Consider the following 230,686-nt stretch of genomic DNA (forward strand, 5'->3'; position numbering starts at 1 on the left):
GGTATTGTGAGGATGTATGTAATACATCCCTACCGTTGTGTGCCGATAGGATGGGATTCTTCGCAGGCTCAGAAAGACATAGTATACGGGGATTGTGAGGATGTATGTAACACATCCCTACCATTGTGTGCCGATAGGATGGGATTCTTCGCAGGCTCAGAAGGACATAGCGTACGGGGTATTGTGAGGATGTATGTAATACATCCCTACCATTGTGTGCTTATAGAATAGGATTCTTTGCAGGCTCGGAAGGACATAGCGTACGGGGTATTGTGAGGATGTATATCATCCCTACCATTGTGTGCCGATAGGATGGGATTCTTCGCAGGCTCGGAAGGACATAACGTATGGAGTATTGTGAGGATTTGTGATAGTGTAAAGATATTGGTTTATAAAAGACAATTTACTTGAACGAAACAACAAAAGACCAAAATCACAAAAACTATAGTAAAATTACAGCTCATCTTGTAACTGCTTAATATACTTCTCTCTTTCAGGATAATCAATGCGTTCTAGATATTCTGTTACCTCTGAGAGCCATTCTTCATTGGACTTGATCTTTACTCGAGCTACTGTTTTTTGTTGGAAATAAGGTCTATCGTCAAAAGCCTGAGCCAAATGCTGATTCATTGACGCTGCTGTTTGTGGACTTACGGGTTTACCTTCTGATTTAGCTAAAGAATGTAATATTCCTCGCTGATAATCAGGGTTCATAATAGCTTCTTTATACTCTCCTGAATAGGCTAATACTACTGGGATTTCTTTCTTTTCTAAGATAGCTGCTCTTAATCTATAGTTGCCATCTATAATCCAATATCCTCCAAGAGAGGGGATGTGCCATGCGAATATAGGCGGTAGTGTTCCCTCTATCGCTTTCTTGCGCCACCATTTTAGACGACCGGAGTATTCAACTACTTGACGTGAGTATAACAACTCTCTATCCCAAGAGGCATAAGTAAAGGCATCAAAGTCATCTTCTACGGCTACAGTCGTTCCATAATTAGGTGGTGAGGCAAAGTCTTTATATCCTTCAAAAAGCCAAATAGAGTCATAAAAGAAGTGCTTATCTGATGACACCATTTCTTCCGCAAAATAGCGAGACCATGACTTTAGTCTTTCTTCAGTTGATAGCTCTTTGCGCTTCTCTACTTCTTGGGAATTGATATTCTTAATCAGTCTACTCTCCTCTTCGAAAGTTCTTACTAATCCTATATCACAGAAGTCTCTGCTGATTAGTCCCCACATCACTGGTTTATCTTCACAGACCAACTTCATCTTCCAATTCGAACCACTCAATAATTGCATTGTAGGAGGTGTTAATCCTTCTACGGTTAATTCTAATGCTTTCCATTGTTTACGTTCATCTGTGATATCTTTCCAATAATATTTCATGGGGTGTATTTTATTGAGGTAGTAAAGGTAAGGTGTTTTTATTGAAATGGGTGCGAAGTCGGAAGACTTCGCACAGCATACAAGACGTGATAGCGATTGTGTGACACGCATAATAATGCGTCACTACATGATATGCTATCCTAATTGCCGAAGACAAACATTCGATAATTCAAGCGGAACATAAAACATTAAGTACTTAGATTGTGTGACACGCAAAATATTGCGTCTCTACATAATATGCTATCCTAATTGCCGAAGACAAACATTTGATAATTCAAGCGAAACATAAAACATTAAGTACTTAGATTGTGTGACACGCATAATAATGCGGCTCTACATGATATGTTATCCTAATTGCCGAAGACAAACATTCCATAATTCAAACCTAATACAAAACATGAAGTAAACATCTAGTGTGTGTTTTAAGCACTTAGATTGTGTGACACGCATAATAATGCGGCTCTACATGATATGCTATCCTAATTGCCGAAGGCAAAAACTGTAAACTGTTAACCGTTAACTGTTAACCATTAACTCAAACCTTCTCTTTCCTTCTACCTCGTAATCTGATACTTCTACGAAGCCGATATTTGCCATCATCTTTAGAGACTTTTCGTTTCCACTACGGGCGATGCCCACTATAGTAGTTACCTCAGGTTCATTAGCTTTGATAAACTCCATTAAGCCCTCTGTTCCCTCTTGTCCATAACCATATTTCCAGAAGTCTCTTCCTATAGAAAAGCCTATTTCTACAGCTGTTGGAGATTCAAAGAAGTACATCGCAGTTCCGATTAATACCTCTGTATCTTTCTCTATCACCGCCATTCTCATTTTGGTTCTACTGTCCCATTCTTTATGAGCTTGAAGCACCATATTCTCTGCTTCTTCTATCGTCTCAAGAGGTTTACTTCCTCTGTATTGCATCGCGTCTTTATCAGAGTAGATGTATAATAATTGTTCTTTATCTTCTATGATTAATGGTCTAAAATATAATCTGTCCATGGTATCGTTAATTTGTTTGTTGTTTTGGTTCCTTGTATTCTCTTTTTTCGACTAGGCTTGCTCCTGCTTCTACATTTAATCTTGCAAATACACGACTAGATAAGATGGTGATAATTCCCATGACTAAAAAGGTGTATCTAAACACGTCTATTCCTTGATCATTGGTCCCAATACTGCTATTTTGGAACATCACTAAGATCATCGCTGAAATAGAAATACCTAAGCTAATCGCTAACTGCTGAGTAACAGAGAGTAATGTATTCCCTTCACTCGATGTATCACTGTCTAAATCTGCTAATGCTATGGTATTCATAGAAGTAAACTGTACTGCATTAAATGCTCCGTTGCAAATCATCAAGATCACCAATATCCACATTGGGGTATTTTTATTGATAAAGAAGAAACAAGAGATGATTATTCCGGTCAATATTGTATTGACAATCAATGTATTTCGATAACCAAACTTGCGTACAATAGGTACTACAAAGTTTCTAAACACTAGATTAGAGCCTGCCTGAGGAATCATCATTAACCCTGCAAAGAAAGCAGAATACCCAAAGCCGACTTGTAGTAATAAAGGAACCATTAGAGGCATTCCTCCTACACCAAAACGAGTAACAAGATTACCTACCAGCCCTATTCTCAACGTTTTTATTTTTAAAAGGCTCAGTCTAATTAAGGCTTTTGTAGTCTTCTGTGCATATCGAATATAGCCTATCACACAGATTATAGTCAGCACGGCTAACAACAATAAAGTTACTGCTGTAAACTGTGGTGAGTTCCAACGCTCGATAATCAAAGTAAGTGTCGTCAGTCCTCCACTGATCAACAACCAACCTTTCAAGTCAAATTTGCCTACTGTATTCTTAAAATTAGGCACAACCTTTCTCGCCCAGAAAAGAGCTATAATTCCCACAGGCAGATTGATTAAAAATATCCAATGCCAAGAGAACTTCTCTACTAAGAATCCTCCTGCTGTAGGCCCCAACATTGGCCCAATCAATACAGGTATCGTAATAAAGTTAATAATACTCAACAACTGATCTTTAGGATAAGCGTATATTAAAATTAGACGAGCGACAGGTACTAACATAGAACCACCGATAGCCTGAAATATACGTGCCAAAACGAGTTGATCTAAGGTATTCGCTATAGAACAAAACAGAGAGCCTGCGGTAAAAATACCAATCGCTAACATCAACATATTACGTGTACCAAAGCGATCTGCTAACCAGCCACTCAAAGGAATAAGCAGAGCCACAGTAAGAGTATAAGACACGATAACACTCTGCATCTCTAAGGGAGACTCTCCTAAACTCTTCGCTATAGAAGGCAAGCTGGTATTAAGTATAGTTCCATCCAGCGCTTGCATAAAGATGGCTAATGCAGCTAGCCAAGGCAAGTGCTTTTTTACTTTTGGGTCTTCGACGATCCCTATTTCCATAATGTTGTTTACTTAGATTAATGAATACTCATCGCTTAGCTGAAGTCTTTATAGGATCGGTTATTCTCTACTTATTAGGACAAACTATATCTCTTAATCTCATGTACTTACTCTTCTTTATCTCTTCTAAGCAAAACCATCCACGATGATATACAAATATAAATAATCCTATTCATTCCGTTACTTGTCCTATGACAAGTTCAGTCTAAAAGAATACCAAAAAGACCTCAGCTCTACTAATAAAATCACAACATTACTTCAATTAATGTACCGAATAGAAGTATATCTTATTTTTTATACAACAAATTCAGTTGAAGCTCATTTGTATAATTTAGTAAAACTTTAGGGATTTCATTGGTTAACAGTGAACGGTTTTAAATCGCGTTTAAATGGCTATTAATCTTGTGAAGTAATAAATTGAAGTGAGCTATTAAATGTAAATAAACTTAAAAGCAATATAGAGATGGAATACCTTCCATATAACACATAATATATCATCCACATTGTGTTCTGACAAAATATAAGATAAACTAAACTTCCCCTTTATTGCTCTAGATTAGGTACACTAGCAGTATTCATGATATATACTAATTCAGACAACGTTCCTCAGCAACAATATCGCGTGGATACTTCACAAATCCCCAACCGATCAAGTGACCTAAAAGAGATAAATGCTTAATGCCTCACTTGATAAGGATACCAATCAAAAGAGGTCTCATGAAGTGCAAAGAAATGCGTTGGCAAGACTAGTCCGATAGCCTCTAGCCCTTTCTGTAAAGCGGTAGTGTCTTCTAATTCTTTTATTTCGGCACCAATCATCTGTTTATACTCTCCTGCCAATTCATCAAAGTAATACACCTTCATCTCTCCATCGAAGACTACTGCTATTTCTTCATCTATATCACCTCCCCACATCTCACACTTATAGTACACGAAAGGTTGTTTTGTCTCTTCATTTAACTGTTGTAAGAAAGCGAGCAACTTACACTGTTCTAATGTAAGGTTCAAAGACAATACCATTGGAACAATCTCTATATGTTCTAAGAATTGCCATTTGTTCTTTTTATATTCAGCATAACTTGCATAAAACGCATTGGCCTTATCATCATAGGCTGTTCTACTCATAGAAGGATTGATAACGAATAGTCCATCCTGAGGTAGGCTGTGTTTAATATGCTTTCGTTCGTGATGTTCATTCTCAAAGAAAATTTCTCTGGTCCATTCGCTTCTGATTCCCTTTTCTAGTGTATCTATTTTAAATAATCCTTGTCTTAATTCTTCTATTTGTTGCAAGCGTTCTATCACTGTGGTATTCGCGATAGTGTACACCTGTTCTGCACTCCAGCTCATAGTATCTATTTTAGGCTAAGATACAATTATCCGTTTTTACCTAAAATAGGTTTGCTAAAAATTGTCTTGCTAATCCTTTGCTTTATTTGTAACTTGCTGTATAACAAAACAACACTTAACTATTCTTATGGTACAGTCTCAATATAGTTCAAGAATTATCAAATTATTATTGATTTTACTTATTATTGCTTTAGTACTTTTTACCCTATTTTACTTTATGGCAGATGATGCACAGAGTGGCCATGTTGGCTTCAAAAGTCATTATGGCTTCGTAGGAGGAGTTACCTTAGGGTTAGTCTTATTTGTATTTAGTTTTTCATTAACGATGACGATGGTCAAGGATATCACAATCCAAGAGAATGATATCTTAGTCAGAAACCTTATTGGAAGCAAAAAGAAATTTTACAAACCAAATACAGTATGTGTGCTAGCACATACTAAACGAGTTTTTCTAGGAGCTACAGAATACATCGTACTTCAAGAAGGAGAAAAAAGCACAAAGATATTTGAGTTTAGTTATAAAAACTTCGAAGAAATAAAACAACATCTCAATATAGATGTAGAAGGAAAAAGGAGAGAATAGTGTCAAAAGCACTACCTCTCCTTTTTTCTTAAAACTTCTTTTTTAAAAAATACGAAAACACACTAAAATGAGCGATAAAAAAGATAAAATAACGATAGACAACTATCTAGATAGTCATTATATCAACCGAAGTAATTGGCTTAGGGCAGCTGTCTTAGGGGCTAATGATGGTATTATATCTGTATCGAGTTTAGCGATAGGTGTTGCGACAGCTAGTGCATCAAGAGAACCTATACTACTTGCCACAGTGGCAGGGCTAGTAGCTGGTGCATTATCGATGGCTGCTGGAGAATATGTATCTGTAAGCTCTCAGACGGATATAGAGAATGCGGATATAGAAAGAGAAGCAAAAGAACTTGAAGAAATGCCTGAAACGGAATTAAAACTTCTAGCACAGATCTATGAGAGGCGTGGATTAAAAAAAGAAACAGCTATGCAAGTAGCTATTGAATTAACTGAAAAAGACGCTCTAGCTGCTCATGTCAGAGATGAATTAGGTATTAATGAAATCAACCAAGCTAATCCAATGCAAGCAGCTCTAGCCTCGGGTGCATCATTTACTATTGGTGGAGTACTCCCCCTTGGGGTAGCCCTATTAGCACCTGTAGACGAAATGGAATATTGGCTATATGGTTTTACGATTGTATTTCTAATAATATTAGGGGCATTATCAGCTAAGACTGGCGGATCAAGTATCAAAAAAGCAGTACTCAGAATCGTTATCTGGGGATCTATAGCAATGGGACTATCAGCTCTAGTAGGTTATCTCTTTGGTGTGAATGTATAAAATACTCCTTGCTGTAAATACAAAGAGAACTTAGTACTGATACTAAGTTCTCTTTATATATTAATCAAACTTTTCTAAAAGTTCTAAATAGCTACTTATTTCTATACCCTAAAGGAGAATCTCCTATATGTAACTTAAAAAAGCGATTGAAGTACGAAATATTATCAAAGCCTAGTTCATAAGCACATTCTTTTACAGTCATATGACTGTGTTTTAATAAATACTGAGCCTCTAGTAATAGACGTTCGTGTATTAACTGAAGTGCAGTCATCCCAGTCTCTTCTTTTATGACTTCTGTCAAATGCTTAGGCGTAATACCCATCAAGTCTGCATACTGTTGTACGGTTTTAAGCTCTTTAAACTTCTCTTCTAAGTGTTGTTTAAAAGTATAAGTCAATTGGTACTGTCTATTCATTCCCTTGTGAAAGCCTAAGAGACAATACTCACAAGCTCGGTTGTAATCATACAATATCTCAATCAGCTTCAAGCGAATGATATTAAGGTGATAAGGTCCTTTAGTGTCTAACTCCCATGCGAGATTATTAAAGTTCTGCAAGACCTGTTTAAAAGAGTCTTCTAACTTATACATAGGTGGGTAATCTGCATTTAAGAACAATAACTCATCCACAATCATCTCCTTGACATAATTGCGGTACAAAAAACACTTCCTAAAAAAAATCTGTAAGACTCTAAAGTCATCTGAAGCTTGTCCTCCAAGATAAATTACTTCTGGTGAAATAATAGACATAGAGCCCTCGTGAATGGTAAACTTATGGTATCCTACTTTTAAGTCTATATGTCCTCTAGTACAAAGGATAAGTGTATAGTAATCTTGCTTTTGAGGAGTTGTTAATACGAGATTATCTACTCTTGTATAAAAGTCTATTTCTTTATTTGTTTCTAAACCAACTGTCTTCATCTTCCCTTCTATTTTATCAAACTACAAAATAAAACTAATTAGCAATAGGAGTCCTTAATATTACCTTAAATTCCGTGTTTTGTACTATATCTTCCGACTAATTGTACTCATATTATTTAAGTATGCAAAATTACTCTATTGACTTATTTAGTAAATAAACCATCTAGATAAACACATGCAATATACATTTCGAACTACTTTATTAAAGATAGCTTAATTTCTAATATTTAATGGTGTTATCCACTTTATATTCAGTATATTTATCTACTAGAGAGTAGTTAAAGTTATTTAGAAAATGTCAATATGCCTATGAAACCAATTAGAACGGAAGAAGATTATCACATGGCTTTAGTTAGATTACAGCTATTAAAAGATGCTAAGCCTAATACTCCTGAAGCAGATGAATATGAAGTTATAAATATTTTACTAGAACATTATGAACGCGAAAATGCTCCTATGGGAATGCCAGATCCTATAGATAGTATCAAAATATTTACAGAATATTTTAAAGAAGATCCTGATAAGGAAGAATAATATCTGAAAACGCTTACTTAACTGTAAGCGTTTTTTTTATCTCCTAAAAAAAAGCACCTCTGTAATTTATTACAGAGGTGCAGAGGGTGATAAATTAATTAAAAACATTACTATATATAACCTAACTACATAGTAATATGAACATAAAACTTACTAACACTTTACTTTTCACTTTTCATAGATTTTTGAAGATTGTAGTATATAGACACTTCTACTTCCGACCTTCTAAATGTTTATTCTTTACTTTCTATTGATTTCTTTGAATTAGGGATCGAATAACGCAACCCTAACTGTAAATTAAAATCAAAGGGCTTCTCTGTATAAATAGTTTTAATAGAACTCCCATTATCAAAATAATATCTCGCTCCTGGTTCTACAAAAAGCCCTACACTCTTTGCTAATTTATACTCCATACCTATTGCTACATTTGCAGATGTTTGTATTCCTTTTACAGTTACCTTTTCGTCTGGTCTCTTTTCTACATTCTGATTAGCTTGAAACTTAGTTTTAAGTGTTCCATATACTGACTTCTCTATATGAAAACCACCATTGACATAAGCTGAGAAATTACCTTTCTCCCATAAATTATAATTCACCTGTATAGGCACTCCTACATAATGTAGTGTCTGAGTATTTATAATCTTATACTCTTGACTTCCCGAAGTAAGATCAGAGGATAATTTAGTATAAGTAATACCTGTATTGATTCCCCATTTATCTCCCATAGGATAGTATAACGCTATACCAAAGCGTATAGGCTTCTTATGCGTAATATCGGTATAGACCTCTTTATTCTGATTCACAACATAAATCTCAGATAACACCGCACCTGCCATTCCTAAATCCAAGGGTGCATCAGCTCCTACCTTCATCGCTCCACTCATTGTATTATATCCACTTTGTTGCATACTAGATGTAGAGGCTATATTACTTGATATTAACCCTAAAGAAAAGCCTCTATTCTTTTTTGACTTTACTTCAGTTTTAATTTCTTTTTCCTTTACCTGATTTTCTACAATAGCAGTTTCTAAGTTTTTATGACTTTCTTCTACTAAAGTCGCTAACTGTTCTTGAACCACTTCTTTATCTACTATATTTGGAACTATAGTTACATATTCCTTCTCTTGGTTTACTGAATTAGAATTGTCAGCTACCTCGACAATAGAAGGCTCTCTCCTCTCTTCTATTGCCTTGATAGCATGACTGCTTGCCTTCTCCTTTTCAGTTGAAGTCAAAGCTTTGGTATTTGTGTGTGTTTCTTTGGTAATTATCTCTTCTTCTACCTTATCTAGATATTTATTCTGTCTAGAATTAGGCGTTAACTCAGTCTCTTTAGCATCTATAACAATACTATCTTTTTCTTTATCATCATGCTGTAAAGCACGTTCACTTCTCAAATATAACTCTACACCTCCTACTAACACGATTGCTATAAAAGCCACAATCCCTATAACTCTTTTTAAGTCAATTCTTTTAGGTGCTCCTTTTTTATTTGTTGCTTGCTGTACAGTATCTGACCATAATGGTATGATTTTTCCCTTCTCTTCCCCAAAAAGTTTTTGTTCCAAATCCTCCCACAACCCCTCTGGTCCGATCTCTGTATGATCCTTCATCTTCTGTTCCAGATCATTTAACCATTTATCGTTCATAAGGCGCTTGTTTTGGGTTTATTATATAACTTTATCTTCTGCATGAGTATTTTCTTTGCTCTATGAAATTGAGAAGCTGACGAACTCTCTCCTATTTCTAACAGTCTACCTATTTCTTTATGACTCTTTTTTTCAAAAACATAGAGGTTAAAAACCATTCGGTATCCATCAGGTAAAGAGCGTATCAATTCTAAAATCTCTGACTCTGGTATCTCATCTAAATTAGGTTCTTCTTCTTCAACTACCTCTACTAAATCATCCACTAGAGTAGGAAATTCTATTTTAGTAGTATCTCTAAGAAATTTTAAAGATTCATTAATGATTAATCGTGTCGTCCACGCTTTTAAAGAACCTACTCCCTTATACTCAAATGAGCCAATAGCATTAAAAATCTTGATAAAACTATTCTGCATCACATCTTTTACATCATCCTGACTCTTAAGATATCGCATACATACATAGGTAAAATGTCCTGAATAGAATTCATAAAATTCTTTCCAAGCAGATTGGTCTTTAGATTGTAATCTATCCACTAACCCTCGTTCTACACTATCTTTTTTAGTCATTTGTTGTATAAACATTATGTTTGGATCTAATATGGGTAAAACTAATTCTAATTACCTTTTAACAGATCCTGGAAAAAAATACTTCACTTCTACAAAGTCTTTATCTTCTTTTCCATCTACAGTTAATTTATCTACTACCCATTCAAACTTCACCATATCATATCTATTGGACACATAGACTCCTTTATATTTTGTAGTAATATGCGCTACTAGATCTTGTTTATTATCGTCCATCGGAATTGTGAACTTCAATTCTTTAGGATTCATAGTTAATATTAACGCTGTTCCTGTCTCATCTATTACAGACGTATAAGCAAGGTCATACTTTACCTTATCCATCTTATTTAATATTTCCTCCGTTTTTCTAGCATCTTTAACTACTGACCCTACAAGCTCCCTAACAGGTAAATTATCAAATACAATCAAACTATCATTAATTTTAAAAATTGTATTTTGTTCATTCATCCACTTTCCTTGTAGAGTGAAAGCTTTACCACTATAACTCCCTACTACATCTCCTATCTTAACAGGTTTATTTGGCTCTACATTATTATCATCACTAATACACGATGTAAAACTAATACCAACTAAACTAAATAAGATCGTAAACATTTTAATTCTTCTTACTGCTCTCATTTTACTAGACTTTTAGTTTGTTTAACAATATTTCATAGTGAGTACTCATCTATATAAACCCAACTTTTAAAAATCCTTGCATGATGGAATTAAAAAAAAACTACTTATTCTATATAAATTTACAAAAAACAACATTTAAAACACTACAATACAAGATATTATAAAAACAAAATGTTTTTTTATTTTTTACCAAATAAAAGATAATCCATTACCCTTATCTCATAGTCATAGATGCTTATCTACTCCATTCCCCATCAATTATAACTATAAAAAAAAAACTTGCTACCCTAAATTAGGGCAACAAGTCTTTTTTAATCTACAAGTAAGAATACTTACTCTATTCCTTCTATTTTCGCAATAAATTATCTACCAAATCATACCCTTCAAGATATACATTATGTTCGCCAATATCATCAGCAACAACTTGCATTCTAATCTTTTTACCCTGTTTAATCAACGAGCTAACTATTTGATGTAATTCTCTATCCTCTTCCTCTGATAAGCCTTTAAACAATTGCATTGTTTTGCTCTCCTCATCTATTAATAATTCATTGTACTTCATCATATTTACTCTATTTATAATTTAAACAACGGCACCATCCATCTCACCCCTACTGCTATCTGATGCTCATTCTTATCTGCTTTAGAAACTTCATAATTCTTATAATCATAATTTAAAAAGTTATAAGCTGCAAAAAGTCTAAGATCCTTAAACGCCTTATCATTAAATGGATTATACTCTATAGCTGTAGAGACTCCCTTTAAAGCATAAGACACATTACTCTCAAGGTCTTTTCTATAATTATACATCACTTTTACATAAGGAGTCACTTTATGGAACTTATACTTCACAGAAGCTGTCGTCACATTATCCTTCACATATGCGATTCCCTTGGTACCTGTATTTAAGTCTGTAAAAGCGGCATCGCCTACATTTCTAAAACCATACATCCAGTCTACCTCTGCCATAAAGTTATTTAATGTCAATCTATTCCCCATAGTTACCCAGCTGTAATACTTCTTCGCATCATGTTGAAATAACGCATATCCATAGCGCGTTTTCAAATGTTTTTTAAACAATTCTCCTTCCCATAAAAACAATCCTCCATAAGCCTTATTTTTATAATCTTCTGCTGCAAACTGCTCTCCCTGAGAGACCATCTGTAACTTAAAAGACTGTCCTTTTACTTTATAAGCAACACTAGCTCCAGGACTAAAAAGCTCAATAGATCCAATGATATTCGTAAACATATATAGATCAGCACTGTTATAAGACAACTCCGTAGATCCCCAAGCAGTAAACTGTTTTCCCATTCCTACAGTCCAATGGTCATCAATATTATACTCTAAGAAAGCAAACTCTAAGGCATTAGACGCTACTGACTCATTCAGTCGATATCGAAGTGAGTAGGTAAGCTTATTATTATAATTCCCTTTTAAATAAACTCGTGACTGTACTAATCTAAACTTACTATCAGAGGTTCCTGATCCACTTGTCTTAGTCAAGTTCTCGTACTTTGAGTCTAGATACACTTCTAAGGTATTCACTTTCTTAGGCGCATCGGGGTTAGCCTGCTGTGTCAATACACCTAATAAAGTTGATTCTTCTTTTTTTTCATCTTGAGCCATCACACTTATCGTTCCCAATAGGATTGCACAGATTGTATATTTAATATTCATAGTTTGGTAGATTTTTAAAAAGTTTAATATAATTCTTTTTTAAACATCATTAACAAAACTTTACCATAATTATACAAATATGAGTATTCTAAAGATAGAAGTTCAGACTCTCAAATAACACAACATAAAAAGCAATTCTATTTATTATGCTAAATAAACTCAATATTTCAATCAACAATAATCACCTCTATATGAACAGATACAGATCATTCGATAACTTAGAACGTCGTATCAAGATAATTACCAATAAGATTATGACAAAAAATAGGTATCCTCATTTTATCTATATAAAACTATGTTTTTAACAAAACTTATTGTATCTTTATAATGTTGTGTATTAGTATGAATTTAATGAAGAATCACTTTTTATGCCTAGGTGGGTGTATTAAGTGATTTTTTTATACAAAAAAAAGCCGTTAGTAAATGTTACTAACGACTCCTTTTTTTACTTTTCTTTTGTTTGTTCAACCAAATTATCAATCCTGTAACTGGTAAGGAAGCAAATATAAGTGATCCTATAAAAGCGAGTATCTTAGTAGGGTATCCCCATATCGTGCCTACGTGTAAATCGAAGTTTAAAGAATTTACTTTAGTGCCTAAAGCTATTGATGTATAAGTATGATCTTCACGAGTGACTATATCTCCTGACTTTTTATCAAAATACAACCATTCGAATTTACTCGTCTTATCCTGTTCTAAACGGATCTGTAAACTATGAGGCTCTTTCTCATCCTTAGATAAACGGATAGACATCATATCGGCATAACCGAACTTATCTAAGGCATAAAATACCGCATTGTCTAACGTATTACTTGTTATCTGAGGTACGGTATAAAAAGCAGTAGATTCCATTACCTGAAATTTATCTTCATCTACTTTATTAAGTGTTATTTCTACTGCTGATCTAAACTTAGGAAAGGCAAATAATACACCTGTCATCCCTATCACTATAGCTAATAGGAAGGTGTACATACCCAACAAATTGTGCAAATCATGATTTAACCGCTTCCAATTGACAGAAAAATCAAATACGAAACTTCGTTTAAATGTCTTACCCTTCCACTTTTTAGGCCACCATAAGATCAGACCTGTAATCGTAATAACCATAAATAACACTGTACTTCCTCCTACTACCCAACCTCCTATTTTACTTCCTAATAGCAGATTGCGGTGTAACTGTAACACGACATAAAAAAACTCTTTCTTTGTATCTTCTACTTTCTGAACTACACCTGTATAAGGATTTACAAATATTCTTTTATAAAAAACTACTTCATTCCAATATCCTGTTGCATTCTTATCTGTCTTGAGTGCTCTAAACACCCAGGTTCTATCTTTAGCAGGATAAATATCTACTCTATTTATAGGGTATTGCTCTCCTACTGCTTGCTGAGCTATACTTTGAAGAGATGAGAATGACAATGTTTCTCTATTATAGTCACTTAAATTTTCCGTATCATCGATATAAAAATTATTTGGATAAACAATTTTCTTTATATCATCGTGAAAGACATAAATACACCCCGTAATACTTACGATGACAATAACAATTCCCGTTATTAATCCTAGCCACTTATGCAGCCATAGCATAAATTTCTTCATCTACTAGAAGTTGTATTGTACGCTTAGATTAGCCTGCATTCCATTTCCTCTCACATACTCTGCATCAGTCCCTCTGTATTGGCTCACTACTGGATAATACGTTTTATTAAACAAATTCTCAATACCGACATTTACCTTCCACGCTTTATTTAAGATATAAGTAGATGCTAAATTAAACAAACTAATGTCTTTTACAGGTCCTTCACTATTTTTATAACCTCCTTTTTCATTAGGATTAAAGCGATTTCTACTTCCTGAATACAACCAATATAACTGTATATTTAATTTATCTGATGCAGTATAATACACAAAAGCTGTCGCTTTAGGTGGTGAGATACGTCCCCCATTTAAGTATACTTTACTTCCATCGTCGAACTTTGCCTTTCCCTCTACATAAGCATAAGTTCCCCCTACTGTCCACTGTGGCGTTAGTGCGACCTCAGCAGTCACTTCGAATCCGTGTACTCGCTCAGGTTCACGCTGTGCTACTAAATATCCTCCTATATCTACTAAATTAGCTCCTAACTTAGATGTGCTTAAAAAATATGACCCTGTAAAACTAAACATAGAAAACCTACTAGAGAACCCTACTTCGTAGTTATTCGTAATAATTGGTTCTGTCTCTAGCTTGTCTAATGTACTCTCTGTTGCTCTTCTTAAGATTCGCCCTAATTCATTAATAGCAAATCCTTGAGAAAAACTAATAAAAGGGTTAAAATACTCATATTTATTATAGCGTAACCCTACGTTAAACAATGTTGTTTTGTAAGGAATTTTACCTCCTTGAACGAAAATACTTCCCTCGTTATTAGGCCCTGTAGCGATCGTATTAAAATCATCTATTTTTACATTTGCATTCTCATATCTAACTCCTGTTTTTAGTATCAAGTGATCTACTAAATCTATTTTTAATTGTGCATAAGGCGCAATATTCACCATATCCATTGTAGGGATATACACACGACCATCTGTTAAGTCTTGGTCTGTTTTATCATTTAAAATATCTATTCCATAAGTCACTTCACTCGGCATCTTAAATACTGTAAAAGGAGTATTTAAGTTTAAGCGAATACCTTTCTTCTTAGAGTTAATTCTCGTTTGTCCTGGTCCATACCATGCCGTTCCTTTTTCTACATAGCGGTTCATCGAGCGAAATGAATTCATATATAATGACACATCTAACTGTGTTTCTAAAAACAAGTCATTATTCGTGTACCCCAACATAACATTGTGGTTATAAGGCGTACCTGAGTTTTTACCAGGATCTATCCCTGCTACACCTACCGTTGCTTCACTACCATACTTACCTATCTTACTGATATATCTAGCGTGTTGTGTACTTGTATAGCCATTATAAAAAGCGCGAATAGACGAATTATCATTGATATCATATGTGATTTGAGCGAACAAGTTCTTTTGATACGTATTAGACAGCCCATCTATCTGCCCTAATATCATTCCATCTCCATCTCGTTGTAAACCAGTATAGTCGATAGACGCACCAGCCATATAGTTCCACTTTTTATACTTCCCGCCGAAAGACTGAGATACTTTATATCCTAATGTACCGCTACTGTTCGCTGGATTAAACGAAGTTCCCAATACAGTAGTTCCACCAAAAACTTGTTCTCCTCTATTTTTCTTGGTTATATAATTAATAATCCCCCCAGTAGAACCATTCCCATAAATAGAAGTAGCTCCTTTTATCACCTCTACACGCTCTATTGCAAATGGCGCAATCGAACGTATATCACGAGCTCCGTTCATCAATGGTGTAGATTGTGGAATCCCATCTATTAAGACTAATAGAGGTCTTCCTCTCAGTGTCTGTCCTGACGAAGTTCCCTTATTTGTCGCACTTCCTAGACCAGGTACTAGATTACTTAATATCGTCGAAATATCAGTTGTAACACTCATTTGCTTTTCCATCTCCTTCTGATTAATTATTGTTACAGAAGATGGAATAGTAGCTATATTCTCTGCTCTTCTACCAGCTGTAATAACAATCTCATCTAACGACTCCTCTAATTTCTTTAATACAACTTCAATAGGGTTTTCTAATTTTGTGTTATTAATAGTAACCAATTGTTCCTCGTAACCACTAGCTAAAACCAATAGAGTAGCTTCATTTGTTGTTATAACATCTATGGTCAGCTCTCCTTTACTATCCGTTTCCCCTATTTTATCTCCATTAATAATAATCTCTGCTCCTCTAATTCTATTTAAACTTGAATCGCTCACTTTCACTAAAAAAGTTTGAGAAAGTACCGAAGTACTAAACAGTAAAATAGTTAAATACACTGCTTTAGTGAACATACTAGATAATATATTTGATGATAGCATAATGTTTATATGTTGTTATAATTATTTCATTTCGCAGCAAAAATAAATAATTATTTATATTCATTCTATTTAATACTGTTTTTTTACAAAAAAAACGTTAGTAAATCATACTAACGACTTGTCTTTCTGCTTATTTCTTCAATAATTCCACATATTGTTTTACAGCTTCACTCACTTCTTGCTCCGTAGGTCCATACGCATTATTTAACGCTACAAAGCCTATATAGTTCGCATCGATATACTTGATAGTAGCTATTACAGGTAATAAAAACTCTTCCACTGTAAATCCGTAATGACTATCTTTTACATAAGACTCTTTTACACCATCAGTAGTGGTTACTATACCCATTTTTTTACCTACTAAAGCACCTTGTTCTACTCCGAATGCCCAGCCATAAGTAAGCACTTCATCTAACCATAACTTCAGTAAACTAGGTACATTAAACCACTGTGTAGGGAACTGAATGATTATTCTATCGTGATCTAATAACAACTCTTGTTCCCTCTCTACATCTATCTGCCCATCGGGATAAGCCTCATAAATATTGTGAATTGTAAGTTGTACATCTTTTGGCAATGCTTCTAACAATGCTCTGTTCGAATTTGACGCTTCGTAATTTGGGTGCGCCAATAGTATTAATACTTTCTTCATTGTAATGATTTTCTTAATTAGAGTTACTCTCTTTTGGAGAGCAAATGTATTACCTTTGTATAGGCTAAACAAGAACGTACGCCTAAGTAAGATACTAACCTCCAAGTAATTAATAATGAAAATCAATAAGTTAAATCTAAAAAATATTTTAGAAGCAGATACATGTCCTATTAGATTAGTACTCGACAGAATAGGTGAGAAATGGTCTATGCTTATCCTTCTCCTATTAAGAGATCAGGGTGTAATGCGTTTTAATGAAATAGATAAAGCAATAGGAGATATTTCTCAAAAAATGCTCGCCAAAACTTTAAAAACCTTAGAAGCTGATGGTTTTATTACGCGAAAAGTATACCCTACAGTACCTCCTAAAGTAGAATATACACTTACTGAACTTGGATTAGACTTAGTACCCTATATCGAAAACATATCAGTCTGGGCATTTAATAATTTAGAGACAATTCTAAACAATAGAAAAGAATTCGAAAAGTAATTAATATAAACTTCTCTGTCTATTTTCTCTTCACTCGATTGGCATAGACATATCACAAATACAACTAATAAATCATAACAGGAACACTTAAACTAAATCTATAAAGCAATTATATGTATTACACAACGTATATCTCCACAGTGATGTTGGCGCGGACTTGAATCCGTGTCATACATTCCACACAGTGATTCCATCACAGTAGGGATGTATTACATACATCCAAATAAAACATCCAAGGATGTTTTCATAATGATTACATGTCAAATATGGTAATATGGATTACATGCCGATAGGACATAATATCCATATAGTATATGCCGTATATATACAAAAAACGACAATACAGCCTAGCCATATTGTCGTTATATTTTATATCAAGAGTCTATTAAAAAAGAACTAATGTACGTCTCTGATATAGGTTGACCATAAAAAGTCAATTTATTTATGAGAGTCAATGTCCAAAAAATCAGAAAATATCGTGTTTATTCAGAAGAATTTAAACGAGAAGTAGTCTCCTTATTTGAGAAAGGCACCTATAGTGTGGTTCAATTAAGTAAGATGTATGAAATTTCTAACTCTTTAATTTACATATGGATATATAAATTTTCTATCTTTAATGAAAAAGGTCAAAGAGTTGTAGAAATGAAAACAAGTAATGTACACAAACTAAAAGAACTAGAACAAAAGGTAAAAGAATTAGAACGTATAGTTGGTCAAAAACAAATACAAGTTGATTTCTATTCCAAATTAATAGAGATAGCTAGTGAAGAATTAGATTACGACATACTAAAAAATTCAAACACCCCACAATCGACTGATTCCGCAAAGAAAAAGAGCAAATAGATTACTCTTTAAACAGTTTATATCGCACAATAGGTATTAGTAAACAAGCTGTTAATCAGTACTCAAAAAAACAAGAAATATTGGATACTAAAGTATCAGAACTTGTCATAAAAGTTGATAAACTGCGTAGTGAACATCCTGGTTGTGGGGTTGCGAAGATGTATGATACTTTAAAACCCGATTTTATAGGTAGAGATCGTTTTATAAATATCTTTATGAGCTTAGGTTACCGTTTACACAAACGTAAAATTATATTAAAACAACAACGGCATCTAAAATCTACTAATCTAATTAAGGGCTTAGAGGTAAACGCACCATCGATAATATGGCAATCAGACATAACTTACGTTAGAGTGGGTAATCTTTTTTATTACATCGTTTTTATAATTGATGTTTATACAAAGAAAATTGTAGGTTATCAAGTATCAGATAATATGCGTGCTCAAGCCAATATAAAAGCCCTAAAAATGGCTATAATGAATAACAACCCTCCACAAATACATCATTCTGATACAGGGGGCAATATACCTCTAAAGGATACATTAATTTATTAAATAAAAGTGGTTCTAAGATAAGTATGGCACTATCAGCACAAGATAATGCTTATGCTGAACGTATTAATAGAACAATTAAAAATGATTATTTAGAACCTTGGGATCCAAAGAATTTTAATAGCTTAAAACAATGCGTAAAAAAAGCTGTAGAACATTATAATAACAAAAGACCTCATAATTCAATCGGTAAAATGACTCCTGTTGAATTTGCAAATAATTGGTTTGGAAAAAGTACTTTTTCTAAACCAATTATTACTATCATTTAATAATGAAATTAATACATAAAACGGTCAATCAAATTTAGGGATGTACATAATTCCTAATTAACTTATCTGACGTTTTGTTTAAAGTAAATCTGTGTAGCACCTAATCCATACTTCTGATAATTCGCATCCTCAGCTACTATCTCCGCATATCTACTGAATAGAAACTCTAGCTCAGCCTTTAGGACACCCTCGCCTACTCCATGTATAAATACAATACGAGGAATGCGATTGCGGATAGCGAACTCCACCTGACCTCTAGCTGTATCTAACTGTAGTGTCAGCATATCGTGCTTTTCCATACGTCTATAGTCATTCGTAAGCTTCTCTATATGTAAATCTACTTCTAGGATAAACTCATCCTTACGCGAACGTTTTTCCTTCGTAAAGGAACGTTTTATAGGATCCACCTTATCTTGTAGTGCTTCACTAACCGAACTTCTAGTACTAGCCGAACGCATATCTACCTCATCCTCTTTAGCTATTTTTAAAAGCTCATTCGGTTTATACGTTAATACAAAACCATCTTTAGATTCTATAGTTACCTCATCTCCTATGATATTAATGACAACTCCTTCTTCGTTCTCATCTAATACTTGTACATAATCTCCTTTGCTAAGCATCTTTCTCTTCTTCTTTTGCTTGATTGATTAAATCTTTTTTTATACCTGCATCGAACTCACGTTCTGCTGGTCCCTGTTGACGAGTGTTACTAGGTGTCTTTTGCATCAATCTCGCCATGGAGAAAAAGAACAAGGCTACACCCACTACTTGCACCCATATTTTTGGTTGGTCCTTAGAACTTTCCATTAACGCCCATCCCATAAAAAACAGGGTTGCGATAGTTAATACGATCTTTGCTATTTTCATACTACGGTGCTAGTCGTTCTATTTTCCAATCTAAACCATCTTCTGTCAATGTATATCGAATACGATCGTGAAGACGATTAGCTCTTCCCTGCCAAAACTCAATAGACACAGGTTTTACTACAAATCCTCCCCAATTCTCAGGGCGTTTTACCGTATCATCAGTTGCTTCTTTTTCTAATTTATTGATAGCATCTTCTAGTACTTGATGATTAGGGATGACCTCACTCTGATTAGATACGATAGCACCTAATCGACTTCCTAAAGGACGACTATCAAAATAATTATCAGATTGAGCAGCACTAGCCTTACTAGCGATACCTTTGATAATAATCTGACGCTCCGCAGAAGGCCAAAAGAATGATAAACACAAATGCGGATTAGCGATAATAGCCTTTCCTTTCTCAGAGTTATAATTTGTGTAAAATACAAATCCCTCTTCGTCATAAGACTTTAAAAGCACTACTCTAGACTTCGGAAAACCATCCAATCCTATTGTAGATACCGTCATGGCATTTACCTCATCTACTCCACCGAAATCCTCTATCTCATAAAACCATTTCTTGAATTGCATCATTGGGTTTTCGTCTACACTACTCTCTAACAATACACTCTTCTCATACGATTTTCTGTAATCACTTAAATCACTCATATCTAAATCTATTATAAGTCAAACACTTTACCATCGTCTCCATTCAGTATTTTACCACTAAACACAGTCTCTGCTTCTTTCTTAAACAAGGTAATATCATTATATCTCGTAGAATAATGTCCAAGTATTAAAGTCTTCGCATTCGCTAGCTTTGCAATACTTGCTGCCTGCTTAGCAGTACAGTGTTTCGTTCGTTCTGTATAATGCTCTTCACTGTCTAAGAAAGTACTCTCATGGTATAATACATCTACATCTTTAATGATAGGTACTATGGCCTCTGAATAATAAGTATCTGAACAAAAAGCGTAACTCTCTGTAGGCTCTGGATCATAAGTAATATCCTTATTATCCACTACAGTACCGTCATCTAATGTGATATTACCACCACTTTTAATCTTCTGATAATAACATCTATCAATACCTAAATCTTCTATAGCTCCTATGCGCAACTTTCTATCTCCAGGCTTAGTCTCAAAAAGATATCCATTAGTGTACACACGGTGATCTAATGGTATAGTACGCACAATAACCTTATCATCTTCAAATACAACTCTACTCTCTTTACTAGTCTGTTCATGAAAGAATAGTTTATATCCAGAATAAGAATTAGACAATCTCAGCTGCAACAAAGTCACTTCCTTTATGCCCTTAGGTCCATAAATATGCAAATCAGAAGTTCTGTTTAACAACATATACGTTGAGATTAACCCTATCAATCCATAAAAGTGATCCCCGTGCAAATGGGAAATAAAAATATGATTGATACGTTGGAACTTCAACTTATGACGTCTTAATTGTACTTGAGTTCCTTCACCAGCATCGATTAAAAACATATGTCCTCCCATCTCTAAAACTTGAGATGTAGGGTTAGTTATCGTTCTTGGTGTTGCTGCATAACAGCCTAATATAATAAGTTTCAATATTGTCTTGTTTTAATTTTTGAGCTTGTAATTTACAAAAACGACAAGCTAAGTCAAAATAAAAGGCTTAAAGTAATTTAAGCCTTTTGTATATTTTTATCTAAAACCCTAAGTCTCTTTGGATTTCATCCATTTCTATCAAATCATGTGCTTCCTGTAAAGTCGGAGCAATAATCAAATCTCCATCAAATTCATTAAAGTCAATTGATTCTATAACTATAATAAAAGACTTATTAGCTTCCTCCATATGTTGTATCGCTAGAGCCCCAAACTCATCTATATCCTCTTCGGATACAGTATATTTAGCCTTCGTTAAATCTATTATTAAATTAGAATGTACAAGACTATGCTCATACTGCTCTTCTAATTTTTTAAGAAACGTTACTATATCTCCCTCGTCACTCGTTATAATAAGGGTATGCCCTTTTTCTTTTACTTTCATTATATACGCCTTAATTTGATTAAGCGAATATAAAACGAATATAAATACTATCATATAGTAGAGTAAAAATATTATGGAAATACGCATCCGCAATCTATGTCACACTGATGATAGGACATATTACATACATCCAACACAATACATATCCACAATCAACATCCGCAATCGTAGGGACATATTACATTACATCCAACACAATACATTTATACCCAGAAAGCAAATTATTTGATTTACATAATTCTCTTAAATCAAAACAATGAATAAATAGTATTTTTTACTCTTCTCAAAACGAACCATAAAATCCTGTAAAAACAATGGTTCGGCAATTACCGAACAACGCTACAAACCCAATGATAAAAAGGGATACACAAGTTTTATGCGAGCTTTGTTCGGGAGTCCTTCGGAAGAGGTTCGGAAAAACAGGGCTTTTTCCGAACAAGCCCCGAACAAATACAAAAACAAACTGCATATTAGCCCCAAAACACTGAGATGCAAGGCAGTATTAATTCAAATAGAAATTAAATACTAAACGCAAAATGAGATTATTCTAACCTTTAAAAAATGGTACTTTTTAAAGATTCTAAGGAAGGTGAATTTGCTTCTTTTTTAGGTTCAAAAAGCATTCAGATAGGATTCTGATTTGAAGCAAAATACAGCACAAAGATACAAAAATAATTAAGAATTATAAAGTAAGCGTCACTGGCATAACGGCATAAGGTGATATAGACTGTTGTAAACTACAATATGATTACTAGACAATATTTATGAACTAAGGCAGTACAGCTGTGATCTCTTCCCTCTACTTATCGCTTGCTAATAACCATTGGATCAATTCTTGAGTATTCACGATCGTCCAAGAATGTGGATGACGCAACTGAGTATTCATGCAGTATCCTTTATTTGCCGTAGTGATAAGCGTTGCCTGCTCATTTCCTAAGCGCCTTAATTCATTGATAAAAGCAGAGCTTTCTGTCGCATTCATACTGGTCAGATCCTCACTTCTCTCATGTATCCACCAGTTTACATCTGGCTCTGTATAAATTCTCAAAGGAAGTTGTCCGAACTTCTTCACTGCAGTCTGATTAGGATCCGTGAATGAATAGGGAGATGTACTATAAAAGGCTTCTAGTGCAGTAGCAGGAGTACCTCCCATCACTTCTTCTATTTTATCTATCATATAGACACTCTCTTCACTAGCATTGTCTACACCTGATAATCTTATCTCGCGCTGACTAGAGTTATAAAAGCGTTCGAAGTCTAAAGGAGGATCAATAGCAAACACAGCATGCGGCTTCGTTATGGTCTCTTGTGCGTACTTAATAGCCGTACTTCCTCCTATCGAAAACCCTCCTATCGAAAACCCTCCTATGAAAAAACGCTGATCCATAAGCTTGTGCTTACTTCTGATATCTTCTATAATTTAACCTAATGTACTCTGACTCGTCTTATCTACTCCAAACGAAAGTACTCCATCTTGCAGACATGAGATAATCACTAGCATACCACTCTTGGCAGCTAATAATGGTAGATCTGTTTCTAACATCACCTTCTCTGCACTCTCTCCAAAGCCTGGTATTAAGACTAAATACCCCTTCCAAGGCAAATGAGAAGGATAGATTTTTGTATAATAGTTTTTGGTCTTATCCTCTTTATCTAAAAAGACTTGTTCTATCTTCTGAGCATGCATAACTGTAGACAGAAGTAATAGCGTAATCGTTAGGATGTGGTTTTTCATGAAGTACATATTGATATTCATTGGTTAAAGATACCTATAATACGCTTATCAAGGAATGAACTATAAAAAAACACCTAATACAGCACAAGGAATATTGTGCTGTATTAGGTGTTCTATAGATATAAAATAAGCCAACAAAAGGCTGGCTTGAATTATTTAATTTTTGAAGCTAATAGATAGGTTACAGCCATACGTACTGCTACTCCATTCTCTACCTGGTCTAAGATCACTGACTGCTGTGAATCAGCTACATCAGAAGTAATCTCTACTCCTCTGTTAATAGGCCCTGGGTGCATGACTACGATTTCTTTATCTAATGAATCTAAGATCTCTTTAGTCAACCCAAACTGTTGAGAATACTCTCTCGTATTAGGGAAATAGCTAAAGTCTAAACGCTCATTCTGAACGCGAAGCATATTCGCTATATCACACCATTCTAGAGCTTTTCTTAGATTAGACTCTACCTTTACTCCTAAACTCTCGATATACTTAGGGATTAAGGTCTTAGGCCCACATACTCTAACCTCAGCCCCTTGCATCTGCAAAGCAAAGATATTAGACAATGCTACACGTGAATGTAGAATATCTCCTACGATCACAACCTTCTTCCCTGCTACATCCCCTAACTTTTCGCGAATAGAATAACTGTCTAATAACGCCTGTGTAGGGTGCTCATGTGCTCCATCTCCTGCATTAATGATACTTGCGCTTACGTTCTTAGATAAGAAATGAGCAGCTCCTGCATCACTGTGACGCATCACTACCATATCTACCTTCATGGCTAAGATATTATTAACTGTATCGATTAGTGTTTCTCCTTTCTTCACTGAAGACTGAGCAGCAGAAAAACTAATTACATCTGCAGATAAACGCTTTTGTGCTAATTCGAAAGATAGTTTAGTACGAGTACTGTTTTCAAAGAAGATATTTGCTATGGTAATATCTCGTAGAGAAGGAACTTTCTTAATCGGACGATTAATTACTTCCTTAAAGTGATCAGCTGTTTCGAAAATTAAATCAATATCATGCTTATTGATATACTTAATTCCTAAAAGGTGATTTACGCTTAATTCTTTCATTGTACTTCTATGAGTAGATTTAGGTAGTTAGTTTTTTTCAGTTTCTTCTAGAAAGACTACATCTTCCTGTTCATGTTCAGACCAATGTACACGGATAGTCTCCTCGTCAAAGGCATCTACTTGTCTTCCTCTATAATCAGGCTGTATCGGTAAGTGACGACTAAAACGGCGATCTATTAAGACCAATAGTTCTATCTCTGCTGGACGGCCAAAAGACTGTATTGCCGTCAATGCGGCACGTATACTACGTCCTGTATAAAGCACATCATCTATAAATACGACTTTCTTATCTTCTACTAAGAAGTCTATTTGTGTTTTATTCGCTTCAAGAGTTTTTTGATGTCTTCTAAAGTCATCTCTAAAGAAAGTAATGTCTAAAAAACCTAAAGGCACTTTAGATATACCATATTCAGTCTTAAGGATGCTTTTAATGCGTTCTGCTAAAAATTTACCACGTGGTTGAATACCAATAAGAAGGGTATTAGAAAAATCAAGATGTTTTTCTACTAATTGACAAGCCAAACGGTGTAGAATGATATCAATCTCTTTTGAAGTAAGTAATACTTTTGGATTCATATATAAAAGAGTTGTGTTTGGGAGGTAAATTTACAATTAAATATCATTTGTCACCAATTTATTAAACATATATCTTCTAAAAAAATGTAGCTAATCAAAGGATGCTTTCTAAATCATATTAATATCTTTGGATAAAGATTAAAAAATCTATTGCTCATGATCAAGTCTAAATTCATACTATTCATTACCTTAACCCTATCTCTAGCGCTGCATGCTCAGAAGATAGAGGATCCTCTTCCCTTAACAAAGGGACAGATACAAAAAGAACAGTGGGTCATACAGGACAAAGAAAAAAATCTAATCCTGCAATGGGCTGATGGTGCTCTAGAAATAGCATTAGCTAACAAACCAATTAATCAAGATCAGAAGAAAACAATCTACGCTAGAATACCTGCTCAGCAAATCAAAGATAACGTTACAGAATATGTCTTACTAACTGATAAAACAGAATTCTTATCTACTCCTACAACAGTTAATTGGACACAAGACGACTTAGAGTTCTTTCGCGTTTTAGAGTCTAGTGCTATCACTGTGAGTAGTACAACGGATGTCTTAATGCTTAAAAAAGGTACAGAGACTAAATATGTGTTCTATAACACAGCATTTGACCGTATGTGTAAGTTCGCCTCTAGATTTAACTGGGGACTAATTGCTTTAAATCGAGATTCAGATAATCTACCTAAGATGATTACTTCTTTTGATTTTGAAAACAAAACCATGACAGGTACGATAGATAATATCCCTTTTGAGGTGAAGTTTGATTTCTATTTTGATCAAGATACTTTTTATTTCAAAAGTTTCGAAATTCCTTATAATGCTAAAAATAGAGCAAGTCGTAAAACAAAAGAGAGATACGGGAGATACTTCACAGATAAAACATATCGCTATGATATCGCTGAACAAACACTAAATTTCTATCAAGACGAAAAGTTAGTACTCATGTTTGGTTTCATGCCTAAAGAGTAAAACACAATCTCCATAATCTTTTAAAATACGTAAAAAAAGAAATACAACTCCTTATTATCTATACCACATATTGATTTATATTAAGTTATCAATAATATATCTCTTATAAATTGTGTTATTAAATAGGAATTACTATCTTTTCGCAATCATTTACAGATACTTCTTAAAAAACTAAACACATATAAATCAATATATTATAAAAATTTAGTTAACAAAAAGAAGGTAAATGTATAATGTATATTTAGAATTATTTTAATATTTATTTTGAAAAAATATGCTACTAGTTTATTTCTTTGTTTAACAAGCTTAGTAACTTTTGCACAACAAGGTTTTTTCGATTCTCAAGAAAGACATCCATTAGCACCAGATGGTATATGGAATGTGAGATGGGTATTACAAGACAATAGCAAACCTGGAACACTAACTCCTACAGATAAACATATCATGCTTAATCGTGAATATGGATCTACTATCACTGGATTTGCTGGGTGTAATGTGTTTGAAATTCCTGTAACGAAAACTTCTGTTAACTCAAAAGGTACACATCTGACGACTCGTTTTGATTCTAAAACGAACAAAGAATGTGCTACAGACGTTAAGTATGATGAGAACAAGTTCTTAAAGCGTATTTCTAATGGTACAATTACCTTTAATGAAAAAGAAGGTTTATTATACCTAATGACTAAAGATAGAATCGAGTACGTATTCGCTGATGAGAAGTTAGATAAAGTAGCTAAAGATGTACGTCGTTATGACTGGAAACTAGTAGAGCTAGATGGTGGTGAAAAAAGACCTTATAGACAATGGATTACTTTTGACTTTCACAATTACTTAGTGAAAGGAAATAACGGATGTGCTTTATTCGAAGCTCCATTTGCTATTAATACAAAAACGAGTACAGTCACTTTGTTTGAACTTCAATCGGATACTACTAAATCATGTGGTAACAGTAGCAAAGACGAGTTCTTAAAATACTTTGACAATTCTACTTACCCATTCGAAATTACAGATCAGACTCTAAATATCTTACAAAACAATAAGGTGATTATGAAGTTTGACTTAGCAAAGAAAAACTCTTTATAAAACACAAGACTGTAACAGAATACAGTCATGAAAATATCTAAAACCTGTGAAATTATACTTCACAGGTTTTTTTTATACAACTAACTATAAATCAACCTAAACAGAATACAGGCTCAATATTCTCAGCTTTCTAATGAGGGTTAAATAAAAATTAAGATAAGCTTATAAACGCTTTACAATTGATAAATTCTTTACCTTAGTGGATTAATAACAATTTAGTTTTATGAAAGCTTTAATTTTTAATGGTTCTTTAGACGAAGAAGCATTCCGTACATCGCGACGCATTGCACAGTATTATGCAGATCAGTTCATAAATTCTAATATTGAAGTTCGACAGGTTCACTTATCAGATTTTCAAATTCCTATATTTCAAGCTAAATTAATGGATAACGTCCCAGCAGACGTAATGACCTTTACAGATGCTTTTAGAGAAGCAGATGTGATGATTTGGCTTACTCCACTCTACCATGGTAGCCTTACTGGAGTAATGAAGAATGCTATCGATTGGTTAGAAATAACAGCTAAAGACCACCCTGCTTATTTGACAAATAAAATAGTAGGATTTACATGTTGGTCAGCTGGTAACCAAGCTATGCAAGGTATACAAGCTCTAGACAATATCGCAAAAGCACTTAGAGCATGGTCTTTGCCTTATTCTATCCCGATTAGCAACTCTGACTTATATGAAGACAATGATATCTCAGAAGTCTACAAAAAGAAAATGTCAATGTTAACCGACCTTCTAATAGAGAGTCAAACGCGATAAAACAAAAAGCCTATTTGAATACTCAATAGGCTTTTTTGTTACTATCAGAACAACAATAATTTTTGGTGGTTGGTATTTCTGTATTTAAGTGCTACGTAAGAAAAAGAGAGGCATCTCTACCTCTCATTCCCTATAAAACAATTTTTGAAAAACACCTTATTTGGATTTCACTAAATCCTTTCTTAATTAACACTCACTTTTAATCAAATTATTAAAACAATCCCTCCTTAAACTCAATTCAAGTTCTTTTTCACAAGCAATATTTTTAAAAAAACTAAGCTTAGGAGGGAATGAAAATTATAAGAGTCTTTCTCAGTCTTTATAACCATATTCTAATCGATATGGAGATGACGAAAACACGATAAAGGCTCCTTGAAACATAATACAAATCAATTAAACTGAAGCTAACTTGGCTAGAGTTGACACTCCTTTTAACTATGAAAAAATTATTGTTAAAACAATAAAAGAGCTATCTATAAAACTTGTTTAACCAATCATTATGTATCAACTATTTTGTTGTTATGTTTTTTGTACTGAGCAAATGTAAACATGTTTTTATACTATACAAACCCCTGTAAATACTGGCTTTTTTACCTCAATCACCTAATGTAGATAATAACCATAATAAGTTCACTCCTCATAAAATCATTAAACTAGCACTTGTCTCTACCACCCTACATCTCTTCACATTTAACAAGCAAAATAGTTAACATACTACTCATCTAATAACTAATCTACAAAAACACTATTGACTTATTCTATAATAAACAGTCTATACATTCTACTTCTAATTTTTCTTAAATTGCTAATGGTGATAAGAGCACAAATGTTATTTAACAATTAATTAACTTAATATAATAACCTTTATTAGCTAAATACAACAACTAAATCATCTGATAAATAAGAATAAAGTTCATTACATTCCGTTTTTATGATAAATAAAGAGTTCTATTAATAGAAAAAGGCCGTGAGTTCTCTCACTGCCTTTACTATTTTTACACTGAGGTATTATCTCTGAAGGATAATAAACTCTGATCGTCTATTCTGTGCGTCTTCCCATTCACTACATGGTTCACATTTTACTTTTAGCTCTTGTGATCCATATCCCTGAGATTCTAACCTACTACTTTCTATACCTTGTGATACAATATAGTCAAGTGTAGCCTTCGCTCTATCATTAGATAATTTTAAGTTATAAGCTGGATTTCCTTTACTGTCAGAGTGTGAGTTAATTTTAACTCGCATACTAGGGTAGCGCTTCATCACTTTTACTAGCTTATCTAATTCTATCTTACTATTCTCTGTAATTTCGGTCTGATTAAAGGCAAATTGGATATCTCCTAATTCGATTTTGTCTTTCCCTATTACGAGTTCTTCTAGAGGCCTTAAGAATACGTCTATCTCCTGTACTCCTTCTTCAGCATTGACTGTGATATCTATGATTTCATCTAAATAATCTGGGTGAGAGACCTTAATCTTATAAGTCTCGCTACACTTCACTTCTCCTCTAGCCATCCCACTTCTACTAGATACGCCATGATCTTCTACTCTGCGCCTAGTATTGATAAACTCTACTTTAGCATCAGCTACAGGAGTATTAAAGCTCTTGTTTTTAAGCATAGTTCTAAACTCTACAAAGCACAGTGGAAATGCCTTATATATATCTGTACGACCTATTCTATCAGAAGAGAATAATCCCATATTCTTATCGGGATAAAAACTAAAAGCGAAATCGTTCTTAGCTGTGTTAATAGGCTCTCCAAGATTAGTAGGTGCATTAGATAAATTATTTAAATCTGATACATACACATCCATTCCTCCATATCCTCCCCATCGATCAGAACTAAAGTATAACTTATTATCTGACGAAACGAAAGGATAATCATTACGAGTACCTGAGTTAATCACAGGCCCAAGGTTCTCTGGTTTTCCGAACTCATCATCTTCTAATACGGCTACACGCCAAATATCTAATTCTCCATAACTTCCTGGCATATTAGAGGCAAAGTATAAGAATTTGCCATCAGGCGATAATGCTGGGCTCGTATACATAAAGCCTGCACGGGTAAAGCGCAGTGGCTTTACTCTCTTCCACTTCTTTTTCTTCTTTTTAGCGTAGAATAGACTCATTAAATGATCTCTATGCTTAACGTTATCATTCTTTCTAAACTTCCTGTTTCTATAGGCTTCTGAAGCGAAATAAATACGTTGTCCATTAGCAGAGATCACACTAGGTCCATCATTAAACCTTCTGTTGACACGCCCTTTAATACGCGTTACGCCTTTTATAGGTTCATCTTTTCCCTTAAACTCAGCAGTATAAAGATCATAGTTAGGCTTGCGTTGCCATTTATCTCTTACTTCAAATATCTTTCTAGGTATTTTCTTTTCGTGCTTTGTTCTATTTGACGCGAAGTACAACGTATCACCAGGATTTAACCATGCTCCAAAATCGTCATATTCTAAATGATTAAGGCCTGACTCCTGAAACATATAAGTAGGATATCTGTCAACTAAGTCCTTATGTGCATCTGGTTTGGCTAGAAAGTCTTTTGCTCTAGCATCTTGAGGTGCTCTACGAACGAATTGTTGCATCATATCTTTGGCTGCTTCATAACGCCCATTCTTCTCCATCACTTTAGCATATTTATAATAAATATCTGGCTTAAGTGTAGAGTCGTTTTGAGCAATTGCTTTACCATAATACCTAGATGCTTCAATATCTTGATTTAACCTATCATAACAATCTGCTAATTGCAAATAAATATAATCAGCTGTACGACGTCCTAATATAAGTCTTTTATATTCGTCAGCCGCCTTAGCATACTCGGTATTCTTATAATATTTGTCTGCTCGTTTTAAGCTTGGTTTCTTTTTTGCTTGTACAGTTATACTTAAACTACACAGTAAAACCATCAAAAAAATTCTCATACTATTCTGTTATATAGACCAATAGAGATAAATGTACTCTATTTTAACTATTTATTACTCAAAAATACTACTTTAATTACTTACTATACTAACGTATATTCTGTAAATTAGTTGTTCAGAATCAGATAAAAATCCCTTCAATATGAATATTGAATTAAAAAAAGCATTCTTAGCTCTTTATGACACTTTTAAAAAAGAAGATGCTCAAAAAACAGACCGATTAGATAAATGGCGCAATATAGAACCTGAGTCTGCAGAGTTCCTTTCGCTATTAGTTAAAACAAAACAAGCTAAGAGAATACTGGAACTAGGTACTTCTAATGGGTTTTCAACAATATGGTTAGCCGAAGCTGTATCTCACCATCAAGGAGAAATCATCTCTATAGATATCGAAAGGGAACGTACAAATAAGGCATTTGAAAACCTAAAACAATTTAACCTACAGTCTTATGTGGAATTGCTAACCTATGACGCAGGAGAATATCTAGCTGATACTAATCTTGATTTTGATCTTATCTTATTAGATGCAGAGAGAAGTTATTATACAGGATATTGGAAAAATCTAGAACGTCTATTAGATCAGACTGAATCTAGTCTATTGGTAGTAGATAATGTAATCTCACATGAAGCAGAAGTAGAAGAGTTTATCAATGGAATAGATGAGAATAAGTTTAAGAAAGTCATCCTCCCTATCGGAGCAGGATTGTTATTAGTTTCTAAGCAGTAAAGAAAAAGCGTGAATAATCTCATTCACGCTTTTTTACTTATACTACTAAAATTGTAGCTATTGGTGGTCTGGTATGACTAATTTATCTTGTTTATACTCTCCTAATACCTTTAAGTATCGAGTAGCCTTAGTTACTTCTTCCATCGCCTTATAATACTTGTCATAATCTTCATTGACTAAAACAACACCTGCGTGGAATGAGTACTGGAACACACTTCCTGACAGAGGCACAGACTGTATCTTACTCAAGTTTAAATCATGAGAAGCTAGTATCTCTAATACTCTATTTAGACTTCCTTTTTGGTGATCTGTATAAAAATATAGTGAAGCTTTATTAAACCCTTCTACTTTCTTAGGCTCTCTACTTAACAAGAAAAATCGTGTATAGTTATCATACACGTCATGGATATTCTCTGCTAAGATCTCTAGATCATACATCTCTGCGGCTAATGTAGATCCGATAGATGCAACACCTTTATACTGTTTCTCTTGAATATTTCTAGCGCATGTAGCCGTATCATCCATCGCTAGACGCTTCCAATCAGTATATTGATCTAAGAAGTTCTCGCATTGTAATAAGGCCATAGGGTGTGTACGCACCTCTGTAATATCCGCTAATGTCTGTCCTTTTAAGGCTAGTAAATTATGTCTAATAGGAAGAGCAATCTCTCCCCAAATATACAAGTCATTCTTAGTTAACAACGAGTAATTAGGTAATATAGATCCTGCAATAGAGTTCTCTATCGCCATCATGCCATAATCTACTTCTTTATTGACTAACTGTTTTACTAACGAATTAAAAGTAGGACTATCCACTATCTCTACTTCTTCTGAACCAAAGAACTTCCCAACTGCTTCATGGTGGAAAGATCCTTTGATTCCTTGAATGACTACTGATTTCATAAAATATGTTTTTGGCTTTAATAATTGCAAAATTGGCAAACTATCAAAGTTAGTAGTTTATACTTATAATAAGCAGTTTTTATCCTCCATATTTTAAGTTTTTATTACTTTTAGCTTATTAATCCCTATTAGATTTAAATTAATCACACTAATTACACTTTAAAGCAACTAATTACTAAACATATGAGTATAACAATCAGACCTTATCAACAAGAAGACAAGCAAATCTTACTCGATATCCTTCAACTCAATGTCCCTACTTATTTTGCGCAAGAAGAAGTAGATGACCTAGCGCTATACCTAGATCAGTATCTAGACCTCTACTATGTAGCCTTAGACAATGACAAGATTATAGGTGCTGCAGGTATTAACAGAAACTTCGAGAAGGAATTTGCTTCATTGAGTTGGGGATTCTTACATCCTGATTATCATCGAAAAGGTGCAGGTTCTCTACTCTTAAAACACAGATTAAACCTCCTAAAGCCTGATCATAGAATCAAAACAATACAAGTGCGTACCTCTCAGGTGGTGTACCGTTTTTTTGAAAAACACAATTTTGAAGTGATAGAAACTCAAGAAGATTATTGGGCAAAAGGTTTAGACCTCTATGTGATGCGTTTAAAATACTAAAGAAAACAAATTAAGCGTTAAAACAAGTAGGGAATTAAAAACAGTTTTGTAATTTCACCTCAATAAAACTCACATCATTATGAAAAAGTTATTCGTTATGGCGGCTATCTTAGCCATTACACCCATTTTTGCAAACACACACCATACTAATATTAATACCAATAAAAGCATTATGACACAAACCCCAAAAGACAAAAAAACAATTTACCAATTTAAGGTTACTGACCTTTATGGAGAAGAGTTTGACTTTGCTTCCTTAAAAGGAAAGAAAATCATGATTGTGAACACTGCTTCTGAATGCGGTCTTACACCTCAGTATAAACAACTTCAGAATATGTATAACGAATTCGGAGGAGACAACTTTGTAATCGTTGGTTTCCCTGCGAACAACTTTGGATCTCAAGAACCAGGTAGCAATGAAGAAATCGCTACTTTCTGTGAGCAGAATTATGGTGTATCATTCCCAATGATGAATAAGATATCTGTAAAAGGAGATGATATTGCACCGATATATGAGTTCTTAACTAAAAAGTCTAAGAATGGATTAGAAGACAGTGAAGTACAGTGGAATTTCCAAAAGTACTTAATAAACGAAACTGGTCATTTAGTGAAAGTAATCAACCCTAGAACACTACCAGATGACCCAGAAATCAAAGCTTGGATTAAGGCAAAATAAGTCACTTTACATATTTAACCTTAAATCCTCAGCTACCATTTACTGCGAATTAATTCTACTTTACATAGCTTCAATTAGCGATTAAATGTTTTCTGCGGATTTGAGGTTTAATACAATGGGTTTGTTCGTATCTTTGGGTTTTACTTTTAAATTATGAACTATCCACAAATAGAACTAGCGCAAAGTATTATTGAAATTTGTAAAGCAAAGAATATTCAACATATAATCATATCACCAGGATCACGCAATGCCCCATTAACAATAGGCTTTGCTAGTGATCCTTTTTTTACGTGTTACAGTCTCGCAGATGAGCGCTGTGCAGCCTTCTTCGGTATGGGAATTGCCCAACAGACAGCGTTCCCTATTGCCTTAGTCTGTACGTCTGGATCAGCTCTTCTTAACTATTATCCAGCTGTAGCAGAAGCCTTCTATAGTCAGATACCGATGGTTATTATCTCTGCAGATAGACCTACCTCTAAGATTGATATAGGAGATGGTCAGACCATCAGACAGCGCAATGTATATGAGAATCATATCGTGTACAATGCTAATCTAACAGAAGAGGCGAGTAATGAAAATGATATTCTAATTAACAATGCCATTAATACAGCGATAGCCCAAAAAGGCCCTGTGCATATCAATGCTCCTTTTGAAGAGCCGCTATACAATACTGTAGAGGAACTTACAGTTACTCCTACTATCATCAACCTAGAGACGCTACCTCTTCAATTCAAAGAGTTTGATCAATATATAGATAGTTATAAAGAGGCAACTAAGAAGTTGATCCTTGTAGGTGTTAATACACCTGATGCACTAAGTCAGGAGATCATAAATTGGTTAGCGAATGATCCTTCTGTTATTATCATGACAGAGACTACCTCTAACCTGCACCACCCTCACTGCGTAGAACATATAGATCGCATCATTACCACATTCTCTGAAGAAGATTTCTTAGCCTTTCAGCCTGATCTATTGATTACTTTTGGAGGAATGGTAATCAGTAAGAGAATCAAAGTATTCTTGCGTAAGTATAAACCTACTCAACATTGGCATATTGATACCCTAAGACATTATGATACTTATAATGCGCTTAACAAAGCCGTATTAGATACACCTGAGAACTTCTTCCAAACCATTAAAGAAAACGTAGAACACTATACTACATCTAACTATTACTCTTGGATGCAGAGCATTGTCACAACTAGACTAGCTAAGCATGAGGCATATTTAAAGACGATACCGTTTAGTGATCTAAGTGTGTTCGAAACCTTATTTGCTAAATTGCCAAAAGGAACCCAATTGCAAATCAGTAATAGCTCAGCAATACGCTATGCTCAATTAATCAAAATAGACGCTTCTAACCCTGTTTATTGTAACAGAGGTACTAGCGGAATAGATGGAAGTACTTCTACGGCTATAGGGGCTGCTGTAGCTACCCAAAAGCCTACCTTATTAATCACAGGGGATATCGGTTTTCTTTATGATAGTAATGGACTGTGGAATAACTATATTCCTAAAGACTTTAAAATACTATTGCTAAACAATGGTGGTGGTGGTATTTTCAGAATCTTGCCAGGACATAAAGAAACACCTGTATTTAATACTTACTTTGAGACAAGCCATCATCACACAGCTGAGCACTTGGCAAAGATGTATAATTTTAAATATCAAACAGCGACTAACAAAGAAGAACTAGAACAGCAATGTCAATTGTTTTTTGAAGATAATAACGGTCCTGCTATTCTAGAAGTATTCACTCCTACTGAGGTTAATAATACTGTACTGAGCAACTATTTTCGCAATATGTAATTTTAACAGCGATTAATGCTTGCGTATTGAAATTTTATGTATCTTGTACTCAATAAAAAAGAAAATTATGAGTAAAAGAGACGAATTAATTCAAAAGTACGCTGCTGATTTAAAAGATAAGTGTGGTGTAACAGCTAATATGGATTTATTAACTGCTGTAACTATCGGATGCGGGCCATCTATTTATAACCAAGATTCTTCTACCGTTGCTGGTTCTTCAGAGTCTGAGTTAGCTACAGTTAAAAACAACTTTTTAATTAAAAAGTTAGGTCTTAAAGATGGACCAGAGTTAGATAAAGGTATCCAAGCTGTTATGGATAAATATGGTCAATCAAATAGAAATAAATACAGAGCTGTAGTTTATTACTTATTGACTGTTCACTTCAAAAAAGAAAGTGTTTACAAGAAATAATATAACGTAAATATATTAATGTACTTTAAAAGGAGCAGTTCTGTGACTGTTCCTTTTTTTTCTGAAAGTCTATAGGTATTATTAATCATCAGACAATAAAGTATTAAGCCTAATGTATAAAAGGCCTTTATTAAGATATTTACATATTACGATAGATTAAAAGATCAATGCTTAAAATAAGGAGTATAATTTTTTCTACGAGCTCAAAGGCATCAACTGTTGGTTCTTAGCGTCTGATATCAGTTTTTATCTCGGGGAGTTTAACCACCAAAAAAAGGACGATCTTAATATATTCAAGACGTTTAGTTTTTCTCTCTCACTATATAATTAAAGCTTGATAAATTAGATTATTGTATATGTATATTTTTAAGTTTTTCTATTTCTAATTGAAATCTCTCTATTTTTTTAATTCTTCTATGTTCTAGTATTTTTTTGTCTTGAGTGTGTAATTGATATGGTTCTTTATCTCTTAGTACATGATATATTGCGATTAGTAATTTATGAGCTATAGCGATAGTGGCCTTTTTCTTTCCTCTACGATTAGAAATATGATAATGTTTTACTGCAAATATGGGATTGTCTTTGGATCGTATTGCAACCCAAGCAGCTTCAACTAAAGAGGCTTTAAGATATTTATTGCCTTGTGTTATTCTTGTAGAATACTTTTTACCTGCACTTTCATTATTACCAGGGCATACTCCTGCCCAAGAACTTAAATTTTGATGGTCTGAAAAGTAAGACATATCATTACCAATTTCGCCTAGTACACTTAAAGCTAATTGTCTTGATATCCCAGGAATAGTTTCCAGTAATTCTACATCTTTTTGCATACTAAATCTATACTGTTCCATTTGAGCTTCTAATTGTGCTATTTGTAAGTTGATATTATTAATGGATTCTAGTATGAGATTAAGCATAAAAATATGATGCTTGGTTACATTTCCTTTTAAAGCCTTGACTAACTCTACTCGCTTATTTCTTAAAGAACCTTTTGCCAAATTTGCTAATATTTCTGGATCTGTTTGTCCTTGAATGATAGCTTGAATCATTTGCATTGCACTTACTCCAAATACATCACTAACTACACTACGTAATTTTATATTAGCAGACTCTAATACATTTTGCAGTCTGTTTTTCTCGGCTGTACGAGAAGAAACAAGTTTTCTTCTGTGTCTATATAGTTCTCTTAATTCTCGTATTTCTTGTTCAGGTATAAAACTACCTTTAAGTAAACCAGAGAGTAATAATTTACAAATCCACTCACTATCTTTTTTGTCTGTTTTCTGTCCAGGAACATTTTTGATATGGCGAGCGTTAACAAGAATAACATGGCAATAATCTTCTAAGATGCAATAGACAGGACGCCAATAAACTCCAGTACTCTCCATTGCAACCTCTGTTATGGAGTAACTCTGTAACCATGCTACTAATTCATAAAGATCATCTGTAAAAGTTAAGAATGTTCTTGTTTCTGTTTCAAAATCACTACCTTTAATGGTAGCTACGACTGTGTCTTTGTGAACATCTAATCCACAACCACGGTCTAAGATAAAGGGTAATCCATTGACAGCCATAGGTCGTATATTTTGATTTATTGGTACTAAGATATCGTTTTAAGCGATAACCTTTTTGGTTTGATACGCTTATGACTTTAATGGCTGTTGGTGATACCCGATATCATGTGTGTTTTTATGCTCATCACTAAAAAATTAGAGACTCATCTAATGACAAGTCTCTAATGGGGGTACTTCCAAAAACATTTACGCTTATACAAGTATATCAACCTTTAGGAGTAAACTTTAGAAAATACTACTTCCTTCTGTTATTTTTGGGCTTTCCATATCAGGTCTCTATAAATGCAATGTCTTTGATGTTTAAAAAAAAATATAAAATTGGGTATGAAAAAACGTTCTTGTTGTTTAGATTACTAAACAGTTTTTCTTGAGTACACTCTCTTTCCTTTGTAGAAAGTAGCCTCTCTCTCTGGAGTACGAGCCACTGCCTCCGCAGAACAACTAGCCTTCACGAAAACAAGGTCTGCTGAATCTCCTACTTTTGGCCATTGGCGATCTCCTGCTTCATTCAGTGGTAGCACCTGATCTTTAGTTGCTATTTGTAAAGCACGGCTCAGTCTTAATTCATCTGTCCACCCATAAAGTTCGGCACAGTGCTTTGCTTTTTCTAACATATCGCAGTTCCCAAATGGTTGCCAGTGATCTATAATACTATCTGTACCCGTCATCACACTTACCTTATGCTTATAGAATGTAGGTATAGGCATCATAGAGCGCCCTAGTGGTACAGTAGAGATCACTCCTACTCCATTAGTACTCATCTGTGTACACAACTCCTCTAATTCCTTAGCATCTGACTGCCCTAGAGCGAAGCCATGACTGATATAAGTACGTCCTTGTAACGCTTTATTAACTTCTACTTGTTTTAAAATATATTGGATAGCAGGAATACCTGTTTTAGCTCCTTCATGAAGATGGATATCTATTCCTTTGTCATAATCTAAAGCGATTTGAATCATGATATCTAAAGACTTTTCCATATTCCCATCTACCGTAGTTGGGTCAAGCCCTCCAATATAATCCACCCCTAGTTGAGCCGATTCTCTTAGCAGAGCTTCACTATCAGAATATAAAATACCATGCTGAGGAAAAGCAACTATCTCACTCCCCATCACCTCTTTTTTATTCTCTAGTGCTATTTTTAGATTCTCTAAGCTCTTCAGTCCACTAGTCGGGTCTATATTAGTCTGACACCTTGCAAAATAAGTTCCTTGACTATTCATTAAGTCTATCGCCATCTCCGCTTTTTCTACTGACTTAACTAATAGATTAGGTAATATTCTTCTTTCCAGATCGATCATATCTTTAACAGATCGACCAGGTTTAGGATCACCATACCAGCGCTCTCCATAGAACGTTTTATCGATATGAATATGCATATCTCTAAATCCTGGCAACATCAATAATCCATCCATATCTACACTGATAATACCTGATGTATCGGACATTCCTACCTTATCAATAGAAACAATAACTCCATTGGCAATGCGTATATCAAATAAGGCTGTCTTAGTACGCCACACTTCCCCTCTATCATTATACTCAAAGCCAGTTTCTAATAAGACATTGCGCAGAATGAACACATTTGCCTTAACAGAACTTCTTTCAGTACTTGCTTTCGCTGACGAGCCTACTGATGGAATAAATAATCCACCAGCTGCCGCCGCTGTTAATCCTAGAAATTGCTTTCTATTTATCATGTTGTTGTTTCCTATTATTGTTATACACCTATCGAATATACAGTTTATTTAGCACCAGCTGCTTTTAACAACTTCACCATTCCTGTATAATTTCTCTTTTGAGCATGTTGTAATGGAGTTATTCCATCAGCGTCAGGAATATTCACATTCACACCCCCCTTAATTAATTCATCTACGATACTAGTATGTACAGCACCGCCATTGCTAAGGACTATAGCTTCCATAAGCACTGTCCAGCCTAGTCTATTAACATGATCGATAGGATAATTGGGATAGTTAACCAGTAATTTTACTACTTCTAAATGACCTTTTTCTGCCGCAGGTATAAGTGCACTACCATTATAACGGTTAAACACAGTAAAGTCTGCACCGTATTTTAACGCCTCTTGCACTATTTCTAAATTACCTTCTGCTCCTGCATATAAGAAAGGGCTATTAAGAACCTTGTCTTGGGCATTGACATTTGCCCCTGCTTGCATTAAAATCTTTGCGATAGCATTGCGATTTTGATATACAGCATACATCAGAGGAGTCTCTCCTTTTTCGTTGCGCTGTTCTATATCTACCTTACTTTCAAGAAGCTGTTTCACAGCAGTAAGGTTATTATTCTTAATCGCGGTAAATAATGATACTTCCTTCATATCTACTACTTCATTTGAATGGGTTGAACTTTCATCTGACGAGTTACAAGCCATAGCCGCACCTCCGATAAAGCCAATAAAAAGTAATATAGCTACTCTTCTTCTCATTTTCATATCTATTGGTTTTTAATAGGTTAAGTTCGTTACTTATAACTACTAATACAAAGATAGAAGTACTGATAGGAAGGAAGTTGTAATATTTTTATAGATTATTAGAATTTTTATAACTCGATCTAAACTCACCAGGTGTTACTCCCAATTGTTTTTTAAAGAAATTATTAAAATAGCTCGTATCATTAAAAGACAACGAAAAGGCGATTTCCTTAATCGAAATATTCGTTGTAGTCAATAATCTCTTTGCTTCTAGCAATAGTCTATTCTGAATTAATGATCCCGCATTAGTTCCCAATACCTTTTTACAAAGAATATTTAAATAATTCGGAGTGATCTTTAATTGCTCAGCATAGAATGCCACACTACTTTGTTCTTTAAAGTGTACTTCTAATAACTCTTCGAACTGGAGTATGTTCTTATCTATACTATGAGGATTCACTCCCTCATGATAGTCTACATAATCCTTGTGTAAGTGTTTTAGCAATAAATGAAACGACAATAGAGCGATCTCTCGGTCAATAATCTGATTCTTAGCTAATCGTCCTTCTAACTCCTCTAAATCTGCCTTATACTTCTCAAAGCTCTCCTTCGTTAGCAACATCTGATTCGGTGCTCCTAATTGAAAATAAGCTAAAGGACTATAAGTCGTATTCAGAGATTGTAAGATAGTAGGTGAGAACATCAGTTGAAATCCAACAGTATGATTCTCCAATAACCAATAGTGCACTTGCTGGGGTCTCAAGAAAAACACTTGGTAATCTACTACGTCTACTCTTTCAAAATCAATATCGTGGTATCCTCCTCCTTTTTCAACGAAGAAAATAAAGTAGAAATCATGCTTGTGTGGGGACAACAAATCATTTCTACCTTTCTCAATATGTTTGAACAAAGTTATATCCCAGGTATCTTCCCCTAAAATGGTGGAAGTGGAAAGTGTCTGAATTTTAGTATTTCTATTCACGTATTTTGTATGGTATATTAATTCAAGTGACATTTATAGTCGCTAAAAATAATTCAATTCAAATTCATGTTAAACTATTTTTAGTTAAAACATCACAAAGTTCACACATTGAGAATTATTTACACAATAAAACAACTGTAATTATTATCATTCCTTTATAAGAATATCATTTCAGCAATCTATCAACCTATAAAAAGCCAATATAAGCCTCCCTCTTTCGTTTATTCTAATCCTATAAATTAACATTTCAAATCTCATGTATAAAAAGAAAAGCCCATCCTTTATAAGGATAGGCTTTAACTGTGATATTAATTTAGTAGATGAATTAATTATTCTAACTTAAGAATGGTAATTTCATATTTTTGGTTCCCTGCTCCTATCTCCCTCTCATAACCAATCAAATACAGCTCAAAAGAGCTCTTTTTTAATCTATTACCGAGGCCAAAGAAAACAATTATATATTGAACTACCAAATTTTAAAGTACTTTTTGCTCTAAAACATCTACTTATTATTCTCTAAAACCAGCTTCCTTGCTACGAAATATCGCTAAGTGGGAGTCGTTTTAAATATATTCTATTTTTCATCTTTTATCTAAATAAGTTATCATTCACCTTTACACTAAACCTCCACCACTTCTATAAAGGCAGGGCTACAACCGCCGCCTTTAGAGAAATCAATACCATATACTCGTCTAAACGCCTCTTGTACCACCTTGCCATTGTCTAACCAAGGATGTGCAAATGACACAAAATCAACACTCATCCCTTTTTCGAGGTAAACTTGCTCATTATTATACGTGCGTATCACCGTAGCTTTATATCTTGCCATAGCTCTAATTTTAAATCTAAGTTAATTCTAACACACTATGTATCATAACAATAAAGTGCCAAACCCCATTTTTTTTGAGTGAGAAAATTCAAATATTCATTCACTCAAAAAAAGCTCATATTCACCCAATAAAAATATTTTATATCGAAAATCACCTTATGTAATTCTATCCCTATCTACTCCTTTCAATAGGTGAGTATTGTTCCTTATTAACTCCATTCAAATAAGTACTTGTTCTTCTATTTGATAGTTTTAGAAATTATCATAGCTTTGGAGATTAACCTTAAGACAAGTTCGCTATATGAAGTATTATACCTACTAACCTAGATATACTACATCATACAAGCCTCTACTACCTAACCATTATAAATGAAAAAAAACACTACAGCATCTTCAGTTGCTGCTGCCCTGACCTCTATGATGTGTGTACAAGGGGGAGCATCTGTAGCCAAGCAATTATTTCCTGTAGTTGGAGCTACCGGAACGACCGCTTTGAGAATAGGCATATCAGCTATATTCCTTAATATTATTAATCGTCCGAAGATTTCGAAGTTCTCTAAAAAAGAATGGTTGTACTGTGGGCTATTTGGAGGTTCTATTGCCCTGATGAATATGATCTTCTATCTCGCTATACAGCGCATCCCATTAGGACTAGGAGTAACGATAGAGTTTATAGGGCCTTTATTTCTAGCGCTATTCTTATCTCGAAAAGTATTAGATATCGTATGGGCTTTATTTGCTTGTGCAGGAATCTTATTGATCGTTCCATGGCAGACTAACAATGTAGATATTATAGGACTAGGATTAGCCGCTACAGCAGGTGTGTTTTGGGCGTGTTATATCGTGATGGGAAGTAAAGTCTCTAAAGAGATGAATACAAACCATGCAGTATCAGTAGGTCTTGTATTCGCCACGTTTATCGTAGTCCCTGTAGCCTTATTTATGGGAGGACTAGAGAAGTTGACCTGGAGTAGTCTAGGACTTGGAGCATTAGTAGCTATTCTATCTAGTGCCTTACCATTCTCTCTAGATTTAGTTGCACTAAAGAAGTTACCCGCTAAGACATTCAGTATCCTTACTAGTTTACAGCCTGCCTTTGCAGCCATGTCAGGTCTTCTATTCTTAAAAGAGCACCTCACCTTGACACAGTGGATCTCTATAGCCTGTGTGATCACTGCGAGTGTAGGCTCTACTATATTTAGCACTAAAAAAGAAGCTTAGTTATTTATATATCCTAAAAAGGGTTATTCTCATGATTAGAATAACCCTTTTTTATACAGATGCATTTTTAAACAAATAGATAAGCATTACTTTTTAATGGCACTGATTGCATACCTATCGGATACTTATCGCATAGTGGTCACATAATTAAGCTATAAAAGAATGCGATCACTATGCTATAATTCTACCATCAGATGCTGAACATTCGGCTCGATTTTTGATATAAAACACTTAATATCAACTATTAAAACCAACAACATTATGGCTAGAATTAATTCCAAAAAACTCCTAGTAGGTATAATAGGACCTATTTATGGAAAAGAACACAGAGGCAAGCAGATATTGCAAACAAGGCCTAATCGTTCAAAACAAGACAAATCAAAAAACCACAATGCAAAATTAATGCGAAGTGTATCTCATAACTCTTCCTTTATTCGACAGGTAATCGAGATTCATTTAAACAAAAGACATGAGAGCTATATGCATTCTCGTTTTTTAGGGCAACTCATGAGTATCATGCACCAGGAGGATAAGATTGATTTTAAACAAAGGTCGATTTTTTCGGTCAATTGTAAAGCACTTGAAGGTTTTGAGTTCAATAGAAAAGTTTTGTTTAAAGAAACTTTCCTCGAAAGAATTATTGTACAACACACAGACAAAGAAGTACTGCAAGTACGGGTACCTTCTTTTATTCCAAAAGAACAAGTGGTCTTCCCAAAAGGTTGTACAGATGCACTCCTGCGCATTAGAGCCTTTGCGATACACCCTGACAACGACTTATCCAAAGAAGGACCACTTAGAGAGCTAAATATAGAATTTTCGATACATGATTCTATTGTAAACGAAACTGACTGGTTGTGTAATTGTATTGATACGGATGAAAAATTTGAGCTTTTAGTAGCAGATATACAGTTCTTTTACCCTATCAATAATACTGCACAAAGGTTAACTTTATATAATACAAAAGAATATAACCCTAGTATGGTTATCTATGCTAAATAGAGGTATTTGTACTTTGGTTTACTGATAAAGAAGATGATACCAAAATACACAGCAAATAAAAGGGAGTCAATCACTTGGCTCCCTTTTCTATTTAAAGTATTCTTACTTCTTCTCTATCGCAGCACGATAAATATCTTCGTATAGAGGTACGACCTTATCTATACTGAATTTCTTCGCTACTTCTCTTGCGCGTTCTTTAAAACCACATAGCGTATCTTGATCTTTTACGATCTTCAATGCATTCGCTACCATATCCTCTACATCTCCTACATTACTAAGATATCCTGATACACCATGCTCATTCACCTCAGGAAGACCTCCCGTATTACTAGAGATAACAGGTACTCCCATCGCCATTGCTTCTAAGGCTGCTAGACCGAAGCTCTCTGTCTCTGATGGCAATAAGAATAGATCAGAATAAGACAAGATATGCTCTATCTCATTACTATTCCCAAAGAAGATAATCTTATCATAGATTCCCAATTCTAATGCTTGGCGTTCTGCACGCTCTTTCTCAGGCCCGTCCCCTACTAACATCAGTTTAGCAGGTCTCTCTTTTTGGATTCCATAAAAGATAGAGACTACATCTTCGATGCGTTTCACCTTTCTGAAGTTACTGATATGCGTTACGATCACCTCATCTTTACCAGCCATAGCACTACGCTTACACGGTGTGTCTTCACAGTCTAATTCTTTTACCTCTATAAAGTTAGGAATGACATGAATCTCCTTTTCAGTACCAAACAGGCAGTGCGTAGATTCTTTTAAAGATTGAGATACAGAAGTCACATAATCAGAATTATTGATGCTAAAGCTCACTGCAGTCTTATAGTTCGGGTGATTTCCTACTAAAGTAATATCGGTACCATGTAGTGTTGTAATCATCGGTAGATTAATCCCTTGTTCTTTCAACATCTGCTTCGCCATATACCCTGCATAAGCATGAGGAATAGCATAGTGTACATGTAGTACATCGATCTTGAATAGTTTCACCATATCCACTAATTTACTTGACAAGGCAAGTTCATAAGGCTGATAATGGAACAATGGATACTCAGGAACATTTACTTCGTGATAAAATATATTAGGATTTAGCAAGGCTAAACGCACTGGTTGGCTATAAGTAATAAAATGCACTTCGTGATTTCTTTTCGCTAATTCCAACCCTAATTCTGTGGCTACTACACCACTACCCCCAAAGGTTGGATAGCATACGATGGCTATTTTCATATAATTAATGCTTGTTTTTTAGAATCCTTAAAGATAATTCTATTATTAATAACATCTCTTGTTTTAACTTTCAACTTTGTGCTATGCCGTCTTTTTTAACACTACACCACTGTAACACAACGTTTTTATCTGTATTATTTTAACAAAAACACTATTTTTGCTAAGCTATAAGACGCATAAAATAACGCTCATAAAAAGTATAAAATGACAAAAGAAGAATACCAACAAAAATACAATGAAGAAGATGCAGTGGGATGGGATGCTATCTCTGATCACTTAGCAAAACAATATGGAGAGCAAGAACCTCAGCACTTCGGCAATGCATTACCTTACTCTTTAGGTGGAGAAAATCCTCTAGATGGATTAAGTGTATATAATAGTGATCAGCAGACAGACCACTTCCATATTGTTACCTATGGATTCTCTGACCTATACTATAATGACGAGGCTGTAGACAATGACTTTAGTGGATATGGTTTTGAGTTGACGATGCGTCTAAAAAAACAAGGCGATGAAAACTTTCATTGGGCGATGAACCTTATGAACAACTTGGCTAAGTATGTATTTAACTCAGGAAAATGGTTTGAAGAGTTTCATTTTATCCCTACTAATAGCCCTATTCGTTTAGATTACGATACTGATTTAGTAGCCATCGCTTTTGCACTAGACCCAGAACTAGGCTCTTTAGAGTCTCCTAATGGACGTATAGACTTCTTACAGATGGTTGGTATTACTCAGAAAGAATATGATGCCTTACTAGAAAATCCTAAGACTTCTGAGACAGAGAAACTACTTGAACAATTGCGTCAAGATAATCCTATGTTGATAGTCGATTTAGATAGAAAGTAGTTAATGGTGGACAGTTTAAGGTTTACAGTTTACGGTTCACTGTAAACCGTAAACTGTGAACCGAGAACCTATAAAACCCAACGCTCCACTAAGCTATACCACATCGCTTTACCTTCTTTTAAGGTAAACACTGCTGAGGACTCTCTCTCTGTTCTGATATCCTCTGTCTGTTGTATTTCGATATACTCTACGATGATATGGCTAAAAGTAGCGTAACCTTTTAACTCTTTTACTTCTACTTGTCTAGTCGGAAACTTACCGTATACAGTAGGTAGCCATTGTGTAAAAGCATCATAACTAACCGAGTTGCCGTCTCCATTCGTCATCTTAAACGAAGGGTCAAATGTACTTACTATCGCTTGATACAACTCTTCTTTATTAGATGCTGTACCATTAAACCAAGTCTGTATATTGATATGAAAGTCTATTACCTGTTGTTTTGCTAAATCCATGTTTTTTGTTTTTTTGTGAAACCGTGAAATCGTTTTTGTGTGATGTTGTTTAATCGTTTTTTTGTAAGGCGAATTGCAATTCGCCCCTACGGTTATATGTATATAGGTAACATTCTTAATTCCTAATTCCCCTTAGGGATAACCGCAAACCAATAATCTGTACTAACCCTATTACTGCTATTGCTATCCCAAAGGCATTAGGATAGTCTAAAGTACTGCTTAAACTAAAGAATATAGTACCTATTACTGCTCCTCCTAATACACTGCCTACTTGTATCGTAGTACTCACGATACCTGATGCTTGTCCTACTTGATCTACTGCTATGGACTTAATACTCTCTTTCATCATCACAGGCATTAACAGCCCATGTCCAAGCCCTGCTGATAAAAATAAGCCATGCATAAATACATTCGGTGTACTGTATTGACCAAATAATATACCTAACCCTAAGAAGGAGATTAATAATAACAATAGTCCTGATCTTATCCAAAAAGAAGCTTGCTTATCTACCTTAGCAAATAAGATTGGCCCTAGAAAGAAACCTATTCCATAAGGCAAAACAGCCATACCAGCTACTAATACATCCCACCCTAGATAAGACTGTAAATAGTAGGGATAGCAGATGAATAGCCCTGCGGTAAAATTATAAAACAAGATGATAGGCAAATTATAAGCAAAGGATTTATTACTCAATAAAGAGATAGATAACAAGACAGGTTTTTGGCGTTGTTCTCTATATTGTTCATACTTCACAAAGCTAATAGCAAGTGCTATACTACCTCCTATAATAGCAAATATCCACCACGCCCAATCATAGGTTCTCCCATAAATCAAAGGAGTGATAAAACAAAGTAACGCACTAATCACAAGGACTACACCTAGGTAGTCTAACTTTTGTTTTTGTACTTTCTCCTTAGGCATAGTAGTATAAATACCGTATAGACAAATAGCTGCCACAGGTACATTTACCAAAAAGATAATCTCCCACGTTAGATTCCACAAATGAATATTTAATAATACACCACCAAGCAACTGTCCTACTATAGCTGCTAAGCCAAATACAGAACCAAAAAGTCCTAAAGCCTTTGCTCGTTCTGATTCGTCAAAAAGGATGCGAATAGACGCTAATACTTGCGGAGCTAACAAAGAGGCTCCTATTCCTTGCAAAAAACGAGAGAAAATCAACATCTGTACAGATGGAGAAAATGCACACGCCAAAGAGGAGATTAAGAATATCCAAAGCCCCGTCGTAAAGATAGTTCTCCTACCATATATATCGCCAAGCTTTCCACTACAGACTACTAGAGCAGCATACGTAAGTCCATAGATTGCGATGACCATCTGCAACTGATTCTCTGTTGCATGAAATGATTCTTTAATCGCAGGCAAAGCCATATTGACAATAAAATAATCTAAAGGAGATAGAAAAGCTCCTATAACTAAATAGCGTAGAATACTCCACCTATTTTTATATTCATTCATATTGTTTATTTTTATTCCTTTGCAAAGGAAACACCCTAGATACAAATTATCTTGTACTTTAAAAGGTTTTTACAGTAAACAATATGACTTCTAAAAACACCTTCGACCCTATTCATATCACAGAACATCTACTGATAGATGATGTTTTTAGTATACAACCAAAAGCGCATCTCACTATCGTGTATATACAAAAGGGAAAAGGGATGAGTCGATATGAAGCTCATAAAGTCCCTTTTAAAAAGGGAAAGCTATTTATTATTCCTTTTGATACACCGTATTCTTTTGAAAGTAAAGATGGTCAAATCCTCGTGATAGAATGTCCTCAGAGCTTTATCACTCAGATTCGCACAGAGGCAGATCGCATAGAGACTTGTGATAATATCAATAAGCTGACCTATATCACACATAACTATCATACTAAAGCGGGATGTGTATTCCAATCTGAAGAAGATGCTGTATTTGCAGAACAGTTATTACACAGTATTCAACGAGAGCACAATAACCATACACAAGATTATTTAATCATAAGACAATGCATTTCTATCCTGCTCAACCTTGTGGCTCGTAACCTTATTCTACACGATTATGAACAAGTCAATGAGAATAGAAAGGCACAAGATATTATGAAAATGATTACTTATATCCAGCAACACATTGGGCATAAAGAGAAGTTGACTTTAGAGGCGTTAGCCAATGAGTTTAGTATTTCTAAAAACTATCTGGGTGAATACTTTAAGAAACAGACAGGGATATCACTGCAAGACTATATCTTAGATTACAAGCTAAAATTAGTAGAAACTAGGCTTAAGTACAGCAATACAAGATTAAAAGAAATAGCCTTTGAACTAGGCTTTAACGATGAAAGTCATTTGTCTAAATTGTTTAAAAAATATAAACAAATGACTCCCTCACAGTATAAAAAAGAGCACCAAAAAGTATAATATGCTTCTTACCAAACTAAATCAGTTAAATCGGTATTATAAATATCTAAAACGCTTACTGAAGAGTTGTGAAACTGCTCTTTTATCAAAGATTGATACTCTTCTATTTTAGAGTTCTCTCTTAACACTGATAAAGATTCATTATAGCCAAAAGTATACACAGCTTCTTTTGTTTTATCACTATATTCTTTTTTTATTTCAATAGGTTGACCATTTAATGTTGCATTAATGTTATAAACACTTAACTGCTGATCTTTTAAATAATCTCTCAAATCTTCAAAATTAGGAATATCTTCTATCCACTCTCCTGTATATTCTATCCCCAAGACTTCACTTAGTTTATTCTCTTGTTCAGGGCGTAAAACGAAGTTAATCCTTAAAGCTTTTTTATCGTTGCTTAATTTACATAAGCTATCATCCTTCAAATTGTTTAAACATCTCTCCAATAGATCATCGAAAGTAAAACCAGTTTCTTCTATTTCATCATCTACCCAATTATAAACTGTTCGATCATCTGTATCATCTGTACGTAACAACCAAAAGTCTTCACCTCCATTATCCCCTATCATCACATAGTTCTCTTCTACTTCACCTAAATACCCGTTCTGTTCTATCCATTCGTTCTTATTGATGAATAGCCCTTCTATAACATCTTGATAGATACCAATAGTTAACAAGAACTCTCTGTAGTAAGGTGGTAACGATTTTGAGATGCTTGACTCTAAATCTATTACTTCTTCCTCTTTTAAAGCTTTATAAAACAAATAGTTTTCAAAAGGTAATGTCTCTTTTAAAAATAGTTGGTAATTAATAGTTTCCATATTATTATGTTTAGCATAATGAGCAAAAATAACTAAATTTAGAAAACATGTTTACCCCTAAAAACAGCCATTTATCTTATAAAAAAGCTAAAGTTAGTTAGGAAACTTAAATTCATAAATCAATAGATTATTTTCGCGCGTGAAACAATAATTTATAGCGGATGAATACAAAAATACAAAGACTAAATCCTAGCACTTTAGCAGCTCCAGTGGGAAGATATTCTCATGTGACTGTGGTTCCTAAAGGAGCTAATCTATATACATTCTCAGGACAAATAGGTACAGATGCGATGGGGAATATCCCTTCTACATTTAATGCGCAAGTACAAAACACGTTTATGAATATCATCCAAGTATTAGGTAGTCAAAAACTAACTGCTGATGATGTCATTAAAGTTAATATTTGGGCGACACAAGAGATAGACTGGGACTTCTTCTACGAAGTTTGGGACAACACTTTTGGTACAGAATACCCATCTATGACTGTTGGGTATATCACAGCACTAGGATTGCCAGAGATTCAATTAGAAATAGAAATATGGGCTGCAAAGTAGTCGTTTAGATTGATACATAATAAGTAATTCGAAAGAGTTGGCTCAGTTGGGTCAACTCTTTTTTCTTATAAGCCTCCTAACACACTGAAAATAAATACTAAATAAAAGTAAATGCGCTATCTAAAATTACCAAATTTTGGTAACTTTGATAAAAATAGAAGTTATGGGACGTACTACATCAGTATCATTAGGAGACTACTTTGAAGGTTTTGTTGAAGCTAAAATAAATGAAGGTCGTTATAAAAATGCTAGTGAGATCATTCGCGCTGGTCTACGTCTTCTTGAGAAAGAAGAAAATGAGATACAAGTATTAAGAAATGCTATACAAGAAGGAATTGATAGTGGAATAGCTGAAGACTTTGACCCTAACAACCATCTAAAAGCTTTAAAGGCTAACAAATAGAAATAATGGCAAAGTATATTTTGACTAACCGTGCGGTTAAGGATCTCTCCGAAATTTGGTCATATACTTTTGAAGCATGGTCTGAGCAGCAAGCTAATAAATATTATACTCTATTAATTGAAACTTGTCAGAAAATAACCAATAATCCAACTCTTGGAAAAAGTTACGCCAGGATAAATACACATCTCTTAGGTTTTGCTATAGGTAAACATATTATATTCTATCAAATACTACAGAATAAAGATATTTTAGTCATTCGCTTCTTACACGAACGAATGGACTTAAAAAACATTTTGAAAGAATAGTACTGATATAATTACATTCTCCAAGCCTACCTAACAAGAACTATCCTCCTATTAAAAAGTAACTAAATCGTCTTTTACTTCTTCTTCTATTAGGACTCTCGTTAGCTTTATTAAAAAAGATAAATACAATGACAAAATCAAAAGACGAGAGTCAAAATTCATAAATCCACCTTTCAACTATTTTCTTACAGATACACTATTTCTTAATTAAATCCTTTTAAAACACTGTATTATAGACTTTTAAACCTATATTCAAAATTAGTGATTTTTCAATTATTCCTTTCTCTTTAAACCTATAAGTCTGATAGGTAAACTTAAAATTGCAAGAGACCATTAGATGAAAAAAACTATGAATTAGAATTACTTTGTAGCATTTATCAAATGTGGATATTGGTTTAAACTAACTATAAAAAACCACAAAATATTATTGATATCCACTAATAATCAACTTATTATAAAATACTTCTCATTTAGAACAAACTTATACTTAGAATGATTATAAATAATTATATATTTGCGACACCCTAATTATATTTATTAAATCTAAATAACTAATTATTATGCAAACTGATAAGCCCAAGAAAACCAAGGGGATTTTCAAAAAGTATATGCTTAAACTCCACTTGTGGTTAGGACTACTGTCAGGTATAATTGTACTTATCGTATCACTTACAGGAACTGTTTTTGTCTTCAACGAGGATATCTCTACCTATCTTAAACAAGACATGATCTATCATGGCGAACAAGATATTGAAAATAAAAAACCGATTCCTATTCGTGAACTAAAAGAACTAGTTAATGCACAATTAGTTAACGAAGAAGTTCCAGCAGAGGAAGTAACAATCCCAATGGATCCTACTCGTTCTTATCAATTTGGATTGTTTAAAGCCAATCCGGAAGGATGGAATTATTTCGATACTTATCTCGTTTTTAAAACAGTCTATGTCAATCAGTATACAGGAGAAGTAATTGCTGTCGATGACCTATTGAAAAGCCCTTTCTTCTTCACTATGATTCTTCACCGCTCATTACTTTTGAGTAATGCTGTAGGAGGTACTATAGTAGGTGTAGCTACTATAATCTTTGTGATTATGCTAATCACAGGGATTATACTATGGTGGCCTAAGAATAAGAATATGCGTAAACAACGCTTTTGGTTTAGATGGAAGAAAGTAAAAGGTTGGCGCCGTAAAAATTATGACGTTCACAATATACTTGGATTTTACTCTTCTGCTCTAGCACTAATAGTGGCTATTACAGGAATTATGTACTCTTTCCGCGTCACGATGAGTTGGGTTTACTTCTTAATCAACGGGTTTTCTATGTATGCTCCAGACTTTAGTCATTATAAGACTACTGCTCCTGAGTCTATGGAAACTCCAACAACAGTAGATCACATAGCTGCTACTGTAAAAGAGCACTACCCTAATGCTTTCTCTTTTGGTATTGACTTAGAAGATCATGAGAACGCTGATCATCATCACGACAATATGACTATTCGTGTTAAAGATCACGAGTTCAAATATAATGACTCACATACTATGATATTTGACGAACACTCTGGAGAGCTATTGTTCAATAGATCTCATGGAGAACGATTATTAGCAGAACGAGCTACTGGTGCTACTTATGATTTGCACGTAGGAGCTTTCTTTGGTATGCCTGGAAAAATAATTGCTTTTATCCTTAGCTTATTCTGTGCCTCTCTTCCTATTACAGGTTTTATTATCTATTGGGGAAGACGCAATAAAAAAAAGACTACTAAATAATTTTTAAAACAATGAAAAGACCATATATATGGCTGCTATCACTATGCAGCCTGGGTACCTATGCCCAAACCGAAGCACAATTAGACAGTATACTCAACGCATTTAATACTAACCTTGGCGAAGTATTAATCACTACTAAAGCTCCTGTATTCCAACAGAAAGCTGACAAAATGGTGTTTAGTGTAGAGAATAGTGCTTTATCAGATGGAAGTACAGTACTTGAAGTTCTTGGAAGAGCTCCAGGAGTGGTTGTATCTCAAGAAGGTGAATTATCTCTGAGAGGTAAAAAAGGAGTTAGTGTAATGCTAAATGGAAAACTGAGTTCTCTATCTGCAAAAGAACTAGCCAATCTCTTGAGATCAACCAACTCTTCTCAAGTCAAAAATATAGAGATTATCGCTAACCCTTCTGCTAAGTATGATGCAGCTGGTAATGCAGGTATCATTAATATTGTATTAAAGAAGTACAATATGGAAGGGCTAAAAGGAAGTTCTTTTGTCAATGCAGGACGAGGACGTAAAAACCGCCTTAATGCAGGATTTAATCTAGGGTATACGCATGAGAAACTAAGTCTATTTGGAGACTATAGCTATACTTTTAGAGGGGAAGAAGAACACAAGCATTATCTTCAAGACTTCTACAACACTACTAATCCTTCTGTAATAGACAGACACAGTGAACAACGCTTCACTAGTAATGAGCCTCTTACTTCTAATAACTTCAAATTTGGAGTGGATTACGCTCTATCTTCTAAAACAACTGTGGGCTTCTTATTCGATGCTAAAATCGGGAGATATGAAGATTATTCTAAAGGATATAATATGATATATGCTCCTGTAGAAACATTGAATTCACATGTTAATACAGACAACGGAAATAAAGAGCATTGGTATGATTACACATTTAACTTAACTGCTTCTCATTTATTCAATGATAAGGGTAGTAAAGTAGATGTAGATTTAGAATATGAGACTTCTAAGTTTAGATCTGAACAATCTCAATTAGCTGACGTTTTATTAAACAACTCTAATGCTCCATATAGAAATAGACGTGGATATATTCCATCACATTTTAAAGTATTTAATGGTAAATTAGACTTTACCTTACCTCTTGATGATAAGCACGCTTTAGAGACAGGATGGAAGTCAATTGTCAAATCAAATGACAATCCATCTGTTTATGAATTCCAAAATAATTCAGGATGGGAAGTAGATCCTGCTTCAACGAATCACTATAAATACAATGAACAGATACACGCTGCTTATGCTAACTACAAGCTTAGTTTAGAGCATTGGAGTTTCCAAGTAGGATTGCGTTCAGAGTTTACACAAACCGAAATAGACCAAAAAACAACTAAAGAATACAGTAAAAACGATTATACTAAACTATTCCCTAGTGCCTCTATCAAGTACGAAACAGATAACGCACATGGCTTCTATGCTTCGTATAGTAAACGTATTAATAGACCGAGTCACTTTGACTTAAACCCATTCCGTTTTTACGATGATCCTTTTAACTATTGGCAAGGGAATCCTAAGTTAAAACCTGAGATAACACACGCTTCTGAAGTAGGATATACATGGAGTAAATACCTTATCGCAAATGTGTACTTCAGTGTGACGAACGATGTGATGACCAATGTGTATAATTACCAAGCAGATACAGGTATCTTAGTAAGTACTCAAGAAAACTTAAACAAATCTTATCACTATGGTGCGAATGTAACAGGTACAGTAAGCCCTACAGAATGGTGGTCTATGAGTAATATGTTTAATTTGTTTAACAACAAATATGAAGGAAACTATCAAGGAACAGAAATCAATAGTTCACAAGTAGCTTTCACTTTTAACTCTCAAAACAACTTTACCATTGTTAAAGGATTAAAGGCTGATGTCAATGCACAGTACTTCTCTAAGTCAAACTTAGGTCTATACAAAAGAGATAGTTATTTTGACTTAACAATCGGTTTATCTAAAGCCCTATTAGAAGACAAAGCAACTATTAAACTAGCTGTAACAGATGTTCTAAATACTGTGAACTACAATGTAACAGGAGATAACTTCAATTCTAATATTCGCAAGAAATATGATCTAGATAGTCGAATAGCTACTTTATCATTTAACTATAAGTTTTAATCTAATTAAGGAGATTCTATCTCATTATACTTCATTGATTTATACACAAAAGCCAGTCAATCTCGACTGGCTTTTGCTTATATAATAAATCTTATTCTCTTACCAATATCCTAGTGCTTTCCACCATAGTCCTCCTACTAGAATAAATATAATTAGTTGTCCCTTAAAAACAACTTAATTAAATATAAATCAATATATTACACTTATTTTTATGTGTTTTTTGTTTAAAAATATTACAAGTTTTAGTATATTTAGTATATAAACCTTGCAAATTTATTACAATGTTAGCACACAATAAAAACCCTAATCAAGTGAGTTTTTTATCAACTTTTGAAGAGATCTTAGATCGAAAACACGGCTTATACAAGTTGGCTAATAAAATAGATTGGAATGTTTTTGAGCAAGCATTTTCACCGTTGTATAGTAGTGGAAAAGGTCGTCCAGCAAAACCTATTAGATTAATGGTTGGGCTTTTAATGTTAAAACATATCCGTAATGTATCAGATGAAATGGTCGTGGTTCAATGGAGTGAAAACGCCTATTATCAATATTTTTGTGGAGAAGTATCTTTCGCTACAGGATCTCCATGTGAAGCCTCAGAGTTAGTGCATTTCAGAAATAGGATAGGCGAATCAGGAGTGGAGTTAATTTTAAAAGAAAGTATCCGTGTCAATGAAAAAGACAATGATGATGACAATGTGAATATAGATACAACTGTTCAAGAAAAAAATATTACCTACCCAACAGATGCAAAGCTTCACAATAAGATTATAAAAAAATGCAAGCAAATAGCAGAACAAGAAAACGTAAAAGTCAGACAGACTTATACACAAACTTTAAAGAAATTAGCAACCTTTCAACGCTTTAGAAATCATCCTAAGAATAGTGCAAAAGCAAACAAGGCAGATAGAAAAATAAAAACAATAGCAGGAAGACTTGTAAGAGAATTAGAAAGAAAGTTAGCTCCAAATTCCCTACACCATCCAACATTAGAAATATTTAAAAGAGTATTGTCTCAAAAAAGGAATACAACAGGTAAAATTTATTCCTTACATGAACAAGCAGTATGCTGTATCTCAAAAGGTAAAGAGCATAAGAAATATGAATTTGGGAATAAAGCTTCCTTTGTCAAAACAGACTCAGGAGTAATAGTAGGAGCTCTTGGGTTCCGTAATGAATATGACGGTCATACATTAGAAGCTGCATTAGAACAAGTAAATAGACTAACAGGTAAGGTTCCTAAAGTAGCAAAAGTTGATCGTGGTTATCGAGGCAAAAAGCAAGTAGGTGACACAGAAATACTAATCCCATCAACACCCAAAAAATCAGACAGTTATTACAAACGCAAGAAATTAAGCAACGCTCACAAAAAAAGAGCGGCAATAGAACCAGTAATAGGGCACCTTAAATCAGATCATAGATTAAATCGTAACTTCTATAAAGGAATTGTAGGAGATAATATCAATATTATGTTAGCTGCAGCTGCATTTAACTTTAAAAGGATGATGAATAAATGTAAATCATCTTTTTGGTTCTTCTTTACAGAAGCGTTTTATACAATAACCAACTTACTATTTTGCAATCTAAAGTTTAAAATGACTTTTTAAGGTTCGACTAATTAGATTAACCACACTAGTTACAAAACCTACTTTCCACCATTCTCCTAATGTTGTATATCCCGTTCCGAAAATAATCGGGGCTGTACCTGTACCATAATGTGTAAGTGACATCATTATAGATGATGAGAATCCTAGTACTAATGCCCATAACATCTCAGGTGCTCCAAGAGCTATACCTGCTGCGAAAAAGGCTGCAAACATCGCTGTAATATGCGCTGTAGTACTTGCAAAGAAATAGTGAGAATATACATATACTAGAAGCAGTATAAGCGTAGCTGGTATCCACGATAATCCTAATCCTGCAATACCTTTTCCTACTGTTGTAGCGAGCCATCCTACCAAACCTAGTTTACCTAAGAAACCTGCCATCATTACTAAGGCTGCAAACCATACTATCGTATCCCAAGCCCCTGTATTTTTTAATATATCTTCCCAAGTTAATACACCTGTGACAATAAGAATTCCCAATCCTAAGAAAGCTGCCGCTGTTGGTTGAACAGCAAAAGTATCTCCAAAAATCATTGCCGGAACTCCTGCCCATAACAATAATAAGATGGTAAACACTCCCATTGTAATATACTCAGGTAAAGAAATAGGTCCTAACTCATCTAATTGCTTTTTAGCAAATACTGGAGCATCAGGAGTTTTCTTTATCTCTGGTGGATAAATCATATAAATCACTAACGGCATCACGATTAAAGCTACTAAACCTGGTACTAAAGCTGCTAGTGCCCACATTCCCCATGTTATAGTGATTCCAGCAGTAGTACCTGCTAGCACCAAACTAACAATTAATGGATTAGGAGCTGTAGCGGTAATAAACATCGCTGAAGTAATAGGATTGGCATTATAGTTCACTAGTGCTAAATAACGTCCTATCTTTTCAGCAGACCCTTTCTCTGGTCTAGAGCCAAAACTCACTGCGATAGAACGCATAATAGGGTGTATAATTCCTCCTCCCCTTGCGGTATTACTTGGTGTTACAGGAGCTAAGATTGTTTCGGCAAAAGACAATGCATACGCAATCCCTAGTGTTCTTTTACCAAACAAGGAAATAAGGAAATATCCTATTCTAGCACCTAAGCCTGTTTTCTTTAAACTTATAGAGATCATCACTGCTACTCCAATAAGCCAAATTAAATCATTTGAAAAACCACTTAAAGCATCTGCTAAAGCTGCTTTAGAGTTATCTGGATTAGTTACACCTGTTATGGCTACTAAGGCTATCGCTACAATAGACACTGCTCCGATAGGTAGCGCCTTTCCAATAATAGCTGCGATAGTTCCAACGAATAATGCTAACAACTGCCACGCATTAGGACTAACGCCTTCTGGAACAGGGATAACAAACCAAATAATTAAAGTGATAGCGACCGCGATTAACGCTGGTACGGGTTTGATAGGTTCTAATTTACTTGCCATACGAGTAATTGATTTCTGTAGTAAGTTATAATCCCCAAATGAGTAAATACAATCTTAGTATAAAAGGGATATTTTTCACTACTTTTATTTATAATCTAAAATCAACAAAAATGCCAAACACACATTTTGTACAATATTTTTTTAGTTTTTTTATAACAAATAAGCACACTTAACTGTTATAATAGTATGTTTGTTATTTCTATTTTTCACTATTAAAGATAACACTTTATTATATAATATTTTTAGTTTCCAATCAATTTTTAACTACAAAAACCAAATTAACCACAACCTTAACACTATAAAATAATTAAAAAACCACAATCATTAACGTTTTTTAATATTATAATTCCGTTAATCCTTTATTAATAAAATCGTAAACTATGATATCCGTATATAAGATAAAGCCCTATTTTCAGAAATCGCTAATGCCAATACTAAATGCATTACACAAAAAGAAAATCACAGCTAATCAGATTACTGTATTCGCTATTGTCTTCTCTTTTGTATTAGCTGTGTTATTTTGGTATGCAGATAGCTACCACTTCTTCTTTCTTTGTTTACCTATCGGATTGCTTATTCGCATGGCATTAAATGCATTAGATGGCATGATGGCTAGGTTGTATAATCAGACTTCTAAGAAAGGCGAATTACTCAACGAGGTAGGTGATATTTTATCTGACTTTATCTTATTTATTCCTTTATTAAAGTTTCAACCAGAGAGCACCTATTTGATTGTCTTATTTATAGGCTTGAGTATTATCAATGAGTTCGCAGGGCTAATGGGAAAGATATTAGGTGGAGAGAGAAGATATGATGGTCCTATGGGCAAAAGCGATAGAGCATTAATATTGGGAATATATGGATTACTTCTGTTCTCTGGTGTTAATCTTAGCGGAGCATCTTTCTATATCTTTATCGTTATCAATTTACTATTACTATTAAGCACAATCACAAGATGCCGTAAAGCACTTAAAAACGCACAATAGATGACAAAGGAAGGAAAGTTTGCAGATGTACCCCTACGCGTTAGGACATGGTGTTATATCGTTGTAGTATTTGGCTTAGCACTACTACACCCCTTGAGTTTATTAATGTTCATTATGTTCCTAATCTATTGGGGACAACTAGAGTTATTTACTTTTGCCATCCCTATAGGATCCCTAAAGTTAGGAATAGTTGTATTGACTACCTTGATTATCACTATTTGTTTATTACTGCTACCTATTGAAGAGAGTTTACTTACTATACTTGGCTTAAGCATGATTGTTTCTGCTGGTATATACCTAAAATATAGAAACTATGCTTTCTTCTTAGTGATCATGACCTTTTACCTTCTATCTACTACTATGTTATTCTATATTGGGTTAGCAAAAGAAGGTTATAAATATCTCATTTTATTAGTTGTCCCAATGGAGCTAAACGATGTGAGTCAATATATGGCTGGCAAGCTATTCGGCAAGACTAAGATAACACCTCATATCAGCCCAAATAAAACACTAGAAGGCGTTATAGGTGGTATTGTGATGACTACAGGTATATTTAACCTGATGTACTATTTACTATTCTGGGAAGCCATTACGCTAAAGACTATTCTACTGGCGATGGCATTAAGTGTTTTAGGTTTTTTAGGAGACTTAACCTTCTCTTTAGTCAAACGAAGAGCAAATGTCAAAGACACAGGTACACTCCTTCCTGGACATGGAGGACTACTAGACCGTGTAGATAGTTTATTATACACCACTCCTCTATTTTATATTGTCATGTTATGGATCAAATAAAACCTTATAATCGCGTAGCGGTGTTCTCTGGTGGCGGAAGTCGCTTTGTGATGTACTGTGGTATGTATGTCGCGATGGTCGAACACAATATTCGACCTGATTTGATCATCTCAACCTGTGGAGCGACTATCTCTACATCGATTATACGCACCTTTAATACACCCGCGGCCATTAAAGAATATCTAGCGTCAGACGAATTTCTGACTGCTGCGATGAATACCTTTTTGACTAATCAGACGAGACTAGACCGCCTTCCGTACTACTGTATCAAGCACAGTAAGAAAAAAGAGAATGCTCCCTATCTATTAGACCTGTTTAGCAAGTATTTTGTTGATCAGCCTCAAAACCTAGATGAGAAGTTCCCTTCTCTACTAACTACACATACTGATGCGCCTGAGGTCATTACCCTTGGTTCTGAGATATTGTATACACCTGATCGAGTAAACAAAAAGAGAAAAGATGAGAAAGCTTTTAAGAAAATACTCATTCCTACTCCTAATGTTCCTCTTGATTCACTACATCAATATATTGATCAATATAAATTTGACACAAATAGTGCAGTAGAGAGAGATACAGAATTGCTTCTAGAAGTAGAGCCCTTAAGAGCGATGCGTATTAGTACATCTGATATGTTCTATATGGCACCTGCTCAGTATAGAGGTAAACAGTATTTAGGAGGAGCGATAGACCTTATCCCTTTTGAACTAGCCACTACATTAGGTAACGAAATATGGCTAGAACACAAAGCTCCTTATTCAGCCATGGAAGAAGGCTTAGTAAGAGCTGTATTTGGCTACAGTGGGAATGAACGACTTCAACAAGCAGCAGCTATCACAGCCAATAGATTAGACACCAGTGATATGAGACAAAAACTCTCTGGGGGCTATCTAAGCCGTAAAATCAATTGGAGAAAGTTTGCTTTAGAAATACAATTACCCATTTCTAAAGAAGACTGTAAAGAACAGATATTTAGACAATTTGACTATGGATATCAAGTAGTCCTTAATGCATTAAAACAATGAAAAATGTCTTTATCACAGGAGGTACATCAGGTATAGGATGGGCATTAGCTCAGCGTTATTTGCAAGAGGGCTATCGTGTAGGTATTGGCAGTCGAAATCCTCATAAAGAAGGACATGACTTCTCTGTACATCCTAATCTAACTGTCTATACAGTAGATGCAACAGACCTACCTCAACTACGAGATGTTATAAACACATTTAGTCAAACTAAGCTTGATATACTGATAGCAGGAGCAGGTAATTATACAGATAGTGCCTTAGAGCATATTTCATGGGAAGATACCAATGCCATGATAGACAACAATATCAAAGCAACCCTAAATGCATTAGAAGTAGCGAGAGGCTGTATGCAGGACAACGGAGGAACCATCGTCTGTATCGCTTCGATATCTACCTTTTTAGACTATAATGAAGCAACAATCTACACAAGGTGTAAGCAAGCAGTAGTAGCACTTACCAAAGCGTATCATCGCGCCTATAGGGATAAAGGGATTAAAGTCATCAGTGTGCATCCTGGTTATGTCGCTACACCTAGATTATTAGAGCTCAATAGTGATGATTTGTCTAAAAAACAATATGTTATCACTCCTACAGAAGCAGCTGATATCATTTATACTAATATTACACAAGGCAAAGAACTAATAGTCTTTCCTAAAAAGATGTATCGACTAATTCGCTGTTTACAGCTATTCCCTAAAGGAATATTACAACGTATTATGCACAAAAAAGCAAAATGGCAAAAGAAGAAATAACTCCTACTTTTAAACAACGAACCAAAGCAATGCTACTCTGTTATGCTGTCTTCATTATTTTATATATGGCAGCACAGTATTACGCTGTATATAGAGCATTGGATTGGTCTGTGACCTTAGCGATAGATCCCTATATCCCATTTATAGAGTGGATGATTATTCCCTATAGTACTAGTGGACTATTCTTCTTACTCGTTTTTTATTGGGTAGATTCTATTTATCAATTGAGATTACTGACTAAGCGTATGTTAGCAGTCACTATAATCGCCTTTATTGGGTTTATCGTATTCCCTATTCAGTTTACAGTAGAGAGACCTTTGCATACAGTGGCTTTGTTTAACCCCCTTTTTGACTTTATCACGACATGGGATACTCATTATAATCAAGCTCCATCCCTACATGTAGCCTATGCGATTGTGTTTATGACTGTTGTAGAACACACTAGAAGATTTAAGGCATTTACCAAAGTCTTCTTACATATCTGGCTTGCCTTAGTAGCGCTCTCTACACTATTTGTCTATCAGCATCACACCATAGATTTGATCACAGCCATTCTAGTTTGTTTAGGTACTTTTATCTTTCTACCAAACAAAGAGAAAGCTTTGTACCTCAATATAAAAAAAGGATTGATATACTTTGTTTTAGCGACTATGCTATTGGGTATTGTTTGTTATTCACTTGAGCGCTATACCTCTATTTTATTGCTTTGGATAGCGACTAACCTTATCTATATTGGCATTGCTTATATACAGAATAACATTTATTTCATCAAAGATAAACAAGGACAAATTAACTTGTGGAAATACCTTGTTCTACTGCCTTATATTACAACTTATTATATCCTGAGAAGACTAAACAAAGTCTATTACCCAGTAGAGGTCAAGGAGATGATCCCTCAGCTCTATATCGGATCTTTACTTTCTTCTAAAGAAGCTTCAGCTCATTTTGATTCAAGTGAAGTAATAACCTATGACCTATCTGCTGAGATGAAGGAGAACAGTTATTTATTACATCATTCTGCCTATCACTTTTATCCGCTTTTAGATGTAGGACAGGCCAATCAAGAATATATTCAGCATATCGTAACACATATTATTAACGCTTATCAAAACAAAAAAAACAATACTGTAATCTATATACACTGCGCTATGGGACTGTCTAGAAGCATGACTATAGCGGCTTTAGTTTACGCTTATTATACAGGTTGCACACAAAAAGATGCGCAGGCATATATACAATCTATTAATCAAAACGCTATCTTTAAATTATAAATTGCTATAAAAAACACTAATATATGATAGAAGGAACATTCACTAGCTTTGATAATGCAGCTATATTTTATAGAGCTTGGAATTACAAAGAAGGACAAAAAACAATGATTGTCCTACATCGTGGACATGAGCATTCTGCTCGTTTAGCAGAGTTTGCACAGAGTGCTCCATTTGCTAATTATAACGTATTTAGTTTTGACTTTAGAGGGCATGGATATACAGAACAGGAAGTATCTCCTAACTTTATGGACTATGTGCGAGACCTAGATGCCTTCGCTCATTACCTAAACCATACCTATCAGATACACTATCACGACACTTTCGTAGTAGCCAATAGTATTGCTGGGGTTATAGCAAGTGCTTGGGTACACGATTACGCTGTTCCTATCGCAGGTATGGCATTACTTGCTCCAGCATTCTCTATTAAACTATACGTTCCTTTGGCTAAAGAAATGATAGCACTGGGTACTAAGTTTAAACCAGATATGATTGTGACAAGCTATGTAAAGTCTAAGGTATTAACTCATGAAAAAGATCAACAAGTAGCTTACGATAGCGACCCGTTAATCACGAAGTTTATCAATGGGCGTATGCTTGTAGACTTATTGGATGCAGGAAAACGCATTGTAGATGATGCAGCGGCTATTACTGTACCTACGATTGTCTTCTCAGCTGGGAAAGATTACGTAGTCAAGAACAAATGGCAACAACGCTTCTTTCACAATCTAAGCAGTGACCTAAGAGAGTTTAAAACACTTAAAGACAGCTTCCACGGTATCTTATTTGAAAAAGGACGTGAACAAGTGTATAAAGACATTGCTAAGTTTATGGAGAAGAGCTTCGCTGCTCCTAAAGTAAAAATCAACCTAAAAGCGGATAAGTTTACTACTGATGAGTACTACCAAATGTTATTTGGTCTATTGCCATCTGTCGAATTGCTATCTTATAAAATCCAGAAGAAACTATTAGGTATAATAGGTCCTCTATCAGAAGGAATGCGATTAGGACTGTTATATGGTTTTGACTCTGGTATCTCTCTTGACTATGTGTATAAAAACACTCCTCAAGGGAAGTTAGGCTTCGGTAAAATAATGGATAAGAACTACCTTAACGCTATCGGATGGGCAGGTATTCGCCAACGAAAAGTTCATCTATTACAACAAATAGACAAACAGATAACGCTGTTACAAGAACAAGGAAAACCTATCAAGATACTAGACGTAGCGGGAGGTACTGGTAATTATTTATTCGACATCAAAGCAAAATACCCTGATGCAGAAATAGTAGTCAATGACTTTAAACGTTCGAATATTGAAGTCGGAGAAGCTTATATCAAACAGCACAATCTAACTGGTATTCGTTTTACGAACTATGATTGTTTTGATCTAAACACTTATCCGCTATTCAACTTTGAGCCAAATATTACTATCATTTCAGGTATTTTTGAATTATTTGATGATAACGATATGATTTGCAATACCATCAAAGGAATAAGTAGTATAGCGACTAACAACAGCGTGATTGTGTACACAGGACAGCCATGGCACCCACAGTTAAAAACAATTGCCTTTGTACTAAAGAGTCACAGAGATACAGACTGGGTAATGCGTCGTCGTTCTCAGTATGAACTTGATAAACTATTCGCTTATAACAGCGTGTTTAAACAGAATATGTTAATCGATAACTATGGTATATTCACAGTATCCGTAGGTAAGATTGTCAAATCATAAATAACAAAAGCCCTCAATGATGAGGGCTTTTTTATTACTACTCAGATTGCTCTAAGTAGCCTAATTTTGTGAAGGTGTGAAGGTGTGAAATCGCTGTTTTCTGTTCCCCGTTCCCTGTTTTCCGTGACACGCATAATAATGCGTCTCTACATGATGTGACAGATGTTCCTCCTTGCGCAAACTCTCCCGACTTTCCTATTTTCTGTTCCCTGTTTCCCGTTCCCTGTTTCCCGTTCCCTGTTTCCCTGTTTCCCGTTCCCTGTTTCCTGTTTCCTGTGACACGCATAGTAATCGTCTCTACATGATGTGACGGATGTACAAAACTCTTAACTAATTACTTAAACTTCTCTAGGTAGTCTAGTGTGTTTACTAACTCATACTTAGGGCTGCGTTCTAACCACATATTAAAGAATGCAGTATGCGTTCCCCCCATTAATATAAATACACGATCATCTTTCGTCAGTGGTATTTGGTTTAGGTTAGAATACATCACTAAGTTACGGTGATAGAATTTAGCTGCTTCATCAGCTCCTTCAGACTTGCCTGGAGAAGACACATGAGTCAGCATATCAGCATTCAGATTAATCAAAGCATCGAATACCTCTTTTTTATTATTGAAGTAAAGCATTTGCTTCACATCCCTCATCTTTTTTTCTCCTTCATCTAATACTTTAAAACAAGCCGCCATATAATCATCATATAATTGCTTATCATTGTACCTTCCTACTTTCTGTGCTATCATATAGTTATATCCTTCAGAATAATCTATACCATATAGTTTATCTACATTAGTTAATCGTCCTAATTCAAAAGCTAATAAAGTTATTTCATTAGGGTTTTTAAATACCTTATTGGGATTTGTCAAGTACTCCTGATAAGACTTGTTTAAACTCTCGTTAGATTCTGGTAATTGCTCTACGATAATCACAGTTGGTTTAAAGGCCGCTAAAGCTCTAGCTACCTCGTGTATCATCTCCTTGTTTTTGGAATTGTGTTCATCGAACTCTGTAGTACTCGCATCAGATGTATACCCCATGTGAAACGTTCCCATATTCAGTACTGGGATAGGGTGTTCTGATTTTAGATTATCGTTTACTTGAGCATTGGCTATTTGCCCTCCCATTAAACACATCGCAAATAAACTGAATAATTTAGTTCTCATAATTGTTTATTTTTTTATAGTTCTATTTTTTTGTTTTTTGGTGATGTCGTAACGTGTATTCTCCCGACTTCCCTATTTCCAATTTCCAGTTTCCAGTTTCCTTAAACTTCTTTAAATATTCTTTTGATTATAGGACAAAGATGAAATAGTAAGCACTTTCTCTTTTTACTTTTTCGACCAACACTCTATTTTATCCGATGAACACTCTTTATTTAAAAACTAAGTTTTTATAGCTTTACAAAAAACAATACTTATGAAGACAGTAGAGGTTTTATCCATCCAAAAAGAAAGAAAATTACACTTACTCTTATGGCTATTCATCATCTATATTTACTATGTTCACTTAGATTATAATGCTCCATATTTAATTAGATTTACTGATTTCTCTATTCTAAATAATACCACTGCTATCATCTTCGTTAGCGTTTTTTACTTTCATTACCTTTACATTATGCCTCAAGTGATGAAGTCGTTCACTTGGAAAAAAGTTTTTCTAGGATGGCTATCTTCTTATCTCTTTTTCTTGGTAATAAGAGCTTTTATAGAACAAGGCGTCATATTGTGGATATGGGGCGTACAGAATTATTACCCTGGTACTCCAGTATTATTTTACATCTTTGACAACTTATACTTTAGTCTAATTCCTATTCTTTCTTCTACTATCACTTTTATTATCATCTATTTGATTCGAAGTCTACAATTAAATCAAATTATAAAACAAGAAAAGAATGAAGTAGAATTGCGCTTTTTAAAATCACAGATAAATCCTCATTTCGTCTTTAATACACTAAACAATATCTATTCTTTAGTCTATCAGAAGTCTGAACAGGCGCTCCCTGCTATAGATAAACTAAGTCAACTCATGAGGTATATGACTTATGAAACGGATACAGATCATATAGAACTTCAAAAAGAAATCAACTATATACAGGACTTCATTGACCTAGAGAAAATGCGTATCGCAGGACAAACACATATCATCCTAGACATAGATATAGAAAATCCTAGTCTACTCATTCCTCCTTTATTGTTACTTCCTTTCATAGAGAATGGTTTTAAACATGGAATATTGACAGATCAAGAACATCCTTTTACAATTGCGATTAAACAGCACAATAACCTACTTGAAATAGATACTCAAAACAAGACTAACAATTATAACAAGGATAAGACTAGTGGAATAGGTCTAGCCAATATCCACAAACGCTTAGATTTACAATTTCAGAATAAACATACTTTGAAAATTACAGAAGAAGCGAATATCTTTACTTGCCAACTATCCATTGAATTATGAATCCTATCCGATGCTATATACTAGATGACGAACCCTTAGCGGTAGCCTTACTAAGCGATTATGTACAGAAGTCTCCTCAGCTAGAGCTAGTAGGAAGCTCTACCTCTGCATTAACAGCTTTAACTGAATTACAACAACTAGACATAAACCTGTGCTTCATCGATATACAAATGCCTGAACTAACAGGACTGCAAATCATGAATCTACTGGGGAGAAAGGCTTACTTCATCATCACCTCAGCGTATAACCAATATGCATTAGAAGGATATGAACATAATGTAATCGATTATCTATTAAAACCGATTACCTATGAGCGTTTTTTTAAAAGCATACAGAAGGCTTCTCCCATTATACAGCAAAATAATATAGTGACAACTCCTCCAAAAATAGATCAAGAGAATCACTTATTTATCAAAACAGATGGTAAGCATATCAAAGTACTCTTTAATGATTTAAAGTATATAGAAGGGTTAAAAGATTATTTGGTATTACATCTAGTGAATGAACGTCTTATCACGCTATGCACTTTAAAGGAGATGGAAGATAAACTACCTAGTCATCAATTTATCCGTGTACATAAATCCTTTATTATCAACAAACAACACTTAGATACTATAGAGCGCAATAGACTATATATAGATAAGGCCATCATCCCTATAGGAGAAACTTATAAAAAATTGGTATTAGGTCAATTATTAAAGGAATAAGTTCTCTTCTATTATTTAAACATAATCGATTAATTATTACTCTGATATATAGTTTAAATACACCTATTACCTTATTTACAATGTTGGATTTATCTAATCAACTGTAAGTAGATTTTACTCTTGTTGTACTCCCAATTCTACTTGCTTTGACATATTTCAATACTAAATCTAATATCCATCCTTCGTGACTCCGTTAAAACATCCAAAATAACGGACTCACTACGGACTCATAACGGACTCACTACGAACTCATACCAATTAAATACCGTATAACTCTTTACTATAAGAACACTCTGGATACAAAAAAAAGAAGGTGATCTTTCGGATCACCTTCTAAGTGTTGAGTTAATCTTAAAACAACAATAATGAACTATGTGAGGTAAAATTACTTGATTCCAATTCAAAATAAATATAGATATCAAATGTAATTAGAAGAATACTAACTCATTTCAATGTTTTATATCTAATGAAGTATATTCAGACAAATAAGAATTAAAAAAAGGCTACATCACTGTAACCTTCTAAAAATTTCTTAACACTTTAATTGTAATTGTTTCCTTTTCTAAGGAAAGAAAAATAATAACGAAAGATTGATAAAAAGATAAGGGCAATTCTACTCTATCAATCTCTCATCGTTTTTAATTTGTTTGGTTACTGCAAGCTATTACATTTGATAAGAAGAACAAACTATAAAAGCTGACCAATTTCAAACATTATCCCCCCTATTCCACTTTTACACTTTGAATTATAGTGACAACACCTCTATTTCTTGGTTTTGGACAGTCAGAACTTGGTAATTATTTAACAACACTAAAGGCAATTTATCCTTATATTCTTGATATACTTGTTCAGCTACTTCTGTAAAAGGTTCACATCCATAATGTACTAAAGGATATTGATCTATCATTCCCATTGCCTTGTATTCTGTCAACTTAGGGGCAAATGATTTGTCATCCATTGCCTCTATATATCGAATGTCAGGACACATCACAACACTTCCTGCCGAAGTCCCTATATACAGCTTCCCTTTAGACACCTCTGCTTTTATTAAGTAATCAGCACCCATTTCTTTTAAAGTTTGGAGTAGGTAAAAAGAATTTCCGCCTGATACAAAAATGTAATCATTAGTACTTACTTTCTCTCTGATTTCTTCATTACTTGCTGTACTCAGTTCTAATACATCTACAATGATTCCTAAACTTTCGAAAGCTCTTTTGTCATTTTCTACATGTCCCACATACTCTTCTACTACACTGGCTGTGGGAATAAAAGTCACCCTTTTTCCTTTTACTTCTTCACCAGCAAAGTCACTAAATAAGCTAACTACATCACAGAATGAAGAACTTAAAAACATCTTTATCACGATACAAATTCTTAAAATTGATAAAACTAAAGTACAATTCTTACTAATACGCTTTTGCGATTAATTATAGCTATTTTCAAACCACAATTTACTATATTGACCTCAGTATAAACTCAATGTTAACTGAGAAGAAGAGAATCTCTCTTTATTCTCTAATTCTAATAAGAATTTCTTTCTCCAAATCCCTCCTCTGTAGCCTGTTAGACTACCATCAGTACCTATAATTCGGTGGCATGGAATCACAATAGCTATTCTATTCATCCCATTCGCATTCGCTACAGCTCTAATACTTTTTGGAATCTGTAGATACTCCGACTGTTCTTTATAAGACTTTGTTTCTCCATAAGGGATATGGAGAAGTCCATTCCACACCTGTTGTTGGAATGCTGTTCCTATTAGATCTAATGCAACACTAAAAGTAATCAGCTCTCCTTCAAAGTACTTCTTTAACTCCTCTTTCAACTGGGTAATATGTTTGTTCTCTCCAGATACAATCACGGCATTCTTCTCTTTACTAAGATGATCATACTCCTTCTGTATTCCCTCAATATCAGCAAACTCTAATAAACAAATTCCCTTATCTGTAGCACAGACCACGATAGTACCGATAGGAGTTTCTAGTTGTTGTAAATCTATAATACATTGTTCTGTACTTTGTCCCATAACGAATAGAGCTTATTTTCAGTCTACTAATTTAAAACTAGAATACACATCGACCAAATACTACAAAACAATTCTACTCCTGAAATCTTTCATTCATTCTATAGCTATACTTAAATCACTTAGGACTATCTGTCCTATATAATTACTCTTGACAACAACTCTATTCTAAAATAAAATAGGTTCCGAGAAACAATCGGAACCTATTCAATGCTGACTTACTAATCAAGTCATTTATAAAGAAATCTACTAGCCAACTAAATGAGTAAATAGTGCTTCATTATCATTTAAATACTGATAATTAAAATTATGTTTCTCTAATTGTTTAATCAGATGATCATAATCGAGTCTGTTGGCTAATTCTATCCCCACTACTGCAGGGCCTCTCTCTCTATTATTCTTTTTGGAAAACTGAAAATAAGTGATATCATCATCTTTTCCGAGTACTTCATTGACAAACTCCTTTAACGCTCCTGGGCGTTGTGGAAAATTAACGATGAAATAATGCTTTAACCCTTCATATAAGAGTGAGCGTTCTTTTATCTCTTCTGTACGCGTAATATCGTTATTACTTCCACTTACTATACAGACTACCTTTTTGCCCACCAATTTATCTTTATACAAATCAAGAGCGGCTATACTCAAAGCTCCAGCTGGCTCTACCACAAGTGCTTCTTCATTATAAAGCTTGAGAATAGTAGTACATACCTTTCCTTCGGCTACTGTTATTACATCGTGCAAACTCTCTTTACAAATAGCAAAGTTTAAATCTCCAACTCGCTTAACAGCAGCCCCATCTACAAAGGTATCTACTGTATTTAATGCCGTATTCACATTCTCTTGAATAGAAGTCTGCATAGATGCTGCCCCTACTGGTTCTACTCCTACTATCTGAGTATGTGGGCTTAGGTGCTTAAATACAGTACTAACTCCGGCTGCTAAACCTCCTCCTCCAATAGGGACAAATACATAATCAATAGGCTCTTTCATAGCCTGTAATACTTCTAATGCTACAGTACCCTGACCTGCGATTACCTCTTCATCATCAAAAGGATGAATAAACACCGCTTTATTCTCTTTACAATATAAGCTTGCTTCTGCATAACAGGCGTCAAATGTATCTCCTTTCAAAACGATGTTTACCTTGTCCCTGCCGAATAGTTTGACTTGATCTATCTTCTGTTTAGGAGTAGTAATCGGCATAAATATCGTTGCGTGAATATCTAGGTGATGACAAGCAAAAGCGACTCCCTGCGCATGATTACCTGCACTAGCACATACTACACCTCCAGACTGCTCGTCTGGAGTAAGTGTAGTGACCTTATTATATGCTCCTCTCAACTTATAAGAACGGACAGGTTGTAAATCTTCTCTTTTCAAATAGATATCTGCCTGATATACTGTACTTAGGTTTAGATTTTTCATTAAAGGAGTCTGGACGACGACTCGTGCAATATTCTGTTGTGCTTGATATACTTTTGTCAATAAGTTCATGATTGGGATGGTCTTAGTTTTCTCACCTCAGCACCTGTTTGCCAAAGTTCGCTTTCTCTTAATTCTTTTAATTCTTCTTCTAGCTTAGCTCTGTAATCTTTCTCGCTATTTGCCTTAATCACAATCTCTGCCTCTCTTCCTGACGCTACACTCTCATATAACTCTTTAAATACAGGAGTAGTAGCATCTCTAAACTTATCTTTCCAATCTAGTGCTCCTCGCTGTGCTGTAGTAGAACAATTAGCATACATCCAGTCCATTCCTCGATCTGCTACTAAAGGCATTAAACTCTGTGTCAACTCCTCTACTGTCTCATTAAATGCTTCGCTAGGTGTATGTCCTTTTGCTCTTAGTACATTGTACTGCGCTTCAAAAATACCTGCGATAGCTCCCATTAACACTCCTCGTTCTCCAGTCAAATCACTATAAGCTTCTCGCTCAAATGTTGTTTCAAACAAATAACCTGAACCAATAGCAATACCTACGGCTAAAGCTCTCTCCTGTGCTCTACCTGTAGCATCTTGGAAAATAGCATAGCTTGAGTTTAGTCCACATCCTTCTAAAAACAATGTACGCAATGATGTTCCTGACCCTTTCGGTGCTACTAAAAACACATCTATTCCTGCTGGTGGAATAATATTCGTTTTCTGATGAAAAGCTACTCCAAAGCCATGAGAAAAATACAATGCTTTACCTGCTGATAGATTACCTTTAACTGTCTCCCATGTATGGATTTGTCCTGCATCTGATAGTAGGTTCATGATAATTGTACCACGTTGGCAAGCTTCTTCAATATCAAATAGCGTTTCTCCTTCTACCCATCCATCCGCTACTGCCTTATCCCAACTAGTAGAATTCTTGCGTTGCCCTACGATCACATTGATCTTATTATCTCTTAAATTCTGTGCCTGTCCTGGTCCTTGTACTCCATAACCAATAACAGCCAACACTTCATTCTTTAATACTTCTCTTGCTTTATCTAATGTAAATTCTTCTCTAGTCACTACATTCTCTAGTGTTCCTCCAAAATTAATTTGTCCCATTTTTTATAGTTTTTTGTGATTTTGTTTTTTTGTGATTTCGTGAAATCGTTTTTTTGTGATGTTGTGATGTTGTGATGTTGGCGCGGATTTGTAATCCGTGACATATATCTCGTTTAAAGCTCTCTTGACTTCCCTGTTCCCTGTTCCCTGTTCCCAGTTTTCTGTTTTCTGTTTCCTGTTTCCTGTTTCCTATTTTCTATTTTCTAACGTAGCGCCTACCTAGTAAGAGTAGTGCGACAAAGCGGTGACTCCCTAGCCGAAGGCAACTTCCTTAAGGCGTAGCCATACATTCTTAATTCTTAATTTTAGATTCTTAATTCCCCGAAGGGTAAACATTCTTAGTTCTTAATCAAATAAAGCTCTTCATAGTTCATAGGCTTCGTAATCGCTACTCTGCCAGAACGAGTAAACTCTAGTACACCATAACTAGACAACTGAGTAAAAAGATTCTCTATTTCTTCTATATACCCTGTTTTCTCTATCGCTATAAAATCTTTATCTACTGATAATATTCTAGCTTGATTCGCTCTAATGATTTGTTCTACTTGGGTATTAGACAATAAATTTGTCTTTACTTTATAAAGTGCTAGCTCTTGGTAAATAATATCACTATTCTTATGTGCAAATACCTTAAACACCTCTACTAATCGCTCTAACTGACCAATCAATTTATCAACTTGCTCTTGTGTACTTTTAAATACTACGGTGTATTTAAAAACCTGTTTTATCTCAGATTCTGACACTGTAAGACTATCTAGATTAATATGTCTACGCGTAAAAACATTGGTTATTCTCGTCAGCATCCCAATACTATTTTCAGTAAAAACTGACAATGTGAATTCCTCTTTCATACTCCTTGTCTTTTAATTTAATAATACATCAGAAACACTTGCTCCTGTTGGAATCATTGGATATACATTTTCTTCCTTCTCTACTACTATTTCTAATAGATAAGCTCCCGGATGAACAAGCATCTCTTCTAATGCATGTCTTAAGTCAGTTGCATGTTCTACTTTATTGCCTTTGATATTATACGATTGAGCAATACCTACGAAATTAGGGTTGTTCATCTCCGTAAAACTATACCTCTTCTCAAAGAACATCTGCTGCCACTGTCTTACCATTCCTAAAAAACTGTTGTTTAGAATAATCATTTTCACCCCTATATTACTTTGCATAATTGTACCTAGTTCTTGAATATTCATCTGAAAACCTGCGTCCCCTGCTATCGCAACTACCGTTTGTTGAGGATTGCCTAGCTTAGCACCTACAGCCGCAGGAAGAGCAAACCCCATTGTCCCCAATCCTCCAGAAGTGATATTTGTCTTAGGTGAATTGTACTGATAATGACGGGCTGTTATCATCTGATGTTGTCCTACATCCGTTACAATGACAACTTCCCCTTTTGTCAATTCTGTCAATAACTTAACAGCATCCTCCATCATAATCTTGTCTGTATTGACTTGCTGTTTGTGAACTCTCAACTGTTCTACTTCATATGCTTTGCCTTGTTTAAACTCAGAAAGCCAATCCTTATGAGTACGCTGTTCTACTAGTTCAATCAAAGTATTTAATGCCTTTTTAGCATCACTTCGTATTCCGATATCTGCCTTAATAATCTTATTTAACTCTGCTGCATCTATATCAATATGAATAACCTTAGCTTGCTTTGCATATCGAGATACATCTCCAGTTACCCTATCGTCAAAGCGCATTCCTATAGCGATTAATACATCACACTCATTCGTCTTTACATTCGCTGCATAATCACCATGCATTCCAAGCATTCCACAGAAATGACTATGATTACTAGGCAATGCTCCTAAACCTAAAAGCGTGGAAGCAGTAGGTATATCTGTCTTTTCTACAAAGGCTTTTAACTCTTGTTCTGCATGACTTAATAATACCCCTTGTCCTACTAACAAATAAGGTTTTTTTGCCTTATTAATTAAATCAGCTGCTTGGTGAAAGCGTTCTAAATCGACTGGAGGTTCTGGAGCATAACTTCTCACCTCAGAACATGGTTTATATTCAAAAGCAGTCATTCCGAACTGAGCATCCTTTGTGATATCAATCACAACAGGTCCAGGTCTTCCAGCCTTCGCTAGATAAAATGCTTTGGCAATAGTAGGTGCTATCTCTGAAGCCTTAGTCACTTGGTAGTTCCACTTCGTAATCGGCATCGAAATACCTATTACATCTGTCTCCTGAAACGCATCTGTCCCCAATAATTGAGATGTTACCTGTCCTATAATGCACACCACAGGTGTTGAATCAATATAGGCATCTGCTAACCCTGTAATCAAATTAGTTGCTCCTGGTCCTGAAGTAGCAAAGACTACTCCTACTTTTCCAGAAGCTCGTGCAAATCCTTGTGCTGCGTGTATTGCTCCTTGTTCATGGCGCACTAAAATGTGTTCTAGCTCATCCATTTTGTCATAAAGAGCGTCATAGATGGGCATTATGGCCCCACCTGGGTACCCGAATATTGTCTCTACTCCTTCACACAACAAAGAAGATATTACTGCTTGTGCTCCTGTTATTTGTTCTTGTTGCATATTTTGTGTTTTTTTGAAATCGTTTTTTTTGTGATGTTGTAAGGTTGTGAAACCGTCTTTTTGTGATGACGTGATATCGTGATGTTGTTTTGTAGGGCGAATTGCAATTCGCCCCTACCGTTGTGTGCCGATAGGACGTGATGTTGTGATGGTGCGGATTTTTAATCCGTGACGTGTATTCTCCTGACTTTCCTGTTCCCTGTTTCCCATTCCCTGTGACACGCAAAATATTGCGTCTCTACATTATGTGACGGATCTGTCTTACTGCGCAAAGTTTCCCGACTTTGAGCGATTCTTACACAGTGTAAATCGTTACGCTGATTGCGCGGATTTTTAATCCGTGACGTGTATTCTCCTGACTTTCCTATTTTCTGTGACACGCATGATAATGCGTCTCTACATGACATACAGAATCAAATAATAAATGCCCTAGGCAAACATTCCTAATTCCTAATTTTAAATTCTTAATTCCCCGAAGGGTAAACATTCTTAATTCTATCCGTAATACATCCCTCTGATGCATCTGCCACACAGTTTGAATATTTATACAATACTCCTTTTTTAAACTTTAGTGCTGGCTTTTGCCACTTTTCTCTACGGGCTTCTAATACCTTCTGATCAACTAATAGCTCTAGCTTTCTATTCTCTACATCAATGCTGATGATATCTCCATTCTCTACTAATGCAATTGTACCTCCATCATACGCTTCAGGAGTAATATGCCCTACTACAAAACCATGTGTTCCTCCTGAGAAACGACCATCCGTGATAAGAGCTACACTCTTGCCCAATCCTGCTCCCATAATTGCAGAAGTAGGCTTAAGCATCTCTGGCATTCCTGGACCTCCTTTAGGTCCACAATATCGAATAACGATTACTTCCCCTGGCTGAACTTCTTGAGCCGATACACTTGCAATAACTGCATACTCATCATTGAATACTCTTGCTTTCCCCTTAAAGAACGTTCCTTCCTTACCGCTGATCTTGGCTACACTTCCTTTCTCTGCTAGATTTCCATAGAGAAATTGTAAGTGTCCACTTTCCTTAATAGGAGTAGTTATATCCACAATAATATCTTGGTCCTTAGCCAAGTCTTTTGCTAGACTTAAGTTTTCTCTTACTGTCTTTCCTGTTACTGTAAGACAATCTCCATGCAATAATCCCTGATCCAACAGATGTTTCATAATAGCAGGTACCCCTCCTATTTTGTGCAAATCTTCCATAAGGTACTTTCCACTAGGTTTTAGATCTGCTAAGACAGGTACTCTATCGCTAATCTCCTGAAAGTCCTTTAGTGTAATCTCAATGTCTACAGCATGTGCCATCGCAATTAAGTGAAGTACAGCATTCGTAGATCCTCCTAGTGTAATCACCATTGTCATCGCATTCTCAAAAGCTTCTTTAGTCATAATATCTGATGGCTTAATGTCTTTCTCTAATAGATTTCTCAAAGCCTGTCCCACTTCTAAACACTCCTGTTTCTTCTCACTACTTAGAGCAGGATAGGAAGAACTATGTGGTAAACTCATCCCCAGAGCTTCTATGGCTGATGCCATTGTATTGGCTGTGTACATCCCTCCACAGGCTCCTGCTCCAGGGCAAGCATTCTTAATCACCCCTTTGTAATCTTCTTCTGAAATAGAGTTGCTAAACTTCTTGCCCAATGCCTCAAAAGCAGAGACGATATTTAGTGATTCGTCCTTGTATTTCCCCGAGTGTATAGTACCGCCATATACCATAATAGCTGGTCTATTTAGTCGCCCCATCGCGATAATTGCACCTGGCATATTCTTATCACAACCTGGGATAGCAATGACAGAGTCATACCATTGTGCATTAACCACTGTCTCAATAGAATCTGCTATAATATCTCGAGATACAAGAGAATACTTCATACCTTCTGTCCCATTCGAAATACCATCACTCACACCGATTGTGTTGAAGATTAACCCTACTAGTCCACTTTGTTTGACGCCTTGTTTTACATACTTCGCCAGATCGTTTAAGTGCATATTACAGGTATTGCCTTCATAGCCCATGCTTACAACACCTACCTGTGCCTTATCTAAGTCTTCTTCACTTAGTCCGATTCCATAGAGCATAGCCTGTGCCGCTGGCTGTGTTTGGTCTTGTGTGATTACTCTACTGTACTTGTTCAATACATTCATAACTGTGTTTTTTGGTTGATTATATATCCTTGATAGCGAAACGATTAGAGAAGTCTAATTGCAAAATGCTATAAACAAAAAAAGCCTCCCGATAACGGGAGGCTTCAAATATTCTTTATCTCTAGATAGAAAAAATCAGCATAGCGACTCCCGTGCAAATGTGTTTACCACAATCACAATAATTAGAACCACTAGAATGTTTACTAAATTTTTCATCTTTTTTGTTTCTGATCTATAGGTCAAAGATATAAATTGATTTAACACAACCAAACAATAAAAAACAACTTACTTAATATTTTAATCAAAAAATAGGCAGTTTTACAGTGTAAAAAACAAACAAATTCAGTATAAAATATAAAAAAACCACTACCTTCAACATCACCTCTAAAAATATTTAACAAATAACCGTATTTAATCTGTCAAAAACAGTTTCTATAAACAAGGTCAAGTCTTGCTACGACTAGCTTCATCTCTAAAAGTGTTTTTTTGCTTAAAAAAGATGTATTTTATTCATTTGTGACTCCAAAAACACCCTAAAAGACTCTATTATGTTCAAAAATCGAATAATTGAAGTCATCTCATTTTTTACTAAAAAAAACTTCATAAAAGTTTTAATTAATACTATTTTTAGCCCTATAAATACCCCAAAAAAGCAAAAAGGACACCTGTGAAAGTGCCCTTTTTCTTCTTATTCTGTCAGATTATTCTATTTCTAAGTTATTTCTTCATCGCTTCTGCTTTTAAATCTAAAGGCATTTTTTCGATAGCATAGCGCAATGTCGTTCTAGACATTACTACCTTATACTGCATAATGAATTCATATACTTCAACCTGATGTGACTTACTAGCCTCTTTTAGCATCCAACCTGTTCCTTTCTGTACTAGGTCATCCTCATCTTTCATTAACAAGATTGCTAATTCAAATATTTTCTCTAAGTACAATCCTTTCCTAGCAGGCACTACTAGACTTACAGCTGCACCTCTGCGCATCCAACGATTAGGTGAAGTCGCCCATAAGGTCAACTGTTCTATCTCTAAAGGATATTTTATGAACAAAGGCCCAATAGTAGAACAGCATAACGTATCACAATCTGCCCAGCTTTGAACATACTTATTCAACCACAGACTAAAGTACTTCATATCTGTAGCTTCGTAGTGACGGTGTAATCGCTTTGTTATTATACAAGCGATATAAGCCTCTTCAAAATAAAGTGATTTCCACAATTCTTGACATAGCAAGTATATTTCTTCTTTAGGCTTTGCTTTAAGGTCATTAAATAGTTCTTTTCCTATCTTACTTAAGATCTCTTTGGACACACCATACTCTTTAGGCTGTTCATCTCCTTTAAAGAAACGAGAAGAGACCACTATGTTTTGTGGGTCTACATAGTCTTGTAGTGTTTGACGTATATCAGATAATAACTCTTTCATTACAGATTATTTATAAACGAAAGATATTCTATTTTCAAAAACTAATCTTGATTTACACTGCGAAATATTAGCACAAAAAAGCCCACTTATTTAGTGGGCTAATATATTATCTAAAGATCATACAGTTGGACACAGCATGTGCATATAATTTGCCTTCTGCATCTAGTAATTCACATTCTAAGTAAGCTGTAGTACGTCCTTTATGGATAATCTTCGTCTTCGTAGTTAAAGGAGGAGTATCCGCAGTTATTCTTCTCAAGAAATTCACTTTTAAATCTAATGAGGTAAAGCTTTCTCCAATCTCTAGGGTACTCAATAAAGAACATCCTATTGCCGAATCTAATACCGTACTAATGATACCTCCATGTACACTTCCTATTGGGTTATAATGGAACTCTTCTCCTTTTAGTTCGAATATGACCTGTCCTTTTTCTACAGAAACTACTCTAGAGGAGATTGTTTCTTGTATAGGAGCCATAGGTAAATTCCCTTCTAATACCTGCATTAGAAACTCATATCCATTTAATTTCTTTGCCTCTTCTAAAGTTTTATTAGGGTCTTCCCAAGAGAAAGTACGCGTTCTATTGATGCTCATAATTTTAGTTTTTAGATTAGTTTAGAGCTAAAAGTACTAAATCCTAAAAATAGAAACACTATTTTCCCTTTGAAATAGCCATTTTAAAAGCTAAAAACAACAATACGCTCCCCATAAACCACTTCTGTACTTTCACCCATAGAGGTTGTCTCTGAAAGAAAGAAGCCATCTTAGCTGCAAATAAAACAATTAGAAAATTATTGATAAAGCTCACTAACAATTGAGTAGTTCCTAATGTTAAACTCTGTAACAATACTGATCCATAAGCTGGCTTAATAAACTGGGGAAACAAAGAAAGATAAAATACCGCTACCTTAGGATTCAAGACATTCGTTAAAAAACCTATTGAGAACAACTTACTCGGAGAATCTACTTTAACGCTTTGTTCTACATCAAATATATTCTTTGCATTAGGTTTTAACGCTTGAAACGCCAAATACACTAGGTACAGTGCACCTGTCCACTTCAGTATAGCATAGGCATAAGGTATGGTAAATAATATAGCCGTTAGCCCAAAAGACACTAATATAATATGAAACAGAAAACCGCAGATCACTCCCATTAGAGAGATAAACCCTGCTCTTTTTCCTTGTGATAATGTTCTCGTAATAAGGTATAACATATTTGGCCCAGGAGTAATAGCCAAGACTACTGCCGCTATCGCAAACAGCATTAAATCGTGTAGTGGAATCATAAATAATAGTTGGTTTAGTCAAGTCAAATGTAATTTTTTTCTCTTGATAGATAGGTTTTTCAAATTACTTTTTTCTCTTTTATTTCAACGTGTATTTACAACTCCCCCTTTCCTTTCAACTATTCCTGTTCTGTATTAACAGTCTTTAAGTTTTGCAATTGTCTAGCTAATAAACCTATCTGTTTAATCTTGCCTTCTAATTGTACATCCCAAGGCAAGCCAAAACACAATCGCATGGAGTTGTTATACTGATTTTGCAAAGTGAACATCCGTCCAGGAGCTATACTTATTCCTTTCTTCATCGCTAAGTCATACAACTCTATAGTATCAATCTCTTCACTAAACTCTATCCACAAAGACAACCCTCCCTGTGGCTGACTAATCTTAATATTCTTAGGAAAACTCTGCTGAATAACTCTAGCATAGTTCTGATAATTCTGATATAGTTTTCTTCTTAGTTTTCGCAAGTGTTTATCGTATTTCCCTGACCTTAAGAAATTAGCTACAGCCTCTTGTTCTAAGGAAGAGGAAGAGATAGACTGTATCAGTTTAATATTTTGCACTTTATCTTTATACTTGCCAGGTGCTACCCATCCTACTCTAAACCCGGGTGCAAGTGTTTTAGAGACAGAACTACACCAAAGCACATTTCCTGTCTTATCGAATGTCTTACAGCAAGTAGGTCGATGACCTTCAAAACATAGATCACCATAGACATCATCTTCTATCAAAGGAATATCGTGCTGTGCCAATAGCTCTACCACCTCTTTCTTGTTCTCATCAGGCATACAGCTCCCTACAGGAGTATTGTAGTTTGAGATTAAAATACAAATATCTATTTCTGAGACCACCTCTCTTAGCGCTTCTACTTTTATCCCTGTATTAGGATTAGTTGGTAATTCAAACACCTTTAACCCCAATCCTAGAGCTAATTGTAGAATACCAGGATAACAAGGACTTTCTATCGCAACAGTATCTCCAGGTTTACTCAATGCTGTTAGACAAAGAGCTACTGCGTTCATCCCTCCATTTGTGGTGATCAAGTCTTCTTCGTGAAGATTAGCTCCCCAACCCGAAGATCGCAAAGCAATCATTCTCCTCAGATTCGCGTTGCCTTCTAATCGTTCGTATTGTACCCCACCAGTAGGCAAGTCTCTAGTGGCTTGTACTATTTCTTTCTTTAATTTAGCGATAGGCAACATATCTCCATATGCCACCGTATAAGATAGTAATAAGAGGTCTTCTCTACCTATATTAGCATATACTTTTTGAAGAATATCATTAGGTTCACAATGATTAGCCAATAAAATGGGGTTACTCTCCTCAGGAAGAGGCAAGTTCTTATAACTTAATTTACTCACAAAATAACCACTCTGAGGTTTCGAATAAATCAAAGACAGGGATTCTAACTCTAAGAAAACACGTCTTGCCGTATTCATACTGATCTCATATTCTGCGCATAGCCCACGCAAGGAAGGTAACTTCTCTCCTTCTCTAATATTTCCACTTCTAATCTGAGAAGCTATATTCTCCGCAATCTCACTATACAAAAAGGTTTTACTCATATTCATCTACTAACTGTGCCCATGCAAATATACAAAACTGATACTGTGTGAATCCTATACATAGAGGTAATTTTGTCCCAAATAAAACAGAATAATGGAACAATCAGGCATTTTAAATGCAACAACAAAATCATCTAACGGATGGTTAAATGGATTTATTGGAGTACTTCTATTTGCAGGTTCGATGCCTGCTACTAAGATGGCGGTTAAAGACCTAGACCCTATCTTCGCCACTGCCGCAAGAGCAGTTATCGCAGCTTTATTAGCGCTAGCTTGCGTAATAGCTCTTCGCGAAAAACGCCCTACCAAAGAACAGATGTGGCCACTAATTAAAGTTGCCATTGGAGGAGTTATTGGTTTCCCTCTATTGACAGCGATGGCATTAGAGTACATCACCTCAGCACATTCATTGGTATTTATGGGAATGTTACCCCTGTCTACAGCTATATTCGCTGTATTCATTGGTAAAGAGAAACCTAAACCTGTCTTCTGGTTATTCTCTCTAATAGGGAGTGCCTTAGTGATTGGATTTGCATTCTCACAAGGAGTAAGTTCTAACCCTATCGGGGATGTCCTAATGATCTTAGCGATCATCTTATGCGGACAGAGCTATGCAGAAGGAGCTAAACTATCTAAAACACTAGGAGGATATCAAGTAATCTCTTGGGCATGTATTATCTCATTACCTCTTACAGTGCCGATTATGATCTATATGGTACCTACAGACTTAGTCCTAGTAAGTGGAGAATCTTGGTTTGGACTATTCTATATCTCTGTTGTGAGTATGTTCTTAGCGTATATCTTTTGGTATAAAGGATTAGCACAAGGAGGAATCGCAACAGTAGGTCAAATCCAATTATTACAACCGCTATTAGGGATGATATTAGCGGCAACTGTATTAAACGAAAAAGTAAGCCCTACGATGCTATACGTCACTTTCGGAGTGATTCTTTGTGTAGCTGCAAGTAAGAAGTTTGCTAAATAGATATTTTTTTCTCTTTAATTATTACCCTTTTACTAACGAAAAACGCACTTATATAGTGCGTTTTTTTTGTTGGTGTTGTTTGTTTCCTATATGGTGCGATTAAAAAGATTGAGATATTAATGGAGCATTATGGAAAGTATGTATTTCAATACCTATATGGTGCAGTTAAAAGCAGGTGTTGAATACGATGTAGAAACACAATTAGTGTGATTTCAATACCTATATGGTGCAGTTAAAAGTAGTTGAGGATGTAAATAGTAATCAATATCCGTTGTTTCAATACCTATATGGTGCGGTTAAAAGAATAAACGAACATTTGTCAACGCTCAAATAAATAGATTTCAATACCTATATGGTGCAGTTAAAAGATCACTTCTTACTAAATCCTACAGGAATATTCTTATTTCAATACCTATATGATGCAGTTAAAAGAGCTCCTATTTATAAAGGTGATATTGTTCTTTTTCCATTTCAATACCTATATGATGCGGTTAAAAGAGGATGATTTCGATACGGATGAAGAGTGTCGTAACCCATTTCAATACCTAAATGGTGCGGTTAAAATTGGAGCATTAGTCAATAAGGTGTATTACGCACCGATATTTCAATACCTATATGGTGCCGTTAGAAGCAACACATTCTTGCAACACGTAAGTGATGTATCAACATTTCAATACCTATATGGTGCAATTAAAAGAAGTGCTTCAAACAGGAGTTGTTATTCTTAAAAATGGATTTCAATACCTATATGGTGCAATTAAAAGAAGATATCATGCCTGAATACGTGGACAATCCAGATTTATTTCAATACCTATATGGTGCAATTAAAAGTTTAGGAGATTTAAGAGATTCTTTAATATCTAATAAATTTCAATACCTATATGGTGCAATTAAAAGGAGCAAAAAAGAAAGATGAAATAAGACTTTCAATTTTATTTCAATACCTATATGGTGCAATTAAAAGTAGTAAGCGAATTGAATGAAAATGGATGGCAAACTGAATTTCAATACCTATATGGTGCAATTAAAAGGTTAAATGATGGAAGTTGTAATAAATGCTTTTGGGGATTTCAATACCTATATGGTGCAATTAAAAGCTATCTCTCCTGTGTAGTTAGTATAATTAAAGTAAGATTTCAATACCTATATGGTGCAATTAAAAGAAGATATCATGCCTGAATACGTGGACAATCCAGATTTATTTCAATACCTATATGGTGCAATTAAAAGTTTAGGAGATTTAAGAGATTCTTTAATATCTAATAAATTTCAATACCTATATGGTGCAATTAAAAGAAGATATCATGCCTGAATACGTGGACAATCCAGATTTATTTCAATACCTATATGGTGCAATTAAAAGTAGTAAGCGAATTGAATGAAAATGGATGGCAAACTGAATTTCAATACCTATATGGTGCAATTAAAAGGTTAAATGATGGAAGTTGTAATAAATGCTTTTGGGGATTTCAATACCTATATGGTGCAATTAAAAGCTATCTCTCCTGTGTAGTTAGTATAATTAAAGTAAGATTTCAATACCTATATGGTGCAATTAAAAGATGCCCGCTATCATGACTCAAAGTCCTAGATACGCATTTCAATACCTATATGGTGCAATTAAAAGTAGTCTAGTTTCAAACTTTCTTTTAATCAAGAAGAGATTTCAATACCTATATGGTGCAGTTAAAAGAGGAAATAGATAATTTTAAAGAGAGTAATGATGAGAGATTTCAATACCTATATGGTGCAGTTAAAAGCAAAGATGTTAAGCAAGCCTTAACTGTTTGGTTTAAATTTCAATACCTATATGGTGCAGTTAAAAGTAGGTATACTGGGGATCAGTGCTACTGAAGTAAAGAGATTTCAATACCTATATGGTGCGGTTAAAAGATGATGTGTCTAGTAAGATATTATATACAGTACTTGCGTTTCAATACCTATATGGTGCAGTTAAAAGTATCGAACTTCAAATAGCTTCTGCTTTAGCTGTAGCATTTCAATATCTATATGGTGCGGTTAAAAGAGGAGTTGCAGTTCTTCAACAAGCAATGAGTGTGTAAATTTCAATACCTATATGGTGTGGTTAAAAGCTTGGTTTATCAAACAGTACTGACAATTGCTAATAGATTTCAATACCTATATGGTGCGGTTAAAAGCTAAGGAACTTAAAAACTTGATGCTAACTATTTCTTATTTCAATACCTATATGGTGTGGTTAAAAGTTTGAAGGGATTAAGTGCATTGGTGCCTAAGGTAAAATTTCAATACCTATATGGTGCGGTTAAAAGTCAGACTTATTGAGCGGTATATATAAAAATATGACGTTTCAATACCTATATGGTGCGGTTAAAAGTAACTTAACAACAATCAGGTTTAATCAATCGCCTATGTTTCAATACCTATATGATGCGGTTAAAAGCTTTTGCAGATACTTATCATGATTCTTTTAATCAGACATTTCAATACCTATATGGTGTGGTTAAAAGTACAAACAGTATCTTATTTTAAGTCGCTAAGTAAGTTATTTCAATACCTATATGGTGCGGTTAAAAGCATTAGAACAAGTTAAACAATATAAAAAATAGATTAGTTTCAATACCTATATGGTGCGGTTAAAAGAAGAATGGATGTTTCTTCGTGAGTATGACTGCTACATTTCAATATCTATATGATGCATTTAAAAGATTAGAATTAAAACATTTAGCACCTTATTTACCTTAATTTCAATACCTATATGGTGCGGTTAAAAGCATTAGAACAAGTTAAACAATATAAAAAATAGATTAGTTTCAATACCTATATGGTGCGGTTAAAAGAAGAATGGATGTTTCTTCGTGAGTATGACTGCTACATTTCAATATCTATATGATGCATTTAAAAGATTAGAATTAAAACATTTAGCACCTTATTTACCTTAATTTCAATACCTATATGGTGCGGTTAAAAGAAGTATAATGACTACTGTAATGAGTATGCTAATAGTATTTTAATACCTATATGATGCGGTTAGAAAAAAGCTCTGTAACCTCCTTCTACCATAAACTTTTTCAATATTTCAAAGAGCATATCGCCTAATTACTTTTCAGTCGAATTATTAAACATATTTACATAAGCTTGATGAGGAAACAACATCGGATTATTAATCAACATTAATATTTGATTTAACTGAAATATTAAAGATAAAATAGCGTTATCGGTTACTTTTAAATCTTCAAGTTTACTATCTAGATTATTATCTTTCTTATTATCTTCTTTATCCAACCCATTGTACTTTAAAAAACAATCTTCCAAAGTCTTTAAATTAGAGTTCCACGATACATCTAAACCATCTTTTTCATTCATAGCTTTTATCACTAAATCATAATTTCCACAACTTTTCCCTTCGTTCTCTAAACAACATAAAATAGATATTGGAGATGTTGATTTTTGTGTTTCCACAGGACTTGATACAATACCTTTTACCATTCGAGCTATTCCTCCTTCTTTCGTTTTTAGCTTAGAAACTGATTCGCGCCAATCCTCAATATTTGTATTATCTACTGTCCTACTCTTACATTGAATAACTACGGCTACAGCTTCAATTGGAATAAAATGTATGCTTCCATAATTAAAAATATAAGGAGTATACTGTTCATCGAATACTGCTATATCCACTTCTTTAGAAACTTCGCCATACGAATCTATCAGAAACACACCCTGCTTAATCGCAAATTTCATAGGTATAACCTGCCTAAAAAATTCAAACCATATTTTCTCTCGATTATAGCCAGCAGTTAAATAATGATTATCTACCTCTAAGTTTAATTGACTAACAATAGTTTTTTCAAGATTCTTGTAATTCTCTTTTATATTTTCTAATATATTCTTACTCATTACTTACTAAAATAATAATTATTATCTCTCCAATAAAATACACACTTCTTTCCTACTTGTAAAGCATTAGGTCTTTCTTTTAAAAATGCCTTTGCTCCGCCTACTGCAAATACTTGTTCTTTACCTTCTACATTTACGAGAACTTCTGAATTTGGTTTATCAATCTTTTTAATTATCCCTTCTATAGCGTTACCAGATTTCAGAGTAGCTTCATCGTATATTTTACCTCCTACTTGTTGATTACTAATTTTAACCATTCCCATACGCTGTCTGTTAATGTGTGAAATAGTATTTGGAAAGTCTCTATAATGATCTTTTTTAGTACGTTGTAAAAAATATCCAAACTCGTTTATAAAATTGAGACCATTACTTTCACAATAATGGCGAACAGCCAATAGTACTGTAGTCTTATAGATTCCTTTATTACTTCCTAAATACAAAATAGCCTCATCTGAACTGACATCAACCACCGTTTTTTCTACGTCAAAACCATTATCTCTGAACTGTTGTAGGCTATTATGATAGTAATTCAACACCTCAAACAAAGCAGTTAGATCATTTTTACTTTCTTGCATCAGTATTACAAATGGATTAAACGAATCAAATTTACTCCAGTCTTCATCTGTTTTATTTATGCTCAACACAAAAGAAACAGTTGCTCCTTCTCTAATATACTCCTGTGTATGTAAGTCCCAATCCTCTACTTTCTCTTTTAAACTCTGTTTAGTAACATTAGCTACTGCAATATCTACAAACTCTAAAACAGTTGAATCACTTAATGAAATATTACTTGAAGGTTGATAGAGATATCCTTCTTTAATTCCGAACGCTTTTTTTTGCACATCATCTACGAAGCACTTAATCTCATCCTCCTTTTCTTTTTTATTCTTTAAAGCGATGAACTTCTTCACAAACTGTTTAAGTTCCTCTTGCCCTTCTTTTTCTAACCAGTAAAATAGATATGCGTTCTTAATAGCCCCTTTTAATGAAGATCCAGGTATATATGCTTTACCATTAGATTTAATGATGGTTTTAAAACCAAGTGTTTTACCTCCATAAAACGGAACTTTATTCCCATTACTTATGCGAGATAGCTTTGCTTCTGATTGAATCACTTTATGCAAAAAATCATCAGCTCCGTCTTTAGGCGTTTTTACAAGCAGTTGTTCATAGCGATTAGCTATTGACTCATCTTCTGCCAAGAGCTTTTGAAATGCTTCCTCATCTACATAATGCAATTCACCAGCTGATACAAAATAATCTGATAATGGAGATAGAGTGCCTCCATCATTAATAGCAACAGGAGATATAACTTCTAAATTCAAGTTATACCTTGTATTCAATATTGTTTTATTCACCATCTTCTAAAGTATTTGATAATCCTATACAAAATGCTTTTCCATTGCGTAAATAGCTTCTATTTCCTTCTATCGAAATATCAACTATATTACCCTGTACACCTTGCTGTAAAATAGCTCCTTCATTTATCATTTCTACTGATTTTAAAGTCCCCATTGTAGTTTCTCTACCTCCTCTTATAGAGTGCGTATAATACTTTAATAAGCTTATATCTTCATGGTTTGGAACTACTTTAGAAAGACTCAATTGATATGTGGTATTATTCTGCTCCATAAATCTTTTAGGCAAAGAGGTTATCGTTTCTACAGCTTCAATTCTACCATAGCCACTGCTTCGCTCCCCACCTATTCCATTATAAGTCAACAACTCAACTGCTATCTCAAAGTCACTTTCGTATTTTTCATCTAATACTTCATAAAGGAAGTAAAAATGCACTTGTAATCCGTATTCTTTCAAATCTGAAATACTGATATAGCTTACTTTAAATGGCCCGCCTGTCTTTACTTTCTCTTCTTCTGATTTATTTCTTATTCCTACATGAGTCGCAATATCTTTTTGGTATAAAGATAAATCATCATCGCTTATCCCTAATTTTGTTATAGATGCTATATCCATCGCAAAATTAGCCTTCACTTTCCAATCAGTGATTGGTTTATCCAATAGAGGAAGGTCTATAAAGCTAACACGCTTGACCTGTTTTATTTTATCATACTCTTCTATACCAACAGTATTTACTGTATGTACTGGTCGAGGCACAAAAAACAAATAAGGTTCTTGTTTATCAGTTGCCTTTTCATTTTCTATACAATAAAATCCAGATGATATCTTAATAGCTCCACTTTCAAACCCTTCAATAAACTGATTTACTTCTTCTTTACTCTTTATAGTAGATAAATTATTTACTAAAGCAGAAAACAACACATCAGAATGAATAAAATGATCCGTATCTGTTAATGATGTATTGCTATCTATCATTGGTTTCCCAAAGTGGAGGGAGTGTAACACAAACTGTGTCAGTCTCCATTTCCTAGCTTTGGGGCTTAAGCCCAAAAGCTAGGAAATGGAGTTTTTTTTTACGGTTGTAATCTATCCCCAAATTTAATATACAATTGTGACATTGTCAACCCCCAATTATGAATAGGCATAGTCCATTTTTTAGAGACCTCTGTAATAGCTAAAAACATTAATTTCAAAAGAGATTGTTCAGTAGTAAAGGCTCCCTTAGTCTTGGTTACTTTTCTTACCTGTCGATGCATAGCTTCAATAGCATTAGTGGTATATATTGCTTTTCTGATATGAGGGTCAAAATCAAAATAAGTTGACAAATGTTCCCAATTGTCCAACCACCCTTTAGCGGCTAATGGATAATTCTTTGCCCATTTTTCTTCAAACTGCAATAACCTTTCATAGCCTTGTTCTTCACTTACAGCAGTATATATAGGTTTAAGATCAGCAGCAACTGCTTTCTTATCTTTATGAGGAACAAAACGCAGACTGGTTCTTATTTGATGAACAATACAAAGTTGTACTTGTGTCTTAGGAAATACAGCTTGTATAGCTTCAGGAAAGCCTTTTAAACCATCCACACAAGCTACAATGATATCTTGGACACCACGCGCCTTAAGATTAGTTAATACTGAAAGCCAAAACTTAGATCCTTCAGTATCTCCAAGATAAACTCCTATTAATTCTTTCTTTCCTTCTTGATTAACCCCTAATATATTATACACTGCTTTAGATGTAACACTACCTTGTTCTTTTACTTTATAAAACATACAATCTAAGAAAACAAAGGGGTATATAGCTTCTAAAGGGCGATCACGCCACTCTTTCATTGCAGGTATGACTTTATCAGTTATACGCGATATTTCTGTGGCTGAAATATCCATACCATACATTTCCATGATATAACCCGCAATATCACGAGTACTACTGCCTTTAGCATATAGGCTAATTACATTATCCTCTAATTGATCTGTGATAATAAGTTGACGTTTAGGTAACACCTTTGGTTCAAAGGTTCCATTGCGATCGCGATTAGATTCTAATTCAATAGAACCCGACTGCATACTTCGAACAGTTTTAGTTGTCTTGCCGTTGCGACGATTTGCAATCCCTTTAGCCTTTTCTTCTTCCAAATGATTCTCTAGTTCACTTTCTAACATAGTCTCAAGGAAATGTTTTAAAAGGGGACCAAAAACACCATCTGGACCTCCCATTTTCTTTCCTTGATAAATATCAGCCATTGCCTGTTCTTTAAAACTCTCGAAATCAAATTCTTTCTTTTCTGTGCTCATTTTACTAATGTACATATTTTATTATACAATTATTTTAATGACACAGTTCACGGGACACCCTCAAAGTGGAACCGACTATTGGGCTTTAGCTTTAAAAGTTTAGCCTTCATTATGACACGAATTAGTAAATTTAAAATTGAATGAACTCTTATCTAAAGTTTTCTTTGTTGTATTAATCTCTAAATAATCTTGTACATACACATTCGTTTGTACTCGACCATTTCCACGAGTACCTCCACCACCAAGATAATCTTGTTGTAACAACTCTAATCCCAAATCTAATAACTGCAAATGCTCCTTAGCCTCCTCTAAATCATATACATCTAAACATAAATCTATTTCAAACACAGTTTCTGGCAATACACGCTCTATTGGTCGTGGATTAGCCTTTCCTGTAACACGGTCAATTGTATTTTCTACTTTCTCTTCTGTTACCTCTTCTGTATTATGTACTGCTTTTATAAATCCATCTCTTACCTTTAAGAGAGCTTCTTTTGCCGTCTTATCATCAGAGGTAGGTGTATATCCAAATACATTGGCTAGATGTTTAAAATCTGATTTATCTACTAACATCAGCGTTTTATCCATCTCTACATTCTTACTGCCTGCTACTTTAGCTAACAATGCTCTTAGCTTCCCTTTTAAACTACTACCAGGAATATAAGGAACATCACTATTACCTCTTTTTATTTTTATTACTGGATTATCTAAGGCCCCTATGTCTATACCTGACTTACTTCCCCCAATAGCTAACCCTGTTAATACTTTTAATTCTCCTTTGATTATAATTTTACCTAATAATGGTTTCATATTTTCTCTTTTTTAAGTTCTAACTAGTTTTTCGCATAAAACTTATGATATGCTAACACAGTCTCAATATACTTTTGCACACATTGTAACTCTTCTTTTGACTTTACCTCAGCTACTGTAGTAGATAAATCAACAAGAAATTGTTTATCATACTTTTTAGTTAACCTTCCTGCTGTATATAATAATTTTGGTTTAATCATCTTTAATTCATTTACCTCATTACAATTTCTAATTAAATCAAAAATATTACGCATTTGTGTCTTTGAAATAAAAGCTAATTGATCTTTAACAAGTGACTCTGTTGTTTCTAACAAAAACTTTTGATATTCCTCCTCCTTCATATTTCTCTTCAATACACCATCCTTATTGTAAGTATAATGAGTTCTTGACTCCTTATCACGAGTTCCATATTTTTTATTATTATCTTCTCTCATAATCTAATTTAGTTTTAGTTAATAATTCTGTTACTCGAGCAATGGCAGGATATATCGCTACATTGTAACTATTTTCTTTTTCTTCTTTTAATAAGTTAGCTTTTAATGCTTCATAATAAGGTTCAAAGAGTTTATCTACTACTGAACCCAATGCTTCTGCATTCTTACTTAAATAGTACTTCAATTTATAGATCCTGTCAAAGTCAGCTCCATTAGTATTTTGTAATGCATTAAAACCTTTTGCGCTCTTGCGTATTTTATCTAAATAAGCCCTACTAATCTTTTTACTTTCCATCTCTTTCGCCAAGAGCTTACTAACTTCAACCATATGACTAAATTCTTCCCATGTAAATGTCAAATCAAAGATGGTCACCTTATTTTTTCCCTTACTCTTAGACTTCGTTAAAGCCTCCTCTGCTAATTCTGAAAATGAACTCACAGGATGAGTAGGATCAACTAATACAATACCAGCTGATACGGTTAATTGTCCTCCATTATCTATTTTTATTGTTTTAGTAATTTCTTCTGTAAAGGCCTTTTGAAAAGCTATAGAAAAACACAGTATGGCATCCCACGAACCAATAACAAAACAATCATCTCCTCCAGAAAATATAGGATAAACATTCGCTTTATAACCTTCTGTTATATCATTAATTTCAAATGTCAGTCCATTAAATACCTTTTTATAAAAATACTCATTAAAGAATTTAGACATCTTTCTTGAGTTTTCTTTTCCTTTACCCTCTTCCTTTATCTGCCCAAACAACTTCCCTAAATTATCAACATCTAATTTAAGAACAGCTATTTTACCTGTTCCTGTTCTATGCTTAGCAAAGTCACCAAAACCATCAAAATCAACAATATCAGTAGCACTCAAATCAGAAACATTTGTATAATCTGATGCGTTATTTTGTCTGAATTGTTTATAGCTATCTAGTTCATTATAACCTCCCCACATAGGTATTTTATCCTCTAATGAGTTAGGGTACTTATCAAAATAATCTAAATGATTAAGCAATTCTTCATTAACTACTGCGCCAAATATTTCTACTAAATTATCGTAGATTGGTACTGTATCCGTTATTTGCAATATTTTAAACAATTGCTTTATGTCTGATTTATTTACTTCTTCATTAGTTCTAAAAAAAGGCTCAAAAAAATGATTACCAGCATTATAACTCAGCTTTTTTCTATTTGATTCTTTTCTCAAATTTGACCAAGTCTTACCAAAGTCCTCTACATCTTTAGAAACATAAGCCAGATTTATATACACTCCATAAGATGAAAAAGTCTTCTTTACATCACTTTCTAACTTCATAAAGAGATCATCAACTTCTTCTGCCTCTAATTCAAAACTAATAAAGAATGCTCCTCCACCTTCATAAAACAGTTCTGCGTTAGGTAGCTTTTGACTTGTATATTGACATGCCATATAACCTAATAACTGTATATAATACGATCGAGCCTTAAGAGCCTTTGCAGCCCCCTTTGATTTCACATTGAAGATAAACTCCTGTATCCCGGAAATATCTCCTTTTAACAAATACTTCATTATCTATTTTTTTTCTCTTCAACAATCTCTAAAAAACCTAATCCTTGTGCATTATATATACCTCCTCCAGCGTTGAGTAATAAGTCTATAAATCTTCTCTCTCCCTTTACTTCTATTTTAAAATTGACATATCCTTTTATTTTTGTTTGTTGAGGAGTACCTTGTTTGATCGTTACTAAACGACTTCGATAAGGTTTATCATAAAACTTCACTTCCATTGCCAAGAAAGCATTATCAGCCTCTTCCTCACCATAAGCTGCTTTTATCTTCTCTCTCCAACTATACACAAACATCTCTTGGTATCTTGAATGCTCAAGATCTAGATATTCATAAGACCAATCTTCTCTTTTTAATCCAATTACTAAAGGAGATATAGGTCTTACACATATACTTACTATCTCATTCTCTTTATAAACACTAAGTTTATTAGTAATGCGTTCTATTGTTTTTACTCTAAAGTCTTGTCTTGATTTTTTATCTGATATATTAATCTTTTCAGAAGCAAATAATCCCTGTACAAAGTGTTGCATAGCTTCAGGCAAATAAAAAGCCACTTGTACTTCTAATTCGTTTTGTTGTAATAATAAACGATCTCCTTCTATAATAAATGGACACTTAATATCACTAAAACAAAAAAACTTCAATCCTTTACCATACCCTTCTTGATGTAGAAAGGTGGCGTAGTCATTATCTCCTTTGCTTATAATCTTATATATAGCAGCAGATAATGGATATTGATAATTAGCAGGTATTATCCTTTCCTTATCTATTGCTTCTAACTTAATTCTAAATCTCATATCCTATTCTTAACTTCTTGTCTATAAATATAACTTTAATATTTAGTGGTGTTTTACGGAAAACCTCCTCATACTAAAATCTCTCCTCATAAAGTTACCGAAGAGCGTTCTCCTTTCCTAGACAAAGAATGACACATTGAGAACATTAACAATTTAGTCTCTACCCCCTCCTAGAATACATGAAGAAGTCGACAAAGAATGAGTATGTAGCTAGTATAATGATAACTTGAAAAGTATTGATTATATCTTGTTGATACGTTTATAGCATAAAAAAGCCTAACTACTCTCGTAATTAGGCTCGTATATTAAATTTTATTTCTTTATTTATTATGTGTCGGATGTATGTAATCATTCCTACGATTGCGTGGTATACGGTATGGATATACGTTGTGTGAGACGCGAGATATTGCGCCTCTACCTTATATAGACTGTGGTTACTAGGTGGCGGGTGTATATGATCATCTCTACGATTGCGTGATATACATGCCAAATGCCATAGGCAATACTGTTAACTGTCAACTAACAACTGTTAACCATTAAATGCCGTAGGCAATACACTCCTAATTCCTAATTCTAAATTCTTAATTAATCACTGCATGCTCTCGACACACATAATCGCACATTTCTCACCATCGATGGCAGCAGATACAATACCCCCTGCATACCCTGCTCCTTCACCACATGGATAAAGTCCTTTGATCTGAGGATGCTCTAAGGTATAATCCTCACGAGGGATACGCACTGGAGAGGATGTTCTACTCTCTGGAGCGTGTAAGATAGCCTCATTCGTGAAGTACCCTTTCATCGACTTACCGAACTCTTGGAATCCCTGTCTCATGATTTGCGTCAAGAAACCTGGGAATACCTGTCCTAACTCTATAGAAGTCGTACCAGGTAGATAAGACGTCTTAGGGATAGACTCAGATACTTTAGACTGAGAGAAGTCTACCATACGCTGTGCAGGTACACGCTGTGTCTCTCCAGCTACCCTATAAGCTTGTTGTTCTATCGATTTTTGGAATTCCATACCTGCTAAAGCTCCGAACTTTTCAAAAGGTTTAAAGTCTTCTAAACGCAATTCTACTACGATACCCGAATTGGCTGTTGCTTGATCTCGTTTAGACGGTGACCATCCGTTGGTTACTACCTCTCCTGGTGCTGTAGCACAAGGCGCGATAACCCCTCCTGGACACATACAGAATGAATACATTCCTCTTCCATTAACCTGCTTCACGATAGAATAAGGTGCTGGAGGAAGAAACTCTCCTCTGTAATCACATGAGTACTGTATCTTATCTATCAGCGTCTGTGGGTGCTCTGCACGTACTCCTAGGGCAAAAGGCTTTGCTTCTATCAAGACTTTCTTACGGTCTAGTAATTCATAGATATCGCGAGCAGAGTGTCCTGTAGCTAAGATTATTTTCTTTGCTTCGATTAGGTCTCCATTGTGTAGTTTTACTCCTTCTATTTCATTTCCTTTGATCACAAAGTCTACTACTCTTTTCTCAAACAACACTTCTCCACCAAACTCCTCAATCTTAGCACGCATATCTTGCATAATCTTCGGAAGTTTATTCGTTCCGATATGTGGATGTGCTTCTACTAAGATATCTTGTGATGCACCGAAGGCTACTAATAACTCTAGTATACGATTGACATCACCGCGTTTTTTAGAACGTGTATACAACTTACCATCTGAGTAAGTCCCCGCTCCTCCTTCTCCGAAACAGTAGTTCGAATCCGGATCAACGATATGATCGATATTTATTGCTTTCAAATCACGACGACGACCTCGCACATCTTTTCCTCTTTCGACTACAATAGGTTTTACCCCTAGCTCGATTAGTTGTAAGGCTGCAAAATAACCTGCAGGCCCTGCTCCTACCACGATAACACGTGGAGCATCCTTTACGTTCTTATACTCCGGGAAGTCGATTTGTCTATGTACTACATCTTCATCGGCAAAAAAAACAGCAACCTTTAAATTAATCTTTACGGTGCGTTGTCTCGCATCAATAGATCTCTTTAAGATCGTGATATGCTTAATGTCCTTTGGAGAACACTTCACATGGTTTGCAACGTACTGCGTCAATAAATCCGCTGTACCTGCAACTTCAGGAAGAACTTGTAACTGTAATTCTTGTGGCATTTTTTTATAAAGCAAATAAAAATTAAAGGCGCAAAAATAAACTAAAATCACTTAGTTTTTTTTACTATTTTATAGTCATTCAGTATTTTTTTGACATCCCGTACACAAAATACAGAAAACAACACTAAAAAACTAATTATTAGTTATTTACTATATTAAGCCCATACTATTTATTCTGATTATAAAGTAATACCTTCTTATCTCTACCACCATTAAAACAAAAAAGCCTGTGATACAATATCACAAGCTTTTACATAAAAGAAACTAAGGAAAAGCGAACTTGGGGTAAGCTTATCAAATGAGTCTACTATCTGTCCTTAGTCCTTCTAATCTATAGAATACAATTGCTATTTCTTCTTAAAACAAAGCCTCTATTTGCTTCTCTGCTTCCCATAGGTCACAGTATTTACCTTTTTTTATCATTAAGGCTTCATGTGTTCCCTCCTCTACTATCTGACCTTTTTCTAACACACATATCTTATCCGCGCCTCTGACTGTAGATAACCTATGTGCAATGATAATCACAATCTTCTCTTTCACTAGCTCATCGATAGCACGCTGTACGGCAAGTTCACTTAAAGAGTCTAGAGAAGACGTTGGTTCATCTAGAATGACTATTGGACTGTTCTTAAGCAGTGCTCTCGCAATAGAGATACGCTGACGTTCTCCACCTGATAAGGTATTTCCCATATCTCCTATAGGCGTATCATACCCTTTAGGCAATTGGCTGATAAAATCGTGACATTGAGCACGCCTAGCCGCGTCTATTATTTCTTCTTGAGTAGCAGTAGGTTTCGCCATACGGATATTGTTACCTATGGTATCATCAAATAAATAAACCTCTTGGAATACCACAGATATCATACTCAACAAATCATTCTGACTCAAATTAGTAATATCAACTCCTCCTATACTAATGCTCCCCTTCTGACAATCTGCATAACGCATAATCATTCTTGCCAGCGTAGTCTTACCCGAACCTGAAGGCCCTACTAAAGCTACAATAGACTTCGGTGCAATAGATAAGTTGATATTAGACAAAGTTTTTTCTTGAGCATCTTCATAATAAAAGTCTACTTCTTTAAACTCTATACCATAAGAGGTAGGTTTCGCTTGAGGTGTCTTTACTTCTAAGACAGGAGCAGTTAACATCGCTGTGATTTGCTTATATCCTGCTTCCATCAGACTAAATATCATGGTCATGGGTACAAAGCTAGAGATCAACTCTGAGAAGCGAATCACAATAATCATTAAGGCTGTCATGACCATCATATTGCTATCTGCTTTTAGCACAAACAATATTCCCAATCCCAAGGATACTAACATCCCTACTTCTAAAGCAGAAGTAATAATCAGATTAGGAGTACTCCCTTTGCCATGCCCGAAGATTTGCACTTCTCTTACTTTATCAATGCTTTTGTTTAAACGAGCTACGATACGCTCTATACCATTACTTGCTTTAAGCACAGGTAAGCCTTGGATAAACTCTATAGACTCTGCATTTAGCTCAGAGTGTACTTCATTTAGATAATACATTCCACGGTCATAAGCGGGTTTTCTCCAGCGATATAACGGGATGATCACAGGGAATAAAATCAAGATAACGATCGCTATCTTCCAGTCAAAGAAGAAAGTCATCAGCCCTACTGATATAGGTGTAATCACTCCATACATCATCAAACTCGACACTGTAATGGTGTAAGAAATTACCTCATCTACATTATTACTAATCACGGCACTCCACTTTCCAGAGCGTTTATTAGATAAAAATTCTAAAGGCATCTCTCTCAGTTTCTCCCCTTGTCTCTTGCGAAGGTCATACTGTGCCTGTGAAGAAAAACCTCCGTAGTCATAGTCTTGCCCTATCCATCTACAGATAGCACTAATCACGACGAAGCCTAATGCTATCCAGATGTAAAACCATACTTGCTCAGGCTTTCCCTTCCCTATATTCATAAAAATAGGGTAAAAGCAAGTATAAGCTGCTCCTTGAAAAACAGAAGACAACAATATCAATATTAAACTCATTCGCAGTCGTCCACCCATTGGACCTGCTGCTTTAATCAGGTTAGATAATATACCGATAAAAGAACTGCTCTTATTTGTTTGTACTTTACTCATCTCTATTACTTATCTGATTTAATATGCCAATTTCTCGCTTGTGTATACGATTGCCACATCGCTTGATATATTCCTTGATTAGCTGCTAATTGTTCATGTGTTCCTATCTCGCTAATGTTTCCCTTATCCATCACAATAATCTGATCCGCATTCTTGATTGTCTCTAATCTATGAGCGATCATAATGACTGTTTTGTCCTTCATCAAATTGCGAAAAGCACGCATCAGTAATAGTTCGTTTTCTGTATCTGAGAATGAAGTTACCTCATCCAAGATAAGAATAGGTTTATTTCTCAAGATCGCTCTAGCAATCGCTAGACGTTGCTTCTGTCCACCTGAGAAGTTATTTCCCCTTTCTTTTACAAAGGTCTCATACCCATTAGGAAGTTGCATAATAAAATCGTGTATTTGGGCAGCCTTAGCTGCTTCCATTACTTCTTCTAATGTAGCTTCCTCTGCGCCCATTCTGATATTGTTAGCAATCGTATCAGAGAAGATAAAATTGTCTTGAAACACAAATGATATCGTATCTAATAATACCTCAGGTTTTAATTGGCGGATATCTGTTCCGCCCAGTTTTATCTCTCCTTCACTAACATCCCAAAAACGAGGTAACAAACGAGCTACAGTAGACTTCCCTGCTCCTGATGCTCCTGTAATAGCAGTAAAAGTACCTGGCTTCACCGTAAAACTGATATTATCTAATGCCTTGTCCTCTCTACCAGGGTAAGTAAAAGATACCTTGTCAAACTCAATGGTTGTATCATTTACAGAAGTTTGTTCTCCTGTAGAAGTTAAAGGTTCTACTTCTAGTAATTCTTCTATACGCTTTGCACTGATTGCAGCTCTAGAGATCACATTAGTCAAACTGCGGTAAGGCAAAATAGACTCTATCATTCCTGTCCCCAATAATAAAGAGGCTACAAAAGACACAAAACTCAAAGACCCCTCTTGGAACCAATACGTTCCTAGCACAAGTAATATAATAAATGTAGGTAGCGGGTTTAAAATAAACATGGACAACTTAGCATTCAATCCGTTTTCCTTAAACCACAAAGTGATAATAGATAAATAGCGTTGTAAAGCGTTCTCATAACGCACAAATGACTTCTCTCCTCCATCGAATACACGTACTACCGGCATTGCCTGTACATACTCTATCACAGCTACATTAATATCTTCTTTTGCTTTATTAAATTGATGTGTTACTTCTGTCTTATTCTTCATCGCTAATGCTAAAAACCCAAGTCCTACGATAAGAATAGCTAGACAAACTAGTGCTACTCTGTAATCAAACCAAAATAATGCAACCAAAGTAACTACTGGAAAAGCATACGTACGCACAAATAAAGGGGTACTATCTGCCGCAAATCCATGTAATAAACGAACATCTTCATTTAAGATTTTAGTCAATGCTCCTGAACCTGTCTCAGTCAAGAACCCTAATGGTAACTTCGCCAAATGGTGACTGATATTCTTACGCAAAATAGCTTCTAAATCAAAAGCTGCGTAATGGGATACGTCAAATGATTTTAGACGTAATACATAACTAACTACTACACATAAGATCATCGCTCCGAATAGATACAACAATTGTGTTGTATTTCCGTGATACAGTGCATTAATTAAGTAACTTAATATTATTAAATTGGCTATTGTCAATAAAGTAGAACCCACAGAAAGAGCCATTGCAAAGTTTAGCTTCTTCTTGACTGGTTTTACGATACGCCATAGCACATTATCTGTTGCCATATTCTTTTTGTTGTTTTGTTGTTTTGTTGTTTTGTGATTTTGTTGTTTTGTGAAATCGTGAAACTGTGAAATCGTTTTTTGTTCTGTTCTCGTTGCAAAGTCTCCCTACTTTGAGCTACCATGCCATCTGTTCCCCGTTTCCTGTTTCCCATTTCCCGTTCCCTGTTTCCTGTTTCCTGTTTCCTGTTTCCTGTTTCCCATTTCCCTGTTTCCCGTTCCCTCTTCCCCGTTCCCTATTCCCAGTTCCCAGTTCCCAGTTTCCTGTTCCTGTTTCCTGTTCCCCGTTTCCCGTTTCCTGTTCCTGTTTCCTAAAAAACCATAAAAAATAATAGTAGAGAAGAAAACTCCTCTACTATTGCATTCAAACTCTATGGAGAGTTCTAAATAATTAAACCCTAATTAAGCATTAGCCAAATACTGCAAAGTATTTCTACTTCATATCTCTTTCATTAGTTCTAAAACCATACTACAGTATGTTTGTATCACTAATTCAGACCTATTTTGTATAATTACTTTTCGTTTATATGTCTATCACTTAATTTGGGTTTAACTTATTATTTTTCTAATTTCACTAAGCCCCATACTTGACCACCTTTACCGATGTTAAACGCAGGTTTAGCTACATTATCAGATCCTAATACATAGTATCCGTTATAATCTTTGTTATTCACTACTCTGAAGTACACTTTACCATCTATTGTAGTAATCGCTTGAGCATCTTGGAATGCATAAGTAGATTGAGGTATACCAGTTACTGCTTTTGGTCCTGCAGCAATATTCTCTTTATCAAAAGCATAGTATGTAAAATTAGGGTTTGGCAAAATATCTGTGTATGAGAATGCTTTATCACTCCATGCTGTATATAGCTTACCATCTTTTACCCCTACTGAACCAACTGTAGTATTCTTTACATAATCATCAATCTTAATGATCCAATCTTTATCTATTTCTGTTGCTCCTTTTTTAATTCTAACAATAGCAGAACCATTAGTCGCTCCATTTACTCCGAACCCATGAGAACACATATATAACGCTCCATCATCTCCCATAGTCCACATTTGATTCGCGTTACCACCATATCCTACATAGCTGATACGGTTATCTTGAATCGTTTTTTCATATTTACCAGTAGCGATGTCGATCACTGCTAGTTTGATATATCCTGGAGCAGGGTCTTTCATCTGACTACCTTGTCCATCTTTAGAACCTGTGATGATATCTACATATAATTTTCCATCTTTAGACGCGATAAAGCGAGATCCCACAGCTTGGTATTCTGCTTTTTTATCTTCTACAATAGAAAGGTCTATTTCTCCTGTACGCTGCATCGTAGAAGGATTGAATACTTGTATCTTTAACAATCCTCTTCCTATATCAGCATAATATCCAGTCGTTTTATCATGTACATAAAAGTTAGAAGACATTCCTGTGATTCTACCTGTCTCTGATAAAGAACCATCTGCGTTAATAGAATATCTCAAGATACCGTCATCAGGAGAAGAAACGCGTCCTAATTGAAGACGTTGGAATACCCATTCTCCATACGCTTTCATTCCATTCCCTTTTATCTGTAATGAACCTTTATGGATATTGTCTAAATCTCCTTCAGGCATTTTATCATAGTTAGATAAGTATCCTACGAATGGCTGTACTCCTAATGTAGCTGTTAATAGCGCATAAGATGTCTTCGTTTGCTCAACTGGTTTAGTTGGCTCTGAACTTGAGTTATCATCTGATGAACATGATGCAAAAGCAAATAACCCTGCCATTGCTAATGCTCCTATCGTTTTAGTACTAAAAATGCTTTTTTTCATTTTAATAGATTTATTGTGTTTTAATGATAAGTTTCTGTATTTCTAAATTGTTCCTCTCCTAAAGAGACATATTCACTTTAAAATGAAGACTAAATCCTTCATTTTGTATTTTGTAATTGTCAAATATTTCACTGTTAAACAAGTTCTTAGCTTCTAAACCGAAAGACAGTTTAGGTGAATAACTCCACACCACTCCTGTAGAATGTAAATTCTGATCAGGGATCACATAAGCTTCTGCATTAACTTGTGCTTTTCCCCATAATCCTAAGAAACCACTAGGTTCAAATTCTTTAGGAATAAAGTCTAGGTAATAAGCCTTTACAAAACTGTAGTTGTAATAAAACGAGAACTTGTCTCCTGCCTTGAATACATTGTCATGTGAAGTACGCAGACCAAGATTAGCAAAGAAATAAGGTGTATTTCTCAGACGAGAACCCTCATACGTCTTGTCTTCTTTATCATATAATCTAAAGTCTTGATATGTCACGTTACCAGACAGTCTCAACCACTTTAATGGAGAATATGCTGCATCTACCTCTACTCCAACTCCTTTTATCTTTTCTATGTTCTCGTAACTACCAAAAATACCCGTGTTTAACAGCATGATCATATCATGTGTTCTTCTGTAGAACACATTGACCTCTGTCATGAAGTTGGTTTGATTGTTATAGTTAAATCCTAGATTATAGTTCCAACTCTTTTCTGGTTTTAAAGCAAAATTGGTACGCGTGAATGTTCCATCTCCGAAGAACTCTTCTTGCTCTGGTAGACGTACGGCTACTTCTCCTGAGAATCTAGCATACATACGATCGTTAATCTGATATTTTAACGACTCTGATACACCCCAGTTCCCTTTTGTTTTAGATCTTTTCTGCTCCATCGAAGTGTCTCCATGCGCACTCTCATACCCTTCTGTACGCAAATAGTAATACTTCGCCGATAAGTCATTCGTCAGACGATCATCTAAGGCGTATAACCTCCAGTTTAGCCCTGTAATCCACTTTTGGAATACTACAGAACGCTGTAACATATCTATCTTAGAGAAAGGAAATTTCTCTCCGTAAGGGTCAGAACCACGACGAGTAGAGGTATTGTAAACAGAGTTTAACTCTATAAACCCATTGTCTAATCGGTAAGATAGATTAGTACGAGATACGAAGTTATAATAACGTAACTTTTTGATGCTTCCACTAGTAGTCGCTTCTCCATTCTTACTAGGTACTGGAGTGAACTTCCCTCTCCAGTCGTAAAACCCTTTAATCGTATCTGTATAACTAGAATGCAGTGTATTATAGACAAGGAATTGATCTAACTTCAAGTCTTTATCTAAAAAAAGCCTTGCGATAGCGAAGTGTTGGCACTACAGAATTCATATTACTCGTCACTCCTCCGAATGGATAGTTCATCGTCATCCCGTAATTGTGCTGTTTATTAATGTAAAAGCTACTTACAGTCAAACGCAACTCATCTGCCCAAGTCTTGTTCTTCACTCCCACAAACCCTTCTACAAATCCATTAGAGAAACGGTTGTGAAACAGTTTGTGTTTTTCTCTACTTACCTGTGCCGTTTCTGGATCAGTGTAAGGCACATTGACCTTATAATTGTTATCAGAGTAATTAATAAAAGCATTTACTCCTCCGAATAAGCCTGTCTTTTTATCTTGAAAATAAGCGTTTACGGTACCTCTATGAGTGTTATAAGAACCTATCTGATAAGATACATCTACAGATTGATTACTTTCAGGCTCTTTCGTTACGATATTAACTGCTCCTCCTAATGCATCTGCCCCTAAGGCTACAGGTACCACCCCTTTATAGATCTCAATGCGATCAATCATCGTAGGCGGTACAATAGCATAACTAAAGGCATTCCCTAAATAATCCATCGGAACCCCATCCTTAAAATACTTTATCGCCTTTCCTTCAAAACCGTTCAACATCAAATTAGTAGCATTACCTAATCCCCCTGTTTGTCTCACTCGTACACCTACTGTTCTGTTCATCAGCTCTATCACACTAGACGGCTGTTGTTTCATCGCTTTTACATCAAGTACAGTAGCACGTATAGGTTGACGACTTTCTTTTTCGGCTTTGGTTTCTCTCTGAATAATCACTTCATTTAACCCTGTATTTTGTAAAGTATCTTGCTGTGCAAAAACAGATTTAGAATTAAATGATAAAACAGCGATTAAGGATAAAGTAAGGTATGGTATTTTCATCTTGATCTCTCTTATAGAATAGCTCTGTGGAAGACTATCTCTCTTATTGATAGGGCAAAAGTAGGCATCCCTTTGCCTGAGTACTGACGCTAAAAGGAATATAAAAGACGCAAGAAGGAGTATTATTTAGATTCATTAAAAAGGAAGACAACACTTCTTGTACTTCAGAACTCAGCATTAGAATTCGTTGACTTATCCCCCTGATACCCTGTGTATAGCTATGATGATATACTAATCGTAGTTTGATTCCATAGTGGTCGCATAAAAAGCAGGCAAAAATATGCGAGCAGTATGCCATCACTATGCGATAACTATGCGACCACTGCTGTTTTTGAAGAATAAAAATGAGGAGTAACTATCTTCAATTAGAGCTGCACACAGGCATTTACTTCCTCGTAGTCTCTCTTCCTTATGTAGAACTTCCTTCTTAATGGCTATGCAGATCAAGTGAGATATACGTCCTTATCTATGGATTTTCTAGTTATTGAGTAATAGCATTGTATTTGAGTGGCAATGCTAGACTATTAAAAAACTTTATTCTACTCCTAAAAACACCACTGTGAATCATTTTAATTTAATTATCTTGCTTATTCGTCTTAAAAACACCTATATGGCTTCACCATTACAAACAGAGATCCTTCAATTAGCCAAACAAGATGACCGCATTAGAGCTGTTATTCTCAATGGTTCAAGGGCTAACCCGATGGTTACTCCTGATCAGTACCAAGATTATGATATCATCTATATGGTGACTGATATAGAAAGTATCAAGAAAGAGGATATTGTCTACAAAACCTTTGGACAGCCTGCCATACAACAATTACCAGATGATATGCACTTAGGTAACGAAGAGGGTATTCCTTCTATTTCGTATACTTATTTAATGATTTATGAAGATGGTAGTAGATTAGACCTTACCCTATTCCCAGTAGATCAATTAAAGCAGTATAAAAAAGACAGTCTCTCTATCGTATGGCTAGACAAAGATGGAATATTTAAAGACATACCCGAGTCTTCTGATATTGACTATCATGTACAACGCCCTACTCAACGGGAGTTTACAGAAGTGTGTAATGAGTTTTGGTGGTGTTCTACTAATGTCGCTAAGGGACTGGCTAGAGAAGAAAGAGTATATGCAAAAGATATGATGGAGTCTGTCGTCCGTCCTATGTTCTTACAATTACTAGCTTGGAAAATAGGGAGTGAACACCATTTTAGCGTTTCTATAGGCAAATCAGGTAAATTCATTAAGAACTACTTAAGCGATGAAGACTATAACAAGGTATTAAGAACCTATAGCAATGCTAATATTCAAAATACATGGGAAGCCTTTCACACCATGACTACTTTCTTTCAAGAACTACAAATAGAACTAGGTAAACGACTTGTCCTAAAAGTAAATGTAGAAGAAGCTACGAATGCCTTACAGTATATCAATAGAATCTATCAAGATTAATAAATGAATCATCACAAATAGAGGTATATAAAAAAAGCGACTAACCCTTATCAGTTAGTCGCTTATAGATTATTATTAAACCTAAATACTGCAAAACCATTCTACTTCATAGCTTTTTCATTAGCTCTAAAACCATACTAGTGTATACTTTTGTCACTAATTCAGACCTATTTCGTATAATTACTTTTCGTTTATATGTCTATTGCGTATTTTGGGTTAAAAGATTAGTTCTTTGTTCTATTGGTTACCAATTGCTTTAGTGCAGCCCATTGTCTCAACGTTGTTTTTGCTTCTTGAGCAGGGTAACCTAATACTGTCTTACCTGCTTCTACATCTCCAGTCACTCCTGATCCAGCTCCTACTACAGCACCCTGCCCGATAGTAACGTGATCTTTAATAGAAGCACTACCTCCTATCACCACAAAGTCTTTTAGTGTAACTGAACCTGCTAAACCACTATTACCAGCCATGATACAGAATTTTCCTAACTCACAATTATGTCCTATCTGAACAAGATTGTCAATCTTACAACCATCTCCAATAATGGTAGCGCTAAACTTTCCTCTATCTACACATGAATTCGCTCCTATCTCAACATAATTACCGATAACTACATTACCGATCTGAGGTATCTTCACTAACCCTAACTCAGGAGACGGACAGAAACCAAATCCATCAGCTCCAATCACTGCGTTAGGATGTAAAATACAGTTATGTCCGATATGACTGCGCTCACGCACAATGACACCAGACCACAATATCGTATTATCACCAATCGTACTGTCATCTAATACAGTGACATTAGGATACATCTTTACATTTTTTCCGATTATTACATTTTCACCGATTACACAACCAGCTGCTATTTTAGCTCCTTCACCTATTACTGCTGTGCTATCTATCGTAGCATTAGGGTGAATATCTTCTTTAAATACAGGCATCTTAGGCGCAAATAGTGTAAGCAATTTAGCTAATGCTAAATCAACATTATCTACTTTAATAAACGCTCTATCTATACCTGGTAGAATAGAAATATCTTTATTTACAATAGCAATAGGGGCTTTTGATTCCCCCCATAAGCGTTCGTACTTTTTATTACCTATAAATGAGACTTGACATTCTTTGGCTTTTTCCAACTGCTCAGCTGTACTAATCTGTCTTAATGTACTTCCTACAACAACGCCATTTAAAACATCGTTCAATTCAGTTAAAGAGTATAATTTCATAATTGCGAAATAAAGTTTTTGAGTTTTATTTAATTAAAACGAATAAAATCAAAAAATATTGCAACACAAAACGATATTCATTTATTTTAACAAACAATTACATATATTTATATTCAAAAAAATAAAATCACTTAAATTATAAAACTAGAAAGTCTTCTTATTTCCTCAATAATTGTTTACTCAACTCTCCTACTCTTTTAAGTTTAGCTTCAACATTCTCTGACCAAGGCAGGCCTATGCACAGTCTGATACAGTTCTCGAATTGTTCTTGTACCGTAAACATTCTACCTGGTGCTATACTAATGCCCTCCGCAATAGCTAAGTCATATAAATCCATCGCCTCAATAGAAGGGTCAAACTCAATCCATAGTGATAATCCACCTTGAGGACGATTAACCTTAGTACCCAATGGAAAACTAGTAATAATAGTATTCAAATATTTCTGATAATTGCTATAGATCTCTTTTCTAAGTTTTCGCAGGTGCTTATCATAATTGCCTGAGCGCATAAAGCTAGCTACAGCTTCTTGCATTAAAGGAGGTGTAGAGATTAGATGTACTAACTTTTGATGCATGATCTTATTCTTATACTTACCAGGTGACACCCACCCTACGCGATATCCAGGAGTCAAGGTCTTAGATACAGAACTACACCAGATCACATTGCCTGTTTTATCAAAAGCTTTACAACATTTAGGACGCTGATTACCGAAGTACATATCTCCATAGACATCATCCTCTATCAATGGGATATCGTGTTTCTCTAAGAGTTCTACTATTTCCTTCTTATTCTTATCAGGCATACAGCTTCCTAATGGAGTATTATAATTAGAGATCAATAGACACATATCGATATGCTCTACTGCATCTCTAAGAGACTGCACATCAATACCAGAAACTGGATCTGTGGGTAACTCAATCACTTTAAATCCTAAATCAATAGCTAGCTGAAAGATACCTGGGTAGCAAGGACTTTCTATTGCAATGGTATCTCCAGGTTTGCCCAATGCTAATAAACACAACGAAATAGCGCTCATGCTTCCATTAGTCGTAATAATATCTTCTTCTTTAAGACTACCTCCCCAAGTGATAGAACGCTGTGCGATCATTCTCCTCAAATTAAGATTGCCCTGTACAGAATCATATTCTATCCCTCCATCTACTAACGATCTAGAGGCTGCTATAATCTCTTTCTTCATTTTGGCCAAAGGCAAAAACTCATCATATAGTGTACTATACGAGAATAAGGTCAGCTTTCTATTTCCCATATTAGAATATACCTTGCGAATAATCTCCTTAGGTTCCTTATTATTTGCTAAAAAGATAGGGTTACTCGGCTGAGGCAAAGGAATATCCGTATAAGATAGGTTACTTACAAAATATCCTGACTGAGGCTTAGATTCTATTAATGCCTGTGTCTCTAGTTCTAAATACACTCGTTTGGCTGTATTCATACTAATTTGATGTTCTGTGCACAACATTCTTACAGAAGGAAGTCTGTCTCCTTCTCTTAGGACGCCTGCTCTAATCTGACTAGCAATAGCATCTGCTATATTCAAATACAAATAATTCTGTTCCATAACAATCTCAACTGTGTCCTTCCAAAATTACAAAATTGATACTGTACTACATACTAATACAGTATATTTTTGTTAAAAAATAAAACATCAAGAAAATGAAACAAACTAGTGTAATTGATTCAGCACAACAAACTTCAACAAGTGGTTGGATCAATGGATTCATAGGAGTACTACTATTCAGTGGTTCTATGCCTGCTACTAAAGTAGCTGTACTAGAATTAGACCCAATATTCGTAACAGCAGCTAGAGCAGGTATTGCTGGTATATTAGCGCTGTTATGTCTACTTGTCTTTAAAGAAAAAAGACCTACTAAAAAACAATTATTGCCTTTATTTATAGTCGCTATAGGCGGAGTTATTGGATTTCCTTTATTATCCGCATTAGCGTTACAATATATCACCTCAGCACATTCACTAGTGTTCTTAGGGACATTACCGATGTGTACTGCTGTATTTGCGGTATGGAGAGGTGGAGAAAAACCAAAGTCTATCTTCTGGTTATTCTCGATACTTGGATGTCTATTAGTAGTGGGGTTTGCCTTTCTACAAGGGGTTACAAGTTCTCCTATAGGCGATATATTAATGCTTATCGCTATCTTATTATGTGGACTAAGTTATGCTGAAGGAGCTAAACTATCTAAATCTCTTGGCGGATGGCAAGTAATCTCTTGGGCAGTCGTATTATCTCTTCCTGTATCTATACCGATTATGTTAATCACAGCTCCTGAAGTACCTTCTCTAATAAGCACAGAAGCATGGATAAGCGTGTCATATCTAGGAATATTTAGTATGTTTGTGGGGTTCGTATTCTGGTATAAAGGATTAGCACAAGGAGGTATTGCTTCTGTAGGACAACTACAGTTATTACAGCCTTTCTTTGGTCTAGCACTTGCGGCAAGTCTTTTAAACGAACAGGTAAGCACGGCTATGATTGCAGTAACTGTAGGCGTTATTCTATGCGTAGCTGGAAGTAAAAAATTCGGTTAGTAACCCCAATTACTAGCTACTTCAAACAGTGTAGAACAATACTAAAAGCAATCACCTTACTTTTGATATTTCCTCCTTCTGCACTGTTTATTTTTAGCTAAAAAGGGATTGGCTCTTAATTCTTAAAACTGAACAAAATTACCACTCTTTACATCTTTAGGCAACTCATTAAACTTGCGTTTAAAAGCAGCAGTAAAGTGTGTAGGATTTTTATACCCTACTTGTTGTGCGATATCTGCGATAGATAAATCTTGTTCTATCAATAGCTTCTGCCCCAATTCCATACGCTCATCATAGAGATGATTAAAAATGGTAGTAGAGAACAGTTCTTTAAACCCTCTTTTTAGTTTAAACTCATTGATTCCTGCTAATCTAGAAAGCTCTCTTAAAGAATATGGATTCTGAAGATTATTACTCACTAACTCTCTGACATAATATAGCTTATCAACATCACTCCTCGTCAGTGAACCACTTACCATCTCATATTTATAATCTCCACTATACTTAATCACTAAAAGAAGAAGCTCTACAATCTTGGTCTCCATATAAATCTTCTTCATCATACCATCATAAGAATTATTGACTAAGTCATACAGTAACTTCTTCATCTCTGGAACAATCATTAAGTTAGAAGAAAAAGCACTTTCTCTCTCACTGTACAAAGATTTACCAAAGTCTCCTAACAACTCTAGATCTCCATTAAACACACGCTCTAAATAAGGCAATGTTAGCTCTATGCCTATAGCACTGTAGTTTTCTTCAACAGGATTAAAAGCAAGGGAGCCATCGATATAAGGCAGATGAAAAAAACTAAAACGTCCTGTAGAAGTATTGACGCATTGTTTTTTATTGGATTGGTAAAAGTGTTCTCCTTGAAACAAAAAGAAAAGCTCAATGTGCTTCTGATCTCTTAACACTTCTTTCTGTTGTCTAGTCTTATGCTGTAAAGAGACGTGATCAATATGTAACTCTTCCATATCTAACAACTGTATATTCCCTTTTATGCCATGACTAGCATACCGCTCTCCTACATTTATCAATGTCTCTTTAACCATGATACCAAACTAAAGAATTATTACTATTCTACTGATTGAAAGTGACAAAGGTACTTAAAAAGACTCCCCTAATTTAAATCAACTCTAAATAATATTCGTTAATTAATATTTAATTAGGACAACACCCTATTTCTTCACTCCTATTTTCTGTGAATTAAAGTACTAGGAGGAACGCCATACTTCTTTTTAAATGCAATAGCAAAATGTTGAGGATACTCATAGTGAAGTAATTCAGCAACTTTGTTGACTGAGAATTTCTGTGACGATAATAACTGATACGCATACTCAAAACGCAAATCTCTTACATATCTAATCAAAGAAGAATCATAGTATTTTTTAAAATACTTCTTCAGTTTATATTCATTGATATAGAATCGTTGACTCAGCATAGAGAATGTTATGTCTTGCAAGAAATGATTGTCTATCCAAGTTTTAATATGCAATAGTTTATCAGCATCATTCATAGATTTTATTTCTTCTATTGGAGCTACCTTCCTCTCTAAAGACTCTTGGACACTTAACAGTAAAAGTTCTGTTACCTTAGTCTCTAAATAAACTAGTTTCAAATCTGGATGAACATCACTCTGTAAAATATTCAATAATAACTGATGTATCTCTACAGGGATTGTTTTCGCTTTTGCAAATAGTGTAGTCGTCTTTCCTTGTTTAACTAAATTTAAAAAAGAAGCCAAAGCAGGTATTTTAGTCTCAACTAGTTGTGCGAAATAGTCTTCATCAAAAAGAACCTCCACTACCTTTCTATTTGTTTTATACTTCAAATGCCCATTTACACGAGGTACATAAAGCAAATTAAAGCAATCCTGCGGAACCTCTATCGTCTCTCTTGCTGTAGAATAACAGGAATACCCCTCTAACTCTAACATGAGTTTAAAAGTACTCTTTTCGTTAATAACAGCGACATCTACAGGAGTAGGTACACTCCACTCTCCATATGAGATAATAAAATAGGGATGATCAATAAACTTCTGCTTAATAGGAATTCCTTTAAAGGTAAACTGCCCATATCTCTCTTTGTATTGTTCACCATTCCCCCACTCAATGCGGTTTGGAATATTCTTCAATACCTCTTGATATTGCTGATATAAAAGACTCATAACTCGTAGATTTATTAATACTTTTTGCGTAGATGATGAGGCAAATTTACTACTATTTTCGCATCACAACAATTTGAATTAAATCTAAATAACTTTTAAATAACATAGTTATAGCTGTTTTACTTTATAGGTAACTCCCCACTATCACTATAAGTCTACTTATCTCATGAAGAAAAAAGGTAAATCAACTTTCTCCAAAATCATTGCTTGGTTACATTTATGGCCTAGTATTGTCGCTGGTATTATACTAGTCTTTGTCTCTCTTACAGGGACTATCATTGTATATGGAGATGAAATCATGCAGTGGTCTGCAGGGAAAGAAGCACGCTATATAGAGCCTAATGGAGTTCCTTTAAAAATAGATGAGATCACTGCTATACACAAAGAAAAATTCCCAGGACATAGCTTTTCTTATATAGTTGTAGATAGAGATCCTTCTAAAAGCTGGGTTATTAATTCGGTTGATCTAAAGGATCGAAAGCTAAGTTTTATCTACATTAACCCATATACTGGGGAGGTACTAAAACAGGATCGCTCTATCGGTTTCTTCTATGTTATGGCTCAACTTCACTCTAATCTGTTAATGGGTAAAACAGGAGGTTGGATAGTCGCTATCTCTACTATCATATTTGTGTTGAGCACCTTAACTGGATTAGTCCTTTGGTGGCCTAAAAAATGGACAAAGGCAACTAGAGATAGCAGCTTTAAGATTAAATGGAAAGCTAAGTTTAAACGTCTAAATTACGATCTACACAATGTATTTGGTTTCTATAGTGCTATTATTTGCTTTCTACTTGGAATGACGGGTTTACTTATCTTCTTTAGCCCTTTAATGAAAGGAACTGTAAGTCTATTCGGAGGGGAAGGTAAAATGTGGTTCTATACCTTACAAGATTATCCTAGAGACCATGAAGCGACTAAAGATTTTACGTTCTATGATACGAATGTTTTAATCCAAAAAGCATTTGACTTACACCCAGATAAAACAATCATCAGAATCTGGACTTATAATTATGACAATGTAAGCATATACCCTTTCTTTTTAGGAACCAATGCTGGTCTAAAAAGTGAAGAAGGAAAAGAAGCTATTTACTTTGACAAATTCAGTGGAGAAATGGTCAATGATAGCAAAGAACAAAAGATCTACGATAAGGTAGACAATCTAGTCTGGCAAATACACATGGGGCAATGGTGGGGACAGCTAGGTAAGTTCTCTACGTTTATAGCTGGTATTATTGCAACTAGTCTTCCTATCACTGGATTCTTAGTATGGTGGGGACGCCGAAACAAAAAATCAAAATCTAAAAAATAGTAATCGTTATGAGAAAGCAATTGATAACTTTTGCTTTACTAGCCTTAACCATCACAGGCTGTAAAGAAAGTCAAAAAGAAACAGAAACTTCTAATTTTATAGAAGTAGAAAACAATGGAACAACGGTACAAGTACCTATACAACCCAAAACTGTAGCAGTCTTAGAAAGAGGTATTATGGAGAATATGAACGAATTGCAAATTCCGTTTCAAGGAATGGCAAAAGAGTTCACTCCTAAGTATTTATCACATCTTGAAAAGGATAAGAGTATCGTAGATTTAGGTGCTGTATTTAAACCTAATTTTGACGCTGTAGCTAATCTAAGTCCAGACCTTGTATTCATGGATAATGCCTTCCCTGCAGATTATGATGAAATGGTAAAAATAGCGCCTACCTTAATGTTAGGCATCCCTAATAAAGGAGATAACTATCTAAAGTATATACAGGACAATATTCTTCTACTTGGCAAAATATATCAAGTAGAATCAAAAGCAGAAGCGTTATCAGAGGATTTAGATACCCGTTTAGGCAATTTAAAAGCCCTTATTGCTAAAAGTGAAGCTAAAGCAATGGTAATCATTCACTCGGAAGGGAACTTCCGCTTATTCGACGAGAATACGCGTTATGGATTTATATTTAAAGACTTCGGTGTAAGAAGTGCAACCAATATCACTACGGAGATTGCCAATAATCATGGACAAATGATTAATAGTGAGTTTATCTTAGAACACAATCCTGATATCTTATTTATTATAGATAGAGACGCCATCGTACAAAACACAGATAAACCTACTCAAATAACTAATGCACTACTAGAAAAAGTAACTGCTTATAAACAAAATAAAGTTATCTATCTAGATCCAGATGCTTGGTTCTTATCAGGTTCTGGAGCCACTTCATTTAAGATCTTCTTAGAAGATATTGCTAAAGGTTATAATTAACACCACCATAATAATTCTACAAAGAAAGCCTCTTAAAATTACTTAAGAGGCTTTATTCTTATGAACCATTATTAAAAGATAAGGAAGACTCATCTCCTAATAGTTGGTTTATTTTTTTCTTCTTACTTCACTTGCTTTGTATTCGTCACCGTCTGTAGTGTAAATTTTGAATCTTACTTCATATTCTTCTGGAACGTATACTACGATAGGTAATTTACCATTATAACGTGTTAAATGAGGTTGTCCACTTACAAATAAGTTTCTCTTAGCTGCATCAGGGCATCCCATCATCGTAGAAGCCACATCTCCTTTTGTTGTGAATACAAAATAGCTATATCCCCAACCTTGAAGATCTTTCTCTTCTAATGTCCCCATCAAGTTAAAATGATTACATCCATCTACCTCCATCATTTTACCTACTGTAAACTCGATCTTCTTACTATCATCTTTAGAAGAGTGAGGTACTTCAATTACTACTTGCTTATATCCTTTCTCTGGAGCAGGGAAAATAGATACATCTGTTCTTGTGATTGTCTGTGCCATAGTTACAGTCATTAAACCAAAAAATACAACGATTAAACTTAAAACTTTTTTCATTTCTTTTTCTTTTTAATTAACAACTCTTATTTCATATCAAAACAAAAGTTATTGTCGTTATTACTTAGTAGCAAATTACAAAAAAAACACAAACTAATCTGTTAAATATTGTATTATTTATAGTTAAATCCACAAACAGCTTAATTTAAATCAATACCTAGTTAAGAGATACCTAACAATAAAAAAGCACAACTGATTACTCAATTGTGCTTCATATGTCTCATACTAAAGATAGTTCTATCCTATCTTCACTAATTTGCTATTCTCTTTTTCTGCAACTTCTTTTCTCAATAAGCTACTAGAGAAACGGTGATCTCTACTGTTAAAGTAAAGCTCTATTCCTTTTTCTTCACAGTATTTACGTCCTGTAAAATTCTTATCTTGATACTCATCACCTAAAATACGAACATCTATCTTAAATGATCTTAAGATATCTTCTAAATCCTGCTCTGTAGCATAAGGAACGATCTCGTCAACAAACTTACATCCCTTTAGTTGAATATATCTTTCAACTACAGACTGAGTTGGTTTATTTTTCTCTGGTCTATCTAAAGTAGGATCAGTTTGTAATCCTACAATTAAAAAATCACATTGACGTTTTGCATCTTCTAACATCTTCACATGCCCTGCGTGCAATAAGTCAAATGCACTAAAAGTTATTCCAATTTTCATACTTATCTTTTTTGCCTAGTTTTTAAACAGTAATAAAACAATTTATTAACCATTTATAAACTAGATTATATCTTGTACCCTTTTTTATTTTCCTAAATTAGGATACAAATTTACTAATTATATTCTATTTATGTTAAATCAAGATTAAAAAATATCAAATATTACAATTCTAAAACAATTTAAATATTGTTTTTTTTATAGAAAATAGTTCTAACATTATAAAAATGATAGAATAACAAAATATTTAACGTAGCACATTATTCATATAGTGTACCTTTTTTCTACAGAATGCCACAATTGATTTTGATTCTTCAATCACAAAGATAAATAGTCCTACCTCTTTTTAAATAAGGAATTCCGTAAAACAGCTATATTTTTTAGGGAAGGGCTAATATAGGTAGAGTATCTGGCTAAGTAATCACAAAAAAATCACTCCTGTATTTAGAACATTTTCTCTACAATCACTAACCAATATACCTTTTCATTAAAGGGGGTAAAAAAAGACTGCAGCACAAATTCTTAGGGAAAAGAATTGATTGTGCTGCAGGTGGGGAAAATACAATTGCTCAGAAAAAATCTTTGCAAAATACTCTACACTGAGCTAGCTAAATGTAAAGCTTTCCGAATTAAAAATTTGTTGTTTTGAATTACAAATATAGGAAAAGGTTCTAATAATCACTTCATACTAAAGTACCAAATTATCTCTAAAAAACACCATTTAACACATTAATAATAAACAATATAACATAGTTGTAGTACTAAAGTACTATATCTTTTTTTTTAGAAAAAAAGACAAATATGATAGATTTACTCAAAAAAAAACTCACTTTGCCATAAAACTTCAAGACGTGAACTTTTATTCTTGAAAAATAACTATTTTTGCCCCTTAAATCACTGACTAACAAAACATGAATGCCTTACACAGTTGTAAAAGAAAGAATATATTACAGATATTACTAATTTTACTACTATTCACACCTACGACTTATTGTTTAAGCCAAACTAACAATGAGCAATTTAATTTTATAGTAAACCACTTAAAATTCGAGGCACTAGATCATGACTCAACTACACAGTATTCTAAGGATAAAGAAGGAAACACTTGGTTAAAAATAACTATCCCTCAAGATTTATTAAACAAACCACTTATATTACAATTTCCTACCATTCACGTAAATAATTATAATATTTATGCGAAACAGAATGGCCTATGGGAAAAAACAACCATAAATACTGACTTAGAAGGTGGAAAAATAAGTCCGCAATATCAAGAGAACCATTTTATCACTGGTCATAACACAATATATTTTAAGTCAAAATCTTCTTATGTTCATTATGGGAATTTTATACTTGTTGAGCGTGCAGAGTATAGAAGTATTATGCTTAATACAATGATCAAAATAGAGGTTTTTTATAGTTTATTTTTACTTTCTATAGCGCTAACCTTTGGCTTATATTCACTATTTAAAGAGAAAGTTATCCTTATTTATTGTATATATATCGTATCTGTCTTTATTATTTATTTAGTAGAAGATGGGTTACTCTATTTTTTATATAACAAACAGTGTAATGAGTTACTGATATTAGCAATATCTATACCTATTAGCTGTCTGATTTTCTCATTATTTATATACTACTTTTTAGATATACAGAGATTACCATCAAAACTGAAATATTTTTACTCCTTCCAAGTGCTATTGTATATTGTATTAGGCATAGTACTTTATCAAACTAATAATTCACTGTACTTCATCATCATAGTATGTAGTACGCTAGTATCAACTATAATCACTTTAGCACTTGTCTTAAAGTATTATAAAGAGGATATGTCTGTTCGTTTTATTACTTATTCATTTAGTGTAATCGCGTTAACTTCGATGACGTATTATCTTTCTATATTTCCAGGTAATTACTATCTCTCATTTGTAGATAAGGATAAGATTCGTATAATCTATAGTATCGCATTTACTTTGGCAAGTTATTCCTTATGGATCAAAGCAAAGAAGCTTAAAGCAGATCATGAATCTCTTAAAAATGAATTAGAGTCCCTTAAGGCTAATCAATCACAAAAAGCACACAAAGATTTAGAACATAAAGAAAAAACACCAAATCATTACACAGAAAAAAGTCCTTTCAAAGAACAATCGATTCAAGATGTCTTAAAAGAAAAGTATCTATGTACTGATCGAGAAATAGACGTTATTATGGGGATATGGGATGGTCTGTCCAACCAAGAAATCGCAGAAAAACTCTCTATATCTCTTAGTACAACCAAGCATCATGTAAGCAATGCCTATACAAAGCTAGATGTAAAAACTAGGAGTCAAGCATTACTTTTAAAAGAGACCTTACTTTCGGGAAAATAAAAAAGAGCTACTTCAAGGTAGCTCTTTCTGTATTACTGTATCAATTAATTGTCTATTCGTAAGAAATTTCCTTCTAGATCGAATACTAACTCTATTTCTTGTGCTCCGTTTACTAATTCTACTTGATAAGTATTGTGCTCTTTCTCTATACTTTCAATATGGAATTTATTATAGTTCTTAACAATATAAGTATTCATAGCACTAGGTATAATCGCAGATGGGATCGCTACATTTCTCTTCGTTTCTATCTCTTTCCACTCCCCTGTAGCAGTAAATTCTACCTTTACACCATTCGCTAAATATACTTTATACTCATCTCCTGCTCTATCTAATTCTTTCTTCACTAAGACAAGCTCTACTCCTGTAAAATGAGTTTTTAAGAAATCCTGTGCTTTCTGTGGTAAATCTGTGCCTACGATTAACTCCTCATCTCTATCTAAATCTAAGTCAACACCTACAAACTCTTGTTTAGTATTAAAAATCAACTCTAAACCTGAACTAAGCTTTACTTCATAACCTCTTTTCATGTCTCTATCTATCTCAGTAATAGAGAATCCTTTATAATTCTTAACTATATAGTCATAGATATGAGGCACTTCACTCTTTAAAAACTCAACTGGTATAGCAGAGTCATCTTCCATTTCTACTTCTGTCCAATTTCCTGCTTTATCAAAATCTATTTCTACTCTATTGTCTAATCGTGTAGTGTATAGAGAACCATAATAATTAGGAGTAGTTACTTTAGTAGCATGTCTAAGAGATGAGTTTGGAAACACTGTCTTTAAAAAGCTCTTAGAATTAGCAGGTAATTGCTCTTCTGTGATTTTTTCTACTTTGTGGTCATTTCCATTATCATCACTACTACATGCTGTGAATCCTAGCGCTACAGCTAACATTAAGGCTAAAGCAATTTTTCTTTTCTTCATTTTCTTTTTCTTTTAATTATTTATTGATCTATTCTTTTAAACTTCCCATCTTTTGAAAACTCTAATTCTACTCCATTACTTAATTTCACTTCATATTTTCGAGTTTCTTTCTCTATTTTAGTAATCGTCTCTCCTTTATAATGATCAGAAACGTAAGTCACGATTGGAGCAAGCATAAAGCCTGTAGGTAATGTAGTTGTGTTACCATCTACTTCATCCCATTCACCAGATTTGTCAAACTCTACCTCTACATTATCTGTAAATGTCACTTTATATGACACAGATAAGAAGTCTGTATCCTTCTCTACCTTACTCACTTCTTTATCTTTAAAGTAAGTATCTATAAAACTACTTGCTTTCTGAGGTAATTCACTCTTAGTGATGATTACATCTTTCGCTAATGTCGATTGTGAAGCTAATAAAGCTACTGACATAAATAGTCCTGCAAACAATGTTTTTAAACTTTTCATAGTAATTCTCTTTTTAGTTTTACATGACAAACTTAGAAACACATTCTGGAAAGAATTGGGAATAATTACATTTTTAAAAAGAAATAGATTGAGTGCAAAGGGACAACCTAATAGATTGTCCCCTTTATAATTCACAGCACTTTATTACTTCAAATAATAGTCTGTGTGATATATTGTAAAATAGTGCTTGTTATCAAAATGATATTTGATAGACAGATTATCCGTTACTTTAATAATAGTCTGTACTAGAGCAAGCCCGAGTCCTGTAGATTGTTCGTTAGTTGTACTTCTAAAGAACCTATTGTATATTAAGTTCTCGTCTAATGGAGTAGAAATTAAACTCGTATTACCAATTCTAAAGTAATGATTTGTGATCTCTACCTCTACCTCTCCTCCCTGTACATTATGTGTTAATGCGTTCTTTAGTAAATTCTGCACTAGCGTAATAGAAAGCCCTTTATCCATATTGACTATAAAAGGTTGCTCATCCTCTTTAACCGTTATACTAACCGCCTTATACTCAAAGAACTCTTCAAAGTCTTCTATCATCTCTCTAATGATATCATTAAAATTAACATCCTGATAATTAACGAATTGATTATTCTCTATTTTAGCCAACATCAACAAGGATTTGTTCAGCTTAATGAGTCTTCTCAGCGTCTGATGAATAGATTGTATTTGTAACATCTGTTCTTCATTCAACTCTTCTTTTTCAGCCATTAATTCTAACTTATTACTCATAATAGCTAGAGGAGTCTGAGATTCATGAGCTGCATTAGACACAAAGGCTTTTTGCTGCTCAAAAGTACTTTCTATACGTCTTATCATCTTATTAATCTCTAGCTGTAGATCTGTAAATTCTCGGATAGGAGTCTTCGTCTCTTCCGTCACCACCTCTTTACCTATAGTATAGTTCTTCAGGTTACCTAGTAATTTATAAAATGAACCCCAAACTACTTTCCTTAAAATAAAATAGTTAATCAAGAATATACTGATAATCAACATCAAGTACAACGCCCCAACGGCAATACCAAAATCTCCTAATAAATCATCTGCTTCTATAGTAGAGGTACGTATCTCTAATAAAAAATTATCTCCATTCTTATCTTCAAAAGTAGTGGTGAGCATACGCACAGGTTCCTCATTATCATCCACATCCATATAGATCATTTCTGTGGTGAATACATTCTTTCTAGAGTATTCTCCTGGCGCTAATGGAGTAATTCTGAATCCACTTGCTCCGAATGACTGTATACTAGTGATACTAGGATTATTATATGCTTTTTTGACTATCTCACTTTTAGTGTTTTTCAGTCCATCATCTATATTATCATAGACCTCTTCTGTCATGAATGCATAGAAGATAAGCACCCATACAGTAAGCACTATCACTATGCCAATGGATAAATACCTAAGTGTATAATTATGTAGCTTCATCCCCTATTCATTCACTAATTTATACCCCATTCCATACACAGACTGAATATTTACTTCCGCGTGATGATTCTTTAGTTTTTTGCGCAAGTTCTTCACCTGAGAGTACACAAAATCGTAACTATCTGCCTCATCCATATTATCTCCCCATATATGCTCTGCAATAGAAGATTTAGTCACTAACCGATTCGCATTCACTACAAAATAATACAATAGTTCAAACTCTTTATTATTAAGCAACATCGTACTTCCCTGCACGACTACCGTTCTCTCATCTATAAAAACCTCTATATTATTCCACTTTACACTCTGGAACCCCTGTTGATTCTTTCTTCTCAACACAGATTTTATTCGAGCTAATAGCTCCGATAGATGAAAAGGTTTAGTGAGATAATCATCTGCTCCTAACTCTAAGCCTAATACTTTATCATCTATAGAATCTTTAGCCGATATAATAATAACCGAGTCGGCTTTACCCATCGATTTGATCTCACGTAACAAGTCTATTCCATTACCATCGGGAAGCATAATATCTAACAAGATACAATCATAGTCATACCCTGCTAACTTCTCTATCCCTAACCTATAATTACTAGCCACCTCGACCAAGTAAAGCTCTTTTTCTAAGGATTCTCGGATGATATCTCTTAACTCCTGTTCGTCTTCAATAACTAAAATTTTCATATCCCTCCAATTAGTACTTACGAATATACAAGTTATCTAATAAATGTTTTTCCTTTCTATCAGATTAAATAATGAAATACGAATAATAAAGCTTTTAAACGCAAATTATCTCTGTCTATATTAAAGAAATAATCTTATTTTAGTTATGCCTTACACTTAACTGATTTAGCTTATGTATAGTACCGATAGACTACAGATATCTCCACTCTCTCATGCTGACAATTCCTTTATCATAGAATTAGTCAATACTCCTGGATGGCTTAAATATATAGGAAATAGAAATGTCTATACGGCAATGGATGCACAGATGTATATACAGAGTATATTAGATAATCCACAGTATCAATACTGGGTGGTCAATAGAAAAGAGGATGGGAAACCAATAGGATTAATCTCCCTGATTAAGCGAGACTACCTAGAGTTTCACGATATAGGTTTTGCCTTCATACCCACTTACATTGGGCTAGGATATGCCTACGAAGCTACAAGCTTTATCATCAAGATAATAAGAGAAGATGCTAAATACAGTACTTTATATGCGACAACCCTTCCTGATAACAAGAGTTCTATTAAACTGCTAACAAGATTAGGATTTACTTTTATAGAAACAATAAAACCTCATGAAGAGGTACTCAACTTATTTAAAATATAATGTTTAAATCATTGATAGTAGACACATTAAAATACACTTAAATATATAATTAAAAAAGATCCCTTTCCGTAATGTATTAACGCAAAAGAACATTTCGTTTATAGACTTTTATTCATACAATACTTAGCCAAAAGCAAACGCGTTTATTAGGAAAGGGAATAAAATCGCATGAAGTACTAAGTCCCCACAATTCCTTCATACGGCGACAAAATTATATATTTTTGTAAGAGTATTCACTATGATAACAAATAATTATTAACCACTTCATCAACAATTCACTTTTCACCACAGAATCACATAAATTAACATATTATAATGCTAATTTATTCTAACATTAAGTACAATTATTCAATTTAAAAGTCGCTAAATGCGTAAATCAAAACCAGTAACCACGCTAATTCTATGCCTTTTTATAAAAGTTTAAATATTAACTATATAAATATTGCCTTTTTTTGTCTTTCAATTATAAAAAACAAACTGAGAAAACACTCCCTTAATCTATAGCCATAAAAAAACTGACCTAAAGATATACCTTAGATCAGTTCTATAAATTCAATATTCGAACTCAGTTTTTACTTTTTTGTAAATGTCAATACCACTATATCGCCAGAACGCATAATTAACTGATTCTCTGCAATGTCATAATGAGTTACAGAATTTAGCGCATTCATAAACTCTCTATCTGCTACTCCTTCACAGAACATCATCGTAGAAGCCATCTTATCTCCTAGCTTGATAGCGTTCCCTTCTTTAGCTTCAAAACTTCCATGGATATTATTACATCCATCATTTCCATAAACTTTTTTATCCTTAACTTCAAAAGTTAAACTTGGTTTCTTCATTGAGAAAAGAGTACTCATATCTTTACCAGAAGTTGCTGGAGTTGTAATAGAGCTCAATACCCATTCTCCTTCTAATTTTTTACTCATATCTACTTTTTTCTCTACTGTTACAGTAGTAATTTCTCCTGCTGTCTTACAGCTTACAGCCGTTAATGCTAAAACAGCACTTAGTAATACTAATGTCTTTTTCATCTTACTTTTATTTTATTATGTTTTCCCTTTTTCAAGGTTATTAGCAAATTTACCATTTCATATGGCAGTCTATAATAATTAATTCTTAAAATTTACATATAATATCTTATTATAAGGAATAACTCTTCTCAAAACATAAATTATTATACAAAAAAAGGGCTATCTGTAATACAAATAGCCCTATTCTATATTTTAAATATATTAAGAATACATTTTTGCTCTTAATTCTTTTACTTTTGGATCATCTAAGTAATCGTCGAACGTCATATATCTATCGATAGCCCCATTAGGAGTTAACTCTAGAATACGTGTACCTACAGTCTGTGCAAACTCGTGGTCATGCGTCGTTAATAAGATCGTTCCCTTAAAGTTTTTCAATGTATTATTGAATGCAGTAATAGACTCTAGATCTAAGTGGTTCGTAGGTTCGTCTAACATTAATACGTTAGCTCTCATCATCATCATACGAGATAACATACAGCGCACCTTCTCTCCTCCTGATAATACACGACCTGTCTTAAGAGCCTCTTCTCCAGAGAAGATCATCTTACCTAAGAATCCACGTACATATACTTCATCTCTTTCTTCTTCAGTCTTCGCCCATTGACGTAACCAGTCTACTAATGTCAAGTCATTGTCAAAAAACTCGTGGTTCTCTACTGGCAAATAAGATTGTGTTGTAGTGATTCCCCACTCAAACTTACCTGCATCAGCCTCTTTCTTACCGTTTAAGATTTCGTAGAACGCTGTAGTAGCACGTGAGTCTTTAGAGATTACTACTAGTTTATCTCCTTTAGCCATATTTAGATTGATATCTTTAAATAATACCTCTCCATCTATAGAAGCAGATAATCCTTCGATATTTAAAATCTGATCTCCTGCCTCTCTATCTGTATCAAATATAATAGCAGGGTATCTTCTAGAAGATGGCTTAATATCATCTAATTTTAATTTGTCGATCATCTTCTTACGAGAAGTTGCTTGTTTTGACTTCGCAACGTTCGCACTAAAACGACGGATAAACTCCTCTAATTCAGCCTTTTTCTCTTCAGCTTTCTTATTTTGTTGAGCTCTTTGCTTAGCTGCTAATTGACTTGATTCGTACCAGAATGTATAGTTACCTGAGTAATGGTTAATCTTACCGAAGTCAATATCAGATACGTGCGTACACACAGCATCTAAGAAGTGACGGTCGTGAGATACTACTAATACTGTGTTCTCATAATGAGCTAAGAAATTCTCTAACCAAGCGATTGTCTCAAAGTCCAAGTCGTTGGTAGGCTCATCCATAATCAATACGTCTGGGTTACCAAATAAAGCCTGTGCTAATAATACACGTACCTTTAACTTAGCATCCATCTCTGCCATAGGTGTATAATGAAAATCTTCAGATATACCTAAGTTAGATAACATCGTAGCGGCAGCTGACTCGGCATTCCAACCATCCATTTCATCAAAACGGATCTGTAACTCTCCGATACGATCAGCATTTTCGTCTGTATAGTTTAAGTAAAGCTCATCCATCTCTTTCTTAACATTATACAAATCTTTATTACCCATCATTACAGTTTCAAGAACTGTATATTCGTCAAACATATTGTGGTTCTGATTAAGAACTGACATACGTTTTCCTGGTTCTAGAGAAACATGACCTGATGTAGGGTCGATATCTCCCGATAATATTTTTAAGAATGTAGATTTACCAGCACCGTTAGCACCGATAATACCGTAGCAGTTACCTTGAGTAAAAGTTACATTAACTTCGTCAAATAAAATTCGTTTACCAAACTGAACTGACAGATTCGAAACTGTTAACATTATTATCTTTTAATTTAAATTGCCTACAAAATTACTAATTTTATATTTAGAAACATCTATAAATAAAACTTATCGCCCTACCTACCTACTTTAACCAATCATTAACAAGATAAAACACCCGTAAAACTTAAATTTGCTTATATTATCTCTCGAACAAATAGTCATTTAGCTAATGCAGAAAAAACTACCTAATACAAATTTATTACTCCTTTTTATCCCACTTATAAGCCTTCTTGCATCTTGTCAAAAAAAATTTGATCCTAAAGATTATAGTGCTTATATACAGGGAGAGATTATAAATCCTACTTCTAATTACCTTTTATTCTGCAAAGACAATGAAGTCCTAGACACTTTGTTCCTAGACGAAAACAATAAGTTTTATAAAAAATTCGACTCATTAACACCAGGAATGTATATCTATAAGCACAATCCTGAGTTTCAATACATCTACTTCGATAAAAATGACAGTCTGACACTACGCCTTAACTCAAGAGATTTTGACCATTCTATTATATTCTCTGGACGAGGTGCCGAAAAGAATAATTTCTTAATGAATCTAACGGTCAGAAATATCATGGATGAGAGTGAAGGATATAGTGCATTCGATGTATCTCCAGAGAAATTTAGTCGAAGAATAGACTCTGTACATGCAGCTAGAACTACTTACTATCTAAGAAATAAAGCCATTATCAACTGGTCTGACAACTTTGACCTGTATGCAAAAGCAAAGCTTGACTTACATTTTTTCGCATTAAAAGAACTCTATCCTACTGCACACTATGTTAGAACAGATGAAGATGTAAGAGATAAACTCCCTGCGGACTATTATAGTTTTAGAAAAAAAATAAACTTCAATGATGAACGTTTATTAAAATACTCTTCATTCACTAAATACCTAGCTATAATGCTAAACTCTATTGTGAATGAGCCTGAACAAAACATTATACCAGACAACAAGTTTGATAAGTATATCGATAAGCTTAATATAGTAGACACCTTAATCAGAAATGATAAAGTTAAAAATGCTATCTTAGACAATATTGCATTTATCTACTTATTAGAGGATCAGAACTTAAATAATAATGATAAGTTCTTAGAGCGATACTTTGAACTATCTACAGATAAGAATCAACACAATGAAATCATCCAGATCCAACAAGCAATTCAAAATCTTAAATATGAGAAGAAGTTACCTGAAGTTCCTATAGTGAATACTAAAAATCAAAAGGTATCTATTAATTCTATTATCAATAAGAGAACTCTAATGTTCTTCTGGACAAAAAATGGAATAGCGCATGCTGACGCAGCTCACCAGATAGCTGCAGAATTAAAAGCTGAAATGCCAAATATAGAAATCATATCGATCTGTATCGATGGTGAACATGGAGAGTGGTTAAGTATATTAAAGCGCTACCCTTCTAATGGTATTATAGAGCTTAGATCTGATGACTTTAACCAAATGAAAGATCAGTGGATCATCACAAAAATCCAACGTTGCATGCTACTAGACAAAGATGGTTCTATCATAGATCCATTTGTCAATATCTTTGACAAGAACTTTGAAACAATTTTAAAGCAATAATAAAATAAAGTGAGAGCCCAACCGAATGGTTGGGCTCTCACTTTTATTATACTTCTATCTTCTTTTGAATAAAACTATACTACCTGTATCATGACTCAATACTGACTCCGTTTTAATACCTATTTTAACGGACTCATAACGGACTCACTACGGACTCACTACGGACTCAAATCGAACGAAACCTGTCTCGTCCTACTATAACTGTACAGCATTAGTCCTAGTTTTATATTCTATTTTTATTTTTTGACAAAAAATTTCTTCAATACCTGATACAACAACTGCTTTACATGGCACATGCTTCATTCTATTCTAACCAAGAAAACACCTAACTCTAAAGGATAATTAGAGAAAACCGATGAATCTTAAAACAAAAAAATCCCTCAAACCCCTTGTAAAATCAAGAAAAATCAAAGAAAACGACATTTTTTTTCAATTATAAATCACTTGATATCAAACCATTGATTTTTTTACAAAAAAAAGTACTATTTTACCTTGGAACTTTTAAATAAAAAGCAATATATTTGCCACGTCAAAAAAACCAAGGTATTCGCCTTCTAAAATTGACAAATTTTAATCTCTTTTATAAAGATTAAATGGTCCAATAGCTCAGCTGGATAGAGCAACTGCCTTCTAAGCAGTAGGTCTCAGGTTCGAATCCTGATTGGATCACTAAAACACTTCTAAGTTAAGGAGTTTTTATCCTAAACTATCAATTTAGATAGATAATTTTAATCTATTTCATAAGATTAAATGGTCCAATAGCTCAGCTGGATAGAGCAACTGCCTTCTAAGCAGTAGGTCTCAGGTTCGAATCCTGATTGGATCACTAAAAAAGCCCTTGTTATTTCTAACAAGGGCTTTTTATTTATATACTCATTTTTAGCATAACCATATCGCGGAGCTGAATACCATTTTCTATAATAGGCTCATCATAATTCTCTATGAAGAAGTCTTTCTTTACATCATACTTCACAAAGCCATTACGTTCATAAAATCGTATTTGATCTACTCCACAGTCTGCTGTACCCACTATGATCTGACAATACCCTCCTACTCTTGCAAGTCGAATAACCTCTTTAATCAATAGACTCCCTATCCCCTTGCCTTGAAGCTCAGCAGACACAGCTATATTCTTAAGTTCTACAACCTCATGATCTATATGGTAAAGACAGAAAACTGCTAAATCATGACTTCCCTCTCTTAGGACATAGACATCACTATCGAATACATACTTATCTATCGCCTGAACGGTCTCATCCGCTAATAATAGTAAAGAATAAGGCAATACTTGTTTATCCTCAATTAACTCAATCTTATATTGCGGATATAATTCTTCTAAAAACATATTGTGATATTTTGTTCTCTATATTAAACCAAGATCCCCCTCAACCAAACACTTTGTGTATAGTTGACTCTAAATATTACAACTGTAGTTTTCTGTTTAAGAGGAACCTTAGACTAGAGACAAATATACTATTAATTACGAAGTATAATCAGATGTCTCCTGTAGTAAATAAGTAAAGAATATAGCCTTAGGGGCTATCATAATTAAAAAGATACAAAGTATACTTTTCATCGATGAAGAAAAATAAAGTCACTCCCTATATTAGGTAGTAGACTTAGATGGTTATATTAAAATAGTATACCATACAATCTATTTCAATATTTGTCCCCACAATTACCATCTTCGTCTTTTAGTGACTTTATAGTATACAATATAGTTAGTTACTTATTCTTATCTGCCCTTGTATATGGAAACAACAATTGGTCAAACAGTCAATAAAATAAACTACTAAACATTGTATCATTCTTCATGTTATATAGTAATTCTCATAACGCTTTTCTAACTTCGAATATTTGCTTAGCATTTACAGGTACAAATATAGTGGTGTTCTCGCTTATACCTTCTATCGTCAGCCATACTTTAAGAAAGTATAAGTTTAAAACTTTAAAAATGTTAATAAAACACTAATTACAGGAACCTTTCAAACTCAATAACAACGTATTAAGAACTAGAATCCGACATCTTAACTCAATTCCTTTACTCCATTTTCACTATACAGTTTCAGTAGATAAACAAGTTTTAGTCAATCCTCCATCTAATACCTTCTGTATCCTACTTCATAGTTGTGATGTACATATTTTTATTCTACTTTTACTACAACTAGAGTTGCCTTCATCGTACTAGTCAAATCTAAATCTTTTTAAAATTCTAACCATGTATTCTGCCTCTTCCTTATTAGCATTACTTGACACTCTTACCCAATACTGTAAGCGAATATCTGTAAGACACTATGCAAAATACATCTTGTGTAGCCTGGTAATTATAAGCATGTTTGGTTGTCAAAAAACAGCAGTTAAAACAAATCACCTTAGCAATCAAAAAGTATTAGATAATATCGAATCCAATGATAAATCACTAATAGAAAATCAGCACACATTAGACTCTTTATTTACAATCACTAAAAGCATAAATCCCAAAAGCTCACAACTGATCGATATTGCTTCTAAGGCTTATAACCTAGAGCTATATGATCAATACTTTAGATATTCTAAGGAAATCAATAAAATAGCAACTAAGAACAATGACTCCCTAGTAGTAGCTAAATCATTATGGTATATCGGAGATTACTACGATTATAAAATGCAATTTGATAGTGCCTATACCTATTTTGATAGAGCAGAACAAGTGTATAACAATATAAATATGAGTACTAATGTTGCTAAAATGCAACAATACAAATCTATAGTCTTATTTAGGGAAGGATTATATACTGAAGCTGAAAACAAAGCATTAGAAGCATTAGAAATCTTAGACAAAAAACCTAAAAGTAGACTTCTGTATGAAATCTATTTAAACCTAGGGAATATTTTAGATCTAAATCAACAGCCTAACGAAGCACTTCTCTATTACTCAGAGGCTATCCATATCTTAGAAGATCTTTATAAGAAAAATCTTATAACATTAGACGATTTACAAATATCTAAAGCATTCTGTTATAATAACATTGGTAATCTTTATCTTAATCAACAAGCATTTCTAAACGCTGAAACATATTTAAAGTATGCTTACGATATATTACTAGAATATAATTTTAAACACGAACTTTATACTATTACATTAACAAATTTAGGAACATTATATTTAAGCATAAATAAATTAACGGAATCTGAAAAACTTCTAAAAGAATCAATTGCAATAAGTTTAGAAACTCCTTATAAACAGAGTTTAACTGCCAACAATTTTAGATTAGGTGAATTGTTCTTAAAAAAGAAAGACACCCTTCAAGCGATAGAGTACTATAAGAATGCTTATGTACTTTCTAGCCAAACTCAATCCAACAACACTGTATTAAAAAGCTTAAAAGCACTTAGTTTAACAGACAAACAAGACGCTACCAAATACATTAGTCTATATTATGCTTTTAATGATAGTATCAATAAATTACAAATCAGTAAGAGAAACAAATTTGCGAGAATTAAATACGAAAGCGAAAAATTAGAAAAGAATATCGTCAACCTAAAAAAGGAGAATTCCCAACTACTGATAACTTCTATTATTATTGTACTATTGGCGATTATTCTCTTATTCATTATTCTATATAGAAATAAAATCAAAAAGTACACCTTCTTAAAACAAGATCAAGAAAATAAAGAACTTATATTCAAGCTACTACTAGAGCAGGAACAGTTGTCTCAAGATGTCTTGACTAAAGAGCGAGAGAGGATTAGTCAGGAGCTACATGATGGGATCATTAACTCTCTATTCATCATTCGTTTAAGTTTAGGCAATTCTAAAGACAACCTTCCCATACTTAATGAAATAGAAAAAGTACAGAATCAAATCAGACTAATCTCCCATGACCTCAAAAATCATGAGTTTATTCAACAAGGGTTCTCTGAAATCATCTCCAAACTAGTGGTCCAAAACAGTACCAACCAACAGAAGTTTCAGCTTATCATATCCAAAAACTATAAATGGGACAAGGTTAGCTATGATGATAAAATAAATATCTATAGAATACTGCAAGAGGCGATACAAAATGTCATCAAACACTCTCATGCTAAAAACTGTATTATCTCTATCTTTAAAACAGAGACTAGTGATAGAATAACCATCACAGATGACGGAATAGGGTTTAACTATTCTAAAGTTAAAAATAGCAATGGACTCAAAAACATCAGCAATAGAGCGAAACAGCTCCACGCCTCCCTAGAAGTCAATTCGACAACTCAAGGAACTGTAATTATCATCAATATACCTCATTAAAAAAGAGGTTATCACATGGATAACCTCTCTTAAAAAAAAATCGAAATAAATTCGATGACATCGTATATACAGATGGAATAAATCTATGACATCTTTAATCTTTTAGACTAACTAATTCAGATGTATATACTATTTCTTTCCTTTATCAATAGCCTTATCAATATTATCAGCACTTTCCATTTCTTGTCCGAATGATCTTGTCTGGATAGAATCTCTTACTGTACTGAACTCCCCTCCTTTAAATGAATCTGAAGCATTTAGAGGTTTACTTTCTTTCTCTAAAGGATCAACACTACATGAGTAAACTGTTAAACTCAAGATAGCAGCACAAGCATAAATAATTTTTTTGTTCATATTATTTTCTTTTGTTATTCTTCTTCTATACTTTTACTTTATATGACAAGCAGTGTACCATACCACACTCCTTTTTTACATCCTTTCAAAAATACAACTGAGTTTTTTAATCTAATGACTTGAAAAACTTCAAAAATGTTAATTTTTATAAATGAAGCTATCTTACAAATTCCTTATCATAGATGATCACCCGATGATTATCAATGGCTATAAAGCTATTATCCAAAGCAAATATGAGGCTCCTGTCTTCTATGAAGCTACTAATATAGAAGATGCCATAACGCTGGTAGATAGCATAGAAAAAGTAGACTTTTTATTACTAGATTACAATATAGGTAAGCCCTATAATGATATAGAGAATGGAATAGACTTAGCTAAGTTCTTAGCTGAGAAATATGATGGGATAAAAATATTAGTGATTACTGCACACGAGGAGATTACGATTGTTTATAATATTCATAAAAAAGTAAGACCTCACGCCTTATTAATAAAATCAGATGTAAATACAGATGAACTCATTCTAGCTATAGAAAATACCATAAAAGGAGATATCTACAGATCTAATAAGGCACAACAAGCTCTAATATCTATGAATCAGCGCGCTGTCTTACTACAAGAAGACAACATCCAAATCTTAATGTTATTAGATAAGGGGTATAAGGTTCAAGAAATACCAGCATTAATCCATAAAAGCCTAAGCTCTGTACAACGCAATATCGGGTTATTAAAAGAGGTCTTTAATGTAACAGAAAATAGTGGTCTACTAAGAGAAGCCAAAAAGCAAGGTTTTATATAACCTTCTAATTATCAACACCAATCTTTTAAATAAAATAGGAATCACCATAAAGTGGTTCCTTTTTGTTAGGTTAACATATAAGCTTCTGTAAAACTCAGACAGCTCCCCTTTTAATTAACTCTAAAGAAAACTGTCAAATAAAAAAATTTGGTTATCCTTTCTGGTTTTTATAAATTGAAACCTCGATCATACATAGAAAGCATTCTGTTTTCTATAAAACAATAAAACTCATTTTATAAAGAACTTTTAATAAGAGAAGTCTTTATAACCTATTTTTTTAAAACAAAAAACATAAAGTATGAATACCATAAAAGTATTAAACTCAGAAGACATAAAACAATTGGTTTCTATAGAAGAAGCAATAGAAACGGTTGTGGATGCTTATGTTGAACTATCTAATAATACAGCTGAAATGCCTGAGCGAGTAATAACAGGTCTGGGCAATGACTATCTAGATATCTTTTTTAAACCATCGTTAATTTCCAATATCAATACAGTAGGTGTTAAACTTTTAAGCATACGCAAACAAGGTGGTGTGAATGGTCACCCTGCTATACAAGAGCTAGTTATATTAATTGATTCAGAAAACAACCTTACTCAAGCAATAGTGGATGGTTCTCATCTTACTGCCTTAAGAACAGGAGGTGCTTCTGGTGTAGCAACTCGTTACTTAGCTAGAAAAGACTCTTCTATAATGGCACTTTTTGGAGCTGGAGCACAAGCGTATACACAATTCGAAGCTGTATGTGCAGAAAGGCCTATTAAAAAAGCATATCTATTTGGTAGTTCTAAGAACAGTAAGTCCGTTCAAACATTCATCGAATACTACAAAGACAAATCTGATGTAGAGATTATAGCTGCAGATGATTTAGAGGTACTTGCTAATGTAGATATTATTTGTACAGTTACCCCTTCTGCAACGCCTTTATTTAAAACTTCTCATCTCAAAAAAGGAGTACATATCAACGCGGCTGGATCCTATAGCCCAACTATGCATGAGTTACCTGAAGATATCTTTATGAATAGTTCTTTGTTTGTAGATCACAAAGATTCTTGTTTTTCTTCAACTGCTGATATCCTTGTGCCGCTACAAAAAGCATTATTACCAGAGGAGAATTATAAAGGAGAAATTGGAGATTTAATTCTAGATAAAATTCAAGGAAGAACAAGTGACTCTGAGATAACAGTCTTTAAAAATGTTGGTATCGCAATCCAAGATTTAATTACCGCTAAATATGCCTATGACAAGGCTTGTAGAGAAAACTTAGGTACTTCTATAGAAATGTAAGAAAGATTTCTTTCTAGAATTTAAATTATCTAATTATAAGTATATAACTAAGTGTTTTTTTCAATACTTAGTTCATCTTAAACAAGTGTATAAAAGACGTCTTATCAATATCGATAAGGCGTTTTTTCAATTGCATTTTGGCTTCATCTGGCGACATTCCACCCATAACTTAGAAAAATCTCTTTTGCGAATGCCATCTACCATAATTCTATTGTAAACAAACCTTAGGTCATCTCAAAGAAGCTTTAGAAGTTACTTAAATAACTATTAGGTTCTTTTAAGAAAGATTTTCTTCATACCTTATATTTACTAGATTTGCGAGTAAATATAAGGTATTCTTATTTACACAAAAAACGACTAATCAACAATGAAAAAAATACTATTATTCTCTTTACTCCTAATTGGAATTAATACATATGGACAGTATTTGTACCCGGTAAAAGTAGAAAACTGTAAAATAGATAGATTCTGCCTTGACTGTGGTGATACATTAGCGGGGTATGATCAAAAAGCTTTTACGAAACTTGAACAAGAGCTAAACAAAGAGTTAGATCTTAATAAGCTTACTGGAAGAATAGGATTTCAGGTTTTAGTAGCTCCTAATAAAACTGGTTGTGTTATAAGTCACACAGATGAATCAAATAGTACAGTGACAAAAAAAATAATTAAAAAAACTAAACAAGTTTAAAAAGTGGACTCCTTCTATAACAGATGGTAAAATAGAACTAAAGACTTCTATAAACGTTGTCTTTGAAATTCAAAACAATACTATATCTGGTAAGATTGTTAGAGTAGATTTTACTGAATTTGAAAAATCTTTTGATTACCCTACTGATCCAGAAATCTTAAACAAAACCTACCAATACAAAAATGAAAATCTATCTAATTACACCATATCAGTTTGGGATACTAAAAACTCTAATCTGTTAGATAATGACATCATGGGAGTTGCTGTAGACAATTCTGGATTGGTTTGGTTAATATCCTATTTTGAGCTATTAACTTTTAATGGACAAGAATTTAAAGAAATTCAATATAGTGATCCTTTTAATGATAATGAGTCTGGGTACTCACAAATTTTAATTGATGCGGATAATATAGTTTGGTTATATGGCAATGAACAAATATATTCTATACAAGAGCATAAATGGCAAAAGCACAATACTGGTCTATCCAAAGAAACATACGTTATAACAATGAGTAATAATCCTGTTTCTAAAGAAATTTTTGTCAGCTCACCTGAAGGGGTTGCTATTTATAAGAATCAAAAATGGAATTTTATAAATCAAAAAAAAGTAAAAGAACTTCCTTCAACTAATATATACTTTACACAAAGAGATTCAAATAACAGGCTTTGGATTGGTTCCTCTAGTGGAACTATTATAATGGATAAGCACAATAAACCAATTCCTTCTGATTCTTTTCCTGCTATCATAAAAAAGAAAACCATTACTGATATGACTGAAGATAACCAAGGAAATCTCTTTCTATCTTTATATGATTTTGAAGCCAAAAAGGAAGAAGAAATATATATGGATTTCATCATATATCATACAAACGGAAGCTATACTGAGTTTACTTTAGAAAACTCTGGACTTACTACTAATAAAGATTTGACAAATACCCTCTATGATAAAGAAGATGATATCTTATGGATTGCCACTTTTAATGCAGGGCTTATTAGGTATGATTTAAAGAAAGACACTTGGGAGAATTATCACAGCAAAAACTCAATGCTCCCTACCTCTAAAATTACAGATATGGCTTTTGATAAAAACTATAATCTATATTTAGCTACTGACCAAGGCCTTGTTAAATTAGAAAAAAGATAATTTTTACTAGTGATTATAGAGGTGTTAGGGATAAGAAGTTTTTTCTTTTTAGATTAACTAGACTTTTTGCGGATCAACGTTAAAAGTTGGGGAGGAAAGTGTAAAATAATATCTTTGTGCTATGATGGATAGCCAAGAAATACTAAAACTAATCTTACCTACTTACTTAGTAGAACACTTCAATATTACTAAAGTAGAAGAATTAGAGACCAAACTACATATCTACTTTGAAGAGAAGAATGATTACGCAAATCAATGTACTGAAAGACAGCTTATTTCTAAAGGTTTCCATAGTATGATTACTATTGAAGACTTCCCGTTACGAGGTAAATCAGTTAAACTACACGTACAACGTCGTCGTTGGACAGATAAACAAACAGGAGAAATTATATCACGTGATTGGAATATCATCGCAGAAGGAACACGAATGACTACAGAGTTTTCGGAGTTCTTAAAAAAAATTGGCCGATACTAAAGTACTTAGCTGTAAGGCTATTGGTGAATTATTTGGAGTTAAAGGTGAAAAGTTTCAACGCCAATACAAACATAAAACTAGTGGTTTCAAACAATGGGATCAACAAGAACATGCACAAGACTGGCTACTCTACCCAGAAAATATAACTGAACAACTCTCCATAGATGAAGTATGTTTATCTATGGGAGAATTGTACACTATACTGACTTCTAAAGCAGGTAAAGGTCAGAAAAAGACCATTGTAGCGATAGTTAAAGGAACAAAATCAGATACTGTAATAAAGCATCTATCTAAACTACCTAAAAAACTTAGAGATAAAGTTACCGAGATTACTTTAGATATGGCAGGGGCTATGAAACAGATAGCTAAGAAGTGCTTCCCTAAAGCTGTGCAAGTAATTGATCGTTTTCATGTACAAAAGCTTGTAAGTGAAGCTGTACAAGATATTAGAATAAAATATAGATGGGCTGAGCTTGACGCTGAGAACACTGCTGTTTTAAAGGCTAAGGAAGAAGGCATTATATATAATCCTGAAATACTTAGTAATGGAGATACTAAGAAGCAACTTTTAGTTCGTTCACGTTCTCTACTTTATAAAAACCAAATTAATTGGACATCTGACCAACAAGAAAGAGCTAAGATACTATTTGAATTATACCCAGAGATTAAACAAGCCTATCTACTTGCTAATAACCTTAGACAGATATATAATCTACAAATAAATAAAGAAATAGCTATGACTAAGCTAGCTCATTGGTTTAATGATATTGAAAAAGCTTCACTCAAACACTTTAGTACTGTTTTAAAGACGTTTAATGTACACTATAACGAAATTATCAATTACTTTATTAATAGAAGTACAAATGCTTCTGCGGAATCATTTAATGCCAAAATTAAATACTTCCGTATGATGTATAGAGGTGTTAGAGATAAGAAGTTTTTCCTTTTTAGATTAACTAGACTTTTTGCCTAGTCCCCCAACTTTTGTCACTGATCCACATTTAGATTGATTTATTATGGATTACTTTGATATATATAAAAAACAAAAAATCCGTAAATAATTGATATTTACGGATTTACGAGTAATTTAACACTCTATAAGTCGGGGTGGCAGGATTCGAACCTGCGACCTCCTGCTCCCAAAGCAGGCGCGATGACCGGGCTACGCTACACCCCGATTGGGTCATCTAATATTTTTAAGCTAAGTTATTTCGTCGGGGTGGCAGGATTCGAACCTGCGACCTCCTGCTCCCAAAGCAGGCGCGATGACCGGGCTACGCTACACCCCGAAAAACTTAGCGGAGAGACAGGGACTCGAACCCTGGCATCGGTTACCCGATGACAGATTAGCAATCTGCTCCGTTACCACTCCGGCACCTCTCCGTTGCTTAGATCATTACTTCTCTAATGCGGTGCAAACATACTACGAGTTTTTGAGTTCTGCAAATTTCGAGAATATAAAAAAGTTAGTATTTCTATCTTTTCCTTCAACCAAAATCATATTTAATTATAAATGAGCAAAGTACTTTAAAAATATTTTTTAAATATTTTTAAATAAACAATCAGTTAGATTACATCATTCTTTAAAATAGAACTCTTTTCTAGTGTTCAACTCTCTTTACTCCCATCAACTCTCACCTTATATTCTTCATTTATCATAAATCTCATAGTACTTCATCAGTCTAACAATAACGAATCTAAATAACCTCTATGCAATAAATAATGAAAATAAATTGTATATTTGTTATCAGAGTGTTCAGTTCACCACTACTATCTTTATGATATTAGTAATTGCGATTGAACATCTAAGTATAGATCATATTTAATAAATATAAAAACTATACACGCTAACTAATTCAATTAATCATTTGAAGTCAGGTAAGTCTCTTATCTGACTTTTTTTGTTTTTACTCTAATACATCAGATATAAATTCTCTCATCTAGCTATACATTAACCTACCATCACCATACCGACATTCCACTTACATGGAGAGCCCTATTAGCTGTGTTGTCCTATACCTAGTTTGTCTTAGGCTTCATAATTAAGTTTAGTTTGAGTTATTGACTTTTGATTGACTATAAAGTACTTTTTATTAAATACGTTTTCCTTCTTGATTAAGGAATTACTACTTTTGTTATTTACTATTTTAGATGCCATGGAGAATATAAAAGAACATTGGGAAGGTGTATATAAAACTAAAACACCAGATCAGGTAAGTTGGACACAAGTAAAACCGATTAATTCACTTCGTTTAATAGAGAATAGTAATATCTCTAAAGACGCTAAGATTATCGATATTGGTGGTGGAGATAGTAATTTAGTTGATTACTTACTAGAAGAAGGATATACGAATATCACAGTGTTAGACATCTCTGGAGAAGCACTAGAACGTGCGAAGAAGAGATTAGGTAACAAGGCTCATCAAGTAAAGTGGATAGAAAGTAATATCACTACCTTTACCCCTACTGAGCAATACGATGTGTGGCATGACCGTGCGGTATTTCACTTTTTGACAGTTGAAGAAACACAAGCTTATACACAGTTAGTTACTAAGGCAGTAAAAGAAAATCTTATTATCGCTACGTTCTCTAAACAAGGACCTCTGAAGTGTAGTGGATTAGAGATTATCCAATACAACGCAGAAGATTTGAACGAACTTTTTAAAGAGTCTTTTACACTAAAAGACAGCTTTTATGAAGATCATATTACACCATTTGACACCAAGCAGAACTTTGTGTACTGCCATTTTAAAAAGAATAAATAATAACAAATATGGGATTTAGTAGAGATATCCAATTTTCTTCTGATAGACTATCTTACCTAGTAGTAAACGATAGCTTTAAAGAAGATATTTTTCGTGAGTTAACACCTACAGTAGCTAAGTTTTTACCTTTTATACCAACAGGTAAAATCGAAGACACACAGGGTTTTATTGATTATAGCTTAGGTGTATTAGACCAAGGTACTGATATCACTTTAGTAGCAGTAGATAAAGAGACAAAAGAGTTTATCGGATGTTGTGGTATACACGATGTGAATGAAGAGTCTATCTCTCTTGGTATCTGGTTAAAAGAATCTGCTTTTGGCAAAGGATACGGACAAGAACTTATCACTGCATTAGAAACTTATGTAAACGAAAACCTTACAGTGGACTATCTAATCTATAACGTAGAGAAGAATAACCATGGAAGTATTAAAATAGCTGAGAAATTAGGTTATGTTTACCATAGTGATTTCGTGAGAAACATCAGTGAAGAGAAGATACTTAATATGCTTCAGTACCGCAAGGACAATAAAAAGAAGTAATAAATAAGAAATTAAAAAGTTCAAAGAGCACAGTGTTTTTTGAACTTTTTTTCAATAATTGAATACAATATAGATTATGCGTTATAAAATAACAGAATTAGAACAGATTGACTTTAATACCATTCCTTGGGAATTTTTAGTACACTATAACGGACGTGCAGATGACTTGCCACCGTTGCTAGATCAAGCCATCAGCAGTGATATCAGAGATAGTAGATATGCTCTTTTTTCTTTAGCGAATAATATAGAACACAAAGGTGGAGTGATTACCACTACTCCTATTGTATTGATACGCTTATTTCAGTTATTTAAAGAAACGCCTTATAATCAAGACATGTTATTACGCGTTATCCTAAAAGTTGCTAAGGCAATAGGCTTTCAATGGGAGCTTTTTAGAGACAGCAACGAATTTGATAACATCCCTCCTATCCAAGAGCTATATAGTACCCAATCTTCTTTCTTATGGCCTGAATTCGAAACAAGGGAGCAGGATGCTATGATATGGGCTGCTACAGATATGCAAAAAGTCTTTGACTATGCGTGGTATTATACAAAAGAGGTCTTATGTGCTTATCAGCCCGTCTTAGAACAATTAGTAGCACGTGATGACATAGAACAAGGGCTGATATACGACATACTCACTGTAGTTAAAATGGTGAAGGATCAACAGAGAAATATCATTTCTCTTGATAAGACGTGGACTAGTGAACACCTAAAATACGTTATCGTAGAAGATACCTATCTCGAAGACTTTTTAACTAATCTAACACCTGAAATCACGAGATTCTTAAGCTTTGACGCTAATGGTAATCAACCTTTACTAAAAGAATACATCAGACGCTCGCGCATCGAAATAACCAATGGTACAGCCTTAGTATTAGTGCTATTAGACAAAGAAACCAATGAGTTTATCGGAAGCTGTGGATTAAGCGATATCAATGAAGAATCTGTTGAAATAGGTCTTTGGATTAAAGCCTCTAAACAAGGGAAAGGATATGGTACAGAGGTTACTAAAAAACTGATAGAGATAACCAAGTCAGAGATCAATACCTCATCTATACTTTATGCAGTAGAGAAAGGTAATGAGGCAAGTATAAACATTCCTAATAAATTTGGTTTTATCCATGCGTATGACTTTATTATAGAGCCAAGTCCTCTAAAAAACAGAATGAGAGAGATGCAACAATTCATTTTAACGTTATAACCTCATGGATACCTCACTACCAATTACTTATTCGATTAGCAAAGGCAAATTTTTCTTGTACCTCATCGGAGCTTTATTACTTGTAGCAGCAGGAGTACTTGTATTCTATAACTGTTTATATCACAAGGGAAGGTATTTCTTAGGTTCTATAGAACTGACTTATGCTATAGCTGTATTGGCTATAGTATTCTTTGGATATGCTTCCATAATGTTTATTAGTAAATTATTTAGTAATAAACCAGGCATTGTCATTAATGAACAAGGGGTACTTGAGAATGCCACTGCTGTTGTCAATGGGTTAATTCCTTGGCAGGATATTACGTCTGTTGAACTCTATAAAATGCAGAGTCAGAAGTTTGTATTGATCTATGTGAAAAATCCTGAAGAATATATCACCAGACAAAAGAATATGATCAAGAAGAAATCAATGCAGGCTAACTTAAAAACACATGGTACTTCTATATTCATTAATACCAATATGCTTAACGTATCAGATGTAGAATTGGCGATTGCTATTCAACAACAACTAGATAAGAATACGCTTAAATAAACTACCATGGCAAGACCTACTAATAAAACAGAATTAATAACACTGTCTGATGATTTGTTTAATAAACTTATGTCTACGATTGAATCTTTAGACAACCAACGTTTAAACGACAATTTTACAGAAGAGAGTCTCAACAAAAATGTGAGAGATGTACTTATGCACCTGTACGAATGGCACAATATGTTTATGTCTTGGTATCAAGTAGGTATGTCAGGAAATAAGCCAATTATGCCTGCTGAGGGGTATACCTGGAAGACTACTCCTGAATTAAATATTGCTATTAATCAGAAGTATCAGAATATAGCTGTACTAGACAGTATTCAAAAGATTAAAGAATCTCATAACGCTGTACTTCAAATCATTCAACAGCATAGTAACGAAGAATTATTCGAGAAGAAAAGATATCATTGGACAGGAAGCACCTCATTAGGAGCCTATCTTGTATCTGCTACTTCTAGCCATTATGACTGGGCATTAAAGTTCCTGAAGAAAAATGGTATTAAATAATACTACTCTAAAGCATTGCGAAAACTCATAAACTTCTTCACTTTATTCTGATAAGCAGCTGTTCGCTTAGGATAATTCAGCTCTATCACCTCGCTAATTAGCTTCAGATCCTCTTTATACTGCTGTCCTAATAACATCAAAATATCCATCGCAAAAGCTTCTGAGGCTACTTTAGAATCATTAGACAGCCACAGTAGAGAGACATCTACTAGTTTTTTTTCTTGAACAGAAGTACAGACTAGCTTTTTACTTTTGGCTATCAACCAACATATACGACTTATTAGGCGTTTACTTGATTCATTAGTAATGAACTCTACATTATCTATAAAAGTGTCTAAATAAGGCTCTAAACGCAATATATCCCTATCTAGAATATCTTGTAGCAATACAGTAGACATCACATGGATAGCATCATCGTATTCGAAGCTATATTTCAGCAAGAACTTTAATACCTCCTCATCACCACCAATAACTGCTAAAGTGTCTACACGACTCTTAACGTGTATATCTGTTTCTAATACGATCTGATAAAGTTCTTTATGTGTCATTCTTACTCTTGTAGATATCCAAATATATAAAAAAAGCCCTAGTATTATTTACTAGAGCTTTCTTACTTTTATTTAAAAACTGATTATTCTAATACAGGGATGATATGTTCCCAGTTTAACTGTTTAGCATAGTCTATTGGAGTTTTACCTTCACTATTTGGTTCGTTCTTATTAGCTCCTTTTGCTAATAATACCTCAACACTTGTAAGGTTACCTGAGATAACCTCTTTGTGTAAGAACGTGTATCCAGCCTCATCCTTATTCGTTACCTCATCAGGGTTCTCATCTAAGAATTTCTCTAAACTCTCTTTCATATTCTTACTCATAGGGTGTTCTATAAGGTTCTCAGGATGTTCTTTTTGTTCATAAACATAAACCACATCATTAAAATCTCCGAACTCTAATCCCCAAGCAGCATCGTGCTCTGCTCTCTCTTCTTCAGTCATCACAGAACGCATAACCTGCACAGTAAAACCTCCAAAAGCTTTACCTTGACTAATAAACATCCAATCACTGATTTGATCAAGAGTTACTCCTATTTGCTCTCCTTCTTCTATATTCGTAAGCATATTAGGCTGATTTAATAGCTCTCCATAGATAATATCTCCATCGAAGTCTACATCACCTATCCACATATGCTCTACTACAGGCTCTTCTTCACCTTCTACCTCTTGTGTAAAAGCCACTTTAACACTTGCCATATCAAAAGCAGGTACTATTCTTCTATATTCCCAAGACAACTCTCTCCAAAAGTATTTGAAGGTATCTTGAGCTTTCTTATATGCCTCTATTAAGATAGGGTCATCTCCTTTTGCATAAAAAATCGGGTTCTCTTTTTCCATAATAAGTGTTTTATATTTTAATCAAATAGACTACTTAAACTCTAATAACCTACTGTGCAAAAATACTTATCTCTTTTACATATTCAAGCTTAGATTCAACTAATAAATGCAACAGCATTTAAAAAACGGCGGAGAACATTTGCTCCATGGAGCAAATGTTCTCCGCCGTTGGCGAAAAAAAACATCTACTTTTGAGGTTCCTACACACCCAAAAAGATGTCACATTTAACGTTAGAACAAAGATATAAAATAGAAGCATATAAAAAGGCAGGTAAATCACTTACTGAAATTGCTTGTTATATAGGCAAAGACAAGTCTGTTGTTAGCAGAGAGCTTAAGCGCAATTCAGACGAAAGAAATGGTGTTTATAAAGCTAATCTTGGACAAAGAAAGACAGCTCAACGACACAAAGAAAAACGCAAGAGAATACGCTTAACTGAAAACGTAAAAACAACTATTATAGACTATCTTAATCAAGATTATAGTCCAGAACAAATAGTAGGTAGAAGTAAAATTGAAGCAAAAGAAATAGTCTCTGTTGAATGTATTTATCAATTCATTTGGCAGAACAAAAAACAAGGAGGAAAGCTTTATAAGCATCTTAGAACTAAAGGTAAAAAATATAGAAAAAGAGGTACATGCAAAGACAGTAGAGGCTTGATAAGTAATAGAGTAGATATTGAAAAAAGACCTAGTATAGTTGATGATAAATATAGAATAGATGATCTTGAAATAGATTTAGTAATAGGGAAAAATCATCGTGGAGCACTGCTTACTATAAACGATAGAGCTACAGGGGTTTTATGGATGGGAAAGATAGAATCAAAGGAAGCTCACGTTGTAGAAGCTAAAATTATAGAACTCTTAAAAGACTTCAAACCGTTACTTCATACTATGACTTCTGATAACGGAAAAGAGTTTGCAAACCATCAAAATATAGCTAACACTCTAGAGCTTGATTACTACTTCGCAAAGCCTTATCACAGTTGGGAAAGAGGAGCTAATGAAAATTTAAATGGATTAGTAAGACAATATTTCCCTAAAATGACTAATTTCGATTTAATTACACAAGCAGCAATTGACAAGGCTGTAAATATTTTAAACAACAGACCAAGAAAGAGATTTGGTTTTAAATCGCCTAACGAAATTTTTACAGAAAAATTAAACCTAATGGTTACTGTTGCATTTAATACTTGAATCCACCAAGTAATCAAAACAAGTATAGCCCTGCATTAACACAATTTTAATGCACTTTATTTAGAGATATACTTCGGATCGATATAATCCGTTAGCCATACCCCATTAGCAGATTGGTAAAATGCTATTCCCTCTTCATACATCTTATGCGCTAAGATAGTCAGCACTACTACTCTACCATGACGAGAACCCACAATGATAGCAGTCTCTTTATCTTGGCTTAAATGTACATGTTGTCTACTCATCTTCTTAATCCCCTCTTCCTCTATGCTATTCAAGAAACGATCTGCTGTACCATGATATAAAAACTGTGGTGGCTCTTGAGGAGCGAACTCTAAGTCAACAGCTATAGAGTGTCCTTGATTAGCTCTTATCTTAGTACCATCAGTACTATATCCATATCTCTTCTTATTGTTAGTCTCTACGATTTCGTCAAGCTCTTTCTTGGTAAACGATACTCTCTGTTTACTACATTTACTGATTAACTCCTCTACATCAGCCCATCCATTCTCATCTAATTGTATTCCTATTTTACCTGGTTCATGCCTAAGCACTAGACTTAAAAATTTACCTATACTTTTCTTTCTATTCTCGTCCATTATCTTTCTAATTCTTCCAAACTTAGTCCTAACTCTTTAAGTCTATGCTCTAAGTTCACTATAATATAATTTTCTTCTTCACTATCCTTATACTTCTTATATACCACTTTATAGCACGCCAACAATCTCTCATCATTTACTTCCTTTAACCCTTGTAAAGCATATAAAACAACTCTCTCATCATCGTCATATAAACATTTGATAAACTGATTTAGATAGTTCTTCTTGTTCTTGGCTTCTCCTAGCGTATAGATAGCTGTTGCACGTATAGCCTGATTAGCAGATTGAAGTCCTACTAATATATAATCACCATAATCATCCGTTGCTTTTGACACGACATAGGTATAAAAACGAAAAGTCTCCTCCTCATCGATGGTATCGCTTAATGGAGTAATGAACGGCAGCCAATACGCCTTATCCTCTGCATACCAATGTATTGTTTTTAAAGAGACAAGAAGGTTTTGACCTATTAGTTCTTTAATAAAAGGAATCGCTCTTGTAAACGCTACTTTTGCCAAAATCATCGTAAGAGAACTCCTTATATCATCGTCACACTCCTCAGAAAGAACATATTCTATCTCTTGAAGAATAGCTTCACTAATCTCTTTCTTTCGCATTAGACCAACTAGATATTCTAATTTCTCCTCTTTATCTTCAATGGTCTTAAATGACTCCCATAGCGCTTCACTGCTTCCACCTCTAGCATATCCAAACCATCCAGCGTCTTTACTTACTAATTCTCCTGATATAATCTCATCTAACCATCGCTCATACCAGTCTAGGAAGTGCGCTTCATAAGCGAAGCTTGGTTGATAATCTTCATTTATATATACTATTCTTCCGCGATGCTCCCCATTCATCACAAGGCAGGTCGTGATAGCACATCCTTGAGTACCGATGGCTAATAAACCACTAAACAACTTGTTCTGAATCTCGTAGTAGTCCTCATCAGACAAATCGTCTTCTTGTAAAGCAAAAGTTAATGCTTCCCATTCCTCCTTGGTCATTTTAGGATCTAAAATACAGGCTTGTGCTATAGACTTCTTAATATCCTCTACAAATACATCGATTAGATTGGTCCCTAAAGGATATATACCATAATAAGGTCCTGCAGCACTACTCCCATAAGCATCTTCTTGATTAGTTCCATTTCCTACCTGAGTAAGAAAAGCGACTTAAGCCTCTGGCAACTCTACATTATACTCTTGTTCAAAGTGTTTTATATCTGTGTGACGTACTACTTCTCCTATTCCATATTGATGTGAACTTGCTCCAAAAACTTGATATTACTGATCAAAATCCTTAATCATACTAAGCTTATCTTTTATTCTCTCTATCTGTACATTCATAATTTTCTTTTTCCTACTACAAAGAAAGTGAATTTAACCACATAATTATATCGCTATAAAAAGGTATCTTAAACGATAATACTATATAATAACTATTTTAAAAATTACTTGAAAAGATACTTAAATCACTCCCATCATAATCAGGCATGAAATACTGAAGTATCGGGATATAAGCATTGTGCATCCCACTGTGTTCTTTTATTTTCTTCTTGTTTTTCATGATAAATCCATCATAAAAACAATTCTTTTCTTCTCCTAATACTTGCAAAACAGCTATATCTAGATAGGGATGTCTTCTACTGAAGGACTCTATCCCATTGTCATACGCGAATACTTCTTTTACTTCCTTTGCCCCATTGACTAGAGTATCGATATCTCTATATACAACTAGGAATTGTTTCTGATGGCATACCACACTAACAATATTACTAAAAGGAAATAACTTACTCAATTCTTGATTAAAAGCATTCTCATTACAGTCCACTAAAGGCACTATGATATAAGACATTTCCATATACAACTCAGTTTAATGTTATCTTAATCCAAGTTACTATATATAATACACTGTATTGTAATCCAAATCTTAAGTAATTATAACTAAATTATTAAAATCACACTAATAAAGAAACAAATCAAACTTTTTAACCTTTATCCTATATAATATTAATATTACACAAATATTAATCTATTATTTTAGTACTCTATATTTACCAATATCCTATAATAGCTTTCTGATCTAAAGTAAGAGATATATCATCAGACTCTTCATTAATGATTAATAAACAATCATATTGTTGCATTGAATAACACACATCATTAACCACTGCGATACTATCTACTAATGCAAATATAAATAGGTACACAGCATTAGTATTCACCCCATCAGAGCTAATTTGTACTACTTCATCCTTTATAGATTGATGTAACATTAGATTAAAATCTTTACCTAAGGAATAAGAGGTAATGTCTTCTTCAGAACCAAAAGAGAAAAGAGTATGGGTAGTATAATATTCCTCTTTCCCTTGTCTATATAGCTTTAAATCCCCTTCTAGCATAGATAGATATCTCCTATATCCATTAAAACGGGTAAACTCAGAAGGAACTGCTTCTATAGTAGCGCTGCTTATTCTAAATATAAAATCCTTATCTACATATTGAGTATCTCGAGGATATATCACATACTCATTTGTCTTACCTCCTGACCAAACACTAGTTATGATCTCTTCTTTTTTTATTAATTCTATTGTCATGCGTAGAAATAGTTTACTCTTTATTCTGCTATAAAACGAACATCTTTCTCATTCGTTTTATCCACCACTAAGATAACACATGGATGTATTGTAAAGCTTCTATTTTCTTGACTTTGTTTAATTGTATAAGACAACTCTAACACATCTCCTTTCGCTACTAATTCCTTTATTTCAAAAGAAGTATCTTTATCTGTAGGCTGACCTACTAAAGCTAAGACAAATGATCTTTTAAAATCAATAGACGTTGGTACTCCCTGCTCTCCCATTGTAGTTGCAGTACCAAAATAAGACTCAAAGTGATCTTGTGAAGTAATACGAAGACTTTCTACTTTATCATTCTCCACTGTATTTTTTACAAAATATCCCTTAGCCAACTCATATTTTACCTCCTGTTGTTTATCTGTATCACTTAATTCTATTTCATTCTCTGTACTTTCTTTCTTAGCTGTGTTACAACTACCTAACAGAATAGTCCCTAATAATAACATCAATATACTTCTGTTCATAATATAGATTTTATCTAAAATAACTCTCTATCTCTTCTTTTATTGCAATAAAACGTCAATTTAACTTTTATACCATATCATATATAATTCAAATCTTTAAATATATTGTAATTACTATCATTGTTAGACTTTAACACACTGCCCTTTATTGTCAATAAAAAACTATTTTCTATATTTAGTTCTATAACTAAAACATATCGAATTTTTAAACTCGTGAACTATTATGAAAAAAAGAAGTTTTTTAGTGAGTACGATTCTGTGCTCTGCCTTTATATTCACATCATTAACAGCTTGTAACAAGAATGATGACAACGGAAACAAGCCACAAGAAGAACACTTTATCTCTGAAAAGGACTATAGTCTAGATAAACTGGATGAAGCAGGAGCTATTAAAGTAATGACCTACAATATGCCTTATCTAAACGGAAAGAGTCAAAGTACCACAGCTCTTATCATGTATCCCAAAACACCTAAACCAAAAGATGGTTACCGCATCGTGGTATGGGCTCACGGTACAGTAGGAGTAGCAGATGCTTGTGCTCCTAGTAATAATCCATTAGGAGAAAACTTTAAAGTAACTGCTAAAGCCTTATTAGCTCAAGGATATGTGATCGTAGCTCCTGATTATGAAGGACTAGGTACCCCTGGTATACATCCTTACTTACACCTAAAGAGTGAAGCCCTATCTGCTACTTATGCTATCAAAGCTGTAAAAGATAAATATACTAACGACTTTAACGGAGACTGGATGTCTGCTGGACAATCTCAAGGTGGTCAAGCTTCTCTAGGTATAGCAGAGTTAGCAAATAGTGATACTACTTATAAAGGAGCTGTAGCTGGTGCACCTGCCTCTAGTTTAGGAAAAATCATTCTAGAAGTAGCTCCAGTAGCTCTTGCAAAAATAGAAGCTATGGAGAATGCTAGCCCTACTCCTATACCTTTAGAAAAGAGAAGTTCTGTTACATCTTATGCTACGCTATTAGCTTATGCTGCTCTAGCAGGAGTAGGTATTAAAGCAGAAACTCCGTCTTATGACTATACTGCGATATTCGAAGATAGAGCTAAAGGCTTTGCTAAACTAGCTGAAGGAAGTAATGGAGATAATGGAGACTGTCTAGATGGAGTACGTCAAGCGTTTATGGCTGACATCATTAAGTATATGAATGAAGATCCTAGTAATAAGGTAATGACTTACCCTGGTCTTAATAATGAGAAGTTTAAGAATGACCCTATCATCCAAAAGTTCTTATTAGATAGTCAGCCAGGAACCAAGAAAATAGACAAACCTATCTTAGTCATCCAAGGACAAGCGGATACTAATGTACCTGCTATCGTGACTCAGGGAATGGTAAAAGGCTTACAAGACCTAGGTTCTCCTAGTGTAGAGATTATCTTAGTAGAAGGTGCTGGACACACTCAAGCTATCGTATGGAAGAATGATGAACTAGTGAAGTTTATCAATAAATACATGCCTGCTCAATAGCAAATAAACACAAAAACAATAAAGGTCACTAACAGAAGCTAGTGACCTTTATTATATCTTTAAATCAAGTACATTAAGTCAGAAAATTCTTAATTCTTAATTCTTAATTCTTAATTCTTAATTCTTAATTCTTAATTCTTAATTAAACTATATCTCGTGTTGCAGAACGAAAGCTTTGTTATACGTCTCTTTGCGTTGTTTACGAGGATAGAATACTAAGCCTATCTTACCATCAGTGATAGGACTTATCCCTGATAATACTAAATCGTTATTATCAATAGACAACACTTCCTTAGTCAATAAGTTTTGGTATCCTTTTTTATTCTTGTTATAGAACAGTTCTACTAGTTCATCATTCTTAATCACTAACCACCCATTTCCAAACTCAGTCGTGAATTGTATTGCATTAGTATCATCACTTACGCGTTGTGGATGCCAAGTACCGAAGAACTCATCTCCGATATTAAATAGGTCTCCATACATCCCTTCTCCATCTGCATCTATCTCTACGATACCTATCTCACCATTCTCCTCACATAACAAATATGATTTCTCATCAAATGACAAAGTCAGCGCTTCGTGTACAAAAGGAAAATCGAACTCTAGTAATCTTCTTCTCAATTCCTCCCCATTCTCATCTATCTGACGGTGAAGCCATCCATCCTCTACCTCTGTAATGATATGAATCTCTCCATTTCGTACACAGATCTTATTATCTTTAGGAAAAGGAATAGCTACTTTCTTTTCATCCACTAGCACACCCTCTTTAAATGCTATAACGTTCATTACATCTGCCGCTTTTTCGCTCCAGATATCTACATTATAGAAAATAGAATGGTCTGCTGTACATCCTACAAAGCGTCCATCAAATGACTTGTTCCCTTTAAATCCTTTTACACTCTTATCAAATATAGCATAAGAAGTCATCTCTTCTTCCTCTCCACTTACTAAAGAAACAAAGTTCTCCTTAGTAGGGCTTAAAAATAAAGTAGGCAATACTCCCCTAGTCTCTTTCTCCTCTTTTGTATTCCCGTCTTTATCAATGATAGTATATACTAACTCATAAGTATTAGTATCTCCTTCATTCGAATAAATATAATTTGCGATTAACAGTCCCTCTTTATTCCAACAGCTCCCCTTTACGCTTAATGCATAAGGTACTTCTATTGTAGATATTAACCCAAAAGATGTTTTTTCGTTCATAAGATTTAAAGCGTTTAATTCTGTGCAAAGGTAGCAAAAACAATATAGACATACTTGTATAACACACAAAACTTATTTAGTTTACCGTGGACAGTTATCAGTTAACAGAATTGCCTACACATAGCGTTGTAATGTTGATAGTACAGATTCATAATCCATGATAAACCGATGGCGCGGATTTATAATCCGTGACAATCACACAATAACCACTAAGTACATCTTGTCTATAAGAAAAAACTTAATTCTTAATTATACTAATACGTCTCCTATCTCAGCATGCATCTTTTTAAACATAGCTGCTGCAAAAGGACATAATGGCAATACCTTTAAATTCTTTTCTCTTACATAAGGGATTACACCTTCAAGTAATATAGCCTTTCCTACTCCTTTACCATTAAATGCTTCTTCTACTCCCGTATGATCTATAATAATCTTATCTGTACCCGCTACAGAATAAGTCATATCTCCGGCGCGCTGTCCGTCTATATAAGCAACGAATGCGCCTTTTGTCTCTTGAGCTTCATGTTTTATTTCCATAATGTATTTTATTATTGATTAATGTTATAATAAGCTTTTGTTCTCCATTCCCTAGTTTCCTAAATCTAAACAGCTAATTCTGTATTTATAGTCACTTCTCCTGTCAATACCTTATGTACAGGACATTTATCAGCGATAATAGCTAATCTCTTCTTCATATCAACATCTAATGATGCACCTTCGAACGAGACCTTTCTATTAAAAGTAGTCTTTGTCCCTGTAGTATCTCTAGTCATCTCTATTTCCACCACAATCTTCTCAGCTTCCCACTTCTTTCTATCCATGTACATTCTCAGTGTAGCAGCTGTACAGCTCGCTAGTGAAGTAGCCAATACTTCGAATGGGTTAAACCCTTTATTCTGTCCACCTAGATCAGCAGGCTCATCCGTAATCAATACATTACTACCAGCTGTAACCTCTGTATAATATAATTCAGTACCTAAAACGGCTTTTACTGTCACGTCCATATTACTTCTTATTTTTAAATGATTTCATCCCTTCTGGAAATGGTACATAACTATCACTATCCCCTTCAATTAAAGGAAACACCTCATAGTTCTGATTGATCCAGTCTTGTTTTGCTTTCTCTAGTTTATCAGTATCATGAGACACGAAGTTCCACAGTATATAGCGCTCTTCTGGTAGAGGTTCCCCTCCGAAGATATAGACTGTAGTATTAGGCTTCATTTCGAACTCACATAGCGTACTATCATTAGAGATCAAGATATTCTTAGGTTCGTACTCATGCTCACCACTCTTCACTCCTCCTTCTAAGATATACATCGCTGCCTCTCCGAATAGTCCACTTCCTATATTTATCTTTTTATGTTCTGTAGATTTGATTTCGATATAATACAATGGGCTATATACAGGCACAGGTGATTTTCTTCCTAATGCTTCTCCTGCTATCAGTTTATACGACACACCATCCTCTTCCCAACTAGGCAAATCTTTTGCTTCGATATGCACAAAAGAAGGCTCCATATCTTCTAGTTCTTTAGGCAATGCTATCCAAATCTGTAACCCGTGTAGAATAGCATCTGGTGTAGTCGTGCGTATATCCTCTGGCATACGCTCAGAATGTACTACACCTCTACCTGCTGTCATCCAGTTTACCGCACCTGGTGTGATACGCTCTACGCTTCCCACACTATCTCTATGCATGATCTGTCCTTCGAATAGATAAGTCAATGTAGATAAACCTATGTGAGGATGTGGATCTACATCTAAATTATCGTGTTCTGCTACGGATATAGGTCCCATATGATCTATAAAAGAAAATGGTCCTACGGTTCTCTTTTGTCTAAAAGGTAATAACCTACCTACTAAGAAATTACCAATACTCGCTGCACGTTCCTCTATAACTAAATCTACGTTTGACATAATATGATTATTTAATTGATGAATACTTAATTGTTCTAGTGTAAAAGTATAGAAGTTCTATTCATTACTAGTTAATATAGATTAAGAACCACTTCATTTATCTCCCAAAACTCTTCTCTTTAAAGATACTGATTCTATAGAAAACAGTAAAGTTGAAAACACTTTTTTAACGTTTATAACAGTTCCCCTTTCTAATAAGTAGACTTCCTCCCTAAATTCTCTTCGAGTTTCTTGAGGTTTGCTAGGGGTTTTCTTCGAGTTTACTAGCCCAAAGCACGTTTTTCAGCAAGAATACTCCTAGAAACCCCCAAGGAATCTCCTAGCATCCTACACCATGATTAAGGCACTACACTCATCAATGGTATATAAAAAAAATAAAGCATAAGTCAACTCAATAAACTTATGCTTTATAAACAAAACCTAAATAATAAAATCTTTATTACTTATCTGATGTTAATTAACTACGTTAACATCGCTCAAAAAAAAATAACTATGAAATTGTATACTACATCTATACAATAACAAATGCTGTGCCAAAAAAGCAATTTGAACGAATAGAATGATTTTTTATTCATAATTCTACACTATACCTCATCAATTAGTTCACTAAACTTGAGTATTGACAAGGGGTAATGCTATTTTTATCACAGATAGTATTCTAGAGTATTTTATTACCTCTATAATGATAATGTTCTTTTTAGAATAAAATTGATACCTACTCTACCTCTTCTATTTAATCCCATTTATGCTCAGATGACAAGGCTAACTTACCTCCTCCTGTAAAGAATAACCCAACAGCAACTAAGGCATAGATACCTAATAACTCTACCTTCCATCCACCATTATCATTTAAGCTAAAGATATCTGAGCTCTGTACTAATAACATAGCCGTAATACAATTAATTACAAATACTAAACTGGCTAATCGTGTTCTATATCCTATTAAGATCAGAAGAGGTGCTATCACTTCTCCTACATAGACTCCGTATCCGAAAAAGGCAGGAAGCCCTTTATCCATTAACACACTTTGGATAAACGAAATACCATTAAATAATTTTCCTATTCCGTATAACAACATTGGAAAGCCAATACTAATACGCGTAATTAATAAACCGATGTCTTGATTCTTGTTCATTTCTATTGTATTTTAAAGATTTATTTTTGCAAAAACACCAACGTTTTCTAGGTGTTTCCATGAATTATTAAACTGTTCTAAGTTGACTGCTACACCGAAGCTATATTCCTCATACTTCACCCCTAATCTGATATGTTGGAATCCTCTGGTATATTCTTCTGCGTTCACATTACCGACTGCAGATACTCTGAATAATCCTTTCACTTTATCTGTCAGCTGAGGGGTATATTCAAATAATAATGATTGTTCTAGTGTAAAACCTGCTTGGTATGTTGTCCCTACAGCATAAGAGAACAATACCTCCTTACCTGATACCTGATATTGAAGCAACATACTGGCAAACTTGCCTGGATTCTTAATTCCTATAGAGGTGTTTAAAGTAAAGTGTTTTGAAAATTGATAAGCTAGCGTATTACGCATAAATAGAATATTGTGCTTATCATTATCATATTCTGTATCGAATAGAATAAGGTTCTGAAGTTTGACCTTATCGCTAATCTGATAATTAAATGTATGGGTGTAAAAGTAAGAACGGTGACCTACCATTCCTTCTGGATTATATGAAAATTTCTGAGCGAAAACACCTTGCCCAAAAACCATTAAAATTACTACATAAAAAAAAGCTAATCTCATTTGTCTTCTATTCTTATTTGTATAAGACAAATGTATTAGCTCGAGAGAACGTGCTTCTTAAGATAACTTAAGAAAAACTTATTAGGTAAAAAAACTTATTTATTATAAGTTCTTTTTCTTTAAATAGCTTAGAAACTCAGGAGTCACACCTAGATAAGAGGCTATGATATACTGAGGTACACGTTGCTCTATATCTCTGTACTCCTTTATAAACTTCTGATAACGAGAGTACACCTCTGTACTGAGATTCTCTAACATACGCTCCTGTAGTGCTACATAAGCACTCTGAATCTTAATTCTAAAAAATGTAGATATCTCCGGAACTTCTTGATAGAGTTGCTCTAGATTAGATTGACTAATTTGCAAAATTACAGCAGGTTCGATAGCTTGAATATACATCTGAGAATCTTTCTGTGTCAAAAAACTATACAAATCATTTATCCACCAATTCTCAATACCAATCTGTAGGGTATGCTCTTGACTATTCTCATCTAGATAATAACATCTAGCGCTCCCTTCTACAATAAAGCGCATAGACTTAGAAGGTTGCCCTGGAGTGAGAAGAAACTCTTTCCTTTTTAATTTCACTATTTCTACGCTGTCTAATACTTTATGTACAGTGTGTTCATCCAGTGTAATAGTTTGTCTTAAATGTGCTATAAAGACATCAAAATACTGCTCCTGCATATTCATTGCTCAAAAATAAAAAACAAAGAAACACTTTTTACAGCAATATAAAAACGATAAAAAAAGCTTTATTATCAACAAAACATATCACATATCAAACAATATCATTTTATAATGAAGCTTAACAAACACTCCTGTTTTGTATTCTAAAAAGCTTTATTACTTTTAGGGTAAGACAATCAAAGGTTAGAAGGTCTTAATCTATAATTACTACTATTAACAACACAATCAACTACTTTTTATCAATGAAAAAGGGACTATCGCTTGATAGTCCCTTTTTTAATTTATCTATAATAGATTCTAAAAAACACTCTTTATTACTACTTATGATGCAGCTACTACTTTAAGCCCAATAATAGACCCTATCAAAGTAGCGATAAAAAACATCCTCCAAAAAGTAGCAGGATCTTTAAACACAAATATTCCTACTAATACTGTTCCTACAGCACCTATACCAGTCCATACTGCATAAGCTGTTCCTAGTGGTAAGGATTGAGTTGCCTTTACAAGGGCTGCCATACTACAAACTAAGGCTATCAAAAAAGCGGCATACCATCCTACTGCTTCTGTTCCTGTAGCCTCCTTAGCTTTACCTAAGCAAAAAGTAAAACCTACTTCAAATAATCCACCAATAATTAAAATTATCCAGTTCATTTGTTCTAAAAATTTAAGCGTGCAAAGGTGGAGAATATAATTTTATTATTTTTTATCAAATGAAAATAAAATTCTCATTTATTTTTAATATAGAAACTTATCTACTAAGTGTAATTATTCTTGACCTATAAACAAGAATTAGCAAATGCTAGAATACTTCGGTTTAAGACAGCATATAGTTCTGCTGACAGTTCCTTATACCTCTTCTCTTGATTATCATTACTGAGCTGTCCTACATCATTCCACGAGCCCATCCCCCCGAATACATAGGCTCTATCAGTAGCTTCCATTAAGGCTAAAGCCTCTTCTGTGTATCCCCCTTCTACGATCATATCTTTTAGATAGGTAGTTGTAGACGGCTTCTTATTCTCTAATACACTCTTAGCTCCTGTGAATATCGCTTCCCAATTAGAAAGTTCTTCTACCTTACAAAAAGCTACTAGCTCTTCTAATACTGACATAAGGGCTAAGCTCTGTTCTTTTATCTCATACTTAGTGCTAGGCAATTCGTCAATAGGAGCAAGTCTATAGGTTACATCCCATATTCTATCTGCACCTAACTGACGTTTATCCTCATTGACCTCCCACTTGCTATACCAAAACTCTGATCGATCTTCTAACACAGTCTCTACCATCCATACTCCCCCACCTCCTACAAATCCTGCTGTCATATACTCTGGTGTATTCGGTTTTGCAAAAGATTGATAGAATAACTTTACTTGCTTTACTCCTCTGAATTTTAAAGAAATAAACCAGTCTATAGGCGCTTGAGTTGTATATTGACTCTTATCTCCTACTACAGGAATATGAAATAACACTTTATTACAATACATAGAGATCTTCTCTCCTTGATTAGAAATCTCTGGTAAATGATCATTTAAGTATGCGTTAGAATAACTAACTACACTAACCATTTGAAGGATCGATACATTCATAGCTATAAAATAAAGCCCTAAATTATATAAATATACGATAGGACACAAAAACTAAAAGCCAATATTCACAAAAATATTGAGCATAAAAAAGTATATCTATATGCTAAAAACTGTATATTGCTGGAATAGATAATACTTAATATTTCTAATCATGGCTAGTCCGGTTAAAATCCCTTATCAGAGTTTTATAAAAATAGATAGAAACTCTACTACTGCAGTATATATGCAAATCGCTAATCAGTTTAGCAATGCTATACAACGCAACTTTATCCCTGAAGGGACTAAACTACCTGGCACTAGAACAATCGCAACATTGCTTTCGGTAAATAGAAATACAGTAATCGCGGCATTTGAAGAAATAGCAACACAAGGATGGATAGAAATGATCCCTAATAAAGGGTGTTTTGTATTGAGCAAAAAGTCTATTCGCCCTAAAACAAGTACTGATATAGATTATCAGAATATTCAACAATATCCAAGTAAACCAGGATATTCCTTTCAAGTCAATAATGTGCTAGATTCTCCTTATGAGACAAATCATTGTGACTATATGTTTAATGATGGTACGACAGATACAAGAATAAGCCAACTGAGTCAACTATCTTCTTTCTATAGTGCTAACCTCAAAAGAAAAAGCAATCGAAAAAAACTATACAATATAAAAAGTGAGGATAACTACCCATTCAAAAGTAATATGGCGAATTATCTAAACCTATCTAGAGGACTACATATCAGTAAGAATAATATACTGATCACACGTAATACCGAAATGAGTATCTACATCGCTTGTAGAGTACTACTATCTCCTGGTGATAAAGTGATCGTAGCTAAGCTGAGCTACTACTCTAGTAATATGACATTTCAAGAAACTGGAGCTCATGTACTAACAGTACCTGTAGATGAGCATGGTATAGATGTACAAGCTATAGAAGAACTGTGTAAATCTCATACTATTCGTATGCTGTATTTAACACCTCATCATCACTACCCTACTACTGTAACACTAAGTGCACAGCGCAGAGTAAAACTTCTCAACTTAGCACGTAAGTATGGTTTTATTATTCTAGAGGATGATTATGATTATGACTTCCATTATGACAAAAGCCCTGTATTACCACTAGCAAGTGTAGACTCAGATGGTATGGTAGTATATATAGGATCATTTGGCAAATCATTAGCGCCAACTTTTGAGCATGGGTTTATTGTAGCACCAGAAAGTGTATTAATAGAAATGCAGAAATACCTGAGATTACTAGATCCTAGAGGAGACATTATCATGGAACAGGTACTAAATGAATTAATAGAAGAAGGCGAAATCTTTAGATATCTAAAAAAAGCTTCTAAAATATACAAAGAAAGACGGGACTCTTTCGCTGAATTATTACAACAGTTCTTTAATAATGATATTCATTTTACAGTACCTGCTGGTGGATTAGCTATTTGGACAGAATGGAACATTCCTATTAACCTGATGCAACTACATAAACAATGTGCTAAAAATAACTTATATCTACCTAAAACCCTACTCTATCAAGACAGAAAATTAACAGGAATGAGATTAGGATTTGGTCATTTAACAAAAGATGAAATGGAAGTTAACCTAGATATTCTTTATCGTACTATACATGCGCTAAAACCTTCTAAATAGAAACCAATTCACATTATTTTAAATACCCATATTTAATTTTTATCATTATATTTGTTTAGTATTTCCTAATTTTAACAATTAATATGAAAACATTTAAGACTAGTATTTTTATAATATTATGTGGAGTAGCCTTTTATAGCTGTAAAAAGGAAGAGAGCTTTAAACTTCCTGAAATGTCAGAACATGAAAAGTCATTAAGCATACATGTGATTGGTGATTGGACAGAATTCACTCCCTTTAATGAGAATAAGCCTAAGAGTTTTTCTTTAAAAGAGAATGGAGACGCTACATCAGTAAATATGATGACTAGTGAATATGAGAATTGGTGGATACAGAATCACGAACTTCTAGTGTTATCTAATAGAGATACCTTACATTTTACAATCAAAGCAAGTAGTGAGAATATCCTTGTTTTAGAAAAAAAAAATCAAGAGTTTACCTATAAAAGAGTAGGTACAAATTAATTTATACCTTCAAACATAAACAAGAGAGGGAAGTATCATAACGTATACTTCCCTCTCTTTTTTTATATTGTCATATATCACCAAATCGGTATTTTATGCAGATAAGCTAGCTGGAATAATTTGTCCTCTATAGCATCACTTCTAATATATCCTTTATACTTAGATGAGCTCATTTCTTTATAAATACGTCTAGCTTGTCCTACTAGACCTTCTTGCTTGATAAAATTATTAAAGCCTAAGCAATTCTCTTCATAAGAAGCAAAACATGTCATAAAATCTAATGGATAAACAAATTGCTTAGGAGACATATTTACATTAAATCTCCACCCTTGTTCAATAGTATAAGCTATCAGTGCCTCTCTATTTCTAAACTGCTCAAATATAGGATTCACATAAGTAGAAAGAAGCTCACTGAAAACAGCTGTTTGATCATCAAGGTTCTTGGAGTTAATTTCCCAACTAAACTTCTTCGGGAGAGCAGGAATAACATCATTAAGATTAGCTATAAAAACAGTATCTACTGCTAAATCCTTACTTCTGTACTTCTGCAACCTCCATGTTTTTAACTGTTCTGACAACACCATGACAAGGCATGATAACTGTACACTAGTTTTCACTTCACTCTGAATAGCATGAAACTTCAATACTAACTCAAAATCTGATGATTCTATTCGTTGTTTTAATATCAGACCTTTCTGAGTAGCTACAAAGCCTTCATGTAGATAAGGTATACTGATATTCTGAATAAACTGTAAAAAAACTTGTTTCCCTGACATAAAAACAGTTTAAGAGTTGTATTTTATTCTCTTACTAGTTCAATACAGTTTGCATTCTCCTCTTTGTTTTCATGCTCTAACTTATAGATTAGGGCTTCCATCTTTCTATAGAAATTAAAATATGAAGCGAACACAAATAAAGTAAGTAACGATAGTGCATTAATGATTATCCCTAGTTCGATAATATACATAACATCTATTCTCGTAGCCATACTATACTGATAGATACGCAACAAATAGATCAATAAGAAACTAATCCAAATCAATAAAATCCAATAAGACCTAAACTTCTGTAATCTCGTAGTCGTATTCTTATGTATATACGATACCGCACTGATAGTCATCTTATTCAATAATCGATAAGGCATCACTAGATTAAAAACAGGTAAAAACCATCCGAATATTATCCAATACTTAGAATCATTTAATCGAGTATCTAAAGACTGCATATTCACATAAGCTCTATAAAACCATACAATGAATACTATAAAGAAAAAGGCAGCTGCTACGATATTTAATATTGTCACGATAAAGTTTATCGTTTCGAACCTTACTAAATCTTTATTTACATATTGAACACCTAGATTCGCTTTAGTATATATATTGTGCTGGATTAACAAACAGTTCAAACTAGCTACTGAAGATATTATCAATAGCTTAATTGCAACAATTAAAGCATCACCTCGACTTACATTAGACAATAACATATTTCTAATTTGTATTTATAGTTTATCTCCAAAGTTCTTGACTCTGAATCTTTATTTCTTTTACTGTATTTCCCTTTGTGTCTCCTATTTTATTCTCACATACTACCCAATACATTAGTTTTCTCTTACTCTTTGGGTTAGTATAAACACAGCTAAGCAAGGGAGAATCAGGACTGTTACCTCTACCATTCTTATACTTCATAGGTGTAGTACAGTAAGGTTCTAATTCTTCTATCGTTGTATTATATAGATATGTAGGGTCTGCAAATTCTACTTTACCTTTGGCATCTTTGGTATATGTGCTTTGCATTAAAAACTGAAGAGTATAGAACAACTTCTCTCCCTGTTTTAGTTTCTCAACAGAAAAACGAGATTCTTCTGCAGTTTTATACGGGATATAATACAAAGTATCTCCTTCAAAATTATCATATATACTGTAATCCATAGCTCCTTCTTTCATCTCTTTAGGGGCAATAGCTAAGGTCTTTAATATTTCTCTTACTTGATTATTATCAACGTTCTCCTCTGTAACTAACTCCATTAATTGACCTATCTTCTGACTAAAAGATTGCTTCTGTGCACACATAATTGTTACACTAAGAAAGGCTACCATAGTAAATACTATTCTATACATAATTCTCCTTTTAATTTCTCTAAATTAAAACAATTGAAAGTGAACACAAAATAACTAGTACGTAAATTTCTGAATATATTCTGCTCGTTTCTCTTTACTTATTTTGAGTCCTTGCTCAATATAATTATCAACAGAACCGTACTCCTTCTCTATTCCTTCAAACATTGCTTGAATATAAATAGGCTTAATCCACGAAAAGTTCTCTATAACCTGATAGTTAATCTTCGGAAAGATCACTTTGCCTACTTTAGCAAGCTTCATTCTTCCCTCTACTTCACTTACTCTATAATTATTAGATAACATATATTCAGAAATGATAGTCTCTCTCTCTACCTCTAAGATGCTAAGTATCATAGCTCCTATCATACCTGTTCTATCTTTACCTGCAGAACAATGGAACAACACTGCTTCTTTTGATTCAAAAACATCATCCATTATCTCTCTAACTAACTGTGGGGTCTCTGTCATATACAGTTTATAAAACTCCATCACTAGACTATCAGATTGTACAGGAGTCACTTTTCCTTTAAGCACATCCTTTTTAGTCTTAGAGAACATATCCTCAGAATCGTCATACACTTGCACATTCTTATATACTACACCTTCTGGTACTCTATCAGGTTTCTTCGTCACTTCTTTATCCGTACGCAAGTCTATAACTGTTTTGACATTTAGATTTTCAAGTTTAGCATATTCTTTCTCCTTTAGCTTAGAGAGGTGGCCACTTCTAAAGAAATGCCCCCATATGACCTGTTTTCCGTCTTTATTTCTAATCCCTCCCATATCACGAAAGTTGTGAACCTTCTTAAACTCAATATGCCTATTTGATCGATACACAGTATCATGATTAGAAATAACGGGAAATACTTGTCTTTCATTAGTTTTTACAAAATATTGACCTACCTCTGTCTCTACATGCGTACTTTGATCTAAGACAAGTTTTTCATCAGGAGTCAATTGCACCATATACCCTTTTTTGCTTTCTGTTACATTATCATTTTTATCTAAATCAGAAAAAAAAATAGGTTGATAAGTTTGATACGAACATCCTACAAATAAAGTTGATATAAATATTATCTTGAATAAAGTATAGTAGCGCATAAATATTGATATTACTGTTACTAACAAAAATAAGTATAATAATCTAGAATACAACTTCTGACATGGTTATGAAAAAAAAGATCCCAAATGCAAGAAGCAAAATGGGATCCTTTAAAAATATATAGATAACTATTATGAATTCATGTATTTACTGATGTCGAAGTTAAGTCCTTGTGCAACTCTAGTACCTAGTTCAACATTAGCTCTAAACCAGTGGCACAGCTGTCTTCCGATAATCTCATCACGCTTAGGCCCTTCTACACCACTCATTGCCGCAACGATATTAGCTACAGTATTTGTTTTCTCTTCAGCAGTCATAATCTCATATAGTTTTCCTGGTTGACTGAAGTGGTCATTCTCTCCTTCTCCATTTCTATCATATCTATCAGCCACAACACTATGCAACTCTTGAGCTGGTTCTTTATAACTTTGATCTACTGTAATATTATCAAAGCTATTTGGGAAATAGTTAGGTGCGTCATCACCATTACCATCTACTCTCATATAGCCATCTCTCTGATAGTTATTAGTCATAAATGGACAACGATTCACAGGTATCTGCTCATAGTTAGCACCTAGTCTATAACGTTGTGCATCTGGATAAGATAAAATACGTCCTTGTAACATCTTATCAGGCGAAAAACCAATACCGTCTACAATATGTGCTGGTGCAAAAGCTGCTTGCTCTACATCTTGGAAGTAGTTTTTAGGCATTCTGTTTAATTCAAGTACCCCTACATCGATTAGTGGATAATCACCATGTGGCCATACTTTTGTTACATCAAATGGATTAACAACTGCTTCTTTGGCTTGTTGTTCAGTCATCACTTGAATTTTTAGATTCCATTTAGGGAAGTTACCATTAGAGATATTTTCATATAGATCACGTTGTGCATAGTCCATATCTGTTGCTCTCATTTGGTCTGCTTCTGGCCCTGTAAGGTTTTTAATTCCTTGAGCTGTTTTAAAGTGGAACTTCACGAATACTCTTTCATTCGCGCTATTAATCATAGAGAAGGTATGACTTCCATATCCATTCATATGTCTATATCCAAATGGAGTTCCTCTATCAGACATCAAGATCATTACTTGGTGTAAACTCTCAGGGTTTAATGACCAGAAATCCCATACCATAGTAGGTGATTTTAGGTTAGTACCTGGGTGTCTTTTTTGAGTATGGATAAAGTCAGGGAATTTCTTAGCATCTTTAATAAAGAATACTGGTGTATTATTACCTACTAAATCCCAGTTACCATCTTCTGTATAGAACTTCACTGCAAAACCACGTGGATCACGCTCTGAATCAGCAGACCCTTTCTCTCCCCCTACAGTAGAGAATCTAACAAAAACGTCTGTTTGTTTTCCTACTTCACTAAATAATTTAGCTTTAGTATATTTCGTGATATCATTTGTTACTGTAAATGTTCCATAAGCTCCTGAACCTTTTGCATGTACAATACGCTCTGGAATACGCTCTCTATTAAAGTGAGCTAACTTCTCATGTAAAATATAATCTTCTAGTAATACAGGACCTCTAGCACCTGCTGTTAATGAATCCTCATGATCTACATAAGGTCTACCTGAAGCTGTTGTCAATTTCTGTTCTTTCATAATTATTATTTTTGTCGTTTATCTCTCTTTTTCTTTTACAAACTTACAGCTATAATCCACTGATAACTAGATTTTAGCATACTTTGAATCAATACATGTATTGATAAAATCTATCACTATTAAAAAACACATAACTCTTTTCAATACCTATAATTATTTAGTGCACTCAAATTTTAAGCCATTTCTATATCTAAAAATACGTTTTTTTCAGCTTATTAACTTTATTCTCTGATTATAAAATAGTTAATAATAATTCTGATTATCCGTTTATGCACCTGTTATATTCGCAATTACTAGTCTGTCAAAGAGTTTGTCTCCAAAATACCGTCTGTTTAATTTGTAAATAAACTCGTTGAGATACAACTGTAAGTATTTCCTTTTGATTTTATGGTAGTTGCCCAGCAATGTCCGTTTTGCATTACTGATTGCGATATGCACCCATTTGAGTGTTTCCTTGGTGGTTTTGGCGTCTGATTTCTCGGTGACGTGCAATTCCACCAGATCGGAGATGTCAACGTAAGAAGTGCTTTTGTCCGAAAATACGATGGCATCATCCTCCATGCAGTCCCTGACCACGCCGTTGATTCCTTCACTTTGATGGCTATCCAGTACCCTGGCCTTGAAATAACGCACATGCTTCTCCTTTTTGCCCGTTTCGATATCTTCCAACGGGGTGCTTTCGGCCATCACCGCAACGTTCTGCTTTCCCTCGGCTCCCCGGCCACGTGTACCCTTGCCTCGCTCGATTTCCTTACTGGCCACCGAAAAGTTAACGAATTCTTGCGGTTTCTTTCAGCGCCGCCAATACCGCCAGCCCGTCGCGCAAGGGGCGCGGCTCGTGTGTGCGGATGAAGTCAGCTCCACCTGCGGCGGCGGCAAGCTCTGCAGCGAGTGTCGCGGCCCCGACATCCCCCGGACCACGGCCTGTGAGCGCGCGCAGAAAGGATTTGCGCGAAACAGACAGAAGCACCGGCAAATCGAAGCGCAGCCGCAATTCATCGAACCGCGCCAGCACCGAGAGCGAGGTTTCGGGAGCAGCCCCCAGAAAAAACCCCATGCCGGGATCAAGGACAAGGCGGTTGCGTTTGATACCGGCACCCGTCAGCGCCGCGATGCGCGCGTCAAAGAACGCCGCAATGTGATCCATGATGTCGCCAGCGGGTGCCTCGCGCCGATCTGCCTGCCCGTCTTGCACCGAATGCATAACGACGAGTTTGGCAGATGATTTCGCCAATTGCGGATAGAACGCAGCGTCTGGAAAACCGCGAATATCATTGAGATAGGCCACACCACGCGACAAGGCATAGGCTTGCGTCGCGGGTTGATAACTGTCGAGCGAGACGGGAATGCCATCTGCCTTGAGCGCGTCCAGCACCGGCGCGATACGCGCGATTTCTGTGTCGGACGAAACAGGCGCGGCGTCGGGATTGCTGGATGCCGGACCGAGGTCGATCACATCTGCCCCCTCGGCCATCAGCTTACGCGCCTGCGCAATGGCTGCGTCTGGCGCCAGATACCGGCCTCCATCGGAGAAACTGTCCGAGGTTATGTTGACGATGCCGAAAATGATGAGCGATTTATTCATGGGGGCTTCTATAATAATACCTAAAATCCGCAGGTAGTTAATTAGGATGTTTAAAGATTCTGATTATCCGTTTATGCACCTGTTATATTCGCAATTACTAGTCTGTCAAAGAGTTTGTCTCCAAAATACCGTCTGTTTAATTTGTAAATAAACTCGTTGAGATACAACTGTAAGTATTTCCTTTTGATTTTATGGTAGTTGCCCAGCAATGTCCGTTTTGCATTACTGATTGCGATATGCACCCATTTGAGTGTTTCCTTGGTGGTTTTGGCGTCTGATTTCTCGGTGACGTGCAATTCCACCAGATCGGAGATGTCAACGTAAGAAGTGCTTTTGTCCGAAAATACGATGGCATCATCCTCCATGCAGTCCCTGACCACGCCGTTGATTCCTTCACTTTGATGGCTATCCAGTACCCTGGCCTTGAAATAACGCACATGCTTCTCCTTTTTGCCCGTTTCGATATCTTCCAACGGGGTGCTTTCGGCCATCACCGCAACGTTCTGCTTTCCCTCGGCTCCCCGGCCACGTGTACCCTTGCCTCGCTCGATTTCCTTACTGGCCACCGAAAAGTAACCCTCATCCAGTTCTATCATCCCTTCCAGTGTATACCTTGCATCCCGGTTGCCCATCGCCCTGCGGAGTTTGTGTACCATCGCCCATACCGGTTCGTAACGCTTCAATCCTAATTGCTTCTGGAGTTCGTTGGTGGAGAATCCCTTTTTTGTGCAACTCATCAGGAACATCGTTTTGTACCACACCAGAAACGGCAGCTTGGAGCTCTCCATGATCGTACCGCTGCGCAACGAGGTGCGGAAACGGCAACCTTTGCATTCATAACTCCATTTACCCTGTAACCAATAATGGGAAGTGCCCCCGCATCGCTTGCAGACAACCCCTTCCTTATCACGCTGCTCCTTGAAATGCAAACGACAATCTTCCTCCGAACCGAAATGAGCCGTAAAACTGAATATGTTCATAATCCCTGCTTTTTGAGCGCTAATATACTAAAAATATTAGGTGTGTTTGCAGAGAATCAGATAATAATTTCAATTAAAATATATTTATCTCTGTAAATGCAGTATCTTTCTAACTCTTAGCAAATGGTAATTTTCAACACACAATGAATACAGCAGAATTTAGCTTTATATGTTTTGATCAATTAAATTCAGTTCAGAAAGATAACTTAGTACAAAAAATTAAAGAACTAAGTAACTTACCACAATACTTACAGGCAGACAGTGGCAAAGTAAAATATTGGAATTCTATTTTTAAAGTATTTTCTAGTCAGCAATTTATAGTACTAGAGAATAATAACCTTGTTGCAACTATACATTGTGTGCCTTTACATTTAACTAAAACAGAGTTCGCTAAACTCTCAGATGGAGGGTGGAGATGGGCATTAGAGAAATCATTTGCCGACCATGAACGTATCCTAAAACCAAATACTCTGTGTTGCTTATCTATTTTTACGAATAAGTCTTATTCTGAAAATGAAGTACACCAATATGTAATAAACAACCTAAAGCTTTATGCTACTCAAGAAGAATATCAAAACATTATCTGTCCCATAAGACCTAAGATGAAACAACATTATCCCTTACAAGATATAATGAATTATTCTCAATGGATTAATAATTGGGGATTACCATACGATATTGAAATTAGAAAACACGTAATCAATGGAGCTATTATTCAAGGTGTCTGCACTACCTCATTCTACGTCGAAGGTACTATTCTTCAATGGGAAAAATGGACTGGGTATACTTTTCAGTCTTCTGAAGAATACATTTTACCTATGGGATTAACTACGCTTAGAGTAAACGTTGAGCTTAACAAAGGATATTATACAGAGCCTAATATCTGGATGATATATAAACTGTAGATCTAGCTATTTTGAATAGAAAAAGAAATAGAAGTACCTATTCCTCTTTTACTCTTTACAATAAGTTTTGAATTCAACCCTCGAAGTCGTTCTTCCATATTTTTAATTCCTAATCCACGCTTAACAGATTTAAAGCTAAATCCTTTACCATTATCTATAACTTCCATACGAAAATATTGGTCTGATAGATATTCTATTACTAATTTACATTCTTTCGCTTCAGCATACTTCTGTACATTTTGAAATGCTTCTTGAAGAACTCTATAGATATTCACTTTTATCTTATGACTTAGTCTCTCTAGTTCTATTCTAGAGTCAATTTCAATACTAAAAACTGTACTGACATTTCTATTTTGCAAATAAACTAACTCCTCTAAAAGCTGTCCAAAATTACTAACTAAGAACTTCTCTTCATTGTATAGCGCATGAGAACTATTTCTAATAAATAACTCTACTTCTTGTACTTCTTTGACTAAAGATTCTTTAACTAACTCAAGGTTATCATTTTCTAATTGTAAAAGAGAAAACCGAGTAACAAATAGCTTGTTCAATACTCCGTCGTGTAATTCTTTTGCAAACTTCTTACGTTCGAGTTCTTGCGCTCTTGTTATACTATTCTGAATATGGATAATAGAATCATAATACTTTTCTGTATCCTTTTGGTACATTTGCACCAGAGCTATTTCCCTTGCCTTATTTCTATAGAAAATAACACATAGTATTCCAATAAAACTAAAAATAAGTGCTATACTCGCATAAGTAATGAGATTATTCTGATCTTTTAAAATCTGATTAGATCGAATAAGCGAATCTGATTCATATTTTAGTCTAGCGAACTTACTTCTTACAGCATTGATATCCTTATTTATCAATTCGTTAATCTGCTTATAATGATAAAAGTTAGATTTAGAGTCAATCTTATCATACATCATAAGTAATTCGATTGCCTTTTTCTGTATTCTTAGATCATCATATTGAGCAGCAGAAGAGAATACCTCTTCTAATAATTTAATCCCATTTACAAACTCCCCTCTTTCTAATTGATATTCAGCATATAGTATTTTATTCAGATTATAAGCATGATAGTTACCTATAGTTAGACTATGATCCATAGCTTCAACTATATAACTTATTACAGTATCATAGTTTTTATACTTTAATTGAAGTGATGCATTCGTATGCAGGAGCATAGAATAAAAAGATTCTTTATCCTTATTCTCCAATTGTTCTAAATACCTAAAAGCTTCTTGAATCGCTTCTTCTGCATCATTGTATTCGCCTTTCTCTATATAGGCTCGAGACAAATTATTTTTAATAGAAATCTTATTCATCAATATCTGTTCCCTTAAATAGAAGTTTTTAAGTTCTTCTGAGTCTAAATATGCTTCAGCTTTTTTTAGCATAGTGATAGCCTCATCATTTTTATCTAAACCCAACTCTATCACGGCTAGTACAAATGCTTGACTATACAGAGTATGCTTTGATACATTATACCCATTTAATGATATAGCTTGTAACAGTTGTATATGAGCTTCTAAAAACACACCTCTGCTAGCTAGCAATATACTGAAATACAAATACGTTTTTTGAAGATCTTCAATATTCTTTATCCCCTTATAATATTGAGCTGATTTATTGTAATAATAATAACTACTATCTGAAATAGCAGTATATTGATAATGCTCGCCTAAATCAAAATAGGCACTCGCTAGTGATGCACTATCCTTATTCTTTAATGCATTAAGATACTCATAGGTTAACTTATTTTTTTCATTATAAACATCTTCTTTATTCGCTAAAGCATTTTGCTTATAATAATACGCGTTACCTAATAAAAGTAAACGTTTAGCCAAGCGACTGGTTTCCACATAATTAACAGAACAAACAACCTCTTTTTTATCTATTAAATCTAGTCCTTGTGTCTGTTTTTGTACACCTACTTGCCTCTCCTTACTTTTAGTACAACTAAGAAAAAAGGGGATTAATAAGCAATATAAAATGTATTTTTTAAACATTACACTTCTTGATTCTAAGAAAAGTTAAATGTATGAAAAATTACGCTATCTCACCTATATCACCAACCTTTTTATTAATATTTTACACAATACTACTAAAATAAATTAATACTCTTGCAATCCTTCCTTAAACACTTCTAAAGCTCTTTCTCTAGCAAACTTATGTTCAACTATTGGTTGTCTATAATAGAGTTCTCGCCACTCAGGAACCCATTTATCCATATAGCTTCCGTCTTTATCGAACTTTTTTGCTTGCTCTGTAGGGTTAAATATTCTAAAGTAGGGTGCCGCATCACAGCCACAGCCAGCTACCCATTGCCAATTCCCATTATTAGAAGCTAAGTCGTAATCTAGTAACTGTTGAGCGAAATATGCCTCTCCCCAACGCCAGTCGATCAATAAATGTTTTACTAAAAAGCTAGCAACTACCATACGCACTCTATTATGCATAAACCCTGTAGCATTTAACTCTCTCATTCCAGCATCTACTAACGGATATCCCGTATTACCTTCACACCATGCCAAGAAGTCTGCCTCATTATTGCGATATTTTATACCCTCATATTTAGACTTAAAACAATGCTTTTCTACTGCAGGGTATAAATACATGATCTGACTAAAGAACTCTCTCCAAATCAACTCTGATAGCCATACATCGTTTTCTTTTAAAGCAATACGTACACATTTCCTAATAGATACTGTACCGAAGCGCAATGCTGTACCCAATAGACTAGTCCCTTTTATACTTGGATAGTCTCTATACTGATCATACCTCGAGACGATAGCTAGATCTACTTCATTGGTTATCTTCCTGTTTTCAGAAGGACGATACCCTAGCTGTTCTAAAGATAGAATATCACTTTGAAAACGATGAAACAATACCTTTTCTAAGGCTACGGTATAATCAAACAAATGATTTTCTGTCAATAATGATCTCCATTTTTTAGCATAAGGAGTATATACTTGATACGCTGTGCCATCTTGTTTTAAGATTTCACCTCCTCTAAAAATAACGTGATCTTTATATTGATAAAAAAGGATATTCTTTTGTTGAAGAAAAGAAGCTACCTCTTGATCTCTTTGAATAGCCTGAGGCTCATAATCTTCATTGCTATAAACAGCCTTTATTAAATAGTTATCTGCTAATTGTTCGAATGCCTCAGATACTGTACTGTGATAACATTGAACGCTTGAATTATACTTCTTCAGCTCGTCATTTATCTTCCCGACCTGCTCGTGAATATACTGCACACGCCTATCCTCTACATTGCTAAACTGCTCTAAAATATCTTTATCAAAGATAAATAGAAGTAGAATAGGGTATCCACTCTCTGCTGCATGATAAAAGGCGACATTGTCTTCTAATCTTAAATCACGTCTAAACCAAACTACTACTACTTCTGCTTTTCTCATCGTTTTCTTATTTATCCCTAGATTACCTTCGTATTATCAAAAAAGGGCTAAGCATTCTTTTATTCCCGAAAGATATAAAAGAATACTTAGCCCTACTAAATCAAATTATAAACTACTTATTAAAAAGCTCCTATTAAACTCATCCAACTCGTACCTACCACTAAATAAATAGCGAGTAGCATAACTCCGATGATTAGACCATAAGTCCACCACGACTTTAGCTCTACATACCCACTTCCGAAGAATACTGGTGCAGGACCATGTCCATAATGTGTTAATGTCCCGTAGATAGATCCCATGAAACCTAACATCATCGCTAATAATACAGGTGGAACTCCTAACGAGACTCCTACTCCTAATAAAGCAGCATACATAGCAGCTACATGAGCAGTCGCACTCGCGAAGATGTAGTGACTAAAGAAGTAAACAATCACAATAATAGGGAAAGCATAATGCCAATCCATATCACCCATTTTACCTTTTACTAAATCACTGAACCATCCGATGAAACCTAATTTATTCAATGAACTCGCCATCATCACTAATACCGCGAACCATACAATAGTATCCCAAGCTCCTTTTTCTGCCTTTACATCATCCCATGTCAACACAGATGTCAACAGTAAGATTGCTAAACCAATAAACGCAGTAGTAGTCGCATCGATACTAAATAAATCTCCAGTAATCCAAAGTGCTAACAGAATAACGAAAGTCATTAACATCAAGATCTCTGATATAGATAGCTTCCCCATTTCTCTTAATTTTTCAGCAGCCACCTTAGGTGCATCGCCTGTTTTCTTAAGTTCTGGTGGGAAGATTTTATATAATACTATCGGAGTCAAAATAAAAGCAACTAACCCAGGTACAAAACCTGCAGCCGCCCATGACATCCATGAAATATTAATTCCCATATCAGCAGCGAACTTCTGACACATCGGGTTACTCGCTGTACCTGTTAAGAACATAGATGACGCGATCAAGTTCATATAATAACAGTTCAGTGTCAAGAAAGAACCTAACTTCTTATGTGTTTCTGGTTTAGTCGCATCAGAACCGAAGTTCATAGCCATAGACTTCATAATAGGGTAGATGATTCCTCCTCCACGAGCAGTATTACTAGGAATAGCAGGTGCTAATACTAAGTCTGCTAATCCTAATCCATACGCTAACCCCAATGTACTTTTTCCAAAGGCGCGAATAAATAAAAACGCTATTCTATTTCCTAATCCTGTTTTGATAAAACCTCTTGCAATAAAGAAAGAGATACCGATTAACCAAATTACTTTATCTCCAAAACCACTTAAACTCAGTGCTATTGACTTACCTGGATCTCCAGGTGCTAACAATTGAAAGAATGCTGTTAGACCTACTGCTAACATACACATTGTTCCCATCGGTGCGGCTTTTAGGATAATACCTAAAATGGTACTTACGAATATGGCAAATAAATGCCAGGCATCTGGAGTTACTCCTTCTGGAATTGGGCAAAACCATAGTGCAATCCCGATCACAGCTGTAATCGCAAGATTCTTAAGATTTACTTCTTTCATCACTTATACGTCTTTGTGGTACAATTAGAATCTACATTGCAATTGGATAAATGCTAGATTAGAATTATAAGTTTTCGAATCTTTTATATTTTCTTTAAAGTTGTCTATTTGCATCCCCAGTTGGATTCTTGCTCCATAATTTTTAAGGAACTCTAAACTAAACATAGGTGTCAATGTCTGACGTGCATTAGAGTTTAACTGTGACTCCGCATCTAGATACTCATATCGACATGCGAACTCGATAGCCTGGAAGTGCTTTTTACCTACTTCATATCGAATATTAGGTAGCACATAGAAACTCTTCATCACATAATCATCTAACTTACCTAAGCGCTTATCAGCTGCCAGCTTAAAGAACGCATCGTGATTAGTCCCTTGCTTAGCCTCTGTTTGAAAATCAAAACACCAACGATCTCCAATAGGAAACTTAGCTGCTGCCTCTACTCCTACTGCATATACATTTTCTTTTTGCACCTCACCTATACCTCCACTAATACCTACATTAAAATCATGCTTCTTATTCAGGTTAAATAAAAGTCTACTTGAGTAATGCTTACCATCATCACTATCCGTCTTATTCTTTCCATTACCATTGGTCACAGAGAACCCGTAACTCATTGGCACTTTACCCAAGTCTACACTACCTGTAATAGCAGCACCTACCTGGAAGCTCATCCACCCATTGTTACCGAATAGATAGTAAGAGTTAGAGTAATCTATTGACTTCACAATATCTACCGCATACGTCTCTTCTAATCCGAATAGAGGTCTAAACTGTCCTACTGTAATCTGAAAGTAACGGTTAACCGTATACTTAGCATACGCATTTTCTAAAACTCGTGTACTTACATCTTTATTCTTAAAGTCCGCAAAATTAACAAGAGCTGTTACTTCTAAGTTTTCAGTAATCTTCGCATTCATAGAAACACGCATTCTCTTGATATCAAAAGAATTGTTAGCATAACTTGTCTTTTCTGGTGTTTCTGAGTGATGTAGTCCATCTATATCCACACCTTTTTTAAAGTTATCTAAGTATCTAGTCTGGAATACTCCTCCTACTTTAAACTTAGGATATTTCTGCGGTTCAGGATTGATAATAACCTTATCTTCGAAGACTTTGATTGTATCTGTCTTGACTTCTTGTGCGAATGAAATAGCGGAGCAGCATAATCCTGCTCCTACTATTATTTTAAATTTTAAGCTATTATAGAGTGTGAGAGTGCTCATAGGCTTATTTTTTATTTGTTATTTCTTAAACTTTAAAAAGCTAGCACGATTGTACTCGTAGTTCATACGTGCAATGTTAAGTACAGAAATACCTTGTGGGCATTCTACTTCACACGCTTCTGTATTAGAACAGTGCCCGAAATCTTCTGCATCCATCTGCGAGATCATTCTCAACGCTCTTTCTTTACGCTCCTCTTGAGATTGAGGTAACAGGGCTAATTGAGTAATCTTAGCTGATGTGAATAGGGCAGCACTACCATTCTTACAAGTAGCCACACATGCTCCACATCCGATACACGCCGCAGAGTCAAAAGCTGATTCTGCTGTCTCATGTGACACAGGGATTGTATTAGCCTCCGGAGCCTGTCCTGTATTTACAGATACATATCCTCCAGCAGAGATAATACGGTCAAAAGCACTTCTGTCCACTTTTAGGTCCTTCTTCACTGGGAATCCCTTTGCTCTAAAAGGTTCTATTAATACCGTCTCACCATCTCTGAACTCACGCATGTGTAACTGGCACGTCGTTGTATTCTCTAATGGTCCATGAGGGTTTCCATTGATTACTACACCACATTGTCCACAGATACCTTCTCTACAGTCGTGGTCGAACTCTACTGGTTCTTCTTTATTTACAATTAATTGTTCGTTTAATGTATCCAACATCTCCAAGAAAGACATATGCGGATTTACATTTTCTAACGTATAATCAACAAGTTTTCCTTGTGTTTTACGATTTTTTTGTCTCCAAATTTTTAAATGCAGTTTCATAGACTTTTTTAATTATTTATAACTACGGATAGTTGGTTGTACGAATTCGAATTTTAACTCCTCTTTATTCAAGATAGGCTCTTTATCTAATGACCCTGGCCACTCCCATGCAGAGATGTATTGGAACTCAGCGTCATTACGCTCAGCTTCCCCTTCCTCTGTCTGGTACTCTTCTCTAAAGTGTGCTCCACAAGACTCGTTTCTAGTCAATGCATCATAACACATTAACACACCAATCTCTAGATAATCTGCTACACGTCCTGCTTTTTCTAATTCAGCATTCATGGTATCATTCTCTCCTGGAACATGAACGTTTTTATAAAATTCATCTCTTAACTTTTTAATCTCTTCGATTGCATAAGTTAACCCTTCAGCTGTTCTAGCTAGACCACAATAATCATATAATAACTTACCTAATTTTTTGTGGTAGTAGTCCACTGACTTATCCCCTTTTATATTTAATAATTGGTCTATTTTTTCTTTATTCTCAGTCACCACTTTGTCGAACTCTGGATGATCTGTAGAGATCTTACCTACTCTAATCTGATCTGCTAGATAGTTTGCGATCGTATAAGGTGCGATAAAGTATCCATCTACAGAAGCCTGAAGCAATGAGTTCGCTCCTAATCTATTCGCTCCGTGATCCGCGAAGTTCGCTTCTCCTAATGCAAATAATCCAGGAATAGTAGTCATTAACTCATAATCTACCCATAGTCCTCCCATAGAGAAGTGAGCAGCAGGAGATATCTTCATTGGTTCTTTATACGCATTGATACCCGTGATCTTCTCATACATACGGAATAAGTTTCCGTACTTCTCAGCGATTTTTGGTTGTCCTTGTTCTTTGATTGCTTTAGAGAAATCTAAGTATACCGCATTCTTTAATGGTCCTACACCATGTCCAGCATCGATACGCTCCTTAGCTGCACGAGATGAGATGTCACGAGGTGCTAAGTTACCGAATGCAGGATAACGACGCTCTAAGTAGTAATCTCTTTCATCCTCTGGGATATCATTTGCCTCTCTTGTATCATCTGCTTTCTTAGGTACCCATATACGTCCATCATTACGCAGTGATTCTGACATTAATGTTAGTTTAGATTGGTAATCTCCAGACTGAGGCAATGAAGTTGGGTGAATCTGAGTCCAGCTAGGAGAAGCGAAATACGCTCCTTTTTTATGTGCTCTCCAGATAGCAGATCCATTACATCCCATCGCTAAAGTAGATAGGTAATAAATCTTACCGAAACCTCCTGTTGCTAATACTACAGCATGTGCTGAGTGTTTCTCTATCTCACCAGTCTCTAAGTTACGCACTACTACACCTCTTGCTTTACCATCGATCACCACGATATCTAGCATCTCATGAGAAGAGTATAGTTGTACTGTTTTCTTATCCACTTGACGCATTAACGCTTGGTAAGTACCTAATAATAACTGTTGTCCCGTTTGACCTCTTGCGTAGAAGGTTCTACTTACCTGTACTCCTCCGAATGATCTATTGTTTAAGTATCCTCCGTATTCTCTACCGAAAGGAACCCCCTGAGCTACCGCTTGGTCGATCAAGTTAAGAGAACATTCTGCTAGACGATATACGTTCGCTTCTCTCGCTCTAAAGTCTCCTCCTTTTAATGTATCTACGAACATACGGTACACACTGTCACCGTCGTTTTTATAATTTTTTGCAGCGTTCACCCCACCTTGTGCAGCTACAGAGTGCGCACGACGAGGTGTATCTTGAAAACAAAAAGCTTTTACATTATATCCCATCTCTCCTAGAGAAGCGGCTAATGAACTTCCTGCTAATCCTGTTCCGATAACGATTACATCAAGTTTTTTTCTATTCGCAGGGTTTACCAAACGAGCAGTTTTTTTATAGTTAAACCATTTTTCTTCTAATGGCCCCTGAGGTATTTTTGCATCTAATTTCATAGCTAGTTTTTAAGATTAGTGATGTAAATAAAAATTGGCATTGCAGCAAATCCTACACAAATAATTACTGAATAAGCAACTCCGAAGATATTAACCCAACGTACAAACTTTGGGTGAAATAAACCTAACGTTCTTACTCCACTCGTAATTCCGTGGATCAAGTGATAACACAATGCTACCATCGCGATAACATATACCACTACTAACCACAGCTCTTGGAATGCTGTAACTACTACTGCGTATAAATCTTTGTTTCCATTAGCATCGATGCCTATTTCTCCAAACTTATACACATACCAAAAGTTTTGAAAATGCAGAACAATAAAGATTAAAACTATTGTCCCTAATACTCCCATATTTCTGCTGTACCATTTACTAGCTCTACCTCTATTATCTTTTTTATAAGTACCTCCAGAAGCCTTGTTCTTAGAAGTAATAATTAAAGCATAGATGGCATGTCCTATAATAGAAGCATATAAAACATAAGAAACCATTTTTACCAATGGATTTCCGGTTAGAAAATGCGAGTACGCATTAAAGCTAAGTCTTGCGTGTTCTGGCTCTAAAAATAACTGTGTATTTCCTAAAAAGTGAATTAATAGGAAAAAGCAAAGAAATAATCCTGTCGCGGCCATTACAATCTTGCGTGAGAGTGTGTTCATCTTTGTACTTTGTTTTTAATAATTAATGAATCCTTATTATTGTTACTAAAAGCCTATTTAGAAAATCAGTACTATATTTTACTTCTATTTATTATGGAGTATTTTTTCGTTTTTACTTCTTTTAGATACATACATTCTACAAGAGTAAAATGTCTTGATACACTCAAAAACATCCTATAAACAATTTTATATTCTAATTTCAAATAGACTCTAATCGTTTTCTTTATTTATATGTTAAAAGTATAATTTTAGTGTTATTTCAAAGATGACATATATCAGCCCTCATTTGGTTTTACTCACTACCTATACACATTAACGTACATCAATATAATATTACAATCAATGTGAACTTGTATTTAAAATTATCAAATATTTTTAACATAAATAACGTTCCTTAAAAAAATAATTAGTTATAATAAAGTATATAATCATTATAAATAGTACTAATACTTCTAAAGAATACGCTGCTCTTTTAACAAAAAAACAAATTCCATACCACAATGCTCTTTTTAACAAATTTAATTAGCACTACAAATAATAATACATCATACTCTTTATGTATTCTTTCAAATAAACACAACTAAATAGTAGTAAAAATCATTATATTCATTTCAGATCCCTAAAAAAGAAATCTATTATATTATTCATAATTTATAAACAGATAAAACCATGAAACCCTCTTATTTACTACATTTAAGTACATATTACATATATTCTAAAAAGTTGCTTAAACTGACTAAATAACTTTCTATAAAAGTTGTAATAAACCTAAATAAGCCTCATTTCTTCTTCTTTTATACACTAAACTGTATTTTCCTATTAATGGTTCATATTAAGAATTTAGTCTAAAAAGAAGTAATTCCTCTCCCGAAGATTACTTTTTCTACCTATCAAACCCTAAAAAGAGCGATTGCAGAATCCTCAATTTTACACTTCTATTTTTCTCTTTCTTTTAAAAGCTGTCATTAGAAGTGTGTTTAAATCAGAATAGGATAATGTAAGTGTATCAATGGAGCTTCTATTCCTATCTAATTTAGATTGAATCATAACATGGAATACAAGAACAGTAAGTGGAGTATAAAAGCACATTTGTTGGACTAACCCATGCTCTGCTCCACCATTATCGAGGTATTGTCCATGTATTGTCGAAGGATCTTCTTATAACACCTTTAAATACTAGGCTTGAGAGCTATTATAGATAAGTGCTAAAAAGAACATAAAACCAATTAACAAACTTATTATTAACCAGTTAACATAATTTCATATCAAAAAAAACACTCCTTATTTTTTATAAAAACAGCTATATATCCTTTATTTCATCTTTAAAATGAAAAAAAAAAGAGTCTAAAAACTATATAATTGGTCTTTTAAGAGGCTATTTTCTACTCAAAAAGAAAAAAATGAGAAGCAATTTTAATAGAATACAAAACTAAAGCACATAAAAAAACAGTAGTACACCAAAGTATACTACTGCTTCATAATATATATTTTCTGATCTATTCCTCTAAGACTGAAGTTCTACTTTAACCTAGGTTGTCGATAGACATCTAAACGAAAAGTAATTATACAAAATAGCTCTGAATTAATGCGTAAAGCATACTATAATATGGTTTAAGAACTAATGAAAGAGATATGAAGTAGAATTACCTTATAGTATTTGACTAATGCGAATCCGGGTTTAAATACTTGACTAGATACTTAGGTACATCCTCGTACCCCTGTCTGAAATAGAAGCGATGTGCATCTGTCCTTCTACTATGGCTGTGGAGTTCTATTCTATCACACCCTCTGCTTTTCGCTAGAGCTGTTACGTGTTCTTCTACTAATCTCCCTACACCCTTACTCCTGATATTCTGATCTACAGTAAAATAACTTATCCTTGCAAAATCACCTTCTAAAGCTATCTGAGGAATAAAGTGTACTGAGATAAAGGCAATGACTTGTCCCTCGTCCTCTACTACTAAGAGCGCCTCTCGTTCACAATTATTCATTTCTGCTATTCTATGGGGCAAAAAACCCAAGGTATTAGGATATCCCATTTGTTCTAAAAGATTAGCAACTACATCAGCATCGTTGATTTCCATCTTTCTTATCTCCATCTCTACTTATTTTTAAAGAAAAGTAACTATTTTAAAAAACAGAGACAATGTTTTTATTCTTTTTTATACGAGCGCGCTCCAGACATACTTGATCCTGCGTCTTTACTCAGATTAGTAAATACTAAACTAGACAGTATCGTGATCAATCCCATAACTAAGAAGGTATATCTAAACACACCTATCTTATCACCTGATTCTGCAATCTGACTGTTCTGAAACAACATCAACACCATCGCTGATAAAGATATTCCTAAACTTACTGCTAACTGCTGTGTCACAGATAGCAGACTGTTTCCTTCACTAGACGTATCTTGGTCTAAATCGGCTAAAGAAATGGTATTCATAGAGGTAAACTGTATCGCGTTAAAAGCACCGTTACCGATCATCAGTAAGATAATTACCCAATAAGGCGTAGTAGGCGTTATAAAGAAGAAACAGCTGATTAACAAGCCTGTCAGTACTGTATTGGTAATCAACGTACTTCTGTATCCAAAACGTCTTACAATAGGTACTACGAAATTACGAGAAACCAAATTAGACAAGGCTTGTGGAATCATCATCATCCCTGCGTACATCGCTGAGTACCCATATCCTACTTGTAATAATAAAGGGATCATCAATGGCATTCCCCCAATTCCGAAACGTGTAATTAAGTTACCAATCAACCCTAAACGAAGCGTGGTAATCTTAAATAAGCTCAATTTAATCAAAGGTTCTTTTGTCATTCTAGCATAGAATACATAAGCTACTCCCATTAGCATCGCTACAATAAATAGTGTAATTAATTGTACTGATGATATTGTCGGGCTATTCCATTTCTCTATTACTAAAGTTAAGGTAGTCAATCCTCCACTAAACAACACCCATCCCATAAGGTCAAAACGCCCTACCGTATTGGTAAAATTAGGAATGATTTTTCTAGCAAAGAGTACTGCTATCACGCCTACTGGTACATTGATTAGGAATATCCAATGCCAAGACAACTTCTCTACTAAAAAACCTCCTACTGCAGGTCCTAGCATAGGTCCTATCAATCCTGGTATGGTGATAAAGTTAATCACCTTTAACAACTGGTTTTTAGGATAAGCATAGATAAGAGTTAGTCGGGCTACAGGCACCATCATCGCTCCTCCAACAGCCTGAAATATACGTGCTAGAACTAACTGATCTAAGGTAGCTGACATAGAACAGAATACAGAACCTAACGTAAATAGCCCCACTGCTAGGATAAAGATTCTCTTCGTACCAAATCGGTCGGCTAACCACCCACTCAACGGAATCAATAAAGCGACTGTCAATGTATAGGACACGATGATACTCTGCATCCCTAAGGGCGACTCTCCTAAGCTCTTAGCGATAGAGGGTAATCCTGTGTTTAAAATTGTAGCATCTAGTGCTTGCATAAAGATGGCTAGAGCTCCCAGCCATGGTAAATATTTGCGTGTTCTTTCATCTTTTATTACTCCTGCTTGCATTGTATTCTAAATCATTTAGTAATTAATAATTTCTTTTTCACAGTGCAAAATTAGAGTATCTATTCTCATTTATTTAATGAATTAGATAGATATTTTTTATCCTAAATAGGCTTTAAAATGATGAAAAAACAGTAGTTATATCAATTATACATTTCCCTATCTCTTTCTTTATTAATATATAATTTTTATAGCTATACTATTATTAGATAGATAATTTTTATATTATTTATACTGCAAAATTTAATAGACAAACTCTATAATGATTGATAAAAAAATGCTATTACAAGCAAAACACAATAAATAATCTAACCATTACAGGGATAATACCCAATTATTTATGATTTCTCTACCATGAGAGGTAATATAAGATTCAGGGTGAAACTGTACTCCCTTAATATTATACACTTTATGGCGAATAGACATGATAACTCCTTCATCGCTAAGCGCTACTATCTCTAGTTCTTCTGGAAAATCAGTAGTCGATAAAGCCCATGAATGATATAACCCCACTGAAACAGGTGTATCTATAGTAGCAAATAAAACATCTTCTGTTCTGTAATATAAGGTAGTAGACTGCCCGTGATAGACATAAGATAGATTCTCTAATGTAGCTCCGAAGTACTCTCCGATAGTCTGATGCCCTAGACAAACACCTAAGATCGGTTTATCTGCTTTATATCTATCTAATATTCGAAACAAGATAGGGTAACTACGAGGGACATCTGGTCCTGGAGATAAAACAAGCATATCAAACTTATCCAAAGATTCTAAAACAACCTCATCATGAGGAATTACTGTAATATTACAATGTTCGTTCTCATCAAAGAGTTGAACCAAATTATAAGTAAACGAGTCATGATTATCTATTATAACAATTTGTTTGATTTCACTCATAAACTATTTTGTACTTTTGAACCTTTAAACTTGATTAAATATGGTGCTCAAAGATACAACTATCTCTCTAATGAACTCATTGGGATCACAGAGAATTCCTTTCCTTTTTATCATTAGCTATGATGGAAAAGACTGTATCATCCAACCCTTAAAAGATATTGATCAAGAAGAAATAAAATATAACTTCAACGGAATAAGCAATACACAACCAAAAGAGCATATCTCTGATCTAAAAATAGAAGCTACTCCCCTTAGTTTTAAGCAATATCAAGAGAAGTTTGATATCGTCAAACAAGAGTTACAGCTAGGGAATACATACCTTATTAACCTCACTGTAGCTACGCCTATATCATCTGAATACACCTTAGAAGATGTGTATCACACTGCTAAAGCTAAGTATAAACTACTGGTAAAAGATCAGTTCACGTGCTTCTCACCTGAGATATTCGTTCAAATCAAGGATAATGCGATATACTCCTATCCTATGAAAGGAACTATAAAAGCTGATATTCCTAATGCAGCTGAGATACTGTTAAACAATCAAAAAGAAACAGCTGAACATTATACAATAGTTGATTTAATCCGAAATGATTTAAACATTGTTTCTAAAAAAGTAAGAGTGAACCGATTTAGATATCTAGATCGATTAGAGACTTCTAAAGGACCTATCTTACAAATGAGTTCTGAGATAGCAGGAGAGCTATCTCCTAATTGGCACCATGGAATAGGAACTATATTTAGCAAACTACTACCTGCTGGCTCTATCACTGGATCTCCTAAAGAAAGTACAGTAAATATAATAGCCAAAGCAGAACAATACGACCGCAATTACTATACTGGAGTATGTGGTATCTATGATGGTGAAAGCGTTGATAGTGCTGTGATGATTCGCTTTATAGAACAACAATCTAATCAACTGGTGTATAAAAGTGGTGGAGGAATAACCTCGTCTAGTGAAGTAGAAAAAGAATACGAAGAGTTACTTCAAAAAATATACATACCTAGTTGATTAATTTCAATTAAAATACAAATCAACTAGTATAAATTCATTTTTATCATTTTTAAAGTGATAAACAACTCTTATTAATAATAGTTAAAAAACAACTCTACTGAGCGAATTTAAATTATTCAATTATCATATTGCACTACTTTTTATTGCATTTTAGTTAATTAAAATCACTAAAAACAAGCACTTTGTCTATTCATAATTGATTATTTTATTTTTATATACATCTTAATTCTGTAAATTACCCCTACCAAAAACTAATTTAATAAAGAATGAAAGATTTGTATAAACAAATCGGTGAATTACTCATCGATCAGAATTACGATGCCTTACATGATCTAAAAATCGAAAAGCCAGAGTACTTTAACTGGGTACAAGAAGTGTATGAAGATATACACGTAAAAGAGACACCTGAGAAGACTGCCCTATTATGGACAGATGGAGAGGTGACTCATCACTACACCTTTCAGACCTTACATGACAGGTATAACCAATTGATTAACTTTTTGCGTTCTAAAGGGATTCAAAAAGATGATGTGATTCTAACACAAATGATGCTACAACGCATTAACTGGGTAACGCATTTAGCTACAATAAAAGCGGGATATCGATTATCACCTGCTGCAAGTATACTAGGTGTAAAAGATCTAGTATACAGATTCCAAAAGATAGCTCCTAAAGTAATACTAGCTGATAGTGACAATGTAGAAAAGATAGATCAAGCAGAGAAAGAATCTGGTATAGTGATCCCTGTAAAGATTATCGTAGATGGACAAAGAGAAGGTTGGTACCCACTGACTGTACTAGATGAACAGAGCAAAGAGGCAAAAGGTGAAATGACTAAACCTGATGATACCCTATTTATGTTCTTTACCTCTGGTACTACTGGAATGCCTAAGATAGTATGCCATACTCAGTTAAGTCAACCTCTTGGGCACCTTACTACTACCTCTTGGATAGGACTTACTAGCAATGATATTCACTATAATATCTCACAACCTGGGTGGGCTAAATTTGCTTGGAGTAGTCTGTTCGCACCTTGGAATGTGGGCGCTACAATATTTGCTTTTGCTACAAAAGAACGCTTCAATGCTGCTAAAACACTAGAGATGATAGAGAAACACGAGGTGACATCTTTATGTGCTCCTCCTACTGTACTGCGTTTCTTTATACAAGAGGATCTGAAGAAATACAACTTTAGCCTAAAGAAATGTGTAGCAGCTGGTGAACCTCTAAACCCTGAGATCATTGAGGAATGGAAAGAAGGAACTGGGTTAGTCGTTAGAGATGGTTTTGGTCAAACAGAAAGTACTTGTATGATCGCTAACTATCCTAATGCTAAGCTAAAATATGGTTCTATGGGTAAACCTACTTTCTTATACGACATTGTCATTGCAGATGATGATGGAAAAGAAGTAGCGATCAATGAGGAAGGGAATATCTGTGTAAAAACAGGTACAGGACAGCTAAACGGGATATTTAAAGAATACTTATACGACAAAGTAAAACAGAGTGAAGTATTTAAACATGGATTATACTACACAGGCGACAAGGCATATAAAGATGAAGATGGTTATATCTGGTTTATCGGTAGAGATGATGATGTGATCAAAGCTTCTGATTACCGCATCGGCCCATTCGAAGTAGAAAGTGTATTATTAGAACATCATGATGTAGTAGAATCTGCTGTAGTAGCAAGTCCTCATCCTGTAAAAGGGTTTGAAGTAAAAGCGTTTATTATCTTAAATGACCATACTAAAGCATCTGTTGAGCTAGCTAACGAATTATTTAAATACTCTCGTGAACATTTAGCACCTTATAAGATGCCTCGTAAAATAGAGTTTGTGACAGAGCTACCAAAGACCATTAGTGGTAAAATAAAGCGTGTAGAACTAAGAGCCTTACAAGCTGAAAGGATTGCCAAAAAACAAGAAGTTGAACTAGAGTTTGACTACGTAAAATAAGAAAAGAGAAAAGGGCTGCCAGATATCTGACAGCCCTCTCTAATTATGAATAAAAAACTTACTATTCTAACGTAAAACTAATAGACACATTAGACACTACTTCTAATTCTCCTAAAGCGATAGTTTGTTCTCCGAAATCCGCTGATGCTTTCATCATTGCCATCGGTCTAACGATAATAGGTGTAGATGCACTGCTATCAGATACTAAAATAGCTTTACCTACTTTTTGCCCTAATGCATTTGCATAATCAGTAGCTTTTTGTTTTGCTTCTTTTACTGCTAGTGTACGAGCTTCTGCTTCATACATTGCTGTCTTAGAAGACTGGAAGTCTACTCCATCGATTCTATTCACTCCAGACTCTGTAAGTCCTACCATTAACTTCTCATACTTAGAGATATCTGTCAATGTAATAGATAAAGTCTGAGATGCTGTAAAATAATCTTTCTTCTCTTCATAGTCTCTAGATTTATAAAGGCTCACACGTTCTGTCTGCATGTCTTTATCTTCTATTTTCATTGATTTTATGTACTTAATGATCGTTGCGATAGCTTTATCATTTGCTTTTTTAGCATCTGCTGCTAAATCAGCTTTATTCTCTACTCCTACTCTAATGACTACTTTATCTGGTGTAACATTTACCTTTCCTACTCCATTTACTTGAATCTGTGGAACAACTACACCGTTGTTATTTTGAGCTACGATAGCTGTTGTTGTCATTAATAATGACGCGAACATAATTGACATTTTTTTCATTTGTGACTTTCTTTTTGCTTTGTTATATTACAAATGTATCTAAAAAACATACTGTAAATAGTACCAAGTTCATAAATAATTGCCAAAAAAAGTCTATTGAATCCTTTTGCTTCGATACATTCCCACTAAAATCAGTACAGGGATTAGCAATATTGCTATTAATTTAAATTCTGTTTGGATCAAGATAGGGTACTTTAATACAATCAATATTAAACCTGCTAATGCTCCTCCAATATGTGCTGTATGGCCAATACCATCACTATTCTTCTTCATTCCATAAAGTGAGTACAGTAAATACCCTACTGCAAATATATAAGCAGGAATAGGAATCGGTATAAAGAACATATACAGACTCATAGAAGGATTAAGCATAATAGACGCATATAATACTCCCATAATAGCTCCTGATGCCCCTACTGCTCTGTAATGAGGTTGGTTCTTATAAAACTGATAGGTCAATATATTTCCTACCAATAAACTTGCAACATAGACTATCAAGAAGTATAATACTCCTGAAACATGGATAATAATATCTGCAAAAAAATACAGGGTCAACATATTAAATGCGAAGTGCATCCAGTCAACGTGTAAGAAACCTGATGTTATGAAACGATAGCGCTCTCCTCTATTAATTTGATTAATATCAAAGCAATACTTATTAAAAAAGCTAAAATCATTTAGCCCTTTGTAAGTAACAAGTCCATTTAACCCCAAAAGAATTAGGGTAACCGTAGATATATCCATATAAAAATATTTGGTTAAAAATAAAGAATTGTTCGCTACTCGCCTATTAAATTTGTGTTAGATTATGGTATTAAACTATCTTTGCACAAAATCAAACAGAATGAATTTCCTTATATATATAATTGTTTACCCTATAATATGGCTAATCTCTAAGATGCCTTTCCCTATATTTTACTTTATCTCGGATATCTTCTATGTATTGTTATATAAAGTTGTCGGATACAGAAAGAAAACAGTGAGAGAGAATATTAGAATGACTATGCCTCACCTCTCTGAAAAGGAGGTTCAAAAAGTAGAGAAAGAATCCTTTAGACATTTATGTGATATCTTCTTAGAAATGATCAAAACATTTACTATCTCTGAAGAAGAACTTAAAAAGAGATTTACCTTTACGAATTTAGATACTGTCTTAGAAGTAGAGAAACAAGGAAAGAGTGTCATGCTATTCTGTGCACATTATGCTAACTGGGAGTGGATCATCATCTTAGATCGCTTTATTCAATTCCAAGGTTATGCTGTCTATAAGAGAATTGCAAATCCTTACTTCGATAAGTTAATTAAGAAGATTCGTTCTCGCTTTAACACCGTACTTGTCGAAATGAAGGAAACCATCAAGGTAATCAGACAAAATGAAGTGAATAAAAACCATGGTGTCTATGCTTTTATTAGTGATCAATCTCCTATGGTGAGTAAAGCCAATTGTTGGCAAGACTTTATGGGGATAGAAGTTCCCGTATTTACAGGAGGAGAAGCACTGTGTAAGAAATTCGATATGGTACCTATGTATCTTAAAGTAGAATATGTTAAACGCGGGCATTATAAGACAACTTTTGTTCCTTTATTAAAAGAAGGAGAAGCACTAGAGGATGTTCCTAATTATGAATTGACTCATCGATTCTTAGGTGAATTAGAGAAGCAAATTATAGAAGCGCCTTCATACTACTTCTGGACACATAAGCGATGGAAACACCAAGGCAAAAAACCTGCTAATATCAAATAGTAATATCATTAAATCCTTTCTAATCAGAAAGGATTTTTTATTTACAATAAAAGTAAGTCCACATCGCTAATATCATTGTAAATTATTACATTAGCACATTATAAGTATTCTAATTTTTTATGAAATACATCAAATTATTAATTAAGATAATCTTAATTTCAATCTCTACTTTAGGGATATGTGTTATTATTTATTTTTTAGCTGCCAGAGGACTTTCGAATATTACAGTAAATGAGATACAAGAAGAACCTCAAGAATTCACCATGTACCTTACCACTAATGGTATGCATACAGACTTCGTGTTTCCTGTTAAATCAGATTTAATTGATTGGAGTAAAGAGCTAAAATTCGAACATACAAAAGAACAACGTAGAAACTTCGCTTATATCGCATTAGGTTGGGGAGATAAAGGATTCTTTTTAGACGTAGAGGATTGGGATAACGTAAAACCAGGTATAGCTATCAATGCTGTCTTTGGGTTAGGAACTACTGCAATACACTCTACTTACTTATCTAATATAGAACTAGACGAAAATACAATAGAGGTGAAATTATCCAAACAACAGTACCAGATACTCATCGATTACATCGTATCTTCGTTTAAACGAGATACAGATAACAATATAATTAATATCAAAACTGATAAAGCATACGGATTAAACGATTCTTTTTATGAAGGAGAAGGAAAGTATAGCTTCTTATATACATGCAATACTTGGGCTAATTCTGGTCTAAAAAAAGCTAAGATGAAAGCTTGCTTATGGACTCCCTTCCAAGAAGGTATCTTTAGAAAATATAATTTGTAAACATCTTTTATATCGGAATGAGGATTTCCGTATAGTTTTATTATAAAGGTGTAGTACCTTTGTTCATGCGCTAGGTAAGTGATTCTGTACTAAGTATACTACTATACAGAATTCAATAAATACTTATTATACAAATAAAGGGAACCGATTTGGTTCCCTTTGTTATTTGCTATAATTCTATAGTTATATTCCAGCAATCACTTTTAACTCGTCTATCATACGCAAAGCTAAACTGTCTGCATCTTCTTGTGTTCCTGCTTCCGTATATATACGAATAATAGGCTCTGTATTAGACTTTCTTAGATGTACCCATGACGAAGGGAAGTCTATCTTCACACCATCAACTGTAGATACTTCTTGATTTTTATAATTTTCAGCGATCTGTTCTAAGATCATATCTACATTTAACTTAGGCGTAAGTTCTATCTTATTCTTACTCATATAATACTGAGGATAAGAAGCTCTTAACTCTGCTACAGTCATATCTAAGTTAGACAAATGTGTTAAGAATAAAGCTACACCTACGATAGAATCACGTCCATAATGTGTCTCTGGATAAATGATACCTCCATTACCTTCTCCTCCGATTATTGCATTAGTAGCCTTCATCATTTCTACTACATTTACTTCTCCTACAGCTGATGCATTATAAGTACCTCCATGTTTCTGAGTAATATCTCTTAATGCACGTGATGATGATAAGTTAGACACTGTGTTACCAGGTGTTTTACTTAATACATAATCTGCTACTGCTACTAAAGTGTACTCTTCTCCAAACATTTCGCCATCATTAGAAATAAAAGCTAAACGATCAACATCTGGATCAACTACTACACCGAAGTCTGCATTCTCTTTTTTCACTAAGGCACAGATATCACCTAAGTGCTCTTTTAGAGGTTCTGGATTATGAGGGAAGTGTCCTGTTGGATCACAATAAAGCTCTACTACCTCTACTCCTAATTTTCTCAATAAAGCAGGAATAATAATTCCTCCAGATGAGTTAACAGCATCTACTACTACCTTAAACTTACGTTTCTTAATAGCTTCAACATCTACTAACTTTAGTTTTAATATCTCCTCTATATGGATGTCCATATAGTTATCTTTATGTTCTATAGTCCCTAAACTATCTACATCTGCAAAATCAAATGCATCTTTCTCAGCAATTTCTAAAATGATTTGCCCTTCAGCACCACTTAGAAACTCTCCTTTACTGTTCAATAATTTTAGAGCATTCCATTGTTTTGGGTTATGAGAAGCAGTTAAGATAATACCTCCATCTGCTTGCTCTAATGGAACAGCTATCTCTACAGTAGGCGTAGTAGATAAACCTAAGTCTATTACATGAATACCTAACCCAACTAAAGTATTTACTACCAAATTATGAATCATAGGTCCTGAGATACGAGCATCTCTACCAATCACTACTTTTAAACTTTCTTTATTTGAGTTGTTTTTAAGGAATGTTCCATAAGCTGATGCAAATTTCACTGCATCAATTGGAGTAAGATTATCCCCTACTTTTCCTCCTATAGTACCACGTATACCAGATATAGATTTAATCAATGTCATAATTACATATTTTTTATTAACACAAAGATATAGAATTATAGGTGGGACAGCCTGAACAATTTTGTAAAATACCGTATTTTTATAGTCAAAATGAGATTATGAACTTCTTAGCCCATATATACCTCTCTGGGGATGACACTTTACTTAAAATAGGAAACTTTGTAGCGGATAGTATTCGAGGAAAAGACTACATCAATTATCCTACTAAAATTCAACAAGGTGTAATCTTACATCGAGAAATAGATACTTATACAGATGCTCATGAAATCTGGAGAAAAAGTAAAAAACTTATTGTACCCCAATACAACCATTACGCCGCTGTTCTAATAGATATGTACTACGATCACTTTCTAGCTAAAAATTGGAATCAATACAGTTCTATCCCATTAGAAGAATATGCTCAACGTTTCTATACCGAATTACAAGAGAACTTTACTGCCCTACCTGTTAAGGTTCAAAACTTCTTACATATTATGCTTGAAGAAAATTGGCTTGTAAAATATCGTTCTATAGAAGGGTTAAGATATATACTGACACAAATGGATCGTAGAACGAAAGGAGTCTCTAAGATGTCTTTTGCTACAACAGAACTAGTAGAACATTATGATACATTCGAAGAGCATTTCTCTACTTTCTTTACAGAATTACAAAAACATTTAATTGATTTTAAAAAAACAGAGCGTTACTTATTAAAATAATATCTTATCTTATATCTTTCTATTATCACGAATAACAAAACTAGATAATTATTACCAAAAGGGTTTTCTTTTACATTATTTTTGCAATATGAAAATTATAAATCCCAAGAAAATAAAGTACTACGCTGGTCAAGTGTTTAAGTATGCTGAAGGAATACTATTCTTCCTGAAGTCTATCTTAAGCAATAGGCAGTTTTTATATTTCTCTTGCGTCTTAGTAGGGGCATCATCTGCTATTGCTGTTACAGTTTTGAAGTACTTTGCTCACAATGTATTTAAACTTGCTACCTATATAGACAACATCTCTCATCTACCTTATATGAACAGTATTCTACCTATTATAGGTATTTTACTTACCGTATTCGTTGTTAGAAAATTTCTAAATGGATCTATTGAGAAAGGTACATATCAGATCATGATTGCTGTTGCTAAGAAGTCTGGTATTATGCCACGTAAGCAGATGTACTCACAGATTATCACAAGTTCTTTGACTGTAGGTATGGGAGGTTCGTTAGGTCTTGAATCTCCAATTGCTATTACAGGGGCTGCTTTTGGTTCTAATTATGCTCAGAACTATAAGCTTAATTACAAAGATCGAATACTATTATTAGGTTGTGGTGTAGCTGCTGGAGTATCAGCTGCTTTTAATGCGCCGATAGCTGGTGTTCTTTTTGCTATAGAAATTATCTTAGTTGATGTTTCTGTATCTGCTTTTATACCTATTATGATTTCTGCTGCTACAGGTACTATTGTAACGAACTTAATTATCAAAGAAGACATTTTACTTTCTTTTAAAAATCAGTTGGTATTTGATACAGGTAACACAGCTTACTATATTTTACTAGGTATTTTATCTGGTTTCTTTTGTGTATATCATGCTAGAATGTTCCGAAAGACAGAACACTATATATCAAGTATGAAGTTTGGTGCTTATAAGAAAGCATTAATAGGGGCTTCTATGTTAGCAGTCTTAATTTTTCTCTTTCCTACACTTTTTGGTGAGGGATATGAAAGCATTAAAATACTAACTAGTGATGCACCACAGTCTATTCTAAATAATACTTTGTTAGCTGATTTTTCTAATAAACAATGGGTATTATTACTCTTTGTTGGAGGGGCAGCATTAGTAAAAACTTATGCTGTAGGATTAACAATGGGAAGTGGAGGAAATGGAGGTAACTTCGCTCCTTCTCTATTCGTAGGTTCTTATCTTGGTTTTACTCTAGCCAAACTATTACAGTTATTAGGTATAAAGGAGATTCCTGTTCAAAACTTCACAGTAGTAGGAATGGCAGCTGTAATCAGTGGATTGTTTCATGCTCCTCTGACAGGTATTTTCTTAATTGCAGAAATAACAGGAGGATATGGATTAATGGTTCCTCTATTAATCGTATCATCTATTAGCTTTGCAATCTCTAAGCACATGGAAAAATACTCTATGGATATTAAATCTATAGCTACAACGGGGATGGTCTTCACTTCTGATAAAGATTCTAATATATTATCAACTATAATAGCAAGTGATTATATTAAAAATGATATTAAGACTTTAACACCACAACACACTACCGCAGCTGTTGTAGATATTTTTGCAAATACTAAACAGACCTTTATTCCTATACTAGATAGTGAACAAAAAATCATTGGTATCGTTAACCTTGATAGTGTAAGACCTATTATATTCAGTGAGTTTCAAACCAAATTCACACCTATTAAAGACCTAATAGAAACACCTATAATTGTATCTAAAAACGATTCTTCTAAAATCATTATGCAGACTTTAGAAACTAACAACTTAGAATTTGTACTAGTACAAGAAAACAAAAAATATATAGGATATCTAATTAAAGCAGAATTACTTAAAGCATATCGTATCAACCTAAAGTCACTGTTATTAGAATAAAAAAGGGTTCCTTATTGAAGGAACCCTTTTTATTTTAAGTATGTATTTTTTTTTGTTTCACAAATTTTGAAATAGAACAACAAAACAACAAAACCAAATCCCTTTTTAAGTAGCCAGCTCAAAAGAAATTAAAATAAAAAATCTATTTCAGAAACAAAACACATAACTGATTGAATTACTTCGCCTTTGTAATTCTCTAACAAAGATAAAATAATATTGTATAGTAAAAAGAGAGATCCTTTGTTTTTAACAACTATTATCCCAAATAGATACTTTGCCACTATCCGTCTTCTAAATAAGCCGTTTTAAATACATTTCATAAATAAAATGAAAGTTTTGTTAAACACTCTTCAACCTTCGTTGTACAATTCTTACATTTACATAATAATGTATTTATTATCAAATATTACTATAGTTATGTATATTAAAAGGTATTTCCTTTATTGTATACATACTTTAATTCAAATTACGTTTATTCATGCAAAATGATTTCGTTAGAGAGATACTGACACAAAATGAAAGTTCACAATCATTCTTAGACAAACAAAGAATTGAAAAATTCACTGATACGTTATTTCATTTTCTATTTCAATTAGAAGATAAAAAATACTTATCAGAAGAAGCTATCAATATCCGTTTATCTACACTAAAGTTAGAGTTACTTTCTATTGTATTTAAAATTAATAATGATGTAGATAAGTCTCAAAAAATAGCTAATGACTTTTTCGAAGCTTTACCACATATTTTCTTTACACTTAAAACAGATGCGCAAGCTATTTTAGAAAATGACCCTGCAGCTACTTGTTTACAAGAAGTATACATAGCTTACCCAGGATTTTATGCGATTGCTATTTATCGTTTTGCACATCAACTACACACACAGAAAGTAGTGCTATTACCAAGAATATGGACAGAACATGCACATAGTAAGACAGGTATTGATATTCATCCTGCTGCTATCATTGGATCTCATTTCTGCATAGACCATGGAACGGGTATCGTGATAGGAGAAACTTGTGTTATTGGTCAAAACGTAAAAATATATCAAGGTGTTACTTTAGGAGCTATTTCTGTATCTAAGGACAAAGCAAATACAAGAAGACACCCATATATTGAAGATAATGTTATTATTTATTCTGGTGCAACTATATTAGGAGGTGATACTATTATAGGTCATGATACTGTAATAGGTGGTAATGTATGGTTAACCAAAAGTGTAAAGCCTAACTCTATAATGTATAGTAAAAGTAAAAGCTATTCTAAAGATCAAGAAAATTATCCTGAACCAATTAATTTCATAATTTAATTAATCAAAAAAATCTAAGAATCATGAAAATAAATAGTGTACTTGAGGCAATAGGAAATACCCCTCATATTAAAATAAACAAGTTATTTCCAAATGATATTAATGTTTGGATTAAACTAGAGAAACAAAATCCAGGAGGAAGTTTAAAAGACCGTATTGCCTTAGCTATGATTGAAGATGCTGAAGCAAAAGGGTTAATCAATAAAGACACTACTATTATAGAGCCTACTTCAGGAAACACTGGAGTTGGTCTAGCTATGACCTGTGCTGTTAAAGGTTATAAATTAATCCTAGTAATGCCTGAGTCAATGAGTATCGAACGCAGAAAGCTTATGGCTGCTTATGGAGCTAAATTTGTCCTAACGCCAAAAGAATTAGGAACATCTGGTTCTGTATCTAAAGCAACTGAACTAGCAGAAGAAATGGAGAACGCATGGGTACCTCAACAGTTTAACAACTTAGCAAACCCAGAAGTACACCGTAAAACAACTGCTCTAGAAATCATCAATGACTTCCCTGAAGGTATTGACTATCTAATCACTGGAGTAGGAACAGGTGGACACATCACTGGAGTAGCAGAAGAGTTAAAAAAAGTTTTTCCTAAATTAAAAGTGTTTGCTGTAGAACCTGAAAACTCTCCTGTCTTAAGTGGAGGAAAACCAGGTCCACACCCATTACAAGGTATTGGTGCAGGATTTATACCTAAAGTAGTGAATACAGATATCTTTGATGGTATTATCACTATAGGTAAAGAAGAAGCGTATGCTTATACTAATAAAATTGCTAGTCAAGAAGGTATTTTGGCTGGTATTTCTACAGGTACATCTTTAGCTGCTATTGCTAAAAAATTACCAGAAATAGAAAAAGGAGCTACTATTTTAACCTTCAACTATGATACAGGAGAAAGATATTGGTCTGTTTCTGAATTATTTGATGAAAAAGCAGCAGAAATAAAGTAATTATTATTCATACGATCTATATCAAGGGAGTTTAATCATAAACTCCCTTTTTGTTTTTCGTTTCTGTTTATTTAACAATTTTTAAAGAAGGCTAACTAAGCTGTATTCCTCTAACTGTAGCTCTCTTCCAGATTATTATTGTATTTTTGTGCTTGTAACAGAAAATAATAAATCACATGCTTAAAAGATCTTTTCTAATAACAGCTTTAGCTTTTACAGCTTTAACTGCATGTAAGTCAGTACCACAAGGAACAACTACATCTTCAGAAAACGCCTTAAACAACATTGAAGTAAATGGGAAATTATACTCAGCTGTATTCCAACAAAATGCTGCTGAATATCAAGCTTTAGCTGCTCAGGCTTTCAATATTGCTACATTGCAACTAGATCGCATTCTTACAGAACAACACAATAAGCCTCTTGCTATTGTTACTGACATCGACGAAACTTTCTTAGACAACTCTCCTTATGCTGTACAAATGGCTAGAGAAGGTAAATCTTATGACCAAGCTACTTGGACAGAATGGACTTCTAAAGGAGAAGCTCTTCCATTATTAGGAAGTTTAGAATTCTTTAACTATGCTAAGTCTAAAGGTGTAGAAGTATTCTATATCACAAATAGAAACCAGAATGACAAACCTGGTACTATGAAAAACTTAGTAAAGTATAACTACCCTTACGCAGATGATACACACGTTATCGTTAGAACTGCTGAGTCTAGTAAAGAGGCAAGACGCCAAAAACTAAGCGAAACTCACGAAATCGTAATGCTTTTAGGAGATAACTTATCTGACTTCTCTACGCTTTGGGATAAAAAGACTCAAGAAGAGAGAATAGAGAATGTAAGAAACAATAGAGAACAGTTTGGTAAGAAATTTATTGTTTTACCTAATACAGGTTATGGAGATTGGGAAGCGGCATTATTCCAATACAGAAAAGACCTTTCTAAAGAGGACAAAGATAAAATCTACGACAAAAGCGTAAAAGGTTTTAAATAATAACAAAAAACTAACAACTTAATATCAATGAAAAAATTAATGGCTTTAGTACTTTTCGTAAGTACTACTCTATCTTTCACAGCATGTTCTAACGATGACAATGCTCCTATTAGATCTGAGATAAATGCTGAAGGAACATGGTATGCAGATAAATTATCTTATACTTATGGGACAACAGAAATGACTCATAACTATACTGAAATGCCTGGTGAAAATGCCGTATATCAAACAGATAAACTAGTCATTATTAATAATAAAGTTACACTTACAGAATATTTTAAAAATGTTTCTGAACCTGTAGTTACAACAGGTACGGTTAAAAACAATATAATTACTTTTGATAAAGAAGGATATGCTCCTCGTCAAATCAATGGTATTGTTAATGGGCAATTATCACTTACCTATAATTACACAATGAGAGGTGCAACATTACCTGTAACTGTTACTTATGGTAATTCTAACCCTACTCAATACATTGGTACTTGGATTTCTCACGAATTGTCTTATACTTATGGAACAACAGAAATGATTCATAACTATACCGATATGCCTGGTGATAATGCAGTAAATCAACCTGATAATTTAGTATTAACAGAAAATACTGCTGTTCTTACTGAATACTTCAAAAACAAAAAAGAACCTGTTATTACTAAAGGAACAATTAAAGGTAATATCATTACTTTCGAAAAAGAGAATTATACTCCACGTAAGATTAATGGTATTGTTAAAGGTCAATTATCTCTTACTTATGACTATACAATGAGAGGTTCAACATTACCTGTAACTGTCACTTACACTTCAAATAAATAAACTAATATTAGTTAATACACTAAGCCTCATAATTAATTTTATGGGGCTTTATATTTTATTACAACATTCAATTCATTTTTTTTATATATTTCCACACAAATAACAAACCATCATAAACTAATGAAAAAACTATTATCTATCAGTTGTTTCCTTTTAACTACAATTCTATTCACTAGCTGTAGTAATGACAGTGGAATCACAGTAAAAACTTATTTTGGAAAATGGGAATCTAACACTATCAGATTAAAAGATGGTAGTACAGTTAAATACACTGAAATCGGTACATTTAATAAAAATGAAGAACTAGAGGTTTTCACAGATCAACTTGAATCAGTCAAATTAGTTCAATATTATAGTAATGAAATAAAACCTAAAGTTAAGTTAGGTAACGTTTCTGATGATTTTATTGTTTTTGAAAGTGTTAATGACAAAAGACAAATTGTCAAAGTAGAACAAAACGAGCTCTCTTTAGTAACTAGGGTAAGTATAAATGGTCAATTAGAACTTGTTCAAATAAATTATACAAAAATAGGTCCTCCAAGAGATGAAGAGCCTATAAAATAAAATTATCAGCCTATAAGACAAAGCCTCATAATTAATTTTATGAGGCTTTTTTATTACAACATATTCATTATAAACACTTCTCACACAAAAGCCGTACTTTAAAGGATTAGCAATAAACGGCAATATGTAGTTTTATTCTAAATAATATTGTACAGATATTAAATTCTATTGATTTTTATGTATCTTCAAGCTCTTTACAAACAACATAAAACAATCATGAATATTGAAACTAAAGTCAAATCCAAAAAAATAACCTTATTACAATCTCTAATCCCTATGATAGTCCTTATTGCACTATTAGGTACTAATGTATTCGTTTATGGTAGTGCTGCTTTAGCGGGTTCTAACCAATTCGTTCTATTAATAGGTGGGCTTATCGCAATCGGAATAGGTCTATACAATAAAGTCGATTACGAAGATATTATTAAAAAAATCACTAAGAACGTTAGAGAGACCACTAGAGCTATCTATATACTGTTATTAGTAGGAGCCTTATCAGGAACTTGGTTATTGAGTGGTATTATTCCGACAATGATTTACTATGGTTTACAGATTTTAGAACCTCATATATTCTTACCAGCGACAGTAATTATCTGTTCCATTATCGCCTTGGCAACAGGTAGTTCTTGGACCACATCTGCTACAGTAGGTATTGCTCTAGTAGGTATAGGTAATGCGATGGGTATTGATCTAGCGCTTATTGGAGGTGCTGTAATATCAGGAGCATACTTTGGAGATAAGTTATCTCCACTATCAGACACTACTAATCTAGCCTCTGCTATGGCTGGTACAGATTTGTTTACTCATATAAGATATATGATGTTCACTACTATCCCTACCTATGTACTAACCTTAATCATATTTATCATCATCAGTTTTAATCTTGATGTACCTGAGACCATAGATATGTCCGCTTCATTACAGGCAATTGACCAAACATTCAACATTACACCTTGGTTATTCTTAGTTCCTGTCATCGTAATTGGAGCAATATTAAAAAAGATGAAACCAATACTTGCTTTACTTTTAGGAACCTTATTAGGAGCTGTATTCGCTCTATTTTTTCAGCCAGATATAGTAGCCTTTGTAGGAGAAGGAACTTCATTGACACCAGTTACAGCCTATAAAGGAATTATGAATGCCATCACTACAGATATTGCTATCCTATCTCCTATGGAAAGTTTAAATAGCTTATTCGAAGCAGGAGGAATGAAAAGCATGCTAAACACAGTATGGTTAATTATCTGTGCAATGTTCTTCGGTGGAGCAATGGAAGCTATTGGAGCTTTAAAGAAAATAACACAAACCCTATTGAGCATAGCAAAGTCAGTTTTTGGATTATTCGCAAGCACAATGGCAAGTTGCGTTGTTGTAAACTTAACTGCTTCTGAACAATATTTATCATTAGTAATACCTGGTAAAATGTTTTCTAAAGCCTATAAGGATAAAGGACTTGCGCCTGAGAACTTAAGTAGAACACTAGAAGATTCAGGGACTGTGACATCAGTACTAATTCCTTGGAATACTTGTGGGGCTTATCACTCAGGAGTACTAGGAATTGATACAATGACATATGCTCCTTACGCATTCTTTAATATTATTTCACCATTTGTATCTCTTACTTATGTTGTATTAAATATTAAAATAAGACGTTTAGTAGATACTATAAAAGCATAATTACTCACTTATCTTATAAAAAATAATAGGGCTATTTCGTACGAAATAGCCCTATTATTTTAATTATATCTCTAAGGTTGTTGCGAATTTGTAATCCGTAACATACCATCTAACACTATCTAGAATAATTAGGTGCAGATTTAGTAATCGTAATATTGTGAGGGTGACTCTCTCCAATACCAGAAGCAGTTAACTGAACAAATCTAGCCACTTCTTGTAATGTAGGAATATCTTTAGCACCACAGTATCCCAAACCAGCTCTAAGACCTCCTATGAACTGTAACATACTCTCGCTAAGCTCTCCTTTATAAGGCACTCTACCTTCGATTCCTTCAGGTACCAATTTTTTCACATCATCTTCTACATCTTGGAAGTAACGATCTTTAGAACCTTGCTTCATAGCTGCTACAGATCCCATTCCGCGGTAAGCTTTGAACTTTCTTCCTTCGAAGATAATAGTTTCACCTGGAGATTCCTTAGTACCTGCTAGCATTGATCCTAACATTACACAGTCTGCTCCTGCTCCTAACGCTTTAGGGATATCTCCTGTATAACGAAGACCTCCATCACCAATCACTGGTACACCTGTTCCTTTTAGAGCAGCTGCTACTTCCATGATAGCTGAGAACTGTGGGAACCCAACCCCTGCTACTACACGTGTAGTACAAATAGATCCAGGTCCGATACCTACTTTAACAGCGTCAGCACCATTCTCTACTAAGAATAAAGCAGCCTCTGGAGTAGCGATATTACCTACTACTACATCGATTTCAGGGAAAGCAGTTTTTACCGCTTTTAACACCCCTACCACTCCTTGAGAGTGACCATGTGCAGTATCTATAATTAACGCATCTACACCAGCTTGTACTAATAATTTAGCTCTATCTACAGCATCAGCAGTTACTCCTAAAGCAGCTGCAACACGTAGTCTACCGAACTTGTCCTTATTAGCATTTGGTTTTAAAGTAAGTTTAGTGATATCTCTAAAAGTGATTAATCCTACTAATTTATTATCAGCATTAACTACTGGTAATTTTTCGATTTTTTTCTCTTGAAGAATTTCTTCTGCTTGATCTAAAGTAGTACCCTCAGCAGCAGTTACTAGATTATCTTTAGTCATTACCTCTGTGATAGCACGATCGTTTTGTTTTTCGAAGCGCATATCTCTATTCGTAATGATTCCTTTAAGAAGCCCATTGTCATCAACAATTGGAATACCTCCGATTCCGAATTCAGCCATTGCCTTTTTCGCATCACCTACAGTAGCTGTAAGAGGAAGAGTTACTGGGTCTATAATCATACCTGACTCAGCTCTTTTTACCTTTCTTACTTCTTTTGCTTGCTCTTCAGCAGTCATGTTCTTGTGAATCACTCCGATTCCCCCCTCACGAGCCATAGCAATAGCCATTTCACTTTCCGTTACAGTATCCATCGCAGCAGATACTACAGGAACGTTCAAAGTAATGTTTCTAGAAAATTTTGATTTTAAACTAACTTCTCTTGGAAGTATTTCTGAATAGTTTGGAACTAGTAATACGTCATCGTAAGTAAGTCCTTGACCGATGATTTTAGTTGTGTGTGCTTTCATGTGCAATGTCGTTGAATTGCACGCAAATTTACTATTTTTCTATGTAATAAAAAACTTTAATGGTAAAAATTAAATATTTTTAAAGCTTCATTATATGAGCTTTCAAATGACATAGCACTCAAGTTCGTATCTACCTTATTTGCTGTAAAGTAGCTCAACATCTTCTCTGTTGGCATATTTCCAGTCAAATCATCTTTTGCCATTGGACATCCCCCATAACCTTTTATTGCACCATCATAACGTAGACATCCAGCCTTATAGGCCGCATCAATCTTCTCAAACCAACTATCAGGAGTAGTGTGTAGATGTGCTCCAAACTCAATATTAGGATAAGCTGGAATCAAATTGCTAAATAAATAATCTATCACTTCTGGTGTAGAACTTCCTACCGTATCCGATAATGAAAGAATCTTCACTCCCATCTTTGACAGCTTTTCAGTCCAATCCCCTACGATATCTACATCCCACGGATCTCCATAAGGATTACCAAACCCCATAGATAAATAAGCCACAACCTCTTTATCGGCTTTAGTAGCGATATTCAATATCTCATCTAAAGTAACGATAGATTCTGCAATAGTCTTATGTGTATTACGCATCTGGAAGTTCTCAGATATAGAAAAAGGGAATCCTAAATACTGTATTTCTTTATGCTCAGCAGCTTGTTCTGCACCTCTTGTGTTTGCGATAATAGCTAATAGCTTGCTCTCTGTCTTACTCAAGTCTAACTGAGCTAATAACTCAGCCGTATCCTGCATCTGAGGAATAGCCTTAGGAGAAACAAAACTACCAAAATCTATGGTATCAAACCCCACTCTTAAAAGAGACTGTATATACTGTACCTTTTTTTCTGTTGAGATAAACATCTTAATGCCTTGCATGGCATCACGAGGACATTCTATAATTTTTACTGCTGGTTTCATATAATTCAAATATAAATGAAAAGCCACAATTTTACAATGTGATTTTCTTTATTTTATTTACTTAACATACTCAAACAACATTCTATTGATTATCTGACACATAGAGTTCCTATAAACAAAAAAAGTTCTAAAGATATTATCCTTAGAACCTTTTTTACTATTATTTTCTTCTTAGCTTACTAGTAGAAAAACTGCTAATCCACTAAAAACGATGATTTGAAGCCACTTTAAAAATATATTGACATATTTATTATCTCTCATATAATCTGTCAGCTTAGCTGCTATAGTACAGATGATAAAGAAAATGACTACTGCTTCTGTAATAAACACGGTACCTAGTACAAAAACTTGTTTCTGTACACTCCCTGCACTTTCTGTAATAAACCCTGGGAATAAAGCCAAAAAGAACATCATAACCTTTGGATTTAATACATTCATCAGCAATCCTTTTCTGACAAATCCCATAAAAGTCTTATCATTCTGTCCTGAACTAGATTCATCAATGACGATTACATTCTCTTCCTGAAATACTTTATAAGACAACCAGAATAGATATAAGGCTCCGAATAACTTAACACCTTTAAACAGTAATTCAGATTGCGTAATTAAAGCGGAGATTCCAAATGCAAATAATGATAAATGGAATAATAAACCTCCTACCTGTCCTACCACTACCGCATATCCATACTTACGCCCTCTGGTAATGCTCTGCGAAACCACATATAGAATATCTGGCCCTGGAGTAATAATCAATAAAAAACAAGTTATAAAAAAAGTATATAATACTTCTGTTGACATAATTAATTCTAGTATTTAGATAATATGGCCTTATTAATCTTTTTAATCAAGCCTGGTCCTTCATATATAAAGCCAGTATAAAGCTGAATTAAGCTTGCTCCTGCCTCTAGTTTTTCTATCGCATCTTCTGCAGAATGTATACCTCCCACACCGATAATAGGGAATGCTTTATTACTCTTCTCAGATAAGAATCGAATAACCTCTGTACTTCTCTTCGTCAGAGGCTTTCCACTTAGTCCCCCTGTCTCCTGCTGATGAATAGACTTCAGATTACTGCGATCGATAGTAGTATTCGTAGCGATTACTCCAGCTATTTTTGTTTCTGTAACAATCTCTATAATATCTAATAACTGATCATCTGTTAAATCTGGTGCTATCTTCAGTAAAATAGGCTTAGGAGCCTCTTTCTGATTATTTTTAACTTGTAATCCGTGAAGTAACGCTTTCAGTGGTTCTTTATCCTGTAATGCACGTAAATTAGGTGTATTAGGTGAACTCACATTTACCACGAAATAATCTACATAAGGAAACAACGCTTCAAAACAGATTTCATAATCTTCATTTGCTTGTTCATTAGGAGTCACTTTGTTCTTCCCAATATTCCCTCCTATCAGCGTTCCTTTATTCTTCTTTAGACGCTCAATAGCCTCTTCTATCCCTCCATTGTTAAATCCCATTCTATTGATAAGACCATTGTCTTCTTTTAGACGGAATAATCTCTTTTTAGGATTTCCAGGTTGTCCTTTTGGAGTAAGAGTCCCGATTTCTATAAAACCAAAACCAAAGTTTTCTAATTCTCTGTATAACTTAGCATCCTTATCCAGACCTGCTGCAAGACCTACTGGATTCTTAAACTTTAATCCAAATACTTCTCTCTCTAATCTAGGGTCATTTACTTGACAATTGGCGCGAATAAGTGCGGATACACCAGGAATACTATTCACGAATTTAAGAGCACCGAAGGTAAAATGATGCACTTTCTCTGGGTCAAACCTAAAAAATATAGGCTTAATAATGCTTTTATACATACTAAATGACTTTGTGTTGTTGTGTGTCTAAATTTTGTGCAAAGGTAGTATTTAAACCTTGGATTTCATAGCGGTCTTTTTTTGTTTTTTATGATGGCCTTCCAATAGTTATTTCTAACACTAACCAATTAGGTCAAAACAGTTTACAAAAAAGTCCTTCTAAGTAATCTCTACTAATCTTTCTCTACCAACCAAGCCCTATTTTCCTTGCACTTTCTTGAGGTTTTCTTGGAGATTCCTTGGGGTTTCCTAGCCCAGAAAGCATTTTTCTCGAAGAAAGGTGCAAGAATACCTCAAGAAAACCCCTAGCAATCTCGAAACATTATAATTTAAACATTATTCATCACCATACCTCCAACTACCGCATCTTATTTAAATCCAGTATAAACAAAGCGTTCCACTCTTATCTTTTTTATATGTTTTGTAAATTGTAGCATATTAAAAAAGATAGAAATATGTTACCATTACAATACCAAAAGTTCAAAGAAGAACTAGCTAATCACTTAGATTCTGATAGAATTATCACTAATCCGATTCAACTATTAGCGTATGGTACTGATGCTAGTTTTTATAAATTAGTTCCTAAAATAGTTGTTCAAGTACACAATCACCAAGAAGCTGTAGCTACTCTACAGACTGCTACAAGGCATAATGTAGCGGTGACGTACCGAGCGGCAGGAACAAGTCTATCTGGACAGGCAGTAACAGATTCTGTCTTGATGGTGGCTACTCATCAATGGAAAAAATACGAAATCTTAAACAATGGGCTTCAAGCGAAGTTTCAGCCTGGTATTATTGGAGGAAGAGCTAATATTATCCTGGCTCCTTATGGACGTAAAATCGGTCCTGATCCTGGCTCTATCAATGCCGCAATGATAGGCGGTATCGCGGCTAATAACGCTAGTGGAATGTGCTGTGGTACTTCGCAGAACTCTTATAATACAATTGCAGATATTAAGATTGTTCTTTATGATGGAACCGTATTAGATACAGCAAGCGATGAAAGCAAAAAAGAATTCGCTGAGAAACACCCTGAAATCATCAAAGAAATAGAGCGTCTAAGGGATGCTATTCACACAGATCGCACACTATACGATCGAATAGAGCGCAAGTTTAAAATCAAAAATACCACAGGATATAGCCTTAACGCGTTTATAGATTATCACGATCCTTATGAAATCATTAAACATATTATGATAGGGTCTGAGGGTACATTAGCCTTCATCTCTGATATTACATATAATACAGTCATTAATTACAAACACAAAGCGTGTACATTAATGATTTTTGAAACGATAGAAAAAGCCTGTCAAGCTGTACCTTTTTTAAAGAAAAGCCCTGTAGCTGCAGTAGAGTTACTAGATAGAAATAGTATTAAATCTATCGAAGATGAAGCTCTTGCCCCAGAATATTTCAAGACATTACCAGAAACGGCTTGTATCTTACTTGTAGAAGCACAAGCAGAGAATGAAACTGAAATGTCAACTAAACAACAACAGATTAGAGAAGCTATCGCTTCTACTCCTACTTATAAACCTTTTGAGTTTACTTCAGAACCTCAACAATACGCATTCAATTGGAAGGCTAGAAATGGTCTGTTACCTACGACAGGAGCATTGAGAAAGACAGGTACTACTTGTATCATTGAAGATGTTGCCTTTCCTGTAGAGAAATTAGCCGATGCGTGTATTGCCATGAAAGATTTGTTTGCAGAATTACAATACCATGATGCAGTACTATTCGGGCATGCCTTAGAAGGAAACTTACACCTAGTATTCTCACAAGATTTCTCTACTCAAGAAGAAATAGACAGATATGCTCGATTAATGGATGGGTTGGTAGAAATAGTAGTAGATAGATTTGAAGGTTCATTAAAAGCTGAACATGGAACAGGGCGAAATATGGCTCCTTTCGTAGAGAAAGAATGGGGTAAACAAGCTTATGACATTATGCTAAAAGTCAAAGCAATCTTTGACCCACATAACTTAGTGAACCCAGGTGTAATTATCAATGCTAATCCTCATGTTCATTTAGAGAACTTCAAAGCTTCTCCTGCTACTAACGAAATAGTAGATAAATGTATCGAATGCGGATTCTGTGAATCACACTGTGTATCAGAAGGGCTCACACTATCACCAAGACAACGTATCGTGGTAGGTAGAGAAATAGCAAGACTACAAGCTATAGGGAAAGATACAGAAGAGTTAGAGAACTTAGTAAATAGTGCTCATTACTATGCTGATGAAACATGTGCTACAGATGGACTATGTGCCTTAGCGTGTCCTGTAAAAATAGATACGGGTAAATACATTAAAGATATTCGTCATAGCGCTATTACGGACAAAGACAGAAAAAATGCTGAGTATTTTGTAGAAAATATGGAACGCGTTACTGCCATGGGGCGTAAGGCATTAAACACCGTTGGGGTATTCCAAAATATCTTAGGGAATAAGATTATGACTAGTGTGTCAAGTGGTATGCGTAAGATGTCTGGTAATAAAATACCACAATGGAATGTAGCCATGCCTAAAGGCAATAAGCATAAAATAACAGAACCTATCGTTAATCCTGGACAAGATAGAAAAGTAGTTTACTTCCCTTCATGCATTAATAGAACAATGGGTAAATCTAATGACTATCCTAAATCTGATATGGATTTAACAGCTAAAACAGTAGAACTACTTAAACGTGCTGGATATACCATTATATACCCAGAAAACGTAAATAATATGTGCTGCGGAATGCCATTTAGCAGTAAAGGAATGAAAGAAGAAGGACATACTAAATCATCAGAATTAGAACTTGCTTTATTAAAAGCTACTGAGGATGGTAGATATCCTGTATTATTCGACATGAGTCCTTGTTTTTATACCTTCTATGAAGCTCATAAAGGTGGTAAGCTAAAAATGCACGATCCTATCGAATTTATGTTAGATTATGTGATGCCTATATTACCTGTTAAGAGTCCAAGAAAAGAAATCAGTGTATTCCCTGTATGCTCTGTTAAGAAAGTAGGATTAGAAGGCAAGTTACTTGAATTGACTAAGCTGTGTGCTGAGAAAGTAAACTATATTGATAGCAACTGTTGTGGCTTCGCAGGAGATAGAGGGTTTACATTCCCTGAATTAAACAAACATGGTAATAGACACTTAAAAGAACAAATACCTACTGATGCGAAGGATGCATTCTCTACCAGTCGTACATGTGAAATAGGACTAACAGAATATGGAGGTGTAAACTTTAAGTCTATCTTCTACTTAATAGATGAAGTAACTAAATAGAACTACTTATTAAAAATGATAAAATATGGCATAGACAACAAGTCTATGCCATATTTTATTTAGATTTGTTTTTAAACCAATTCAAAAAACATGCTAAATATAGACTTAACCATATTTCCCATACTCGAAACAGATAGACTTATTCTTAGACGTTTAGATATAAATGACTTAAACACGATGTACACCATGCGTACAGACCCAGAAGTGATGAAGTATATCCCTGTACCTGTTACACAATCAGAAGAAGAAATAAAACAATATATCCATTCTATAAATGAAAGAATGGCAGCTAAAGAATGTGTTAATTGGGCAATCACACTAAAAGAAGAAGGTACAATGATTGGCACCATCGGGTTTTATCGTATGAAACTAGAGCACTATAGAGCAGAAACAGGATATATGTCTTTGCCCCAGTATAATGGAAAAGGTTATATAACTGAAGCTCTTCAAGCCATCGTACATTATGGCTTCTCTACAATGAAATTACATTCTATAGAAGCGCTCTTAGATCCAGAGAATATTGGTTCTATGAAAGTTCTTGAAAAATGCGGCTTTATAAAAGAAGGTCATTTAAAAGAAAACTGGTTCTTTGATGGTCAATTCTTAGATACGGTGATCTATTCTAAACTAAACAAATAAAGTAAGTAAGGCTACCTTCTTAGAGGTAGCCTTACATTTTTATATTCACTATTTATAATGCAATTTGATTATAAGCAGCACTAATATGGTTACTTACATCCGAAGCAACTAGACTATGTGGATGAATATTCTCAATAGCTAAATCACCTGCTAATCCATGTAAATAGACTCCTACTATAGCGGCTTCTTTACTAGTGTAACCCTGCCCAAGTAAAGAGGTAATCATACCTGTCAAGGTATCTCCTACTCCAGCAGTAGCCATTCCCCAGTTACCTGATGAGTTAAAGTAGATCGTTTCGTCTGGTGCTATTGTTATCGTATGTGCTCCTTTTAATACAAAGATGACATTGTGCTTTTTAGCCAACTGTTTTACTTTATCAATCTTATCAAAGTCATTATCCCACTCACCGATAAGTCTTTTCAGTTCTTTTTCGTGTGGGGTTAAGATACTTTCTGCTGGAACTTTATCTAAACACTTCTGTTCACTAATAATATTAAGAGCATCTGCATCTATTACTAATTTCCTATCCTTATTCTCTTTTAAAAAACTGATTAATGCAGTAGCTGTATCTTTATGTAATCCTATACCACACCCTACTCCTACTGCATCATAATGTTCTACAGATGGAAATACTTTTATATAGTCTTCACTAGTACATGTATCACACATGACTTCAGGTATTCCTATCTGTACGATAGTATATCCGCAACTCGGTACATAAGCCGTCACGATTCCACTTCCTGTATGCATAGCAGCCTTACTTGCTAAAGTCACAGCTCCTATTTTTCCTTTACTTCCACCAATTAACATTACTCTACCAAAGTCATCCTTATTACTAAACTTAGTTCCTGATTTCACTAAGTTTTTCACTTTGTCCTGTTCTACGAAATAAGCATCTGACTTAGTACTCTCTATATAGTCTAGATCTAGCCCTATATCTAATATTTCTAGTTCTTTCACATATTCTTTAGCATCAGATAACAATAATGCTGTTTTTGGTAATTGGAATGTATAAACTACATCAGCCTTAAAAACAATAGCTTCTTTTGGTGTTGCCACATCTGCTAATAATCCTGAAGGCATATCTATAGAAACTCTCTCTAGACATGGAGTTTCATTTAGAAAGTCAAAGATAGGACGCCACTCTTCATCTAAAGGGCTATGTAATCCTATACCAAATAAAGCATCTACGATAACATCGTCTTTCTTTACTTTTAATTTACTCTTCGTATTAAACTTCTCTACATTGATATCTCTATCTTCTAATAGGTCTTGATTCTGAGCATTATCAGGACTATATTTCTTAGTTTGCACCAAGAATACCTTCACCATAGCTCCTCCTTCTTTTAATAATCTAGCTAAGGTTAATCCATCACCTCCATTATTTCCCGTTCCACAAAAAATAACAAATGATGTTTGATATAATTTATATCTAGTTTGCAACTTCTCAAAGACTTTAGTCGTTGCTCTCTCCATTAACTTAAATGAAGATATATATTGATTGGATACTGTCTCTTTATCCAATGCTTGCATTTGTGCTGTATTAAAAATTTTCATATTGCTACTTATAGTTAATCATCATGAGTAAAGGTAACAAATACAACTATTGAAAACTGAGCTATACACTACTATACCACCGAATTATCTAAGTGTGAAGAAACATATTGATTCTCACTTTGAGTAATACTAATTATATCAAAAAAATAACAAAACAATGATTATTTACTATAAAATCAACTAAATACTAAAAGCATAAAATAACACTTTTACTGTCAAACTATATTGTCTCTGTATATTTATGTTCAAATGTGATTTAGTATCTTTGAGTTTCTAAAAGGATATTTCAGATGAAACTATATATAAAAAACATGGTGTGTGAAAGGTGTAAAATGGCAGTAGATAATCTACTGACAGAAGCAAAATACACCCCTACTAAAATAGAACTAGGAGAAATAGAAATACAAGAAGACTTGAACTCTTCACAGCTAAAAGAGATTGAAGTTAAATTACAAAAGATTGGTTTTGAACTCCTAGACAATCAAAAAAGTAAAACAGTAGACAAAGTCAAAACAGTATTAATAGAATTAGTACAAAAACACAATGCTAATCTACAAATACCACTATCTGCTTATATAGCGGATAAAATGCAAATGGATTACCACGCTCTAAGCCTATTATTTTCGCAACTAGAATCTACTACTATAGAGCAATACTTTATTCAATTAAAAATAGAAAAGGTAAAAGAACTGTTAGTATATGACGAATTAAGCCTAAAAGAGATAACCTATCAATTAAATTATAGTAGTGTAGCTCACTTAAGCAAACAGTTTAAAAAAGTAACAGGTCTAACTCCTACTCATTTTAAAACTACTGGGGCAGAACGCCGCAAGGTTATTGATAAAATATAACAAAAAAGACGATTTGGTTAAATCGTCTTTTTTGTTCTTATAATTTTGCTTCTAGAGCCTCTTTAGCATGACTAAACCATTCGTCTTTAAGCATACTAAATATAGCAGTATCTCTACGTCTACCACTGTGGATAATGATTTCACTTCTCAATACTCCTTCTAACGTACAACCTACACTCTGAACAGCTACTTTACTTCTCTCATTCGTATTGTCTACTCTAAACTCTACTCTTTCCATCCCCATAACTTCAAAAGCATATTTAAACATCATATACTTACAATGCTTGTTTACTCCAGTTCCTTGAGTAAGCTTACTATACCAAGTATACCCTATTAATAGCGTCTTGTTCTTGTGATCAATATTATAAAATCGCGTAGAGCCAACATACTCTTCTGTCCTTTTATCAAAAACAATGAAAGGATACGCTTTACCCTTATTCCTATCTTCTATTGCCTGACTAATATAGTTCTTCATTCCATCAGCTCCTTCAACTCCCACAGTTGCATATTTCCATATTTCAGGCTCTTTAATTGCAAATCCTACTAAATCATTATAATTATATGCTTCTAGTGGTTTAAGAATGACGCGATCATCCATTAACACAATATCCTCCATATCCCTATGCTTTTTTTTCTTTTGAGATTTCAGTCACTAAAACATATCTGAAAGATGTTGCATCAGCAGGAGGATTAGCTATATCTATTCTCTTCACTTCTATTTTATACTCATATCCTTCTTCATAATTAAACCCCTCTATCTCTTGATACATTAACTCCCAAGGTGCATCCTCTTCTTCCTTGACCATCATACATTTTTTAGGGGCAATACCCGCACACTCATCCAGCTTAGAAGCTACATATAATACCTTCACCTCTTCAGAAGCATCTATTTCGGTTACTTCAGGCACATCATTATGCTCAACAGTACTATTTTCTCCTTGCTCTATATTTTTATCCTTACAAGAAATTAATACCCCTAAAGACATTATGGCTAATAAAACTATTTTTTTCATTCTTTATAATTTTCTAGTTTGGTAAAAATATAAATTTAAAACTCAATGAGTCGTTTTTACGTACTTAATTCTAGTATAAACAAAAAAAGCTTGCCCTATGCATAGGCAAGCTCTTCTATTATTTCACTGTCTAATAAAGCTAATTCAGCTCTAAGATTAGGTTGTTCTTTTAAAAATTCATTAACCCAAATCATTAGTTGTTCTAAATCATAAGGTAATAATGCATGCATTGCTTTTTCTAATTCTTTAGAAAACAAGGCCGAATCAAAACTGACATTCTTAAGTACAAGGGTAGTGTACTCTAACATCATACGTTTGTTCATAACTATTATTTTTTCTTTTTCTATGAACAAACTTACACACTTTCTGTTAAAACAAAAAACATAACACAAAACTTAACCTTAAAAGACATTTAATTACATAAAATTAATACTAGAATAACAAAAAAATAACCACAAAAAACCTAAAAAAGTACATTAGTGTTAATCTAAAATCGAATAAATAACTAATATTATTCATGATTAAATAAATATCTAATTGACAGTATATTTTCCTTCTTTGTCATTTTATGGAAGTAGATTATCCTTTATACCCGACTAACATCTCCCTTTTACCAGGAGGCCCAGGTACCTTCTCTATCACAAAACCAACTGCTTTCATTGCTCTTTTAATTGGTCCTCTGCATGCATAAGTAGCTATAACGCCTGTATCACCTAATGCGTCATAAACCTTCTGGAATATTTCTACAGACCATAAATCTGGTTGAAACTGATATCCAAAAACATCAAAATAAATAACATCAAAATAAGACTGATTGACTACTGCTTCTTCAAAGGTACTATGGATCTTATGCAACGTAAACTCTGCTGTAACCTCATGTGATACATCCCAAGTACACTGATGCATCTGTTTAAACAAGATATCATCTCCATCTCTGTCATATAAAGCACTAAAATCTAATGCTACGCTTTCTTGTTCTGTTACAGGAAAAGCTTCAATACTGTGATACTCTACTATTTTACCATTTCTTCTAGCCTCTACTAGTGTTAAAAAAGCATTTAGTCCTGTACCAAACCCCATTTCTAATACTTTCACAGTAGTTTTCTCTATCTTATCAAAACCTCTTTCTATATAGACATGTCTTGCCTCCTGAATAGCTCCATGAATTGAATGATATGTTTCTCCCCATTCTTCAATTTCAATAGATGTAGAGCCATCTGAAGTTGTCACTATTTTTCTTTTCACTGTATCAATAATTTTTTAATCCTAGGAATAGGCCCACCACACTTCTTTTGATGACATGTTAAACATGAGTTTATCATATCATTAAACTGTTGTACTTTATCATCTTCATTATCTTGATAGAGAATCTGTTCTAGCTTTAAATACTGCTCTGCCTGCTCAGTAAAAAACATATCTCTATCACTAGGATCTGTCATCTTAGCAGTAAGAATATCTCTATGTTTATCAGGTAAAGTTCCCAATTCTTTCTTTCCTTGCTCTATTTCTGCCTTTAAAAATGCTCCTTGAGCATACATCTCTTCCATAAGAGATGCCATCGGAGCCATATTATACATCTTAAAAGCAGTTGTATCTTTCACCACAGATTCTTTATTGTCTTCTATTTGTTTAGTTTCTTTTTTACAAGACAACAAAACTGAAAACACTAATAGAGCAAGACACAATATTGATTTATTTCTCACCTTCTATTACTTATCTTTATTAATTGCGATACCATCTGCTGTAAAAGCGTAAGTAACCTTAGGTTCTGTAATAGCTGCTATTTCTTCGTCAGACTTACCTGCATCTTTAGCATAGTGTTTTAATTCATCTACAGATACTACAGATATAAACGCTCTACCATCTACTATAACTTCATGTCCAGCGGCATTCATAGGCGCAAAGAATCCGTAATCTGTAAAACGAACAAATCCTTTTTTCTCACCTGGCAACTCTACATTCATCCAACAACCTTTCTTTTGACATACATCATTAATAGTTGTTTCAAATTGTACTTTTATAGTATCTCCTTCTTTTAATTCTTGGTATCTCTTAAGCATAGCTTCTTTAGAAAGAACATCTCCCATTACTACACTATCTCCAAAATATTCGTATGTCTTCTGTACATCTACTATAGTAGAATTATCCTTATTTTCATTTTTACAACCAGTCAAAATGAAAGCCATTATGCTTAAAGAAGCAATTATTCTTATCATGATAAAAAAATTAAGTATTCGGTAGACCAAAATTAAGTCAAAAAAATAAATCAAAAAGATTTAGTTTATATAAACATCTTTCATGGATTATTATAATTTCAGTAAATAATTTCGATTAAACAATATTTATCACGGCATTTTAGATAAAGTTCAACAAGAAACTATTTTTGAGTACTTTTTTTGATAATTTTGTAATGTGTTGCTTTTTTAATACATTGCAAGCATAAGTAAACAGACAATTAAAAAAACATTATAAGAAATGAGTTTAGAAACAAACAACCTTTTTTCTATTGAGAAAGTAGAAAAATCAAAAATAGCATCAGTTGACTTCGAAAACCTGAAGTTTGGTTCTGTATTTACTGACCACATGCTAGTATGCCACTACAAAGATGGTAAATGGGGACAAGTAGAAATCAAACCTTATGGACCAATGTCTTTTGCACCTTCAACAAATGTGTTCCACTATGGACAAGCTATCTTTGAAGGAATGAAAGCATACAAAGATGTAAATGAAGATGTATGGTTATTCCGTCCACGTGAAAACTGGGCTCGTTTCAACAAATCTGCAGAACGTATGGCTATGCCACATATCGACGAAGAAAGATTCGTAGATGGATTAAAAGCACTAATCAACCTTGATAGAGATTGGGTTAAACAAGGACAAGGAAATGCTTTATACATTCGTCCTTTTATGATCGGAACTCATGAAGGTGTAGTAGCTGGACCTTCTAGCGAGTTTATGTTCTGTATCATTTGTTCGCCTGCACGTACATACTACTCAGGAAAAGTAAAAGTTCAAATCGCTGAGCACTATAGCCGTGCTGCTAATGGTGGTGTTGGTTATACTAAATGTTCTGGTAACTATGCTGGACAATTCTACCCAACTAAATTAGCTCAAGAAGCAGGATACCAACAAGTAATCTGGACTGATGATGCTACTCATACTAAACTAGAAGAAGCAGGTACTATGAACGTATTCTTCAGAATTGGAGATACTTTAATCACAGCTCCTACTAGTGAGAGAATCTTAGATGGTGTGACTAGAAAAAGTTTGCTTGACATCGCTAAGAGCAAAGGAATTAATGTAGAAGTAAAATCTATCGTAGTTCAAGATTTACTAGATGCACATGCTAAAGGTGAATTAAAAGAAATCTTCGGAGCAGGAACTGCAGTTACAGTAGGACAAATCGAAGGATTTGCTTTCCAAGATAATTACTATGGATTACCAGAAGTGAGTGATGAGAACTCTTTTGCAATTCAATTAAAAACAGCTCTTCAAGGAATTCAACAAAAGAATATTGAAGATACTTTTGGATGGACAGAAAAAATCTAATCTAAAGTTTCTTTTATCATATTAAAAAACGGCAGTAATTCTGCCGTTTTTTTTATCTACAATCTAACTCTTTTGACTATTTTTGCTAAAAAATAATTATGTTTACACCTGGACAACTTAAGTTTGCTATATTTTTCATTATTGCTTTTACCATAGTAATGATTATCATGTATAGAAAAGATATAAAACTACACCGTATCTATTACAAAAATAGACTATGGGTCTTAGTTGCCTTTTTATCATTTATAGGTTCTTTATTTATTTTAAAAAACTTTTTGAAGTAATTCATATAGCTCTAAATTGTTATGAAAATTCTAAAGTATTTCTCTCTTTTACTACTATTAGCATTAGTTTCTCTTTTTGTATTCATACTTACTCAAAGTCCCGAATATAAAGTAGAGAGAACATTCACTGTGGATGCTCCTAAAGAAATAGTCTATAATTATATCAATGATTTAGACAATTGGACTGATTGGATGACTTCCCAAAAGTCTAATAATGGAACTTACCAAATAGAGTTAGAAAATTTAGGATCTTATCATATAAGAGCAGAATATAGCCATCCATACGATAGCTTATCTCAAGATATTTTAAATGACAATAAGATTTCAAATATTATTTGGAGATTAAAAGGTCAACAAAATAAAACACAAATTACTTTTACTTTTAATGGGACTTTAGACCTGCAAACAAAGTTTACTTCTTTTTTTAAAGGATCACCTAACCAAGTAGCTACTAATAGTCTTAACAAAAACATAGATGCTTTTATTGTTTACTTTATTAAACAGTATAAAGAATATGAAGTAAAACTAGATGCAGTCAAGTCAACTCCTAGTATCGAATACCTATACCTAGAAGCTTCTTCTTCTATAGGAACATTAAATGAAGACTTATTAGCCTTAAATAAGGACTTATCTGATTTTTGTTCTACTAACCAAATAGAAATAGCAGGAGATCCCTATTTGATATTGAACAATTCGAAAGCACAAAACACGCTTACTTATCGATTTGCCTTACCTATTAAAGGGAATATATACTTATACGAAGAAGAAAAGTATAAAATAGATAAACTTGATAAACAGAGTTATTTTGAATCAACACTAATCGGTTATTACACATTCTTACCAGAGGCAATGCGTAAGACAAGAACAGAGATTAGTGATAAAGAATTAAACATTCTACCTGATGAACCTATTATCTTACTGCTTAAGAAGTCTGTTATTGACTCTAGATTAGCAGCAGAATGGGAGACTATAATCAAAGTACCTATTGAGAAAAAAGAAGTTCCAATCCCTACTCCTGTTTATCAAAATAATACAAACAGTAACAATACTCATGAAGTAAATACTGAAACAGAAAACAAAGAGGAAATAACCAATTCTACTATATAAAAAAAGAGGCTTTAAAATAAAATTTAAAGCCTCTTTTTTTATCTTAATTCTGGATTATCTGCTATTATCTGTTTAGCTCTTTCTAAATCTTCTGGTGTATCTATTCCTATCCCTAAATGCTTTGTAATAGCCATTTTAATACGCTTACCATACTCTAAGTATCTTAGTTGCTCTAACTTCTCAGAAGCTTCTAAAAACTTCATTGGCAAAGTTGTAAACTCAAGCAAAGCTTCTTTTCTAAAAGCATATACCCCTATATGTTGATAATACTGTACTTTCACTTCCTTATCTCTAGGGTAAGGAATTACAGAACGAGAAAAGTATAGTGCTGTATTGGTATCATCCACAACTACTTTTACATTATTAGGATTCTCTATTGTAGCCCATTCATTAATTGGAGTCATTAAAGAAGCTAAATCTACTTGCTTAGCCTCATCTCTCTGAAATATATCAATTAGCTTTTCTAAATTCTCTTTACTAACAAAAGGCTCATCTCCTTGTACATTAATAACAATATCGGCCTCTATATCTTTTACAGCTTCTGCTATACGGTCACTCCCACTCTCGTGTTCTTTAACACTCATCACAGCTCTTCCTCCATGATGAATAATTTCATTGTAAATCAACTCTGAGTCTGTAGCTACAAATACATCATCAAAAAGCCCTGTTGCTAATGTTGCTTCATAAGTACGACGAATAATAGTTTTCCCTGCTAAATCTTTCATTAACTTTGCAGGAAAACGGGTAGATGCATATCGAGCTGGTATTACTGCTATAACTTTCATTCTAATCTTTTTTAGTATTCAAATATACTATCTTGTTATTAATAATAATTAGGTAATGCTAAACTATTTTATCTATCAGTCTTGAAGAAAATATTCATCTTGAAAACCTATTAAGTATAATTTATCTTTGGCACGAGTCATTGCTGTATATAACCATTTTACGTAATCTTCTGTTATTCCATCAGGCAAATAAGGTTGTTCAATAAATACCGTCTCCCACTGACCACCTTGTGACTTATGACACGTAATGGCATATGCAAACTTAACCTGCAAAGCATTAAAATATTCATTCTCTTTTAATTTCTGCATTTTTCGGTACTTTGTTATCTCATCTTCATAATCTAACAACACTTCATTATACAGTTTGTTCATCTGATCATAAGTAAGAGCAGGTGACTCACTAGTCAGAGTATCTAAAAATATCATAGTATCAAAAGGAGCCATATCAGGGTAATCAATCATTCTAATTCGTACAGAAGCAAATCTAAACCCATACAACTCTATTGTTCTATAGATTTGTAAAACTTCAATAATATCACCATTTGCTATAAAATCAGTTACAGTAGAGTCTTTAAGCCAAAAGTAATTATTCTTCACAACCATCAATAAGTCACCTGCTGATATCTCGCTATCCTTATCTAGAATACGAGCTCTGATCTGCTGATTATATGCATTCGCACGTTTATTAGAACGCACAATGAAAGTAGTCTCTTCTGGCCCACTGTTTGAATATGATGAATAAATAGCATCCTGAATATCATAACCATCTATTAGGCGAATAATATCTTTAAACCCTTGTAATTGAAACTGAAAAGTATCTGCAAAATAAGATCCAATAGCTAAACGCAATTCTGTTGCATTATATAGAATTCCTGAATCAACTTCTTGTCGCATTACTTCATCTAATTCTATATGTTGAATATCCATATCATAATTAAATCGAAGCTGGTCTATATCTAATGCTGGACTAATATTCATTCCTACTGGAGGTAACTGAGCTGTATCCCCTATTAAAATCAACTTACAATTAAAACCTGAATACACATAATAAACTAAATCGTCTAACAATGATCCATGTGGATACATAGAGGTATCTCCTGCACTAGCATCTCCTATCATAGACGCCTCATCTACAATAAATATCGTATTTCGATTTCTATTATGTCGCATAGTATATTGAAAAGTACCTCCTGCCTTACTAGGCTTAGGATAGTAGATATTTTTATGAATAGTAAAGGCAGAACGATTAGAATAATTACTAATCACCTTAGCTGCACGTCCTGTAGGAGCAAGCATTACAGAGAACTTGTTAACACTTCTCAACTCATTAACTACTGTAGATAACAATGTAGTTTTACCAGTACCCGCATATCCTTTTAATACAAACAATTCATCTTGTGTGTTATTTGTAACAAAATCAGCAATCTTCTGAAGAAAAATATCTTGCTTTAAAGTTAAATCATAAGGAAATTTCTGACGGAGTAGTTTATAAAACTGTTGACCTATCATAGTTGTATATTCTTTTTTATCTATTGTATGCCAAAGATACTAAGCTTTTTATCCCTCGACTAGAAGATTGCAATAAAAAAGTGTAATTTTGCATGTATTCGAAATTCATATTTTAAACTCACGATGTCAAAGAATTACCATAAACTTTTAATACAAGTTTCTTTAAATAAATTCTCTTTTGCTATTAAAGACAAATTAGCACATGAGATTATTCACTTTGCATCTGAAGCTATTTCTCAAACTAAATCTATAGAGGAACAATTAGATAAAATTTTTCAAAAGCATACAGAATTAACAGAAAGATACGATGAAGTAATTGTACTACATGATAATACACTTAATACATTTATCCCAAGAGAACTATTCAATGAAGATTCTATGGGGTATTATCTACAGTATTCAACAAAAGTGTTTTCTACAGACTTCTTTGCTTTTGATGAATTAGAAAGTAGTGCTATTAATAATGTTTATATTCCTTATGTCAATATCAATAATTATTTAATTGATAAATTTGGAAGCTTTACTTACCACAACATTAATACGTTACTAGTAGAGATTTTACTAAAAAAGTCAAGTAAAAATACTAAAAAAGAAGTTTATGCTTTTTTACAAAAAGATCATTTTGAATTAGTAGTAGTCAGTAATGGAGAATTACTTTTTTTTAATTCATTTCAATGCCAGACTGCACAAGACTTTATTTATTACATCTTGTTTACTTATGAACAATTAGAATTAAATACTGAGTCAAACCCACTCTACTTGATTGGAAGAGTAGATACGGACGACTCTTATTATGAACAAGCATATACCTACATTCGAGAAGTCAATGTAGTAGATAATAATTTTTTTATCAGTGATGATCTTTTATTACATCACCAAGTACCTAAACAATATTACATTTTATTCCATTCATGAGAATTATATCAGGAAAACTAAAAGGAAGACGTATTTCGCCCCCTAAAAACCTACCTGTCCGTCCTACAACGGATATGAGTAAAGAATCTCTATTTAATATTCTAAATAATCACTTTAATTTTAGTGAACTAACCATATTAGACTTATTCGCAGGTACAGGAAACATCAGTTATGAATTTGCTTCTAGAGGAGCAGAATCTATCGTTAGTGTAGATGGCGATATGGGATGCGTTAACTTTATTAAGAAAACAGCAAAAGAACTAGATCTTAATATTATCCCACTAAAGTCTGACGTATTTAAATTTATAGAGAAGCACCAAGCTTCCTATGATATCGTTTTTGCTGATCCTCCTTATGATTTTACCCAAGAACAATTTGAGAAAATACTAAAGGATATTTTTGAGAAAGGACTTGTCGATGAACAAGGTATGGTTGTTATAGAACACTCTAAGTTCACAAAAATGGATCATTTAGAACATTTCTCTTTTGAAAAAAACTATGGTGGTTCTGTATTTACCTTCTTTGAATACGAATTAGAAGATGAGGATAATGAAGACGATGATGAATAAATATCATACTAACATATAAAAAAAGGACTATTATCTAAGATAATAGTCCTTTTTTTTGTATCTAATAGATACAAAAAATAAAGAGTAAACCTATAAGCCGGATTCTGTAAGTACCGAAGTACCCCCTTATCATTTATCCCGGCTATCAATTACTCGATAGCTCTATCTGCCTACCCCTAAAGCATCGGGCGGGCACCCTCAAACGCTAAATATACATGACATTTCACCGCATAGAGTTTACCTGGTTTCACTACAGCATTACCTGTACATACTTTCTGTTGCACTTGTCCTCTTGGCAAGCCAAGGATGGGTGTTACCCATTATGCCTCCCTATGGTGTCCAGACTTTCCTCTATTTTCATTACTGAAAGTAGCGATAAGGCAGTTTACTCTCTGCAAAAGTAATTCATTTCTTACAACACAAAAAATTATTTACTAGTATTATTTTACCATTTTAGAACTAATGACATTAAATAACTCCTTATTCTTTAGTAAAGAAATACTTAACTAGCTTAATAAAAGAATAAATATAATTTTAAAGAAAATTTCTCTACTTAATAATCTGCTTTTTTGGCATAAAATTATATCGTTCCTCTGCTACATAAATAAGGGTTAGTAAACTATTTTGCTTACTTTTGTGTTCATACTTTTTAAAAAACTATTCAAAAGTGAGTTTTATAAAAATTACAGAACAATCTTCTAATTATGATAACCTAGACAAGATGTCTATCCAAGAATTATTGTCTAATATGAATAAAGAAGATATATCTGTACCCTTAGCTGTAGAAAAAGCAATTCCTCAAATAGAAATGACAGTAACACAAGTTGTTTCTAAATTAAACAATGGAGGAAGACTATTCTATATTGGAGCAGGTACTTCAGGACGATTAGGAATCTTAGATGCTTCAGAATGCCCTCCTACTTATGGAGTATCACCTGATTTAGTTATTGGAATCATCGCCGGGGGAGATCACGCCATTAGACATGCTGTAGAAAATGCAGAAGACAATCCTTTACAAGGTTGGCTAGATTTACAACAGTACAATGTCAATTCAAAAGATATTGTCGTTGGTATCGCTGCATCTGGTACTACTCCCTATGTTATTAAAGCATTAGAACAATGCCAAAAAAATAAAATCTCAACAAGTTGTATAACTTGTAATCCTCAAAGTCCTCTTGCTGAAGTAGCTGATTATCCTATAGAAGTAATTGTAGGACCAGAATTTGTAACAGGTAGCTCTCGTATGAAAGCTGGTACTGCTCAGAAACTCGTTCTTAATATGATCTCAACTAGTAGTATGATACAAATTGGCCGAGTAAAAGGCAATAAAATGGTCGATATGAAAATGACTAATGCTAAACTACAAGAAAGAGGAATACAAATGATTATAAATGAATTAAATATAGACTACACTATCGCTAAAGGGCTTTTAGACCAATATCAGAATGTCCGCCTAGCAATAGAAAGTTTTAAATCAACTAAATAATGGAAGAACCACAAACTGATCGAAAACTGTTGAGCAAAGGTGTAAAATACCTAATGATTACTTTACCCCTTATGTTTTTAGGCCCTATCGTTATCCATAGTTCTTTAAAAAATCAAGCTCATCCTTTTTTCTATCCTATACTTATTTTAGGATGTTTAATATGCTTAACTTCTATGCTATTATTTTTTAAAGGATTACAAACTATTATAAAATCACTTTTTGGAAATTAAAAACATGAAAACTAAACTACTTTACTTTTTACCTTTTTTATTTTTATTAGCCTCTTGTTATAATCAAGAAAGAAATTGTGCTAAATTTAAAACAGGTAAATTCGAATTTACTGCTGAAATTAATGGAGAAAAGAAAGTTTCTACTTTCATTAGAACTGAAGAATTAGAAATAGAAACATTCGAAGGTAAAACAGATAGTGCTGCTATACGTTGGGTAAACGATTGCGAGTTTATCTTAGAGAAACTTAATCCTAAGACTATGGCTGATAAAAAGCCTGTTAGCATTAAGATAATTACTACGGACGGAGATCTATGTACTTTTGAATATGGGTATGTAGGAGATGCAAGAAGAGAAAGAGGAACTATAAAAAAAATAGCTGATTTATAATCTAATCCACAACTAAATACTATGGAAGTATTTTTAACTGCAGATGCTATAGTAGCATTTATTACATTGACATTCTTAGAAATTGTATTAGGAATAGACAATGTTATCTTCATCTCAATCGTCACAGGTAAACTACCTGAAGAACAACGCAAAAAAGCAACAAAAATAGGGCTGTTTTTAGCCATGTTTATGCGTATTGGATTATTATTTGGTGTTACATGGCTTATCGCTATGAAAAAACCTTTATTTAGTATCAATTGGAGCTGGTTTAGCGCAGACTTCAATGGACAAGCATTAATCTTATTAGGTGGAGGAATCTTCTTGATCTATAAGTCGACCAAAGAGATACATGAAAAGGTAGCTCATGTCCATGACCATCATCCTATAGATGAAGCCCCTAATGCAAAAAAAATAGCTACTAAATCATTTGGTAACATTATCATGCAGATCTTAATGATTGATATTATATTCTCTGTTGATAGTATTCTAACAGCTGTAGGTATGACCAATGGCTTACAAGGAGCTCTATATATTATGATTGCTGCAGTTATTGTTTCTGTTGGAGTGATGATGTTATTTGCTATACCTGTAGGTAACTTTGTGAATAAGAACCCTTCTATTCAGATTCTTGCACTTTCATTCTTAATATTGATTGGATTCATGCTTACTACAGAGAGTATGCACATCTCACATGCTGTATTGGCTGGGCAAGAAATAGGAGCTGTACCAAAAGGTTATTTATATTTTGCTATTGCATTCTCCTTAGCTGTAGAGTTCATCAATATGAAACTACGTAAGAAGAGCAATCCTAGTACTTAAATAAAACCAACACCTATATAAAAACAAAAAACTCCTTTAATTGAAGGAGTTTTTTGTTTTTACATTATTGCTTAGATTCTAAGTAACGTTCAGTTACAAAATCAATATCTTTAATAGACTTTCTAGCCCAATCAATTCTTTTTGCAAGTATTTCTTCTTCTTTTAATCTCCAATCCACATCTGAGTTTCTAACTCTTGTAGTTAGATTTTGAATAATAATCGCAGCTGACACTGATATATTCAAACTTTCTGTAAACCCGACCATCGGTATTTTAATATAAGCATCTGCCTGTTCTATAATTTCAGGAGACAGCCCATTTTTTTCTGTACCAAAAAATATAGCTGAAGGCTTACTAATATCAAAGTCTTCTAAATGATTCGCTTCTACATGAGGTGTAGTTGCCACAATCTGATAGCCCTTCTTCCTGATATCTTCAATGGCTGTAGGTATAGAAGCATAACGATGAATGTCTACCCACTTCTCAGCACCTAAGGCTATTTCTTTATCTATACGCTTTCCAAATTTTTGTTCTATAACATGCAAATCTTGTACACCAAAAACCTCACAACTACGCATTACAGCACTCGTATTATGTAATTGGTATACATCTTCAGCTACAACAGTAAAATGATTTGTACGATCTTTTAAAACTTCTTTAAAACGCTCTACTCTATTTTCAGTCAAGAAAGTCTCTAAGTATTCTAAATAATCAACGTCCTGAAATAGCTTATTTGAAATATTCATTATATATTTATTTTTAAGACAATTGCAAAGGTAAGAATATTATGGAAAAAAAATTAGTCGTCCTTTCAGGCGCAGGAATGAGTGCTGAAAGTGGTATTAAAACATTCCGAGATGCTGATGGATTATGGGAAGGACATGATATTATGCAGGTAGCTTCACCTCAAGGGTGGCAACAAAACAAAGAATTAGTCTTGCAATTTTATAATGATCGAAGACGCCAACTACTAAGCTGCCAACCGAATAAAGCTCATTATATCTTAGCCCAATTAGAACAATACTACAATGTAAGTATCATCACTCAGAATGTGGATGATCTTCACGAGCGTGCAGGATCTAATAAAATTATTCATTTACATGGAGAACTATTAAAAGTGCGTAGCGAACAAGACGAAAAACTAATATACCCTTGGACAACAGATCTGTTAACGGATGACTCTAATGAACTCGGTCATTCTCTAAGACCACATATAGTTTGGTTTGGAGAAATGGTACCCGAACTAGAGAAAGCTATTCCATTGGTAGAAGAAGCAGATATCATCATCATCATAGGAACCTCTATGCAAGTATATCCTGCAGCCTCTTTGATATCTTATGCTAAGCCAATTGCTCATACCTATTACATTGATACTAATCCAGCATTAATTCAACATACACCTTGTGAACTAACAGTTGTTAAAAATACTGCTTCGGAAGGACTAAATTCGATACTAAAGGAACTAATAAAAAAGTCACAATAATTTGTTAGAAGATAAAAAGATAGTACTTTAGTTATTCTAAACAATTAACTAATCAATTTTATGAAAAAACTTTTTTTATTCCTTATTACCTCAATCTCTTTGAGCGTTGTAAGCTGTTCTAGTGATGACAATAGTAATAAACCTTCAATACCTGCAGAATATCCTAAAGAACTAAACAATGTAGATTTCTCAAATAAACAACCTGGTGATACAGCTATTTTAAAAGGAAAAGGTTTTGATGAAAGTAAAGCTGGAGAATACACAATCAATTTTACTAAAAAATTACCAAGTAAAAAAACAAATGCTGAAAAAGGAACTCGTGCATTACAACCTGGAGAATCTGATACACCTACTCCTGCATATATTTTCAAAATAACACCAACAGAAGTACACTTTGAAATTCCTAAAGATGCAGGTAATGGAAGAGTTGATTTCATTTATAAAGACTATCAAACACCAATAGGTACTTACCAAGTTAAATAATATCAACCAAAAAGGGGGCTGTCTTATGAAGACAGCCCCCTTTTTGATTATATTCTACTTAGAATACTATTTCTTCAAGTACTTTTTATATTTAATATAAGAGAATACACTTAATACTATCACAAATCCTAATGACCACCATACAACAGTAGGTGTGATCACTTTATCTCCTGATGCATAAGAGTGTAATCCACTTAAGTAGAAGTTCACACCGAAGTAAGTCATCATAATAGAGTAATACGCTACTACACTGAATACATTATATAACCATGTACCTCGCATAGCTGGCACTAGTCTAGCATGGATCACAAAAGCATAGATCATAATACTAATTAATGCCCATGTCTCTTTTGGATCCCATCCCCAGTAACGTCCCCAGCTCTCATTAGCCCATTGACCTCCTAAGAAGTTACCAATAGTTAATAGAACTAGACCTACCGTTAATGTCATCTCATTAATATAAGTTAACTCTTTAATATTAAGATCCATTTTCTTCTTATTCTTATCATTGGTAAGAATCATTAAGAATAAAGTCACGACTCCTAATATCATACCTAGTGTGAATGGACCATAACTACCTACAATAACTGCTACGTGAATAATCAGCCAATATGAATTCAATACTGGTTGTAAGTTACCAATCGCTGGATCCATAAAGTTTAGATGTGCTCCCCATAACACTATAGCTGCCACAAATGCTGTTGAAGCAATCGTTAACTCAGACTTACGTCCAAAAATCAACCCAAATAATGTAGTCGCCCATGCCACGTAAATAACTGACTCATACGCATCACTCCATGGAGCGTGCCCTGACACGTACCATCTAACTGCTAACCCTAAAGTATGAATAACAAATAATAAAACCGTAGCCCAGCTACCGATCTTTATCATCATCTTATTAATACGTCTTGGCTTTAATACCTCTGATATAATGAAGATAAATAAGAACACAGCAACTAACATATAGTAACTATATAGTGTCTTAAATATATCATACTTATTATATTGGATTTCAAAATGAATCTTTTTCTCAGAAGGAATTACAGTTTTACCATAAGCATTCTGATACGTTTTAATACTCTGTAAAAACTCATCTGCCTTTGCATAATCACCTGATTGTTTAGCCTCAAATAACGCTGGAACATACATTCTAGGTAATATGCTCTTCGTGAATGTAGAGTCCATTCCTTTAAGACCAGCCTCGTTTAATTCTAATGGAGATACCCATTTATCATTATCGTGACCAGGTATAGGGAATATCGTAAGGCTACGTGTAGTAAATGCAGCATTCAATAATGCCATCTTAGAATCTAAGTCTAAATAGTCTTTCTCAAACTGATTTTTAACTGCGGAGTGATTAGCATCTTCTACTACTTTTGCCAATCTATAATTACCATCTTCATCAAAGAAATCAATAAACGCAGCATACTTTGCGTCTTTAGGTAACTTTAATGCCTCTAATATCTTATCATTCCCTCTAGGTAATTTTATCAGTTCTGCATAATACCAGTAGTTAGGTGCTCCTTGTAATTGTTGAGCTACCGTAAACTGAGTCATCGATAGGAATACCTGATCAGGATTTAATCCTTTATAGTTTTCTCCTTTATATACCTTACGCAATAATTCTGAAGCAAAAGTATTCACTGGTTTCATACGACCACCAAAGTCTTGAATTACCAATTCTCCGAATCTTGCTGCATGTTCTTTATCTACAGCAGTACTCTTAATCAGTGAGTCTATCACTACCTGGTTAGGACGTGTAGGGGTCTCATGATTATGTTGAGCGAATGCTCCTACTGATAAGAACAAGAACAACATCGTAAGTATAGAAGCTTTCTTCTCTCTAACTTTATCTAATTTTCGTTTCAAATCTCCAAATCTTGTATTCTTATCAAATAAGATTACTATTAATCCTACATATAGTAAGAAGTACCCTATATAAGTAATCCAAGTTCCCCAGAAATCATGGTTCACAGATAAGATAGTTCCTTTCTCATCTCTATCGAACTCTGCCTGGAAGAATCGGTAACCTTTATAATCTAAAATATTGTTCATATAGATACGTGCATCGAAGTTCTCTGCACCGTCTAATACAGTCACCTGACTTTCAAATGAAGCATAGCTACTCTCTGTACCAGGATATTTCTCAGCGATGAATTTATTTAACTTGATTTGGAATGGTGTAGTATATACTTTACTACCATACATCATCGTAAACTCTAAGTCACCTAATTTAAATGACTGAGGTTCTCCCATTCTTCCCGCTTTACCCATTAACGTTACTTCTTCCTCTTTACCTTGAGAACGAACAGTAAGGACTAAAGCATCAGTATTTCTCTTATTCTTAAAGTCACCATCAGACTCTAGAACCATCTTTCCTTTAATAGGCATTTCTGGAATAACGAACTGTGTTCCTGCCATATTATATAATGATCTAAAGTTCAGAGGAGCTTTTGTACCAGCTATTACATCACCTGTCGCCTGTGTTGCCATCACCATATACGTTCCTCCAAAAGGCGTGTCTATAAAGAACTCATCACCTTCTTTTGTGATATTGATTGCTCCATCAGTAGGTTTATTCAATGAGAACAATACATTATGGATACTCACTACTTTTCCTTCTTCTAAGAAATGTTCATGACGATCACCATCACCAGACTCTACTAATTTTAAGAACATTTTTCCATTAGGATCTTCTGCTATTGCCTCAGTAGCTCCCATGATAAAATCTTTATACTCTATCTCGTAACCGATACCATTAAAGTCTTCTTTTACTTTAAAGTGGTTATTCGTTACAGGAGAGAATAGTATTGGTCTCTCATACGTACGTCTACGTTGTTCCCCTTCATACTCACCATCTGTCATAACAGTAAGGAAAGTTTTATCAGAAAAAATACTATCTGCCGTCTCCCCTTCTCTAATAGGCATCATTCCCTCGAAACTAATATAACGAGTAATGAAAGCTCCTAATAAAATCAAAATAAAAGCCGCATGTAGCATTAATGTCGCCCACTTCTCCTTGCTCAGTAGTCTGTATTTCTTAATATTTCCTATAAAATTAATCAAGAAAACAAACATAATAAACTCGAACCATTTAGTATTATATATTAAAATACGGGCAGTAGTTGTGTTATAACGATCTTCGATGAAGGTTCCTAGAGCTAATGCTACAGCATAAACTATAAAAAGAACCGCCATTAACCGTGTCGAAGAAAAAAAAGATATTATTTTTTTATCCATGAGTTGTTAATATGTTGTTTTAATAGTGCAACAAAAATAACCAAAAAGGCCAGTAATTCAGTATATTTAACTTAATATTTAGTAATCAATTTGTTGCAAATTTTTGCATAAAATAAGTTACATTTGCGATAGTAATATTCTAGAGGATTATTGATTTCTAATCCAATATTGATTTAGAGAGTTACTATGTTTATTTAAATTTCAAAACTATGCCAAAGATTTCAAACAAAGGGCTTCAAATGCCTGAATCACCTATCAGAAAATTAGTCCCTTTTGCAGAGGTAGCAAAACAAAAAGGACACCATGTATACCACTTAAATATAGGACAACCTGATATTAAAACACCTGAAGGAGCTCTTAAAGCTGTAAAAGAAGCTAACTTCGAAGTATTAGAATATAGCCACTCTGCAGGAATCGAAAGTTATAGAATAAAGTTAGCTAAACACTATCAAGACCAAAATCTTAATGTAGATGTAGCAGATATTATCGTTACTACTGGTGGATCTGAAGCATTATTATTCGCTTTAGGAAGTACAATGGACCAAGGTGACGAAATCATCATCCCTGAGCCATTCTATGCTAACTATAATGGATTCTCTACTTCTAATGGAGTAAACATTGTACCTGTGATGTCTTCTATCAATGATGGATTTGCATTACCTGCTATATCAGAATTCGAAAAACTAATCACTCCTAAAACTAAAGCAATCTTAATCTGTAACCCTGGTAACCCTACTGGTTACTTATATTCAGAACAAGAGATGAAACAGTTAACAGACCTAGTAGTTAAACATGATCTATTCTTAATCGCTGATGAAGTATATAGAGAGTTCGCTTATGATGGATATAAACATATCTCTGTGATGAGTATCCCAGAATTAGCAAATCACGCGATCATGATTGACTCTGTATCTAAGCGTTACAGCATGTGTGGTGCTCGTATAGGATGTATCGTTTCTAAAAACAAAGATCTTATGGCTGCAGCAATGAAATTTGCTCAAGCGCGTCTATCTCCTCCTACTTTTGAACAAATCGCTGCTGAGGCTGCTCTAGATACTCCTAAATCTTACTTCGATGAAGTAATCACGGAATATAAAGAGAGAAGAGATGTATTCATCACTGCGCTTCAACAGATAGAAGGAGTACAAGTAACTATGCCACATGGTTCTTTCTACTGTGTAGCTAAGTTCCCTATTAAAAATGCTGATAACTTCGCTAAATGGTTATTAGAAGAGTATGACCTAAATGGAGAGACTGTAATGATTGCTCCTGCTGCAGGATTCTACTCTACACCAGGTGTAGGATTAAACGAAGCTCGTATGGCTTATGTTCTTAAAAAAGAAGACTTAATCCGCTCAGCTGAGATCTTAAAACAAGCTCTTAAAGTATACCAAACAATAGAAAAATAATCAATCTATTATCTATATAAAAACCACCTCTAAACGGGTGGTTTTTTGTTGAATAAATTAAACCATGATTCCATATTAACCATATTAAATAATCACTTCTATATCTTATCTCTCTCTTTTACCTAAAAACATTCCTATTTTATTCTGTTGTGAATAATTCTTATCTCTTTTTTCATTTTTATTGAGTTAATGACGTACTTACCTAGTGTAAAAGACTCTTTATACCCTCTTTTATTGATATATCCTGCGTACCATCCATTTACACTTCTTTTTGAAGAAAAAGTATAGTGTTTTTTTTCTTTAAAAAAGACCAAAAACAAACATAAACAATTAATTACAAACATATTAAACCCAGATTAAGCATTAGCCAAATACTGCAAAGCAATTCTACTTCATATCTCTTTCATTTCTTCTAAATCCATACTACAGTATGCTGTTTTCTTAAATTCAGAGCTATTTTGTATAATTACTTTTCGTTTATATGTCTATCGCTTAATCTGGGTTAAATAAAAAAACTCAAAAACAGAAAATACACGAATACCTCTCTATCCTAGCATATACAGACCTTTGTCTTAATTTCTTCAACAATACGCTAAGATTGCTCTAGTTCAAGCCTATTTTCTTGAAGAAGTCTTGAAGAGATCTTGTAGCGGTATTGAAAGGAGAGTACTGAAGAATGGAATTACAAAACAACCTCACTCTAATAGGGCTATAGAATCACTCCTTTCTGTACGTTCTATGACACTTTACTAAAAAAGTAAAAAGCCAGTCTGTCATCACAAACTGGCTTTTTTAAAATTACTAACCGAAACAGTGTTATTCTATATTCAGAATAATAAACTCACTTCTTCTATTTTCTTGATGCTCTTTAATAGTACATGGTACTTTATTAGCACATTTATTAACTAACTGTGATTCTCCATACCCTTTACCCGTGATACGATCTTCTTCTATTCCTTGTTTTACCATCCAAGCTATCGTTGATTTAGCTCTTCGGTCAGACAACTTCATATTATAGGCATCATTACCTCTACTATCTGTATGCGAACGCACATCTATCTTCAGTTTTGGATACATATTAAGCACTTCTACTACCTTCGCTAACTCTACTGCTGCATCAGGACGAATAGTCGCTTTATCAAAGTCAAAATAGATAGGATCTAACTTCAATTTCTTAAATAAATCATCATCTTTCTCTATTTTTTCAACTATAGGATCTAGTCCTATATCTACCTTCTTAGATACATTAAACTCTCGTCCTAATACCGTAGATACCTCTGCTGTCAAGAACTTATCTGCACTAGCCTTTAATCTAAACTTATAATTACAGTCTAAAGCTTCTGTAAGATAATACCCCTTCGCATCTGTAGTGATTGTAGCTAGTTCTTTATACGCATTATCATATAATACTACTGTGGCATTCGCTATCGGTTCTTTTGTACTCGTATTGAACACTTTCCCTTCTATCTGCTGCTTACAGTCTACTACTTGGAAGAAATATATATCATCACTTCCTACTCCTCCCTCACGATTAGAACTGACAAATCCTTTTCTATTTTTATCATTGATATAGAATGCAAAGTCATCTGAAGGACTGTTAATAGGAGCTCCTACGCTCACTACCTTACCGAAGGTATTATCCACATTTAGCTTAGCCATATATATGTCTAACCCTCCTAGCCCTGGACGTCCATCTGATGAGAAATATAGATAGTTATCCTTAGAGATAAAAGGAAATGTCTCACGCCCTTCTGTATTAATTCTAGCCCCTAAGTTCTCAGGTGTACCATAACTTCCATCTTCTTCTATAAAGACTCTATAGATATCAGACTCCCCTAGTGTACCACTTCTATCAGAAGCAAAGTATAACCATCTCTCATCTGGGGATAAAGCAGGATGAGCAGTATTAAAATTATCTGAGTTAAATGGTAACTCTACAGCTTCTGTCCATACTCCATCTTCGTTTAAAGTAGATTTATATAACTTTAGTAAAATGTAATAATCTTCATTGTGAACTTTCTTTTTCTTCTTAAAGTTATTACTCGTGAAGTACATCGTCTTACCATCTTTAGTAAAGATAGCTGATGCTACATTGACCTTTGCATTTCCAAACTTATCCAAAGGCTCAGGCTCGCTAAAACTACCATCTTTACTAATTACCGTACTGTATAGAGTAGTAAACGCTTCATTAGTCCACTTATGTACTCTACCTCCATGCTCTGTTTCTCTAGCAGAAGCGAAGACTAATTGGTCTCCTAAGATACTCGATCCATAGTCAGAATATACACTATTAATAGGCAGTACTTTCAGATCATAACGCTGTATCATGGCATTAATCTCCTTTAAGTAAGTATCTTTCTTTTCTTCGAATAATATACCTCTACTGTCACTTTTCTCTAACTCGGCAAAGCGACTTACATACTCATCTGCCTTTTTATAATCCTCTATAGAACGCAGCGTCTGCGCATATCTATAGTAGTACTCTGATGGTAGTTTATGTCCTTCTTGTTCTGCAAAAACAAATAACTCTTCGTACCACCTATGAGCAGTCTTTAGCTCACCTTTAAAGTAATAAGCATCTGCTAATTTAGTAAGTGTATTAACACTTTTGTACCCTTTATTTATAATTTTCTCATAGATTTCGATTGCATTGACATACTCATAGTAGTCAAAGCTCTTATCCGCTTTTTTCTCCTTACTAGTCTGAGCTACTGCCCCTACCGTTATTAAGAAAAAAGAGGCTATTGAGAAAAACTTAATAACCTTCTTTTTCATACTTTATAGTTTTCATTAAAAGAATCTTGGTGTATTCATACGAGTGCGATTATTAAACAAATCAAATCTTAGGAATATCTCATGAGATCCAGAGTTATAATTCGCTAACTTAGTCGTATCTGCATCATAAGAATATCCTACGAATAAGTTATCATTCACTTGGAATCCTGCTAATGCACTAACTGATGCATCCCAACGATATGCTGCTCCTACAGTAAACTTGTCTATAATTAAGAAGTTAGCTGTCAGATCCATCTGTAATGGTGCCCCAGAAACTGCCTTCGCTAAGAAAGCTGGTTTAAACTTCAAACTAGGGTTTAGTTCAAACACATATCCTCCCATTAAATAGAAGTGCGCTTTCTGACGCATGGTAGTCACCTCGTTATCATCGTAGCGATCTGTAGTTAAAAAGTTAGGTACAGACAATCCTAAATATGACTTCTCAGAATATAGATACAGACCTGCCCCTATATTAGGTGAGAATTGATTATCTATATTAGTCAATGCTACAGGATCTTTTCCACTATAGATATTAAGACGAGTATAATCTACATTCAGTAAGTTAGCCGTAGCTTTTAATCCAAATGCTAATTTATAGTCTTGATTAACATCGATAGCGTACGATAGGTCTACAGAGATATTATTCTCATCCATCGCTCCTATACGATCATTCATATAATTTACTCCTAATCCTAATCCTGAATCTCCTAGAGGTGTACTTACAGAAAGATTAGCTGTCTTAGGCGCTCCATCTAAACCAACCCACTGTGTACGGTAGTTACCGAAAATACTTAGGTTACCTCTAGTACCTGCATAAGCAGGGTTAATATTAGAGGTATTATACATATACTGTGTGTACTGTGGGTCTTGTTGTGCTTGCATTTGTTGTACTCCTAACAAGGTTAACATACACACACTTATATTTCTTATTGTTCTATTAATTGTCATTCGTAAAATCTTAGTTGTTGTCTAAATGTAGATACCCTGATTTTCTAATTGTATGTGCTTCGCTAGCATTTCTGTATTCATAGCTAATCACATAATAATAAGTTCCTGTAGGTAGTTTCTCTCCAGAGTTAACTGTAACACGTCCGTCAGAATACCCTCTGAATACGTTATTATTACTGTCATAATTAGAAGTCTCATAAACCTTCACTCCCCAACGGTTATAGATCTCAACTTTATTGTTAGGGAAACGATTAATATTATCAATTAAGAAGAAATCATTCTCGCCATCTCCATTAGGCGTTACTAAATTATAGATTACTACGTCTCCATCTAATATCAAATCTGTATTCACAGTACCTAATGTAAAGAATCCATATCCACGTACAGATGTAGGTGTAGTCACTGTCTTATTATCAACATCTACGATACCTCCCTCATCTACCCAAAGCTG

General features: G+C 34.2%; 215 protein-coding genes, 5 tRNA genes, 1 other RNA gene and 1 pseudogene (1 of these 222 running past the window's edge). 89 read left to right on the forward strand and 133 right to left on the reverse strand.

The window, feature by feature from the left end; genetic code table 11:
* Positions 1-453: 453 nt before the first annotated feature.
* From E0Z07_RS16295 to E0Z07_RS16310, 4 genes are all read right to left on the reverse strand, one after another.
* Positions 454-1,392 carry a ParB/Srx family N-terminal domain-containing protein gene (locus E0Z07_RS16295; protein WP_006258257.1) on the reverse strand — a complete coding sequence of 313 codons (939 nt, stop codon included), beginning with the start codon at positions 1,390-1,392 and terminating at the stop codon, positions 454-456.
* A 516-nt stretch (positions 1,393-1,908) separates the two neighbouring features.
* A complete protein-coding gene (locus E0Z07_RS16300; RefSeq protein ID WP_006258259.1) occupies positions 1,909-2,394 on the reverse strand; it encodes a GNAT family N-acetyltransferase in 486 nt (161 codons plus the stop codon).
* A 7-nt stretch (positions 2,395-2,401) separates the two neighbouring features.
* Entirely contained in the window at positions 2,402-3,838 is a 1,437-nt protein-coding gene (gene mdtD, locus E0Z07_RS16305) for a multidrug transporter subunit MdtD (protein ID WP_006258261.1), read from the reverse strand.
* Between the two features lie 675 nt (positions 3,839-4,513).
* Complete coding sequence (locus E0Z07_RS16310) at positions 4,514-5,188, reverse strand: hypothetical protein (RefSeq protein WP_131540996.1); 675 nt, start codon at positions 5,186-5,188, stop codon at positions 4,514-4,516.
* 127 nt (positions 5,189-5,315) lie between these two features.
* Here E0Z07_RS16310 and E0Z07_RS16315 point away from each other — a divergent pair, with 127 nt between their 5' ends.
* Together E0Z07_RS16315 and E0Z07_RS16320 are read left to right on the forward strand one after the other, a co-directional pair.
* Positions 5,316-5,771, forward strand: coding sequence for a hypothetical protein (locus tag E0Z07_RS16315; RefSeq protein ID WP_006261552.1), 456 nt, complete (start codon positions 5,316-5,318; stop codon positions 5,769-5,771).
* 67 nt (positions 5,772-5,838) lie between these two features.
* Complete coding sequence (locus tag E0Z07_RS16320) at positions 5,839-6,558, forward strand: VIT1/CCC1 transporter family protein (protein WP_006258265.1); 720 nt, start codon at positions 5,839-5,841, stop codon at positions 6,556-6,558.
* A gap of 91 nt (positions 6,559-6,649) precedes the next feature.
* Here E0Z07_RS16320 and E0Z07_RS16325 read toward each other — a convergent pair whose 3' ends face one another.
* Positions 6,650-7,477: a helix-turn-helix domain-containing protein gene (locus E0Z07_RS16325; protein ID WP_006261554.1), complete on the reverse strand. Its 828-nt coding sequence runs from the start codon at positions 7,475-7,477 to the stop codon at positions 6,650-6,652.
* A 309-nt stretch (positions 7,478-7,786) separates the two neighbouring features.
* Between E0Z07_RS16325 and E0Z07_RS16330 the strand changes: the two genes are divergently transcribed.
* Positions 7,787-8,011 carry a hypothetical protein gene (locus tag E0Z07_RS16330; protein ID WP_225602624.1) on the forward strand — a complete coding sequence of 75 codons (225 nt, stop codon included), beginning with the start codon at positions 7,787-7,789 and terminating at the stop codon, positions 8,009-8,011.
* A gap of 233 nt (positions 8,012-8,244) precedes the next feature.
* Here E0Z07_RS16330 and E0Z07_RS16335 read toward each other — a convergent pair whose 3' ends face one another.
* The 8 genes from E0Z07_RS16335 to E0Z07_RS16370 form a co-directional block, all read right to left on the reverse strand.
* Positions 8,245-9,660 (reverse strand): outer membrane beta-barrel protein, encoded by a 1,416-nt coding sequence (locus E0Z07_RS16335; protein ID WP_131540997.1) that lies wholly within the window; start codon positions 9,658-9,660, stop codon positions 8,245-8,247.
* The gene (locus tag E0Z07_RS16340; protein WP_006258270.1) at positions 9,657-10,226 is read right to left on the reverse strand and encodes an RNA polymerase sigma factor; all 570 of its coding nucleotides are present in this window, start codon (positions 10,224-10,226) and stop codon (positions 9,657-9,659) included. Before E0Z07_RS16340 ends, E0Z07_RS16335 begins: the two co-directional genes overlap by 4 nt.
* 51 nt (positions 10,227-10,277) lie before the next feature.
* Entirely contained in the window at positions 10,278-10,862 is a 585-nt protein-coding gene (locus E0Z07_RS16345) for a DUF4840 domain-containing protein (protein WP_006258271.1), read from the reverse strand.
* A 346-nt stretch (positions 10,863-11,208) separates the two neighbouring features.
* Positions 11,209-11,427, reverse strand: a complete 219-nt coding sequence (locus E0Z07_RS16350) for a hypothetical protein (protein WP_006261560.1) — start codon at positions 11,425-11,427, stop codon at positions 11,209-11,211.
* A gap of 11 nt (positions 11,428-11,438) precedes the next feature.
* Positions 11,439-12,542 (reverse strand): porin, encoded by a 1,104-nt coding sequence (locus E0Z07_RS16355; RefSeq protein ID WP_006258273.1) that lies wholly within the window; start codon positions 12,540-12,542, stop codon positions 11,439-11,441.
* 429 nt (positions 12,543-12,971) lie between these two features.
* Entirely contained in the window at positions 12,972-14,144 is a 1,173-nt protein-coding gene (locus tag E0Z07_RS16360) for a PepSY-associated TM helix domain-containing protein (protein ID WP_131540998.1), read from the reverse strand.
* A gap of 3 nt (positions 14,145-14,147) precedes the next feature.
* Positions 14,148-16,487: a TonB-dependent receptor gene (locus tag E0Z07_RS16365; protein ID WP_131540999.1), complete on the reverse strand. Its 2,340-nt coding sequence runs from the start codon at positions 16,485-16,487 to the stop codon at positions 14,148-14,150.
* A gap of 130 nt (positions 16,488-16,617) precedes the next feature.
* Positions 16,618-17,139: an NAD(P)H-dependent oxidoreductase gene (locus E0Z07_RS16370; protein WP_131541000.1), complete on the reverse strand. Its 522-nt coding sequence runs from the start codon at positions 17,137-17,139 to the stop codon at positions 16,618-16,620.
* A gap of 115 nt (positions 17,140-17,254) precedes the next feature.
* Between E0Z07_RS16370 and E0Z07_RS16375 the strand changes: the two genes are divergently transcribed.
* From E0Z07_RS16375 to E0Z07_RS16390, 4 genes are all read left to right on the forward strand, one after another.
* On the forward strand, positions 17,255-17,629 hold the full coding sequence (locus E0Z07_RS16375) for a winged helix-turn-helix transcriptional regulator (RefSeq protein WP_041892752.1): 375 nt from the start codon (positions 17,255-17,257) through the stop codon (positions 17,627-17,629).
* Positions 17,630-18,073: 444 nt separating this feature from the next.
* The gene (locus E0Z07_RS16380; protein WP_131541001.1) at positions 18,074-18,472 is read left to right on the forward strand and encodes a transposase; all 399 of its coding nucleotides are present in this window, start codon (positions 18,074-18,076) and stop codon (positions 18,470-18,472) included.
* Positions 18,473-18,552: 80 nt separating this feature from the next.
* Positions 18,553-19,026, forward strand: coding sequence for a DDE-type integrase/transposase/recombinase (locus tag E0Z07_RS16385; RefSeq protein WP_131541002.1), 474 nt, complete (start codon positions 18,553-18,555; stop codon positions 19,024-19,026).
* Positions 19,027-19,049: 23 nt separating this feature from the next.
* Positions 19,050-19,292, forward strand: a complete 243-nt coding sequence (locus E0Z07_RS16390) for an integrase core domain-containing protein (RefSeq protein WP_131541003.1) — start codon at positions 19,050-19,052, stop codon at positions 19,290-19,292.
* A 62-nt stretch (positions 19,293-19,354) separates the two neighbouring features.
* Here the strand turns inward: E0Z07_RS16390 and E0Z07_RS16395 are convergent, their stop codons facing one another.
* The 9 genes from E0Z07_RS16395 to pyrR form a co-directional block, all read right to left on the reverse strand.
* The gene (locus E0Z07_RS16395) at positions 19,355-19,912 is read right to left on the reverse strand and encodes a Smr/MutS family protein (protein WP_006261565.1); all 558 of its coding nucleotides are present in this window, start codon (positions 19,910-19,912) and stop codon (positions 19,355-19,357) included.
* The gene (locus E0Z07_RS16400; RefSeq protein WP_006258285.1) at positions 19,905-20,159 is read right to left on the reverse strand and encodes a hypothetical protein; all 255 of its coding nucleotides are present in this window, start codon (positions 20,157-20,159) and stop codon (positions 19,905-19,907) included. The genes E0Z07_RS16395 and E0Z07_RS16400 overlap by 8 nt, the downstream gene beginning before the upstream one ends.
* A 1-nt stretch (position 20,160) precedes the next feature.
* A complete protein-coding gene (gene pdxH / locus E0Z07_RS16405; RefSeq protein WP_039330045.1) occupies positions 20,161-20,808 on the reverse strand; it encodes a pyridoxamine 5'-phosphate oxidase in 648 nt (215 codons plus the stop codon).
* A gap of 11 nt (positions 20,809-20,819) precedes the next feature.
* A complete protein-coding gene (locus tag E0Z07_RS16410) occupies positions 20,820-21,728 on the reverse strand; it encodes a ribonuclease Z (RefSeq protein ID WP_006258287.1) in 909 nt (302 codons plus the stop codon).
* A 100-nt stretch (positions 21,729-21,828) separates the two neighbouring features.
* Entirely contained in the window at positions 21,829-22,170 is a 342-nt protein-coding gene (locus tag E0Z07_RS16415) for a hypothetical protein (RefSeq protein WP_006258288.1), read from the reverse strand.
* A gap of 799 nt (positions 22,171-22,969) precedes the next feature.
* Positions 22,970-23,557 (reverse strand): hypothetical protein, encoded by a 588-nt coding sequence (locus tag E0Z07_RS18340; RefSeq protein WP_233445998.1) that lies wholly within the window; start codon positions 23,555-23,557, stop codon positions 22,970-22,972.
* A 33-nt stretch (positions 23,558-23,590) separates the two neighbouring features.
* Positions 23,591-23,905, reverse strand: a complete 315-nt coding sequence (locus E0Z07_RS18345) for a hypothetical protein (protein WP_230486167.1) — start codon at positions 23,903-23,905, stop codon at positions 23,591-23,593.
* Positions 23,906-24,057: 152 nt separating this feature from the next.
* A complete protein-coding gene (locus tag E0Z07_RS16425) occupies positions 24,058-24,984 on the reverse strand; it encodes an aspartate carbamoyltransferase catalytic subunit (RefSeq protein WP_006258291.1) in 927 nt (308 codons plus the stop codon).
* 27 nt (positions 24,985-25,011) lie between these two features.
* Positions 25,012-25,560: a bifunctional pyr operon transcriptional regulator/uracil phosphoribosyltransferase PyrR gene (gene pyrR / locus E0Z07_RS16430; protein ID WP_006258292.1), complete on the reverse strand. Its 549-nt coding sequence runs from the start codon at positions 25,558-25,560 to the stop codon at positions 25,012-25,014.
* A gap of 156 nt (positions 25,561-25,716) precedes the next feature.
* Here pyrR and E0Z07_RS16435 point away from each other — a divergent pair, with 156 nt between their 5' ends.
* From E0Z07_RS16435 to E0Z07_RS16445, 3 genes are all read left to right on the forward strand, one after another.
* Complete coding sequence (locus E0Z07_RS16435; protein WP_131541004.1) at positions 25,717-26,526, forward strand: hypothetical protein; 810 nt, start codon at positions 25,717-25,719, stop codon at positions 26,524-26,526.
* A 264-nt stretch (positions 26,527-26,790) separates the two neighbouring features.
* A complete protein-coding gene (locus E0Z07_RS16440; RefSeq protein WP_006261579.1) occupies positions 26,791-27,609 on the forward strand; it encodes an META domain-containing protein in 819 nt (272 codons plus the stop codon).
* 223 nt (positions 27,610-27,832) lie between these two features.
* Positions 27,833-28,375 (forward strand): NADPH-dependent FMN reductase, encoded by a 543-nt coding sequence (locus E0Z07_RS16445; RefSeq protein WP_006258299.1) that lies wholly within the window; start codon positions 27,833-27,835, stop codon positions 28,373-28,375.
* Between the two features lie 1,008 nt (positions 28,376-29,383).
* On the opposite strand, the gene E0Z07_RS16450 is transcribed toward E0Z07_RS16445, so the two are convergent.
* Positions 29,384-31,306, reverse strand: a complete 1,923-nt coding sequence (locus E0Z07_RS16450; protein WP_131541005.1) for an OmpA family protein — start codon at positions 31,304-31,306, stop codon at positions 29,384-29,386.
* Positions 31,307-31,448: 142 nt separating this feature from the next.
* Between E0Z07_RS16450 and E0Z07_RS16455 the strand changes: the two genes are divergently transcribed.
* Positions 31,449-32,033 carry an O-methyltransferase gene (locus E0Z07_RS16455; protein WP_073145076.1) on the forward strand — a complete coding sequence of 195 codons (585 nt, stop codon included), beginning with the start codon at positions 31,449-31,451 and terminating at the stop codon, positions 32,031-32,033.
* A 57-nt stretch (positions 32,034-32,090) separates the two neighbouring features.
* Here the strand turns inward: E0Z07_RS16455 and E0Z07_RS16460 are convergent, their stop codons facing one another.
* Positions 32,091-32,936, reverse strand: coding sequence for a prephenate dehydratase (locus E0Z07_RS16460; RefSeq protein WP_006261583.1), 846 nt, complete (start codon positions 32,934-32,936; stop codon positions 32,091-32,093).
* Positions 32,937-33,119: 183 nt separating this feature from the next.
* Between E0Z07_RS16460 and E0Z07_RS16465 the strand changes: the two genes are divergently transcribed.
* The 4 genes from E0Z07_RS16465 (at position 33,120) to E0Z07_RS16480 (ending at position 36,463) form a co-directional block, all read left to right on the forward strand.
* Positions 33,120-33,566 (forward strand): GNAT family N-acetyltransferase, encoded by a 447-nt coding sequence (locus E0Z07_RS16465; RefSeq protein ID WP_016649083.1) that lies wholly within the window; start codon positions 33,120-33,122, stop codon positions 33,564-33,566.
* Positions 33,567-33,645: 79 nt separating this feature from the next.
* Positions 33,646-34,242 (forward strand): glutathione peroxidase, encoded by a 597-nt coding sequence (locus E0Z07_RS16470; protein ID WP_131541006.1) that lies wholly within the window; start codon positions 33,646-33,648, stop codon positions 34,240-34,242.
* A 153-nt stretch (positions 34,243-34,395) separates the two neighbouring features.
* On the forward strand, positions 34,396-36,051 hold the full coding sequence (gene menD / locus E0Z07_RS16475) for a 2-succinyl-5-enolpyruvyl-6-hydroxy-3-cyclohexene-1-carboxylic-acid synthase (protein WP_131541007.1): 1,656 nt from the start codon (positions 34,396-34,398) through the stop codon (positions 36,049-36,051).
* Between the two features lie 67 nt (positions 36,052-36,118).
* Positions 36,119-36,463: a DUF2853 family protein gene (locus E0Z07_RS16480; RefSeq protein WP_006258306.1), complete on the forward strand. Its 345-nt coding sequence runs from the start codon at positions 36,119-36,121 to the stop codon at positions 36,461-36,463.
* Between the two features lie 347 nt (positions 36,464-36,810).
* Here E0Z07_RS16480 and E0Z07_RS16485 read toward each other — a convergent pair whose 3' ends face one another.
* The 5 genes from E0Z07_RS16485 to E0Z07_RS16505 form a co-directional block, all read right to left on the reverse strand.
* Positions 36,811-38,037, reverse strand: coding sequence for an IS110 family RNA-guided transposase (locus E0Z07_RS16485; protein WP_131541008.1), 1,227 nt, complete (start codon positions 38,035-38,037; stop codon positions 36,811-36,813).
* 353 nt (positions 38,038-38,390) lie between these two features.
* A complete protein-coding gene (locus E0Z07_RS16490; RefSeq protein WP_131541009.1) occupies positions 38,391-39,737 on the reverse strand; it encodes an amidohydrolase in 1,347 nt (448 codons plus the stop codon).
* Positions 39,738-39,781: 44 nt separating this feature from the next.
* Positions 39,782-40,492, reverse strand: a complete 711-nt coding sequence (locus tag E0Z07_RS16495; protein WP_131541010.1) for an ankyrin repeat domain-containing protein — start codon at positions 40,490-40,492, stop codon at positions 39,782-39,784.
* An 88-nt stretch (positions 40,493-40,580) separates the two neighbouring features.
* A complete protein-coding gene (locus E0Z07_RS16500; RefSeq protein WP_225581811.1) occupies positions 40,581-41,381 on the reverse strand; it encodes a helix-turn-helix domain-containing protein in 801 nt (266 codons plus the stop codon).
* A gap of 691 nt (positions 41,382-42,072) precedes the next feature.
* Entirely contained in the window at positions 42,073-42,282 is a 210-nt protein-coding gene (locus E0Z07_RS16505) for a DUF6140 family protein (protein WP_006258313.1), read from the reverse strand.
* A gap of 369 nt (positions 42,283-42,651) precedes the next feature.
* On the opposite strand from E0Z07_RS16505, the gene E0Z07_RS16510 reads away from it, so the two are divergent.
* Positions 42,652-43,503 (forward strand): EamA family transporter, encoded by an 852-nt coding sequence (locus E0Z07_RS16510; RefSeq protein ID WP_006258314.1) that lies wholly within the window; start codon positions 42,652-42,654, stop codon positions 43,501-43,503.
* 261 nt (positions 43,504-43,764) lie between these two features.
* Positions 43,765-44,505 carry a hypothetical protein gene (locus tag E0Z07_RS16515; RefSeq protein ID WP_006264079.1) on the forward strand — a complete coding sequence of 247 codons (741 nt, stop codon included), beginning with the start codon at positions 43,765-43,767 and terminating at the stop codon, positions 44,503-44,505.
* A gap of 102 nt (positions 44,506-44,607) precedes the next feature.
* Here the strand turns inward: E0Z07_RS16515 and bshA are convergent, their stop codons facing one another.
* Entirely contained in the window at positions 44,608-45,735 is a 1,128-nt protein-coding gene (gene bshA / locus E0Z07_RS16520) for an N-acetyl-alpha-D-glucosaminyl L-malate synthase BshA (protein ID WP_006258317.1), read from the reverse strand.
* A gap of 204 nt (positions 45,736-45,939) precedes the next feature.
* On the opposite strand from bshA, the gene E0Z07_RS16525 reads away from it, so the two are divergent.
* Positions 45,940-46,584 (forward strand): suppressor of fused domain protein, encoded by a 645-nt coding sequence (locus E0Z07_RS16525; protein WP_006264080.1) that lies wholly within the window; start codon positions 45,940-45,942, stop codon positions 46,582-46,584.
* Positions 46,585-46,652: 68 nt separating this feature from the next.
* On the opposite strand, the gene E0Z07_RS16530 is transcribed toward E0Z07_RS16525, so the two are convergent.
* Positions 46,653-47,036 carry a hypothetical protein gene (locus tag E0Z07_RS16530; protein WP_006264081.1) on the reverse strand — a complete coding sequence of 128 codons (384 nt, stop codon included), beginning with the start codon at positions 47,034-47,036 and terminating at the stop codon, positions 46,653-46,655.
* A gap of 115 nt (positions 47,037-47,151) precedes the next feature.
* Positions 47,152-48,519, reverse strand: coding sequence for an MFS transporter (locus E0Z07_RS16535; protein ID WP_006264082.1), 1,368 nt, complete (start codon positions 48,517-48,519; stop codon positions 47,152-47,154).
* Between the two features lie 83 nt (positions 48,520-48,602).
* Here E0Z07_RS16535 and E0Z07_RS16540 point away from each other — a divergent pair, with 83 nt between their 5' ends.
* Complete coding sequence (locus tag E0Z07_RS16540) at positions 48,603-49,460, forward strand: helix-turn-helix domain-containing protein (protein WP_006264083.1); 858 nt, start codon at positions 48,603-48,605, stop codon at positions 49,458-49,460.
* An 8-nt stretch (positions 49,461-49,468) separates the two neighbouring features.
* On the opposite strand, the gene E0Z07_RS16545 is transcribed toward E0Z07_RS16540, so the two are convergent.
* Complete coding sequence (locus tag E0Z07_RS16545; RefSeq protein ID WP_006264084.1) at positions 49,469-50,281, reverse strand: SMI1/KNR4 family protein; 813 nt, start codon at positions 50,279-50,281, stop codon at positions 49,469-49,471.
* Between the two features lie 161 nt (positions 50,282-50,442).
* Here E0Z07_RS16545 and E0Z07_RS16550 point away from each other — a divergent pair, with 161 nt between their 5' ends.
* The 6 genes from E0Z07_RS16550 to E0Z07_RS16575 all read left to right on the forward strand — a co-directional run bounded on the left by E0Z07_RS16550 (position 50,443) and on the right by E0Z07_RS16575 (position 57,054).
* On the forward strand, positions 50,443-50,835 hold the full coding sequence (locus E0Z07_RS16550) for a RidA family protein (RefSeq protein ID WP_006261601.1): 393 nt from the start codon (positions 50,443-50,445) through the stop codon (positions 50,833-50,835).
* Between the two features lie 163 nt (positions 50,836-50,998).
* A complete protein-coding gene (locus E0Z07_RS16555) occupies positions 50,999-51,238 on the forward strand; it encodes a type II toxin-antitoxin system ParD family antitoxin (protein ID WP_006264085.1) in 240 nt (79 codons plus the stop codon).
* Positions 51,239-51,243: 5 nt separating this feature from the next.
* On the forward strand, positions 51,244-51,543 hold the full coding sequence (locus E0Z07_RS16560) for a type II toxin-antitoxin system RelE/ParE family toxin (RefSeq protein ID WP_006258326.1): 300 nt from the start codon (positions 51,244-51,246) through the stop codon (positions 51,541-51,543).
* A 560-nt stretch (positions 51,544-52,103) separates the two neighbouring features.
* Positions 52,104-53,312 carry a PepSY-associated TM helix domain-containing protein gene (locus E0Z07_RS16565; RefSeq protein ID WP_006261603.1) on the forward strand — a complete coding sequence of 403 codons (1,209 nt, stop codon included), beginning with the start codon at positions 52,104-52,106 and terminating at the stop codon, positions 53,310-53,312.
* An 11-nt stretch (positions 53,313-53,323) separates the two neighbouring features.
* Positions 53,324-55,447: an outer membrane beta-barrel family protein gene (locus E0Z07_RS16570; protein ID WP_006261604.1), complete on the forward strand. Its 2,124-nt coding sequence runs from the start codon at positions 53,324-53,326 to the stop codon at positions 55,445-55,447.
* 281 nt (positions 55,448-55,728) lie between these two features.
* Positions 55,729-57,054: an IS5 family transposase gene (locus E0Z07_RS16575; protein ID WP_131541011.1), complete on the forward strand. Its 1,326-nt coding sequence runs from the start codon at positions 55,729-55,731 to the stop codon at positions 57,052-57,054.
* Here the strand turns inward: E0Z07_RS16575 and E0Z07_RS16580 are convergent.
* Positions 57,031-58,488: a DASS family sodium-coupled anion symporter gene (locus E0Z07_RS16580; RefSeq protein ID WP_131541012.1), complete on the reverse strand. Its 1,458-nt coding sequence runs from the start codon at positions 58,486-58,488 to the stop codon at positions 57,031-57,033. The genes E0Z07_RS16575 and E0Z07_RS16580 overlap by 24 nt on opposite strands.
* Before the next feature lie 380 nt (positions 58,489-58,868).
* On the opposite strand from E0Z07_RS16580, the gene E0Z07_RS16585 reads away from it, so the two are divergent.
* The 6 genes from E0Z07_RS16585 to E0Z07_RS16610 are packed head-to-tail and all read left to right on the forward strand — an operon-like array spanning position 58,869 to position 65,041.
* Entirely contained in the window at positions 58,869-59,474 is a 606-nt protein-coding gene (locus E0Z07_RS16585; protein WP_006261606.1) for a CDP-alcohol phosphatidyltransferase family protein, read from the forward strand.
* Complete coding sequence (locus tag E0Z07_RS16590) at positions 59,475-60,266, forward strand: phosphatidate cytidylyltransferase (RefSeq protein ID WP_131541013.1); 792 nt, start codon at positions 59,475-59,477, stop codon at positions 60,264-60,266. It abuts the gene before it with no gap.
* Entirely contained in the window at positions 60,254-61,288 is a 1,035-nt protein-coding gene (locus E0Z07_RS16595) for a patatin-like phospholipase domain-containing protein (protein ID WP_006261608.1), read from the forward strand. The genes E0Z07_RS16590 and E0Z07_RS16595 overlap by 13 nt, the downstream gene beginning before the upstream one ends.
* Entirely contained in the window at positions 61,285-62,040 is a 756-nt protein-coding gene (locus E0Z07_RS16600) for an SDR family oxidoreductase (protein ID WP_006264091.1), read from the forward strand. The genes E0Z07_RS16595 and E0Z07_RS16600 overlap by 4 nt, the downstream gene beginning before the upstream one ends.
* On the forward strand, positions 62,022-63,311 hold the full coding sequence (locus E0Z07_RS16605) for a phosphatase PAP2 family protein (RefSeq protein WP_131541014.1): 1,290 nt from the start codon (positions 62,022-62,024) through the stop codon (positions 63,309-63,311). The genes E0Z07_RS16600 and E0Z07_RS16605 overlap by 19 nt, the downstream gene beginning before the upstream one ends.
* A gap of 23 nt (positions 63,312-63,334) precedes the next feature.
* Positions 63,335-65,041 (forward strand): bifunctional alpha/beta hydrolase/class I SAM-dependent methyltransferase, encoded by a 1,707-nt coding sequence (locus tag E0Z07_RS16610; RefSeq protein ID WP_006261611.1) that lies wholly within the window; start codon positions 63,335-63,337, stop codon positions 65,039-65,041.
* A gap of 334 nt (positions 65,042-65,375) precedes the next feature.
* Here the strand turns inward: E0Z07_RS16610 and E0Z07_RS16620 are convergent, their stop codons facing one another.
* A complete protein-coding gene (locus E0Z07_RS16620) occupies positions 65,376-66,203 on the reverse strand; it encodes a DUF5694 domain-containing protein (RefSeq protein ID WP_006261612.1) in 828 nt (275 codons plus the stop codon).
* A 253-nt stretch (positions 66,204-66,456) separates the two neighbouring features.
* Between E0Z07_RS16620 and E0Z07_RS16625 the strand changes: the two genes are divergently transcribed.
* Both E0Z07_RS16625 and E0Z07_RS16630 read left to right on the forward strand, forming a co-directional pair.
* Positions 66,457-67,497, forward strand: coding sequence for a sensor histidine kinase (locus tag E0Z07_RS16625; protein ID WP_006261613.1), 1,041 nt, complete (start codon positions 66,457-66,459; stop codon positions 67,495-67,497).
* Positions 67,494-68,204: a LytR/AlgR family response regulator transcription factor gene (locus E0Z07_RS16630; RefSeq protein ID WP_006261614.1), complete on the forward strand. Its 711-nt coding sequence runs from the start codon at positions 67,494-67,496 to the stop codon at positions 68,202-68,204. Before E0Z07_RS16625 ends, E0Z07_RS16630 begins: the two co-directional genes overlap by 4 nt.
* A 745-nt stretch (positions 68,205-68,949) precedes the next feature.
* Here E0Z07_RS16630 and E0Z07_RS16635 read toward each other — a convergent pair.
* From E0Z07_RS16635 to E0Z07_RS16685, 11 genes are all read right to left on the reverse strand, one after another.
* Positions 68,950-69,558, reverse strand: coding sequence for a Type 1 glutamine amidotransferase-like domain-containing protein (locus tag E0Z07_RS16635; RefSeq protein WP_006261615.1), 609 nt, complete (start codon positions 69,556-69,558; stop codon positions 68,950-68,952).
* Between the two features lie 111 nt (positions 69,559-69,669).
* A complete protein-coding gene (locus tag E0Z07_RS16640; RefSeq protein ID WP_006261616.1) occupies positions 69,670-70,230 on the reverse strand; it encodes a methylated-DNA--[protein]-cysteine S-methyltransferase in 561 nt (186 codons plus the stop codon).
* 246 nt (positions 70,231-70,476) lie between these two features.
* Positions 70,477-71,721 carry a threonine ammonia-lyase IlvA gene (gene ilvA, locus E0Z07_RS16645; protein ID WP_006261617.1) on the reverse strand — a complete coding sequence of 415 codons (1,245 nt, stop codon included), beginning with the start codon at positions 71,719-71,721 and terminating at the stop codon, positions 70,477-70,479.
* Positions 71,718-72,764 (reverse strand): ketol-acid reductoisomerase, encoded by a 1,047-nt coding sequence (ilvC, locus tag E0Z07_RS16650; protein WP_006258342.1) that lies wholly within the window; start codon positions 72,762-72,764, stop codon positions 71,718-71,720. The genes ilvA and ilvC overlap by 4 nt, the downstream gene beginning before the upstream one ends.
* Positions 72,765-73,102: 338 nt before the next feature.
* The gene (gene ilvN, locus E0Z07_RS16655; protein WP_006258343.1) at positions 73,103-73,615 is read right to left on the reverse strand and encodes an acetolactate synthase small subunit; all 513 of its coding nucleotides are present in this window, start codon (positions 73,613-73,615) and stop codon (positions 73,103-73,105) included.
* A 12-nt stretch (positions 73,616-73,627) separates the two neighbouring features.
* Positions 73,628-75,322, reverse strand: coding sequence for a biosynthetic-type acetolactate synthase large subunit (gene ilvB / locus E0Z07_RS16660; RefSeq protein WP_006261618.1), 1,695 nt, complete (start codon positions 75,320-75,322; stop codon positions 73,628-73,630).
* 464 nt (positions 75,323-75,786) lie between these two features.
* A complete protein-coding gene (ilvD, locus tag E0Z07_RS16665; protein WP_006261619.1) occupies positions 75,787-77,490 on the reverse strand; it encodes a dihydroxy-acid dehydratase in 1,704 nt (567 codons plus the stop codon).
* Between the two features lie 717 nt (positions 77,491-78,207).
* Positions 78,208-78,921, reverse strand: coding sequence for a DNA alkylation repair protein (locus E0Z07_RS16670; protein WP_131541015.1), 714 nt, complete (start codon positions 78,919-78,921; stop codon positions 78,208-78,210).
* A gap of 106 nt (positions 78,922-79,027) precedes the next feature.
* Positions 79,028-79,516: a PaaI family thioesterase gene (locus E0Z07_RS16675; protein WP_006258348.1), complete on the reverse strand. Its 489-nt coding sequence runs from the start codon at positions 79,514-79,516 to the stop codon at positions 79,028-79,030.
* A gap of 58 nt (positions 79,517-79,574) precedes the next feature.
* On the reverse strand, positions 79,575-80,210 hold the full coding sequence (locus E0Z07_RS16680) for a LysE family translocator (RefSeq protein ID WP_041892863.1): 636 nt from the start codon (positions 80,208-80,210) through the stop codon (positions 79,575-79,577).
* 119 nt (positions 80,211-80,329) lie between these two features.
* Positions 80,330-81,781 carry an aminotransferase-like domain-containing protein gene (locus E0Z07_RS16685; RefSeq protein ID WP_131541016.1) on the reverse strand — a complete coding sequence of 484 codons (1,452 nt, stop codon included), beginning with the start codon at positions 81,779-81,781 and terminating at the stop codon, positions 80,330-80,332.
* Positions 81,782-81,869: 88 nt separating this feature from the next.
* On the opposite strand from E0Z07_RS16685, the gene E0Z07_RS16690 reads away from it, so the two are divergent.
* The 3 genes from E0Z07_RS16690 to E0Z07_RS16700 all read left to right on the forward strand — a co-directional run bounded on the left by E0Z07_RS16690 (position 81,870) and on the right by E0Z07_RS16700 (position 84,823).
* Positions 81,870-82,760, forward strand: a complete 891-nt coding sequence (locus E0Z07_RS16690) for a DMT family transporter (RefSeq protein ID WP_131541017.1) — start codon at positions 81,870-81,872, stop codon at positions 82,758-82,760.
* 352 nt (positions 82,761-83,112) lie between these two features.
* A complete protein-coding gene (locus tag E0Z07_RS18105; RefSeq protein WP_165868451.1) occupies positions 83,113-83,265 on the forward strand; it encodes a hypothetical protein in 153 nt (50 codons plus the stop codon).
* Between the two features lie 1,372 nt (positions 83,266-84,637).
* Positions 84,638-84,823: a hypothetical protein gene (locus E0Z07_RS16700; RefSeq protein WP_131541019.1), complete on the forward strand. Its 186-nt coding sequence runs from the start codon at positions 84,638-84,640 to the stop codon at positions 84,821-84,823.
* A 1,015-nt stretch (positions 84,824-85,838) separates the two neighbouring features.
* On the opposite strand, the gene E0Z07_RS16705 is transcribed toward E0Z07_RS16700, so the two are convergent.
* The 14 genes from E0Z07_RS16705 to E0Z07_RS18355 all read right to left on the reverse strand — a co-directional run bounded on the left by E0Z07_RS16705 (position 85,839) and on the right by E0Z07_RS18355 (position 103,939).
* Entirely contained in the window at positions 85,839-86,636 is a 798-nt protein-coding gene (locus tag E0Z07_RS16705; RefSeq protein WP_131541020.1) for a DUF6602 domain-containing protein, read from the reverse strand.
* Positions 86,636-87,997 (reverse strand): type III-A CRISPR-associated RAMP protein Csm5, encoded by a 1,362-nt coding sequence (csm5, locus tag E0Z07_RS16710; protein WP_131541021.1) that lies wholly within the window; start codon positions 87,995-87,997, stop codon positions 86,636-86,638. Before csm5 ends, E0Z07_RS16705 begins: the two co-directional genes overlap by 1 nt.
* On the reverse strand, positions 87,987-89,000 hold the full coding sequence (gene csm4 / locus E0Z07_RS16715) for a type III-A CRISPR-associated RAMP protein Csm4 (RefSeq protein WP_394346846.1): 1,014 nt from the start codon (positions 88,998-89,000) through the stop codon (positions 87,987-87,989). Before csm4 ends, csm5 begins: the two co-directional genes overlap by 11 nt.
* A 68-nt stretch (positions 89,001-89,068) precedes the next feature.
* Complete coding sequence (locus tag E0Z07_RS16720; protein WP_039329560.1) at positions 89,069-90,292, reverse strand: IS256 family transposase; 1,224 nt, start codon at positions 90,290-90,292, stop codon at positions 89,069-89,071.
* Between the two features lie 99 nt (positions 90,293-90,391).
* Entirely contained in the window at positions 90,392-91,102 is a 711-nt protein-coding gene (gene csm3 / locus E0Z07_RS16725) for a type III-A CRISPR-associated RAMP protein Csm3 (protein WP_131541023.1), read from the reverse strand.
* A 23-nt stretch (positions 91,103-91,125) separates the two neighbouring features.
* The gene (gene csm2, locus E0Z07_RS16730) at positions 91,126-91,536 is read right to left on the reverse strand and encodes a type III-A CRISPR-associated protein Csm2 (RefSeq protein ID WP_131541024.1); all 411 of its coding nucleotides are present in this window, start codon (positions 91,534-91,536) and stop codon (positions 91,126-91,128) included.
* Entirely contained in the window at positions 91,523-93,088 is a 1,566-nt protein-coding gene (gene cas10, locus E0Z07_RS16735; RefSeq protein WP_131541025.1) for a type III-A CRISPR-associated protein Cas10/Csm1, read from the reverse strand. Before cas10 ends, csm2 begins: the two co-directional genes overlap by 14 nt.
* The gene (gene cas6, locus E0Z07_RS16740) at positions 93,088-93,885 is read right to left on the reverse strand and encodes a CRISPR-associated endoribonuclease Cas6 (protein WP_016649041.1); all 798 of its coding nucleotides are present in this window, start codon (positions 93,883-93,885) and stop codon (positions 93,088-93,090) included. The genes cas10 and cas6 overlap by 1 nt, the downstream gene beginning before the upstream one ends.
* 589 nt (positions 93,886-94,474) lie before the next feature.
* Positions 94,475-96,034 (reverse strand): NAD(P)/FAD-dependent oxidoreductase, encoded by a 1,560-nt coding sequence (locus tag E0Z07_RS16745; protein ID WP_131541026.1) that lies wholly within the window; start codon positions 96,032-96,034, stop codon positions 94,475-94,477.
* 357 nt (positions 96,035-96,391) lie between these two features.
* A complete protein-coding gene (locus tag E0Z07_RS16750) occupies positions 96,392-98,155 on the reverse strand; it encodes an ABC transporter ATP-binding protein (RefSeq protein WP_131541027.1) in 1,764 nt (587 codons plus the stop codon).
* 5 nt (positions 98,156-98,160) lie between these two features.
* The gene (locus tag E0Z07_RS16755; protein ID WP_131541028.1) at positions 98,161-99,906 is read right to left on the reverse strand and encodes an ABC transporter ATP-binding protein; all 1,746 of its coding nucleotides are present in this window, start codon (positions 99,904-99,906) and stop codon (positions 98,161-98,163) included.
* Positions 99,907-100,460: 554 nt separating this feature from the next.
* Complete coding sequence (locus E0Z07_RS16765) at positions 100,461-101,720, reverse strand: hypothetical protein (protein ID WP_131541029.1); 1,260 nt, start codon at positions 101,718-101,720, stop codon at positions 100,461-100,463.
* Between the two features lie 58 nt (positions 101,721-101,778).
* On the reverse strand, positions 101,779-103,038 hold the full coding sequence (locus tag E0Z07_RS18350; protein WP_233445999.1) for a TonB-dependent receptor domain-containing protein: 1,260 nt from the start codon (positions 103,036-103,038) through the stop codon (positions 101,779-101,781).
* Positions 103,039-103,042: 4 nt separating this feature from the next.
* Positions 103,043-103,939, reverse strand: coding sequence for a TonB-dependent receptor (locus tag E0Z07_RS18355; RefSeq protein WP_233446000.1), 897 nt, complete (start codon positions 103,937-103,939; stop codon positions 103,043-103,045).
* Between the two features lie 610 nt (positions 103,940-104,549).
* On the opposite strand from E0Z07_RS18355, the gene E0Z07_RS16775 reads away from it, so the two are divergent.
* Positions 104,550-105,395: an aminoglycoside 6-adenylyltransferase gene (locus E0Z07_RS16775; RefSeq protein WP_006261630.1), complete on the forward strand. Its 846-nt coding sequence runs from the start codon at positions 104,550-104,552 to the stop codon at positions 105,393-105,395.
* A gap of 224 nt (positions 105,396-105,619) precedes the next feature.
* Here the strand turns inward: E0Z07_RS16775 and lpxD are convergent, their stop codons facing one another.
* Together lpxD and E0Z07_RS16785 are read right to left on the reverse strand one after the other, a co-directional pair.
* Complete coding sequence (gene lpxD, locus E0Z07_RS16780) at positions 105,620-106,621, reverse strand: UDP-3-O-(3-hydroxymyristoyl)glucosamine N-acyltransferase (protein ID WP_006264112.1); 1,002 nt, start codon at positions 106,619-106,621, stop codon at positions 105,620-105,622.
* Positions 106,622-106,778: 157 nt separating this feature from the next.
* On the reverse strand, positions 106,779-108,200 hold the full coding sequence (locus tag E0Z07_RS16785; protein WP_131541030.1) for an aminotransferase-like domain-containing protein: 1,422 nt from the start codon (positions 108,198-108,200) through the stop codon (positions 106,779-106,781).
* Positions 108,201-108,295: 95 nt separating this feature from the next.
* Between E0Z07_RS16785 and E0Z07_RS16790 the strand changes: the two genes are divergently transcribed.
* A complete protein-coding gene (locus E0Z07_RS16790) occupies positions 108,296-109,186 on the forward strand; it encodes a DMT family transporter (RefSeq protein ID WP_131541031.1) in 891 nt (296 codons plus the stop codon).
* A 122-nt stretch (positions 109,187-109,308) separates the two neighbouring features.
* Here E0Z07_RS16790 and E0Z07_RS16795 read toward each other — a convergent pair whose 3' ends face one another.
* Positions 109,309-110,241 (reverse strand): helix-turn-helix domain-containing protein, encoded by a 933-nt coding sequence (locus E0Z07_RS16795; protein WP_039330124.1) that lies wholly within the window; start codon positions 110,239-110,241, stop codon positions 109,309-109,311.
* A gap of 140 nt (positions 110,242-110,381) precedes the next feature.
* A complete protein-coding gene (locus tag E0Z07_RS16800; protein ID WP_131541032.1) occupies positions 110,382-111,356 on the reverse strand; it encodes a helix-turn-helix domain-containing protein in 975 nt (324 codons plus the stop codon).
* Between the two features lie 166 nt (positions 111,357-111,522).
* On the opposite strand from E0Z07_RS16800, the gene E0Z07_RS16805 reads away from it, so the two are divergent.
* Both E0Z07_RS16805 and E0Z07_RS16810 read left to right on the forward strand, forming a co-directional pair.
* Complete coding sequence (locus E0Z07_RS16805) at positions 111,523-112,668, forward strand: PepSY-associated TM helix domain-containing protein (RefSeq protein WP_131541033.1); 1,146 nt, start codon at positions 111,523-111,525, stop codon at positions 112,666-112,668.
* An 8-nt stretch (positions 112,669-112,676) separates the two neighbouring features.
* Entirely contained in the window at positions 112,677-113,609 is a 933-nt protein-coding gene (locus tag E0Z07_RS16810; RefSeq protein WP_006264118.1) for a siderophore ABC transporter substrate-binding protein, read from the forward strand.
* A 108-nt stretch (positions 113,610-113,717) separates the two neighbouring features.
* Here the strand turns inward: E0Z07_RS16810 and E0Z07_RS16815 are convergent, their stop codons facing one another.
* Together E0Z07_RS16815 and E0Z07_RS16820 are read right to left on the reverse strand one after the other, a co-directional pair.
* Entirely contained in the window at positions 113,718-114,206 is a 489-nt protein-coding gene (locus E0Z07_RS16815; RefSeq protein ID WP_006264119.1) for an ecotin, read from the reverse strand.
* 237 nt (positions 114,207-114,443) lie between these two features.
* Positions 114,444-114,878, reverse strand: a complete 435-nt coding sequence (locus E0Z07_RS16820; RefSeq protein ID WP_006258385.1) for an adenylyltransferase/cytidyltransferase family protein — start codon at positions 114,876-114,878, stop codon at positions 114,444-114,446.
* A 908-nt stretch (positions 114,879-115,786) separates the two neighbouring features.
* On the opposite strand from E0Z07_RS16820, the gene E0Z07_RS16825 reads away from it, so the two are divergent.
* Positions 115,787-117,244, forward strand: coding sequence for a LuxR C-terminal-related transcriptional regulator (locus E0Z07_RS16825; protein WP_006261638.1), 1,458 nt, complete (start codon positions 115,787-115,789; stop codon positions 117,242-117,244).
* 44 nt (positions 117,245-117,288) lie between these two features.
* Here E0Z07_RS16825 and E0Z07_RS16830 read toward each other — a convergent pair whose 3' ends face one another.
* The 4 genes from E0Z07_RS16830 to E0Z07_RS16845 form a co-directional block, all read right to left on the reverse strand.
* On the reverse strand, positions 117,289-118,170 hold the full coding sequence (locus tag E0Z07_RS16830; RefSeq protein WP_006261639.1) for a PepSY-like domain-containing protein: 882 nt from the start codon (positions 118,168-118,170) through the stop codon (positions 117,289-117,291).
* Positions 118,171-118,190: 20 nt separating this feature from the next.
* The gene (locus E0Z07_RS16835; protein WP_006258389.1) at positions 118,191-118,640 is read right to left on the reverse strand and encodes a PepSY-like domain-containing protein; all 450 of its coding nucleotides are present in this window, start codon (positions 118,638-118,640) and stop codon (positions 118,191-118,193) included.
* 144 nt (positions 118,641-118,784) lie between these two features.
* Positions 118,785-120,077 (reverse strand): sensor histidine kinase, encoded by a 1,293-nt coding sequence (locus tag E0Z07_RS16840; RefSeq protein WP_006261640.1) that lies wholly within the window; start codon positions 120,075-120,077, stop codon positions 118,785-118,787.
* 3 nt (positions 120,078-120,080) lie between these two features.
* Positions 120,081-120,758 carry a response regulator transcription factor gene (locus tag E0Z07_RS16845; protein ID WP_006261641.1) on the reverse strand — a complete coding sequence of 226 codons (678 nt, stop codon included), beginning with the start codon at positions 120,756-120,758 and terminating at the stop codon, positions 120,081-120,083.
* A 172-nt stretch (positions 120,759-120,930) separates the two neighbouring features.
* Here E0Z07_RS16845 and E0Z07_RS16850 point away from each other — a divergent pair, with 172 nt between their 5' ends.
* A complete protein-coding gene (locus tag E0Z07_RS16850; protein WP_006261642.1) occupies positions 120,931-121,410 on the forward strand; it encodes a GNAT family N-acetyltransferase in 480 nt (159 codons plus the stop codon).
* Positions 121,411-121,982: 572 nt separating this feature from the next.
* Here E0Z07_RS16850 and E0Z07_RS16855 read toward each other — a convergent pair.
* Both E0Z07_RS16855 and E0Z07_RS16860 read right to left on the reverse strand, forming a co-directional pair.
* Complete coding sequence (locus tag E0Z07_RS16855) at positions 121,983-122,444, reverse strand: META domain-containing protein (RefSeq protein WP_006261643.1); 462 nt, start codon at positions 122,442-122,444, stop codon at positions 121,983-121,985.
* Positions 122,445-122,645: 201 nt separating this feature from the next.
* Positions 122,646-124,262 carry an ABC-F family ATP-binding cassette domain-containing protein gene (locus E0Z07_RS16860; RefSeq protein WP_006258395.1) on the reverse strand — a complete coding sequence of 539 codons (1,617 nt, stop codon included), beginning with the start codon at positions 124,260-124,262 and terminating at the stop codon, positions 122,646-122,648.
* Between the two features lie 172 nt (positions 124,263-124,434).
* On the opposite strand from E0Z07_RS16860, the gene E0Z07_RS16865 reads away from it, so the two are divergent.
* From E0Z07_RS16865 to E0Z07_RS16875, 3 genes are all read left to right on the forward strand, one after another.
* Positions 124,435-125,844 carry a thioredoxin-like domain-containing protein gene (locus tag E0Z07_RS16865; RefSeq protein WP_006258396.1) on the forward strand — a complete coding sequence of 470 codons (1,410 nt, stop codon included), beginning with the start codon at positions 124,435-124,437 and terminating at the stop codon, positions 125,842-125,844.
* Between the two features lie 595 nt (positions 125,845-126,439).
* A tRNA-Arg gene (locus E0Z07_RS16870) sits at positions 126,440-126,513 on the forward strand.
* Between the two features lie 83 nt (positions 126,514-126,596).
* Positions 126,597-126,670, forward strand: a tRNA-Arg gene (locus E0Z07_RS16875).
* A 39-nt stretch (positions 126,671-126,709) separates the two neighbouring features.
* Here the strand turns inward: E0Z07_RS16875 and E0Z07_RS16880 are convergent.
* On the reverse strand, positions 126,710-127,189 hold the full coding sequence (locus tag E0Z07_RS16880) for a GNAT family N-acetyltransferase (RefSeq protein ID WP_131541034.1): 480 nt from the start codon (positions 127,187-127,189) through the stop codon (positions 126,710-126,712).
* A gap of 873 nt (positions 127,190-128,062) precedes the next feature.
* Here E0Z07_RS16880 and E0Z07_RS16885 point away from each other — a divergent pair.
* Positions 128,063-130,114, forward strand: a complete 2,052-nt coding sequence (locus E0Z07_RS16885; protein ID WP_131541035.1) for a tetratricopeptide repeat-containing sensor histidine kinase — start codon at positions 128,063-128,065, stop codon at positions 130,112-130,114.
* Between the two features lie 129 nt (positions 130,115-130,243).
* Here E0Z07_RS16885 and E0Z07_RS16890 read toward each other — a convergent pair whose 3' ends face one another.
* Positions 130,244-130,468 carry a hypothetical protein gene (locus E0Z07_RS16890; RefSeq protein WP_073145156.1) on the reverse strand — a complete coding sequence of 75 codons (225 nt, stop codon included), beginning with the start codon at positions 130,466-130,468 and terminating at the stop codon, positions 130,244-130,246.
* A gap of 151 nt (positions 130,469-130,619) precedes the next feature.
* Between E0Z07_RS16890 and E0Z07_RS16895 the strand changes: the two genes are divergently transcribed.
* The 6 genes from E0Z07_RS16895 (at position 130,620) to E0Z07_RS16920 (ending at position 135,832) form a co-directional block, all read left to right on the forward strand.
* A complete protein-coding gene (locus E0Z07_RS16895) occupies positions 130,620-131,264 on the forward strand; it encodes a response regulator (RefSeq protein WP_006258401.1) in 645 nt (214 codons plus the stop codon).
* A 298-nt stretch (positions 131,265-131,562) separates the two neighbouring features.
* A complete protein-coding gene (locus tag E0Z07_RS16900; RefSeq protein WP_131541036.1) occupies positions 131,563-132,552 on the forward strand; it encodes an ornithine cyclodeaminase family protein in 990 nt (329 codons plus the stop codon).
* 367 nt (positions 132,553-132,919) lie between these two features.
* Positions 132,920-133,240 (forward strand): hypothetical protein, encoded by a 321-nt coding sequence (locus E0Z07_RS18360; RefSeq protein WP_006258405.1) that lies wholly within the window; start codon positions 132,920-132,922, stop codon positions 133,238-133,240.
* A 253-nt stretch (positions 133,241-133,493) separates the two neighbouring features.
* The gene (locus E0Z07_RS18365) at positions 133,494-134,384 is read left to right on the forward strand and encodes a two-component regulator propeller domain-containing protein (protein WP_006258406.1); all 891 of its coding nucleotides are present in this window, start codon (positions 133,494-133,496) and stop codon (positions 134,382-134,384) included.
* Positions 134,385-134,505: 121 nt separating this feature from the next.
* Positions 134,506-134,859, forward strand: coding sequence for an ISAon1 family transposase N-terminal region protein (locus tag E0Z07_RS16915; RefSeq protein WP_006262421.1), 354 nt, complete (start codon positions 134,506-134,508; stop codon positions 134,857-134,859).
* Positions 134,846-135,832 (forward strand): ISAon1 family transposase, encoded by a 987-nt coding sequence (locus tag E0Z07_RS16920; protein WP_016361635.1) that lies wholly within the window; start codon positions 134,846-134,848, stop codon positions 135,830-135,832. Before E0Z07_RS16915 ends, E0Z07_RS16920 begins: the two co-directional genes overlap by 14 nt.
* 129 nt (positions 135,833-135,961) lie before the next feature.
* Here the strand turns inward: E0Z07_RS16920 and E0Z07_RS16925 are convergent.
* The 3 genes from E0Z07_RS16925 to E0Z07_RS16935 form a co-directional block, all read right to left on the reverse strand.
* A tRNA-Pro gene (locus E0Z07_RS16925) sits at positions 135,962-136,036 on the reverse strand.
* A 37-nt stretch (positions 136,037-136,073) separates the two neighbouring features.
* A tRNA-Pro gene (locus tag E0Z07_RS16930) sits at positions 136,074-136,148 on the reverse strand.
* A 10-nt stretch (positions 136,149-136,158) separates the two neighbouring features.
* Positions 136,159-136,242: transfer RNA gene (locus E0Z07_RS16935), tRNA-Ser, on the reverse strand.
* 773 nt (positions 136,243-137,015) lie between these two features.
* Between E0Z07_RS16935 and E0Z07_RS16940 the strand changes: the two genes are divergently transcribed.
* The 5 genes from E0Z07_RS16940 (at position 137,016) to E0Z07_RS16960 (ending at position 140,427) form a co-directional block, all read left to right on the forward strand.
* Positions 137,016-137,624: a class I SAM-dependent methyltransferase gene (locus E0Z07_RS16940; RefSeq protein WP_039851783.1), complete on the forward strand. Its 609-nt coding sequence runs from the start codon at positions 137,016-137,018 to the stop codon at positions 137,622-137,624.
* Between the two features lie 8 nt (positions 137,625-137,632).
* Complete coding sequence (locus tag E0Z07_RS16945) at positions 137,633-138,166, forward strand: GNAT family N-acetyltransferase (RefSeq protein WP_006258410.1); 534 nt, start codon at positions 137,633-137,635, stop codon at positions 138,164-138,166.
* A 76-nt stretch (positions 138,167-138,242) separates the two neighbouring features.
* The gene (locus E0Z07_RS16950) at positions 138,243-139,370 is read left to right on the forward strand and encodes a GNAT family N-acetyltransferase (protein ID WP_006258411.1); all 1,128 of its coding nucleotides are present in this window, start codon (positions 138,243-138,245) and stop codon (positions 139,368-139,370) included.
* A 4-nt stretch (positions 139,371-139,374) separates the two neighbouring features.
* Positions 139,375-139,920 (forward strand): STM3941 family protein, encoded by a 546-nt coding sequence (locus tag E0Z07_RS16955; protein WP_006258412.1) that lies wholly within the window; start codon positions 139,375-139,377, stop codon positions 139,918-139,920.
* Between the two features lie 6 nt (positions 139,921-139,926).
* Positions 139,927-140,427, forward strand: coding sequence for a ClbS/DfsB family four-helix bundle protein (locus E0Z07_RS16960; RefSeq protein WP_006258413.1), 501 nt, complete (start codon positions 139,927-139,929; stop codon positions 140,425-140,427).
* Positions 140,428-140,429: 2 nt separating this feature from the next.
* Here E0Z07_RS16960 and E0Z07_RS16965 read toward each other — a convergent pair whose 3' ends face one another.
* Positions 140,430-140,975, reverse strand: coding sequence for a hypothetical protein (locus tag E0Z07_RS16965; protein WP_006258414.1), 546 nt, complete (start codon positions 140,973-140,975; stop codon positions 140,430-140,432).
* A gap of 83 nt (positions 140,976-141,058) precedes the next feature.
* Positions 141,059-141,817 carry a DUF2314 domain-containing protein gene (locus E0Z07_RS16970; protein WP_006258415.1) on the reverse strand — a complete coding sequence of 253 codons (759 nt, stop codon included), beginning with the start codon at positions 141,815-141,817 and terminating at the stop codon, positions 141,059-141,061.
* A 216-nt stretch (positions 141,818-142,033) separates the two neighbouring features.
* On the opposite strand from E0Z07_RS16970, the gene E0Z07_RS16975 reads away from it, so the two are divergent.
* A complete protein-coding gene (locus E0Z07_RS16975; RefSeq protein WP_006258416.1) occupies positions 142,034-143,014 on the forward strand; it encodes an IS30 family transposase in 981 nt (326 codons plus the stop codon).
* Between the two features lie 56 nt (positions 143,015-143,070).
* Here E0Z07_RS16975 and E0Z07_RS16980 read toward each other — a convergent pair whose 3' ends face one another.
* The 5 genes from E0Z07_RS16980 to E0Z07_RS17000 all read right to left on the reverse strand — a co-directional run bounded on the left by E0Z07_RS16980 (position 143,071) and on the right by E0Z07_RS17000 (position 146,718).
* Positions 143,071-143,613, reverse strand: coding sequence for an RNA 2'-phosphotransferase (locus E0Z07_RS16980; protein WP_006258417.1), 543 nt, complete (start codon positions 143,611-143,613; stop codon positions 143,071-143,073).
* The gene (locus E0Z07_RS16985) at positions 143,613-144,620 is read right to left on the reverse strand and encodes a HEAT repeat domain-containing protein (protein WP_006258418.1); all 1,008 of its coding nucleotides are present in this window, start codon (positions 144,618-144,620) and stop codon (positions 143,613-143,615) included. Before E0Z07_RS16985 ends, E0Z07_RS16980 begins: the two co-directional genes overlap by 1 nt.
* 439 nt (positions 144,621-145,059) lie before the next feature.
* Positions 145,060-145,476, reverse strand: a complete 417-nt coding sequence (locus tag E0Z07_RS16990; protein ID WP_006258419.1) for a hypothetical protein — start codon at positions 145,474-145,476, stop codon at positions 145,060-145,062.
* A 193-nt stretch (positions 145,477-145,669) separates the two neighbouring features.
* Positions 145,670-146,212: a HutD family protein gene (locus E0Z07_RS16995; RefSeq protein ID WP_006258420.1), complete on the reverse strand. Its 543-nt coding sequence runs from the start codon at positions 146,210-146,212 to the stop codon at positions 145,670-145,672.
* A 20-nt stretch (positions 146,213-146,232) separates the two neighbouring features.
* The gene (locus E0Z07_RS17000) at positions 146,233-146,718 is read right to left on the reverse strand and encodes a hypothetical protein (RefSeq protein WP_006258421.1); all 486 of its coding nucleotides are present in this window, start codon (positions 146,716-146,718) and stop codon (positions 146,233-146,235) included.
* 223 nt (positions 146,719-146,941) lie between these two features.
* Between E0Z07_RS17000 and E0Z07_RS17005 the strand changes: the two genes are divergently transcribed.
* A complete protein-coding gene (locus E0Z07_RS17005; protein ID WP_006258422.1) occupies positions 146,942-148,201 on the forward strand; it encodes an alpha/beta hydrolase family protein in 1,260 nt (419 codons plus the stop codon).
* Positions 148,202-148,348: 147 nt separating this feature from the next.
* Here E0Z07_RS17005 and E0Z07_RS17010 read toward each other — a convergent pair whose 3' ends face one another.
* The 9 genes from E0Z07_RS17010 to E0Z07_RS17050 form a co-directional block, all read right to left on the reverse strand.
* Positions 148,349-149,404 carry a hypothetical protein gene (locus tag E0Z07_RS17010; RefSeq protein ID WP_059051699.1) on the reverse strand — a complete coding sequence of 352 codons (1,056 nt, stop codon included), beginning with the start codon at positions 149,402-149,404 and terminating at the stop codon, positions 148,349-148,351.
* A 249-nt stretch (positions 149,405-149,653) separates the two neighbouring features.
* A complete protein-coding gene (locus tag E0Z07_RS17015; protein WP_006258424.1) occupies positions 149,654-149,941 on the reverse strand; it encodes a GNAT family N-acetyltransferase in 288 nt (95 codons plus the stop codon).
* A gap of 65 nt (positions 149,942-150,006) precedes the next feature.
* Positions 150,007-150,408: an OsmC family protein gene (locus E0Z07_RS17020; protein WP_006258425.1), complete on the reverse strand. Its 402-nt coding sequence runs from the start codon at positions 150,406-150,408 to the stop codon at positions 150,007-150,009.
* A gap of 1 nt (position 150,409) precedes the next feature.
* Positions 150,410-151,324 (reverse strand): pirin family protein, encoded by a 915-nt coding sequence (locus E0Z07_RS17025; protein WP_006258426.1) that lies wholly within the window; start codon positions 151,322-151,324, stop codon positions 150,410-150,412.
* Positions 151,325-152,057: 733 nt separating this feature from the next.
* Positions 152,058-152,459: a DoxX family protein gene (locus tag E0Z07_RS17030; RefSeq protein WP_006258428.1), complete on the reverse strand. Its 402-nt coding sequence runs from the start codon at positions 152,457-152,459 to the stop codon at positions 152,058-152,060.
* 12 nt (positions 152,460-152,471) lie between these two features.
* Positions 152,472-153,092 (reverse strand): hypothetical protein, encoded by a 621-nt coding sequence (locus tag E0Z07_RS17035; RefSeq protein ID WP_006258429.1) that lies wholly within the window; start codon positions 153,090-153,092, stop codon positions 152,472-152,474.
* Positions 153,093-153,194: 102 nt separating this feature from the next.
* On the reverse strand, positions 153,195-153,785 hold the full coding sequence (locus E0Z07_RS17040) for a Crp/Fnr family transcriptional regulator (protein WP_006258430.1): 591 nt from the start codon (positions 153,783-153,785) through the stop codon (positions 153,195-153,197).
* Positions 153,786-154,103: 318 nt separating this feature from the next.
* Entirely contained in the window at positions 154,104-154,433 is a 330-nt protein-coding gene (locus E0Z07_RS17045; RefSeq protein ID WP_006258431.1) for a DMT family transporter, read from the reverse strand.
* Positions 154,434-154,558: 125 nt separating this feature from the next.
* Positions 154,559-155,368 carry a hypothetical protein gene (locus E0Z07_RS17050; RefSeq protein ID WP_006258432.1) on the reverse strand — a complete coding sequence of 270 codons (810 nt, stop codon included), beginning with the start codon at positions 155,366-155,368 and terminating at the stop codon, positions 154,559-154,561.
* Positions 155,369-155,519: 151 nt separating this feature from the next.
* Here E0Z07_RS17050 and E0Z07_RS17055 point away from each other — a divergent pair, with 151 nt between their 5' ends.
* A complete protein-coding gene (locus E0Z07_RS17055; RefSeq protein WP_006258433.1) occupies positions 155,520-157,016 on the forward strand; it encodes an aminotransferase-like domain-containing protein in 1,497 nt (498 codons plus the stop codon).
* A gap of 83 nt (positions 157,017-157,099) precedes the next feature.
* The gene (locus E0Z07_RS17060) at positions 157,100-157,480 is read left to right on the forward strand and encodes a lipocalin family protein (protein ID WP_006258434.1); all 381 of its coding nucleotides are present in this window, start codon (positions 157,100-157,102) and stop codon (positions 157,478-157,480) included.
* Positions 157,481-157,557: 77 nt separating this feature from the next.
* Here the strand turns inward: E0Z07_RS17060 and E0Z07_RS17065 are convergent, their stop codons facing one another.
* The 8 genes and pseudogenes from E0Z07_RS17065 to E0Z07_RS17100 form a co-directional block, all read right to left on the reverse strand.
* A complete protein-coding gene (locus tag E0Z07_RS17065; RefSeq protein ID WP_131541037.1) occupies positions 157,558-158,256 on the reverse strand; it encodes a hypothetical protein in 699 nt (232 codons plus the stop codon).
* A 23-nt stretch (positions 158,257-158,279) separates the two neighbouring features.
* Positions 158,280-158,963 carry a DUF4328 domain-containing protein gene (locus E0Z07_RS17070; protein ID WP_006261684.1) on the reverse strand — a complete coding sequence of 228 codons (684 nt, stop codon included), beginning with the start codon at positions 158,961-158,963 and terminating at the stop codon, positions 158,280-158,282.
* Positions 158,964-158,985: 22 nt separating this feature from the next.
* Positions 158,986-159,597, reverse strand: coding sequence for a hypothetical protein (locus E0Z07_RS17075; RefSeq protein ID WP_006258437.1), 612 nt, complete (start codon positions 159,595-159,597; stop codon positions 158,986-158,988).
* Between the two features lie 54 nt (positions 159,598-159,651).
* Positions 159,652-160,698, reverse strand: coding sequence for a tyrosine-protein phosphatase (locus E0Z07_RS17080; protein ID WP_131541038.1), 1,047 nt, complete (start codon positions 160,696-160,698; stop codon positions 159,652-159,654).
* 132 nt (positions 160,699-160,830) lie between these two features.
* Complete coding sequence (locus tag E0Z07_RS17085) at positions 160,831-162,309, reverse strand: catalase (protein WP_006261687.1); 1,479 nt, start codon at positions 162,307-162,309, stop codon at positions 160,831-160,833.
* Between the two features lie 267 nt (positions 162,310-162,576).
* Positions 162,577-163,077 (reverse strand): annotated as a pseudogene (locus E0Z07_RS17090) (IS1595-like element ISBbi1 family transposase); the annotation flags it as partial.
* 1 nt (position 163,078) lies between these two features.
* On the reverse strand, positions 163,079-163,894 hold the full coding sequence (gene sul2, locus E0Z07_RS17095) for a sulfonamide-resistant dihydropteroate synthase Sul2 (protein ID WP_001043260.1): 816 nt from the start codon (positions 163,892-163,894) through the stop codon (positions 163,079-163,081).
* A 71-nt stretch (positions 163,895-163,965) separates the two neighbouring features.
* Positions 163,966-164,874 (reverse strand): IS1595-like element ISBbi1 family transposase, encoded by a 909-nt coding sequence (locus E0Z07_RS17100; RefSeq protein ID WP_005807145.1) that lies wholly within the window; start codon positions 164,872-164,874, stop codon positions 163,966-163,968.
* Between the two features lie 143 nt (positions 164,875-165,017).
* On the opposite strand from E0Z07_RS17100, the gene E0Z07_RS17105 reads away from it, so the two are divergent.
* The gene (locus E0Z07_RS17105) at positions 165,018-165,779 is read left to right on the forward strand and encodes a hypothetical protein (RefSeq protein WP_006258440.1); all 762 of its coding nucleotides are present in this window, start codon (positions 165,018-165,020) and stop codon (positions 165,777-165,779) included.
* A gap of 2 nt (positions 165,780-165,781) precedes the next feature.
* Here the strand turns inward: E0Z07_RS17105 and E0Z07_RS17110 are convergent, their stop codons facing one another.
* From E0Z07_RS17110 to E0Z07_RS17160, 10 genes are all read right to left on the reverse strand, one after another.
* On the reverse strand, positions 165,782-167,794 hold the full coding sequence (locus E0Z07_RS17110; protein WP_006258441.1) for a sensor histidine kinase: 2,013 nt from the start codon (positions 167,792-167,794) through the stop codon (positions 165,782-165,784).
* Between the two features lie 105 nt (positions 167,795-167,899).
* Positions 167,900-169,207, reverse strand: a complete 1,308-nt coding sequence (locus E0Z07_RS17115) for a cryptochrome/photolyase family protein (RefSeq protein ID WP_131541039.1) — start codon at positions 169,205-169,207, stop codon at positions 167,900-167,902.
* Positions 169,208-169,326: 119 nt separating this feature from the next.
* Positions 169,327-170,757 (reverse strand): anion permease, encoded by a 1,431-nt coding sequence (locus E0Z07_RS17120; RefSeq protein ID WP_006258443.1) that lies wholly within the window; start codon positions 170,755-170,757, stop codon positions 169,327-169,329.
* Positions 170,758-170,781: 24 nt separating this feature from the next.
* Positions 170,782-171,984 carry a porin gene (locus E0Z07_RS17125; protein ID WP_006258444.1) on the reverse strand — a complete coding sequence of 401 codons (1,203 nt, stop codon included), beginning with the start codon at positions 171,982-171,984 and terminating at the stop codon, positions 170,782-170,784.
* An 18-nt stretch (positions 171,985-172,002) separates the two neighbouring features.
* Complete coding sequence (locus E0Z07_RS17130) at positions 172,003-172,755, reverse strand: succinate dehydrogenase/fumarate reductase iron-sulfur subunit (RefSeq protein WP_006258445.1); 753 nt, start codon at positions 172,753-172,755, stop codon at positions 172,003-172,005.
* Positions 172,756-172,767: 12 nt separating this feature from the next.
* Positions 172,768-174,687, reverse strand: a complete 1,920-nt coding sequence (locus E0Z07_RS17135) for a fumarate reductase/succinate dehydrogenase flavoprotein subunit (RefSeq protein WP_006258446.1) — start codon at positions 174,685-174,687, stop codon at positions 172,768-172,770.
* A 2-nt stretch (positions 174,688-174,689) separates the two neighbouring features.
* The gene (locus E0Z07_RS17140) at positions 174,690-175,349 is read right to left on the reverse strand and encodes a succinate dehydrogenase cytochrome b subunit (RefSeq protein WP_006258447.1); all 660 of its coding nucleotides are present in this window, start codon (positions 175,347-175,349) and stop codon (positions 174,690-174,692) included.
* A gap of 1,661 nt (positions 175,350-177,010) precedes the next feature.
* Positions 177,011-177,448: a GNAT family N-acetyltransferase gene (locus E0Z07_RS17150; RefSeq protein ID WP_006258448.1), complete on the reverse strand. Its 438-nt coding sequence runs from the start codon at positions 177,446-177,448 to the stop codon at positions 177,011-177,013.
* 53 nt (positions 177,449-177,501) lie between these two features.
* Positions 177,502-178,923, reverse strand: coding sequence for a multidrug transporter subunit MdtD (mdtD, locus tag E0Z07_RS17155; RefSeq protein ID WP_059051227.1), 1,422 nt, complete (start codon positions 178,921-178,923; stop codon positions 177,502-177,504).
* A 312-nt stretch (positions 178,924-179,235) separates the two neighbouring features.
* On the reverse strand, positions 179,236-179,817 hold the full coding sequence (locus E0Z07_RS17160; protein ID WP_131541040.1) for an anthranilate synthase component II: 582 nt from the start codon (positions 179,815-179,817) through the stop codon (positions 179,236-179,238).
* Positions 179,818-179,857: 40 nt separating this feature from the next.
* On the opposite strand from E0Z07_RS17160, the gene E0Z07_RS17165 reads away from it, so the two are divergent.
* Both E0Z07_RS17165 and E0Z07_RS17170 read left to right on the forward strand, forming a co-directional pair.
* The gene (locus E0Z07_RS17165) at positions 179,858-180,826 is read left to right on the forward strand and encodes an aminodeoxychorismate synthase component I (RefSeq protein WP_059051229.1); all 969 of its coding nucleotides are present in this window, start codon (positions 179,858-179,860) and stop codon (positions 180,824-180,826) included.
* Between the two features lie 269 nt (positions 180,827-181,095).
* Positions 181,096-182,787, forward strand: coding sequence for an acyl-CoA synthetase (locus tag E0Z07_RS17170; RefSeq protein ID WP_131541041.1), 1,692 nt, complete (start codon positions 181,096-181,098; stop codon positions 182,785-182,787).
* Positions 182,788-182,848: 61 nt separating this feature from the next.
* Here the strand turns inward: E0Z07_RS17170 and E0Z07_RS17175 are convergent, their stop codons facing one another.
* Both E0Z07_RS17175 and E0Z07_RS17180 read right to left on the reverse strand, forming a co-directional pair.
* Complete coding sequence (locus E0Z07_RS17175; RefSeq protein ID WP_016648996.1) at positions 182,849-183,541, reverse strand: SIMPL domain-containing protein; 693 nt, start codon at positions 183,539-183,541, stop codon at positions 182,849-182,851.
* Positions 183,542-183,634: 93 nt separating this feature from the next.
* Positions 183,635-184,285, reverse strand: a complete 651-nt coding sequence (locus tag E0Z07_RS17180; protein WP_006258454.1) for a rhomboid family intramembrane serine protease — start codon at positions 184,283-184,285, stop codon at positions 183,635-183,637.
* A 100-nt stretch (positions 184,286-184,385) separates the two neighbouring features.
* On the opposite strand from E0Z07_RS17180, the gene E0Z07_RS17185 reads away from it, so the two are divergent.
* Together E0Z07_RS17185 and E0Z07_RS17190 are read left to right on the forward strand one after the other, a co-directional pair.
* A complete protein-coding gene (locus tag E0Z07_RS17185) occupies positions 184,386-185,285 on the forward strand; it encodes a lysophospholipid acyltransferase family protein (protein WP_006258455.1) in 900 nt (299 codons plus the stop codon).
* Positions 185,286-185,404: 119 nt separating this feature from the next.
* A complete protein-coding gene (locus E0Z07_RS17190) occupies positions 185,405-186,091 on the forward strand; it encodes a TIGR02117 family protein (RefSeq protein ID WP_059051231.1) in 687 nt (228 codons plus the stop codon).
* Positions 186,092-186,274: 183 nt separating this feature from the next.
* Here E0Z07_RS17190 and glmM read toward each other — a convergent pair whose 3' ends face one another.
* The gene (gene glmM, locus E0Z07_RS17195) at positions 186,275-187,663 is read right to left on the reverse strand and encodes a phosphoglucosamine mutase (protein WP_006258457.1); all 1,389 of its coding nucleotides are present in this window, start codon (positions 187,661-187,663) and stop codon (positions 186,275-186,277) included.
* Between the two features lie 98 nt (positions 187,664-187,761).
* Here glmM and E0Z07_RS17200 point away from each other — a divergent pair, with 98 nt between their 5' ends.
* The 8 genes from E0Z07_RS17200 to nhaC all read left to right on the forward strand — a co-directional run bounded on the left by E0Z07_RS17200 (position 187,762) and on the right by nhaC (position 196,578).
* The gene (locus tag E0Z07_RS17200; RefSeq protein WP_006258458.1) at positions 187,762-188,361 is read left to right on the forward strand and encodes an acyl carrier protein phosphodiesterase; all 600 of its coding nucleotides are present in this window, start codon (positions 187,762-187,764) and stop codon (positions 188,359-188,361) included.
* A gap of 88 nt (positions 188,362-188,449) precedes the next feature.
* On the forward strand, positions 188,450-190,264 hold the full coding sequence (locus E0Z07_RS17205) for a chloride channel protein (RefSeq protein WP_006258459.1): 1,815 nt from the start codon (positions 188,450-188,452) through the stop codon (positions 190,262-190,264).
* Between the two features lie 478 nt (positions 190,265-190,742).
* Positions 190,743-191,570 carry a serine O-acetyltransferase gene (locus E0Z07_RS17210; RefSeq protein WP_006258460.1) on the forward strand — a complete coding sequence of 276 codons (828 nt, stop codon included), beginning with the start codon at positions 190,743-190,745 and terminating at the stop codon, positions 191,568-191,570.
* Between the two features lie 23 nt (positions 191,571-191,593).
* Positions 191,594-192,529 (forward strand): cysteine synthase A, encoded by a 936-nt coding sequence (gene cysK, locus E0Z07_RS17215; RefSeq protein ID WP_006258461.1) that lies wholly within the window; start codon positions 191,594-191,596, stop codon positions 192,527-192,529.
* 176 nt (positions 192,530-192,705) lie between these two features.
* Positions 192,706-193,527, forward strand: coding sequence for a 5'-nucleotidase, lipoprotein e(P4) family (locus tag E0Z07_RS17220; RefSeq protein ID WP_006261700.1), 822 nt, complete (start codon positions 192,706-192,708; stop codon positions 193,525-193,527).
* 27 nt (positions 193,528-193,554) lie between these two features.
* A complete protein-coding gene (locus tag E0Z07_RS17225) occupies positions 193,555-194,337 on the forward strand; it encodes a hypothetical protein (protein WP_006261701.1) in 783 nt (260 codons plus the stop codon).
* Between the two features lie 120 nt (positions 194,338-194,457).
* Positions 194,458-194,901, forward strand: coding sequence for a hypothetical protein (locus E0Z07_RS17230; RefSeq protein WP_006258464.1), 444 nt, complete (start codon positions 194,458-194,460; stop codon positions 194,899-194,901).
* A gap of 177 nt (positions 194,902-195,078) precedes the next feature.
* Positions 195,079-196,578, forward strand: coding sequence for a Na+/H+ antiporter NhaC (gene nhaC / locus E0Z07_RS17235; protein ID WP_006261702.1), 1,500 nt, complete (start codon positions 195,079-195,081; stop codon positions 196,576-196,578).
* A gap of 115 nt (positions 196,579-196,693) precedes the next feature.
* Here nhaC and guaB read toward each other — a convergent pair whose 3' ends face one another.
* From guaB to E0Z07_RS17255, 4 genes are all read right to left on the reverse strand, one after another.
* A complete protein-coding gene (gene guaB, locus E0Z07_RS17240) occupies positions 196,694-198,166 on the reverse strand; it encodes an IMP dehydrogenase (protein WP_131541042.1) in 1,473 nt (490 codons plus the stop codon).
* 56 nt (positions 198,167-198,222) lie between these two features.
* The gene (locus tag E0Z07_RS17245; protein ID WP_131541043.1) at positions 198,223-199,089 is read right to left on the reverse strand and encodes a hydroxymethylglutaryl-CoA lyase; all 867 of its coding nucleotides are present in this window, start codon (positions 199,087-199,089) and stop codon (positions 198,223-198,225) included.
* A 171-nt stretch (positions 199,090-199,260) separates the two neighbouring features.
* On the reverse strand, positions 199,261-199,887 hold the full coding sequence (locus E0Z07_RS17250; protein ID WP_039330214.1) for a LysE family translocator: 627 nt from the start codon (positions 199,885-199,887) through the stop codon (positions 199,261-199,263).
* An 8-nt stretch (positions 199,888-199,895) separates the two neighbouring features.
* The gene (locus E0Z07_RS17255; RefSeq protein ID WP_006261705.1) at positions 199,896-200,915 is read right to left on the reverse strand and encodes a quinone-dependent dihydroorotate dehydrogenase; all 1,020 of its coding nucleotides are present in this window, start codon (positions 200,913-200,915) and stop codon (positions 199,896-199,898) included.
* A gap of 455 nt (positions 200,916-201,370) precedes the next feature.
* On the opposite strand from E0Z07_RS17255, the gene E0Z07_RS17260 reads away from it, so the two are divergent.
* Positions 201,371-204,196 carry an FAD-binding and (Fe-S)-binding domain-containing protein gene (locus E0Z07_RS17260; protein WP_131541044.1) on the forward strand — a complete coding sequence of 942 codons (2,826 nt, stop codon included), beginning with the start codon at positions 201,371-201,373 and terminating at the stop codon, positions 204,194-204,196.
* 90 nt (positions 204,197-204,286) lie between these two features.
* Positions 204,287-204,835 (forward strand): GNAT family N-acetyltransferase, encoded by a 549-nt coding sequence (locus tag E0Z07_RS17265; protein WP_058699705.1) that lies wholly within the window; start codon positions 204,287-204,289, stop codon positions 204,833-204,835.
* A gap of 52 nt (positions 204,836-204,887) precedes the next feature.
* On the opposite strand, the gene E0Z07_RS17270 is transcribed toward E0Z07_RS17265, so the two are convergent.
* Complete coding sequence (locus E0Z07_RS17270) at positions 204,888-206,393, reverse strand: bifunctional ADP-dependent NAD(P)H-hydrate dehydratase/NAD(P)H-hydrate epimerase (RefSeq protein WP_058699704.1); 1,506 nt, start codon at positions 206,391-206,393, stop codon at positions 204,888-204,890.
* 290 nt (positions 206,394-206,683) lie between these two features.
* Here E0Z07_RS17270 and E0Z07_RS17275 point away from each other — a divergent pair, with 290 nt between their 5' ends.
* Positions 206,684-207,244, forward strand: coding sequence for a helix-turn-helix domain-containing protein (locus E0Z07_RS17275; protein ID WP_006258473.1), 561 nt, complete (start codon positions 206,684-206,686; stop codon positions 207,242-207,244).
* Positions 207,245-207,281: 37 nt separating this feature from the next.
* Here E0Z07_RS17275 and E0Z07_RS17280 read toward each other — a convergent pair whose 3' ends face one another.
* The 6 genes from E0Z07_RS17280 to E0Z07_RS17305 form a co-directional block, all read right to left on the reverse strand.
* Positions 207,282-207,860 (reverse strand): GNAT family N-acetyltransferase, encoded by a 579-nt coding sequence (locus tag E0Z07_RS17280; RefSeq protein ID WP_058699703.1) that lies wholly within the window; start codon positions 207,858-207,860, stop codon positions 207,282-207,284.
* Positions 207,861-207,864: 4 nt separating this feature from the next.
* A complete protein-coding gene (locus E0Z07_RS17285; protein WP_006258475.1) occupies positions 207,865-208,257 on the reverse strand; it encodes a DUF4377 domain-containing protein in 393 nt (130 codons plus the stop codon).
* Between the two features lie 95 nt (positions 208,258-208,352).
* Positions 208,353-208,580, reverse strand: coding sequence for a hypothetical protein (locus tag E0Z07_RS17290; protein ID WP_006258477.1), 228 nt, complete (start codon positions 208,578-208,580; stop codon positions 208,353-208,355).
* 256 nt (positions 208,581-208,836) lie between these two features.
* Positions 208,837-209,502 carry a tRNA (5-methylaminomethyl-2-thiouridine)(34)-methyltransferase MnmD gene (mnmD, locus tag E0Z07_RS17295; RefSeq protein WP_006258479.1) on the reverse strand — a complete coding sequence of 222 codons (666 nt, stop codon included), beginning with the start codon at positions 209,500-209,502 and terminating at the stop codon, positions 208,837-208,839.
* Positions 209,499-209,960 (reverse strand): hypothetical protein, encoded by a 462-nt coding sequence (locus E0Z07_RS17300; protein WP_230486169.1) that lies wholly within the window; start codon positions 209,958-209,960, stop codon positions 209,499-209,501. Before E0Z07_RS17300 ends, mnmD begins: the two co-directional genes overlap by 4 nt.
* 6 nt (positions 209,961-209,966) lie before the next feature.
* On the reverse strand, positions 209,967-210,443 hold the full coding sequence (locus tag E0Z07_RS17305) for a DUF4920 domain-containing protein (RefSeq protein WP_006258482.1): 477 nt from the start codon (positions 210,441-210,443) through the stop codon (positions 209,967-209,969).
* 289 nt (positions 210,444-210,732) lie between these two features.
* Between E0Z07_RS17305 and E0Z07_RS17310 the strand changes: the two genes are divergently transcribed.
* The 3 genes from E0Z07_RS17310 (at position 210,733) to E0Z07_RS17320 (ending at position 213,197) form a co-directional block, all read left to right on the forward strand.
* Positions 210,733-211,806, forward strand: coding sequence for a branched-chain amino acid aminotransferase (locus tag E0Z07_RS17310; protein ID WP_006258483.1), 1,074 nt, complete (start codon positions 210,733-210,735; stop codon positions 211,804-211,806).
* A 98-nt stretch (positions 211,807-211,904) separates the two neighbouring features.
* Positions 211,905-212,090 carry a hypothetical protein gene (locus E0Z07_RS18370; protein ID WP_006258484.1) on the forward strand — a complete coding sequence of 62 codons (186 nt, stop codon included), beginning with the start codon at positions 211,905-211,907 and terminating at the stop codon, positions 212,088-212,090.
* A gap of 21 nt (positions 212,091-212,111) precedes the next feature.
* Positions 212,112-213,197, forward strand: coding sequence for an SRPBCC family protein (locus E0Z07_RS17320; protein ID WP_006258485.1), 1,086 nt, complete (start codon positions 212,112-212,114; stop codon positions 213,195-213,197).
* A gap of 38 nt (positions 213,198-213,235) precedes the next feature.
* Here E0Z07_RS17320 and kdsB read toward each other — a convergent pair whose 3' ends face one another.
* Positions 213,236-213,982, reverse strand: coding sequence for a 3-deoxy-manno-octulosonate cytidylyltransferase (kdsB, locus tag E0Z07_RS17325; RefSeq protein WP_131541045.1), 747 nt, complete (start codon positions 213,980-213,982; stop codon positions 213,236-213,238).
* Between the two features lie 75 nt (positions 213,983-214,057).
* Entirely contained in the window at positions 214,058-215,491 is a 1,434-nt protein-coding gene (locus tag E0Z07_RS17330) for an ATP-dependent DNA helicase (RefSeq protein WP_131541046.1), read from the reverse strand.
* Between the two features lie 123 nt (positions 215,492-215,614).
* On the opposite strand from E0Z07_RS17330, the gene E0Z07_RS17335 reads away from it, so the two are divergent.
* The gene (locus tag E0Z07_RS17335; protein WP_131541047.1) at positions 215,615-216,406 is read left to right on the forward strand and encodes a DUF3822 family protein; all 792 of its coding nucleotides are present in this window, start codon (positions 215,615-215,617) and stop codon (positions 216,404-216,406) included.
* The gene (locus E0Z07_RS17340) at positions 216,403-216,975 is read left to right on the forward strand and encodes an RsmD family RNA methyltransferase (RefSeq protein ID WP_025125806.1); all 573 of its coding nucleotides are present in this window, start codon (positions 216,403-216,405) and stop codon (positions 216,973-216,975) included. The genes E0Z07_RS17335 and E0Z07_RS17340 overlap by 4 nt, the downstream gene beginning before the upstream one ends.
* Before the next feature lie 77 nt (positions 216,976-217,052).
* Here the strand turns inward: E0Z07_RS17340 and rnpB are convergent.
* An RNA gene (gene rnpB / locus E0Z07_RS17345) (RNase P RNA component class A) lies at positions 217,053-217,367 on the reverse strand.
* Positions 217,368-217,642: 275 nt separating this feature from the next.
* Between rnpB and murQ the strand changes: the two genes are divergently transcribed.
* Genes murQ through E0Z07_RS17365 form a run of 4 tightly spaced genes read left to right on the forward strand, consistent with a single transcriptional unit; the run spans position 217,643 to position 219,898 of the window.
* On the forward strand, positions 217,643-218,461 hold the full coding sequence (gene murQ, locus E0Z07_RS17350; RefSeq protein ID WP_131541048.1) for an N-acetylmuramic acid 6-phosphate etherase: 819 nt from the start codon (positions 217,643-217,645) through the stop codon (positions 218,459-218,461).
* The gene (locus tag E0Z07_RS17355; protein ID WP_006258491.1) at positions 218,461-218,691 is read left to right on the forward strand and encodes a DUF6095 family protein; all 231 of its coding nucleotides are present in this window, start codon (positions 218,461-218,463) and stop codon (positions 218,689-218,691) included. Before murQ ends, E0Z07_RS17355 begins: the two co-directional genes overlap by 1 nt.
* Before the next feature lie 4 nt (positions 218,692-218,695).
* Positions 218,696-219,079 carry a hypothetical protein gene (locus E0Z07_RS17360; RefSeq protein ID WP_041893113.1) on the forward strand — a complete coding sequence of 128 codons (384 nt, stop codon included), beginning with the start codon at positions 218,696-218,698 and terminating at the stop codon, positions 219,077-219,079.
* Positions 219,080-219,100: 21 nt separating this feature from the next.
* The gene (locus tag E0Z07_RS17365; protein ID WP_041893114.1) at positions 219,101-219,898 is read left to right on the forward strand and encodes a TerC family protein; all 798 of its coding nucleotides are present in this window, start codon (positions 219,101-219,103) and stop codon (positions 219,896-219,898) included.
* 64 nt (positions 219,899-219,962) lie between these two features.
* Here the strand turns inward: E0Z07_RS17365 and E0Z07_RS17370 are convergent, their stop codons facing one another.
* The gene (locus E0Z07_RS17370; protein WP_006261716.1) at positions 219,963-220,643 is read right to left on the reverse strand and encodes a TrmH family RNA methyltransferase; all 681 of its coding nucleotides are present in this window, start codon (positions 220,641-220,643) and stop codon (positions 219,963-219,965) included.
* Positions 220,644-220,684: 41 nt separating this feature from the next.
* Here E0Z07_RS17370 and E0Z07_RS17375 point away from each other — a divergent pair, with 41 nt between their 5' ends.
* Positions 220,685-221,380 (forward strand): SIR2 family NAD-dependent protein deacylase, encoded by a 696-nt coding sequence (locus tag E0Z07_RS17375; RefSeq protein WP_131541049.1) that lies wholly within the window; start codon positions 220,685-220,687, stop codon positions 221,378-221,380.
* A 60-nt stretch (positions 221,381-221,440) separates the two neighbouring features.
* Positions 221,441-221,863, forward strand: coding sequence for a hypothetical protein (locus E0Z07_RS17380; protein ID WP_131541050.1), 423 nt, complete (start codon positions 221,441-221,443; stop codon positions 221,861-221,863).
* Positions 221,864-221,929: 66 nt separating this feature from the next.
* Here the strand turns inward: E0Z07_RS17380 and ccsA are convergent, their stop codons facing one another.
* Positions 221,930-225,103 carry a cytochrome c biogenesis protein CcsA gene (gene ccsA, locus E0Z07_RS17385; protein WP_131541051.1) on the reverse strand — a complete coding sequence of 1,058 codons (3,174 nt, stop codon included), beginning with the start codon at positions 225,101-225,103 and terminating at the stop codon, positions 221,930-221,932.
* A gap of 209 nt (positions 225,104-225,312) precedes the next feature.
* Here ccsA and E0Z07_RS17390 point away from each other — a divergent pair, with 209 nt between their 5' ends.
* Entirely contained in the window at positions 225,313-226,512 is a 1,200-nt protein-coding gene (locus E0Z07_RS17390; RefSeq protein WP_006261728.1) for a pyridoxal phosphate-dependent aminotransferase, read from the forward strand.
* Positions 226,513-227,328: 816 nt separating this feature from the next.
* On the opposite strand, the gene E0Z07_RS17400 is transcribed toward E0Z07_RS17390, so the two are convergent.
* The 3 genes in view from E0Z07_RS17400 to E0Z07_RS17410 are tightly spaced (at most 15 nt apart) and all read right to left on the reverse strand, a layout consistent with a single transcriptional unit that may run on beyond the window.
* Positions 227,329-229,287, reverse strand: a complete 1,959-nt coding sequence (locus E0Z07_RS17400; RefSeq protein ID WP_131541052.1) for an OmpA family protein — start codon at positions 229,285-229,287, stop codon at positions 227,329-227,331.
* Positions 229,288-229,302: 15 nt separating this feature from the next.
* A complete protein-coding gene (locus E0Z07_RS17405) occupies positions 229,303-230,235 on the reverse strand; it encodes a PorP/SprF family type IX secretion system membrane protein (protein WP_131541053.1) in 933 nt (310 codons plus the stop codon).
* 10 nt (positions 230,236-230,245) lie between these two features.
* Positions 230,246-230,686, reverse strand: the final stretch of a protein-coding gene (locus E0Z07_RS17410) for a gliding motility-associated C-terminal domain-containing protein (RefSeq protein WP_131541054.1). 807 nt of this gene lie beyond the right edge of the window; the window shows 441 of its 1,248 coding nt (coding positions 808-1,248); its start codon lies beyond the right edge, outside the window; it ends in the stop codon at positions 230,246-230,248.

Source organism: Myroides odoratimimus (assembly GCF_004337635.1).
GTDB lineage: Bacteria > Bacteroidota > Bacteroidia > Flavobacteriales > Flavobacteriaceae > Flavobacterium > Flavobacterium odoratimimum.

Coding starts and splice junctions, on each gene's coding strand:
- E0Z07_RS16295 (WP_006258257.1), bottom strand. CDS start 1,392: ATGAAATATTATTGGAAAGATATCACAGATGAACGTAAACAATGGAAA.
- E0Z07_RS16300 (WP_006258259.1), bottom strand. CDS start 2,394: ATGGACAGATTATATTTTAGACCATTAATCATAGAAGATAAAGAACAA.
- mdtD (WP_006258261.1), bottom strand. CDS start 3,838: ATGGAAATAGGGATCGTCGAAGACCCAAAAGTAAAAAAGCACTTGCCT.
- E0Z07_RS16310 (WP_131540996.1), bottom strand. CDS start 5,188: ATGAGCTGGAGTGCAGAACAGGTGTACACTATCGCGAATACCACAGTG.
- E0Z07_RS16315 (WP_006261552.1), top strand. CDS start 5,316: ATGGTACAGTCTCAATATAGTTCAAGAATTATCAAATTATTATTGATT.
- E0Z07_RS16320 (WP_006258265.1), top strand. CDS start 5,839: ATGAGCGATAAAAAAGATAAAATAACGATAGACAACTATCTAGATAGT.
- E0Z07_RS16325 (WP_006261554.1), bottom strand. CDS start 7,477: ATGAAGACAGTTGGTTTAGAAACAAATAAAGAAATAGACTTTTATACA.
- E0Z07_RS16330 (WP_225602624.1), top strand. CDS start 7,787: ATGAAACCAATTAGAACGGAAGAAGATTATCACATGGCTTTAGTTAGA.
- E0Z07_RS16335 (WP_131540997.1), bottom strand. CDS start 9,660: ATGAACGATAAATGGTTAAATGATCTGGAACAGAAGATGAAGGATCAT.
- E0Z07_RS16340 (WP_006258270.1), bottom strand. CDS start 10,226: ATGACTAAAAAAGATAGTGTAGAACGAGGGTTAGTGGATAGATTACAA.
- E0Z07_RS16345 (WP_006258271.1), bottom strand. CDS start 10,862: ATGAGAGCAGTAAGAAGAATTAAAATGTTTACGATCTTATTTAGTTTA.
- E0Z07_RS16350 (WP_006261560.1), bottom strand. CDS start 11,427: ATGATGAAGTACAATGAATTATTAATAGATGAGGAGAGCAAAACAATG.
- E0Z07_RS16355 (WP_006258273.1), bottom strand. CDS start 12,542: ATGAATATTAAATATACAATCTGTGCAATCCTATTGGGAACGATAAGT.
- E0Z07_RS16360 (WP_131540998.1), bottom strand. CDS start 14,144: ATGAAGAAATTTATGCTATGGCTGCATAAGTGGCTAGGATTAATAACG.
- E0Z07_RS16365 (WP_131540999.1), bottom strand. CDS start 16,487: ATGCTATCATCAAATATATTATCTAGTATGTTCACTAAAGCAGTGTAT.
- E0Z07_RS16370 (WP_131541000.1), bottom strand. CDS start 17,139: ATGAAGAAAGTATTAATACTATTGGCGCACCCAAATTACGAAGCGTCA.
- E0Z07_RS16375 (WP_041892752.1), top strand. CDS start 17,255: ATGAAAATCAATAAGTTAAATCTAAAAAATATTTTAGAAGCAGATACA.
- E0Z07_RS16380 (WP_131541001.1), top strand. CDS start 18,074: ATGAGAGTCAATGTCCAAAAAATCAGAAAATATCGTGTTTATTCAGAA.
- E0Z07_RS16390 (WP_131541003.1), top strand. CDS start 19,050: ATGGCACTATCAGCACAAGATAATGCTTATGCTGAACGTATTAATAGA.
- E0Z07_RS16395 (WP_006261565.1), bottom strand. CDS start 19,912: ATGCTTAGCAAAGGAGATTATGTACAAGTATTAGATGAGAACGAAGAA.
- E0Z07_RS16400 (WP_006258285.1), bottom strand. CDS start 20,159: ATGAAAATAGCAAAGATCGTATTAACTATCGCAACCCTGTTTTTTATG.
- pdxH (WP_039330045.1), bottom strand. CDS start 20,808: ATGAGTGATTTAAGTGATTACAGAAAATCGTATGAGAAGAGTGTATTG.
- E0Z07_RS16415 (WP_006258288.1), bottom strand. CDS start 22,170: ATGAAAGTAAAAGAAAAAGGGCATACCCTTATTATAACGAGTGACGAG.
- E0Z07_RS18340 (WP_233445998.1), bottom strand. CDS start 23,557: ATGGATCAGCGTTTTTTCATAGGAGGGTTTTCGATAGGAGGGTTTTCG.
- E0Z07_RS18345 (WP_230486167.1), bottom strand. CDS start 23,905: ATGAAAAACCACATCCTAACGATTACGCTATTACTTCTGTCTACAGTT.
- E0Z07_RS16425 (WP_006258291.1), bottom strand. CDS start 24,984: ATGAAAGAATTAAGCGTAAATCACCTTTTAGGAATTAAGTATATCAAT.
- pyrR (WP_006258292.1), bottom strand. CDS start 25,560: ATGAATCCAAAAGTATTACTTACTTCAAAAGAGATTGATATCATTCTA.
- E0Z07_RS16435 (WP_131541004.1), top strand. CDS start 25,717: ATGATCAAGTCTAAATTCATACTATTCATTACCTTAACCCTATCTCTA.
- E0Z07_RS16445 (WP_006258299.1), top strand. CDS start 27,833: ATGAAAGCTTTAATTTTTAATGGTTCTTTAGACGAAGAAGCATTCCGT.
- E0Z07_RS16450 (WP_131541005.1), bottom strand. CDS start 31,306: ATGAGAATTTTTTTGATGGTTTTACTGTGTAGTTTAAGTATAACTGTA.
- E0Z07_RS16455 (WP_073145076.1), top strand. CDS start 31,449: ATGAATATTGAATTAAAAAAAGCATTCTTAGCTCTTTATGACACTTTT.
- E0Z07_RS16460 (WP_006261583.1), bottom strand. CDS start 32,936: ATGAAATCAGTAGTCATTCAAGGAATCAAAGGATCTTTCCACCATGAA.
- E0Z07_RS16465 (WP_016649083.1), top strand. CDS start 33,120: ATGAGTATAACAATCAGACCTTATCAACAAGAAGACAAGCAAATCTTA.
- E0Z07_RS16470 (WP_131541006.1), top strand. CDS start 33,646: ATGAAAAAGTTATTCGTTATGGCGGCTATCTTAGCCATTACACCCATT.
- menD (WP_131541007.1), top strand. CDS start 34,396: ATGAACTATCCACAAATAGAACTAGCGCAAAGTATTATTGAAATTTGT.
- E0Z07_RS16480 (WP_006258306.1), top strand. CDS start 36,119: ATGAGTAAAAGAGACGAATTAATTCAAAAGTACGCTGCTGATTTAAAA.
- E0Z07_RS16485 (WP_131541008.1), bottom strand. CDS start 38,037: ATGGCTGTCAATGGATTACCCTTTATCTTAGACCGTGGTTGTGGATTA.
- E0Z07_RS16490 (WP_131541009.1), bottom strand. CDS start 39,737: ATGATAAATAGAAAGCAATTTCTAGGATTAACAGCGGCGGCAGCTGGT.
- E0Z07_RS16495 (WP_131541010.1), bottom strand. CDS start 40,492: ATGAAAATGAGAAGAAGAGTAGCTATATTACTTTTTATTGGCTTTATC.
- E0Z07_RS16505 (WP_006258313.1), bottom strand. CDS start 42,282: ATGGCAAGATATAAAGCTACGGTGATACGCACGTATAATAATGAGCAA.
- E0Z07_RS16510 (WP_006258314.1), top strand. CDS start 42,652: ATGAAAAAAAACACTACAGCATCTTCAGTTGCTGCTGCCCTGACCTCT.
- E0Z07_RS16515 (WP_006264079.1), top strand. CDS start 43,765: ATGGCTAGAATTAATTCCAAAAAACTCCTAGTAGGTATAATAGGACCT.
- bshA (WP_006258317.1), bottom strand. CDS start 45,735: ATGAAAATAGCCATCGTATGCTATCCAACCTTTGGGGGTAGTGGTGTA.
- E0Z07_RS16525 (WP_006264080.1), top strand. CDS start 45,940: ATGACAAAAGAAGAATACCAACAAAAATACAATGAAGAAGATGCAGTG.
- E0Z07_RS16530 (WP_006264081.1), bottom strand. CDS start 47,036: ATGGATTTAGCAAAACAACAGGTAATAGACTTTCATATCAATATACAG.
- E0Z07_RS16535 (WP_006264082.1), bottom strand. CDS start 48,519: ATGAATGAATATAAAAATAGGTGGAGTATTCTACGCTATTTAGTTATA.
- E0Z07_RS16540 (WP_006264083.1), top strand. CDS start 48,603: ATGACTTCTAAAAACACCTTCGACCCTATTCATATCACAGAACATCTA.
- E0Z07_RS16545 (WP_006264084.1), bottom strand. CDS start 50,281: ATGGAAACTATTAATTACCAACTATTTTTAAAAGAGACATTACCTTTT.
- E0Z07_RS16550 (WP_006261601.1), top strand. CDS start 50,443: ATGAATACAAAAATACAAAGACTAAATCCTAGCACTTTAGCAGCTCCA.
- E0Z07_RS16555 (WP_006264085.1), top strand. CDS start 50,999: ATGGGACGTACTACATCAGTATCATTAGGAGACTACTTTGAAGGTTTT.
- E0Z07_RS16560 (WP_006258326.1), top strand. CDS start 51,244: ATGGCAAAGTATATTTTGACTAACCGTGCGGTTAAGGATCTCTCCGAA.
- E0Z07_RS16565 (WP_006261603.1), top strand. CDS start 52,104: ATGCAAACTGATAAGCCCAAGAAAACCAAGGGGATTTTCAAAAAGTAT.
- E0Z07_RS16570 (WP_006261604.1), top strand. CDS start 53,324: ATGAAAAGACCATATATATGGCTGCTATCACTATGCAGCCTGGGTACC.
- E0Z07_RS16575 (WP_131541011.1), top strand. CDS start 55,729: ATGTTAGCACACAATAAAAACCCTAATCAAGTGAGTTTTTTATCAACT.
- E0Z07_RS16580 (WP_131541012.1), bottom strand. CDS start 58,488: ATGGCAAGTAAATTAGAACCTATCAAACCCGTACCAGCGTTAATCGCG.
- E0Z07_RS16585 (WP_006261606.1), top strand. CDS start 58,869: ATGATATCCGTATATAAGATAAAGCCCTATTTTCAGAAATCGCTAATG.
- E0Z07_RS16590 (WP_131541013.1), top strand. CDS start 59,475: ATGACAAAGGAAGGAAAGTTTGCAGATGTACCCCTACGCGTTAGGACA.
- E0Z07_RS16595 (WP_006261608.1), top strand. CDS start 60,254: ATGGATCAAATAAAACCTTATAATCGCGTAGCGGTGTTCTCTGGTGGC.
- E0Z07_RS16600 (WP_006264091.1), top strand. CDS start 61,285: ATGAAAAATGTCTTTATCACAGGAGGTACATCAGGTATAGGATGGGCA.
- E0Z07_RS16605 (WP_131541014.1), top strand. CDS start 62,022: ATGGCAAAAGAAGAAATAACTCCTACTTTTAAACAACGAACCAAAGCA.
- E0Z07_RS16610 (WP_006261611.1), top strand. CDS start 63,335: ATGATAGAAGGAACATTCACTAGCTTTGATAATGCAGCTATATTTTAT.
- E0Z07_RS16620 (WP_006261612.1), bottom strand. CDS start 66,203: ATGAGAACTAAATTATTCAGTTTATTTGCGATGTGTTTAATGGGAGGG.
- E0Z07_RS16625 (WP_006261613.1), top strand. CDS start 66,457: ATGAAGACAGTAGAGGTTTTATCCATCCAAAAAGAAAGAAAATTACAC.
- E0Z07_RS16630 (WP_006261614.1), top strand. CDS start 67,494: ATGAATCCTATCCGATGCTATATACTAGATGACGAACCCTTAGCGGTA.
- E0Z07_RS16635 (WP_006261615.1), bottom strand. CDS start 69,558: ATGTTTTTAAGTTCTTCATTCTGTGATGTAGTTAGCTTATTTAGTGAC.
- E0Z07_RS16640 (WP_006261616.1), bottom strand. CDS start 70,230: ATGGGACAAAGTACAGAACAATGTATTATAGATTTACAACAACTAGAA.
- ilvA (WP_006261617.1), bottom strand. CDS start 71,721: ATGAACTTATTGACAAAAGTATATCAAGCACAACAGAATATTGCACGA.
- ilvC (WP_006258342.1), bottom strand. CDS start 72,764: ATGGGACAAATTAATTTTGGAGGAACACTAGAGAATGTAGTGACTAGA.
- ilvN (WP_006258343.1), bottom strand. CDS start 73,615: ATGAAAGAGGAATTCACATTGTCAGTTTTTACTGAAAATAGTATTGGG.
- ilvB (WP_006261618.1), bottom strand. CDS start 75,322: ATGCAACAAGAACAAATAACAGGAGCACAAGCAGTAATATCTTCTTTG.
- ilvD (WP_006261619.1), bottom strand. CDS start 77,490: ATGAATGTATTGAACAAGTACAGTAGAGTAATCACACAAGACCAAACA.
- E0Z07_RS16670 (WP_131541015.1), bottom strand. CDS start 78,921: ATGAAAGAGTTATTATCTGATATACGTCAAACACTACAAGACTATGTA.
- E0Z07_RS16675 (WP_006258348.1), bottom strand. CDS start 79,516: ATGAGCATCAATAGAACGCGTACTTTCTCTTGGGAAGACCCTAATAAA.
- E0Z07_RS16680 (WP_041892863.1), bottom strand. CDS start 80,210: ATGATTCCACTACACGATTTAATGCTGTTTGCGATAGCGGCAGTAGTC.
- E0Z07_RS16685 (WP_131541016.1), bottom strand. CDS start 81,781: ATGAATATGAGTAAAACCTTTTTGTATAGTGAGATTGCGGAGAATATA.
- E0Z07_RS16690 (WP_131541017.1), top strand. CDS start 81,870: ATGGAACAATCAGGCATTTTAAATGCAACAACAAAATCATCTAACGGA.
- E0Z07_RS18105 (WP_165868451.1), top strand. CDS start 83,113: ATGGTGCAGTTAAAAGATCACTTCTTACTAAATCCTACAGGAATATTC.
- E0Z07_RS16700 (WP_131541019.1), top strand. CDS start 84,638: ATGGTGCGGTTAAAAGATGATGTGTCTAGTAAGATATTATATACAGTA.
- E0Z07_RS16705 (WP_131541020.1), bottom strand. CDS start 86,636: ATGAGTAAGAATATATTAGAAAATATAAAAGAGAATTACAAGAATCTT.
- csm5 (WP_131541021.1), bottom strand. CDS start 87,997: ATGGTGAATAAAACAATATTGAATACAAGGTATAACTTGAATTTAGAA.
- E0Z07_RS16720 (WP_039329560.1), bottom strand. CDS start 90,292: ATGAGCACAGAAAAGAAAGAATTTGATTTCGAGAGTTTTAAAGAACAG.
- csm3 (WP_131541023.1), bottom strand. CDS start 91,102: ATGAAACCATTATTAGGTAAAATTATAATCAAAGGAGAATTAAAAGTA.
- csm2 (WP_131541024.1), bottom strand. CDS start 91,536: ATGAGAGAAGATAATAATAAAAAATATGGAACTCGTGATAAGGAGTCA.
- cas10 (WP_131541025.1), bottom strand. CDS start 93,088: ATGAAGTATTTGTTAAAAGGAGATATTTCCGGGATACAGGAGTTTATC.
- cas6 (WP_016649041.1), bottom strand. CDS start 93,885: ATGAGATTTAGAATTAAGTTAGAAGCAATAGATAAGGAAAGGATAATA.
- E0Z07_RS16745 (WP_131541026.1), bottom strand. CDS start 96,034: ATGCCACAAGAATTACAGTTACAAGTTCTTCCTGAAGTTGCAGGTACA.
- E0Z07_RS16750 (WP_131541027.1), bottom strand. CDS start 98,155: ATGAGTAAAGTACAAACAAATAAGAGCAGTTCTTTTATCGGTATATTA.
- E0Z07_RS16755 (WP_131541028.1), bottom strand. CDS start 99,906: ATGGCAACAGATAATGTGCTATGGCGTATCGTAAAACCAGTCAAGAAG.
- E0Z07_RS16765 (WP_131541029.1), bottom strand. CDS start 101,720: ATGAAAAAAAGCATTTTTAGTACTAAAACGATAGGAGCATTAGCAATG.
- E0Z07_RS18355 (WP_233446000.1), bottom strand. CDS start 103,939: ATGAAAATACCATACCTTACTTTATCCTTAATCGCTGTTTTATCATTT.
- E0Z07_RS16775 (WP_006261630.1), top strand. CDS start 104,550: ATGGCTTCACCATTACAAACAGAGATCCTTCAATTAGCCAAACAAGAT.
- lpxD (WP_006264112.1), bottom strand. CDS start 106,621: ATGAAATTATACTCTTTAACTGAATTGAACGATGTTTTAAATGGCGTT.
- E0Z07_RS16785 (WP_131541030.1), bottom strand. CDS start 108,200: ATGGAACAGAATTATTTGTATTTGAATATAGCAGATGCTATTGCTAGT.
- E0Z07_RS16790 (WP_131541031.1), top strand. CDS start 108,296: ATGAAACAAACTAGTGTAATTGATTCAGCACAACAAACTTCAACAAGT.
- E0Z07_RS16795 (WP_039330124.1), bottom strand. CDS start 110,241: ATGGTTAAAGAGACATTGATAAATGTAGGAGAGCGGTATGCTAGTCAT.
- E0Z07_RS16800 (WP_131541032.1), bottom strand. CDS start 111,356: ATGAGTCTTTTATATCAGCAATATCAAGAGGTATTGAAGAATATTCCA.
- E0Z07_RS16805 (WP_131541033.1), top strand. CDS start 111,523: ATGAAGAAAAAAGGTAAATCAACTTTCTCCAAAATCATTGCTTGGTTA.
- E0Z07_RS16810 (WP_006264118.1), top strand. CDS start 112,677: ATGAGAAAGCAATTGATAACTTTTGCTTTACTAGCCTTAACCATCACA.
- E0Z07_RS16815 (WP_006264119.1), bottom strand. CDS start 114,206: ATGAAAAAAGTTTTAAGTTTAATCGTTGTATTTTTTGGTTTAATGACT.
- E0Z07_RS16820 (WP_006258385.1), bottom strand. CDS start 114,878: ATGAAAATTGGAATAACTTTTAGTGCATTTGACTTATTGCACGCAGGG.
- E0Z07_RS16825 (WP_006261638.1), top strand. CDS start 115,787: ATGAATGCCTTACACAGTTGTAAAAGAAAGAATATATTACAGATATTA.
- E0Z07_RS16830 (WP_006261639.1), bottom strand. CDS start 118,170: ATGAAGAAAAGAAAAATTGCTTTAGCCTTAATGTTAGCTGTAGCGCTA.
- E0Z07_RS16835 (WP_006258389.1), bottom strand. CDS start 118,640: ATGAAAAGTTTAAAAACATTGTTTGCAGGACTATTTATGTCAGTAGCT.
- E0Z07_RS16840 (WP_006261640.1), bottom strand. CDS start 120,077: ATGAAGCTACATAATTATACACTTAGGTATTTATCCATTGGCATAGTG.
- E0Z07_RS16845 (WP_006261641.1), bottom strand. CDS start 120,758: ATGAAAATTTTAGTTATTGAAGACGAACAGGAGTTAAGAGATATCATC.
- E0Z07_RS16850 (WP_006261642.1), top strand. CDS start 120,931: ATGTATAGTACCGATAGACTACAGATATCTCCACTCTCTCATGCTGAC.
- E0Z07_RS16855 (WP_006261643.1), bottom strand. CDS start 122,444: ATGAAAAAGACATTAGTATTACTAAGTGCTGTTTTAGCATTAACGGCT.
- E0Z07_RS16860 (WP_006258395.1), bottom strand. CDS start 124,262: ATGTTAACAGTTTCGAATCTGTCAGTTCAGTTTGGTAAACGAATTTTA.
- E0Z07_RS16865 (WP_006258396.1), top strand. CDS start 124,435: ATGCAGAAAAAACTACCTAATACAAATTTATTACTCCTTTTTATCCCA.
- E0Z07_RS16880 (WP_131541034.1), bottom strand. CDS start 127,189: ATGTTTTTAGAAGAATTATATCCGCAATATAAGATTGAGTTAATTGAG.
- E0Z07_RS16885 (WP_131541035.1), top strand. CDS start 128,063: ATGTATTCTGCCTCTTCCTTATTAGCATTACTTGACACTCTTACCCAA.
- E0Z07_RS16890 (WP_073145156.1), bottom strand. CDS start 130,468: ATGAACAAAAAAATTATTTATGCTTGTGCTGCTATCTTGAGTTTAACA.
- E0Z07_RS16895 (WP_006258401.1), top strand. CDS start 130,620: ATGAAGCTATCTTACAAATTCCTTATCATAGATGATCACCCGATGATT.
- E0Z07_RS16900 (WP_131541036.1), top strand. CDS start 131,563: ATGAATACCATAAAAGTATTAAACTCAGAAGACATAAAACAATTGGTT.
- E0Z07_RS18360 (WP_006258405.1), top strand. CDS start 132,920: ATGAAAAAAATACTATTATTCTCTTTACTCCTAATTGGAATTAATACA.
- E0Z07_RS18365 (WP_006258406.1), top strand. CDS start 133,494: ATGGGAGTTGCTGTAGACAATTCTGGATTGGTTTGGTTAATATCCTAT.
- E0Z07_RS16915 (WP_006262421.1), top strand. CDS start 134,506: ATGATGGATAGCCAAGAAATACTAAAACTAATCTTACCTACTTACTTA.
- E0Z07_RS16940 (WP_039851783.1), top strand. CDS start 137,016: ATGGAGAATATAAAAGAACATTGGGAAGGTGTATATAAAACTAAAACA.
- E0Z07_RS16945 (WP_006258410.1), top strand. CDS start 137,633: ATGGGATTTAGTAGAGATATCCAATTTTCTTCTGATAGACTATCTTAC.
- E0Z07_RS16950 (WP_006258411.1), top strand. CDS start 138,243: ATGCGTTATAAAATAACAGAATTAGAACAGATTGACTTTAATACCATT.
- E0Z07_RS16955 (WP_006258412.1), top strand. CDS start 139,375: ATGGATACCTCACTACCAATTACTTATTCGATTAGCAAAGGCAAATTT.
- E0Z07_RS16960 (WP_006258413.1), top strand. CDS start 139,927: ATGGCAAGACCTACTAATAAAACAGAATTAATAACACTGTCTGATGAT.
- E0Z07_RS16965 (WP_006258414.1), bottom strand. CDS start 140,975: ATGACACATAAAGAACTTTATCAGATCGTATTAGAAACAGATATACAC.
- E0Z07_RS16970 (WP_006258415.1), bottom strand. CDS start 141,817: ATGGAAAAAGAGAACCCGATTTTTTATGCAAAAGGAGATGACCCTATC.
- E0Z07_RS16975 (WP_006258416.1), top strand. CDS start 142,034: ATGTCACATTTAACGTTAGAACAAAGATATAAAATAGAAGCATATAAA.
- E0Z07_RS16980 (WP_006258417.1), bottom strand. CDS start 143,613: ATGGACGAGAATAGAAAGAAAAGTATAGGTAAATTTTTAAGTCTAGTG.
- E0Z07_RS16985 (WP_006258418.1), bottom strand. CDS start 144,620: ATGACCAAGGAGGAATGGGAAGCATTAACTTTTGCTTTACAAGAAGAC.
- E0Z07_RS16990 (WP_006258419.1), bottom strand. CDS start 145,476: ATGGAAATGTCTTATATCATAGTGCCTTTAGTGGACTGTAATGAGAAT.
- E0Z07_RS16995 (WP_006258420.1), bottom strand. CDS start 146,212: ATGACAATAGAATTAATAAAAAAAGAAGAGATCATAACTAGTGTTTGG.
- E0Z07_RS17000 (WP_006258421.1), bottom strand. CDS start 146,718: ATGAACAGAAGTATATTGATGTTATTATTAGGGACTATTCTGTTAGGT.
- E0Z07_RS17005 (WP_006258422.1), top strand. CDS start 146,942: ATGAAAAAAAGAAGTTTTTTAGTGAGTACGATTCTGTGCTCTGCCTTT.
- E0Z07_RS17010 (WP_059051699.1), bottom strand. CDS start 149,404: ATGAACGAAAAAACATCTTTTGGGTTAATATCTACAATAGAAGTACCT.
- E0Z07_RS17015 (WP_006258424.1), bottom strand. CDS start 149,941: ATGGAAATAAAACATGAAGCTCAAGAGACAAAAGGCGCATTCGTTGCT.
- E0Z07_RS17020 (WP_006258425.1), bottom strand. CDS start 150,408: ATGGACGTGACAGTAAAAGCCGTTTTAGGTACTGAATTATATTATACA.
- E0Z07_RS17025 (WP_006258426.1), bottom strand. CDS start 151,324: ATGTCAAACGTAGATTTAGTTATAGAGGAACGTGCAGCGAGTATTGGT.
- E0Z07_RS17030 (WP_006258428.1), bottom strand. CDS start 152,459: ATGAACAAGAATCAAGACATCGGTTTATTAATTACGCGTATTAGTATT.
- E0Z07_RS17035 (WP_006258429.1), bottom strand. CDS start 153,092: ATGAGATTAGCTTTTTTTTATGTAGTAATTTTAATGGTTTTTGGGCAA.
- E0Z07_RS17040 (WP_006258430.1), bottom strand. CDS start 153,785: ATGAATATGCAGGAGCAGTATTTTGATGTCTTTATAGCACATTTAAGA.
- E0Z07_RS17045 (WP_006258431.1), bottom strand. CDS start 154,433: ATGAACTGGATAATTTTAATTATTGGTGGATTATTTGAAGTAGGTTTT.
- E0Z07_RS17050 (WP_006258432.1), bottom strand. CDS start 155,368: ATGAATGTATCGATCCTTCAAATGGTTAGTGTAGTTAGTTATTCTAAC.
- E0Z07_RS17055 (WP_006258433.1), top strand. CDS start 155,520: ATGGCTAGTCCGGTTAAAATCCCTTATCAGAGTTTTATAAAAATAGAT.
- E0Z07_RS17060 (WP_006258434.1), top strand. CDS start 157,100: ATGAAAACATTTAAGACTAGTATTTTTATAATATTATGTGGAGTAGCC.
- E0Z07_RS17065 (WP_131541037.1), bottom strand. CDS start 158,256: ATGTCAGGGAAACAAGTTTTTTTACAGTTTATTCAGAATATCAGTATA.
- E0Z07_RS17070 (WP_006261684.1), bottom strand. CDS start 158,963: ATGTTATTGTCTAATGTAAGTCGAGGTGATGCTTTAATTGTTGCAATT.
- E0Z07_RS17075 (WP_006258437.1), bottom strand. CDS start 159,597: ATGTATAGAATAGTATTTACTATGGTAGCCTTTCTTAGTGTAACAATT.
- E0Z07_RS17080 (WP_131541038.1), bottom strand. CDS start 160,698: ATGCGCTACTATACTTTATTCAAGATAATATTTATATCAACTTTATTT.
- E0Z07_RS17085 (WP_006261687.1), bottom strand. CDS start 162,309: ATGAAAGAACAGAAATTGACAACAGCTTCAGGTAGACCTTATGTAGAT.
- sul2 (WP_001043260.1), bottom strand. CDS start 163,894: ATGAATAAATCGCTCATCATTTTCGGCATCGTCAACATAACCTCGGAC.
- E0Z07_RS17100 (WP_005807145.1), bottom strand. CDS start 164,874: ATGAACATATTCAGTTTTACGGCTCATTTCGGTTCGGAGGAAGATTGT.
- E0Z07_RS17105 (WP_006258440.1), top strand. CDS start 165,018: ATGAATACAGCAGAATTTAGCTTTATATGTTTTGATCAATTAAATTCA.
- E0Z07_RS17110 (WP_006258441.1), bottom strand. CDS start 167,794: ATGTTTAAAAAATACATTTTATATTGCTTATTAATCCCCTTTTTTCTT.
- E0Z07_RS17115 (WP_131541039.1), bottom strand. CDS start 169,207: ATGAGAAAAGCAGAAGTAGTAGTAGTTTGGTTTAGACGTGATTTAAGA.
- E0Z07_RS17120 (WP_006258443.1), bottom strand. CDS start 170,757: ATGAAAGAAGTAAATCTTAAGAATCTTGCGATTACAGCTGTGATCGGG.
- E0Z07_RS17125 (WP_006258444.1), bottom strand. CDS start 171,984: ATGAGCACTCTCACACTCTATAATAGCTTAAAATTTAAAATAATAGTA.
- E0Z07_RS17130 (WP_006258445.1), bottom strand. CDS start 172,755: ATGAAACTGCATTTAAAAATTTGGAGACAAAAAAATCGTAAAACACAA.
- E0Z07_RS17135 (WP_006258446.1), bottom strand. CDS start 174,687: ATGAAATTAGATGCAAAAATACCTCAGGGGCCATTAGAAGAAAAATGG.
- E0Z07_RS17140 (WP_006258447.1), bottom strand. CDS start 175,349: ATGAACACACTCTCACGCAAGATTGTAATGGCCGCGACAGGATTATTT.
- E0Z07_RS17150 (WP_006258448.1), bottom strand. CDS start 177,448: ATGGAGATAAGAAAGATGGAAATCAACGATGCTGATGTAGTTGCTAAT.
- mdtD (WP_059051227.1), bottom strand. CDS start 178,923: ATGCAAGCAGGAGTAATAAAAGATGAAAGAACACGCAAATATTTACCA.
- E0Z07_RS17160 (WP_131541040.1), bottom strand. CDS start 179,817: ATGAGTGAAATCAAACAAATTGTTATAATAGATAATCATGACTCGTTT.
- E0Z07_RS17165 (WP_059051229.1), top strand. CDS start 179,858: ATGGTGCTCAAAGATACAACTATCTCTCTAATGAACTCATTGGGATCA.
- E0Z07_RS17170 (WP_131541041.1), top strand. CDS start 181,096: ATGAAAGATTTGTATAAACAAATCGGTGAATTACTCATCGATCAGAAT.
- E0Z07_RS17175 (WP_016648996.1), bottom strand. CDS start 183,541: ATGAAAAAAATGTCAATTATGTTCGCGTCATTATTAATGACAACAACA.
- E0Z07_RS17180 (WP_006258454.1), bottom strand. CDS start 184,285: ATGGATATATCTACGGTTACCCTAATTCTTTTGGGGTTAAATGGACTT.
- E0Z07_RS17185 (WP_006258455.1), top strand. CDS start 184,386: ATGAATTTCCTTATATATATAATTGTTTACCCTATAATATGGCTAATC.
- E0Z07_RS17190 (WP_059051231.1), top strand. CDS start 185,405: ATGAAATACATCAAATTATTAATTAAGATAATCTTAATTTCAATCTCT.
- glmM (WP_006258457.1), bottom strand. CDS start 187,663: ATGACATTGATTAAATCTATATCTGGTATACGTGGTACTATAGGAGGA.
- E0Z07_RS17200 (WP_006258458.1), top strand. CDS start 187,762: ATGAACTTCTTAGCCCATATATACCTCTCTGGGGATGACACTTTACTT.
- E0Z07_RS17205 (WP_006258459.1), top strand. CDS start 188,450: ATGAAAATTATAAATCCCAAGAAAATAAAGTACTACGCTGGTCAAGTG.
- E0Z07_RS17210 (WP_006258460.1), top strand. CDS start 190,743: ATGCAAAATGATTTCGTTAGAGAGATACTGACACAAAATGAAAGTTCA.
- cysK (WP_006258461.1), top strand. CDS start 191,594: ATGAAAATAAATAGTGTACTTGAGGCAATAGGAAATACCCCTCATATT.
- E0Z07_RS17220 (WP_006261700.1), top strand. CDS start 192,706: ATGCTTAAAAGATCTTTTCTAATAACAGCTTTAGCTTTTACAGCTTTA.
- E0Z07_RS17225 (WP_006261701.1), top strand. CDS start 193,555: ATGAAAAAATTAATGGCTTTAGTACTTTTCGTAAGTACTACTCTATCT.
- E0Z07_RS17230 (WP_006258464.1), top strand. CDS start 194,458: ATGAAAAAACTATTATCTATCAGTTGTTTCCTTTTAACTACAATTCTA.
- nhaC (WP_006261702.1), top strand. CDS start 195,079: ATGTATCTTCAAGCTCTTTACAAACAACATAAAACAATCATGAATATT.
- guaB (WP_131541042.1), bottom strand. CDS start 198,166: ATGAAAGCACACACAACTAAAATCATCGGTCAAGGACTTACTTACGAT.
- E0Z07_RS17245 (WP_131541043.1), bottom strand. CDS start 199,089: ATGAAACCAGCAGTAAAAATTATAGAATGTCCTCGTGATGCCATGCAA.
- E0Z07_RS17250 (WP_039330214.1), bottom strand. CDS start 199,887: ATGTCAACAGAAGTATTATATACTTTTTTTATAACTTGTTTTTTATTG.
- E0Z07_RS17255 (WP_006261705.1), bottom strand. CDS start 200,915: ATGTATAAAAGCATTATTAAGCCTATATTTTTTAGGTTTGACCCAGAG.
- E0Z07_RS17260 (WP_131541044.1), top strand. CDS start 201,371: ATGTTACCATTACAATACCAAAAGTTCAAAGAAGAACTAGCTAATCAC.
- E0Z07_RS17265 (WP_058699705.1), top strand. CDS start 204,287: ATGCTAAATATAGACTTAACCATATTTCCCATACTCGAAACAGATAGA.
- E0Z07_RS17270 (WP_058699704.1), bottom strand. CDS start 206,393: ATGAAAATTTTTAATACAGCACAAATGCAAGCATTGGATAAAGAGACA.
- E0Z07_RS17275 (WP_006258473.1), top strand. CDS start 206,684: ATGAAACTATATATAAAAAACATGGTGTGTGAAAGGTGTAAAATGGCA.
- E0Z07_RS17280 (WP_058699703.1), bottom strand. CDS start 207,860: ATGGAGGATATTGTGTTAATGGATGATCGCGTCATTCTTAAACCACTA.
- E0Z07_RS17285 (WP_006258475.1), bottom strand. CDS start 208,257: ATGAAAAAAATAGTTTTATTAGCCATAATGTCTTTAGGGGTATTAATT.
- E0Z07_RS17290 (WP_006258477.1), bottom strand. CDS start 208,580: ATGAACAAACGTATGATGTTAGAGTACACTACCCTTGTACTTAAGAAT.
- E0Z07_RS17305 (WP_006258482.1), bottom strand. CDS start 210,443: ATGGCTTTCATTTTGACTGGTTGTAAAAATGAAAATAAGGATAATTCT.
- E0Z07_RS17310 (WP_006258483.1), top strand. CDS start 210,733: ATGAGTTTAGAAACAAACAACCTTTTTTCTATTGAGAAAGTAGAAAAA.
- E0Z07_RS18370 (WP_006258484.1), top strand. CDS start 211,905: ATGTTTACACCTGGACAACTTAAGTTTGCTATATTTTTCATTATTGCT.
- E0Z07_RS17320 (WP_006258485.1), top strand. CDS start 212,112: ATGAAAATTCTAAAGTATTTCTCTCTTTTACTACTATTAGCATTAGTT.
- kdsB (WP_131541045.1), bottom strand. CDS start 213,982: ATGAAAGTTATAGCAGTAATACCAGCTCGATATGCATCTACCCGTTTT.
- E0Z07_RS17330 (WP_131541046.1), bottom strand. CDS start 215,491: ATGATAGGTCAACAGTTTTATAAACTACTCCGTCAGAAATTTCCTTAT.
- E0Z07_RS17335 (WP_131541047.1), top strand. CDS start 215,615: ATGTCAAAGAATTACCATAAACTTTTAATACAAGTTTCTTTAAATAAA.
- E0Z07_RS17340 (WP_025125806.1), top strand. CDS start 216,403: ATGAGAATTATATCAGGAAAACTAAAAGGAAGACGTATTTCGCCCCCT.
- E0Z07_RS17355 (WP_006258491.1), top strand. CDS start 218,461: ATGGAAGAACCACAAACTGATCGAAAACTGTTGAGCAAAGGTGTAAAA.
- E0Z07_RS17360 (WP_041893113.1), top strand. CDS start 218,696: ATGAAAACTAAACTACTTTACTTTTTACCTTTTTTATTTTTATTAGCC.
- E0Z07_RS17365 (WP_041893114.1), top strand. CDS start 219,101: ATGGAAGTATTTTTAACTGCAGATGCTATAGTAGCATTTATTACATTG.
- E0Z07_RS17370 (WP_006261716.1), bottom strand. CDS start 220,643: ATGAATATTTCAAATAAGCTATTTCAGGACGTTGATTATTTAGAATAC.
- E0Z07_RS17375 (WP_131541049.1), top strand. CDS start 220,685: ATGGAAAAAAAATTAGTCGTCCTTTCAGGCGCAGGAATGAGTGCTGAA.
- E0Z07_RS17380 (WP_131541050.1), top strand. CDS start 221,441: ATGAAAAAACTTTTTTTATTCCTTATTACCTCAATCTCTTTGAGCGTT.
- ccsA (WP_131541051.1), bottom strand. CDS start 225,103: ATGGATAAAAAAATAATATCTTTTTTTTCTTCGACACGGTTAATGGCG.
- E0Z07_RS17390 (WP_006261728.1), top strand. CDS start 225,313: ATGCCAAAGATTTCAAACAAAGGGCTTCAAATGCCTGAATCACCTATC.
- E0Z07_RS17400 (WP_131541052.1), bottom strand. CDS start 229,287: ATGAAAAAGAAGGTTATTAAGTTTTTCTCAATAGCCTCTTTTTTCTTA.
- E0Z07_RS17405 (WP_131541053.1), bottom strand. CDS start 230,235: ATGACAATTAATAGAACAATAAGAAATATAAGTGTGTGTATGTTAACC.